Annotated in this window: 154 protein-coding genes and 3 tRNA genes; 91 read left to right on the top strand and 66 right to left on the bottom strand. The window is 67.1% G+C overall.

Going from position 1 to position 166,759, the window contains the following annotated elements; genetic code table 11:
- Nucleotides 1–82: 82 nt before the first annotated feature.
- Together AC1DVI_RS16210 and AC1DVI_RS16215 are read left to right on the top strand one after the other, a co-directional pair.
- Entirely contained in the window at nt 83–523 is a 441-nt protein-coding gene (locus AC1DVI_RS16210) for a helix-turn-helix domain-containing protein (RefSeq protein ID WP_476958835.1), read from the top strand.
- Nucleotides 505–1,035: an IS630 family transposase gene (locus AC1DVI_RS16215; protein ID WP_476958836.1), complete on the top strand. Its 531-nt coding sequence runs from the start codon at nt 505–507 to the stop codon at nt 1,033–1,035. Before AC1DVI_RS16210 ends, AC1DVI_RS16215 begins: the two co-directional genes overlap by 19 nt.
- A gap of 38 nt (nt 1,036–1,073) precedes the next feature.
- Here the strand turns inward: AC1DVI_RS16215 and AC1DVI_RS16220 are convergent, their stop codons facing one another.
- On the bottom strand, nt 1,074–1,394 hold the full coding sequence (locus AC1DVI_RS16220) for a hypothetical protein (protein WP_476958837.1): 321 nt from the start codon (nt 1,392–1,394) through the stop codon (nt 1,074–1,076).
- 511 nt (nt 1,395–1,905) lie between these two features.
- The gene (locus AC1DVI_RS16225) at nt 1,906–2,172 is read right to left on the bottom strand and encodes a (2Fe-2S)-binding protein (protein WP_149163460.1); all 267 of its coding nucleotides are present in this window, start codon (nt 2,170–2,172) and stop codon (nt 1,906–1,908) included.
- Between the two features lie 201 nt (nt 2,173–2,373).
- On the opposite strand from AC1DVI_RS16225, the gene AC1DVI_RS16230 reads away from it, so the two are divergent.
- Nucleotides 2,374–3,351, top strand: a complete 978-nt coding sequence (locus tag AC1DVI_RS16230) for an alpha/beta hydrolase family protein (RefSeq protein WP_476958838.1) — start codon at nt 2,374–2,376, stop codon at nt 3,349–3,351.
- Between the two features lie 9 nt (nt 3,352–3,360).
- Complete coding sequence (locus AC1DVI_RS16235) at nt 3,361–4,320, top strand: SAM-dependent methyltransferase (protein WP_476958839.1); 960 nt, start codon at nt 3,361–3,363, stop codon at nt 4,318–4,320.
- Between the two features lie 6 nt (nt 4,321–4,326).
- Here the strand turns inward: AC1DVI_RS16235 and AC1DVI_RS16240 are convergent, their stop codons facing one another.
- A complete protein-coding gene (locus tag AC1DVI_RS16240) occupies nt 4,327–5,367 on the bottom strand; it encodes a patatin-like phospholipase family protein (RefSeq protein ID WP_476958840.1) in 1,041 nt (346 codons plus the stop codon).
- A 314-nt stretch (nt 5,368–5,681) separates the two neighbouring features.
- On the opposite strand from AC1DVI_RS16240, the gene AC1DVI_RS16245 reads away from it, so the two are divergent.
- Nucleotides 5,682–5,810: a hypothetical protein gene (locus AC1DVI_RS16245; RefSeq protein WP_282184081.1), complete on the top strand. Its 129-nt coding sequence runs from the start codon at nt 5,682–5,684 to the stop codon at nt 5,808–5,810.
- A gap of 29 nt (nt 5,811–5,839) precedes the next feature.
- On the opposite strand, the gene AC1DVI_RS16250 is transcribed toward AC1DVI_RS16245, so the two are convergent.
- From AC1DVI_RS16250 to AC1DVI_RS16265, 4 genes are all read right to left on the bottom strand, one after another.
- A complete protein-coding gene (locus tag AC1DVI_RS16250; RefSeq protein WP_476958841.1) occupies nt 5,840–6,463 on the bottom strand; it encodes a LysE family translocator in 624 nt (207 codons plus the stop codon).
- 19 nt (nt 6,464–6,482) lie between these two features.
- A complete protein-coding gene (locus tag AC1DVI_RS16255; RefSeq protein WP_476958842.1) occupies nt 6,483–6,938 on the bottom strand; it encodes an Lrp/AsnC family transcriptional regulator in 456 nt (151 codons plus the stop codon).
- Between the two features lie 50 nt (nt 6,939–6,988).
- Nucleotides 6,989–7,273, bottom strand: a complete 285-nt coding sequence (locus tag AC1DVI_RS16260; RefSeq protein ID WP_476958843.1) for a rubredoxin — start codon at nt 7,271–7,273, stop codon at nt 6,989–6,991.
- A gap of 97 nt (nt 7,274–7,370) precedes the next feature.
- Nucleotides 7,371–8,678, bottom strand: a complete 1,308-nt coding sequence (locus AC1DVI_RS16265) for a pentapeptide repeat-containing protein (RefSeq protein WP_476958844.1) — start codon at nt 8,676–8,678, stop codon at nt 7,371–7,373.
- Nucleotides 8,679–9,048: 370 nt separating this feature from the next.
- Between AC1DVI_RS16265 and mepK the strand changes: the two genes are divergently transcribed.
- Nucleotides 9,049–9,633 (top strand): peptidoglycan L,D-endopeptidase MepK, encoded by a 585-nt coding sequence (mepK, locus tag AC1DVI_RS16270; RefSeq protein WP_247871745.1) that lies wholly within the window; start codon nt 9,049–9,051, stop codon nt 9,631–9,633.
- A gap of 716 nt (nt 9,634–10,349) precedes the next feature.
- On the opposite strand, the gene AC1DVI_RS16275 is transcribed toward mepK, so the two are convergent.
- The 4 genes from AC1DVI_RS16275 to AC1DVI_RS16290 all read right to left on the bottom strand — a co-directional run bounded on the left by AC1DVI_RS16275 (nt 10,350) and on the right by AC1DVI_RS16290 (nt 15,978).
- Nucleotides 10,350–13,004 carry a pentapeptide repeat-containing protein gene (locus AC1DVI_RS16275; RefSeq protein WP_476958845.1) on the bottom strand — a complete coding sequence of 885 codons (2,655 nt, stop codon included), beginning with the start codon at nt 13,002–13,004 and terminating at the stop codon, nt 10,350–10,352.
- 169 nt (nt 13,005–13,173) lie between these two features.
- Nucleotides 13,174–14,043: an IS21-like element helper ATPase IstB gene (istB, locus tag AC1DVI_RS16280; RefSeq protein WP_476958846.1), complete on the bottom strand. Its 870-nt coding sequence runs from the start codon at nt 14,041–14,043 to the stop codon at nt 13,174–13,176.
- Nucleotides 14,040–15,323 (bottom strand): IS21 family transposase, encoded by a 1,284-nt coding sequence (istA, locus tag AC1DVI_RS16285; RefSeq protein WP_476958847.1) that lies wholly within the window; start codon nt 15,321–15,323, stop codon nt 14,040–14,042. The genes istB and istA overlap by 4 nt, the downstream gene beginning before the upstream one ends.
- Before the next feature lie 442 nt (nt 15,324–15,765).
- On the bottom strand, nt 15,766–15,978 hold the full coding sequence (locus AC1DVI_RS16290; protein WP_476958848.1) for a hypothetical protein: 213 nt from the start codon (nt 15,976–15,978) through the stop codon (nt 15,766–15,768).
- Nucleotides 15,979–16,182: 204 nt separating this feature from the next.
- On the opposite strand from AC1DVI_RS16290, the gene AC1DVI_RS16295 reads away from it, so the two are divergent.
- Complete coding sequence (locus AC1DVI_RS16295) at nt 16,183–16,563, top strand: very short patch repair endonuclease (protein WP_476958849.1); 381 nt, start codon at nt 16,183–16,185, stop codon at nt 16,561–16,563.
- A gap of 512 nt (nt 16,564–17,075) precedes the next feature.
- Complete coding sequence (locus AC1DVI_RS16300; protein WP_476958850.1) at nt 17,076–19,235, top strand: ATP-binding protein; 2,160 nt, start codon at nt 17,076–17,078, stop codon at nt 19,233–19,235.
- Here the strand turns inward: AC1DVI_RS16300 and AC1DVI_RS16305 are convergent.
- The 8 genes from AC1DVI_RS16305 to glmU form a co-directional block, all read right to left on the bottom strand.
- Complete coding sequence (locus tag AC1DVI_RS16305; protein WP_476958851.1) at nt 19,228–20,199, bottom strand: DNA cytosine methyltransferase; 972 nt, start codon at nt 20,197–20,199, stop codon at nt 19,228–19,230. The genes AC1DVI_RS16300 and AC1DVI_RS16305 overlap by 8 nt on opposite strands.
- Before the next feature lie 416 nt (nt 20,200–20,615).
- Complete coding sequence (locus AC1DVI_RS16310) at nt 20,616–22,277, bottom strand: hypothetical protein (RefSeq protein WP_476958852.1); 1,662 nt, start codon at nt 22,275–22,277, stop codon at nt 20,616–20,618.
- Complete coding sequence (locus AC1DVI_RS16315; RefSeq protein ID WP_476958853.1) at nt 22,268–23,941, bottom strand: TnsD family Tn7-like transposition protein; 1,674 nt, start codon at nt 23,939–23,941, stop codon at nt 22,268–22,270. The genes AC1DVI_RS16310 and AC1DVI_RS16315 overlap by 10 nt, the downstream gene beginning before the upstream one ends.
- Before the next feature lie 12 nt (nt 23,942–23,953).
- Complete coding sequence (locus AC1DVI_RS16320; protein WP_476958854.1) at nt 23,954–25,600, bottom strand: ATP-binding protein; 1,647 nt, start codon at nt 25,598–25,600, stop codon at nt 23,954–23,956.
- Nucleotides 25,581–27,749: a Mu transposase C-terminal domain-containing protein gene (locus tag AC1DVI_RS16325; protein ID WP_476958855.1), complete on the bottom strand. Its 2,169-nt coding sequence runs from the start codon at nt 27,747–27,749 to the stop codon at nt 25,581–25,583. Before AC1DVI_RS16325 ends, AC1DVI_RS16320 begins: the two co-directional genes overlap by 20 nt.
- Nucleotides 27,746–28,585 carry a TnsA endonuclease N-terminal domain-containing protein gene (locus AC1DVI_RS16330; protein ID WP_476958856.1) on the bottom strand — a complete coding sequence of 280 codons (840 nt, stop codon included), beginning with the start codon at nt 28,583–28,585 and terminating at the stop codon, nt 27,746–27,748. Before AC1DVI_RS16330 ends, AC1DVI_RS16325 begins: the two co-directional genes overlap by 4 nt.
- A 156-nt stretch (nt 28,586–28,741) precedes the next feature.
- Entirely contained in the window at nt 28,742–30,568 is a 1,827-nt protein-coding gene (glmS, locus tag AC1DVI_RS16335; protein ID WP_476958857.1) for a glutamine--fructose-6-phosphate transaminase (isomerizing), read from the bottom strand.
- Between the two features lie 57 nt (nt 30,569–30,625).
- Nucleotides 30,626–31,981, bottom strand: coding sequence for a bifunctional UDP-N-acetylglucosamine diphosphorylase/glucosamine-1-phosphate N-acetyltransferase GlmU (gene glmU, locus AC1DVI_RS16340; RefSeq protein WP_149163469.1), 1,356 nt, complete (start codon nt 31,979–31,981; stop codon nt 30,626–30,628).
- Nucleotides 31,982–32,307: 326 nt separating this feature from the next.
- Between glmU and AC1DVI_RS16345 the strand changes: the two genes are divergently transcribed.
- The gene (locus AC1DVI_RS16345; RefSeq protein ID WP_476958858.1) at nt 32,308–32,988 is read left to right on the top strand and encodes an HAD-IA family hydrolase; all 681 of its coding nucleotides are present in this window, start codon (nt 32,308–32,310) and stop codon (nt 32,986–32,988) included.
- A gap of 145 nt (nt 32,989–33,133) precedes the next feature.
- Nucleotides 33,134–33,412, top strand: a complete 279-nt coding sequence (locus AC1DVI_RS16350; protein WP_200475224.1) for a hypothetical protein — start codon at nt 33,134–33,136, stop codon at nt 33,410–33,412.
- A 4-nt stretch (nt 33,413–33,416) separates the two neighbouring features.
- On the opposite strand, the gene AC1DVI_RS16355 is transcribed toward AC1DVI_RS16350, so the two are convergent.
- A complete protein-coding gene (locus tag AC1DVI_RS16355) occupies nt 33,417–34,325 on the bottom strand; it encodes a DUF3108 domain-containing protein (RefSeq protein ID WP_476958859.1) in 909 nt (302 codons plus the stop codon).
- A 165-nt stretch (nt 34,326–34,490) separates the two neighbouring features.
- Between AC1DVI_RS16355 and AC1DVI_RS16360 the strand changes: the two genes are divergently transcribed.
- The 6 genes from AC1DVI_RS16360 to AC1DVI_RS16385 all read left to right on the top strand — a co-directional run bounded on the left by AC1DVI_RS16360 (nt 34,491) and on the right by AC1DVI_RS16385 (nt 38,439).
- Nucleotides 34,491–34,565, top strand: a tRNA-Val gene (locus AC1DVI_RS16360).
- Nucleotides 34,566–34,697: 132 nt separating this feature from the next.
- Nucleotides 34,698–34,772, top strand: a tRNA-Val gene (locus tag AC1DVI_RS16365).
- A gap of 231 nt (nt 34,773–35,003) precedes the next feature.
- On the top strand, nt 35,004–35,168 hold the full coding sequence (locus tag AC1DVI_RS16370; protein WP_014240656.1) for a hypothetical protein: 165 nt from the start codon (nt 35,004–35,006) through the stop codon (nt 35,166–35,168).
- Between the two features lie 151 nt (nt 35,169–35,319).
- Nucleotides 35,320–36,210, top strand: a complete 891-nt coding sequence (panC, locus tag AC1DVI_RS16375) for a pantoate--beta-alanine ligase (RefSeq protein ID WP_476958860.1) — start codon at nt 35,320–35,322, stop codon at nt 36,208–36,210.
- 141 nt (nt 36,211–36,351) lie between these two features.
- On the top strand, nt 36,352–37,845 hold the full coding sequence (gene gabD, locus AC1DVI_RS16380; protein WP_476958861.1) for an NADP-dependent succinate-semialdehyde dehydrogenase: 1,494 nt from the start codon (nt 36,352–36,354) through the stop codon (nt 37,843–37,845).
- A 186-nt stretch (nt 37,846–38,031) separates the two neighbouring features.
- Nucleotides 38,032–38,439 carry a flagellar basal body-associated FliL family protein gene (locus AC1DVI_RS16385; protein ID WP_476958862.1) on the top strand — a complete coding sequence of 136 codons (408 nt, stop codon included), beginning with the start codon at nt 38,032–38,034 and terminating at the stop codon, nt 38,437–38,439.
- A gap of 140 nt (nt 38,440–38,579) precedes the next feature.
- On the opposite strand, the gene AC1DVI_RS16390 is transcribed toward AC1DVI_RS16385, so the two are convergent.
- A complete protein-coding gene (locus AC1DVI_RS16390) occupies nt 38,580–39,965 on the bottom strand; it encodes a class II 3-deoxy-7-phosphoheptulonate synthase (RefSeq protein WP_476958863.1) in 1,386 nt (461 codons plus the stop codon).
- 216 nt (nt 39,966–40,181) lie between these two features.
- Here AC1DVI_RS16390 and AC1DVI_RS16395 point away from each other — a divergent pair, with 216 nt between their 5' ends.
- Nucleotides 40,182–41,525 (top strand): AmpG family muropeptide MFS transporter, encoded by a 1,344-nt coding sequence (locus AC1DVI_RS16395; protein ID WP_476958864.1) that lies wholly within the window; start codon nt 40,182–40,184, stop codon nt 41,523–41,525.
- A gap of 143 nt (nt 41,526–41,668) precedes the next feature.
- Here AC1DVI_RS16395 and AC1DVI_RS16400 read toward each other — a convergent pair whose 3' ends face one another.
- The 3 genes from AC1DVI_RS16400 to AC1DVI_RS16410 all read right to left on the bottom strand — a co-directional run bounded on the left by AC1DVI_RS16400 (nt 41,669) and on the right by AC1DVI_RS16410 (nt 44,711).
- Complete coding sequence (locus tag AC1DVI_RS16400) at nt 41,669–42,565, bottom strand: manganese catalase family protein (RefSeq protein ID WP_145625989.1); 897 nt, start codon at nt 42,563–42,565, stop codon at nt 41,669–41,671.
- A 169-nt stretch (nt 42,566–42,734) separates the two neighbouring features.
- Nucleotides 42,735–44,087, bottom strand: a complete 1,353-nt coding sequence (gor, locus tag AC1DVI_RS16405) for a glutathione-disulfide reductase (RefSeq protein WP_476958865.1) — start codon at nt 44,085–44,087, stop codon at nt 42,735–42,737.
- Nucleotides 44,088–44,198: 111 nt separating this feature from the next.
- Nucleotides 44,199–44,711: a flagellar basal body-associated FliL family protein gene (locus tag AC1DVI_RS16410; RefSeq protein WP_145625987.1), complete on the bottom strand. Its 513-nt coding sequence runs from the start codon at nt 44,709–44,711 to the stop codon at nt 44,199–44,201.
- A gap of 360 nt (nt 44,712–45,071) precedes the next feature.
- On the opposite strand from AC1DVI_RS16410, the gene AC1DVI_RS16415 reads away from it, so the two are divergent.
- Nucleotides 45,072–46,235, top strand: a complete 1,164-nt coding sequence (locus tag AC1DVI_RS16415; RefSeq protein WP_145625986.1) for a nicotinate phosphoribosyltransferase — start codon at nt 45,072–45,074, stop codon at nt 46,233–46,235.
- A 61-nt stretch (nt 46,236–46,296) separates the two neighbouring features.
- Here the strand turns inward: AC1DVI_RS16415 and AC1DVI_RS16420 are convergent, their stop codons facing one another.
- From AC1DVI_RS16420 to AC1DVI_RS16430, 3 genes are all read right to left on the bottom strand, one after another.
- Nucleotides 46,297–46,629, bottom strand: a complete 333-nt coding sequence (locus tag AC1DVI_RS16420) for a (2Fe-2S) ferredoxin domain-containing protein (protein WP_476958866.1) — start codon at nt 46,627–46,629, stop codon at nt 46,297–46,299.
- A gap of 83 nt (nt 46,630–46,712) precedes the next feature.
- Entirely contained in the window at nt 46,713–48,011 is a 1,299-nt protein-coding gene (gene egtB / locus AC1DVI_RS16425; RefSeq protein WP_476958867.1) for an ergothioneine biosynthesis protein EgtB, read from the bottom strand.
- Nucleotides 48,012–48,187: 176 nt separating this feature from the next.
- Nucleotides 48,188–48,784 carry a hypothetical protein gene (locus AC1DVI_RS16430; protein ID WP_476958868.1) on the bottom strand — a complete coding sequence of 199 codons (597 nt, stop codon included), beginning with the start codon at nt 48,782–48,784 and terminating at the stop codon, nt 48,188–48,190.
- A gap of 198 nt (nt 48,785–48,982) precedes the next feature.
- Here AC1DVI_RS16430 and AC1DVI_RS16435 point away from each other — a divergent pair, with 198 nt between their 5' ends.
- The 4 genes from AC1DVI_RS16435 (at nt 48,983) to AC1DVI_RS16450 (ending at nt 54,822) form a co-directional block, all read left to right on the top strand.
- Nucleotides 48,983–49,762: a crotonase/enoyl-CoA hydratase family protein gene (locus AC1DVI_RS16435; RefSeq protein ID WP_476958869.1), complete on the top strand. Its 780-nt coding sequence runs from the start codon at nt 48,983–48,985 to the stop codon at nt 49,760–49,762.
- 132 nt (nt 49,763–49,894) lie between these two features.
- Nucleotides 49,895–50,197, top strand: a complete 303-nt coding sequence (locus AC1DVI_RS16440) for an FAD assembly factor SdhE (protein ID WP_035674467.1) — start codon at nt 49,895–49,897, stop codon at nt 50,195–50,197.
- Between the two features lie 10 nt (nt 50,198–50,207).
- Nucleotides 50,208–53,834, top strand: coding sequence for a transcription-repair coupling factor (gene mfd / locus AC1DVI_RS16445; protein ID WP_476958870.1), 3,627 nt, complete (start codon nt 50,208–50,210; stop codon nt 53,832–53,834).
- 52 nt (nt 53,835–53,886) lie between these two features.
- On the top strand, nt 53,887–54,822 hold the full coding sequence (locus AC1DVI_RS16450) for an ACT domain-containing protein (RefSeq protein WP_476958871.1): 936 nt from the start codon (nt 53,887–53,889) through the stop codon (nt 54,820–54,822).
- A 3-nt stretch (nt 54,823–54,825) separates the two neighbouring features.
- Here AC1DVI_RS16450 and AC1DVI_RS16455 read toward each other — a convergent pair whose 3' ends face one another.
- The gene (locus tag AC1DVI_RS16455) at nt 54,826–56,700 is read right to left on the bottom strand and encodes an AI-2E family transporter (RefSeq protein ID WP_476958872.1); all 1,875 of its coding nucleotides are present in this window, start codon (nt 56,698–56,700) and stop codon (nt 54,826–54,828) included.
- A 157-nt stretch (nt 56,701–56,857) separates the two neighbouring features.
- Between AC1DVI_RS16455 and AC1DVI_RS16460 the strand changes: the two genes are divergently transcribed.
- Complete coding sequence (locus AC1DVI_RS16460) at nt 56,858–57,301, top strand: PRC-barrel domain-containing protein (protein WP_476958873.1); 444 nt, start codon at nt 56,858–56,860, stop codon at nt 57,299–57,301.
- 6 nt (nt 57,302–57,307) lie between these two features.
- Here AC1DVI_RS16460 and arfB read toward each other — a convergent pair whose 3' ends face one another.
- Together arfB and AC1DVI_RS16470 are read right to left on the bottom strand one after the other, a co-directional pair.
- Nucleotides 57,308–57,727 carry an alternative ribosome rescue aminoacyl-tRNA hydrolase ArfB gene (arfB, locus tag AC1DVI_RS16465; RefSeq protein ID WP_476958874.1) on the bottom strand — a complete coding sequence of 140 codons (420 nt, stop codon included), beginning with the start codon at nt 57,725–57,727 and terminating at the stop codon, nt 57,308–57,310.
- Entirely contained in the window at nt 57,727–58,380 is a 654-nt protein-coding gene (locus tag AC1DVI_RS16470; protein WP_476958875.1) for a DsbA family oxidoreductase, read from the bottom strand. Before AC1DVI_RS16470 ends, arfB begins: the two co-directional genes overlap by 1 nt.
- 163 nt (nt 58,381–58,543) lie before the next feature.
- Here AC1DVI_RS16470 and AC1DVI_RS16475 point away from each other — a divergent pair, with 163 nt between their 5' ends.
- Entirely contained in the window at nt 58,544–59,005 is a 462-nt protein-coding gene (locus AC1DVI_RS16475) for a hypothetical protein (protein ID WP_476958876.1), read from the top strand.
- A 30-nt stretch (nt 59,006–59,035) separates the two neighbouring features.
- Here AC1DVI_RS16475 and AC1DVI_RS16480 read toward each other — a convergent pair whose 3' ends face one another.
- The 3 genes from AC1DVI_RS16480 to AC1DVI_RS16490 all read right to left on the bottom strand — a co-directional run bounded on the left by AC1DVI_RS16480 (nt 59,036) and on the right by AC1DVI_RS16490 (nt 60,851).
- The gene (locus AC1DVI_RS16480; protein ID WP_476958877.1) at nt 59,036–59,428 is read right to left on the bottom strand and encodes a hypothetical protein; all 393 of its coding nucleotides are present in this window, start codon (nt 59,426–59,428) and stop codon (nt 59,036–59,038) included.
- A 65-nt stretch (nt 59,429–59,493) separates the two neighbouring features.
- Nucleotides 59,494–59,838, bottom strand: a complete 345-nt coding sequence (locus AC1DVI_RS16485) for a hypothetical protein (protein WP_476958878.1) — start codon at nt 59,836–59,838, stop codon at nt 59,494–59,496.
- Nucleotides 59,839–59,855: 17 nt separating this feature from the next.
- Complete coding sequence (locus AC1DVI_RS16490; RefSeq protein WP_476958879.1) at nt 59,856–60,851, bottom strand: extracellular catalytic domain type 1 short-chain-length polyhydroxyalkanoate depolymerase; 996 nt, start codon at nt 60,849–60,851, stop codon at nt 59,856–59,858.
- 162 nt (nt 60,852–61,013) lie between these two features.
- Between AC1DVI_RS16490 and cobU the strand changes: the two genes are divergently transcribed.
- The 4 genes from cobU (at nt 61,014) to recG (ending at nt 66,088) form a co-directional block, all read left to right on the top strand.
- A complete protein-coding gene (cobU, locus tag AC1DVI_RS16495) occupies nt 61,014–61,538 on the top strand; it encodes a bifunctional adenosylcobinamide kinase/adenosylcobinamide-phosphate guanylyltransferase (protein WP_476958880.1) in 525 nt (174 codons plus the stop codon).
- Nucleotides 61,535–62,161 (top strand): cob(I)yrinic acid a,c-diamide adenosyltransferase, encoded by a 627-nt coding sequence (gene cobO, locus AC1DVI_RS16500; protein WP_476958881.1) that lies wholly within the window; start codon nt 61,535–61,537, stop codon nt 62,159–62,161. The genes cobU and cobO overlap by 4 nt, the downstream gene beginning before the upstream one ends.
- 3 nt (nt 62,162–62,164) lie before the next feature.
- Nucleotides 62,165–63,640: a cobyric acid synthase gene (locus AC1DVI_RS16505; protein ID WP_476958882.1), complete on the top strand. Its 1,476-nt coding sequence runs from the start codon at nt 62,165–62,167 to the stop codon at nt 63,638–63,640.
- 366 nt (nt 63,641–64,006) lie between these two features.
- A complete protein-coding gene (recG, locus tag AC1DVI_RS16510) occupies nt 64,007–66,088 on the top strand; it encodes an ATP-dependent DNA helicase RecG (RefSeq protein ID WP_476958883.1) in 2,082 nt (693 codons plus the stop codon).
- A gap of 25 nt (nt 66,089–66,113) precedes the next feature.
- On the opposite strand, the gene AC1DVI_RS16515 is transcribed toward recG, so the two are convergent.
- A complete protein-coding gene (locus AC1DVI_RS16515; protein ID WP_476958884.1) occupies nt 66,114–66,839 on the bottom strand; it encodes a DUF502 domain-containing protein in 726 nt (241 codons plus the stop codon).
- A gap of 166 nt (nt 66,840–67,005) precedes the next feature.
- On the opposite strand from AC1DVI_RS16515, the gene AC1DVI_RS16520 reads away from it, so the two are divergent.
- Nucleotides 67,006–68,070, top strand: a complete 1,065-nt coding sequence (locus AC1DVI_RS16520; protein WP_476958885.1) for a type III polyketide synthase — start codon at nt 67,006–67,008, stop codon at nt 68,068–68,070.
- A gap of 11 nt (nt 68,071–68,081) precedes the next feature.
- Nucleotides 68,082–68,621: an isoprenylcysteine carboxyl methyltransferase family protein gene (locus AC1DVI_RS16525; protein ID WP_476958886.1), complete on the top strand. Its 540-nt coding sequence runs from the start codon at nt 68,082–68,084 to the stop codon at nt 68,619–68,621.
- On the opposite strand, the gene AC1DVI_RS16530 is transcribed toward AC1DVI_RS16525, so the two are convergent.
- Complete coding sequence (locus AC1DVI_RS16530; protein WP_149163500.1) at nt 68,593–69,006, bottom strand: hypothetical protein; 414 nt, start codon at nt 69,004–69,006, stop codon at nt 68,593–68,595. The two genes, AC1DVI_RS16525 and AC1DVI_RS16530, sit on opposite strands and share 29 nt — an antisense overlap.
- Before the next feature lie 162 nt (nt 69,007–69,168).
- Between AC1DVI_RS16530 and AC1DVI_RS16535 the strand changes: the two genes are divergently transcribed.
- Nucleotides 69,169–69,864 (top strand): Crp/Fnr family transcriptional regulator, encoded by a 696-nt coding sequence (locus tag AC1DVI_RS16535; RefSeq protein ID WP_476958887.1) that lies wholly within the window; start codon nt 69,169–69,171, stop codon nt 69,862–69,864.
- Between the two features lie 37 nt (nt 69,865–69,901).
- Here AC1DVI_RS16535 and AC1DVI_RS16540 read toward each other — a convergent pair whose 3' ends face one another.
- The gene (locus AC1DVI_RS16540) at nt 69,902–70,315 is read right to left on the bottom strand and encodes a response regulator (protein ID WP_476958888.1); all 414 of its coding nucleotides are present in this window, start codon (nt 70,313–70,315) and stop codon (nt 69,902–69,904) included.
- 233 nt (nt 70,316–70,548) lie between these two features.
- Nucleotides 70,549–71,283 (bottom strand): Crp/Fnr family transcriptional regulator, encoded by a 735-nt coding sequence (locus AC1DVI_RS16545; RefSeq protein ID WP_476958889.1) that lies wholly within the window; start codon nt 71,281–71,283, stop codon nt 70,549–70,551.
- Between the two features lie 300 nt (nt 71,284–71,583).
- Between AC1DVI_RS16545 and AC1DVI_RS16550 the strand changes: the two genes are divergently transcribed.
- The gene (locus tag AC1DVI_RS16550) at nt 71,584–71,868 is read left to right on the top strand and encodes a hypothetical protein (protein WP_476958890.1); all 285 of its coding nucleotides are present in this window, start codon (nt 71,584–71,586) and stop codon (nt 71,866–71,868) included.
- 109 nt (nt 71,869–71,977) lie between these two features.
- Here AC1DVI_RS16550 and AC1DVI_RS16555 read toward each other — a convergent pair whose 3' ends face one another.
- Complete coding sequence (locus AC1DVI_RS16555; protein WP_149163505.1) at nt 71,978–74,587, bottom strand: glycosyltransferase; 2,610 nt, start codon at nt 74,585–74,587, stop codon at nt 71,978–71,980.
- 436 nt (nt 74,588–75,023) lie between these two features.
- On the opposite strand from AC1DVI_RS16555, the gene AC1DVI_RS16560 reads away from it, so the two are divergent.
- From AC1DVI_RS16560 to AC1DVI_RS16570, 3 genes are all read left to right on the top strand, one after another.
- Complete coding sequence (locus AC1DVI_RS16560) at nt 75,024–75,437, top strand: HIT domain-containing protein (protein WP_476958891.1); 414 nt, start codon at nt 75,024–75,026, stop codon at nt 75,435–75,437.
- A 121-nt stretch (nt 75,438–75,558) separates the two neighbouring features.
- Nucleotides 75,559–75,735, top strand: coding sequence for a CsbD family protein (locus AC1DVI_RS16565; RefSeq protein WP_149163507.1), 177 nt, complete (start codon nt 75,559–75,561; stop codon nt 75,733–75,735).
- Nucleotides 75,735–75,917 (top strand): hypothetical protein, encoded by a 183-nt coding sequence (locus AC1DVI_RS16570; RefSeq protein WP_476958892.1) that lies wholly within the window; start codon nt 75,735–75,737, stop codon nt 75,915–75,917. Before AC1DVI_RS16565 ends, AC1DVI_RS16570 begins: the two co-directional genes overlap by 1 nt.
- A 34-nt stretch (nt 75,918–75,951) precedes the next feature.
- Here the strand turns inward: AC1DVI_RS16570 and AC1DVI_RS16575 are convergent, their stop codons facing one another.
- Nucleotides 75,952–76,428 (bottom strand): OsmC family protein, encoded by a 477-nt coding sequence (locus AC1DVI_RS16575; protein ID WP_476958893.1) that lies wholly within the window; start codon nt 76,426–76,428, stop codon nt 75,952–75,954.
- Nucleotides 76,429–76,537: 109 nt separating this feature from the next.
- Nucleotides 76,538–78,364, bottom strand: coding sequence for a translational GTPase TypA (gene typA / locus AC1DVI_RS16580; protein WP_145625955.1), 1,827 nt, complete (start codon nt 78,362–78,364; stop codon nt 76,538–76,540).
- Between the two features lie 271 nt (nt 78,365–78,635).
- Here typA and AC1DVI_RS16585 point away from each other — a divergent pair, with 271 nt between their 5' ends.
- The 4 genes from AC1DVI_RS16585 to AC1DVI_RS16600 all read left to right on the top strand — a co-directional run bounded on the left by AC1DVI_RS16585 (nt 78,636) and on the right by AC1DVI_RS16600 (nt 86,784).
- Nucleotides 78,636–80,579 (top strand): autotransporter assembly complex protein TamA, encoded by a 1,944-nt coding sequence (locus tag AC1DVI_RS16585; protein ID WP_476958894.1) that lies wholly within the window; start codon nt 78,636–78,638, stop codon nt 80,577–80,579.
- Nucleotides 80,580–80,692: 113 nt separating this feature from the next.
- Entirely contained in the window at nt 80,693–84,997 is a 4,305-nt protein-coding gene (locus AC1DVI_RS16590) for a translocation/assembly module TamB domain-containing protein (protein WP_476958895.1), read from the top strand.
- A gap of 126 nt (nt 84,998–85,123) precedes the next feature.
- On the top strand, nt 85,124–85,822 hold the full coding sequence (locus tag AC1DVI_RS16595; protein WP_476958896.1) for a rhomboid family intramembrane serine protease: 699 nt from the start codon (nt 85,124–85,126) through the stop codon (nt 85,820–85,822).
- Between the two features lie 77 nt (nt 85,823–85,899).
- Entirely contained in the window at nt 85,900–86,784 is an 885-nt protein-coding gene (locus AC1DVI_RS16600) for an S-methyl-5'-thioadenosine phosphorylase (RefSeq protein WP_476958897.1), read from the top strand.
- Here the strand turns inward: AC1DVI_RS16600 and AC1DVI_RS16605 are convergent.
- Together AC1DVI_RS16605 and AC1DVI_RS16610 are read right to left on the bottom strand one after the other, a co-directional pair.
- A complete protein-coding gene (locus AC1DVI_RS16605; RefSeq protein ID WP_476958898.1) occupies nt 86,759–87,160 on the bottom strand; it encodes a hypothetical protein in 402 nt (133 codons plus the stop codon). The genes AC1DVI_RS16600 and AC1DVI_RS16605 overlap by 26 nt on opposite strands.
- 110 nt (nt 87,161–87,270) lie before the next feature.
- Nucleotides 87,271–88,191 (bottom strand): pseudouridine-5'-phosphate glycosidase, encoded by a 921-nt coding sequence (locus tag AC1DVI_RS16610; protein WP_476958899.1) that lies wholly within the window; start codon nt 88,189–88,191, stop codon nt 87,271–87,273.
- 149 nt (nt 88,192–88,340) lie between these two features.
- On the opposite strand from AC1DVI_RS16610, the gene AC1DVI_RS16615 reads away from it, so the two are divergent.
- From AC1DVI_RS16615 to AC1DVI_RS16625, 3 genes are all read left to right on the top strand, one after another.
- Nucleotides 88,341–89,330, top strand: a complete 990-nt coding sequence (locus tag AC1DVI_RS16615) for a ligase-associated DNA damage response exonuclease (RefSeq protein WP_476958900.1) — start codon at nt 88,341–88,343, stop codon at nt 89,328–89,330.
- A complete protein-coding gene (locus tag AC1DVI_RS16620) occupies nt 89,327–90,904 on the top strand; it encodes a cisplatin damage response ATP-dependent DNA ligase (protein ID WP_476958901.1) in 1,578 nt (525 codons plus the stop codon). The genes AC1DVI_RS16615 and AC1DVI_RS16620 overlap by 4 nt, the downstream gene beginning before the upstream one ends.
- A gap of 131 nt (nt 90,905–91,035) precedes the next feature.
- Nucleotides 91,036–91,809 carry a hypothetical protein gene (locus tag AC1DVI_RS16625; protein ID WP_476958902.1) on the top strand — a complete coding sequence of 258 codons (774 nt, stop codon included), beginning with the start codon at nt 91,036–91,038 and terminating at the stop codon, nt 91,807–91,809.
- 15 nt (nt 91,810–91,824) lie between these two features.
- On the opposite strand, the gene AC1DVI_RS16630 is transcribed toward AC1DVI_RS16625, so the two are convergent.
- The 5 genes from AC1DVI_RS16630 to AC1DVI_RS16650 all read right to left on the bottom strand — a co-directional run bounded on the left by AC1DVI_RS16630 (nt 91,825) and on the right by AC1DVI_RS16650 (nt 94,292).
- The gene (locus AC1DVI_RS16630) at nt 91,825–92,274 is read right to left on the bottom strand and encodes a GNAT family N-acetyltransferase (protein ID WP_476958903.1); all 450 of its coding nucleotides are present in this window, start codon (nt 92,272–92,274) and stop codon (nt 91,825–91,827) included.
- 8 nt (nt 92,275–92,282) lie between these two features.
- Entirely contained in the window at nt 92,283–92,747 is a 465-nt protein-coding gene (locus tag AC1DVI_RS16635; protein WP_476958904.1) for a DUF488 domain-containing protein, read from the bottom strand.
- A complete protein-coding gene (locus AC1DVI_RS16640; RefSeq protein WP_476958905.1) occupies nt 92,744–93,163 on the bottom strand; it encodes a hypothetical protein in 420 nt (139 codons plus the stop codon). Before AC1DVI_RS16640 ends, AC1DVI_RS16635 begins: the two co-directional genes overlap by 4 nt.
- Before the next feature lie 80 nt (nt 93,164–93,243).
- Nucleotides 93,244–93,666 carry a hypothetical protein gene (locus AC1DVI_RS16645; RefSeq protein ID WP_476958906.1) on the bottom strand — a complete coding sequence of 141 codons (423 nt, stop codon included), beginning with the start codon at nt 93,664–93,666 and terminating at the stop codon, nt 93,244–93,246.
- Between the two features lie 113 nt (nt 93,667–93,779).
- Nucleotides 93,780–94,292, bottom strand: coding sequence for a YciE/YciF ferroxidase family protein (locus AC1DVI_RS16650; protein WP_145625942.1), 513 nt, complete (start codon nt 94,290–94,292; stop codon nt 93,780–93,782).
- A gap of 127 nt (nt 94,293–94,419) precedes the next feature.
- On the opposite strand from AC1DVI_RS16650, the gene AC1DVI_RS16655 reads away from it, so the two are divergent.
- On the top strand, nt 94,420–94,662 hold the full coding sequence (locus AC1DVI_RS16655; protein WP_476958907.1) for a DUF6898 family protein: 243 nt from the start codon (nt 94,420–94,422) through the stop codon (nt 94,660–94,662).
- Between the two features lie 327 nt (nt 94,663–94,989).
- The gene (locus AC1DVI_RS16660) at nt 94,990–95,301 is read left to right on the top strand and encodes a hypothetical protein (protein ID WP_476958908.1); all 312 of its coding nucleotides are present in this window, start codon (nt 94,990–94,992) and stop codon (nt 95,299–95,301) included.
- Between the two features lie 144 nt (nt 95,302–95,445).
- Here the strand turns inward: AC1DVI_RS16660 and AC1DVI_RS16665 are convergent, their stop codons facing one another.
- Complete coding sequence (locus AC1DVI_RS16665) at nt 95,446–95,889, bottom strand: Ros/MucR family transcriptional regulator (RefSeq protein WP_014240726.1); 444 nt, start codon at nt 95,887–95,889, stop codon at nt 95,446–95,448.
- Nucleotides 95,890–96,428: 539 nt separating this feature from the next.
- On the opposite strand from AC1DVI_RS16665, the gene rpiB reads away from it, so the two are divergent.
- From rpiB to AC1DVI_RS16720, 11 genes are all read left to right on the top strand, one after another.
- Entirely contained in the window at nt 96,429–96,860 is a 432-nt protein-coding gene (gene rpiB / locus AC1DVI_RS16670; RefSeq protein WP_014240729.1) for a ribose 5-phosphate isomerase B, read from the top strand.
- 54 nt (nt 96,861–96,914) lie between these two features.
- The gene (glyA, locus tag AC1DVI_RS16675; RefSeq protein WP_476958909.1) at nt 96,915–98,225 is read left to right on the top strand and encodes a serine hydroxymethyltransferase; all 1,311 of its coding nucleotides are present in this window, start codon (nt 96,915–96,917) and stop codon (nt 98,223–98,225) included.
- A 32-nt stretch (nt 98,226–98,257) separates the two neighbouring features.
- Complete coding sequence (gene nrdR, locus AC1DVI_RS16680; RefSeq protein WP_014240731.1) at nt 98,258–98,722, top strand: transcriptional regulator NrdR; 465 nt, start codon at nt 98,258–98,260, stop codon at nt 98,720–98,722.
- A 17-nt stretch (nt 98,723–98,739) separates the two neighbouring features.
- Nucleotides 98,740–99,858, top strand: a complete 1,119-nt coding sequence (ribD, locus tag AC1DVI_RS16685; RefSeq protein ID WP_476958910.1) for a bifunctional diaminohydroxyphosphoribosylaminopyrimidine deaminase/5-amino-6-(5-phosphoribosylamino)uracil reductase RibD — start codon at nt 98,740–98,742, stop codon at nt 99,856–99,858.
- A gap of 113 nt (nt 99,859–99,971) precedes the next feature.
- Nucleotides 99,972–100,559: a riboflavin synthase gene (locus AC1DVI_RS16690; RefSeq protein ID WP_476958911.1), complete on the top strand. Its 588-nt coding sequence runs from the start codon at nt 99,972–99,974 to the stop codon at nt 100,557–100,559.
- Nucleotides 100,556–101,680 carry a 3,4-dihydroxy-2-butanone-4-phosphate synthase gene (ribB, locus tag AC1DVI_RS16695; protein ID WP_476958912.1) on the top strand — a complete coding sequence of 375 codons (1,125 nt, stop codon included), beginning with the start codon at nt 100,556–100,558 and terminating at the stop codon, nt 101,678–101,680. Before AC1DVI_RS16690 ends, ribB begins: the two co-directional genes overlap by 4 nt.
- Nucleotides 101,670–102,167 (top strand): 6,7-dimethyl-8-ribityllumazine synthase, encoded by a 498-nt coding sequence (locus tag AC1DVI_RS16700; RefSeq protein WP_476958913.1) that lies wholly within the window; start codon nt 101,670–101,672, stop codon nt 102,165–102,167. Before ribB ends, AC1DVI_RS16700 begins: the two co-directional genes overlap by 11 nt.
- Before the next feature lie 33 nt (nt 102,168–102,200).
- The gene (gene nusB / locus AC1DVI_RS16705) at nt 102,201–102,773 is read left to right on the top strand and encodes a transcription antitermination factor NusB (protein WP_476958914.1); all 573 of its coding nucleotides are present in this window, start codon (nt 102,201–102,203) and stop codon (nt 102,771–102,773) included.
- Nucleotides 102,751–103,770: a thiamine-phosphate kinase gene (gene thiL / locus AC1DVI_RS16710; RefSeq protein WP_476958915.1), complete on the top strand. Its 1,020-nt coding sequence runs from the start codon at nt 102,751–102,753 to the stop codon at nt 103,768–103,770. Before nusB ends, thiL begins: the two co-directional genes overlap by 23 nt.
- 83 nt (nt 103,771–103,853) lie before the next feature.
- On the top strand, nt 103,854–104,318 hold the full coding sequence (locus AC1DVI_RS16715) for a hypothetical protein (protein ID WP_149163530.1): 465 nt from the start codon (nt 103,854–103,856) through the stop codon (nt 104,316–104,318).
- A gap of 205 nt (nt 104,319–104,523) precedes the next feature.
- Nucleotides 104,524–106,626, top strand: a complete 2,103-nt coding sequence (locus AC1DVI_RS16720; protein ID WP_476958916.1) for a sodium-translocating pyrophosphatase — start codon at nt 104,524–104,526, stop codon at nt 106,624–106,626.
- 85 nt (nt 106,627–106,711) lie between these two features.
- On the opposite strand, the gene AC1DVI_RS16725 is transcribed toward AC1DVI_RS16720, so the two are convergent.
- Nucleotides 106,712–107,179: an outer membrane protein assembly factor BamE gene (locus tag AC1DVI_RS16725; RefSeq protein ID WP_476958917.1), complete on the bottom strand. Its 468-nt coding sequence runs from the start codon at nt 107,177–107,179 to the stop codon at nt 106,712–106,714.
- A 129-nt stretch (nt 107,180–107,308) separates the two neighbouring features.
- Between AC1DVI_RS16725 and AC1DVI_RS16730 the strand changes: the two genes are divergently transcribed.
- The 8 genes from AC1DVI_RS16730 to AC1DVI_RS16765 all read left to right on the top strand — a co-directional run bounded on the left by AC1DVI_RS16730 (nt 107,309) and on the right by AC1DVI_RS16765 (nt 112,174).
- Nucleotides 107,309–107,866, top strand: coding sequence for a ubiquinol-cytochrome C chaperone family protein (locus AC1DVI_RS16730; protein WP_476958918.1), 558 nt, complete (start codon nt 107,309–107,311; stop codon nt 107,864–107,866).
- Between the two features lie 132 nt (nt 107,867–107,998).
- Nucleotides 107,999–108,607: a YceD family protein gene (locus AC1DVI_RS16735; protein ID WP_476958919.1), complete on the top strand. Its 609-nt coding sequence runs from the start codon at nt 107,999–108,001 to the stop codon at nt 108,605–108,607.
- A 105-nt stretch (nt 108,608–108,712) separates the two neighbouring features.
- Nucleotides 108,713–108,898 (top strand): 50S ribosomal protein L32, encoded by a 186-nt coding sequence (gene rpmF / locus AC1DVI_RS16740; protein ID WP_014240744.1) that lies wholly within the window; start codon nt 108,713–108,715, stop codon nt 108,896–108,898.
- Nucleotides 108,899–108,947: 49 nt separating this feature from the next.
- Nucleotides 108,948–110,000, top strand: coding sequence for a phosphate acyltransferase PlsX (gene plsX / locus AC1DVI_RS16745; RefSeq protein ID WP_149163535.1), 1,053 nt, complete (start codon nt 108,948–108,950; stop codon nt 109,998–110,000).
- A gap of 4 nt (nt 110,001–110,004) precedes the next feature.
- Nucleotides 110,005–110,976, top strand: a complete 972-nt coding sequence (locus tag AC1DVI_RS16750; RefSeq protein ID WP_476958920.1) for a beta-ketoacyl-ACP synthase III — start codon at nt 110,005–110,007, stop codon at nt 110,974–110,976.
- A gap of 138 nt (nt 110,977–111,114) precedes the next feature.
- On the top strand, nt 111,115–111,453 hold the full coding sequence (locus AC1DVI_RS16755) for an integration host factor subunit alpha (RefSeq protein ID WP_014240747.1): 339 nt from the start codon (nt 111,115–111,117) through the stop codon (nt 111,451–111,453).
- Between the two features lie 40 nt (nt 111,454–111,493).
- Complete coding sequence (locus tag AC1DVI_RS16760) at nt 111,494–112,012, top strand: MerR family transcriptional regulator (protein WP_476958921.1); 519 nt, start codon at nt 111,494–111,496, stop codon at nt 112,010–112,012.
- Between the two features lie 85 nt (nt 112,013–112,097).
- Nucleotides 112,098–112,174: transfer RNA gene (locus AC1DVI_RS16765), tRNA-Pro, on the top strand.
- Between the two features lie 139 nt (nt 112,175–112,313).
- On the opposite strand, the gene AC1DVI_RS16770 is transcribed toward AC1DVI_RS16765, so the two are convergent.
- A complete protein-coding gene (locus AC1DVI_RS16770) occupies nt 112,314–114,092 on the bottom strand; it encodes a cation:proton antiporter domain-containing protein (RefSeq protein ID WP_476958922.1) in 1,779 nt (592 codons plus the stop codon).
- 385 nt (nt 114,093–114,477) lie between these two features.
- On the opposite strand from AC1DVI_RS16770, the gene AC1DVI_RS16775 reads away from it, so the two are divergent.
- Nucleotides 114,478–114,696 carry a hypothetical protein gene (locus AC1DVI_RS16775; protein ID WP_476958923.1) on the top strand — a complete coding sequence of 73 codons (219 nt, stop codon included), beginning with the start codon at nt 114,478–114,480 and terminating at the stop codon, nt 114,694–114,696.
- Nucleotides 114,697–114,749: 53 nt separating this feature from the next.
- Here the strand turns inward: AC1DVI_RS16775 and AC1DVI_RS16780 are convergent, their stop codons facing one another.
- The 5 genes from AC1DVI_RS16780 to AC1DVI_RS16800 are packed head-to-tail and all read right to left on the bottom strand — an operon-like array spanning nt 114,750 to nt 118,711.
- Nucleotides 114,750–115,247, bottom strand: coding sequence for a DUF934 domain-containing protein (locus AC1DVI_RS16780; RefSeq protein ID WP_476958924.1), 498 nt, complete (start codon nt 115,245–115,247; stop codon nt 114,750–114,752).
- Nucleotides 115,234–116,922 carry a nitrite/sulfite reductase gene (locus AC1DVI_RS16785; protein ID WP_476958925.1) on the bottom strand — a complete coding sequence of 563 codons (1,689 nt, stop codon included), beginning with the start codon at nt 116,920–116,922 and terminating at the stop codon, nt 115,234–115,236. Before AC1DVI_RS16785 ends, AC1DVI_RS16780 begins: the two co-directional genes overlap by 14 nt.
- A 35-nt stretch (nt 116,923–116,957) precedes the next feature.
- Nucleotides 116,958–117,293 carry a DUF2849 domain-containing protein gene (locus AC1DVI_RS16790; RefSeq protein WP_476958926.1) on the bottom strand — a complete coding sequence of 112 codons (336 nt, stop codon included), beginning with the start codon at nt 117,291–117,293 and terminating at the stop codon, nt 116,958–116,960.
- A 24-nt stretch (nt 117,294–117,317) separates the two neighbouring features.
- Nucleotides 117,318–118,157 carry a uroporphyrinogen-III C-methyltransferase gene (gene cobA / locus AC1DVI_RS16795; RefSeq protein ID WP_476958927.1) on the bottom strand — a complete coding sequence of 280 codons (840 nt, stop codon included), beginning with the start codon at nt 118,155–118,157 and terminating at the stop codon, nt 117,318–117,320.
- Entirely contained in the window at nt 118,154–118,711 is a 558-nt protein-coding gene (locus AC1DVI_RS16800) for a precorrin-2 dehydrogenase/sirohydrochlorin ferrochelatase family protein (protein ID WP_476958928.1), read from the bottom strand. The genes cobA and AC1DVI_RS16800 overlap by 4 nt, the downstream gene beginning before the upstream one ends.
- A 209-nt stretch (nt 118,712–118,920) precedes the next feature.
- Between AC1DVI_RS16800 and AC1DVI_RS16805 the strand changes: the two genes are divergently transcribed.
- From AC1DVI_RS16805 to cysC, 3 genes are read left to right on the top strand one after another with little or no spacing between them, the layout of a single operon-like run.
- Nucleotides 118,921–119,655 (top strand): phosphoadenylyl-sulfate reductase, encoded by a 735-nt coding sequence (locus AC1DVI_RS16805; RefSeq protein ID WP_476958929.1) that lies wholly within the window; start codon nt 118,921–118,923, stop codon nt 119,653–119,655.
- Entirely contained in the window at nt 119,652–120,449 is a 798-nt protein-coding gene (gene cysD / locus AC1DVI_RS16810; protein ID WP_476958930.1) for a sulfate adenylyltransferase subunit CysD, read from the top strand. The genes AC1DVI_RS16805 and cysD overlap by 4 nt, the downstream gene beginning before the upstream one ends.
- Nucleotides 120,450–120,467: 18 nt before the next feature.
- On the top strand, nt 120,468–122,342 hold the full coding sequence (gene cysC / locus AC1DVI_RS16815; protein WP_476958931.1) for an adenylyl-sulfate kinase: 1,875 nt from the start codon (nt 120,468–120,470) through the stop codon (nt 122,340–122,342).
- A gap of 63 nt (nt 122,343–122,405) precedes the next feature.
- Here cysC and AC1DVI_RS16820 read toward each other — a convergent pair whose 3' ends face one another.
- A complete protein-coding gene (locus tag AC1DVI_RS16820) occupies nt 122,406–123,302 on the bottom strand; it encodes a hypothetical protein (protein ID WP_476958932.1) in 897 nt (298 codons plus the stop codon).
- Nucleotides 123,303–123,564: 262 nt separating this feature from the next.
- Here AC1DVI_RS16820 and AC1DVI_RS16825 point away from each other — a divergent pair, with 262 nt between their 5' ends.
- From AC1DVI_RS16825 to AC1DVI_RS16835, 3 genes are read left to right on the top strand one after another with little or no spacing between them, the layout of a single operon-like run.
- The gene (locus AC1DVI_RS16825) at nt 123,565–124,611 is read left to right on the top strand and encodes an ABC transporter substrate-binding protein (protein WP_476958933.1); all 1,047 of its coding nucleotides are present in this window, start codon (nt 123,565–123,567) and stop codon (nt 124,609–124,611) included.
- Nucleotides 124,612–124,616: 5 nt separating this feature from the next.
- Nucleotides 124,617–125,381, top strand: a complete 765-nt coding sequence (locus AC1DVI_RS16830; protein ID WP_476958934.1) for an ABC transporter permease — start codon at nt 124,617–124,619, stop codon at nt 125,379–125,381.
- Entirely contained in the window at nt 125,369–126,121 is a 753-nt protein-coding gene (locus AC1DVI_RS16835) for an ABC transporter ATP-binding protein (RefSeq protein WP_038527654.1), read from the top strand. Before AC1DVI_RS16830 ends, AC1DVI_RS16835 begins: the two co-directional genes overlap by 13 nt.
- A gap of 185 nt (nt 126,122–126,306) precedes the next feature.
- On the opposite strand, the gene AC1DVI_RS16840 is transcribed toward AC1DVI_RS16835, so the two are convergent.
- Both AC1DVI_RS16840 and AC1DVI_RS16845 read right to left on the bottom strand, forming a co-directional pair.
- Complete coding sequence (locus AC1DVI_RS16840; RefSeq protein ID WP_038527656.1) at nt 126,307–126,591, bottom strand: DUF1488 family protein; 285 nt, start codon at nt 126,589–126,591, stop codon at nt 126,307–126,309.
- A 172-nt stretch (nt 126,592–126,763) separates the two neighbouring features.
- Complete coding sequence (locus AC1DVI_RS16845; protein ID WP_476958935.1) at nt 126,764–127,072, bottom strand: SCP2 sterol-binding domain-containing protein; 309 nt, start codon at nt 127,070–127,072, stop codon at nt 126,764–126,766.
- 235 nt (nt 127,073–127,307) lie between these two features.
- Here AC1DVI_RS16845 and AC1DVI_RS16850 point away from each other — a divergent pair, with 235 nt between their 5' ends.
- From AC1DVI_RS16850 to AC1DVI_RS16890, 9 genes are all read left to right on the top strand, one after another.
- Nucleotides 127,308–129,026: a long-chain-fatty-acid--CoA ligase gene (locus tag AC1DVI_RS16850; RefSeq protein ID WP_476958936.1), complete on the top strand. Its 1,719-nt coding sequence runs from the start codon at nt 127,308–127,310 to the stop codon at nt 129,024–129,026.
- Nucleotides 129,027–129,161: 135 nt separating this feature from the next.
- Nucleotides 129,162–129,554 (top strand): MerR family transcriptional regulator, encoded by a 393-nt coding sequence (locus tag AC1DVI_RS16855; RefSeq protein WP_094302185.1) that lies wholly within the window; start codon nt 129,162–129,164, stop codon nt 129,552–129,554.
- 46 nt (nt 129,555–129,600) lie between these two features.
- On the top strand, nt 129,601–130,113 hold the full coding sequence (locus AC1DVI_RS16860; protein WP_476958937.1) for a thioesterase family protein: 513 nt from the start codon (nt 129,601–129,603) through the stop codon (nt 130,111–130,113).
- 75 nt (nt 130,114–130,188) lie between these two features.
- Nucleotides 130,189–131,073, top strand: a complete 885-nt coding sequence (locus AC1DVI_RS16865) for a VOC family protein (protein WP_476958938.1) — start codon at nt 130,189–130,191, stop codon at nt 131,071–131,073.
- A 133-nt stretch (nt 131,074–131,206) separates the two neighbouring features.
- A complete protein-coding gene (locus AC1DVI_RS16870; RefSeq protein WP_476958939.1) occupies nt 131,207–132,442 on the top strand; it encodes an MFS transporter in 1,236 nt (411 codons plus the stop codon).
- Between the two features lie 100 nt (nt 132,443–132,542).
- Nucleotides 132,543–133,106, top strand: a complete 564-nt coding sequence (locus tag AC1DVI_RS16875; RefSeq protein WP_476958940.1) for a 1,2-dihydroxy-3-keto-5-methylthiopentene dioxygenase — start codon at nt 132,543–132,545, stop codon at nt 133,104–133,106.
- Between the two features lie 118 nt (nt 133,107–133,224).
- Nucleotides 133,225–134,049, top strand: a complete 825-nt coding sequence (locus AC1DVI_RS16880) for a hemerythrin domain-containing protein (RefSeq protein WP_476958941.1) — start codon at nt 133,225–133,227, stop codon at nt 134,047–134,049.
- A 421-nt stretch (nt 134,050–134,470) separates the two neighbouring features.
- Complete coding sequence (locus AC1DVI_RS16885) at nt 134,471–135,745, top strand: type III PLP-dependent enzyme (RefSeq protein ID WP_476958942.1); 1,275 nt, start codon at nt 134,471–134,473, stop codon at nt 135,743–135,745.
- Between the two features lie 140 nt (nt 135,746–135,885).
- Nucleotides 135,886–137,304, top strand: coding sequence for a homospermidine synthase (locus AC1DVI_RS16890; RefSeq protein ID WP_476958943.1), 1,419 nt, complete (start codon nt 135,886–135,888; stop codon nt 137,302–137,304).
- Nucleotides 137,305–137,346: 42 nt separating this feature from the next.
- On the opposite strand, the gene cbiB is transcribed toward AC1DVI_RS16890, so the two are convergent.
- Entirely contained in the window at nt 137,347–138,309 is a 963-nt protein-coding gene (cbiB, locus tag AC1DVI_RS16895; RefSeq protein WP_476958944.1) for an adenosylcobinamide-phosphate synthase CbiB, read from the bottom strand.
- A 34-nt stretch (nt 138,310–138,343) separates the two neighbouring features.
- On the opposite strand from cbiB, the gene cobD reads away from it, so the two are divergent.
- The 4 genes from cobD (at nt 138,344) to AC1DVI_RS16915 (ending at nt 143,213) form a co-directional block, all read left to right on the top strand.
- Nucleotides 138,344–139,369, top strand: coding sequence for a threonine-phosphate decarboxylase CobD (gene cobD, locus AC1DVI_RS16900; protein WP_476958945.1), 1,026 nt, complete (start codon nt 138,344–138,346; stop codon nt 139,367–139,369).
- 155 nt (nt 139,370–139,524) lie between these two features.
- Nucleotides 139,525–141,126: a sensor domain-containing diguanylate cyclase gene (locus AC1DVI_RS16905; protein ID WP_476958946.1), complete on the top strand. Its 1,602-nt coding sequence runs from the start codon at nt 139,525–139,527 to the stop codon at nt 141,124–141,126.
- Nucleotides 141,127–141,379: 253 nt separating this feature from the next.
- On the top strand, nt 141,380–141,931 hold the full coding sequence (locus AC1DVI_RS16910) for a PAS domain-containing protein (RefSeq protein WP_476958947.1): 552 nt from the start codon (nt 141,380–141,382) through the stop codon (nt 141,929–141,931).
- Complete coding sequence (locus AC1DVI_RS16915; protein WP_476958948.1) at nt 141,906–143,213, top strand: methyl-accepting chemotaxis protein; 1,308 nt, start codon at nt 141,906–141,908, stop codon at nt 143,211–143,213. The genes AC1DVI_RS16910 and AC1DVI_RS16915 overlap by 26 nt, the downstream gene beginning before the upstream one ends.
- A gap of 50 nt (nt 143,214–143,263) precedes the next feature.
- On the opposite strand, the gene AC1DVI_RS16920 is transcribed toward AC1DVI_RS16915, so the two are convergent.
- Complete coding sequence (locus AC1DVI_RS16920; protein ID WP_476958949.1) at nt 143,264–146,800, bottom strand: response regulator; 3,537 nt, start codon at nt 146,798–146,800, stop codon at nt 143,264–143,266.
- 139 nt (nt 146,801–146,939) lie between these two features.
- Here AC1DVI_RS16920 and AC1DVI_RS16925 point away from each other — a divergent pair, with 139 nt between their 5' ends.
- A complete protein-coding gene (locus tag AC1DVI_RS16925; RefSeq protein ID WP_476958950.1) occupies nt 146,940–147,758 on the top strand; it encodes an ABC transporter substrate-binding protein in 819 nt (272 codons plus the stop codon).
- 19 nt (nt 147,759–147,777) lie between these two features.
- On the opposite strand, the gene AC1DVI_RS16930 is transcribed toward AC1DVI_RS16925, so the two are convergent.
- Both AC1DVI_RS16930 and AC1DVI_RS16935 read right to left on the bottom strand, forming a co-directional pair.
- Entirely contained in the window at nt 147,778–149,718 is a 1,941-nt protein-coding gene (locus AC1DVI_RS16930; RefSeq protein ID WP_476958951.1) for a potassium transporter Kup, read from the bottom strand.
- Between the two features lie 86 nt (nt 149,719–149,804).
- The gene (locus tag AC1DVI_RS16935; protein WP_476958952.1) at nt 149,805–150,041 is read right to left on the bottom strand and encodes a hypothetical protein; all 237 of its coding nucleotides are present in this window, start codon (nt 150,039–150,041) and stop codon (nt 149,805–149,807) included.
- Between the two features lie 566 nt (nt 150,042–150,607).
- Between AC1DVI_RS16935 and AC1DVI_RS16940 the strand changes: the two genes are divergently transcribed.
- Complete coding sequence (locus tag AC1DVI_RS16940) at nt 150,608–151,951, top strand: AAA family ATPase (protein ID WP_476958953.1); 1,344 nt, start codon at nt 150,608–150,610, stop codon at nt 151,949–151,951.
- Between the two features lie 109 nt (nt 151,952–152,060).
- On the opposite strand, the gene AC1DVI_RS16945 is transcribed toward AC1DVI_RS16940, so the two are convergent.
- Nucleotides 152,061–152,231, bottom strand: a complete 171-nt coding sequence (locus AC1DVI_RS16945; RefSeq protein WP_476958954.1) for a hypothetical protein — start codon at nt 152,229–152,231, stop codon at nt 152,061–152,063.
- 502 nt (nt 152,232–152,733) lie between these two features.
- On the opposite strand from AC1DVI_RS16945, the gene AC1DVI_RS16950 reads away from it, so the two are divergent.
- Nucleotides 152,734–153,426 carry a LuxR C-terminal-related transcriptional regulator gene (locus tag AC1DVI_RS16950; RefSeq protein ID WP_038527688.1) on the top strand — a complete coding sequence of 231 codons (693 nt, stop codon included), beginning with the start codon at nt 152,734–152,736 and terminating at the stop codon, nt 153,424–153,426.
- A 183-nt stretch (nt 153,427–153,609) separates the two neighbouring features.
- On the opposite strand, the gene AC1DVI_RS16955 is transcribed toward AC1DVI_RS16950, so the two are convergent.
- Entirely contained in the window at nt 153,610–154,353 is a 744-nt protein-coding gene (locus AC1DVI_RS16955) for a response regulator transcription factor (protein WP_236778075.1), read from the bottom strand.
- 776 nt (nt 154,354–155,129) lie between these two features.
- Here AC1DVI_RS16955 and AC1DVI_RS16960 point away from each other — a divergent pair.
- From AC1DVI_RS16960 to der, 5 genes are all read left to right on the top strand, one after another.
- On the top strand, nt 155,130–155,777 hold the full coding sequence (locus AC1DVI_RS16960; protein ID WP_114856818.1) for a response regulator transcription factor: 648 nt from the start codon (nt 155,130–155,132) through the stop codon (nt 155,775–155,777).
- Between the two features lie 194 nt (nt 155,778–155,971).
- Nucleotides 155,972–156,526 carry a thioredoxin family protein gene (locus AC1DVI_RS16965; protein ID WP_476958955.1) on the top strand — a complete coding sequence of 185 codons (555 nt, stop codon included), beginning with the start codon at nt 155,972–155,974 and terminating at the stop codon, nt 156,524–156,526.
- A gap of 171 nt (nt 156,527–156,697) precedes the next feature.
- Nucleotides 156,698–157,342 carry a tetratricopeptide repeat protein gene (locus AC1DVI_RS16970; RefSeq protein WP_476958956.1) on the top strand — a complete coding sequence of 215 codons (645 nt, stop codon included), beginning with the start codon at nt 156,698–156,700 and terminating at the stop codon, nt 157,340–157,342.
- The gene (locus AC1DVI_RS16975; RefSeq protein WP_476958957.1) at nt 157,342–158,724 is read left to right on the top strand and encodes an outer membrane protein assembly factor BamB family protein; all 1,383 of its coding nucleotides are present in this window, start codon (nt 157,342–157,344) and stop codon (nt 158,722–158,724) included. Before AC1DVI_RS16970 ends, AC1DVI_RS16975 begins: the two co-directional genes overlap by 1 nt.
- 36 nt (nt 158,725–158,760) lie before the next feature.
- Nucleotides 158,761–160,164: a ribosome biogenesis GTPase Der gene (gene der, locus AC1DVI_RS16980; protein ID WP_476958960.1), complete on the top strand. Its 1,404-nt coding sequence runs from the start codon at nt 158,761–158,763 to the stop codon at nt 160,162–160,164.
- Between the two features lie 62 nt (nt 160,165–160,226).
- Here the strand turns inward: der and AC1DVI_RS16985 are convergent, their stop codons facing one another.
- The gene (locus AC1DVI_RS16985; RefSeq protein ID WP_476958958.1) at nt 160,227–161,861 is read right to left on the bottom strand and encodes a fumarate hydratase; all 1,635 of its coding nucleotides are present in this window, start codon (nt 161,859–161,861) and stop codon (nt 160,227–160,229) included.
- 238 nt (nt 161,862–162,099) lie between these two features.
- Nucleotides 162,100–166,083 carry a Pls/PosA family non-ribosomal peptide synthetase gene (locus AC1DVI_RS16990; protein ID WP_476958959.1) on the bottom strand — a complete coding sequence of 1,328 codons (3,984 nt, stop codon included), beginning with the start codon at nt 166,081–166,083 and terminating at the stop codon, nt 162,100–162,102.
- Between the last annotated feature and the right edge of the window lie 676 nt (nt 166,084–166,759).

The raw sequence follows: 166,759 nt of genomic DNA on the forward strand, positions 1-166,759 counted from the left end.
TAGAGCAAATTTCTGTTGGGAGCGAAGAACGGAAGTGAGGCTTGGCTGTTGGAGCGATTGCCCCATTGTGGAGGGTGTCGCGATGAGCCGAGCCTATTCGAGAGATTTGCGGGAGCGCGTGCTGCGGGCGTGCGCTGTCGGGACCGAGACGCAGGCGTCGATTGCCCAGCGCTTCGAGGTATCGGAGGCGACGGTGTCGGATTGGCGCAAGCAGGAGCGTGAGGACGGCCGCCAGGAGGCCAAGGCGCACGCTGGCGGACGGGTGATGCTGGCTGGCGACCTTCCGATTCTGGACGCGGTAGCGGCCGAACATCCCGGCGCCCAGTTGGCGGAATACGCGCGCCTGGTCGAGAAGCGCACCGGCCGCCACCATTCGTCGCCCGCGCTGTGTCGGGCGTTGCAGCGGCTTGGCTGGCGTCGAAAGAAAAGTCTCTGCACGCCAGCGAGCACGAGCGCGCCGATGTTCAGGCGGATCGCGCGGCGTGGCGCGAGGCCCAACCCGCCTTGCCCGCCGAGGAGCTGATCTTCCTGGACGAGAGCGGCATCGACACCGCGATGACCCGGCGCTATGCCCGTGCCCGAGGCGGCGCACGGGCGCTCGGCGATGCGCCGGCCGGGCATTGGCGCCGTCTCACGCTGCTCGGCGCCCTGGGCGCAGAGGGGCTGGTGGCAATGATGTCAGTGGCGCGCGCCACCGACACCGAGGTCTTTCTGGCCTTCCTGGAGCAGGTGTTGTTGCCCGCTCTCAAGGAGCGCCCCCACCCGATCGTCGTGCTCGACCGGCTCGCATCACACCGCAGCCCGCGGGTCCGCGCCGCCTTCGAGGCCGCCGGGGTGGAGGTGCGGTTCCTGCCGGCCTATTCCCCCGACTTCAACCCCATCGAGCCGTGCTGGTCGAAGATCAAGACGGCCCTGCGCTCCGCCGCCGCGCGGACCCTGGAAGCCCTGGAAGACGCGTTGCCCGGTGTTCTCGACACCGTCACAGCTTCCGATGCCCACGGCTGGTTCCGTCACTGCGGCTACAAAGCCGCATAGCTCAAGCCTGCAGAAACAACAGGAACTTGCTCTAGTGGTCAGGCCGCCTTGCGCCTCAGGCAGGCTTCCATCCGGTCGAGGCCGCCGACCAAGTCTTCCGCCGCTTGGTCGGCGATGGCGCGGGCGAAGGCCCAGGCATCGTCCGTGGCGATGCGCGCCGCCTCGACGCGGGCGCAAAGGCGGTTGTGCTGGCCACGCAAGGTGTCCAGCGCGCGCTCCATGTCTTCCCGGCTCATGACTTCGCGAGCCTCGGGGCTGGACCGCTCCACCAACGACCTCAGCCGGTCCAACCGGTCGGCTGTTGCCTGGAGAAGGTCGCGGCATTCGACGTCGTAAGCGTGCCGGTTGCGGCAGCTCATTTCTCACTCCTCCCTTCGGATCGCTTGGGGACCCTTCGCCTGGATTTCAGGCCTGTGGTCCGGAGCGGCGCTGCACCGCGGATGTCTTTTTGCAAAAACATGTGCATCGCAAAAAAACTTTGCTGCATCGCCGAAATAAGAAATCCGTCTGGTTACCTTCCATAGACGTATGAAAGGCAATTCCAGTTCCCAAGAACTTGAGGTTTTTGCTTTATGCTCAGTCAGGAGCGTTCCGTGCCGCTCCGAAGTCTTCGGACTTCTTGAATCCGATTGGGCTCTTTCTGCATCATCAGCCCCGCCCCGTCAAGCGGGCCAGGGGTATAAGACTATGGCGATTTGTCGCAGCCCAATGGAAGATCCCAATCGGCATCAGAAAGTAGATAAGCAGCATAAAGGTGGCGGCCTGCCCCGAAATAAATCGGCATGCTTCTGGATTAGAAGGCAACTCCGCACCGGTGGGACGGCAGCTGTTGTCGCTGCGACTTGGAGGGGTGGGGAAGGGCGGCGCCCGTCACTCCGCCGCGATGCCGTAGGGGAAGTTTTCGGTGTTGGCCGGTTCCGGCAGCGCGGCAGGGTGCTGCGTCGCGGCGTGGCTGGGGCAGGTCGGGCACTGGTTCGCGCAGTGGCTTTGCACCATGTCCCGCATCATCGGAACGCATTTGCCGCACTGGACCTGACGCTCAAAATGCCGGAAGACGGAGGCCGGGGTGCGGGCGCCGTTCTCCAGCGCCTTGGTAACCTGCTTGTCGTTCAGCGCGTGGCAGATGCAGACGTACATGGGCCCCCGGCATCGGTGCGTGTTGTGCGGTCGTGCTGAGGCCAATGTGCTGCGACTGAGAATGATTGTCAATTGATCTGAATCATGACGGCCAAATTTGAGCGGATTGCGGCGGAATGTCACAGCTCGAACGAAGGGGGGATGCGGCTACCTCCATCGTCGAAATCCTTTTTTCAAGCGGTGGGGAACGCGGTGTTGCGAATGGGATGGCTGCTGATCGCCGGAGTCGCGGTCCTTTGGGCCGGCGGTGCCGCAGCGGAGGTGGGGATGCGCGCGCTGGCCTTCACCGACCGGGCGGACGGCGGGATTGCCCGCGCGGTGGTCTGGTACCCGACGGACGCTCCGGAAACACCGGCGCGGCGCGGCCCCTTCACCTTTCAGGTGGCGGAGGGAGGGGCGGTGGCCGAGGGACGCCACCCGCTGGTGGTCGTGTCCCACGGTTCCGGGGGAAGCGCCTTCGGCCATGCGGACACCGCCATGGCTCTGGCCCGGCGGGGCTATGTGGTCGCGGCGGTTCATCACCGGGGCAACGCCTTCGACGACGACCGCGACGCAGGCACGGAGCGGATGTGGCGCAAGCGCCCGGCCCAGCTTTCCGCCACGCTCGACCATCTTCTGGCGGAGCCGGAACTGGCCGACCGGCTCGATGGCGAACGCATCGGTGCCCTTGGCTTTTCGGCGGGCGGATACACGGTTCTGGTGGCCGCCGGCGGTGTGGCGGAACTGGGACGTGTCGCCGCCCATTGCCGCACCCCGCCCGCCGGTGAGCGCTTCTGCCATCTCGGAAACGAGGAGACGCAGGCTCGCGTCCAGGCGCGCGACCCGCGCATCCGTGCCGCCGTCCTGATGGCGCCGGTCGGCGTTCCTTTCTCCAAGGACGGCCTCGCCGGGCTGACGATCCCCATCCGCCTGTATCGGGCGGAGCGGGACGAGCAGATCGCGGCTTCCCAGGTCGAGGAACTGCGTGACCGGTTGCCGGTGCCGCCCGAGTATGAGGTCGTGCGCGACGCCGGGCACTTCGCCTTCCTGATGCCGGTGCCGGCCGCCATCGCGGCGGAGGTCGGACCGCCCGCCTGGGACCCGCCGGGCTTCGACCGGGCGGCCTTTCATGAGCGGCTCAACGCGGAGATCGCCGATTTCTTCGACCGCGCTCTTGCAATCGAACGCCAGGGACGCTAGCCCCTCGGCATGAGCGACGCATCCGACACCTCCACCGCCCGTCCGGCGCCGGGGCACACCCCTCTGGGGCAAACCATCTACTTGGCGCCTGAAGGCTTCGTGCAGGACCTCGTGGCCGAACTTGGCGACGTGGCGACGGTGGAGGACCGGCTGGTCTTCGCCGATGGCCCGGCGCGTCCGGCCGCCTGGGCGCAGAACATCTGGCACGACCCGGTGCGCATCGAGTTCGCATCGATCAAGGAGGGCGCACGCGCCCTGCGCTCCATCCAGCGCAACTGGGCGCTCTGGACACTGCGCCATCACCGCCGGGCCAGCCTGATCCAGGAGAATCTGCCCCACGTCTCGGCCAAGCCGGTGGTCTTCCCGTCGCCGTTGCCGACCGCCCCGCTGGGCTCCTGGACGCTGCTTGACGAGAACACCATCGTCGCGGCGGCGCGCTGTTCCAGCCCCTACCGCCACGGCGAGGTCACCTTCGTCGAGAACCGGACGGTGCCGCCCAACCGCGCCTATCTGAAGCTGTGGGAGGCGCTGACCCTGTTCGGGGAGCAGCCGGGGCCGGGCGACCGCTGCATTGACCTCGGCGCCTGCCCCGGCGGCTGGAGCTGGGTGCTGCACGAACTGGGCGCCAGCGTCGTCAGCGTCGACAAGGCGCCGCTCGATCCGGCCATTGCCGCTCTGCCGCGCATCGAGTTCCGCCAGGAAAGCGCCTTCGGGCTGAAGCCACAGGATGTCGGGCCGGTGGATTGGCTGTGCTGCGACGTGATCTGCTACCCCACGCGCCTGCTGCGGCTGGTGAACCAGTGGATGGAGAGCGGGCTGGCCAAGCGCTTCATCTGCACGCTGAAGTTCCAGGCCGAGACGGACCACGAGACAGCACGCGCCTTCGCCGCGATCCCCGGCGGGCGGGTGCTGCACCTGCACCACAACAAGCACGAGCTGACCTGGATGTGGCCGGCGGCTCCGGTCTGAGCGTGGTCACGCCCGGCGCAGGGCCAACTCCAGCGCGGGCTTGAGGATCGAGGCGGCGCCGTAGCCGATCTCCACCACCTCCTCCGCGCGGTCGAACTCCAGGATGCCGATGTGGGCGAGGCGGGGTGCGATCAGCACGTCCGGCGGCTCGCCGGCCAGGCGGGAGCGGGTGATGCGGTCCTGCATGATGTCGATCGACCCGGCCATCACGTCCATCACGTTGGGCGGAACGTTGGAGGCCGGGGCGCGCGTCAGCTGGTCGGCGAGGAAGCGCGTGCGCGGCGCCGGGCGCCGCCCCATCCAGGACGCGATCTGCGAGGTCAGGGTGGAAAAGACCGGGGAGGTGGCATCCCCCGCCGGGGCCATCGCCATCTCCGGAACGGGCTGGGCCTGCTGCATCTGAGAGGCCGGCATCTGGGCCGGTTTCGCCTCCGCCGCCTTGCGCAGCTTGGCGGCGCCGCGACCGGAGGGGCGGCTCAGCGGCGACAATTCGCTGTTCAGGTTGACCGCGATCACCACGTCCGCGCCCAGCGCACGGCAGAGCGACACCGGCACCGGGTTGACCAGCGCGCCGTCCACCAGCCAATGGTCGTCGCGCCGCACCGCCGGGAACAGGCCGGGCATGGCGGCCGACGCCTGCACCGCGCTGAGCATCGGCCCGTCGCGCAGCCAGATCTCCCGCCCGGTGCTGAGGTCGGTGGCGACCGCGGCGAAGGGCTTGCGCAGCTGATCGATGGTGACTTCGGTGCGGTGGTTGCGGAAGCGGTCGAAGGTGCGGTCGGCGGCCAGCAGCCCGCCGCGGCGGAAGGTCAGGTCGATGATGCCGAGCATGCCGAGCCAGCCCATGCTCTGCGCCCAGGCCTGCAACTCGTCCAGCTGGTCCGTCAGGTAGGCCGCGCCGACCACCGCGCCGATGGAGGTTCCGCAGATCACGTCGGGCTCGACCCCGATCTCCTCCAACGCGCGCAGAACGCCGATGTGCGCCCAGCCGCGCGCCGCCCCGCTGCCCAGGGCCAGTCCGATCTTCAGTCCGCTCACCGCCAGCACCTCATGTCTTGTGGGCTTGGTCAGGCTTGTCCGGCGCCGACGCGTCGATGGGTGTCCAAAGGGATTTGGGGCACCGGACCGTCGGTGGAAACCCTTCCATCCGGGGGACGCGGGACGCGCCCGGAGCCCTCCTCATGGGGGATGCCGAAAATTGTACCCGCTTTTGCCTTCTATTTGACTTGCATCAGTTTTTCTTCCGATTACCTGTGGCATTGCGATGGATGAAAGAGTTTCCGGGCGACGTTAACCAAACATCAACTGGAAGCGTCCAATGTCGCTCTCAACACGGACAGTCAGGGATGGCGGAGGTTGCCATGGCCCAGGAATTCAAGAGTTTCAAGAAGGATTGGCAGCGCTGGTCGGCGGCGGAGAAGCTGACGGCGGTGGCCATCCTGATCGTCGCCGCGGTCGCGCTGGGTGGCCCGGTGACCATTCTGTTCTGAAATGCCCCGGGTGACCGGCGCATTTCGCCTCACAGCAGAGAGGCGAGGGCCGCGATCCCGAACGCTCCCAGCACCGCGCCCGAAACGCGGTTGATCCACAGCATGGCGGCGGGCGTGACCCGGCGCCGGAACGCCCCGACCGAGGCGCTGAGTCCCAACCACCACATCGCCGACCCGGTGAAGACGCCCGCGACGAGCAGGGCGGCCACGCTGGTGCTGCTCCCGTCCCCCGCCGACACGCCCAGCCCGCCGAACACCGCGGCGAAGCTGAGGATCGTCGCCGGGTTGGCCAACGTCAGCGCGAATGTGGAAGCGTAGGCCCCGGCCAGACCGCCGCCGCCGCGGGTTTCCGCGGCGCGCTCCGCCGGGCGCGCGCGCAGGGTGCTCCAGCCCAGCCACAGCAGCATCAGCCCGCCGACCAGCTTCAGCGCCACCTGCGCGCCCAGCAGCGCGTCGGTGACCAGAACCACCCCGAAGCCGGCGATGGCGCCATAGACCGCGTCCGCGCTGGCCGCACCCAGCCCGCTGACGAAGCCGTGGGCCGGCCCGTCGGCCAGGGTGCGCCGGATGCACAGAAGCCCGATTGGTCCAACCGGGGCGGCGATGCTGAATCCGATGATCAGGCCCTTGAGCAGGGCGGGCAGCGCGTCCATGGCGGATGCTCCGGGTGGGTCAGTCTGACGCGATGGGAAGGATCGGGGTTTCCTTGACCGAGGAGAGCGCGATCACGGTGTGGGAGCGCACGACGCCGGGCAGCGCCTTCAGCCGGTCGGACAGGAAGCGTTCCAGCGCCTCCGTATCGGCCACGCGCACCTTGAGCAGATAGGACCAGTCCCCGGTGACGTGGTGGCACTCCTGAACCGCCGCCGTGGCGCGCATGGCGTCGCGGAAGGGCGCGTCATGCTCCGGGCGGTCGAGCAGCACCTCGACGAAGGCCAGCACGTCCAGGCCGGCGGCCTTCGGTGACAGGCGCGCGCCCCAGCCCTGGATCACGCCGTTGGCCTGCAGCTTCTTCAGCCGCTCGTTCACGGCGGACACCGACAGTCCGGCCGCCGCCCCGATGTCGGCGTAGGAGGCGCGCCCGTCCCGCTGGATGTGCGCGATGATCTTGCGGTCTGTATCATCCATAGCCGCAATAATTACTGAATTTACGCCGCATAGCAAGGAGACTTTGCCGTTCACCCGATCATTCGGCGGAAATCCGGCTTGCCGGCGCCGCAGCGTGGGCAGAACCAGTCCGCAGGCAGGTCCTGGAAGGCGGTGCCCGCCGGCGCGCCGTGCTCCGGGTCGCCGTCACGGGGGTGATACTCGTAGCCGGGGCAGTCTCCGCCGCCGCATCGCCAGATTTCGGACAGGCGCGGGTCCTCGGCCCGCGTGGGGCGGACGAACAAGGCGAGGATGACGGCGGGGATCAGGCGCAAGGCGCCACGCCGCTGTAGGTAACGGGGAAGGGTGGTAGGCATGGCGGGCCGTCCGGCGGATCGAGGTGCCGCACTATGCCCCGCGATCCTTTGCGGGATGATGACGGTCGTGGAGCGAAGGGAAACGAAGGGAAGCGGGTCAACGCCGCCGCGGCGTCCTGCCCTTGAGATGGGCGCGCTGGAGCTTCGCGCCGGCCAGATCCGCCCCGTCCAGGTCGGCGTTCTCCAGATCGGCGTCGGTCAGGTTCGCCTGAACCATGCGGGAGTCGGTCAGCATGGCCTGCCGCAGGTCGGCGCTCATCAGATTGGCGGCCCAGGAGCGGCCCGTGGCACGCCCGCTGGGGTCCTTGATCTCCGCCGGGCCGAGGTTGACCCGCGTCAGGTCGGCCCCGGCCAGCCGGGCGAAGCTGAGGTTGGCGCCGGACAGGTCGGCACCCATCAGGTTCGCGCGCTCCAGATTGGCGCCGGACAGGTCGGCCATCATCAGCCGCGCGCCGGTCAGTGCCGCGTCGGACAGGTTGGCGCCGCGCAGCGAGGCCGCGCTGAGATTGACGCCGCGCAGGTCGGCGCGGCTGAGGTCGGTGCCGTCCAATTCGGCACGCTCGCCGCGCTGGCCGACGCTGTCGATCCAGCGCTCATGGTCGAAGATCGCCCGCTGGATTTCCGATCCCATGCTGTCGATCGGGCGGGTCAGGCAGGCGGAGCCAAGCTTGGCCCGCGAAAGGTCGCAATCGACCATCCGCGTGCCGACCAGATCGGCGTTGTCGAAGGTGCAACCGTCCAACAGAGCGCCGGTCAGGTTGGCCCCGTTCAGCCGCGCTCCGGAAAGGTTGGCGTCGGTCAGCACCGCGCCGGTCAGGTCGGCGTTCTGAAGCACCGCCCCACACAGGTCGGCTTCCGTCAGGTTGGCTCCCGCCAGCACGGCGCCGGTCAGGTCGGTCGGAATGCCGCCTTCCGCCGTGGCGCCGCCCTGAAGGCGGGCCAGGGCGGTCCGGTGGGTTTGTCGGGTGGCTTCGGCGTCCTGAGCGTCCGGACCGGTGCCGCGGCGGGCGGTGCCACCCGGCTCCATCGTTCCGGCGCGCAGGTCGGCGTCGCGCAGATTGGCGTTCGAGAAATCGGCGGAGCGCAACCGGGCGCCGCGCAAATCCGTCTGCATCAGATTGGCGCGGGTGATATCGGCGTCACGCAGGTCCACGCCGAAGAGGTCGGCGCCGGCCAGATTGGTGCCGCTGAGCCGGCAACGCGCCAGCTTCGCCCCGACCAGCCGCGCGCCGCGCAAATCGCGCTGCGACAGATCCGCGCCCTCGAGATCCGCCAGCGCCAGATTGGCGCGCGCGCCACCCGGCTGCCCCTTGATCCAGCGGGCGTGCCGGTCCAGAACCTCGGCCAGTTGATCGGGCCGAAGATAGGAGGGTGCCGGCGCAGGGGCTGTGGCGACGGGGGACACGGGCAGGAATCTGACGGGGGTTGTTTCCACTATCCAAACTATGGGGGTAGATTCCTTACCGAAGGCTAAACGGTAAAGGCCGTGGCAGTACCTCTTATGGTTGCCGTTTTTTGCCCCGACCTTGTCACGATCGGTTCCGGTGGGGACTCGGGCGAATCGGGAGCGCGGTCCGCTGTGTTTCACCCCTGTAACGTACCCCGCCGCCTCGCTGGGGCGCCCGCACTCAATCCCGCAGGTCCAGGAAATCCGGGCCTTTTAAAGACGTTAACCATTGGTTTCTTGACACCAGCGGGGGCTCTGCCGCCAAAAGTCATCGGACAAAAAGGGGGTGCTCTAAGCGCCACCCCGTTCGGGACCCCATGGAGGCATGATGACCGAGGCCAAATTCCAACCGACCCCAGCAGCCAAGCTCGGCCGGAGGGAACTGTTGCGCATCGGTCTGGCGACGGCCGCCGCCGGAATGGTGATGGCCCCGGAGGTGTCGGAGGCGGCGTTGCGCGCCCCGCCGCGGCAATTGGTCCTCCTCAACCTCCACACCGGCGAGCGGGTACGGGCGGAATACTGGTCCAAGGGTCGCTATCAGCGCGACGGCCTGCGCGAGATCAACCACCTCCTGCGCGACCACCGCACCGGTGCGGTGCATCCCATCGACCCGAAGCTCCTGGATCTGCTGCACGCCCTGACCCGCAAGGTCGGCAGCAAGACGCCGGTGCACATCATCTCCGGCTATCGCTCCCCCGAATCCAACGCATGGCTGCGCGAGCAGGACGGCAGCGGCGTCGCCCAGAACAGCTTCCACATGCAGGGCAAGGCCATCGATCTGCGGGTTCCCGGCCTGCCGCTGCGCACCCTGCAGCGCGCGGCGCTCAGCCTGCGTGGGGGCGGGGTGGGCTATTATCCGGACAGCAACTTCGTCCATGTGGACGTCGGTCCGAAGCGCCATTGGGCGTCCTGAGCGGCCTCCCGAACGGAAAATGAAAAGCCCCCGCCGGATGGACGGGGGCTTTTCCTTGGCGGGACTGTCGGTGAACGGTAAAGTTTCATCCTGGAATTTTTCTAAGCTATTGATTTGTCGTCCAGAACGGAAAGCGTTTTGAAAAAATGTATCATCCTGCCCTCCGATAGACCTGATTCATTACAGTGAAACAGGACGATATAGTTTCATATTGATGACCATCGAGGGACGTCACCAAGCTGACGCGGCAGTGCGGTTTACCTTTTCGCTACACTAAGCGGCAGACTGGAACTGTTCGGAGTCTTGGTGGTGGGTTTGGCACTGTTCGGCCACGGGAAAGCCACCGCTTTGTTCGCCGGCTGGCGGCTGCGTAGGCGGACCGCTCCCATGGCGTGGGATGGGCGGACAACGGCCTGAAATCACCCTCGCCCATATCCGCCAGCTCATCGCTCCGACGTATGCCCTTGGCGGCGTCGTCGTTTTAGACAAGCTGCCGGAAGGGAACTGGGTCATCCAAGCTGCCGGCGTTCAATTCGTCTTGCTGCCGCACTCCTGTATTTCACTGTTTGTTGCTTCAAGAGGGCGATGCGACACAAGAGTTCCTCGCCGAGGCCGAGTGCCGCCTTCAGAGGCGATCGATTCCAGCGACGAGGATGCCTGTGCGACCCTCGATAAATATGCTCGGAAGCGGTCTGTCGATCCAACTGTCCGGGTAGTCAGGGCTCCATCCGGTCGCGGATCCTCTGAAGCAACTTGCCCACATTCTGTCCCACCCTGGTCGGGTCAGCCATGAAGTCGATGAGTTCGCCACGGAACCTGCGTTCCACCTCGCCGCCGCCGAGGACACCCGACCATGGCGCGTACAGGTGGTCCGACCGCCCACCCGGAGCGAAGCCGAATGCTTCCAGGATGGCCTTGAGATGCGGTTGCCCCGGCGCCCCAGCCGGCATGCGCCCGCGGCCAAGCGCGGAGAGCCGGATATAGTCGCGCGCCTGTATCGTGCCGGCCGAGCCCATTCGGACGGGGAAGAAAGGACGGAGCGTCTGGCGCAGGCAGTCGACCCACGGTTTCGCAGCGGGCCTATGGTCGTGGGACAATCCCGTGGTCCGACCATCTAGGAACGTCCAGTCGCCGGAGAACATCCGCTCCAGCGGAACCTCAGTGGTGCACCCTTCGAAGCGGGCAAGCGGCGATGCATTGTTGGCACCGAACGCCGGGCGATCCTGCCGGATGATGGTGTCAGGACCGCGGAACCGGCAATCCACGAAATGGAGGGCCGGAACTCCGGCTGACCACATATTCTCGAAGCGGCATTCCTCAAGGTCGCAATCTTGGAACAGGATCGGTCCATCGCATCCGATAAGGCTTACCTCGGACAGATCGCATCCCCTGAAGGTGACCCCCGATAGGGAGACTGAGGTGAACGTGACCTGGCTGATCGCGCACACGTCGAACTCGCTGTCGTCCAGGATGAACGAGTCACCGGACAGTTCCCCGTTGATGACAGCGCCGACGAACTCCGCCCCGTCGATCTCGGCGAGTGGGAGGGGGGGGCTTACGTTTCTCCCCATGCGTTCGTCGCCCACCGCGGCACGCAGTTGCCACTGATTCCCACTCGCCGACGCCGAGCCGCGGGCTGCGGCTGCCTCCAAGGCATCCAACCAACTCTCCTCGACAGGGTCCTCCCCGAGCATGGCCGGCAGGATCGAAGAGAAGGTGAGCCTCGCGCGCTCCGCCCCGGCGACGAGGCCAAGTACCTCGTCCTTCGTGAGTTTCGGAACGCCCGTGGGGTCCGACAGGGATTGGGCCAGGAACGAGCAGCGGACCCAGTCGCTGAGGAACCTGGGCCGATAAGTGCCCGCGGCCTCGTTGGCGTACAGAAGCGCGTGCTTGGCATCTTGCCTCGTAACGGCGACGTAGACCTCGTTGTCGTTGACCGGGTCTATTCCGAAGGCTTCGGCGGCCAGTTCGTTCGGCGTAGGCAGGTTTACCCTGTCGGTCGCCGACGCCAGCAGCGAGAAGCCTTGCATCAAAAGCATCTGCCGGTCAGCGGCATAGCTCAGCCATGCCAACTGGTCGACCTTCCCGCGCTCCCGCAGGCAGGAGAACACCGCCGCGGCGCGGCACACCTCGTCGACCCTCGGGACATAGAGCCGCCCATTGGCACCGAAGCTCAACGGCTGTCGGTTGCCCGCGCGCCGGCCGATGCCGATGGCGGCCAGCCCTTGAACGAAGAAAAGGGTGCGGTCCTTGCCCACGGCAGGGAACACGCCAACGATCCAATCGCAGATGGCGTCGATCTCGCGAATCACGATCTCGTCGATGCCGTTGTCTCCAAAGAGATCCTGGAACTGCTGGGGCATGGCAGCGGTGTGGTCGTCCCACTCCTTGACCAAGCTGTCCACGATACCCTTTACGTAGCGCCGGAACTCGTACTCCTCCGGCTCCGGAAGCTCGATTCCGACGATTTTCCAGCGGGGGTATTCGAGTTGGCGCGCCTCAGTGCGGCGGCCAGACACGATTACCACCGACTCGGACCCCTCAAATTTTTCCGCGAGCAGAGCTAGGAGGTCCTTTACGAGCTTGCGGTCGTATCGGCCCGCCACCTCATCGATACCGTCCAACAGCGGCACGACGAGACCGTTCTTGACAGCGCGGAGCAGGCGCTCGGCGCCTGCATCGACCACGCCGACCAATTGCGCCACGTTCGCCCACCCCACGCCGGCCTCAAGCGGCAACCGACGCAGCGGCACGAACAGCGGCAAGCGCTCCACGTCGCCAGCGGCGAGTCTCTGTGCCGCTGTCGCCAGGAGGATCGTCTTGCCCTTCCCAGCTTCGGCCTCGACGAAGATCAAGTCGCCCCGTCCCCGAGCCCATTCAACGAGGCATGCCGCGGCGTCCGTGGCGTCCAGAAGAGGCGGGTCGAAGGGCCGCCTCCGCTCCTCGCGTAAGCCCATCCGGATCGGCCCATCGGCGAGGTCGTGCGTCGGCTGTAGTGCTTCCTGCACCAAGAGCCTTTGGCTTTCAAGGAAGGTCCCTGGCAAATCGAGCAGGCCGATCAGCGAGGACCGCGCGGAAACGACCTCGTATCCGAAGCCGAGCCTCAGGCGATCGCCTGCATCAGGCGGCAATGCCGGGCACACGAGTCGCACGAGAGAGACATCGGGAGGCACGTCACCCGGGAAGAGTTCCTCCAGGGGCGGGAAGGAAGGGGTGACACCGGGCGACGCGGGCCGGTTGGGAAAGGTCCACATCACGCCGCCCGCGCGCAGGCCCCATGCGACTGGGTCAGCGCATTCCGCCGGCAGGGCGACCAGCTCCACCCCAAGGGTGTCGGCAAGACGCCGGCCCAGATCCTTCACGTCGCTCATGGATGTCCCCTGGTCGAGCCGCTTGCGATGAGGAGGCACACGCTAGTCCAGCTGTGTGCCTGCGGCAACTACCAGCTCCCATTTCCCCCGCGACGGCTTCACATTTGTAAAAGCCGAATGAAAATTCCTCAGTTTGGGCGGGCGAAAAATCCCCAGACGGTTCGTGTGCTCATGGATTGGCTTCGGTGTCGGCGGGCCTCGCTTTCGGTGGTCGGCCCCGGCGGCGTGGCGCCGGTGGCGGGGTGGTGACCAAGCGCACGCGGGTGTTTTCCGGGATCAGCTCGGCGTGCCGGCGCAAGCGGTAGCTGGCGCCTTCGATCTGGACGACGACGGCGTGGTGCAGCAAGCGGTCCAGCAGCGCCGAGGCGACAACGGTGCCGCCGAAGACGTCGCCCCATTCGGAAAAGCCGCGGTTGGAGGTCAGGATCATGGCGCCGCGCTCGTAGCGGGCGTTGACGAGCTGGAAGAACAGGTTGCCGCCGCCGGCGATGACCGGCAGATAGCCGATCTCGTCGACGATCAGCAGCTGCGGCCGGCACAGGAAGCGCAGGCGCTCACGCAGGGTTCCCTCCCGTTCGGCCTTGGCCAGCGAACCGACGATGTCGGCCAGGGTGGCGAAGTAGACCGAGCGCCCGGCCTTGACCGCCTCCACGCCCAAGGCGATCGCCAGGTGCGTCTTGCCGCAACCGGGCTGGCCGAGGAAATGGACCACCTCGTGGCGATCGACGAAGTCGAGCTGCGCCAGGGTCATGATGCGGTCGCGGTCGAGCGAGGGCTGGAAGGAGAAGTCGAAGCCGGCCAGCGTCTTGATGGTGGTCAGCCGGCCGATCTTCAGCGCCGCCTTGACCCGGCTTCCTTCGCGCAAGGTCAGCTCCTCGCCGAGCAGGGCGTCGATGGCTTCCAGGGCGGAGATCTCGCCGCGCTCCAGGCGGCGCAGGATGTGCTCCAGCGCCTCCAGAGCACGCGGCATCTTCAGCCCGACCAGATAGTGGCGGATGCGGTCGAGGGTGGCGGGGCCGCTGTCCAACACGGTGCTCATTGGGCGCGCTCCGGTTGGCCGGCGAGGCGGCGGCCGATGGCGTCGTAGATGGCCAGCGAGCGGGGCGTGACGGTGTCGCCCTGTGGCTGGGGTGCGGGACCGGCGGCGTTCCGGGGCGTCTGGCTGTTGGCCGGCGGGGGCTGGGTGCGATGCCCGCTGGCGATGCGCCGCTGACCGCGGCCGTCCAGCGCCGGATGGGTGGCAATGGGCGCACCGTCCTCCAGGATGGTCACGGTGTCGGCGGTGAGCCGCACCTCCACGGCGCGCCGGCGGGTGCTGTCCGGCACGGAGTAGAGGTTGCCGCCGACCGAGACCATGCCGTCGCGGGTGACCCGGCGCTCCAACGCGAGCACGCTGGTGAAAGGGCCGGCCGGCAGCGGCTTGAGATGGGTCCGTTCCTCGGCGAAATGCTCGACCACGACGCGCTGGGTGGTGGCGTGCAGGCGGACGTTGGCGACCTGGTCCAGCCACTGGATGAACTGGGCATTCAGGTCGTCGAGGTTGCGGAAGCTGCGGGCCAGGAAGAAGTCCTCGCGCACGTAGCGGAAGGGGCGCTCGACCTTGCCCTTGGTCTTGGCCCGGTACGGCTTGCAGGCCTTGGGCAGGAAGCCGTAATGAGCGGCCAGGTCGAGGAGCTTGGCGTTGTAGGCGATGCCCCGGCCCGGCTGATCCGGGTCCTCGGTCTCGCCGAGCACGGCCGTCTTCATGCGGTCGTAGAGGATCTGCTCGGGCGCGCCGCCGAAGGCCTCGAAGGCGGCGATGTGGCAGCGGAGCACGGTCGGCAGGTCCTGGCGGGGGACGAAGCGGGCCCACATCATGCGGCTGTGGCCGAGCACCATGGAAAAGAGCCAGACAATGCGTTCGGCCTCGGGCTCGTCGGTGAAGGTGGTCTTGAAAAAGGCGAAGTCCACCTGGGCCTGCTTGCCGGGCGGGGTTTCGAAGCGACGTTCGAAGGCCGGGGGCGTCTTGGGGCGGATGGTGCGCACCACAGCCTTCAGGATCGTGTAGCCGCCTTCATAGCCACGTTCCCGAATTTCGCGCAGCAGCCGCTTGGCGCTGAGTTCGGGGTAGGCCTGCAGGCGTTCGCGCAGGTAGACCTCGAAGGGAGCAACCAGCGTCGGCCGTGGCGGGCGGGGCTTGTAGGCCGGCGGTTCCAGCCCCTTGGCGATGTATTTGCGGATGGTCTTGCGGTCATGGCCGGTGCGGCGCGCGATCGCCGACACCGACATGCCCTGGCGGGCGAGATCGAGAATCATGACGAGTTCCCCAAGTCTGACCACGCGCGCCCTCCCTCCGTCGATCGAGGGGATCATGGGCGAGCGACGGCCGCATGGCTCCGGGGCGTACGCCCCGGAGCCATGCCGTTGCGTCAGCCTGGGGAATTTTCAGCCGCCACTTCTGGGGAGTATTCAACCGGCACTGACAACATTGCCCAGTCGACTGAAGGAGTGGAGCGCCACCACCCTCCTGCGCCGCGTCTACGCCGTGCAGATCCGCATGGCGCGCTCCGGCCCGAACGCCGCCGCCCGGGAGTGGAAAGTCGCTTTTGGACAGTTGATCGGTGCGCGCGAATTGGGGCGGCGCCTTTACCAGTCCGAACCCCACCGACGGCGGCAAGCCGGGATCCAAGTACCACTTGGTCGTCTCTACGGATGGGCCTTCGCTGGCGGTATTACCCTCCTCAGCTAACGTCACACCCGGCTGTTTCCGGACCTAATGCGCCTAGCCATGGTCTTCTGCATAGCTATCGCTCGACTGTATGCCGACGCCGGATAGGACAGCGTCGACAACTGACGGCTCTGCTTGCGTGAAGGCATCCAGCCCGTCATACGCACGATCGGTCAGTCGCATGGTTCCGGCCTTGACCATGTCCGTTGCATCGTTGAACACACCAACGCGTGATTGCTCGCCAACAAATCCCTGGAGCGCCGCCATGACAGATTGGGCGCCATCGTCGATAGGATGCGGAACATTACCCTGATGCTGAAGGTAAAACACCGAAAGGGGCTGCCCTTGACGCCGGATCTGGCCAGCTGATCAACGGGAAAACCCATAGAGGTTCGGCCCTGCTACATTGAAGAGGGGAGCAGATCGACATCGCCCCCTTGCTGTGACTGCACGATTTCCTATTTAGAGCACATGGATAGGCTGTCGACAGACGCTCGAAGTGCACTGATGGCACGGGTGCGCAGCCAAAATACTGTCCCTGAGATGACTGTGCGCCGATTGCTACATCGCATGGGGTGTCGGTTTAGGCTTCACCGTAAAGACCTTCCCGGCTCGCCTGACATAGTTCTTCCAAAGTACAAAATTGCTATCTTTGTTCATGGTTGCTTCTGGCACCGCCACGCCGGATGTCGTCGTTGTTCGATGCCGCGCTCCAACGCCGAATTTTGGGAAGAAAAATTCCGCCGCAACGTCGCAAGGGATGCTCAAAACATGGAAAAAATTATCAATGAAGGTTGGACGCCAATCGTAATCTGGGAGTGCGAAACAAAATCAGCAGATGCTCTTGCGTAAAAAATGCATTATCTGCTTATGCTCAAACTAACGTAAGCGTTACGAGCGCTCCCTTCGTCCCGGATCCAACCCTGTGACCGAGACTGCTCGTGGGCTCAGGATCCATGGAGGGTACGATGGAGCAAGGTGTTAGGATCATCAATGGGGACGGGCTGCGCAAGACCCACCATCGCGGAACTGCCTGCGTCGGATGGATGTTCACGTTGACCTCCGCCTGAAACCTGATCCGCCTGCCCGAGTTGCTTGCGGCGGCATATTCACGCACGGAGTCCGTCCGAAAAGCGGCTCCGGGAGCCTCGGAACGAGAAAAAAGCCCTTCACCCTGACCAAATCGGGCGTCGAAAACGCCGTTTTCAAGCCTCAGCGGAGGCGCTGTATGAGCCCGTGCTCCGCGTTCTTCTGGAGAGACACTCTGCAGATGTGCTGGGCGCACCCATGATCCTAACACCAGTTGAACAATATATGAGTTTCGAATAGCGTAGCGAGCAATTCTCCGACGTAAGAGGAAACTTATGTGCGCAGATTATAAGCCCACTCACTTTCCGATGGCAATCCAAGGCGGTATGCTCGAGGCTCTTGGCATCAACATGTATACTTCGATCGGTAAGTGCCTGGTAGAGTTCGTGGCGAATGCTTACGATTCGGACGCCAGCGTGGTTAAAATTTCAGTTCCTGAAGGCATCGCGGAAGCGCGAGCATCTATGCGTGAGGCGGCGAAAAAAGCTGTTGCCGAAGGAGAGAAGCCTCCCTTTCGGGTCCTGTTAGAGCCATTGCCTGACGAATTCAAAATTGTGATTTCCGATGATGGTCATGGCATGACTCCTAGGGAGGTCGAAAACCGTTTCCTGCCGATTAATCGGAGGCGAAGAGCGGACGATACAGGCGTCGAGAATAAGCTCAAAAGTGAGTCAGGACGACGCTATGTTATGGGTCGTAAAGGACTCGGAAAGTTGGCGGGTTTTGGGGCTGCTGAGTTGGTCACAATTCGTACCAAGCGTGCCGGCGAAATGTTCGCTACAGTTTTTGAGCTAGACTATAACGATCTCAAGAATGCGCACAACTTAGCTACGGTCAAAATTCCTGCCACATATGAAGGATGTGGAGATGCCGACGAGCATGGCACGACTGTTACGCTCAGCCGTCTTAAGTGTGATGCGGTAAAGTATAGCATCGATACTGTTAGGTCCATTATCGCCGAGAGTTTTTTCGGCATAGATCCAGATGATTTCAAAGTTCTGGTGAACAAAATTCCTTGTAAGGAACCTCCGGTAAACTACGAGTATTTATATCCTGAACATCGCGGCGCCGATGGCTATGCGACTGCCCAAATTGACGTTGACGGCGGTGACCCAATCGTAATCGATTATGTGGTCAAATTTCGCGCCCGCGAGCCCGATCCTAATCGGCCCGAAGCCAAGTTCGGTCATTTGGATGCAGTTAAACGAGGCGCACGCATTTATTGCAATAGGAGATTAGCCGCTGGGCCAAGCCTTTTTAAGCTGCCAACAGGCATGCACAATTTCCATTCACAAAGCTACATGGAATGCTTGGTGCGAGCAGACCAACTCGATCGCTTGGCCGTGGACTTGGTAAATACCAACAGAACACAACTACGTGAAGATAATGAGATTGTCGACTCGCTCATTGATAAAATCACCGAATTGATGAAAAGCGCCATTGCCGCTCACGCAAAATTTCGAGAGCTGCAGGCGATAGACGTGCTGGAAAAAGCGGAAGAGGCCCGTCAAATCAATAAGATCATTGATCGCTTGCCCCGTCGCCAAAAGGAGGCTGCCAAAAAGGTTCTCCAAACTCTGGTAAGCGTTCATGGCGTGAAAAGTGCGGAATTCGCCGAGATGGCTCCTTTGATAGTGGACTCGATGAACGCCCGCGATGTGCTGGTGCGGCTGATCGAGCTAAAATCCGATCCAGGAAGTGTTGAGAAAATAGCCAGTCACTTGTCCGAACTGGCCGAGATTGAAAGGTCGGACGCACTTAAGCTGTATCGTGGCCGCCGCAGCGGCATCACCGCCCTCCAAGCTTTGACCGAAAAGGGAGAAGACACTTGGCGGAAGGGTCCCCGATTTGAGAACGAATTGCATGATCTGCTGAAGGAATATCCTTGGCTAATTAAGCCGGAGTACGCGCGTTATCTTACCAGCGATTCTGATATGGGAAAGGTGGTCACCGCACTTGCCAAGGAACTCGGCATTGACAAATTCGCAAAGCCTAAGAGTAATGGCGAGCCTGACGAGACAAGGCCGGACTTGGTTTTTCTTATGTCGGACTCCGCATCGCCTTACGTCGTTACCGTCGTCGAGCTCAAATCTCCAAACATCCCTCTCGACGTCGATCATCTCCAGCAGCTCAGGAGCTACATTCGCCAAATCCGCGAATGGCTCAGTAGCGAATATCCAAAAAAGGAAATACTCGTTCAAGGATATTTGATCGGAGCCAAGCCTGATCCACAAACAACAGCGCGAAAATGTCGGGATCTAATGGCCGATATTGCCGAGCGGCCGATGGGGCAGAACTGGGAAGTGTTAGGACTCCGAGAACTCCTCGACAGGGCTTACACGGTCCACATGGACGCGATTGCAGCCCTTGAAAAGGCTGAGGCCGAAGATAGCGAGATGGCTGATCTAGGCGGCCTGCCATTGGTGATCAGTTGAGTAGTTCCGCGACCGCGGAGGCAACGGCCGTGCCCAAGTAAAGAGGCACGCCGTTGCCGATCTGTCGAGCAACTGAAGTTCTCGTTCCCACGAACTCCCAAGAGTCGGGAGCGCCCTGCAAGCGGGCGCCCTCGCGAAGGGATATGACGCGGTCTTCGGACGGATGGAGATAGCGCCCCTTGGACGGGTTCTGGAAACAGCAGCGAAGTGTGTTCGCTGGCTTGTCCCATTCCATCCGTCCCCAAGCGTCCGTAGCTTGACATCCAATCCGGGTCCACGAGGGAGGGCAGAGTTCAGGGGCAACGGCAAGAATATCGCGTTTGTCACCCCCTGCAGGAACTAACTTTATCCGGCGAGAGGCCAACCCCGTCGGCTCTGGCCAGACATGCATCGGGTCACCATCATCGGGCGAGCATGAAAATACTTCTCTCACGGTCGAGCGGTGTTCGCCTGCTGCAGGTCGACGCGGTAGCCCGACAAGGGATGCAATCGTGAAGGAACGCTGCCGATTCTGCGGCGCTCCGAAGTCGGCGGCATCCATTACCCATGCGTCGACCTCATATCCGATGGCCCGTAATCTTTCCGTCAGCTTCGACCAGTGTAATGATTGAAGGAACGGCGGCACATTCTCAACCACCACGACCTTGGGCAGCAATGCCTGCGCCCAGTCCCCGACATACGCCGAGAGAGAGTTCCGCCTGTCAGTCGGATCGCGACGCCCTAGAGTGCTGAAGCCTTGGCAGGGCGGGCCGGCTAAGAGGACGTCGCAACCCACGCCATCCGGCAGGTCCGCTACCGACCCTACCTTAGCATTCTTTGAAACGTTCTGGCGATAAGACGCGGTTGCCTCCGGATCAAGATCGACCGCTAGGGCGCAATCGAAACCGGCGCGGTGCCATGCCCCTCCAAAAAGGCCGGCGCCGCAGAACATCTCTACGTATGTGGGCGTCATGAACGAATCCATCTCTTGAAGATTTATCCGCAATATGCGTTTATGCGATTTATGCAAGCTTTCACGGACAAAGACAAGGAGGATCTAGCGCAGCGATTGCATGCGCTGATGGTGCGTGATTCGCTTACGCAGAAGCAGGTTGCGGCTGCAACTCATGTGGACCAGCCGTTCGTATCTAGGGTGCTGAATTGCGAGTATGCGCGCAGATCTGCGCGGTTGTGCCGTATATTAGAGTATGTGAATATGCGAGAATCGAACAGCGCAGTCCCACGCGAGGCAGCGAGAGCTGTTGCGGGCTACATTGCGGCGGGAGGCCGAGTTGACCTCCTATGCGAAGCTATTCAGCTACTCACGGAGGTGCAGATCAGCCGCCGAAGCTGACAACGTACGCGCTGGAAACACAGCGGCTGCAGCCTGCCAGGAGGAGGCTACATCGTTCTCGATGCTTCTGTTTCGAGCCCGAACCGTTCCGCCAACCGCATTGCCCAGGACTTCCAATAAGCCTTCTGATCAATCCGCTCACGATGCCGTAGAACTCGTGGCAGGCGGATGCATTCACAAACGTCTGCAAGCGAAGCTGAGTTGCTTTCATGCCAGCGTCCGTGGTGATCTACTAAACAATCGAGCAGAGCTTTGATGTGTTCTTCCATTTCTCGGAACTGTAAGGAACGTGTGTAGCGCAATACCATTGAGGATAAGGAAACCCCGCCGGCGTGATCGACGTCCATCAGCACCAGCGGCGGGGAGGCCGGTGGCCAAAGTACGGCAATCAGGCAGGGGCGGCGATGATGACCAGTCACCGAGATGGTACGACCGCGTTTCAGCGCGCAAAGCGACATCGCCATTTTCACCGTCGGCAGCATCTTGGCCATGATGTGGAGCGCGCCGATCAGAGGTTCCAGTTCGCCCAAGTAGTCGGGATCGGCGGGTTCGAGCAGTTGAAACTCGATGGGTGGCAGTGTGGCTCCTGCTTCCTCCTCGCCGACGCTTGCCGCAACGCGAACTCGGCGACGGGCGACGACCTCGGGTGGCGGCTTGCGATCACCGGTCCCTGACTCGTCGCCGTCATCATCGGAGGAGCATGTCGGTTCCTTGGCGGTGTTCTCGGCCACCTTGCTGATCTCGATCTCGCGGTCGAAGCTGCTGAATTTCGACATCACTGGTAGCGCAGATTGGTGTGCATCAATGCGGCTACCAGTTGCGCGGTCGTCCACGACGTAATCACGGACTTCCCTAACCGGAGGCGGTTCGTCAGTGTCTTCCTGGCGCCCAGTCAGGTTTTTGGGACGAAAACTGACAGCTTTACGCATTGACGGGTGGGAGTAGTGCAGGACGTCGCATGGATGGCGCTTGCCGGTGATGTGCAGGATTTCCAGCACCAGCGCTGTATTTCCATCACGCTCCCATCGCACGGTCCAGGTGGAGTTCAACAGCGGTGGTGGATGAAAGCTGACGTATTCTTTTCCCTTCGACAAGTTAGCCACGCTGTCCCATGAGCGACGAGCGTCCGGGTTGACTGCGGTCCAAGCGAATTCAGCGACGAAGGGCCGTGTCAGAATTTTGACCGGCATTTTGTCGTTAAAATGGAGATGCAGATCCGAATGGAAACCCGGCAACTCCGGTCGGCAGAGTTCCGTCAAGCCAGTGGAATGCATCAAGGCATTCGCCATGGTCTTGTTGTGCACGAACAGGCTTCGGATCAGTTCGATGATTGGAACCAATACCTCAATGCCGTTCAGTCGATAGCGGAGCAGGCGCTGAACCTTACGTGTGCGCCCCTTTACTGGGAACAGGTCGGGTGGGATGCACTCGGCGGATACCTCTTCGCCATCTGCGACGTTCGGAATACGAAACTGGACGACATCGCCATGAAGCGCCAGACTGGTCGGATCGCCACCCGAATAGCACCTGCCCAGTGGCAGCACGGACAGCAGGCCGATGGGTAATAGGTGCGTGACCACGTTATCCGATTCGATTCCACGGGTAGCGGCGCGGACCTGCCACCCCTTTTCCGTGTCATCCACGAGTCCAGCCAGCCAGATTAATTCCAGGTCTTCGCCTATCTTCTCGAATGCGTCGATTAACGGCATGGCGTAATAGGTCCATTCTGGGGAGTGGTGGCAAGAGCCTGTCGGACCGCAGCTGATACACGAGTCGGCAGTCTGGCGAGACGGTGGACCTTCCAGGCCGGCGCCAATCCCTCCGACCGCTCAAGGACCTCCTTAGCCCAGGCGATGCGACGCAGTTGAAAGGCCTCGACACTTTCTGTGTTCGACGCTAGCACGGCTAGCGTCTCAGGCAGCTTGGCCCGGCGCTTTCCTACCCAGCCGGGACGGCCGAGGCGTCGTTCCAGTTCAGCGAGCGTGACCCTTACCGGCGGCACCAGGGAGACAATAGCTTCGGCGGCTTCACGCAGGGCGGTGGCGAGGTCGTGGTCGGCGGCCGCCCAGTCCACGCGGGCAACTGGGAGCGTGCGCGAAGCGCTCGCCGGCGAATGGGCGTCCAGCCACGCTCGGTCGTGACGGTAGAGCCACGTGTGTTCAGCTGGCAGACGGTGTGCAAGCGCCTTGCGGCCAAGCTGCGGCTCTTTGCGCTGAAGATCCAGCCAGCGTTCTCGAACCACCGGCGCCGTATCACCCTTTGCCGCAGCGCGCGGCCGGAGCAATGGGCGCCATGGAGTGTCAATGCCGAGTCTCGCGGCGTGCAGGCGAACGGTGTTCGTGTCCACATTCAAAGCCCGTGCGGTCGCACGCAAGCCTTCCTTTTGGCTCACCAGATCACGCAGTCGATTGATGAATTCGGTGGTCGCTACGACCCGCCGGGGAGTGGGGTGCGCCACTTTGGGCGCGGGGTCGGATCGGTCGAGCAACATTCCGAACAGGATGTGGTGCAGCGGGTGGAAGGCATGGCGATGCTTGCGCACGATGGACGCCAGCCAGGTGGTGTCCTCCAACTCCGGCAAAGCCGAGCACGCTGGCGCGAACACGGTGGCGAAGACGTCGTGCAGATGCCGCTGGTCGACGCGCCCGTTGGCAGAGGCGAAACGGCGGTCAATCAGGGCGTGGCGGTAGCGGGCGGTCAGGTCGGCCGGGTTCATGCCCCACCGCCGACCATTGAGAAGGGCGGCGCTGCGCCGGGCAATGTCCAGCAGAATAGCCCGACATTTGTGGTCATCCGCCCACACCGGCGATGCAGATCCTGATCTGCAGTTCCGATCATCTGCGGCGACGAACTCGTGCTGGTGCCCGTGCACGGGGACCACGCTGCTGTCCGCCAAGGGCATCCCATGGTCAGGGCAGACCAGCACTCCGGGAAGCTGATGGGCGCGGCGCCAGAAACGTTCACCCCAACGGGTGAGTGCATCGGCGTGACAGGCCGGGCAGTAGCGCAATGCGGTGGCAGCGGAAACCGTGGTAGTCGCGATCCCGAGGCGCAGGTGGATGCCATCGGCCCTGCCATGGATCAAGGCAGCAAGGACATCGGTGACGACCATCGGCGGCTGGAATGCAACGTAGTAGGGGAAGAGCGTGAACTCGGCGGCAAGCCTCTCCGGCGTGAGATCTCGGTCGGGTGGTACATGACGGCTCAGCGCGCCGAGATGTCCCGGCAGGTCCACCGTCGCTCTTACATTCCGGCTTCCAAAAAGATCCTCCAGCGTCCCCTTGGGACTGACCGAGCAGGTGTGGCGGTGATAGCGGGCCAGAAGGCTGTAAAGCAGTTCGTCGGGATAAGGTGCCGGAAAATAGGGAAGCATCGCCGACGCTCCTCAGGCTGCGATGTCCTGCAGCGGCGGCTTGACGGCACCTGCTGCCAAAAGCGCATCGTAGCCGGTTGCCCCCGCTGACCTTGCGGTGGAGACGATCACACGCAGGTCGGCAGGGTCGATAGGACGAGCGGGCGTGGCGGCCTTCTGCTGGTTGCGGCGGGGCTTTACCGGCTTTACCTCAGGCCCGCGCTCGCGGAGTTTTGCGGCGATCGTCGCGACCAGGTCGAGAGGACTGAGGCCCGGGTTTTCGGCTTTCGCTTGGGTCAGCAGAACTTGGGCGATGTCACGGGCCAGGCCGAGTCCTTCCAGGGAGATCAGAACGGCTTCGCTTCCATCCTGAGCGGGGGAAATGGGCGGAGGTTCCGGCAGCTCCGCCGTTGGCTTGGCGGGCGTGGGCGTCAGTCGGACTGTCGCTGTTTGGAAGGCTTGGAATACGTAGTCGTCCAAGGGCCGGAGGTCGTCGTACTTTTCCAGGGCGGCACGGTCGTTCTGCCTCAACGCCGCGATCATCGGTGCCAGCAAGCGAAACGCGTCGGCGGCCACGTGTTTGAAGAGGCCGACGGCCAACCGCTCGCTCTTATCCCGTCCGGTGACGGCATTGAGTTGAATGACCTGAAGCTGCGCCAGCATGTAAAGCTTGACGACCAGGTCGACGATGCCTTGGCTTTCCTCGTACAGCACGCGGCGGAGATCGTCCGTCAGTGGTGTCGGCTCGCGTGTCCACTGATAGCGCCACATCTGGTCGATGAAATGGTTCCAGGTCGCGTCCTCGGCGTGCCGTTCCCAGATCAGGCTGCCGAGACCGCTGGCCCTGCGTGCTTCCCGGAAGGCGCTTTGCAGTAGCGGCATAGCGGCCGGGGTGCCGACGATCATCACCGGGATGCCGATGGTGTTCACCAAGGCCACTAGGAAGGTCAGCAAGTCGTCCCGGCCAGTGCCGCGTGCGCGCACGAGATGCTGGATCTCGTCGATGACCAGGAGGCCAAGGGCATGCCGATCGGCCACTTCCGCCATGTGGACGACCATGGTGTCGATGGACAGGCGGCTGGAGCCGTAGCGGGCTGTGTTGCGGGTGTGGAGCAACTTGTCCATTTCGTGGAAGAAGCTGATGCAGAGCTGCTTCACCGATCCCTTGTGCGGGCATTCCAGTTTCAGCCAGACCACCTGCTCCAGGCTGAACGGCTCCTGGTGATGGATGACCTTTGGATAGAGATGCAGGATGCGCTCGACGCTTCTGGTCTTGCCGATGCCGGAGCAGCCGATCAGGGCGAACCCCGATGCGGTGGTTTCGACGGGATGGATGGTGGCGGACAGGTCCTTTTTCAGCACACGCTCATAGTCGTTGTGCAGCCGGTACAGGTAGTCGGTGGTGTTGGGGTTGCGGCCGACGTAACCCTGCCGGATGAGTGCCGAAAGCCGGACTTCCAGCTGTAGATGACGTTCGAGGGGTACGAAGTAGCGCCCCAACCGTTGTAGGCAGTGGCAGCGAAGGTGGGCCGGGTATTGCCTTTCTTCTTCGCGATGGAGCGGCAACTGCGTCAGGTTCCGCAGGGCATCGGGAATCGATAGAACCGGCGGTAGCCGGTTTATGAAAGGGTTGTCCCGGTATTCCGGCAGCTCAGGAAGGTCAGCGTCGTCCCTGGTCATCTTCACCTCCGTCTCCTAACCGGTTCAGGATGTCTGCGATGCTCGGGAAGCTGTAATCCTCATCGGCGGGCGGGTTTGGTGTGAATGGGACCACCTTGCCTCCGCGCTCTTCGCTTGCCTCCGGACCGAAGCGGAACGCCTCACGGTCCTGGTTCAATCGACGTTCGTCTCGTCGGTTGTCCCTGATGCCTTTGATCTTTTGGCGGTCGGTTTCCAGAACGGCAGAGGACGCCGCTTTCAAGGCTTGGGCCTCGGCGACGACGTCTTCGATCACATCCGTCAGATTGATTCGCCCGCCGAGAGCCTGGGGCTGCTGTCCCCGGTCGATGCGACGGTCCTCCTGACGCATCTGGTCGATCTCCCACAGCGTCTTCCCCTGGTAGGGACGGCTTCGGTCGGTCAGGTTGCACGCGAGGAAGCGCGCCGGGTTGGTTCCGTCGTGTACGTAGATTTCGTCCAGGCAACGCGGTTCGTACGAGACCCGGACAGCCCAGGTACCCCGTTGGCGCGCCCGCTCGAACCAGTGATCCTCGATCGCCTTTCGGCAGCTGAAGAAGCAGCCGTAGAAGCGGATACCCTGCGCCGTGACGGTCGCCTCGCCAGACGGCAGCAAGCTCAGCTTTACGAGGTCCGGCGGGAAGGACCGCAACGTTCCGCTTCGCCGCGCCGTCCCCCACTCCCACAGATCAATGGCAACCGCCGGCACGCCATCGGCGATCATTTCCGGCAGCTTGTCGTAGCCCCGAATCACATGGTGATTGTTGTAGTAGAGGATGCAGTGAATAATGATCCGCGTGAATTGATCAATGTCCAGTAGTCCGTCAAGGCGGTAATCCCGTCCGCCGCGCTCCTGGAAATCCTCCGCGATATAGCCGGGCGTGTAGGCCTTGAATTTGGCTGGCAACATGCGGAACCGCTGTTCGACGATGCCCTTCCAATCTGCCCGGTACGGAGCGGCGTTTTCGACATGAACGCTGAGCGTATTGATCAGCGTGTCGATCATGTTGCCGGCGACTTCGCCACGGTCACCGAGCAGGACGTCCGGCAGATAATGGCAAGGCCAATCGGAGTCGGTAATTTCCACACCGAACTCTCGGCAATAGGCGACCTTCTCCGTGGCGGCGTTGGTCAGCGCCATCATGGCGCCGACCCAGGACGGACCCTCAAACCCGATGTACACGCCGACGATCATGCGGCTGAAGACATCGATGACGATGTAGACCACCGGCCGACCGACGATCCTGTTCCGATTCAGCCGGGACACGAGGTATACGTCACCGATGGTCGCGTCGATCTGGTATCGAGACCCGGGACCGATGGTCTCCCTGGTCGAAGAACTCAGCAACGCTCGGCAATCCTTGTCGTAGACGCGTGGCGTCCGGCGAATGCGCTCGATCTGAAAGACGTCGTTGTCCTTGACGTACCAGTAGCGGAACTGACGGGGGCTGGGAATGCGGGCTCCCGGAACAAGCATCTGTCGCCCCGTTGCCTCGTCGATCACCGAGTCGGAATAATGGAGCCGGATCAGGTCTTCGTAGGCACCGCTGAGGTCGAGTTCCCTGTTCGTTGCAAAGCGGCGGGTGATGACGGCTCGAAAGAGGCTCCGCACATCGGCATCGATGACAAGATTTCCGAATCCGTTCGAGACCAACTTGAGCTTTGTTTGTTCGGTGATTGCCCTCTCTTTCCCAGGTGCGCCGCACTTCGCATAGTCGGGGAGCAGGGCGTTTCGTGTCATTCCCCGCTGCCAGTACCGTCGGAGTAGACGATACAGGGTCTGGTTGGTAACGCCGCTGGCAACCATGACGCGGCGGATCGCTCTGCCGCGCGATCGTGTGACGAAGATGGCCGGCTGGTCCTTCACCAAAGGCTCGATCAGCGTCCAGGCGGCATCCCGTTTTGTCTTGTGGTCGTCCGGGATTCCGGTTTCCGACACGGGGGCGAGCCAGGGGTCATCATCGCGGACCAGGAGCGCATTCTGATCGATAAGTGCCTGGACATCGGTCATCTCCCGAAAGACCGGCAAGGCGGTCGCGGCTTCCACCTCGATTACGAATAGGCCGCGGCCCATAGGGTCGATCCACAGAACACGTTCGGTTCGCTGATCGGCGGTGGAGGTGAGTAGTTGGTTGACCAGGGGCCATGTCATCCTGCGGCCCTCCCCAGTTCAGGGGACACCTCACGGAAGCGCTGCAAGGACGCGGTGTCGTCCAAGGGCTCCGACATGTTGCAGCTGATCGCCTTGATGGCCAGCAGGTGCCGAATCAGCATCAGGCACGTTCCAGGTGGCATGGCCAGATAGGTGTCCATAGCACCGCAGAAATGGCGCAAGGGTTGGTCCGCTGGCCACCCCTCGACCTCCCTCACGACCAGTGCCGCCTTCTCGGCGAGATAGCCGGAGTGGGGTTGGCTGAGATCGTCCAGCGAGCGGAAGTTATGAACCCAGGCCACGTTGCGGATGATCATGGTGGGAATGTCTCGCTCCGTGACGATGCCCCAACCCACACCGCGTTCCGACCAGTAGCGGCGCTCGATCTCCAGCTTTTCGATGGTTCGCGGCTTATCCAGCTGATCGGCCGGTTTAACGGCGCGCGCCAGCGTGACGAACCGTCCTTCGCGGACGACGTCGACCACAATGTCGGTGGTCATTACCAACGGCGTCTTGGTGGCGGTATCCACCGGATGCTTGATGCCGAGTTGCTCGGCGATTCGCCGTGTGGTCGGCCGGTCGAGCGGGAACTGTTCGCGGATGTCGCGCACCGACTCCGACCAGTCGAACAGGTAGAACAGGCCGCATTCGATGTCCGACAGGAGATGATGGATGCGTCCCGTCGTCCATCCCCGCAGCCGGTGGGAGCGCCCCATCGACGGGACGTCCTGAATGGTGAGCCAGGGCTTGTAGGACGCTCCGGTTCCTTCGCCGCGCCCTTCCTTTTGGAAGCGGGCGATCTTGTCCTCGTCGAAGGAGTACCGTTTCCGGGCCATGGTGCCTCCGGGGGCGGCTACCTCTTTCGAGGGTACGCCGCTCCCGGCAGAGCACAAGCTGGATTAGGATGAGACTTTATGCGTCACGATGACACATTCAGGTTCAGGATGAGACATTAGCGTCCGCAGACAGGGACCTTGTTCGACCGGGCCGCCTTACTCGACGGTGACCGACTTGGCGAGGTTGCGCGGCTGGTCGACGTCGGTGCCCTTCAGCACGGCGACGTGGTAGGCCAGCAGCTGGACCGGGATGGCGTAGAGCAGCGGGGCGACCAGCGGGTCGCAGGCCGGAAGCTCCAGCGACCAGCGGACCTTGTCGGACAGCTTGTCGATACCCTTCTTGTCGGCGATCAGCAGCACCTTGCCCGACCGCGCGCAGACCTCCTGCACGTTGGACACGGTCTTTTCGAACAGGTTGTCCGATGGCACCAGGACGATCACCGGCACACTCTCGTCGATCAGCGCGATGGGGCCGTGCTTCAGTTCACCCGCCGCGTAACCTTCGGCGTGGATGTAGCTGATTTCCTTCAGCTTCAGCGCGCCTTCCAAAGCCAGCGGGTACATCGCGCCGCGGCCCAGATAGAGCACGTCGCGGGCCTCCGCGACCTCCTGCGCCAGCTCGTGCAGGCGTTCGTCGTGGGCCAGCACGTCGGCGGCGCGGGCCGGCACCTCGCGCAGCGCCTGGGCGATCTGCTGCATCCGCTCCGCCGGGATGACGCCGCGGGCGTGGCCGACGGTAACCGCCAGACAGGCCAGCGTGGTCAGCTGGGTCGTGAAGGCCTTGGTCGAGGCGACGCCGATCTCCGGACCGGCCATGGTGTAGAGCACCGCGTCGGACTCCCGGGCGATGGTGCTTTCCGGCACGTTGACGATGGACAGGATCTTCTGGCCCTGGCGCTTGCAGTAGCGCAACGCCTCCAGCGTATCCAGCGTCTCGCCCGACTGGCTGATGAACAGCGCCACGCCGCCCTCGGGCATCGGCGCCTCGCGGTAGCGGAACTCCGAGGCGATGTCGACCTCGACCGGCAGGCGGGCCAGCGTCTCGAACCAGTACTTGGCCACCACGCCGGCGTAGTAGGCGGTGCCGCAGGCGACGATGGTCAGCTTCGTCGCCTTGGCGATGTCGAAGCTGGTCTCCGGCAGGGTGACGCGGCCGGTTTCCGGGTTGATGTAGGCGTTCAGCGTGTCGCCGATGACCTGCGGCTGCTCGTAGATCTCCTTGAGCATGTAGTGCCGGTAGCCGTCCTTGCCGATCAGCGCGCCGGACAGCGCGGTGGTCTTGACCGGGCGTTCGACCACCGCGTCGCGGGCGTCGTGGATCACGGCGGCGGTGCGGGTCAGCTCCACCCAGTCGCCGTCCTCCAGATAGCAGATGCGGTTGGTCAGCGGCGCCAGCGCGAAGGCGTCGGAGGCGAAATACATTTCCCCCTCGCCATAGCCGACGGCCAGCGGCGTGCCGTGACGGGCGCCGATCAGCATGTCCTCCTGTCCGGAGAACAGCAGCACCAGCGAGAAGGCGCCGGTGAAGCGCTTGAAGGAGGCGGCGGCGGCCTCGACCGGACCCAGCCCTTCCTTCTCCATGTAATAGGTGACGAGGTGGGCGATCACCTCGGTGTCGGTGGCGCTTTCGAAGACGTAGCCGTGGTCGATCAGCTCGGCCTTCAGCTCCTGGTAATTCTCGATGATGCCGTTGTGCACCACGGCCACGCGGTGGGTGGCGTGCGGGTGGGCGTTGTTCTCGGTCGGGCCGCCGTGGGTCGCCCAGCGGGTGTGGCCGATGCCGATCACGCCCGGCAGCGGCGCCTCGCGCAGCTTGGCGTCGAGGTTGATCAGCTTGCCCTCGGCGCGGCGGCGCTCGATGCCGCCCTTGACCAGCGTGGCGACGCCGGCGCTGTCGTAACCACGGTATTCGAGGCGGCGGAGACCCTCGACGAGACGGGGGGCCGCGTCATGCGTGCCGATGATGCCGATGATGCCACACATGAACCTGCAACTCCTGAATGATGGCCGGGGCCGGGTGAACGGTCAACCGGGGCAATATTACGCCTTTTTCGCTTTCTCGTTTTGCTTCCGTTCGCGGAAACGCTTGGCCCAGCCGGTGTAAGCCTGCTGGCGCCCGCGCGCCACGACCAGCGCGTCGCCCTCCACGTCGGTGGTGACCACGCTGCCCGCCCCGACGATCGCGCCGTCGCCCACCCTGACCGGAGCCACCAGCGCGGTGTTGGAGCCGATGAAGGCCCCGGCGCCGATGTCGGTGTGGCTCTTGGCGTAGCCGTCGTAGTTGCAGGTGATGGTCCCCGCGCCGATGTTGGCCTTCGCCCCCACCCGCGCGTCGCCGATGTAGGTCAGGTGGTTGACCTTGGCGCCGGCCTCGATCTTCGCGTTCTTGATCTCGACGAAGTTGCCGATGTGGGCATCCGGGCCGATCTCCGCCCCCGGGCGCAGGCGGGCGTAGGGGCCGACCTGGGCGCCGCTGTCGACGCGGACCTGCTCCAGATGGCTGAAGGCCTTGATTTCCACCCGGTCGGCGACGACCACGCCGGGGCCGAACACCACATGCGGGCCGACGATCACGTCGCGGCCGAGGCGGGTGTCCACGCAGAAGGTGACGCTGTCCGGGTCGGTCAGGGTGGCACCGTTGTCCATGGCGGCCTTGCGCAGGCGGCGCTGGATCAGCGTTTCCACCTCCGACAGTTCGGCGCGGGAGTTGACGCCGACGACCTCCGCCGGGGCGGCCTCGACCACCGCGCAGGCCATGCCGTTGCTGCGGGCGATCTGCACCACGTCGGTGAGATAGTATTCGCTCTTGGCGTTGCTGTTGCCGATGCGGCTGATGAGGTCGAACATCCGCGACCCGTCGAAGGCCATCAGCCCGGCGTTGCACAGTGTGACCTGGCGCTCCTCCTCCGAGGCGTCGAGATACTCGACGATCTTTTCCAGTCCGCCGCGGGCGTTCAGGATCAGGCGGCCGTAGGCGCCGGGATCGTCGGGGCGCATGCCCAGGACGACCACCGCCGGGTCGCTCGGCTGGCGCCGCGCGGCGACCATGGCGCGCAGCGTGTCCGGCGTGACCAGCGGCGTGTCGCCGTAGAGCACCACCACGTCACCGTCGAAGCCTTCCAGCAGGCCGAAGGCGGCGCGCACGGCGTCGGCGGTGCCGCGCTGCTCGTGCTGGACGGCGGTGGGGTAGGGGGCGACGGCGTCGGCCACATTGTCCATGCCGGGGCCGACCACCACGACCACATGGTCGGGGTCGAGCGCCCTCACCGCGGACAGCACATGGCCGACCATCGGTTGGCCGGCGACGCGGTGCAGGACCTTTGGCAGGTCCGACTTCATGCGGGTGCCTTTGCCGGCGGCGAGAATGACGCAGGCGAGCGGGCGGTGCTGAGTCATCGGATATCCCTGCAGTATTGGAAACGGGTTATGGCAAACGGGTGGAAAAGCGTGCGCATCAAAATCCGGGCAAACGGTCCGTCCTCAAGCGCAAACGGTCCGTCCCCAAGCATTGAGTGCCACATCCGGCGCCAGGACCCCAAGTCAACTTTTGTGTCAATCTGACATACACAAAACGCGGCCCGAGGGTGTACGCACGCCGCGCCAGTGGCGCCGAAGGGCCTATGCCGGGAGTGGATCGCCGGAACAAGGGGTCGCCGCCGGGGGTGGGTCGTGCTATCGAACGGGGTGCCGCTCACCTTTGGGCTATCACGGAACCCACGCCGATGTCCGCCATGTCCGCCACCATTCCTTTCTCCGCGGTCGTCTTCGACCTGGACGGCACGCTGATCGACAGCGCGCGGGACATGACCCGCGTCCTGAATCGCACCCTGTCCCGCTTCGCGCGGCCCGCCCTGACCGAGGAGCAGGTGCGCGGCATGGTGGGCGACGGGTCGGCCGCCCTCGTCCGCCACGCCTTCGCGGCGACCGGCGACGCCCTGACCGACGCGGCGTTGCAGCCGGCCCTCGACGACTATCTCGACGCCTATTTCCACGATGACGAACCTCCGACGCTCTATCCCGGTGTGCCGGAAACCTTGGCGGGGCTGGCGGACAGCGGCGTCAAGCTGGGCCTGTGCACCAACAAGCCGGAGCGGATCACCCGGAAGCTGCTGGACACTCTGGACCTGTTGCCCTTGTTCGGCGCGCTGGCCGGCGGCGACACGCTGCCGGTGAAGAAGCCGGACGGGCGTCATCTGTCCTGGGTGGTCGAGGCGCTGGGCGGCGGCAACGCCGCGATGGTGGGAGACAACCGCAACGACGTGAAGGCCGCCCGCGCCGCCGGGGTGCCGGTGGTGGCGATGACCTACGGTTATCCCCGCATGCCGGTGCAGGAGCTGGGCGCCGACATCCTGCTCGACCGCATTGCCGACCTGCCGGACGCCCTGCGGCGGCTGGGCGCCTGAGTGGCCGACCGCGATGCCACGTCCAGCGAGGGCTTCGCCGTAGGTCTCCTTCTTGTCATGGTTAACGAGAGATTAACGGTGGCTAACGAAAGGTAAATGTAGTTGGATGGGTGCATCGAATGGTGGTGAGCGAAGGAGACACCCGATGGCCCAGATCCTTGCCTTCCCCGGTAAGACCCAGACCGGCAACACCCTCTCCGCCGACGTTCTGTCCATCGAAGGCCACACCGCCAACTTTACCCCGGCCAACAGCCAGATCGATTCGGCCACCGCCGATTTCGACCGGATGATGGCCCACCACAGCGACCTCCAGCGCAAGATGGCCGAGTTCAACCGCCTGTGCGAACAGGCGCTGGCCGAGCGGCCCATGGCCGAGTTGCTGTACCATCCCACCGCCTGCAGCGGCAGCGTCGGGCGCGCCTGATCCGTCAACGAAGCGGTGACGGCACCGGCTCGGCGGGACGTTCCGCCGTCTGGTCGGTCTTGCGGGCGGCGGTGAGGTGGACGACGACCCCGCCGAATCCGCTGTCGGTCTCCAGCCGGACGGGCAGGGGCGGGCCGGACCCCTCCACCGGAGCGATCCACAGATCAACGGGCGGACGCTCCTCCCGGCCTCCGCCGCGCTGCCAGAAGGGTTGGCGCGGCGTGCGCTCGTAGCCGGCGATCGGCTTGTGGGACACCCGGCATTGCCGCGCCGCGCCTGAGAACACCGAATGGCGCGACGCTCCGATCATGGTCATTCCCCGGTCCGTAAAGATCATGTCGTATCGGCGGCGCCCATCATAAATGGGCACGGTGCGCTGGCATCCCTCGCCGTGAAGCCCGGCCAGCATCATGTCCACGACTCCGCTCAACGGATCGCGACTCTGCCGGGTGAGGTCCTCGGGGACGCGGTCGCGGTCCTCCTCCTCCGGGGGTGGGGACACCTGCGTGCGAACGCGGCCGTCCGGGCCGTAATCCAAGGTGACGGTGCGCGGGGAACCGCGCAGGACGCCGGACTGTGTATGGCGGATCGGAGCGACGCCGTCGGGCCGCACCGTGCCGACGCTGAGCGATCGGGTTTCCCAAGGAAACAGACGCCCCAGAAAGCCGTCCGTCGCGGCGTCGACCTGGACGCTGTAGCGGCCCTCGGTCAGGGTCAACTCCGCCCGCGCGTCGAGCACGGCCACGCCGCCGACATGGACGCGGTAATCCAACTGCCAGCGTTGCGCATGCGCGGGCAGGGGGAACAGCCCGGCGAACGCCGCGCACATTGCTCCTGCGATGAGGCCGGCAACGACGGCGGCCGAGGGAGGCTTGGCGGGACGTTGGGCGGGAAGCGCGGTCCGGTGCGTCATGTCCATTGGCTCATCGGGGGCTCCGGTTGGAAGGGCTTCTTTGATATTGGTGTGAAACAGGTGCTTGACAGGAGGGGGCGGGGCCTTTAGAAACCCGCCTCACCGCAGCGGCGGCAACGACGCGACAGCGAAACGAGCCTGATGCCGACGCGGTTTTACTGGGATGGGCGCATAGCTCAGCGGGAGAGCACACCCTTCACACGGGTGGGGTCGTAGGTTCAATCCCTACTGCGCCCACCATCCCAAAGTCCGGTGGTTCATGGGCTTTGCGGATGGTACCATCCCCTCCACCACAAGGGCCGGTCAGGATCGGGGTCCGTCGGGCCTCGCATTGTCGTCTCTGTGGTGCGTCAGCGGTTGTTTCTTTGGGATGGGCGCATAGCTCAGCGGGAGAGCACACCCTTCACACGGGTGGGGTCGTAGGTTCAATCCCTACTGCGCCCACCATCCCAAACACCGCCTCTTCTCCCAGACATCGTTGGAATTCGCCAGTAATGGGTCATCGCGCCGGTTGCGTGGCCCTGTGCTTGGACGCAACACCACAAAATACCCTTGTCCAATCGCGCGTGCCTTTTTGAGACGAACGCCACCGCAGTTGATTCAGATCAGCTACAGCCCGTGGGGTTTTCGTCTATCGCTTCCAACATCCGATTTGCTCAATCATCTGGAAGCAGTGACATGGAAGATACGCGCGTGACCCTTCTCGCCCTCGGCCTGCTGGTCGTGGCGCTCGTCGTGATCCTCGGTTCGGTGGTGCTGTCTCCGGCCACCCTGGTCCTCCTGGCCACGCTCGGCGCCTGGGTGAACCTGACCTATCTGGTCGTCGTCACGCTGATGCGTTGACCGAGTCCGCGGGCGGGAGACCGCGCGGTCCGACCCGCCCGCAGGATGGAAAAATTTCAAATTCGGGCTCGCCCGGTTAATTCCATGACTGGACAGCGCCGGTCCGGCGGTTTATCCCAGCGCCGTTTATGACGCCTGTGGAGCACCCGCCATGACCTCCCTCGCCGCCGCCCGCCCGCCGGAGTCGGAACAGCCCCTGCCGGTCGTCCGCAGCGTGGACGATCTCCGCGCCCAGGTCTCCGCCTGGCATCGCGACGGCAAAACGGTGGCCCTGGTGCCGACCATGGGCGCACTGCACGACGGCCATCTCGCTTTGGTGCGCCGCGCGCGGGAACTGGCCGACCAGGTGGTCGCCAGCGTCTTCGTCAACCCCACCCAGTTCGCCCCGCACGAGGACTTCGACCGCTACCCGCGCGACGAGGCCGGAGATTCGCGCAAGCTCGCCTCGGCGGGCTGCCATCTGTTCTACGCCCCCACGGTGCGCGCCATGTATCCGGAGGGCTTCGCCACGGCCATTTCGGTCGGCGGCCCGGCGGAGGGGCTGTGCGGCACCTTCCGGCCGCAGATGTTCGGCGGCGTCGCCCTTGTCGTGACCAAGCTGTTCCTGCAGGCCCAGCCCGACGTGGCGGTGTTCGGGGAGAAGGATTACCAGCAGCTCATGGTCATCCGCCGTTTCACCCGCGATCTCGACATCCCGGTGCGGGTGGAGGGGCTGCCGACGGTGCGGGAGGCCGACGGGCTCGCCATGTCGTCGCGCAACGCCTATCTGTCCGCCGACGAGCGCGCCCGCGCGCCGGAGCTGAACCGCGCGCTTCTCGAGGCCGCGTCGGCGCTGGCCGGCGGGGCGGAGGCCGCCACGGTTCTGGAGACGGTTCGTGCGCGCATCACCGCCGCCGGTTTCGGCTCCATCGACTATGTCGAGCTGCGCGACGCCGACACGCTGGCGCCGGTGAGCCGCATGGAGCGTCCGGCGCGCCTGCTGGCCGCCGCCTGGATGGGCAAGGCCCGCCTCATCGACAACGTGCCGGTCCTTCCGGCGTAACCGCCGACCTCTCTTCTCCGGTCCGCGCGCCCTGCCCACGCCACGGGAAGGATCGCAGAGCGGGCGAGGTGCCCTATACTCTCTGCCGAACGCGCGGCCGACCGTGAGGCCGCGCGCAAGAAACGAGGGAAGGAAGGCACCATGCCGTATGATTCCGTGGACACCGCCCGCCGTCTTGGGTTGAAGGACGCCGATCTGCTGCGATTCCAGTGCTTCGTCGATGGCCGGTGGGTCGACGCCGACAGCGGCAAGACCGTGGAGGTGACCAACCCCGCCGACGGCAGCGTCCTGGGCAGCGTGCCGATGATGGGCGCGGACGAGACTCGCCGGGCCATCGACGCCGCCGAGCGCGCCTGGCCGGCTTGGCGCGCCCTGACCGCGAAGGAGCGCGCGAAGACCCTGCGGACGTGGTTCGACCTGATGATGGCGAACCAGGAGGATATCGCCCGCATCATGACGGCGGAGCAGGGCAAGCCGCTCGCCGAGGCACGGGGCGAGGTGGCCTACGCCGCGTCCTTCATCGAATGGTTCGCCGAGGAGGGCAAGCGCGTCTACGGCGACACCATCCCGCAGCATCTGCCGGGCCGCCGCATCGTCGTGACCAAGGAGCCGATCGGCGTCACCGCCGCCATCACGCCGTGGAACTTCCCGGCGGCGATGATCACCCGCAAGGCCGGCCCGGCGCTGGCCGCCGGCTGCCCGATGGTCATCAAGCCGGCGACCGCCACCCCGCTGACCGCGCTCGCCATGGCGGTGCTGGCGGAGCGGGCGGGCATTCCGGCGGGCATCCTCAGCGTCGTCACCGGCTCCGCCCGCGCCATCGGCGGCGAGATGACCGGCAACCCGACCGTGCGCAAGCTGACCTTCACCGGCTCCACCGAGATCGGCAAGGAGCTGATGGCCCAATGCGCCGGCACGGTGAAGAAGGTGTCGCTGGAGCTGGGTGGCAACGCGCCCTTCCTGGTCTTCAACGACGCCGACCTCGACGAGGCGGTGAAGGGCGCCATCGCCTCCAAGTACCGCAACACCGGCCAGACCTGCGTCTGCGCGAACCGGTTGCTGGTGCAGTCCGGCGTCTATGACGCCTTCGCGGCCAAGCTGGCCGAGGCGGTGAAGGCGTTGAAGGTCGGCCCCGGCCTGACCACGGAAGGGGCGCAGCAGGGGCCGCTGATCGACATGGCCGCGGTGGAGAAGGTCGAGGACCACATCCGCGACGCCACGGAGAAGGGCGCCCGCGTGGTGCTGGGCGGCAAGCGGCATGAGCTGGGCGGCAGCTTCTTCGAGCCGACCATCCTCGCTGACGTGACCCCGGCGATGAAGGTGGCGCGCGAGGAGACCTTTGGTCCGGTCGCCCCGCTGTTCCGCTTCGAGACGGAGGAGGAGGCCGTGCGCATGGCCAACGCCACCGAATTCGGTCTGGCCGCCTACTTCTACAGCCGCGACATCGGGCGCGTCTGGCGGGTGGCGGAGGCGCTGGAATACGGCATCGTCGGCATCAACGAGGGCATCATCTCCACCGAGGTCGCCCCCTTCGGCGGCATGAAGGAAAGCGGCATCGGCCGCGAGGGTTCCAAGTACGGCATCGAGGATTACTTGGAAATCAAGTATTTGTGCATGGGCGGCATCGGCGGCTGAATGCCGGGCGCTGATTTCAAGTAAAAAGGCGGGGCTGGTCGCGCGACGCGCTTTGACCGGCCCCGTTTTTTTATCTAGAATAAATCATCGTTAAATTTGCCCATTCTCCCAACAGGGGGATCATGGGGGAAAGGCGGCCCGGTGCGGTTCCTGCTGCGGCGCTCCGATGGGGAATCGGTGTCCCTGATGCCTGTCCTCGTCGCGGTAGCCCTGGTGCTGCTTGCCGCGCTAGGCACCTGGACCGTGGTCGCTGCCAAATCCGGCGCACGAAGCGCCGGTGGCGACCGCAAGGCGCAGAAGACCTACGCGTCCCTGCCGACGATGACCTTCACGCTGGGCGGCAGCGACGCGCGTCTGGTGGACATCCGCGTGCTGCTGGAGATCGAGCCGACCGGGGACCCGAACCCGGCCACGCCCTTCGTCCCCCGCATCGCCGACCAGATGGCCGACCGTCTGCGCCAGATCGAGCCGGGCCAGTTGAGCGGGGCCGAAGGCGCCAACCTGATCAAGAGCACCGTGGCCAGCGTGATGAAACGCGAGGCCCAGGCCATCCGGGTGCGCGAGGTGCTGCTGGAGCGGATGGTGGTGCGGTAGGAGGGCGCTGCCCCCACCCTCCCGCGCTTGCGCGCGGGTCCCTCCCTCCCCCGCTTCGCGGGAGAGGGAAGACTTGCCCCCTCTCCCGCGGAGCGGGGGAGGGCCGGGGTGGGGGCAAGCGGTGCCCCCAGGAAAACGCCTTACTCCGCCGCCGCGCGGCGGTCGGCGTCGCGCTTCAAGCGGGCGCGCTTCAACTCCTCGGCCAGCAGGAAGGCCAGTTCCAGCGCTTGGCTGGCGTTCAGCCGCGGGTCGCAGGCGGTGTGGTAGCGCAGCGCCAGCTTGTGGTCGGTGATCGCCTGGGCGCCGCCCGTGCACTCCGTCACATCCTGGCCCGTCAGCTCGAAATGGACGCCGCCGGCGTGGGTGCCCTCGGCCTCGTGCACCGCGAAGAAGTCGCGCGCCTCCGACAGCACCTTCTCCACCGGGCGGGTCTTGTAGCCGCTGGAGGACTTGACGGTGTTGCCGTGCATCGGGTCGCTGGACCAGACGACGACACGGCCCTCGCGCTGCACCTTGCGCAGCAGGGGCGGGAACTTCTCCGCCACCTTGTCGGCGCCCATGCGGACGATCAGGGTCAGGCGGCCCGGCTCGTTGGTCGGGTTCAGCAGGTCGATCAGGCGGATCAGCTCGTCCGGATCGGTCGTCGGGCCGCATTTCAGGCCGATCGGGTTCTTCACGCCGCGCAGGAACTCGACATGCGCGCCGTCCAGCTGGCGGGTGCGGTCGCCGATCCACAGCATGTGGGCCGACACGTCGTACCAGTCGCCGGTGGTGCTGTCGACGCGGGTCATCGCCTGCTCGAACGGCAGCAGCAGCGCCTCGTGGCTGGTGAAGAACTCGGTCTCGCGGATCTGCGGGGTGGTCTGGGCGGTGATGCCGCAGGCCGCCATGAAGCCCAGCGTCTCGTCCAGCCGGTTGGCGATCTCGCGGAACTGCTCACCCGCCGGGGAGCGCTCGACGAAGCCCAGAGTCCACTGATGGACCTTGTGCAGGTCGGCGTAGCCGCCCTGGGAGAAGGCGCGCAGCAGGTTCAGCGTGGCGGCGGCCTGGGTGTAGGCCTGCATCATGCGCTCCGGGTCGGGAACGCGGGCGTCCGGCGTGAAGTCGAAGCCGTTGATGATGTCGCCCCGGTAGGACGGAAGCTCGACCCCCTCCAGCACCTCGGTGTCGGCGGAGCGCGGCTTGGCGAACTGCCCGGCCATGCGGCCCACCTTGACCACCGGAATGGCGGCGCCGAAGGTCAGCACCACGGCCATCTGCAGCAGGACGCGGAAGGTGTCGCGGATGTTGTTCGGATGGAACTCCGCGAAGCTCTCCGCGCAGTCGCCGCCCTGCAGCAGGAAGGCGTTGCCGGCGGCGGCTGCGGCGAGGCTGTCCTTCAGCCGGCGCGCCTCGCCCGCGAAGACGAGTGGGGGATAGGAGGACAGGCGCTGCTCGACCGCTTCGACCTTGGACGGGTCCGGATAGGTCGGAAGCTGCTTCGCCGGCTTCGACCTCCAGCTGTCGGGGGACCAACGCTCAACCATGACGCCCGCTCTTTCCTTGTGCTAAGGGTTCCCCCAGCCGGCCGGATGACAGCCGGAGGGGTACTCTGTATAGCGGTTTCCGGGAAATTTTTCCATAGTTTCGACCGCAACTTCCGCAATGGATGATGCGGCGTGGCGCCCGAAAAAGCGCGCTGGCCGGGACCTTCGGACGCGGCCTATACAGACGGTTACGCAGGTGTGCGGAAGGGTTAACGGGTGAAACCATCCTCCTGGGGTCAGGCGGCCTCCGTCTATCTTGACCGGCGCGTTCTGGCCATTCTGTTCCTCGGCTTTTCGGAAGGGCTGCCGCTGGCGCTGACCGGCTCCACCCTGTCGATCTGGCTGCGCGAGGGCGGCATCAGCAAGACGGCCATCGGCCTGTTCGCGCTGGTCACCATGCCCTACGCGCTGAAGTTCGTCTGGGCGCCGCTGATCGACCGGCTACGCCTGCCGGTGATGACCCGGCTGTTCGGGCGGCGGCGCGGCTGGGCGCTGGTGGCGCAGGCCGGACTGATGGCGGCCCTGATCGGGCTGGGCAGCACCAACCCGGTCACCGACCTGTGGTGGACCGCCATGCTGGCCGTGGTGGTCGCCTTCTTCTCGGCCAGCCAGGACATCGTGGTCGACGCCTACCGCGTCGAGGTGCTGGAGGAGCATCAGCAGGCCGCCGGTGCCGCCATCCTCGTGCTCGGCTACCGCTTCGGCATGCTGGCGGCGGGGGCGGGGGCCCTGTACCTCGCGGAGTTCTTCGGCTGGCACGTCGCCTACTACGTCATGGCCGGGCTGGTCGCGGTCGGCATGGTGACGATCCTGCTGAACCGCGAGCCGAAGGTCGCGGATTCGGCAGAGTCCAAGGCGCGGGAGCGGCATGTGGCCGACTGGCTGGCCATGCGGCCGCACCTGACCGGCTGGAAGGCGGACCTGCTGGCCTGGATCTACGGGGCGGTCGTGGCGCCCTTCGTGGAGTTCATGACCCGTCCGGCCTGGGCGGCGGTCCTGCTGTTCATCGCCTGCTACAAGCTGGGGGACGTGCTGGCGGGGGTGATGTCGGCGCCCTTCTACGTCGATCTCGGCTTCGAGAAGACGGAGATCGCCAACGTCACCAAGCTGTTCGGCCTGTGGGCGACGATCATCGGCGGGCTGATCGGCGGCGTGCTGGTCGGGCGCATCGGCGTGCTGCGCGGGCTGCTGGTCGGCGGGCTGATGCAGATGCTGTCCAACCTCGGCTACGTCATGCTGGCGCAGGTCGGGCACGACGTGTCGGCGCTGGCGGTGACGGTGGCGCTGGAGAATGTCTGCGGCGGCATCGCGACGGCGGCCTTCGTCGCCTATCTGTCGAGCCTGTGCAACACGGCCTACACGGCCACCCAGTACGCGCTGCTCAGCAGTTTCTACAAGCTGGGCGGGGACCTGTTCGGCGCCTCGTCCGGCTGGCTGGCCGAGCGGATGGACTGGAGCAGCTTCTTCCTGCTGTCCACCGGCGGGGCGGTGCCGGGGTTGCTGGTTCTGCTCTGGCTGATGACGCGGCCGAGGCCGGACGCGGCGGCGGTGAAGGCCTGATTCCTTCTCCCCTCTGGGGAGAAGGTCAGGATGAGGGGGCGGCCGTGAGGCCGACCACGTTGCCTCGTTGCAGAGCGTGGACGCCCTGACGGGCGCCCCCTCACCCCAGCTCTCTCCCCAGGGGGGAGAGGGGGATCGGGGCCTTACTTCACCGGGGTCATCTTGCCGGAACCGGGGCCGGCGCCGAGGTCGGCGCCCGTCACCGGGTTCACGTCGGTGCGCGACATGGTGCGCTTGGCGGCCTCGTTGACGGCCTTCATCTCTTCCGCCGCCAGCCGGACCGAGGGGTTGCCGTCGCCGCCGCTGACCGGGGCCTGGTCGGGGGTGACGTTGACGAACTCCCACTGCTCGCCCTGGTTCCACGGGCCACGCATGTCGCCGTCGCCCTGGCTCATGTTGTAGTACTTGTCGGTGTATTCGGGGTTGCCCGGCAGCTTGCCCGGCGGGAAGTTGTTGTCGATGGAATAGAGCGCCTTCTCGAACATCTTCTGGTGCGCGATCTCGCGGGTCATCAGGAAGGTCAGCGCGTCCTTCACGCCCGGATCGGGGGTGATGTTGATGAGGCGTTCGTAAATGATCTTGGCCCGCGACTCCGCGGCGATGTTGGAGCGCAGGTCGGCGGTCGGCTCGCCGATGCTGTCGATGTAGCCGCCGGTCCAGAGCTGCCCCGCGGAGTTGGTCAGCGCCGGGCCGCCGCCGTAGAGCAGGGCCAGCGTGTGGCTGCCGTTGCCCTTTGCGATGTCGGCGTAAAGGTCGGTGACCTCCTCGGCGCCCTCGGCCAGCTTGCCCTTCACGCCCTTGGTCAGCATGGCGACGATGCTGCCGATGATCTCCAGATGGCTCAGTTCCTCGGTCGCGATGTCGATCAGCATGTCCTTGCGGCCCGGGTCCTCGTCGGAAAGGCCCTGCGTGAAGTAGCGCAAGGCCGCCGCCAACTCGCCCTGGGGACCGCCGAACTGTTCCAGCATCAGGCTGGCCAGCTTCGGGTCCGGTTCAGCGACGCGGACCGTGTACATCAGGTTCTTGTTGTGCATGAACATGCGTAGGAGCCCTCCCGGAGCCTGGATGAAGGATGGGAGGCGGCGGCTTCCGCGGGGGTATTGCACCGCCGCCGTGATCGCCGCCGCCATCGTCGTGTGCCCTCAACACAGGCTTCTTAGAAGCGTTCCAGGAAATCAGGCTCCTGACCTTTGGTTTTAGGTCCGATCGTCAGGACACCTTCTCGCGCATCAGGACGAACTCTTCCGCGGTAGAGGGGTGGAGGGCGATGGTGCGGTCGAAATCCCTCTTCGTGGCGCCGCAGTTCAGCGCGATGCCCAGCCCCTGGACGATCTCCGGCGCGTCCATGCCCATCATGTGGCAGCCCAGCACGCGCTGGCTCTCGCCGTCCACGATCAGCTTCATCAGGACCCGCTCGTCGCGGCCCGACATGGTGTGCTTCATCGGGCGGAAGCCGGCCTTGTAGATGTCCACCGCCGCATGCTTCGCCCGCGCCTCCGCCTCGGTCAGGCCGACCGTGCCGAGCGGCGGGATGGAGAAGACGGCGGTCGGGATGTTGGCGTAGCTGATGCTGGTCGGGTTGTCGTTGAACAGCGTCTCCACGAAGGCGCGCCCCTCGGCGATGGCGACGGGGGTCAGGGCCATGCGGTCGGTCACGTCGCCGACGGCGAAGATGTTGTCCACGCTGGTGCGCGAATACTCGTCCACCCGGATCGCCCCGCTCTCGTCCAGCGCGACGCCGGCGGCTTCCAGCCCGAGGTCGCGCGTGTTCGGTCGCCGCCCGGTCGCTGCCATGACGAGGCCGGCGGAATGCTCCCGCCCCAGCTGGTCGGTGACGGTGAAGCCGCCGGGGCCTTCCTCCACCTTCACCGGCTGGGTGCGGGTGAGGATGGTGATGCCGCGCTTGCGCATCTCCTGGGCCAGCGCGACCCGGATGTCATCGTCGAAGCCGTTCAGAAGCTCCTCGCCGCGGATCATGATCGTGACCTCGGCGCCCAGACCCCGGAAGATCCCGGCGAACTCGACGGCGATGTAGCCGCCGCCCAGGATGATGACGGAGTGGGGCAGGGTGCCGAGCTGCAACGCCTCGTTGGAGGTGACGGCGTGCTCGATCCCCGGAATCCTGGGCAGCGCCGGCCAGCCGCCGGTGGCGACCAGGATGTTCTTCGCGGTGTAGCGCTTGTTCGCCACCTCCACCGTGTGGCGGTCGATCAACCGTCCGAAGCCGGTGTGCAGGGTGACCCCGGAGGTCTCCAGCATCTTGATGTAGATGCCGTTCAGCCGGTCGATCTCGGCGTCCTTGCGCCCGATCAGCGTGGCCCAGTCGAAGGCCGGCGTGGTGGTGGCCCAGCCATAGGCGCTGGAGTCCTCGAAGGCGTCGCGGAATTGGGCGGCGTAGACCAGCAGCTTCTTCGGCACGCAGCCGCGGATGACGCAGGTGCCGCCGACCCGGCTGCCTTCGCAGATGGCGACCTTGGCCCCCATGGCCGCGGCCCGCCGGCKGGCCGCGACGCCGCCAGAGCCGGCACCGATGGTGAACAGGTCGAAATCGAACTCGGCCACGGCCGTCTCCTTGCAATCCCAAGATCCGAACGGGAGGGGAGTGTTCCCCATTCCGGCTCCCCTGTCGAGCGTTGGAGGGCCGGCATCGGCATGGGCGGAGCGGGCCTTCGCTCAGCGCATGACGAGTTCCTGGACCAGCACCTGACGGATCTTCATCGCGCCGAGTTCCTTCGCGGCGGTGCGCATCACCGCGTCCTTGATGTAGAAGGCGCCGTTGCGCCCGCGCAGTTCGCCGGGGTCGGTTTCCAGCATGACGTTGGTCATCGCGCTGGCGATGCGCGGCCCATAGCTTTCCACCGTCTTGGCGGGGGCCGTCGGCTCCATGTCGAGCACCACGCGGACCCGCAGCTCGCGCAGCCGGTCGCCGTCGCTCAGCGTGAAGATCATCGCCGGCAGCCGCGCGTAGTTGGCGGCGGTCCGCAGTGTGTCCCCAACCACGCGCCCGGCCTGCGCCGTGCCGGGCTTCAGCAGGAAGGCCCCGCCGGTGCCCGCGGCGGCCAGCCCGGCCATGGTGCAGAGAAGCCCGACCACCACGCGGCGGCTCAGGCGATCCAGCGTCGAGGGGGCTGCCGTCGAGGGGCCTGCCGCAATGTTCGGCGCGTTCTGGCGGATTGTCCGGCTCATGCCGACCTCGTCGCATTTCCCGGCGCCGAGAGGGGGCGCCTGTTCTTGGGTGTATGGTGGATGGATAAAAGGAAGGCGTCAAATTCAGGTATTTTATACTTTTTGGCGACAGCGCATTACAGTGGGGAACTGCACATCTCTTCTCGACTTCTTTGCGTTTGAAATGCGTCGGATTTCGTAGCGTATTTTTGGTAAATCACCATTGCTTGCGGCGGTTGGCCGAAGCGGATGAAGCCTCTTCCACCGGAGGGCCGGGGCGTATAATGCTGGTTTCTCAGTCCGATTGCCGTTCCCGCCGCGGGGGCGGCCTCCGGACGTGACCGTCGCGAAGGGCAAGAGCGGGAAGACAAGGACATCGCCATGGACGAGACCAGGAACCAACCGCCGGCCAGTCACGCGCCCGCCAGCCATCCGCCCGCGTCGGCCATCACCGAATGGACCGACACGTATTTCAAGCGGACCAAGGAGGCGGTCGGGAAATTCGGTGACAAGAAGGTCACCTACGCCATCTTCATGCGCCGCCCGGTGGTCTGCGCGCCGCGACTCGCCATCGAATGGCTGGAGGCGGTGGCGCGGGAACGCGGGTTCGACCTCGACATCGTCCTGAACTACCCGGAAGGGAAGTGGGTCGGTGCCGGCGAGCCGATCCTCTACATCACCGGCTCCTTCTACCATTTGGTCGACACCGAGACGATCATTCTGCAGAAGCTCGGCCCCGCCTGCGTCGGCGCCTACAACGCCTTCACCATGTGCGCCGACCTGCCGAAGACGGCCTTCCTCGCCATGGAGGCGCGTCATTGCGCCGGCACGGAGATGGAGGAGATGATGGCCTACGCCGCCTCGGTCGGGTCGGACCGGGCGAAGCGCAAGGTCGGCGCCAAGGGCTTCATCGGCAACGCCACCGACGCCACCGCCCATTTCTTCGGCCAGAAGAAGGGCATGGGGACGATGCCGCACGCGCTGATCGGCTACGCCGGATCGACCGTGCGGGCGGCGGAGATGTTCCACGAGACCTTCCCCGAACTGCCGCTGACCGTTCTGGTCGATTACTTCGGGCGCGAGGTGACCGACGCGATGGAGGTCTGCCGCCGCTTCCCCGGCCTCGCCGCGCAGGGCAAGCTGGCGGTGCGGCTGGACACGCCGGGCGGGCGCTTCCTGGAGGGGCTGGACCCGCCGGGTTCCTACGCGGTGCTGGAGCGGCATGCGCCCCATTCCATCCGCGGCTACCGCGACGAGACGCAGCTCCGTTACCTGATCGGTACCGGCGTGTCGGCGGCGGCGATCCATTTCATGCGCGAGAAGCTGGACGAGGCCGGTTTCCCGGCGGTGAAGATCGTCGCCAGCTCCGGCTTCGGCCCGGCGAAGTGCCGCCTGATGGCGGAGGCCAACGCCCCCGTCGACATCATCGGCACCGGCAGCTATCTGCCCGAGCGCTGGACCGAAACCTACGCCACCGCCGACATCATCGAATATGACGGCGAGAAGCGTGTGAAGGTCGGCCGCGAGTTCCTGTTCCGCAAGTAGCATCGTCGTTTCGCAAGAAGAAAGCCCCTCCGCCGGCCGTGCCGCGGAGGGGCTTTTGCGTTCAGCGGGTCAGCACCATCACAAGCCGTTCGACCGGCGTGTCGTTGACGAGGTGCGAATCGACGATCTCGTCGATGTCGGCGGGCGTTTCCGGGCGGTACCACAGGCCCTCCGGATAGACCACCATCAGCGGCCCGGCGGAGCAAAAGCCGAGGCAGCCGGTCCAAGCCATGCCGACGTCCAGCAATCCCTTGGCCTGGATGCGCTGGCCGAGTTGCTCCCACAGCGGATGGGCGTTCTTCGCCGCGCAGCTTCCGCGCGGGTGGCCGGGCGGGCGCTGCTGGGAGCAACAGAAAACGTGGTGGCGGAACACCTGAGGCAGATCGAGGGACATCGCAGGCTCCATAGGCCATAATTTAATTATGGTTATAGAGCTTGCTGCGGTGCGGCGCCACCGTTTAAAACGATTCCAATATGTCAGGCATCCTCGGCCAGCCGGAGGCCGGTGAAGGAGAGGCGGGATTCCGGCCGCAGGTAATGCCGGGTCGTGGGGTTGGCGTGGTCGAAGGGAGTGACGCAGCTGCCGCCCCGCAACACCATGCGGTTCACCATGAAGCGGCCATGGACGGCCTCGTCCACCCCGTCGGGCAGGCGGTAGCCGGGATAGGGGGCGAAGGGGCTGCGCGTCCATTCCCACACGTCGCCGAACAACTGCCAGGGGCCGTCGCCGTGGCAGGTGCTGGGGCGCGGGTGGCGGTGGCCGGTGCCCAGCAGGTTGCCCATGCTGTCGCAACGGGAGGCGAGCGCTTCCCATTCGGCTTCATCCGGCAGGCGCTTGCCCGCCCAGCGGGCGAAGGCGTCCGCCTCGAACCAGCTGACATGGCAGACCGGCTCGGCGGGATCGAGCGGGCGCATGCCGTAGAGCGTGAAAATCTGCCACGCGCCGTCGCGCCATTCCCAATAGAGCGGGGCCTGCCACCCCTCGGTCTGCACCGCTTCCCAGCCGTCGGCGAGCCAGAGCGCGCGCTTCGCGTAGCCGCCATCCTCGATGAACCCGCGGAAGGCACCGCAGGACACCGGCAGGACGGCGAGGCGGAAGGGTTGAAGATGGACGCGGTGGCGCGGCCCCTCATGGTCGAACCCGGCCCCGGCGTCTGTCAGCCCAATCTCGACGAGGCCGCCCTCATGCTCGATCCACCGTTCCGGCTGCGGCGGGGTCGGAACGGCCTGCGGCGGCTGGTCGTAGGCGGGGCGCAGCGGGTTGCTCCAGAAGGCGTGCTTGATGTGGGTCAGCAGCCGTTCCTGGTGGCGCCGCTCGTGCGTGATCCCGACGATCACACGATCGGCGATCTCCGGCAGGTCCGCCTCGTCGGCTTGGTTCAGCAGATGCAGCACCGCGGCGTTCACATGGTCGCGGTAGCGCATCACCTCCGCCGCGTTGGGCCGGGAGAGCAGGCGCAGGGTGGGGGAGGGAAGCTGGTGGCTGCCGAAGCGGTCGTCGCGCGCGGCGAACACGGTCAGGAAGGCCGGATCGAAGGGGCGGTAACCGGGGTTGCAGGGCACCAGGACGGTGGTTTCGAACAGCCACGTCGTGTGGGCGAGGTGCCATTTGGCCGGCGCGCCGTCGGCCACCGACTGGACCATCAGGTCCTCGGGCGACAAGGGAGCCGCGAGTTCAGCGGTGCGGGCGCGGACTTTTTGGAAACGGGTGGAAAGGGCTTGGCGAAGGGCGTCGCCGGACGGCTGGGCATGCGTGGCAAGATGGGTGTCGGGCACGGGGGAACCTCCCTGCGGGAGCGGGTTTTTCCGCGGCGGGAACGGCGCGGGGACGCGCCCGGACTCCGCCGGAGAAACAACAGGGCCATTGTGCCGCATGGCCCGACCATCCTGGGTGGCGCATCGGAGGAGGGCTTTCTCCGAATTCGCGCATAACACCCGCGCTGGGGTTGTGGTTATGCGTCCACCACCAGATGCGGACGGAAGGCGCCTTCGAGTGTCAGAAGCAGGCGCAGATACACGGCAACACGCCGGGATGTCGTCGTGCGCTGTTCCAGGCAATCGCGGAGCTGGTTGGCGAGCGCCACGTTTTCCGCCGTCTGTCCTGGCGGAAGCGCGGGGTTTGTCGGCGCCGCCATGTCGACGATGTGGTCATGGTCGACAAAATGGGCCGCGACGGCCTTTTCGAGGAGCGCCGCCGCGATGCGTTCGATGTCCTGATCCGCCGGCGGCGGCTGGGCGAGGTTGGGGGCGAGATGGGGCGGCGGACGGCGGTTGGCGAGCTGCGCGCGCAGATTTTGCTTGATGCGCGCCCGCTGCCCGGCGTTCAGCGTGTCCAGCTCATCGATCTCGTCGAACAGCAGGTCGTAGAGGCGCCGGCGCTTGTGGTTGGCTTCGTCCTGGTCGCGGCGTTCCTGCTGCTCGCGCTCCTGCTGTTGCAGGTCCTGCCGATTCTGCCGCCGCTGCTTGCGGTCGGTCGCGCTGCCAGTGCGTTCCACCGCGCCGGCCGAGCGGACCAGAGGCTCCGAGCGTCCGATCGAACCGTCGGTCATGGCGACCTCCACGGCTAATGACTGGGACTGTTCAGTGTACCAACTGTCGCGATTCTGTCAAGGTGACGCTTTGTCGTGAGGCGAATACCCCGTTTCAGGTGAGCGTTGCTCACTCGAAAACGCGGCGTACTCGTTTGCCAGGAGCGTGGCTCGGGCTCGACAGTGGGGCATCCCGAACGCAGGAAAATGGAACGCGCCATGCCCTACACCGACCCCGCCAACCCCGTGCTGTGCGTCACCGCCGGCGGAATCGCCACCCTCACCCTGAACCGGCCCGAGAAGCTGAACGCCATCAGCACGGCGTTGGCCGCCGCGATGCTCGACACGCTGGATGCGCTGGAGGCCGACGCGGCGGTGCGGGCGATCGTCGTCACCGGCGCCGGGGAGCGGGCCTTCTCCGCCGGGGCGGACATCGCGGAATTCACCCAGGCCGTCCGGCGTGGACCGGAGGCGGCGGTGCGCGCCTTCCGGCCCGGACAAACGCTGTGCGCGCGGATCGAGTCCTTCCCCAAGCCCATCATCGCCGCGGTCAACGGCATCTGCTACGGCGGCGGCTGCGAAATCCTGGAGGCCGCCCACCTCGCCGTCGCCAGCGAGCGGGCGACCTTCTCCAAGGCGGAGATCAAGCTCGGCATGATGCCGACTTTCGGCGGGACGCAGCGGCTTCCCCGCAACGCCGGGCGCAAGCGGGCGTTGGAATGGCTGCTGACCGGCGACGCCTTCCCGCCGGCGACGGCGCTGGCGGTCGGGCTGGTCAATCAGGTGGTGCCCCATGACGCGCTGTTGCCCGCGGCTTTCGAACTGGCGGGGCGGATCGTCCGGCATTCGCCGGCGGCGGTGTCCGGCATCCTGGGGGCGGTGACGCGCGGGCTGAACATGACCATCGGTGAAGGGCTGGCGGTGGAGACGGAGCGCTTCGCCCGGCTGGCGCCAGGGGCCGATCTGCGCAACGGGTTGGAGGCGTGGCTGGCGCGTTGAATCACGCTCCTTCCGGGGGATCGTCCGGCATTTCGGTTTGCGCGGGGGCGTGCCGGTGTGCAGGATGCGGGGGTGGATGTGGACCGCTCCGCCCCCTATCTTCCGGGGCCGGGGCTTTTTGGCGTGGATGGCATGAGCGACGAGAACACCCTGTCCGAGAGCGGCGAATCCCTGGAAAACCGGCGCAAGCGGCTGCGCTTCCGGTCGTGGCACCGCGGCATGCGCGAGATGGACCTGCTGATTGGCAGCTTCGCCGACGCCCATGTCCCGGCCTTCGACCACGCGCAGCTCGACCGCTACGAGGCGCTGCTCGAACTCAGCGACCCCGACCTCTACAACTGGTACGCCGGGCGCGAGCCGCTGCCCGCCGAGCATGACACCGATGTCATGCAGCTGTTGACCAAATTCCGCTACACGCCCCGTCAGGGGTCCTGAGGCCCGATCCTTGCCCAGCTTCGAATCGTTGCAGCCGGGACGCTCCGGCCGCCTTCTGGTCGGCGGTGCCCCCGCCGGTCATGACGCCCGCGTCCTCGCCGACCTCGCCAAGCGGGCGGGGAGCGCCGGACTTCTCCACGTCGCGCTCGACGACACCCGCGCCGCCCAGCTGGCGGAGGCGCTGGCCTTCTTCGCGCCGTCGCTGGAGGTGCAGGTCTTCCCGGCCTGGGACTGCCTGCCCTATGACCGGGTGTCGCCCAACGGCGGCATCGTGGCGAAGCGCATCGACACGCTGACCCGTCTGCTGGCGCGCAAGGCGGATGCGGCGCCGCTGGTCGTGCTGACCACCGTCAACGCCATGGTGCAGAAGGTGCCGCCCCGCGCCGCCTTCCGCGACGCGGTGTTCTCGGCGAAGCTGCGCGACCGGATCGACCTGGAGAAGCTGCAGCGCTACCTGACCGGCAACGGCTACACCCGCGCCCAGACGGTGCGCGAGCCGGGCGAGTTCGCCGTTCGCGGTGGCATCGTCGACCTGTTCCCGCCGGGCACCGACGAGCCGCTGCGCCTCGACCTGTTCGGCGACGAGCTGGAGGCGGTGCGCAGCTTCGACCCCATGTCGCAGCGCACCACCGACAAGCGTGACGGCGTCGACCTGAAGCCGATGTCGGAGGTCTTCCTGGACGAGGCGGGGATCGCCCGCTTCCGCTCCGGCTACCGGGAGCTGTTCGGCGCCGTCACCGACGACGACCCGCTCTACGAGGCGATCAGCGCCGGGCGCAAGTACGGCGGCATGGAGCATTGGCTGCCGCTGTTCCATGAGACGATGGAATCGCTGCTGGCCTACATGCCCAAGGCCATCCTGTCGCTGGATCATCAGGCGACCGAGGCGCGCGATTCGCGCATCGCCCAGGTGGAGGACTTCCACGCCTCCCGCGAGAGCATGATCGTCATCGAGAAGCGGACGGGCTCCCCGGTCTACAAGCCGGTGCCGGTCGGCATGATGTTCCTCGACGCCCAGGCCTGGGACGACCTGTTCGCCGCCCACGCCGTGGCGCAACTCAAGCCCTTCGGCACGCCGCCGGGCATCAAGGGCACGCTGGACGCCGGCGGGCGCCGTGGCCACGACTTCGCCGAGGAGCGGGCGCGGCCCGACGTCAACGTCTTCGAGGCGGTGAAGGACCACATCCGTGCCCTTCGCGCCGACGGGCGGCGTGTGCTGGTGGCCGGCTATTCCGCGGGCTCGCGCGACCGTCTGATGACGGTGCTGGGCGACCACGGCATTCCGGGGCTGGAGCCGGCGGAGAGCATCGAGGACGTCCGCCGCTTCGACCGCCACGTCATCGGCATGATCGTGCTGGGGATGGAGCACGGCTTCACCTCCGCCGACATGGCCGTCATCACCGAGCAGGACATCCTCGGCGACCGCCTCGTCCGCCCGGCGGCGAAGAAGAAGCGCAAGGCCGCCAACTTCATCGCCGAATACACGGCGCTGGCCTCGGGCGACCTCGTGGTGCACATGGACCACGGCATCGGGCGCTACGACGGGCTGGAGACGCTGGAGGTGTCCGGCGCGCCGCACGACTGCCTGCGGCTGATCTACGAGGGCGGCGACAAGCTCTACGTCCCCGTCGAGAACATTGAAGTGCTGACCCGCTACGGGTCGGAGGACGCGCACGCGCAGCTCGACAAGCTGGGCGGGGCCGGCTGGCAGGGCCGCAAGGCCCGCGTCAAGAAGCGCCTGAAGGACATGGCCGAGGCGCTGCTGAAGATTGCCGCCGAGCGCATGCTGAAGAAGGCCGACCCGGTCTACACGCCGGAGGGCGTCTATCAGGAATTCGCCGCCCGCTTCCCCTACCCGGAGACGGACGACCAGCTGAAGGTCATCGAGGAGGTCTTCACCGACCTCGGTTCGGGCCGTCCGATGGACCGGCTGGTCTGCGGCGACGTCGGCTTCGGCAAGACGGAGGTGGCGCTGCGTGCCGCCTTCCTCGTCGCCATGAGCGGCCAGCAGGTCGCCGTGGTGGTGCCGACCACGCTGCTGGCGCGGCAGCATTTCAAGACCTTCACGACGCGGTTTGCGGGTTTGCCGCTGCGCGTCGTCCAGCTGTCGCGCATGGTGACGCCCAAGGAGCAGACCAAGGTCAAGCAGGAGCTGACGGAGGGCACCGCCGATATCGTGATCGGCACCCACGCGCTGCTCGGAAAGGGCGTGCAGTTCAAGCAGCTCGGCATGGTCATCGTCGACGAGGAGCAGCATTTCGGCGTGAAGCAGAAGGAGCGGCTGAAGGAGCTGCGCGCCGACGTGCACGTCCTGACGCTGACCGCCACGCCGATCCCGCGCACGCTCCAGATGGCACTAAGCGGCGTTCGCGAACTCTCGCTGATCGCCACCCCGCCGGTGGACCGTCTGGCGGTGCGCACCTTCGTGCTGCCCTACGACCCCGTGGTGGTGCGCGAGGCCATCCTGCGCGAGCATTACCGGGGCGGCCAGACCTTCTACGTCTGCCCCCGCGTGGAGGACCTGCCCAAGGTCGCCGAGCGGGTGCGGGAACTGGTGCCCGAGGTCAAGATCGTCACCGCCCACGGCCAGATGCCGGCCAGCGAGCTGGAGGAGGTGATGACCGCCTTCGACGAGGGCAAGTTCGAGGTGCTGCTCGCCACCAACATCATCGAGAGCGGCATCGACATCCCCAACGCCAACACGCTGATCGTGCACCGGGCGGACATGTTCGGCCTGGCCCAGCTCTACCAGATCCGCGGGCGCGTCGGCCGCTCGAAGGTGCGCGGCTACGCCTACCTCACCTACGCGCCGAACAAGCCGCTGACCGGCACGGCGCAGCAGCGGCTGCACGTCATCGAGACGCTGGACAGCCTGGGCGCCGGCTTCCAGCTGGCCAGCCACGACATGGACATCCGCGGCGCCGGCAACCTGCTGGGCGAGGAGCAGTCGGGCCACGTCAAGGAGGTTGGCGTCGAGCTGTACCAGCACATGCTGGAGGAGGCCGTCGCCAACGCCCGCGCCAACATGGACGGGCAGGTGCCCAGCGGGGCGGAGGACCAGCCCTGGACCCCGCAGATCAACCTGGGCACGCCGGTGCTGATCCCGGAGGAGTATGTCCCAGACCTGACGGTGCGCCTGTCGCTCTACCGCCGCATCGCCGATCTGGTGGACCGGGCGGAAATCGACGGCTTCGCCGCGGAGCTGATCGACCGCTTCGGCAAGCTGCCGGGCGAGGTCGAGAACCTGCTGGACGTCGTCACCATCAAGCAGCTCTGCCGTCAGGCGGGGGTGGAGCGGGTGGACGCCGGGCCGAAGGGCGCCGTGCTGACCTTCCGCAACAACAGCTACGCCGAGCCGGCCAAGCTGCTGACTTACATCAGCCAGCAGATGAGCCTGATGAAGCTGCGGCCCGACCACAAGCTGGTCTACACCCGCGAATGGGCCGACGAGGCCCAGCGGGTGCGCGGCGTCAACCGCCTGATGAGCGATCTCGCCCAGATGGCCGGCGGCGGCGCCGTGCCGAAGGGCGAAGCGCCGCCGCCTCCCCCGCCGCCTCCGCCGCCGCGCCCCAACGCGCTGAAAGTTGGGTCGAAGTTCGGGCGGAACATCCCCTCGCGTCCCTTCGGGCGGCGCTGAGGCGATGAGCAAGGATAGCGGTCCGAGAGACATCGGGCCCAAGGACAAGGGCTTGGCGAAGGCCCTGGCGCTTGGCGGCGATCGGCGGGCCTTCGGCAACATTCCGACGGTGGCGGAGGCGGTCGCCGCCGACCCCGCCCGCTTGCCGGAGTTGGTGGCCTGCCTGTTCGACGGCGATGCCGGGGTGCGGATGCGCGCCGCCGACGCCTTGGACCGGGTGTCGCGCGGCGACGCCCGCCCGTTGGACGCCTTCGCCGAACGGCTGCTGACCGAGGCGGCGGCCATCGAGCAGGCCGAGGTGCGCTGGCATCTGGCGGCGATCCTGCCGCGCCTGACCCTGACGGACGAGCAGCGGGAGCGGGTGGTGGCGCTTCTGGAGGGCTGGTTCGAGAACCGGGCCAGCCGGATCGTGCAGAGCGCCGCGCTTCAGGCCATGGTCGATCTGGCGGCGGAAGATCCGGAGCTTCGCCCAGTCGCGGCGGACATGCTGGGCCGGGCCATGCGCTCGCGCATTCCGTCGCTGGCCGCACGGGCCAAGCGCATTCTCAAGCCGTTCGAGGTGGACCGCGCCACGCTGGACGCCGCCCTGCTGCCGGAGACCAAGCCGCTGACCCTGTCGGTCCTGCCCGACCGGCTGGCGGTGGCGCGGCTGGCGCCGGGGGACGGGATGCCCGGCTGGCTCGACTGGACCGACCCGCTGGTCAGCGCCACCCGCACGGGGGAGGAGCTGTCGATCCTCTGCCGCGAATCCCGCGTGCCGGACGGCGTGACCGCGGAGCGCGGCTGGCGCGCCTTCAAGGTGGAGGGGCCGCTGGACTTCTCGCTGTTCGGCGTGCTGGCGCGCATCGCCGTGCCGCTGGCCCAGGCGCGGGTGCCGATCTTCGCCATGTCCACCTACGACACCGATTACGTTCTGGTGCGCGACGAGGACGTGGAGCGCGCGGCCGACGCGCTGAAGCGCGTCTGCACCGTCGTGGCGCCCTCCTGACCGTCACGCCTGCGGCGCCTTCTCCGCCTCGACGGCGGCGAGCACGCCGAGTTCCTCCAACTGCGTGACGGCGCCGGTCAGGCTGGTGGCGACACGGTCGGCGGTGGTCTGGGATATGGCGTGCTCCGGAGCGTCGGCTTCGGGGTGGGCGCTCCACAGGCAGAGCAGGATCGGCACGTTCGGGCCGAAATGCAGGCGCAGCCGGCGCACCAGCCGGCGGGCGTGCGACAGGGCGGACGGGTTCAGGTAGGACAGCACCACCGCCGACACGCCGGTCGGGGCCAGCGCGGCGATGGCGCGGACCGACACCTTTTCGCAGGGGATCACGTCGGCGCGCAGCCCGCGCGGGCGCAACAGATGGCCGAGCAGCGCCGCCGCCGCCTCGTCCAGGTCGTTGCGGGCGCCGATGCACAGGACCAGCGGCGTGTCCTCCGCGGCGGGCGGCGAGGATTCCATCATCTCGTCCAGCAAGGCCACCATGCCCTCGGCCACCGCCTGCCGTCCCTCCGGGTTCAGGCGGTTGCGCTGGCGGTCCTGCTCGGCCAGCGACAGGGTGGGGATCAGCAGGCCATGCCCGGCCTCCACCAGCCCGCCCTTGCTCATCTTCTCCTCGGCGATCTCCATGGCCTCGATGGGGTCGCGGGCGAGCAGGCGCTGGTACAGCTTGGCCTCGTCGGGCAGGACCGGCCGGTCGCCCAGCATCACCTCCAGGAAATGAAGCTGCGGAACGTGCCGCCCCAGCACGACGAGGCAGACGGTCAGCGGAGTCGCCAGCAGCAGCCCGACCGGCCCCCACAGCGTGGTCCAGAACACCGCCGCGACAATGATCGCCAGCGACGACAGGCCGGTGGCGGAGCCGTAGAGCCAGGGCTCCACCACATTGTTGGAGAACAGCTCCACCGCCACGAACAGGGCGATGCAGAGCAACGGCAGGGTCCATCCCGCATCAACCGCGAAGGACAGCAGGATCGGGAAGGCCGCGGCGATCGCCGGCCCCAGGAAGGGGATGAAGCGCAGCACCGTCGCCAGCATGCCCCACAGCAGCGGGTTCGGCACGCCGAGCAGCCACAACCCGATCCCGATGGGCAGGCCGTAGGTGACGTTGACCACGCATTGCATCAGCAGGTAGCGGCTGACCCGCTCGCCCGCGTCGTTCATCGCCTCCGTGGTGCGGCTGAGGTCGCCGGACCCGGCCAGCCGGATCAGCCGGTCGCGCAAATCCTCCCGTTGCAGCAGCATGAAGATGGTGAAGACCAGCACCATGCCCGCCGTGGCGACCGGCGCCATCGCCGGCCCCAGCACGTCGCTGATGATGGTCAGCGCGTCGGAGCCGTCCTGCTCGATCCGCACCGGCACCGGTTCCCGCGCGGCGCCGGGGGCGGGCAGGGCGCTGGCCGGAGCCGTGGCGGCGGGCGCAGTGTCCCCGGTCACCTGCTCCAACCCCTGCTTCAGGTCGCGGAAGGCTTCGGTCGCCTGCTGGACCACCCCGCCGCTGCCCGCCGACGACGCGCTGGAGCGCAGCGAATTCAGCTTGGCGTGGACGTTGCGCTGGTAGCTGGGCAGGTTGTCGGCGAGATCGGCGATCTGTCCGCCAACCACCGTGCCGAAGGCGGCGATTCCCGCGAAGACCAGAACCACCACGGCCAGCACCGACGGCACCCGGCCCAAACGCAGCCGCTCCAGCCGGCTGACGATGGGCGCCAGGACGAAGGTCAGCAGCACCGCCAGCGCGATGGGGACCAGGATGTCGCTTCCCAGATACAGGGTCGCCACCACCAGCGCGATGACCAGCAGCGTCGTCTGGGTGGAGGCGGGCGGGGCGGCCTTCGGCACCGGGATGGGGCGGGCCTGCAACCGGCGGGCGGTGTCTTCGGCCATGATCTGCGGAGCCTCGGGGGAGAGTTGAGAGTGTGCAGAACACGGCCGGACGCGGCGCGTTCCGGCGCGTCGGGCGCGATCGCCGCAAGACACCGTGACGATTGCGGTCGACGGCCTGTTTAAACCCGCGTGGTTATCTCGTCAGAAGGAGGGGGCTATGCGTAAGGTTGCTGTTCCGGTCCTGTCGGCGGTGGCGCTTCTGGCCTTGGCGGGCTGCGCCGAAACGTCGAGCTGGTTCGGTGGGGGAAGCGAGCAGGCGTCCCGCCCGATGTCCGAGCAGTCGCTCCAGACCGCCTCGCGGATCGAGCCGCAGGCCATGCTGGGCAAGTCCGTCGTCGCCTATGATGGGCAGAAGGTGGGGCAGGTCGAGGACGTTCTGTTCAACCGCAGCAACCGTCCGAGCCAGCTCGTGGTCTCCACTGGCGGCATCATGGGCATCGGCGGGCGGAACGTGGCGCTGGACATCGACAATGTCCGCTACAACCAGCAGCAGGACGCTCTCGTGGCGACCCAGCTCACCAAGGACCAGTTCGCCAACCTGCCGGAGTTCCAGTATGGAGGGAACATGATCTCGCTGAATAGGCAGAAGACCACCTATTAAGCGGCGTCAGTCCTCCGTCTTGCCGGAGCGCAGGCGCTTGATGTCCGACCGCTGACCCTTGGCCTCCAGGCGACGCTTTTTGGAGCCGAGGGTCGGCTTGGTCGGGCGTCGGCTCTTGGGCACCACCGTGGCGTCGCGGATCAGGTCGATCAACCGCTCCCGCACGTCCTCGCGGTTGCGCAGCTGGCTGCGGTAGGTGTCGCCGACGATGATCAGCACGCCCGCCGCCGTCATGCGCGAGCCGGCCAGCCGGACCAGCCGGGCCTTCACGTCGTCCGGGATGTTGGGCGAGGCCGCCACGTCGAAACGCAGTTGCACCGCGCTGTCCGTCTTGTTGACGTGCTGGCCGCCGGGACCGGAGGCGCGGATGAAGCTCTCATGAAGCTCGCTCTCGTCCAGGCTGATGCGCGGGGTGACTCGGATCATCAGTCGGCCGCCGCCGTCACGCCCTCCTGCTCCTCGACCCCGAGGTCGAGAAGCGGGAGGAAGCTGGCGGGCTCCTGCGCGCTGGACAGAGCGTAACGCCGGTTGAAGATGTAGCAGGGAACCGCTTGAAGGCCGAGCTGCCGCGCCGTGGCGTCGGCGTTGAAGACGGCGGTGGTCTCGGCATCGCCGTTCAGCAGATTTTTGATGTCCGTAAAATCGAAGCCCAGGCCGGCGGCGGTCGCGGCCAGCGTGTCGCGGTCGCCGATGTCCAGCCCGTCCACGAAATAGGCATGGAACAGCGCATCGGCCATGCGGTCGCCCAGCCCGTGGCGGGCGGCGATGCGGATCAGCCGATGCCCGTCGAAGCTGTTGGGCGTGCGCCGGACGCGGTCCAGCCGCAGCGGCAGGCCGTCGCGTTCCGCCGTTTCCTCGACCACCAGATGGATCTGCCGCGCCCGCTCCGTGCCGCCGAACTTGGCCGCCAGATAAGCGCTGCGCTCCATGCCGCCCGGCGCCATGTCCGGGTTGAGCTGGAACGGCTGCCAACGCAGCTCCACCTGAACACGGGGCCGGTCGGCCAGCGCGCGGGCAAGCCGCCGCTTTCCGATGTAGCACCAGGGGCAGATCAGGTCGGCGTAGGTTTCGATCAGCATAGGCCCACTATCCCCTATTCACGCCCCGCAGCGCAACCGCCCTGCCCGTGGGGCGTGCTGCCGCGTTCGGGCGGCCGTTTTTGCAACTCTTTGTTAACCCTTGCCGCCGGAGAGTCGCTGAGTTTCGCGGATGAGGGTCCGCGGCGGTCGGAGGCGTGTGGCGATGGCGAATTCCTATGTGGACGGCAAGGTGCGCGATGCGCTGGTGGCGGCCAAGGGGAGCCGGGCGACCGCGCAGAAGCTGCTGATGGCCTGGGCGGCCGAGGACCCGCAGCTCCTGCTGGGCATCTCGCAGCCCTTCCTGAAGGCCATCGCCGCGGCGGCGGTCGAGCGGGGCGTCCGCCCGTCGGCGCCCAGCCGTCCGGCACCCTCGGCACCGGGCCGGTCCCGTGCTTCCGCGGATTCGGCGCTGAGCAAGGAGGCGCTGGCCGACGTGCTGAGCCGCCTCGGCCGTGATCCCGGGGACGACGACGCACCGCCGACGCGCGGCCGCGCCGGCTCACCCGCTCCGGTCAAGTCCGCCACCATGGTGGTTCCCGCCGGCAAGGACGGGCAGGGCGGCGTCACTCATGAGAAGGCGATGATGACCCTCGCCAAGGCCTTCGTGGCGAAGAAGATGCGCTGAGGAACGGCGCGGGGGCTTGCTCCGCCGGGCTTATCGCTCCGCCGTGGTCATCATCCGTTCGATCCAGCCCGGCTGCCGCGGTTCCGGGCGGATGTCCGGCGGCGGGCTTGCCAAGGCGGTGTGGCCGTTGCGGTGCGGGTCGGGGATATGGTGACAGTCGACGTCGGCCAGCGTCTTGTAGCAATAGACGCGGGAGCGGTCGACGTAGACCTTCTCCGGGCAATAATGCCCGGTTTCCGAGAAGGATACGGACGAACAGTCGCGCCCGGTCGCCGCGGACACCAGATGATCGCCGAGCGTCTTCTTGGTGCTCGTGACAGAGGCCAGATCGGCGCCGAGGCTGGCGACCATCATCGGCCCGCTGCAGGCGCCCAGAGGAAGGGCCGCCAGCGCCAGCACCGCGATTGACTGAGCGAGCCTCATCACCCCTTGCACCCCGTCCCGTGTTCGAGTCTGATTCCAGGCAAACCTGATTAAAAAGCCGTGAATCAGCGCAGCAGCGTGCAGATTCGCGACCGGCACTGCACCAGCACGAAGGTGTCCTTGTCCTCCGTGCAGCCCACCTTGAACACGGTCTGGCCGGAACGGCCGGTGACGTAGCTCATCACCTCCACCTTGGCGGGCGTGCAGTTGCCCAGCGACTTGGCGGCTTCCTTCGCCTCGGCCTGTCCGGCGGAGACGTTGGCGGCCTGGACCGTCGGCGACGCCGACAGGCACAGCGCGAGGGCGCCGAGGGCAGCGAGGCGGGGAGCAGGAACGCGCATGGCCGGATCGGTGGTCTGGTGGGTGCTGAAGGAGTTTATGGCACGGGCGTCGCGAATTCGGCTGTGCAAAAGTGGTAATCGCGGCCTCACGCGCTTTTTGCGGGCTCGGCGTGCCGGTGGGACAGGAAAAAGCGCAGCATTTCCCGTGCAGCGTCCGGCCCCTGCGGGTCGGTGTAGGTGCCGTCCAGGCTGCCGCCGGACCAGGCGTGGCCGCTGCCGTGGACGATCCACTGCTCGAACAGCGTCGCTCCATCGCGGTCCTTGTGCATGGTGCGCGTGAAACCGCGCCCGCCGGGTGCCTGTCCGTCCTCGGTCTGCGCGGTCAGTCCCTCCGCGTTGGTGGTGGCCTGGGCCATCACATGGTCGCTGTTGCGCGGATGCACGACCTTGTCCGCGTCGCCGTGGAAGACGATGGCCGGAACCACCGGAGCCCCCGCTGCCGGACGCTGACCGGGCGAGGAGCCGGCCTTCATCGCCAGCAGGGCGGAGGGCACGCCGCTGGCCGAGCCGTAGGGCAGGCCGGAATGGACGCCCACGGCGGCGAACAGGTCGGGGTGGGTGGTCGCCAGGACCATCGCGGCGGACCCGCCCGCCGAAATCCCGGCGACGTAGACGCGCTGCGGGTCGGCTCCTTGCTCCGCCAGGACCTGCCGGGTGGCTCCGGCGATCAGCGCCGGTTCGCCGCGCTCGCGGCGCTGGTGGTTGGGGTTGAACCAGTTCCAGCACTTCTTGTCGTTCGCCGCGGGGGCCTGCTCCGGATAGAGGACGAGACAACCGGCCTCTTCGGCCAGCCGGTTCATGCGGGTTCCGACGGCGAAATCGTCTGGCGACTGGGTGCAACCGTGCAGCATGACCAGCAGCGGGCGCGGTCCCGTCGCCGCTCCCTTCGGCACGAACAGGCGGTAGGCGAGCGAGCCGGCCTCGCCGGTGAAGACCCCGGATTCCATCGGCTCCGTCACGGGCACGGGCTTCGGCGGGGGCGGCGGGACGGGCGCGCCGCGGTGGAACAGCTTGCCGGCGAGGCGGCGGAGGAAGGCTGCGGCGCGGGCCAGGGCCGGGCGGGGCCGGGTGGTGTCGGTCACGATCGGCGGCTCCGGGATCGTTCGGGAAGGAAGGCGGCGGATGGTACGGGACGGAGGTGGCGGAGGACAACCGCCATGGCGGTTTGCGCCGGGCCGCCAACTGCGCTAACCATCCGGTTCCGCAAGCGCCCACCCCGCAAGCCTCCAGGTGATCCGCCCATCATGAGCACCGACATCACCCTGGTCCTGGGCGGCGCCCGCTCCGGCAAGAGCCGCTACGCCGAGGGGCTGGTGACCGCTTCGCCCGGCCCGCGGGTCTACATCGCCACCGCCCAGATCTGGGACGCCGAGATGGCCGACCGCGTCGCCCGCCACAAGGAGGACCGCGGCCCCGGTTGGACGACGGTGGAGGAGCCGCTCGACCTGCCCGGCGCGCTGCGCCGCCACGCCGGCAGCGGAACGAGCGTGCTCGTCGACTGCCTGACGCTGTGGCTGTCCAATCTGATGATGGCCGACGCCGACGTGCCCGCCCGCTCCGCCGACCTGCTGGCCACGCTGGCCGGGGTGGAGGGGCGGGTGGTGCTGGTTTCCAACGAGGTGGGGCTGGGCATCGTGCCGGACAACGCGCTGGCCCGCCGCTTCCGCGACCATGCGGGGCGGCTGCATCAGGACATCGCCGTCGTGGCCCAGCGGGTGGCGTTCGTCGCCGCCGGGCTGCCGCTGCTGCTGAAAGGAGAGAAGCCATGACCGAGGACGCCGACCAGAACCTTGACGACCAGAACGCACGCCACGCCGAGAAGATGAAGCGGCGCAAGGCGCTGCACGACCGGGTGATGGCCAGCAAGACGCAGGAGAAGGGCCTGCTGATGGTCAACACCGGCAACGGCAAGGGCAAGTCCACCGCCGCCTTCGGCCTGATCCTGCGCGCCGCCGGGCACGGCATGAGGGTGGGTGTGGTGCAGTTCGTCAAGGGCGCTTGGTCCACCGGCGAGACGGTGGCGCTGGAGCGCTTCGACGATCTCGTGGACTTCTTCACGATGGGTGAGGGCTTCACCTGGGAGACCCAGGACCGCGAGCGCGACATTGCCGCCGCCAAGGCGGCCTGGGCCAAGGCGCAGGAGCTGATGGCCGACCCCCAGTACAGCCTCGTCGTGCTCGACGAGCTGAACATCGTCCTGCGCATGGGCTATCTACCGGTGGACGACGTGCTTCCCGTGCTGACCGGGCGGCGCGAGGGGCTGCACGTGCTGGTCACCGGCCGCACCGCCAAGCCGGAGCTGATCGAGGCCGCCGACCTCGTGACCGAGATGACCCTGGTCAAACACCCCTTCCAGGCGGGCATCAAGGCCCAGCCGGGCATCGAGTTCTGAGCCATGGCCGCAGCGAAGGTCCCCCCACGCGCGATCATGCTTCAGGGCACCGGCTCCGACGTCGGCAAGTCGCTGCTGGTGGCCGGGCTGTGCCGGGCGCTGCTGCGCCGGGGCCTGACCGTGCGGCCCTTCAAGCCGCAGAACATGTCCAACAATGCCGCGGTCACCGCCGACGGCGGCGAGATCGGGCGCGCCCAGGCGTTGCAGGCGCGGGCCTGCGGGGTGGCGCCGTCCGTCCATATGAACCCGGTGCTGCTGAAGCCGCAGTCAGACGTCGGCTCCCAGGTGGTGGTGCGCGGCGTCGTGGCGGGCACGGCGCGGGCCGGCGACTACCAGTCGCGCAAGGGGCAGCTTCTCCCCACCGTGCTCGACAGCTTCGAGCGTCTGAAGGCCGAGGCCGACGTGGTGGTGGTCGAGGGGGCGGGCAGTCCGGCCGAGGTCAATCTGCGGGCCGGCGACATCGCCAATATGGGCTTCGCCACCGCGGCGGGCGTGCCGGTGGTGCTGGTCGGCGACATCGACCGCGGCGGGGTGATCGCCAGCCTCGTCGGCACCCACGCCCTGATTCCGCCGGAGGAGCGGGCGCTGGTGGCGGGCTTCCTCATCAACAAGTTCCGCGGCGACGTGCGGCTGTTCGACGGCGGCCTTTCGGTCATCGCCGAGCGCACGGGCTGGCCGAGCTTCGGCGTGGTGCCCTGGCTGGCCGACGCCGCCCTGCTGCCGGCGGAGGACGCGGTGGCGCTGGACACCTGGAAGACCCGTACCGGGGGGCGGCTGCGCGTCGCCGTGCCGATGCTGTCGCGCATCGCCAACTTCGACGATTTCGACCCCCTGGCCCAGGAACCCGACGTGGCCCTGTCCATGGTGCCGCGCGGCCAGCCGCTGCCGGGTGACGCCGAACTGGTCATCCTGCCGGGCAGCAAGGCGACCATCGCCGATCTGGCGGTGCTGCGCGCCCAGGGCTGGGACATTGACTTGGCGGCGCACCGCAGGCGCGGTGGGCGGGTGCTGGGCATCTGCGGCGGCTACCAGATGCTCGGCCGCAGCATCGCCGACCCGGACGGCATCGAGGGACCGCCGGGCGAAGCCGAAGGGCTGGGCCTGCTGGAGGTGGACACCGTCCTGAAGGGGCCGAAGGTGCTGGAGGAGGCGACCGGTACGGATTCCGTCACGGGGGCTGCGGTCGCCGGCTACGAGATGCACATGGGCCGCACGGAGGGGCCGGACCGCGCCCGCCCGATGCTGACCCTGGCGGACGGGCAGACCGATGGCGCGGTGTCCGCCGACGGGCGGGTGATGGGCTGCTACCTGCACGGCCTGTTCGGAGCGGACGGCTTCCGCGCCGCCTTCCTGAAGGGGCTGGGCGGCGAGGCGTCCGGCCAGTCCTACGCGGCGACGGTCGAACAGGCGCTCGACCGCATCGCCGCCCGGCTGGAGGAGCATGTGGACATCGCCGCCCTGCTGGCCGCCGCTCGGTGAGCGGCAGCTTCATGAAACGGATTTCATGATCCCGCAACGCTGGGGTCAGGCGGGCGACGCTACAACTACAGTCATTGACGACGTTTGATTACTGGCGAGTCATCCACCGGCGGTTCCCGCCGCCGGCCACACACGATCCGGAATGTTCCCGCATACCCTCGGATCGTTTCTTGCGGCGGTGTGCATTGGGTTTTTGCCTTGGATCGGCGTCCCCCGCCCAGGCTTCCCCCCAAACCCTTGCACACCGCCGTCTTCTTTTCCCCTCCCGGCCCTTTTTGGAAACCGCCGCGCTTGACGCGGAGCCCCCTCGGCGGGCTTGAATGGGTGCCACAGGCCCCGTGTCCCCGCTGCCGAGACTCCATTCCCGTGCGTCCCGTCGTTCTCTTTCCCCTGTTCCGCCCGGTGACGGCGCTCCCCGGCCTCGGTCCCCGGTTGGGCAAGCTCGTCGAAAAGCTGGCCGGTCCGCAGGTCGTGGACCTGCTGTGGCACCTGCCGTGCGGCGTCATCGACCGCCGCTACGCCCCGAAGATCGCCGAGGCGCCGAACGGGCGGATCGCCACCATGACGGTGCGCATCGATTCGCACGCCGCCCCGCACAATTCCCGTCATCCCTACAAGGTGCGCTGCACCGACGAGACGGGCGTGCTGGAGCTGATCTACTTCCATGTGAAGGGCGATTGGCTGGAGCGGCAGATGCCGGTCGGCAAGACGGTGGTGGTGTCCGGCAAGGTCGAGTGGTTCCACGACACGCCGCAGATCACCCACCCCGACGCCGTGGTCCCGCTGGAGTCGAAGGACGAGATCGAGGCGGTGGAGCCGGTCTATCCGATGACCGCCGGGCTTCCGGCCAAGACGCTGCGCAAGGCCGTGCGGGCCATGCTGAACGACGTGCCGGAACTGCCGGAATGGCAGGACGCCGCGTGGCGTTCCCGCAACGGCTGGCCGACTTGGCACGAGTCGATCCACCGCGCCCACACGCCGGAGGACGAGGCCGACCTCGCCCCGACCAACCCGATCCGCCGCAGGCTGGCCTATGACGAGCTGCTGTCGAACCAGCTCGCCCTGACCTTGGTCCGCATCCAGCAGCGCCGCCTTTCGGGCCGGGTGATCCAGGGGGACGGGCGGCTGCGCGCCAAGGTGGCCGCGGCGCTGCCCTTCTCGCTGACCAACTCCCAGGCCACATCGCTGGCGGAGATCTACGAGGACATGGCGGCGGAGCGGCGGATGCTGCGTCTGCTCCAGGGCGACGTCGGCAGCGGCAAGACCGTGGTGGCGCTGATGGCGATGCTGAACGCGGTGGAGGCCGGCCATCAGGCCGCCCTGATGGCGCCCACCGAAATCCTGGCCCGCCAGCACGCCGAGAGCCTCGCCCCGCTGTGCAAGGCGGCGGGGGTGGACCTCGCCCTGCTGACCGGGCGCGACAAGGGCAAGGCGCGGCAGGCCGTTCTGGACCGTCTGGCCTCGGGCGAGCTGCCGCTGCTGGTCGGCACCCACGCGCTGTTCCAGGAGGACGTCGCCTTCAAGGACCTCGCGCTGGCGGTGATCGACGAGCAGCACCGCTTCGGCGTCCACCAGCGGCTCCAGCTCTCCGCCAAGGGGCGGGCGGTGGACGTTCTGGTGATGACGGCGACACCGATCCCGCGCACGCTGACCCTGACCGCCTACGGCGACATGGACGTGTCGCGCCTGACCGAGAAGCCGGCGGGGCGCAAGCCGATCCAGACCGTGACCATCGCGCTCGACCGGTTGGAGGAGGTGGTGCACGGCATCCACCGCAAGGTGCAGGAGGGCGCGCGGGTCTATTGGGTTTGCCCGCTGGTGGACGAATCGGAACAGACCGACCTCGCCGCCGCGACGGAGCGCCACGCCTTCCTGCGCGCGACCTTCGGCGACCGGGTAGGGTTGGTGCACGGCAAGATGCGCGGCCCGGACAAGGACGCCGTGATGGCCGCCTTCCAGGCCGGCAATCTGGACGTCCTGGTCGCCACCACGGTCATCGAGGTCGGCGTGAACGTGCCCGAGGCCACCGTCATGGTGATCGAGCACGCCGAGCGCTTCGGCCTCGCCCAGCTTCACCAGCTCCGCGGCCGGGTGGGGCGTGGCGAGAAGCCGTCGTCCTGCCTGCTGATGTTCGACCCGCAATTGACGGAGACGGCACGCGCCCGCCTGAAGACGATGCGCGACACCGAGGACGGCTTCGTCATCGCGGAGGAGGATCTGCGGCTGCGCGGCGCGGGGGAGGTGCTGGGCACCCGCCAGTCCGGCCTGCCCGAGTTCCGCATGGCCGATCTTGCGGTGCATGGCGACCTGCTGGCCGCAGCCCGCGATGACGCGAAGCTGATCGTGGACCGCGATCCGGACTTGGCCGGCGAGCGCGGTCAGGCGCTTCGGACCCTGTTGTACCTGTTCGAGCGGGACGCGGCGGCGAAGACGTTGCGGTCGGGGTGAGCGGGTCCAATGTCTGCTTGAACAATCACGCCCGTTTCCGCTCCTCCACCACCGTGCTCTTCACCTCGCGGGGCTTGCGATCGGGCGGAGTGACGATGCCACCGGACATCACCAGCTTCAGCCCGTCCTCCACCGTCATGTCCAGAACGGTGACCTCCCGCCGCGGCAGGATCGCCAGATAGCCGGCGGTCGGCGGGGCGCAGGGGATGAAGACGTGCACCATCTCCTCCTCGGAGATCTTCTGCACCTCCGGATGGGCGGCGCCGGTGATGAAGCCCAGCGACCATATGCCGTTGCGCGGGAACTCCACCAGGACCACCTCGCGGAAGGCCTTGGACTTCTTGGCGAGCACCGTTTCCACAATCTGCTTCACCGCCCCGTAGACGGAGCGGACGACCGGCATGCGCTCCACCACGCCTTCGCCGATGCGCACCACCAACCGCCCGACATAGCCGGCGGCGAAGGCACCGATCAGGGTCAGCACGATGATCAGCGTCAGCACCCCGATGCCGGGAATGGAAAAGGGCAGGTAGTTTTCCGGGTTGTAGGCGGAGGGAATCAGCGGGCGCACATGCCCGTCGATGAAGGCCAGCAGCCACCAGCCGAGATAGACCGTGACCGCGATCGGCGCCGTCACCAGAACACCCGCCAGGAAATAGGCGCGCAGCCGCCCCATCAGCCCGATGCCGGCGGGCCGGTGGGACGTGCTCTCGTCCGCCGCGCTCTGGCTGTCCTGCTCGTTCCGATCCACCGCCCCACCCCCGAAAATCCGACGCCCGCTATAGTGATACAGGACATGGCTCCCGCTCAATCCACAACGACGTATCGGACGGCGGGAAAGAGTCGCCGGGGAGAAAGCGAAGGAACTCCCTCCGGAGGGCTGGTCCGCCACCCCTGCGCGCATCACATCGCTGAGGATGAACCATACCCCCCGCATCCTCTCGCTCGCCACGGCCCTGCCGCCCCATCGTCTCGGCCAGGACGAGGCGCTCGGCGTCGCGCGGGCCGTCTTCGGGCCGCGGATGCGCGACTTCGAACGGCTGGTGCCGGTCTTCGCCAACACCGGCATCGAAACCCGCCACGCCGTCATGCCCATCGACTGGTACTTGGAGCCGCGCGGCTGGCCGGAGCGCACCGCCGCCTTCCGCGACGGCGCCCTGGCTCTGCTGGAAGAGGCGGCGGGGCAGGCGCTGGCCCATGCCGGCCTGAGGCCGCAGGATGTGGACGCCATCGTCTGCGCCTCGACCACCGGCATCGCCACGCCCAGCCTGGAGGCGCTGCTGCTGGAGCGCATGGGCTTCCGGCCCGACACGGTGCGGCTGCCGCTGTTCGGGCTGGGCTGCGCCGGCGGCGTGCTGGGGCTGACCCGCGCCGGGCAGATCGCCCAGGCGATGGCGGGGCGGACGGTGCTGTTCCTGGTGGTGGAGCTGTGCACGCTGGCCTTCCGCTCGGCCGAGGCGACCCCGACCAACGTCGTCGCCAGCGCCCTGTTCGCGGACGGCGCCGCCGCGGCGGTGCTGCGCGCCGATGGGGAGGGAGCCAAGGAGGACGGCGAAGGGCCGCGCCTCGTGGACGGTGCGGAGCACACCTGGCCGGGAACGCAGGACGTGATGGGCTGGCGGGTCGAGGACGACGGACTTGGCGTGATCTTCAGCCAGAGCATCCCGGCGCTGATCCGCAACCGGCTGGAACCGGTCATCGACGGCTTCCTGGAGCGGCGGAGGCTGGCCCGCGGCGACCTCGCCGGGCTGATCTGCCACCCCGGCGGCGCCAAGGTTCTGCGCGCTCTGGAAGAGGTCTGCGCCCCGGTTTCCGCCGGTTTGGACGACGCCTGGGCAGTGCTGCGCCGCTGCGGCAACATGTCGGCGGCCAGCGTGCTGTTCGTGCTGGAGCGGCGCATCGCGTCGGGCGCCCGCGGCCCCCACCTGATGAGCGCGCTCGGACCCGGCTTCACCGCCGCGATGGCCCAGATCGACCTTTAGGAGCGCTTGGAATGGAGACGCTGCCGCTGGGCTGGCCCCACGTCATTCTGCTGCTGGTCGCGGCCCAGCGTCTGGGCGAGCTCGTCGTCGCCCAACGCAACACCCGCCGCCTGCTGGCCGAGGGCGCGCAGGAGGTCGGGGCCGCCCATTATCCGCTGTTCGTCGGTCTGCACGCCGGCTGGCTGGCCCTGCTGTTCGCCGTCGTGCCGGCGGAGGCGCCGATCAACGGCTGGCTGCTCGCCCTGTTCGTTCTGCTTCAGGCCGGGCGGGTCTGGGTGATCGCCACGCTAGGGCGGTTCTGGACCACCCGCATCGTCACCTTGCCCGGCGCGCCGCKGGKGCGGCGCGGGCCGTTCCGCTGGGTCCGCCACCCCAACTACTTGGTCGTGGCGGGGGAACTGGCCGTGCTGCCCCTGGTCTTCGGGGCGTGGTGGATCGCGGTGCTGGCCACGCTGCTGAACGTGCCGCTGACCCTGCACCGCATCCGTGTCGAGGACGGCGCGCTGTCCGGACGGCGCGCGCTCAGGTCAGCAGGAAGCACAGCATCGTGACGCAGCCGGCGATGGCCGCACCGTCGAGATGGTTCGGGAAGGCGTGCCAGAAAGACTCGCGGGACTCCGGCTCCGAGCGGTCCATCTCGTCCAGCCACAGACCGGCGGGCAGACCGCCGTTGGCGCGTTCCGCCAGGGCGCCGGACAGGTGGGCCATCGACACCGCCAGATAGCAGAACTTCACGAAGTTCAGAACGAAATACATCGGCCCGCCGGCTTCGGCGATGGGATCGGTCACGCCGCCCATCGCCGCCACGGCGGTCGCCATGGCGATGGCCGCGGCGAAGGGGATGGCGACGACCGACAGCAGGCGCTGCGAATCCACGCGGCCGGCGTTGGGGATCAGGCTGCGGGGAACGGGGCCGGAGGGCAGTTGGAACGACATGACTCTCTCAATTCCGGTGGGCGCGTCCCGTCCGTTCTGCCGCTTTCAGGGTTAACGGGACGTTAGCGACACCCGTTGGAGGGAGGCGGTTCCACCTTTGCGCAGGTCCGGCTATGCTCCGCGCTGCGCTTGAGGGCGGTTGTTAGAAAAGGATGCGACCCCGTGCCTGCCGACGCTGGATCTTCCCGGCTGGATGGAATTGCGTTGCTGAGCCCGCTGTCTGCGGAGGAGCGCGCCGCCGTGGCGCGTCAGTGCCGCTGGCGGCGCTTTCATGCGAACGAGCAGATCATCGACCACCAGGGGGACTCACGGGACGTCGTGCTGGTGGTCGATGGACGCGTGCGGGTGCTGAGCCATTCCCCGGCGGGCCGCGAGATCAGTTTCGACGACATCGAGGCCGGCGGCTTCCTGGGCGAGATGGCCGCCATCGACGGGCTTCCCCGGTCAGCCTCGGCGGTGGCGCTGGAGGAGGGAACGCTGATCGCCTTCCTGGCACCCCGGCCCTTTCAGGATCTGGTGACCGGCCACCCGGATCTTGCCATGGCGGTGATGAGGCGGCTGTGCCGGGTCGTCCGCATCGCCACCGACCGGGTGATGGAACTGTCCACGCTGGGCGCCAACAACCGTGTCCACGCCGAACTGTTGCGGCTGGCCAAGCGCGGGCGCGTGGTGGGGCGGACGGCGGTGATCGCGCCGATCCCCGTCCATGCCGACATCGCCAGCCGGGTCAGCACCGCCCGAGAGACGGTCGCCCGCGTGCTGAACGATCTGGCTCGCGACGGTCTGGTGGAACGGCAGGCCGACGCACTGGTCGTCCGCGATCTGCACAAACTGGAAGCGCTGGTGGAGGATGTTTGAGCCGGCGCCTGACAGAGCGGCGTCCAGCTCCAGCGTATCAGCCCGTCCGCTCCAGAACGGTCAGGATCAGAGTGCGAAGCGATTCGGGGTCGTAGGGCTTGGGAAGGAAATGCCAGCCGGCGGCGCGGATTTCCGTCTGGGTCGCCGCGGACTCGTCGCCGGTGGTGATGATGACGGGGAGGGCGGGATCGATTTCCGCCAGCACCGCCCGAACCGACTCAGGTGCCTTGCCGTGACGTCCCAGATGATAGTCGGCGACCAGGACGTCGGGAAGCGTCCCGCCGTTCAGCGCGTCCAGAAGAGCGGCGGGTGTCGGGGCGCTGACCAGCAGCATTCCCCAATCTTCGAACAGGGTTTCCATGCACAGGCACAGCACCATGTCGTCCTCGAGAAGGGCGACCGTCAGTGTGCCGGAGCTTGCGGATCGGCCGGCGAGAGGAGCGTCGGTCATGCATTATCCAATGAACAGCGGCGGATCAATGAACAGCAGGACGGCGATGCTGGCTGCCCGATACCCCTTGGTCCGGCCTGGTTGGAAAAGCCGTCTCGGGGTGGCTGCTGTCCGCTTGGTGGTCTGCCTGCTGGGTTATCCAAACAGGCAATTTAGATTCTATATCGATCCGCTCGCTGTCGCATTGTCATAGGTTAATCGGAGGGGGATATCGATGGGAACTGACAATCCGATCAATCGCCCGCGCGTTTGCGCTCGGACTTGGCGTCCAGCGCGTGCTCCAATTGCTTGGGCGCCTGGATCAGGTGCAGATACAGCTCGTCGAACTGTCCGACGGAGGCGAGCTGCTTCACGTCGTGGACGGTGATCTGCTGGCCCGCCAGATCGATCAGCCCGATGTCGCGCAACCGGCGGAGCGTCCGGTTGATGTGCACGATGCTGAGCCCCAGCGCGTCGGCCAGGATTTCCTGGGTGACCGGCAGGGTGAAGCGTCCCTCTTCGACCAGACCGACGATGCTCAGCCGTCGCAGCAGTTCCACGATCAGGTGGGCGGTCCGCTCCAGCGCGGTGCGACGCCCGACACTGAGCAGCCGTTCGGCGATGATCGCCTCTTCCTTGGCACCCGACCAGGCGAGGGCGGCGGCCAGACGCGGGAAGAGCTTGAACAGTTCGATGATGCGGTCCGGCTGGAAGTTGGCGACCTCAGCGGGGGTCAGCGTGGTGACTCCGTGGTCCGCCGTCTCGAACAGGTTGCAGTAAAAGCCGATGATATCGCCAGGCAGGACAAAGTTGACGACTTGCCGACGGCCGTCGGGAAGCGCCTTGTGACGGATCGCCCAGCCTTTGCGCATAACGCGCACGCAACCGTAGCGTTCGCCCTGCTGGAGAAGATCGAATCGCGATCCGTGCCGGGTAACATTGCGCTCCAAATCGCCAAGGAAAGTCTTTTCCTCGTCTCTGAGGCTCATGTAACTGGTGATCTTGCGCCCCAGTGGAGATGAAGGCATGTTGGCCTGGGCGCGGGTCATTTCTGTTCCAGCCTTTGATCGTCCAATAGTTATGGCCCCGAAGCGAGTGCCACGGCCAGCCCAATTCCGGGCGGCCTCGAACGATTAAGCCAAACGATAAAACCATCTATAACATAGGTTAATGGGGATAAGATTTTCTCGACCGGTCAGGTGAGGGATCATATACAAAACTGTTGGTGCATTGGCCGTATGGGGATTTGAGCGGTCATCGGCGGGGAACTGACGAGTGCGGGGGGCGGCATGGCGGCGGAGCGGGATGCGGCGGGTTTGGCTGCCCTCTCGATTTGTGAATCCCTTATGCTCGCATTGGTGGAACGGGGCGTCCTGCGACTCGAGGAGGCGCATGCCGCGCTCGAGGATGCCGCCGCTGCCCACCAGAATCGCGACGCGAAGGGTGAGGACCCGAACCTGCATCGCTTGGCGCTGCAGATCGTCGAGCGCTTGATGATCCAGGTGAACGCTGCCCATCCCGCGTCGGCCCATGTCGGGGTCGGGCAGATGGCGGACGGCGGTTCCCAGGACTGAAGGGCCCGGGACTGAAGGGGCGGACAAAACGCTGATCGGGCGAAACGAAGAGAGCCCCGCCATCCTCTGGCGGGGCTCTGCGCTGTAACCGATCGGCGAACGGGAGCGGTCAGTCCGCTCCGGCCTTGGCGGCTTCCGTGGGCTCCGGCCGTTGCTTGCCCAGCCCGATGTTCGGGAAGGCGTTGATCAGAGCCGTGATGAAGGCCGACAGATAGGGCAGCGACTGCACGACCAGCAGGCCCGACCACATGAAGGCGTCGCGGTTCTCGTGGCCGAACACCACCACGATGGCCAAAGCGGCGCCCCACAGGCCGAGCAGCAGCGCGATCTCCTCCCGCGCCATCAGGAAGGCCTGCATCAGCGCCGGCTGGTTCTCGCACTTCGGCGTGCGGACGAAGGGCCGTCCGGAGGTGAACATGCCCAGCCACATGGCGCGGCCCACCGTGTGGGTCAGCGCCATGCCGGCGATGGCCGCCCCCACCTTGTCCCAGAAGCCGCACTTCACGCGCGCTTCGTACAGCCAGAGCGAGGCGCCGACCTTGAAGGCGAAGACGCTGAGCGTCGGGATCATGAAGACGCTGGGCGGGAACTCGAAATACTTCGGGAAGGCGAGCAGGCCGAGCGACCAGATGATGCCGGCGATGCCGAAGATCATGTGGGCGGCGTCGGCGAACCAGGGCAGCCAACCGGTGATGAAGTGATACTTCTGCCCGGCGGTCAGGCGCGGGCCGCCGGGCAGCAGATCGCGCCAGTGGTGCTTGAGGATCTGAACGGCGCCGTAGGCCCAGCGGAAGCGTTGCGTCTTGTAGGCGGAGAAGCTGTCGGGAACGAGGCCCTTGCCGTAGCTCTCCGGCATGTAGACGGCTTCGTATTTGTGCTCGAACAGGCGCAGGCCGAGGTCGGCGTCCTCGGTGATGCACCACTCGCCCCAGCGGCCGACCTCCTCCAGCGCGGACTTGCGGATGATGGTCATGGTGCCGTGCTGGATGATCGCGTTGCGCTCGTTGCGCTGGATCATGCCGATGTGGAAGAAGCCGGCGTATTCCCAGTTGATCATCCGCTGGAACAGGTCGTGGCTCCAGTCCCGGTAGTCCTGCGGGGACTGGACGAAGCCGACCTCCGGCCGGTTGAAGTGCGGGATCGTCGCCTTCAGCCAGTCGGGGTGGACCTGGTAATCGCTGTCGATGACGGCGATGTGCTGGGCGTCCGGCGCCGTCTGGGCGAGGCCGAAATTCAACGCGCCGGCCTTGAAGCCCGGCCAGTTGTCCAGGTGGAAGAAGCGGAACTTCGGCCCCAGCTTGCGGCAATACTCCTCGACCGGACGCCACACCGCCGGATCCTTGGTGTTGTTGTCGAGCAGCAGCACCTCGTAGTTCGGGTAGTCGAGCCGGGCCAGCGCGTCCAGAGTCTCCATGACCATGTGCGGCGGCTCGTTGTAGCAGGGCACATGGATGGACACCTTCGGCGCGTTGGGCAGGGGCGCCGCCGAGCAGGGCTGGAACTTGCGCTTGAAGCGGTCCTGCCAGACGACCTCGGTCAGCTCCAGCCCGTCGATCAACATGACGGCGAGCAGGACGAGCTGGCAGAAGACCAGGATGCCCCAGGCGATTTCCGTGGTGGTGGCGAGGCCGGCGACGCTGGCCGCGGTGAAGGTGAAGACCAGCACCGACGAGACGCCCTGGATCATCGCGCCGTAGAAGATCTGCCCGCCGAACTTCAGGTCGCCGCCGCGGCGCCACAGGAAGAAGACGAGCGGCAGGAAGCCCACCGCGATGGAGACGCCGCACATCAGCGGCCAGTTCCGCAGCTCCGTCACCTCGCCGATCATCGGGAACTTCGGCTTGCGCCACGCGTCCCACAGGCCCCAGCTGGTGCCGGCGGTGCCTTCGATCTCCCGCTTCCAGGGCTGGTCGAAGGCCTCCATGATGAAGTAGTCGAGCTTGTTCTGCGCCGCGACGTTCAGGAAGGTGCGGATGAACTTGGCCTGATTGACCTGGCTCGCCTCGGCGCCGCGGCGCCACGGGCCGTCGGCCGGCCAGCCGATTTCCGAGATCAGGATGTGCTTGTTCGGGAACTTGGTCTTCAGCTCGTTGTAGCGGAACATGGCGTAATCGACCGACTGGTCGGCGGGCACGCCTTCCCAGTAGGGCAGCAGGTGGACGGCCAGGAAGTCCACGGCGTCGGCCAGTTCCGGATGCTCCAGCCAGACGTGCCACGGCTCCGCGGTGGAGACCGGGACGTTGACCTTCTTCTTCACGCGCTTGATGTATTCGATGGCCTGCGGGACGGTGACGTCGGCGCGCAGGATCGCCTCGTTGCCGACCAGGACGCGGCGGACGTTGTTGTTGTCGCGCGCCAGCTTGATCAGGCCGTTGATCTCCGGCTCGTCGATCTCCGGCTTGCCCGCGATCCAGGCGCCCGCGGTGATCGGAATCCCGTACTTGCGGGCGATGGGCGCCGCCTGCTCCGAACCGTCGGTGGTGGAGTAGATGCGCACGCCCTTGACCGACCCCTCCAGGGCCTTCATGTCCTTCTCGATGTCCTCCGCCGAGGCCTTGTCGCCCTTGGAGGGGCTCTTGTCCGGGTGGAAGGGCGTGTAGCCGACGCCGCTGATGGCGCCGCCCCAGGACCGTTCGGCGACCGGGCGGTTCCACAGCGCCCAGACTCCGATGTTGCCCAGGATCACGAGAAGAAGAGCCGCGATCGCCGACTTGCGCATGACCGTCTTTCTTTATCCCAAACGTCTGCCGGCCGTCCTGACTTTGTCCGCCCCGGCCGGGCATCTTTCAATTCAGCAAAGGGGTTCGACCGGATCGGCACGCAGGGGGACTCGCCGCCCCGACACCGCCTTCGGACCGAACACCCGTACCCATCACCCTGGTTGCAGGACTCGTCTCAATCCGCCGCGCGATCCGCATAAGCCGGAAGACCGAACGCCACCGACCGGAACATCACCGGACCGAATAAAGATCGTGCGGCAGTTTATACATTTTTCCTAGTCCCGCAACCAGTGTCCAGCAACCCGTCCTGCTCCGGCGCGCAGGTGATCAGCCCTGCGGCGGCAATCCCCACTGGACGAACGCATCGGATGGGCGTTTTCTTCCGCGAACGCCGCAAGGAAAACCTTGTGAGCCGAAGGGAAGACACGGGACCCCATGACGATGTTCCATCTGCACGATCGTTTGCAGGCCGATACCGCCCCGGTCGCCGAATTGCCGCTGTGCCGCGTCCTGCTGATGGACAACCGGGTATGGCCGTGGCTGATCCTGGTTCCCGCCCGGAATGGCCTGACGGAGATTCATCAACTGCCCCGTGAGGACCAGCACCGGCTGGTGGACGAGATCGCCCTGGCCTCGCTCACGCTGGAAACACTGTTCGGCCCTGACAAGATCAACGTCGGGGCCTTGGGCAATCTGGTCCCGCAACTTCATATCCACGTCATCGCCCGCTCCAAGGCGGACCCGGCATGGCCGGGGCCGGTGTGGGGGTCGGGCTTCGCGGAGCGCTACAGCCCGGAGGAGCGAAACAACCTGATCCGAAAGATCGGGGAGGGGGTGCGCCAAAGGTGAGGCTTCGCGACGCCCAACGCGACCAACCCCTCTCCCTTTGCGACCAAGCGAAGGCGTGACGTTTCTTTTGCGGCCCTGTTTACGGTCGCTGAAACATTCACCGATCGAAGGAGAAGGCACCATGAACACCGACCGCATCACCGGTGCCGGCAAGGAGCTGAAGGGCGAAGTCAAGAAGCAGACCGGCGACCTGACCGGCAATCGGGATTTGAAGGATGAGGGTCGCGCCGACAAGGCCGAGGGCAAGCTGGACAAGGTCGTCGGCAAGGTGAAGGACATCCTCAAAGGCGACAAGTGATGGGCGCGGATGAGCGGGGGTATCGCAAGGACGATGCCCCGTCCGACGCCGCGCAGCGGATCGAGGACAAGCTCATCGAGGAAACCGGGAAAGCCTCCGGCGACCCCGACAAGCCCGTTCAGGACAAGTTCGACGAATTGGGCGAGAAGCCCGACATTAAGAAGAAGAGCTTGCGGGACTAGGAATCGCCCCCTTCCGTTTGGAAGGGGGCTTTCTTTATGGTCCGACCGTGATTTTCGCCTCGACCCGCACCGGGAAATTCACCGAATTGGCGATAAAGCATTTCTCGTGAGCTTCGTGGTGCAGGGCCTCGGCCTTTGCGGAATCGCTGCCGGGGGCGACGGTGACCCGGGGGCGCAGGACGACGTCGGTGAAGCGGCCCCCGCCGCTGGAGTCCTCGGCCATGGTGCCGGCGGCTTCGTCCGCGTAGGCGGTCACGGTGACGCCGTTCACGGCGCACAGATGCAGATACCACAGCATGTGGCAGGCCGAGAGCGACGCCACGAGCATGTCTTCGGGGTTGTAGCGGGCGGGATCGCCGCGGAAGGCCGGGTCGGACGAGCCGGGGATCGGCGGCTTGCCGGGGGCGGTGATCTCAAGATCGCGGCTGTAGGCCTTGTAGCCCGCGGTGCCGCTGCCCTGGTTGCCCGTCCAGGTGACCGTCGTGCCGTAATGATGTTCGCGCCCTGACATGGTCCCTCCGAGTGCTTTTCCGGGAGGGTAACCGCGAACATCGGTCCTGAAAAGAAAACGGGAGGGCCGAAGCCCTCCCGCAATCCCATGAACCCTATGTCCCGAAGGTTCAGCTGGCTTCCGCCGCACGGGCGTGGCGCTTGCGCTCGTTCGGGTCGAGGTAGCGCTTGCGCAGGCGGATGGACTTCGGCGTCACCTCCACCAGCTCGTCGTCGCCGATGTAGGACAGGGCGCGCTCCAGCGTCATCTGGATCGGCGGGGTCAGGCGAACCGCCTCGTCCTTGCTGGTGGTGCGGATGTTGGTGAGCTGTTTGCCCTTGATGACGTTGACCTCGAGGTCGTTGCCGCGGGTGTGCTCGCCGATGATCATGCCCTGATAGACCGGAACGCCCGGATCGATCAGCATCGGGCCGCGATCCTCCAGGTTCCACAGCGCGTAGGCCACCGCGGTGCCGTCGGCGTTGGAGATCAGCACGCCGGTGCGCCGACCGGCGATCGTGCCCTTGTAAGGCGCGTAGCCGTGGAACAGCCGGTTCATGATGCCGGTGCCGCGGGTGTCGGTCAGGAACTCGCCCTGGTAGCCGATCAGGCCGCGCGACGGGGCGTGGAAGACGATGCGGGTCTTGTTGCCGCCCGACGGACGCATCTCGATGAGGTCCGCCTTGCGCTCCGCCATCTTCTGCACGACGGTGCCGGAGAACTCCTCGTCCACGTCGACGACGACTTCCTCGATCGGCTCCAGGCGCTGCCCATTCAGCGGGTCGGTCTTGAACAGCACGCGGGGACGGCTGATGGCCAGCTCGTAGCCCTCGCGGCGCATCGTCTCGATGAGGATGCCGAGCTGCAGTTCGCCGCGGCCGGCCACCTCGAAGGCGTCGCCGCCCTCGGTGTCGCTGACGCGCAGGGCGACGTTGCCTTCGGCCTCGCGCATCAGGCGGTCGCGGATCATGCGGCTGGTGACCTTGTCGCCCTCGCGGCCGGCCAGCGGGCTGTCGTTGACCGAGAAGGTCATCGCCAGGGTGGGCGGGTCGATCGGCTGGGCGGCCAGCGGCTCGGCCACTTCCGGCGCGCAGATGGTGTCGGCCACCGTGGTGGTTGTCAGGCCGGCCAGGGCGACGATGTCGCCGGCGTGCGCCTCGTCCACCGGAACGCGCTCAAGGCCGCGGAAGGCCAGCACCTTGCTGATGCGGGCGTTCTCGATCAGCTTGCCGTCGCGGCTCAGCGACTTGATGGCCATGTTGACCTTGACGCTGCCGGTCTGGATGCGGCCGGTCAGGATGCGGCCCAGATAGGGGTTCGCCTCCAGCGTGGTCGCCAGCATGGCGAAGGGCAGATCCTCCTCCACCTTCGGCGCCGGGACGTGGTCGCGGATCAGCTCGAACAGCGGGGTCAGCGTCTCGCGGGCGCCGTTCTCCAGGTCCGTCGTCGCCCAGCCGTTGCGGCCCGAGGCGAACAGGGTCGGGAAATCGAGCTGCTCGTTCGAGGCGTCGAGCGAGGCGAACAGGTCGAACACCTCGTCATGCACCTCGTGCGGACGGCCGTCGGGACGGTCCACCTTGTTGATGACGACGATCGGGCGCAGGCCCAGCTTCAGCGCCTTGCCCAGCACGAACTTGGTCTGCGGCAGCGGGCCTTCGGCCGCGTCGCAGAGCAGGACCACGCCGTCCACCATGGAGAGGATGCGCTCGACCTCGCCGCCGAAATCGGCGTGGCCGGGGGTGTCCACGATGTTGATGCGCAGGTCGTTCCACAGGACCGACGTGCACTTGGCCAGGATGGTGATGCCGCGCTCGCGCTCCAGGTCGTTGGAGTCCATGGCGCGTTCGGCGACCTGCTGGTTCTCGCGGAACGAACCGGCCTGCTTGAGGAGCTGATCGACCAGGGTCGTCTTGCCGTGGTCGACGTGCGCGATGATGGCGACGTTACGAAGATTCATGTGTCGGGGACTCTTAAATCCGCTCTGGGGCTTCCGTTGCGCAATGCCGCCCCGACACCGCGGCACGTCGGCCGCGCACAACAAAAAAACCCTCCGAGATCGATCGGGGGGCTCTGCCGGGGAAACTGTTGCGACGCAATATAATGATCCGGCTTCATAACGCAAGCGGCGTGGTGGAGGAAACTCGCCCAAAGCGCCTATGCGGAATTTCCTTGCGTCACGGCGACCGAATCATTGGCGTCTGAAACAAGGAATCCCACATGGTCGGTTGATGACCCGCCGCGTTTCCGCTTCCCGCCTCGCCGTCATTCTCCTGTCCAGCGCGCTCGTTGCCGCGCCGGGCGACCCGCTGCGCGCGCAGGACCCTGCGCCGGACCCCGTTCAGGAGGCCGCCCCGCCGCCAGCGGTGCAGGACGGTTCCGGTCAGGACGACCCGACCCCCGACGCCCCCGGCCCGCAGATCCCCTACGAGGTCGAGTTCACCGGGCTGAACGACGACGATGACCTGCGCACCCTGCTGCGCGACAGCTCCTCGCTGGTCAGTCTGAAGGACGACTCGCCGCCGTCGGTGCTGGGACTGGAACGTCGGGCCGACAGCGACCGGGATCGCCTGCAGACGGCGCTGCGCTCCGCCGGCTTCTACGACGCGGTGCTGGACATCCGTGTGGACGCGAACCAGACGCCGGCCAAGGTGACCGTGGCGGTGACGCCCGGTCCCGCCTACCGCTTCAAGACCATCACCATCGCCTCCACCGACGGCGCGCCGCTGCCGGGAGGGGAGGTGACCCCCGGCGACATCGGCCTGCCGGTGGGGGAGCGGGCGCGCGCGCCGCAGGTGGTGGACGCCCAGTCCGCTCTGCTGCGCCGGATGACCGAGCGCGGGCATCCCTTCGCCACCGTCGCCGAGCGGCGGGTGGTGGTGGACCACGACGACCACAGCATGGACGTCACCTATTCGGTCGATCCCGGCCCGCTGGTGATGTTCGGCGAGACCAAGATCGACGGGCTGGCCAGCGTGAACGAGGGGCTGATCCGCGGGCGTCTGCCCTGGAAGCAGGGCGACATCTACAGCCCGGCCAAGGTCGACCGGGCGCGCCAGCAGATCGCCCAGCTCGACGTGTTCGACACCGTTCGGGTGCGGTTGGCCGAGGAGCCGGGGCCGGGCGGCGTCACGCCGGTGGACGTGACCCTGGCCGAGAAGCTGCACCGCTTCATCGGGGCCAGCGCCTTCTATTCGTCGGAGGACGGCGTGGGCGGCTCGGCCTATTGGGGCCACCGCAACCTCTTCGGCGGGGCGGAGCGGCTGCGGCTCGGCGTGGAACTCGGGCGGATCGGCGGCGACAACGGCGCAGCGCAGGGACCGCGCGGCAGCCTGGACCTGCCGGACATCCGGCTGTCCGCCAACTTCCGCAAGCCGGACTTCCTGGCGCCGCGCCAGTCGCTGATCCTGGATTTCCAGGTCGCGTCGGAGCAGCCGCCGGCCTACGACCGCGTTGCCACCATCGGCTCGGCCTCGCTGGAGCGGCAGGTGACCGATCAACTCAAGGTCTCCTACGGCGTGTCGGGGGAGCGCGGGCGGGTGCGCTCCAACCTGCGGGAGTACCAGACCGGCTTCATCGGCGTGCCGCTGGGCATTGCCTGGGACGGGTCGGATAATCTGCTGAACCCGTCCAGGGGCTACCGTGCCTCGCTGCTCGCCACCCCCTGGTTCCCCTACACCGGGGATACGGATTCGATCTTCACCAGCTTCCAGATCAACGCGTCGGCCTACCGCGATCTGTCCGACGACGGGCGCTACGTCGCGGCGGCGCGAATCGGCGTCGGCAGCACGGTGGGAGCCTCGCTGGACGAGGTTCCGCCGGACCACCGCTTCTATGCGGGCGGCGGCGGGTCGGTGCGCGGCTACGGCTTCCAGAAGGCCGGACCGCGCGACATCTACGGCGACCCGACCGGCGGGCGGTCGCTGTTCGAGGCCGGACTGGAGCTGCGCGTCAAGGTGACGGAAACCGTCGGCATCGTGCCCTTCGTCGACGCCGGCACCGTCTTCGACAGCGCCTTCCCGGACTTCAAGGAACCGCTGAAAGTCGGCGCGGGCATCGGCGCCCGTTACTACACCGATTTCGGGCCGTTGCGGGCGGACGTCGCCTTCCCGCTGAACGCCGACTCCGGCGATGCGAAGTGGCAGCTCTATCTCAGTCTGGGTCAGGCCTTCTGATTCGTCCTTTCAACCGGTGATGCCGGGCCGGGTCGCATTTTTGCCACTTGGATCGGGATCGCCCATGCTCTTTCCCGTTATACCATTCGGGGAATGCCGCAACGGGGTGCGTGGTGTCGGGTCTGCGTCGTCTGATCGTCCTTCTTCTGGCCATCGCCTTCCTGACCGGAGCGGTCCTGACGGAGGCCGCCCGCGCGGCCGACACCGAAGGGGGCGGCTGGGGTCCGGCCAACGCCGTCCGTCGCTGGATCGCCCAAACCATCGAGAAGGCGGTGAACGGACCCGACCTCCAGGTGAGGATCGGCACCATCGGCGGCGCGGTCCCCGTCAATTTCACGATCTCGGACGTCACGGTCGCCGACCGCGAGGGCGTTTGGCTGCGGCTGGAGGATTTGCGCGTCAACCTCGCCCCGACCGCGCTGCTGACCGGCCGGGCCAAGGCCGACGCCATCGAGGCGCAGCGAGTCGTCGTGGAGCGCGCTCCGCTGCCCGCCGAGGGGCCGGAGCCGCCGCCCGACCAGGGGCCGACCTCGCTGCTGCCCAGCCTGCCGGTGGGCGTCGCCGTGGACAAGCTGGCCATCGCCGAGCTGGTCCTGGCGGAGCCGCTGATCGGGCAGGAGGCGCGGCTGAAGATCGACGGGTCGCTGGACCTCGCGTCCGGCGGGTCGTCGCTGGAGGCGCATCTGAACGTGGACCGGCTGGGCGAACAGCCGGGAACGGTGGGGCTCGACATCGCTTTCAACCCCGACGACAAGCGGCTCGACCTGAATCTGAAGGCGTCGGAGCCGGCGGGCGGGCTGATCGCCACCGCGCTGAACATCCCCGGCGCGCCGCCGGTCAGCGCGTCGCTGGACGGGCAGGGCTCGTTGGACGATTGGAAGGGCACCTTCACCGCGGCGGCGGAAAMCGCCGCGCGGCTGGCCGCCGACGCCACAATCAAGGCGGTGCCGGAAGGGCACGCCGTCACCATCGCGGCGACCGGCGACGTGGCGACCCTGCTCGGCCCCGACATCGCGCCGCTGGCCGGGCCGCAGCCGGCGCTGAAGGGCACGGTGGTGGTCGCTCCGGACGGCGCCCTGACCCTGCAGCCGGTGGCCGTCGAGACCGCCGCCGCCACGGCCAATCTCTCGGGGCGTATCGGCGCCGACCGCCGCAGCCTCGACCTGCGCTACGAGGTGCAGGCCGGGCCGGATTCCACCCTGCACGGCTTCGCCCCCGGAATCGCCTGGCGGGAGGGCACCGTGTCGGGCACCGCGCAGGGCACGCTGGACGCGCTGACCGTGGCGGTGGAGGGGCTGATCCGCGACCTCGCCGCCGACGATCCCGCCCTGGCCTCGGTCACCGGGCCGGAGGTGCGGCTGGACGGGCGGGCGCGGGTCAACGCCGACACCGGAGCGGTGGGGATCGAGGGGGTGACCCTGACCACCGCGGCGGCCAGCGCCGGGGCGCAGGGCAATGTGACCGGCTGGGGCCAGACCGCCGATGTGACGGTGTCGCTGAACGCCGACGACCTGTCGCGCCTCTCCGCCCTCGCCGGGCAGCCGCTGGCCGGGTCGCTGGCCCTGGCCGGGCCGGTGCGTCGGCAGGAGGACGGCACGCTGACGGCGGGCTTAAGCGGCGCGCTGCGCGGTCTGGAAACCGGAACGCCCGCCGACGGCGTGCTCGGCCGCGACGTCAGCCTGGGCGCGGAGGCGGTGATGGAGCCGGGCGGCGCCATGCGCCTCACCGACCTGACGGTGGATGGCCGCAACGGGCGTCTGACGGGGGAGGCGGCCCTGGCGGACGGGGCGGTGGACGCGAAGACCCGGCTGGAGATCGACGACCTCGCCCCGGTGGGCACCGCCGCCGGGACGGAGATGGCCGGCGGCCTGACGCTCGACGCGACGGCGAAAGGCCCGCTGGACAAGCTGGTGGCCGAGGCGGCGCTGGACGCGCGGAACCTCGTCGTGCAGGGGCGCCACTTCGGCGACACGCGGCTGAACGCCACCGCGCAGAACCTGCCGGCCGCCCCGGAAGGGCGTGTGTCGGCCCGCACCGAACTGGCCGGCGCCGGGCTGACGGCGGACGCCGCCTACGCGCTGGAGGGGCAGGTGCTGCGCATCAGCGACCTCGCCGTGGCGAACGGGCCGAACCGGATCACCGGGGCGGTGCGCGTGGCGCTCGACGCCATGACGGCGACCGGCAAGCTCGACGGCAACCTGCCGCAGCTCCAGGCGCTGTCGGAACTGGCCGGCGTGCCGCTCGCCGGGGCGGCGGGCTTCGCCGTCGCGCTCGACGCGCCGAACGGCAAGCAGGCGGCCAACCTGACCGCCAACGCCACCAACCTCCGCGTCGAGGGCGACGGCGGTCCGCTGTTCGCCGCGCGCCGCCTGACCGCCAATGCCGACGTCGCCGATGCGCTGGGCAGCGCCAGCGGCAAGGCGCGTGTGGAGCTTCAGGACGGGGCCGCCGCCGGCAACGACTTGTCGCGCGTGACGGCCAGCGTGGACGGCTCGCTCGCCAAGGCCACCTTCCGGGCGGAGGCCGCGGGGGCCGGGCGCGACCCGCTGGGGCTCGACCTGGCCGGGGAGTTCACCCAGAGCGGCGCGCTGAACCGCATCCGGCTGGACCGGCTCCAGGGCCGCTACAGCGGCGAATCCTTCCGGCTGACCCAGCCCGCCGCCATCGCCCTGGGCGAGCGGCGCTACGAAGTGTCCGGCCTGCGGCTGGTCAGCGGCAACGCCCAGCTCGCCGCCGATCTCGGCCTGAACGGGGAGCGGCTGTCGGGCGAACTGCGGCTGGACCGTGTGCCGATGGCGCTGGCCCGGCTGGCGAACCCGACCCTGCGGCTGGACGGCACGCTGAACGCGCAGGCGACTCTCGGCGGCACCGTTCGCCGCCCGCAGGCCAACGCCACGGTGCGTGTCGCCAACCTGAAGGCGCAGCAGACCACGCAGGCCGGCGTGCCGGGCCTGAACGCCACCGTCAACGCCCGCTGGCGGGAGGCCCGCCTGTCGGTGGACGGCGACGTCGCCACCGGCAACAACGCGGGCCAGGTGGCCCTGACCGCCGCCGCGCCGCTGGCCATGGACCCGGACACGCTGGCCTTCTCGGTGCCGGAGCGCGGCCGGCTGGAGGCGGCGCTCCGCGGCGCCATCGACGCCTCTCTCGCCAACGACCTGCTGGCGGCGACCGGCGACCGGGCGCGCGGCACGCTGCGGCTGGACGTCAGCGTCGACGGCACCGTGGCGGCTCCCCGGCTGGGCGGAACGGTGACTCTGGCCAACGGGCGCTACGAGAACCGGGCGAGCGGCGCCATCATCAGCAACATCGACGCCCGCATTGTCGGTGACGGCGACGTCTTCACCATCCAGAGCTTCCGCGGGCGGACCGCCAACGGCGGCGCGATCAGCGCCCGCGGCGTGATCCGTCCCGCCGCCGCGGACCCGCAACAGCAGCTCGACCTCGCCATCCAGGCCGACCGGGCGCGGCTGGTGCAGAACGATCTGGCGGCGGTCACCATCGGCACCAACCTGACGCTGAGCGGCAGCTTCCTGAATCCGCGGCTGGCCGGTCCCGTGCGGATCGAGCGTGCGGAGATCCAGATCCCCAACCAGACCCCGCCCAATGTGGTGGACCTGAAGGTCGTCGAGGTCGGCAGGGGCCGCAAGGCGCAGCCGGTCAGCCTGAAGAACGGGGAGGCCACGGCTCCCGAGCCGGCCTTCGCGATGATCCTCGACCTGACGATCAGCGCGCAGAACCAGATCTTCGTCCGGGGTCGTGGGCTTGAGGCGGAGTTCGCCGGGCAACTCGCCGTCGCCGGCACCTCCAGCCAGCCGCTGGTCAGCGGGCGGCTGAACATGCTGAAGGGCGAGTTGGATATTCTCGCCAAGACCTTCGTCTTCAAGCGCGGAATCATCGAGTTCGACGGTGGTCCCGCCATCGACCCGCGGCTCGACTTCTTGGCGGAAGCCACCGCGAACGACGTGACCGCCCAGATTCTGGTTACCGGCACCGCCGGACAACCGAAGCTGGAGCTGACCTCCCCGCAGGGGTTGCCGCAGGACGAGGTGCTGTCGGCCGTTCTGTTCGGGAAGTCGGTCGGCAACCTGAGCGCCGTGGAGGCGGTCCAGCTCGCCCAATCCGCGGCGACGCTGGCCGGCTTCGGCGGTGGCGGGCCCGGTCTGATCGGCAACCTGCGCCGCGGTCTCGGCATCGACCGGCTGGAATTCACCGGCGGGGCCGACGGCAAGGGTGGGGCGGTGCAGGCCGGGCGCTACGTCAGTGACCGCGTCTATGTCGGGGTGGAGCAGGGCATCGGCGCGAACCAGAGCCGCGCCACGGTCGAGGTCGACATCACCAAGAACATCAAGGCCCAGGCGGACGTCGGCGCCGATTCCGACACCCGCGTCGGCGTCAAGTGGGAGTGGAATTACTGACCGGTCCTGGCTTTGCTCCTGGCTGGACGCCGCTTTCGGGCGCTGGTCATCGGCGCAAGAGCCCCCATATCGAGCAAGGATGAAGGCCGCGCCGCCAAGGCTCCGGCCATCGGCGAAGGGGGAGCGGTGCGCGCTGCCAGAAGGATTCCCTACGTCAACCAGGGCATCGTCATGGCCTGCACGCTGGCCTTCGTGCTGGGCCTGCCGCCGGAAACCCTTGCCTTCGTTCCCGCCTATTTCTTCGGAACGGTGGAAGTGGCTGGGCCGCTGCCGACCTGGGCGGTGTGGCGCGGGCTGTTCGGCCATGTCCTGATCCACAGCGACATCGTGCATCTGGTCAGCAACATGCTGGCGCTCTGGGCCTTCGGCGGTGCTGTCGAGCTGGCGATGGGCAGCCTGCGCTACCTGCTGTTCTTCCTGCTGTGCGCCGCGGCTGGGGCCATGGTGGAGGGGGCCTTGGCCGTCGATCTCATGGCGCCGCTGGTCGGGGCGAGCGGGGCGATCTGCGGGGTGATGGGGGCTTTTCTGCTGCTGCACCCGCAGGCGACGCTCGGCGTGACGCCGGGGCCGCGCGTTCCCGCCTCCTTCGTCGTGGGCAGCTTCCTGGCGATCAACGTGGCGATGACGCTGATGCCGCCGGCTCCGGACTCCGCCATGGGCGACGTGGCCTGGGCGGCCCATCTCGGCGGGTTCGGCGCGGGGATGGCGCTGGTCGCCCTGTTCCGCCGTCCCGGCGTGGCGCTGTGGAGCGTCGCGCGCCTCGGCACCGCGGCGAAGGCCGCCGTTTATCTGACCCTGGTCGTGGTTCTGCTGCGCACGTTGTGACCCTTGCCGCCGTGACCGTTGCCTTTGCGAGGCCGGGGCGGAATACTGCGCCCTCCCATTGACGGAGGCATGTGACTATGGCGCAAACCGGGTCCGCGCCGGTGCTCGGCGTGATCGGCGGCAGCGGCGTCTACGACATCGACGGCTTGGAGAACCAGCGCTGGGTGAAGGTGGAAACGCCCTTCGGCGACCCGTCGGACGAGTTGCTGACGGGCGAGTTGAGCGGGCAGAGGCTGGTCTTCCTGCCGCGCCATGGCCGCGGTCACCGCATCCCGCCGTCCGAGTTGAACTTCCGCGCCAACATCCATGCGCTGAAGGCGCTGGGCGTGACCGAGATCCTGTCGGTTTCCGCCGTCGGCTCGCTGAAGGAACACTTGCCGCCGGGCACCTTCGTGGTGATCGACCAGTTCATCGACCGCACCTTCGCCCGCAACAAGAGCTTCTTCGGCACCGGTCTGGTGGCGCATGTGGCGCTGGGCCATCCGGTTTGCGGGCGGCTGGGCGACCTGATCGAAGAGGCGCTTGTGGAACTGAAGGTCCCGCACCAGCGCGGCGGTACCTACATGGTCATGGAAGGCCCGCAGTTCTCGACCAAGGCCGAATCCGAGCTGTACCGGAGCTGGGGCTGCGACGTGATCGGCATGACCAACATGCCCGAGGCCAAACTCGCCCGCGAGGCGGAGATGTGCTACGCGACCGTCGCCATGGTCACCGACTTCGACTGCTGGCATCCGGATCATGACCACGTCACCGTGGACGCCGTCATCCGGGTGGTGGTCGCCAACGCCGGCAAGGCCCGGTCGCTGGTCAAGACGCTCGCGCCGAAGCTCCAGGTGCGCGACGGGCTGTGCGCCCAGGGCTGCCACACCGCGCTCGACCACGCGATCATGACCGCGCCGGACAAGCGGGACCCGGAGATGCTGAAGGCGCTCGACGTCATCCTCGCCCGCGCGCTCGGCTGAGGGCGCCAATGGGAAAAGCCGCGGGACCCGGCGTGCGTCCGGGTAACTCGTCGTAATCGCTGATGTCGATCAGGCCGAAGATCGAGGCGGTTCCCGAGGCGTCCAGGTCGCAGGTGATGACCCGGCCGGCGAACTCGACGGAGGTGAAGAACACCTCCGGCAGTTCCATGCTGTCGAGGTCGGCGGACACCGCGCATTCGATCTCGTGGACGAGGCGGGAGGAGAGGGAGCTTCGCAATTTCGCCGCCTGGGAAGCCCAGACGATTTTCCTGACCCGCGCAGCCGGGCGGTTATCGAGTTCGCCGATGCCCTCGTCGGGCTGGGCGGCCATGGCGATCATCCGGGAAACCAGGTTCGACGGGCTGGGCGCACGCATAGAGACCTCCGCTGAAGAACGAGCGCAGATTCACCCGGCGTCAGTTAACGGGGACTTAAATCCGGACGTCACGGATGGCTTACCTCTTATGCGCAATGGCCTATGACCTATCACGCCGTCAGCGCGGCGTAAGCCGCCGCCAGCCGCGCCGCGATGATGGCGTTGTTTCGGATCAACGCCATGTTCGCGGTCAGGCTGCGCCCGCCGGTGATTCGCTCAAGCGCCGCGAGGAGAAAAGGCGTGACGGATTTTCCCGAGATTCCATGATGTTCCGCATCCCTTAGGGCCTGAGCGATGGCCTGCTCCATGGCGCCGCCGTCAAGCGCGTCGGCCTCCGGGATGGGGTTGGCGAGGACGACGCCACCCTCCAGCCCAAGCTCCCATTTGGCCCGCAGGATGGCCGCGACCTCGTGCACGTTGTCACAGCGATGAGAGACAGGCAGACCAGAGTTGCGGCTGTAGAAGGCCGGAAACGCGTCGGTGCCCAGCCCCAGGACGGGGACACCGCGGGTCTCCAGCACCTCCAGCGTCTTCGGCAGGTCGAGAATCGACTTAGCACCCGCACACACGACGCAGACGCTGGTGCGGGCCAGCTCGTCGAGGTCGGCCGACACGTCGAAACTGGTTTCGGCGCCGCGGTGCACCCCGCCCAGGCCGCCGGTGGCGAAGACGGCGATCCCGGCCAGCCTTGCGGCGATCATCGTGGCGGCCACCGTGGTGGCGCCCGGCACCCCGGTCGCCAGAGCGACGGGCAGGTCGCGGCGGCTCAGCTTCATGACACCGGTGCCGCCCTTGGCGAGCCGTTCCAGGGACTCGGCGTCCAGCCCGACGCGTATGCGCCCGTCGAGGACGGCGACGGTGGCGGGCACCGCCCCCTCGGCCCGCACCGCGTCCTCCAGCGCCGTCGCCGTCTCCAGATTCTTCGGGTAGGGCATGCCGTGGGAGATGACGGTGGATTCCAGCGCCACCACGGGCCGGCCCTCGGCCAGGGCGGCGGCGACCTCGGGCGTTGGGGACAGGCGGTCGTGCATGGTCGGAACCTCCCTCGTTCTCCCGCATCCTGCGCTGTGGTTCGCGCCGGCGCAACCGGGGGAATCGGAATTTTGTCCTTTCGCGGGGACGGCCTATATTGCAGGGCATGCCTGCACAAAGCTCCTCCCGCCCCCCCGCCGAACGTTGGATGAAGGTCTGCCCCGAGGGACTCTACGTCGAGCCTGGCGGCTTTTACGTGGACCCGCTGCGTCCGGTGGAACGCGCGGTCGTCACCCACGGCCATTCCGACCACGCCCGGCCCGGCCACGCCCATGTGCTCGCCACCGCCGGGACGCTCGCCATCATTCGGCAACGGCTGGGTGAGGGGGCGGGTGCCGCGACGCAGACGCTCGATTACGGCGAGGCGATCCGCATCGGCGACGTGACGGTGCGGCTGGTCCCGGCCGGCCATGTGCTGGGCAGCGCGCAGGTGGTGCTGGAGCATGCCGGCACGCGGGTGGTGGTGTCCGGCGACTACAAGCGCCGCTTCGACCGCACCTGCGCCCCGTTCGAGCCGGTGCCCTGCGACGTCTTCATCACCGAGGCGACCTTCGGCCTGCCGGTCTTCCGCCATCCCCCGGACCTGGGGGAGATCGACAAGCTGCTGCATTCGCTGTTGATCTTTCCGGAGCGCAGCCATGTCGTTGGGGCCTACGCGCTTGGCAAATGCCAGCGGGTGATCTCGCTGCTGCGCGCTGCCGGATACGACCGGCCGATCTACCTGCACGGCGCTTTGGAGCCGATCTGCAAGCTCTACGAGGGTTTCGGCGTGTCTCTGGGCGAGCTTCGCCCGGCCACCGTCGCGGCCAAGGAGGAGCTGAAGGGCGCCCTGGTACTGGCCCCGCCGGGCGCGGTGGCCGACCGCTGGGCGCGGCGGCTGACCGACCCGGTGGTGGCGATGGCCTCCGGCTGGATGCGGGTGCGGCAGCGGGCGCGCCAGCGCGGCGTCGAACTGCCGCTGGTCATCTCCGACCACGCCGATTGGGACGAGCTGACCCAGACGCTCGACGAGGTCGCCGCGCCCGAGGTCTGGGTGACCCACGGCCGGGAGGAGGCGCTGGTCCACCACGCGACCCAGCGCGGCATCCGCGCTCGTGCCCTGGCCATGGTTGGCTTCGAGGAGGAGGAAGGGGCGTGAAGAACTTCTCCTCGCTGATCGACGGGCTGGTCTTCATGCCGGCGCGCAATGGGAAGATCCGCCTGCTGGCCGACTTCTTCGCCACCACGCCGGACCCCGACCGCGGCTGGGCGCTGGCGGCCCTGACGGAATCGCTGGTCTTCCACGAGGCCAAACCGGCGGCCATCCGGCAGCTGGTCGCCACCCGCGTCGATCCTGAGCTGTTCGCCCTGTCCTACGACTATGTGGGCGACCTCGCCGAGACGGTGGCCCTGATCTGGCCGGATCGCCCGGATCGGGCGAACAGCCTGCCGCCCTCCATGACCGAGGTGGTGGAGACGCTGCGCGCGGCCAAGCGTGGGCAGGTGATGGGGCTGGTGGAGGGTTGGCTCGACACGCTGGATTCCTCCGGTCGCTTCGCGCTGCTGAAGCTCATCACCGGCAGCCTGCGGGTGGGCGTGTCGGCGCGGCTGGCCAAGACGGCGCTGGCGGAGTGGGGAAAGGTCGATCTCGGCGACCTTGAGGAATGCTGGCATGGGCTGACCCCGCCCTATGCAGACCTCTTTGCCTGGCTGGAAGGGAAGTCCGACCGTCCGGCGGCGGGGAAGGGGGCGGGCTTCCGCCCGCTGATGCTCTCCCACCCGCTGGAGGAGGAGGACATGGCCGGGCTCGACCCGGCCGACTACGCCGCGGAATGGAAATGGGACGGCATCCGCGTGCAGTTGGCGGCCCGCGGCGGCGAGCGGCGCATCTACAGCCGCACCGGTGACGACGTGTCCGGCGCCTTTCCCGACATCGCGGACCACATGAATTTCGACGCCGTGCTGGACGGCGAACTGCTGGTCGCCCGCGACGAGGGGCAAATCGCGCCCTTCAACGATCTCCAACAGCGGCTGAACCGCAAGACGGTCACCGCGGCGATGCTCAAGGAGTTTCCCGCCTGGGTGCGGCTCTACGACATCCTGTTCGACGGCGAGGAGGATCTGCGCGGCCTGCCCCTCACCGAACGCCGCGCCCGGCTGGAGCGCTGGCACGACGCGGTGCGGCCCCGGCGTATGGACCTGTCGCCGCTGGTGCCCTTCGCGGGCTGGGAGGCGCTGAAGGGGCTGCGCGAGGGCAGCCGGGAGAACAGCATCGAAGGGTTGATGCTGAAGCGGAAGGACAGCGTCTACATCGCCGGGCGCCCCAAGGGACCCTGGTTCAAGTGGAAACGCGGGGCGCTGACGCTCGACACCGTGCTGATGTACGCCCAGCGCGGGCACGGCAAGCGGTCCAGCTATTATTCGGACTTCACCTTCGGTGTCTGGCGCGGCGAGGAACTGGTGCCGGTCGGCAAGGCCTATTTCGGCTTCACCGACGCCGAGCTGGTGGAACTCGACCGCTGGGTGCGCAACCGCACGACCCGGCGTTATGGCCCGGTGCGGGAAGTCGAGCCGGGGCTGGTGCTGGAGGTCGCCTTCGACAGCGTGCACCCGTCGAACCGCCACAAGAGCGGTCTAGCGATGCGCTTTCCCCGAGTCCACCGCATCCGCTGGGACAAGCCGGCGGCAGAGGCCGACCGGCTGGAAACGCTCCAGGCTATGGTCGTCGGCTAGGGCGACGGGCCATGCGGGGGCGCTTCTTCCATTTTGAACCGGGTCCGCGTTGACGCCGACGGGATGGCGCGTAGTCTTCTGCAACCGTTCGCTGCGGTCGAGCGGGAAGACATCAAGCCGGAGACCTGACCATGCCGTTCGCCGCCGCTCCCGAGTTCAAGAAGCACAAGGCGAAGTGCGAGGCCGAGGCGAAGAAGATCCCCAATTCGGGCGACGCCCTGGCGGTGGTGAAAAAGTCCGGTGATGTGGAGAAGGCCGCCGCGGCCTGGGACAAGGCCTACAAGGCCGGGGACGCCAAGGCGCTGCGCGCCGCGCTGGCCGATCTGCTCCAGGCGACCAAGATTTTCCGGGCGAAGCTCAGCGCGGTTATCGTCAAGGCGCAGAAGGCGAAGAACGAGGGCGCCGTCGAAGTGGCGGCCGACATGCTGGGCGGCGCCATGAACGTCGAGCAGATGGCCCAGCTGGAAACCCTGTCAGCGCTGAAGAAGCTGGAAAAGGCCGGCAGCGGCAAAGAGATGCCGGCCACCACCTTCTTCGCCGACTGGACGGCTGCCAAGAAGATGTTCGAGGCGCTGACCGGCAAGAAGAAGCCGGCCGAGGGCTTCCTGCTCGCCTTCCGGGCGTCGAGCGGTCTGGAAAAGGCGACGAAAGCGCTGGACGCCGCCACCCGGGCCAACGACGTCGATGCCCTGCAGAAGGCGATCAAGGGGTTCGAGAAGACCGGCAGCGAGTATTTTGCGACCGTGAAGAAGAAGGCCAAGGTCTCCGTCGCGGCCGACGACACCGACATCCCGGACGAGTCGGAGGAGGCCTTCAACTATGATCAGGCGCTGGCGATCCTGCTCAAGAACCTGAACGTCATCCGCAAGGAAGCCGGCGACATTCTGGCCGATGCCAGGAAATAAACAGGGTGTTCCGCCCTAACGGCTCAGCCGCATGTCGATGTGGTCGATGCCGACATCGTCGTAAATGTCGCTGACGCGCCGGAAGCCGAAGCCGCCGTAAAAACGCTCCAAGTAAAGCTGCGCGCTGATCTGCACGTCGTGCTCCGGCCAGTCCCGTCCCAGCCGTTCCAGGCATTCGGTGACCAGGCGGCGGCCCAACGCCTTGCCGCGCCACGCCGGAGCGACCGCCAGACGCCCGAAGGAGGTCGCGCCGGTCTCGGCATCCGAGCCGAAAATGCGGGCGTAGCCCACGGGCTTCGGTGCGTCGCCGTCATACAGCGCCAGATGCTGCGCCACCGGGTCGCGTCCGTCGAGGTCGGGGAAGGGCGAGGCCTGTTCCACCACCAGCACGCACTGGCGGAGGTGGAGCATGTCGTGGAAGGTGCCGGCGGACAGATCGGCAAAGCGGTACCAACGGGAATGCATGTCAGCCTCTAGAAGGAGACGTCGGTGGGGTTCAGATGCTCCACCGTGAAGCCGAAACGGCTGTGAAGCAGTTCGCCGACGCGGAGTCGGTGGCAGAGGTGCGGCGACGCCTCGAAGCAGAGCAGGCAGGCCGGCTTTTCTCGCGCCAGGGCTGCGGCGCGGCTGAGGTCATGCTCCGCTTCCGGCGTCTGCATCTTCGCTTCGACGATGGACCAGAAGCGGTCCAGGTCACCCTGGTGAGCGGCGACGCGGCCCTCCTTCGGCGTGCCCAGCCCCTTCAGATGGACGTAGCCGATCCCGGCCTCCTCCAACCCCGCTGACAGCGGCCGCTTGGAAAAGCCGGCGCGGCGGGACAAGGGCAACTCGCGCACGTCGAGCAGGACGCCGACGCCCTGCGCCTTCAACGCGCGCAGTACGGAGTCGAAGGAGGCGCCTTCATAACCAATGGTGTAGAGCGGCGGGGGGGCGCTCATGACGGGGAGGGCAGGGCGTTGCGGATCATGTACTCCCCGATGTCCTTCGGCTTCACCTTGACGTCGGTGAGCGGCTCGTCGGCGGACATGGCCTTGGCGACCAGAAGGCTGTTCTGCACGTTGGTCAAGGTGATGCGAAAGACGCCCGAGGCACCCTTGAGCTTCGGGTAATAAGTCGGATCGATGACCTTTTCCTTGCGCAACAGGCGCTCGATCACCGCCGCTTCCTCAAGGTCCGGCACCTCCTGGCTGTGGATCAGGCGCCAGTCGCCTTCGCCCGCCCAGCCGGCGTCGATGGCGGCCTTGGCCTCGTCCGTGTCGGTGGCCACGCCCAGTTTGAAGACGTGCTTCCCCTGTCCGACGTCGGACGCCCATTTCGTCAGCGCGGCGCTGCGCGCCACATAAACCACGGCCATTCTCGCGTTTCCTTACCGGTCAGGCAGCCATGCTGCCGCGAAGTGGCCGATGAGGCAACCGCCGGAAGGAGGGGGACGCGTCAGGGGAAGGAGGATTGCCGGGCCAGCGGGGTGATGAGGATGCGGCTGACCACGTCCTTGCCGAACAGCTTGACGCTCTCCTCGTCGATCTTGCGGCGCAGGGCGGGCATGTTGGCGATGTTGCCGCGCACGATCCATCCCTCTTCGATTCCCAGATAGACCGCGCGCAGCGTGGCGTCGTGCAGACGCGGGATGGCGACCTGGACTTCACCGAGCCGGGTGGCGTTGGCCACCTCCAGCATCACCTCGATCTGGGTGTAGCGCTCCACCTGCCCGCGGGTGACGATGGGGACCATCACCGGCTTGATGCGGACGGAGGGCGGCAGGGCCGCTGGCCCTTCCGCCGCTTGGGCCACCGTGCCCGAACCGGCAAGGGTGGCGGCGACCAGAAGGGCACCGAGGACGAATGCGACCCTGCGCATGGACGGGCACCGGAAAAATCGATTGGATGGCCCCGATAGTAGGGGGTCACTCTTCGATCTTCAATGGCGTCCGCTGTAACAAGAGATTCGGCTTATGACTTGGCGTGCCGTCGTCAGGCCGCCTTCTGCCCGCTGGCCTGGATCGCTTTTTTGTTCACGTCGTTGATTGCCAGAATGTTCAGCTTCTTGTCGGTTTCCTTCTCTTCGTTCAGAGTCTGCTCCAACAGCTCCGCCACCTTGGTGAGGCCGCAGGCGGTGGCGTAAGCGTGGACGGTGCCGTAGCTGGCGATTTCGTAATGCTCCACTTTCTGGGCGGCGGCGATCAGGGCGGCGTCCTGCACTTCCGGGGCGAGGCCCATTTCCATGATCTCGCGGGCCTCGCTGATCAGCCCCTCCATCGCGTCGCAATGCTTGCCGCGAGTGCGGGTGTCCAACTCCTCGAAGACCTGCTCAAGCCGTTCGATCTGGCCGCGGGTTTCCTCCAGGTGGGACTCGAAGGCCGCGCGGAGCTTCTCGGAATGCGCCGCCTTGGCCAGCTTCGGCAACGCCTTGGTGAGCTGCTTCTCGGCGTGGTAGATGTCGCGAAGTTCTTCGATCAGCAGATCCTGCATGGTCTTGGCAGCCATGGTGCCGGTACTCCCTTGCTGTGTGCGTCGTCCGCCAACAACAGGACGTCGCAGACGGGGTTCCGGGACGGTTGCGCTGTGCTAAGGTGGTAACGGGACCGGCGAAGGCCGGCGATGGAGAAATGCGATGGTGGGCAATCGGGCGCCTGGAAAAGGCCAGACCGCTGGAAACGGCACAGGAAGCGGTCTCGGCGAGGTGCTGTTCGAGTTCCAGAGGGTCGGCAGCTATCTGAAGGTGATGGCCATCGATCCCGTCACCGCGACGGAGGTGTCGGTCGTCGGGCCGGCCACCGGCAGTCTGGAGCTGCTGAAGCGGACCGCGATCAGCAAGCTCCAGTTCGTCATGAAGCGCGACGCCGTGAAACGCTGATCGGGTTTTGCGAATACTGACGCCAAGAAGCGCGCCCTCCCGGCGGGGCGGGGGGCGCGGCTAGTCTTGGCTTCTGCTGATGGTGAGCACTGACATCCCGGTGCGGGACCTGCGGAACCGGTCCGGGGGTGAACTGCTCAAATCCGACTCTAGACCTATGCCACGCCGTGGGCACTGGTGCATCGGATGTAACGCCTGTAGAACCCCTTCCACGAACGAACGGACCTCCGTGCTTCCTGGACGGTGCTTTCCAGGTGCGGTGGTCCTGGCCGAATGCGGAGGGAGACGATCGGAATGCGTTGCGTGACGGTCTTGCGGAGAATGCCCGTGCTGTTGAAAGATATCCTGAAGCCGGCGGCCACGCTGCTGGTGCTGGCCGTAGCGCTGCAAAGCCCGGCGGCATGGTCGGAGACCACCATCATCTGCACGAAGCCCGGCGTTCCGCTTTGCATGGGCGACACCACGACCTTCGTAAGCGCGGACAAGATGGCCAGCTGCCAGTTCGAGGTGAAGGAGTACGTGGACAAGACCATGGACTATCTGCGCTGCCTGAACGAGGAGAACACCAGCACAGGGCAGGAACTGACCCGCAACGTGGAACGATTCAATTGCCGCCTGTCTGGCCGCAACTGTGGGTGAGGAGCGGCGCCGGCGGGTTCGGCAAAGCCCGTCCGCGCCACGGTCCGAGTGATCCAGGGCCGATAGGGACATGAAGGCGAAACGACACAGGGCCGGCTTCCCTTGCGGGAGGCCGGCCCTGTTCGTTCAGGACGGTGCTGGCGCTCAGCCGGCCTTGCGGCGGGTCTGGCGGCCGGAGCTGCGGCCGAGGCCGATCCGCTTCGCGAACTCGGAGCGCTGCGCCGCGTAGTTCGGCGCAACCATCGGATAATCCGGCGGCAGGCTCCAGCGCGCCCGGTATTCGTCCGGCGACATGTTGTAGGTGGAGCGCAGATGGCGCTTCAGCATCTTCAGCTTTTTGCCGTCTTCCAGGCAGACGATGTATTCGGGCGTCACCGACTTGCGGATCGGCACGGCGGGCTTCAGGGGCTCCGAAGGAATTTCTCGGGGCTGCGTGTTCAGCCCGGTCAGCGACGAGTAGACCGTGTTGATCACCTCGGGAATCTGCTGCGCCGGCAGAACGTTCTTGCTGACATATGCGGAGACGATGTCCGCGGTCATCCGCAGAAGCTCGTTATCGGGCACATCGGCGCGAAGCTGGTCACTCATTGCCATTAGTCCTGATTTTTCATTTTGTCCCTAGCAACCAAGTTGCACAGCGTGATTTGGGTGTCAATATAATTTCGAGAGGAGCGAATTAAGTTATTTGCAAACTGCATGAAGTTACAAGGCGTGGCAAATCAGATGTCGCAGGAAATGGCCGGGCTGCGGCTGCACTGCCCCACGTTTAGGCATCGTCTAGTGCGGGGAAGCTAGGCAAGACCATGGGAATCGGGCACCGCAACTGACCGATTCGTGGTGTGAGACCGAATCGGTCGACCTGCTTACTGGCCGTTAACGTCAACGGTGGCGGGAAATAGAGAAACATTTGTTCTCGGCATGCATCACCGATCCGCTCCCCTTCGCCGCGCCGACGACTGGCATTCCCCCCTTTTTGCGGTTCTGTGTCCGGCGCAAAGCCCCTGTGCGTTGTGTCCTTCTGGTGGTTCGGGGCGATATCTGGTAGCTTGCGCGCCATGCCGCCGTCCCCGCCGGGTGTTTCTCCCCGGGCCGGCGCCATTCGTATTCGTGCACGGAGTTTTTCTTTCATGACCACCATCGCGATCGCGTCCGACCACGCGGGGTACGAGATGAAGGCCCAGATCGCCTCCTGGCTGGCCGGCGCCGGCTACGAGGTGCTGGACCTCGGCTGCAACGGTCCGGAATCGGTGGACTATCCGGATTTCGCCACGGCGCTGGCCGGCGCCATCAACGACAAGCGCGCGGCGCGCGGCGTCTTGATCTGCGGCAGCGGCATCGGTATCAGCATCGCGGCGAACCGCCATCCGGGCATCCGTGCCGCCCTGGTGCACGACGTGACGACCGCTCGCCTCGCGCGTCAGCACAACGACGCGAACGTGGTGGCTCTGGGCGCGCGCATCATCGGCGCGGAGATCGCGAAGGACTGCGTGGACGCCTTCCTGACGACCGATTTCGAAGGCGGTGAGCGGCACAGCCGGCGAATCGCCAAGATGGGTTGAGACGGCCCTTCATCCGGCCCGTGACTGCTTTCTGAACCAAGGACCTGCCCTGCCATGACCGTGACCAACGCCGACCCCCGCGCCGAGATCGGCCGCTTCTTCGCCGCCTCGCTCGCCGAGACCGATCCCGAACTGGCCCGCGCGGTGCGCGACGAGCTGGTCCGCCAGCAGGAGCAGATCGAGCTGATCGCGTCCGAGAACATCGTCTCCCAGGCGGTGCTGGAGGCCCAGGGCTCGGTCATGACCAACAAGTACGCCGAAGGCTATCCGGGCCGGCGCTACTATGGCGGTTGCGAGTATGTGGATGTCGCCGAGACGCTGGCGATCGAGCGCGCCTGCAAGCTGTTCGGCTGCGGCTTCGCCAACGTCCAGCCGAACTCCGGGTCGCAGGCCAACCAGGCGGTCAATCTCGCCCTGCTCCAGCCGGGCGACACCATCCTCGGCATGTCGCTGGCGGCCGGCGGCCACCTGACCCACGGCGCCGCCCCGAACCTGTCGGGCAAGTGGTTCAAGGCCGTGCAGTACGGCGTGCGCCGCGACGACCACCTGATCGACTTCGACGAGGTCGAGCGTCTGGCCCGCGAGCACAAGCCGAAGCTGATCATCGCCGGCGGCTCGGCCTATCCGCGCGTCCTCGACTACCAGCGCTTCCGCGCCATCGCGGACGAGGTCGGCGCCTACTTCATGGTGGACATCGCCCACTATGCCGGCCTGATCGCCGGCGGCGTCTACCCGAACCCGTTCCCCTACGCCGACGTGGTCACCACCACCACCCACAAGACGTTGCGCGGCCCGCGCGGCGGCATGGTGCTGACCAACAGCGAGGAGATCGCCAAGAAGATCAACTCGGCGGTCTTCCCCGGCCTGCAGGGCGGCCCGCTGATGCACGTCATCGCCGCCAAGGCGGTGTCCTTCGCCGAGGCGCTGCGTCCGGAGTTCAAGGCCTACGCCAAGAGCGTCCTGGACAACGCCCGTGCCCTGTCGAAGGTGCTGATCGAGGGCGGTCTGGACATCGTGTCCGGCGGCACCGACAGCCACATCGTGCTGGTCGACCTGCGCCCGAAGAACCTGACCGGCAAGGCCGCCGAGGCGAGCCTGGAGCACGCCGGCATGACCTGCAACAAGAACGGCGTGCCGTTCGACCCGCAGAAGCCGATGGTCACCTCCGGCGTCCGTCTGGGCAGCCCGGCGGCCACCACCCGCGGCTTCGGCGTGGCCGAGTTCGAGCAGGTCGGCCGCCTGATCGTCGAGACGCTGGACGGTCTGGCCGCCAGCAACTCCGGCGACAACGCGGCGGTCGAGGCGAAGGTGCGGGAGGAGGTGCGCGAGCTGTGCCGCCGCTTCCCCATCTACCCGACCCTGTAATCATCAAGACCGACTAAGGGGAAAGGCCGGACATGCGCTGCCCGTTCTGCGGACACGAGGACACCCAGGTCAAGGACTCGCGACCGACCGAGGACAACTCGGCAATCCGCAGGCGGCGGTTCTGCCCCAGTTGCAGCGCGCGCTTCACCACTTTCGAGCGCGTCCAGCTTCGTGAGCTGACCGTGGTGAAGAGCACCGGCCAGCGGGAGCCTTTCGACCGCGAAAAGCTCCTGCGCTCCATGCGCATCGCCCTGCGCAAGCGCCCGATCGACGCCGACCGCATCGACCGGGTGGTCAACAGCCTGGTGCGCCAGCTCGAATCCTCCGGCGAGAGCGAGATCCCGTCGAAGCAGATCGGCGAGATGATCATGGTGGCGCTCCAGACGCTCGATCAGGTCGCCTACATCCGCTACGCCTCGGTCTACAAGGACTTCCGCGAGGCGTCGGACTTCAACGAGTTCGTCGAGCAGCTCGCTCCCGAAGCCCAGAACGGGTGAGGGGGCGGGCGGCGCCCATGGCGAAGCAAGCCATCCATCCCGACGATCTCCGCCACATGCGGGCCGCCCTGGCTCTGGCGGCGCGCGGGCTCGGCAACACATGGCCGAACCCGGCGGTGGGCTGCGTCATCGTGCGCGACGGTGTGGTGGTCGGGCGCGGCTGGACCCAACCGGGCGGACGGCCCCACGCCGAGACGGAAGCCCTGGCCCGCGCCGGTGGTGCTGCGCGCGGCGCGACCGCCTATGTGACGCTGGAGCCCTGCAACCATTACGGGAAAACTCCGCCCTGCGCTCTGGCGCTGGTGGAGGCCGGGGTGGCGCGGGTGGTGGTGGCCTGCGGCGATCCCGACCCGCGGGTTGCCGGCGGCGGCCTGGAGCGGCTGCGCGCCGCCGGGATCGCGGTGGACACCGGCGTCTGCGAGGACGCGGCCTGGACGCTCAACGAGGGCTTTTTCCGGCGCATCCAGGACGAACGCCCACTCTATACACTCAAGGCGGCGACGACGCTGGACGGGCGCATCGCCACCCACAGCGGCCAGTCGCAATGGATCACCGGTCCGACGGCGCGGGCCTGGGGGCACCGGCTGCGCGCCACCCACGACGCGATCATGATCGGCATCCGCACCGCCCTGGCCGACGATCCGGAACTCACCTGCCGCCTGCCGGGGTTGGCCCATCGTTCGCCCGTGCGCATCGTGGTGGACAGCCGGCTGCGCCTGCCGTTGACCGGGAAACTGGCCGTGGGCGCGCGCTCCATACCGACCTGGGTCATCACGCGCGAGGATGCGGACCCGAGCCGCCTGGCCGTCTTCGAGGATTGCGGACTCGAGGTGATCCGCGTGCCCGCCGACTCCGCCGGCCTGCCGGATCTGGCCGTGGCGAGCGTCGCCCTGGCCAGCCGCGGCCTGACCCGGGTGCTGGTGGAGGGGGGAGCCACGCTGGCGGCCTCGCTGTTGCGTGCCAATCTGGTGGACCGGCTGGAGTGGTTCCGCGCGGCCTCGGTCATGGGTGGCGACGGGCTGCCGGCGGTCCACGCCTTCGGGGTGGACGGGCTGGAGCGCATGGCGCGGTTCCGCCGCACCGACCTGCGTCCGGCCGGGGACGACCTCGTGGAAAGCTACGTCCGCCGCGGGTGAGCGGCGCCGGTTTGCAGGACGTCCGGCACCGTGCCGGGCGCAACAGTCCGTTGCGTGGCACGCTGTGCGGATGAATCTTTCACACGATTGAAAACCTGCTAAATTGCCGGCCCATGTTCACCGGAATCATCACCGATGTTGGGCGCGTTCGGGCCGTGGAACGGCAGGGCGACACCCGGTTCACCGTCGAGACCGTCTTCGCTATGGAGACGGTTCCCATCGGCGCGTCCATCGCCAACAACGGCGTCTGTCTGACCGTGGTCGAGAAGGGGCCGGGCTGGTTCGCCGTGCAGGCGTCCGCCGAGACCCTGTCGAAGACGACGCTGGGCGGCTGGGCCGAGGGCACGCGCGTCAATCTGGAGCGCGCGCTCAAGGTCGGCGACGAGCTGGGCGGACACATCGTGTCCGGCCATGTCGACGGCGTCGCCTCCGTCGTCGAGGTCCGCGCCGACGGCGAGTCGAAGCGCTTCACCTTCGAGGCGCCGGCCACCCTGGCGAAATACATCGCCCCGAAGGGGTCGGTGGCGCTGGACGGCGTGTCGCTGACGGTGAACGAGGTCGATGGCGCGCGCTTCGGCGTGAACATCATCCCGCACACCCAGGACGCGACCACCTTCGGCGCGCTGAAGGCCGGGGACCGGGTCAACCTGGAAATCGATATGCTCGCGCGGTATGTGGCGCGGCTGGCAGGGCAGGAATGACGTCCGAGTTTCACGAGTATCTGTCGCGCCCCGAGGAGATCCTCGAGGAGGCGCGCCAGGGCAAGATGTTCATCCTCGTCGATGACGAGGACCGCGAGAACGAAGGCGATCTGGTCATCCCGGCCCAGTGCGCGACCCCCGAGGCCGTGAACTTCATGGCCAAGTACGGGCGCGGCCTGATCTGCCTCGCCATGGACCAGAACCACATCGAGCGGCTGCGCCTGCCGCTGATGGCGCAGCAGAACGGCACCCGCCACCAGACCGCCTTCACCGTCTCCATCGAGGCGCGCGAGGGTGTGACGACCGGAATTTCGGCCGCCGACCGCGCCCGCACCATCCAGGTCGCCATCGACCCGGCGGCCGGGCCGGACGCCATCGTGACGCCGGGCCACGTCTTCCCGCTGCTCGCCCGCGACGGCGGCGTGCTGGTCCGCGCCGGCCACACGGAGGCCTCGGTGGACATCGCCCGCATGGCCGGGATGTCCGCGGCGGGCGTGATCTGCGAGATCATGAACGACGACGGCACCATGGCCCGCCTGCCGGATCTGGTGAAGTTCGCGCAGTTCCACGGGCTGAAGGTGGGCACCATCGCCGACCTGATCGCCTACCGCCGCCGCACCGAGACGATCGTGGAGCAGAAGCTGGCGGCGACGCTGGACAGCCGCTTCGGCGGGCGTTTCCAGATGTACGTCTACGTCAACAAGGTGGCCTACGCGGAGCACATCGCGCTGGTGCGCGGCGACATCTCCGGCGACGAGCCGGTGCTGGTGCGCATGCACGCCCTGTCGGTGCTGGACGACGTCCTGGGCGACCGGAGCGCCGCGCGCGACGGGGAACTCCAGGCTTCCATGGAGATGATCGCGCGCGAGGGCCGCGGCGTGATCGTCCTGCTGCGCGAGCCGATGGCGAACAGCCTCACGGAATCGGTCAAAGCGCGGCTGGAAGGCCACGAGAACCCGACCCCCGCCCTACGGGATTATGGCGTCGGCGCGCAGATCCTGCTGGACCTGGGCGTGCGTGACATGGTTCTGCTGTCGAACCGCAAGAAGTCCATCATCGGGCTGGAGGGGTACGGCCTGACCGTGCTCGGCCACCGCCCGATTCCCCTGCATGACCAGTAACCGCCAGCCGAGCGACCCTGAGATGACCGAAAAGCCCCATCTGATGATCGTGGAAGCCCGCTTCTACGAGGACATCGCCGACGAGCTGGTGAAAGGCGCCATCGCCGAGATCGAGAAGGACGGCGCCACCTACCAGCGCGTCTCGGTCCCGGGGTGCCTGGAGATTCCGGCGGCGATCCTGTACGCCCTGCGTTCCATGGACTTCTTCACGGCGCGCAAGCGCTTCGACGGCTATGTCGGGCTGGGCTGCGTGATCCGCGGCGAGACCACCCATTACGACATCGTCTGCAACGAGAGCGCCCGCGGTCTCCAGGACCTCGCGCTGCGCTACGCGCTGGCCATCGGCAACGGCGTGCTGACGGTGGAGAACCGCGAGCAGGCTTGGGCGCGGGCCTCCGTCACGGCCAAGAACAAGGGCGGTTTCGCGGCGCGCGCCTGCCTTGACATGATCGAACTCAAGCGCCAATTCCGCCTCTATCCGCGGTGACCCCGCGGTGCAATTCCTGACAGACTGAGCATCATGAGCAACGACGACGCGGCTGGCCGCGCGAAACAGAAGCGCGGCTCCCGGAACCGGACGGGTGGCGGATCGGCCAAGGCCCGGCGCAAGGCCGCGCGCCTTGCCGCCGTTCAGGCCCTGTACCAGATCGACCTGAACCAGATCGAACCGACCGGCATCGCCGTGGAATCCGTGATCGGGGAGTTCATCAATCACCGGCTGGGCGAGGAGATCGACGGGGCGAAGTTCGTCTCCGCCGATCCGCAGCTGTTCGCCGACATCGTCCGCGGCGCCGCGCACCGCCGGAGGGAGGTGGATGGCATGCTGGCCTCGGCGCTGGAGCCGCGCTACGCGCTGGACCGGCTGGAACTGCTGATGCGCGCCATCCTGCGGGCCGGTGCCTACGAACTGTTCGTCCACAACGACACGCACCCGCGCATCCTGATCAGTGAGTATGTGGATGTGGCGCACGCCTTCTTCGCGGCGCGCGAGCCGGGCATGGTGAACGGCGTGCTCGACCATGTGGCCCGTGCGCTGCGGCCGGACGAACTGGCCCAGCCGGACCCCAGCCGTGACCAGCCCACAGACCGCTAGGGCAAAGACCGGCAAGCCGCTCGGCGAGTTCGGGCGGATCGACCGATATTTCAGGCCGTTGGCGTCCGGGTTTCCGGGCGCCCGCGGGCTTGCCGACGACGCCGCCGTGTTCGGCGTTCCACCGGACCAGGAACTGGTCGTCACCACGGACGCCATGGTGGCGGGCGTCCACTTCTTTCCCGACGACGCGCCCGGCGACATCGCCGCGAAGCTGCTGCGCACCAACCTGTCGGACCTCGCCGCCATGGGGGCGGCCCCCTATGCCTACACGCTGGTCACCGCCCTGCCAAAGACGGTGGGGGAGGACTGGCTGGCCGGCTTCGCCGCCGGACTGGGCGAGGATCAGGCCCGGTTCGGCATCGCTCTGGCGGGTGGCGACTCGGTTTCGACCACCGGCCCCGTCACCCTGTCGGTGACCGCCTTCGGTCTGGTGCCGAAGGGCGGGGCGGTGCCGCGTTGGGGCGGGCGTCCCGGCGACCGCGTCTATGTCACCGGCAGCATCGGCGACGCGGCGCTTGGCCTGCGGATCGCCTACGGAACGCTGGAGGTGACCGACGACTCGGCGCGCGCCGTACTGCTGGGGCGCCTGCGGCGGCCCGATCCGCGGACCACGCTGGGTCCGCGTCTGGTCGGTCTGGCGACCGGCTGTCTCGACGTGTCCGACGGTCTGGTCGCGGATCTCGGTCATCTCTGCGAGGAATCGGGCTGCGCCGCGGTTCTGGAGTCGGGCTGCGTGCCTTTGTCGGACGCCGCAAGATCGGTGATCGGCGAGGATCCGGTGCGCTTCGCCATGGCGCTCACCGGCGGCGACGATTACGAGTTGCTCTTCACCACCCCTGAGGACGCCGCGTCGGCGCTCGCCGCCCTGTCGGCGGAGACCGGCGTCCCGGTGACCGCCATCGGCCATCTCGTGGAGGGGCCGGCGGGTGACGTCACGGTGACCGATCCGCAAGGACGGAGTCTCGACCTGCCGACTCGCGGTTGGGACCATTTCTGACAACAAGGCGGTCCCGCGACTCCGCTTAACGCAATCGAAAGCAGGGCGGCGCTAGGCTCGATCCGTTCCGTTTCCGGGAAAGGATGGGCGTGATCAAGGCCGTCATATTGCTGGTTTTGGGCCTGCTGCTGCTGGGCGGCGCGGGCTTCGGCGGCTGGATGATCTACAACAAGTATTTCGTCGAGCACGAGGAATCGGCCCCCAAGAAGGAGGAGCCGCCGCCCAAGCCGCCCACCGGCTTCGTCCGCATGGCTCCCTTTGTCGTTCCGGCCATCGGCACGCAGAAGGTCGAGCAGTTCGTGACCGTGGTCGTCACGCTGGAGGTGGTTCTCGACAAGGTTCCCTATGTCCAGGCCCGCCAGCCGCTCGTCTACGACCGCTGCCTGTCGGCCCTCTACGCCGCCGTGGACGACCGGTCGGTGATGACGGGCAACTTGGTCAACATCATTGCCGTAAAAGAAAAACTAGCCGCCGCAGCCGCGAAAGTCGTGGGGGAGGGTGTGGTGCAAAATGTTCTTGTTCAGGTGGTTACACAGCGCAATTTGTAACCGTTCTGAAAAAAGCCTATCCGAAAGTCAGGAGCGCCTCGGCCAAATCGCCGCGCCTATTCGAGCGCAGCGGCTGTTGCATTGTGCCATTCTCTTCGGCATCCTTTTTCGGAACAACTCGCCCGTCATCCACCTTCGTTTGTACGGGTCGTTTTCACGACAAGGCGGTAATCGGGCCCGAAACCATAAGAATTTGGGGGAACCGATGGCAGCAGCGTTCGTCATCATCATCGCCAGCGGCCTGTTGGCCCTGGCGTATGGGTATTACGCGGGCAAGCAAGTCATGGCGGCCTCCGCCGGTTCCGACCGCATGCAGGAGATCGCTGCGGCCGTGCAGGAGGGCGCCCGAGCCTATCTGAATCGCCAGTACACCACCATCGCCATCGCCGGCGTGGTGCTTCTCATCATCCTCGGCGCTTTCCTTGGCCTGCATGTGGCCATCGGCTTCCTGATCGGTTCGGTCCTGTCGGGGGCAGCCGGCTACATCGGGATGAACGTGTCGGTGCGGGCCAACGTGCGCACGGCCCAGGCGGCGACCCAGGGCTTGGCCCCGGCGCTGGACATCGCCTTCAAGGCGGGGGCGATCACCGGCATGCTGGTGGTCGGGCTGGGGCTGCTGGGGGTGGGTGTCTATTACGGCATCCTGACGATGATCTACCGCGTGACCGATCCGATCGAGGTCCGCGCCGTGCTGGAGGCCCTGGTCGCCCTCAGCTTCGGTGCCTCGCTGATCTCCATCTTCGCGCGTCTGGGCGGCGGCATCTTCACCAAGGGGGCCGACGTCGGCGCCGATCTGGTGGGCAAGGTCGAAGCCGGCATTCCGGAGGACGATCCCCGCAACCCCGCGGTGATCGCGGACAATGTGGGCGACAACGTCGGCGACTGCGCTGGGATGGCCGCCGACCTCTTCGAAACCTACGCCGTCACCATCGTCGCCACCATGCTGCTGGCGGCGATTTTCTTTTCGGGCGAGGTGATCCGCCTGCTGCTCGTCTACCCGCTGGTCATCGGCGCCGTCTGCATCGCCGCCTCCGTCGCCGGCACCTTTTTCGTGAAATTGGGCAGCAACAACAACATCATGGCCGCCCTCTACAAGGGGTTGGCGGCGACCGCCGGCATTTCGCTGGTGCTGATCCTGATCGTGACCGCGATCATGTTCGGTTTCACCCGGCCCATCCCCCTGAACGGCGGCGGCTACATCACCGGCGGCAACCTGTTCGTCTCTTCCCTGGTCGGGCTGGGCGTGACCGGTCTGCTGGTGTGGATCACCGAATATTACACGTCCACCGCCTTCCGACCGGTGCGCAGCATCGCCCGCGCATCGGAGACGGGGCATGGCACCAACGTCATCCAGGGGCTGGCCGTCTCGATGGAGGCGACGGCGCTTCCGGTCCTGGTCATCTGCGTCGGCATCATCATCGCCTACGGGCAGGCCGGCGTGTTTGGAATCGGCATCGCCGCAACCACGATGCTTGCGCTGGCCGGCATGGTGGTGGCTCTGGACGCCTACGGGCCGGTGACCGACAACGCGGGAGGCATCGCCGAGATGGCCGACATGCCGAAGGACGTCCGCGTGACGACCGACGCGCTGGATGCGGTCGGCAACACCACCAAGGCGGTGACCAAAGGCTACGCCATCGGTTCCGCCGGACTGGCCGCGCTGGTGCTGTTTTCCGCCTATGTGCAGGATCTGAAACACTATTTCCCGAACGTGACGGTCGAGTTCAGGCTGGACGATCCCTACGTGGTCGTCGGGCTGCTGATCGGCGGTTTGCTGCCCTATCTGTTCGGGGCGATGGGCATGACCGCGGTCGGTCGCGCCGCCGGATCGGTGGTGGTGGAGGTCCGCCGCCAGTTCCGCGAGATCAGCGGCATCATGGAGGGCACCGCGAAGCCCGACTATGGCCGCGCCGTCGACATGCTGACCCGCGCCGCGATCAAGGAAATGATCATCCCGTCGCTGCTGCCGGTGCTGGCGCCGGTGGTCCTGTACCTCGTCATCGCCGCCATCGCCGGTCAGGCCCAGGCCTTCGCCGCTTTGGGCGCCATGCTTCTGGGCACCATCGTGACGGGGATCTTCGTCGCCATCTCGATGACCTCGGGCGGCGGCGCCTGGGACAACGCCAAGAAGTACATCGAGGAGGGGAACCACGGCGGCAAGGGCTCCGACGCGCACAAGGCGGCGGTGACCGGCGACACCGTCGGCGACCCGTACAAGGACACCGCCGGCCCGGCGGTCAATCCGATGATCAAGATCACCAACATCGTGGCGATCCTGCTGCTGGCGATCCTCGCCCAGATTGGTTGACGGGGGATCGGCTGATCCCGGAGCGGCACCAAAAGAAAAGCCCCGCGGAAGCGGGGCTTTTCATGTCTCGGCGTGCCGGTTGGCGTCAGCGGCCGGGGCCGCGGTTGCGCGAATCCTTGGCGGAGAAGCGCCCGACGTTGCCGAGCATCTGTTCCAGGAAGCTCATCTCGCGTCCGGCGGTGGGGGTGCTGCGATCGACGATGTCGATCTGCTGACCGTCGTTGGCGTCGAGTTGCTTCATCTCCGTCACCACGCCTCCATCGTCGAAATGGACGACGACGACGCGGCGCTCCATCACGCTCGGCTGGAAGAAGGCGACCTTCTCCGTCTTCTGACCGATGTAGTACCAGACATTCTGGTCGAAGGTTCCCACGGAGGTCGGCGTGCCGAGGATGTCCGCCACATCCTCCCGTCGCGACTGGCCGGCCTTGATCTCGGCGATGCGGTCGGGGTCCGCCATGTTGCCGCGGGTCGCCACGGTGGGCGAGCACGCGGAGACGGCGAGACCCAGAAAGGCGAAGGCGCACAGCGCCGAAGGAATCGATCTCGTCATGGTGCTCAGGCTATGATGGCGCGGGCGGACCGCCGGACCCTTGCGGCAGGCCGGACTCCGCCCGCAATGCCGGGACAATCGCATCGCGCGGTTTGTCCTGTCAACGAAACTCCGAGCGAGAGAGAAACCGTGCTTGACCGCTTGTTCCGGCGCCGGCGTGAAGCCCGCGCCGTCGCCGATTTCTATCTCACCATCGCGGCGCAGGCCCGCCAGCCGGCCTTCTACCGTGACCTTGGCGTTCCCGACACGCTGGATGGGCGTTTCGACATGGTGGTGCTTCACGTCTTCTTGGTGATGCGCCGCCTGAAGGGGCAGGGGGCCGCCGCCGCGGACCGCTCACGCCTTCTCTTCGAAGCGATGATCGACCATTTCGAGAAATCGCTGATGGAGCAGGGGGTGGGCGACAGCGGAGTCGGGCGGCGCATCAAGACGATGGCGCGCGGCATCGCCGGCCGGATCGAGGTCTACGACCGCGCGCTCGCCGCCGAAGACGGTGACGAGGGCGACGCGGCGTTGCAGGTGGCGCTCGACAACAACGTCTATGGCACCGTATCGGAGGTGCCGCCGCAGCGGCTGGCCGTCATGGCCGCCTATGTCCGGCGTGAGGCCGCCGGGCTGGAGAGGCAACCGCTGGAGTCGCTCATGGCCGGTGATGTCCGCTTCGGTCCGCCGCCTGGCGCCGGCTGATCGCACCCATCGGGTCTCTCCTTACTATTGGACGCGCCAATTGGACTTGCCTTTCCCGGCCTCCGAATTCATCTGACACTGAGACGAAGGCGTCCGCTCCAGAACGGACGCTGTGACAAGGAACTGCCTGACATGCGCAACACGCCCCCGCTCACCGCCGGCCCAGCGCCGGAATTCTCGCGCATCGTCCGCGCCGACGCCGTCCACCGCGAGGGCGATCTGGTCGAATCCATCGAGGCGACAGAGGCCGAGCGTAAGGCGCTGGCCGAGCGCTTCGAACTGGAGGGAATCGGGCGGCTGACCGCCCGGATCCGCCTGCGCTCCGTGCGCGGCGGCCAGATGGTGCGCGTGGAGGGGGAACTGGAGGCCGACGTGGTGCAGACCTGCGTCATCACGCTGGAGCCGGTGCCCGCCGAGGTTTCCGAGCGCTTCGGCGCGCTGTTCGCGCCGGAGTCGATGGTCCCCGGCGAGGAGGACGAGATCGAGATCGACCCGAACGTCGCCGAGGAGGACATTCCGGAGGCGATGACCAACGGACGCATCGACATCGGCGAATTGGCCGCCCAGCATTTGTCCCTGGCGCTCGACCCCTATCCTCATGCAGAAGGCGTGGCGTTCGACGGATACAGCGAAGGCGAAGAGGAGGAGGAGGGCCCGGCCCCCGCCGATGATGATGCCGACGCCGAGGTGGAGAAGCCGAACCCGTTCGCCGTGCTGGAACGTCTGAAACGACAGAATTGAGGGCGGAACGGGCTTGCCCTTCGGGGGCAATTGCCGTATTGAATGCCGCTCGCGTCAGGCGGCCCCTCTTCGGGCCGCCTTTTACAATGAAGAGAGTTTACGGCCATGGCTGTTCCGAAGAAGAAGACCTCCAAGTCGCGCCGCAACATGCGTCGCTCGCACCACGCTCTCCCGACCTCGTCCTACGCCGAGTGCTCGAACTGCGGCGAGCTGAAGCGCCCGCACCATGTCTGCGGCTCTTGCGGTCATTACGACCAGCGCGAAGTGGTTCAGAGCGCTCCGGCGGCCTGATGGCGGTTTGGTTGGCCGCCCTACGTCCTAGCCAGGGAGCCTGTCCGCGGTGAGCCAGCGCCTGACCATTGCCCTTGATGCCATGGGCGGTGACAAAGGACCCGACATGGTGATTGCCGGGGCGGATATCGCCCGCGAGCGTCACCCGCAGGTGCATTACCTGCTGTTCGGGGACACCGCCCGCATCGAGCCGCTGCTCGCGCAGCGGCCCGCCTTGAGAGCGGTGGCCGAGGTGCGCCACACCCCGGACGCCGTGGCCGGCGACGCCAAGCCGTCGGTCGCGTTGCGCGCCGGGCGCCAGTCGAGCATGCGTCTCGCCATCGATTCGGTGGCGAGCGGGCAAGCCGCCTGCGTGGTGTCCGCTGGCAACACCGGCGCGCTCATGGCCATGGCGAAGTTCGTGTTGAAGACGATTCCCGGCATCGACCGTCCGGCCATCGCCTCGTTCTTCCCGACCCTGCGCGGGGAGAGCGTCATGCTCGACCTCGGCGCGAACACCGAATGCCAGCCGGAGAACCTCGTGCAGTTCGCCGTTATGGGCGCGGTCTTCGCGCGCACCGCGCTGAACCTGTCCGAGCCGACCATCGGCGTGCTGAACATCGGTTCGGAAGAGGTGAAGGGGAACGAGGTGGTGCGCGCCGCCGCGACCCGTCTGCGCGAGATGCCGCTGCCGGGGCGTTTCCACGGATTCGTCGAGGGCAACGACATCGCCACCGGCACGGTGGACGTGATCGTCACCGACGGTTTCACCGGCAACGTCGCCCTGAAGACCGCCGAAGGCACGGCAAAGCTGTTCACGGAGTTCCTGCGCCGGACGTTCCAGTCCTCCTGGACGGCGCGTCTCGGCTACCTGCTGGCCCGCGGGGCCTTCAAGCGGTTGAAGCAGCGCACCGATCCGCGCCGCTACAATGGCGCCATGTTCCTAGGCCTGCGCGGCGTCTGCGTGAAGAGCCACGGGGGCACCGACGCCATCGGGTTCGCCAACGCCATCGGTGTGGCCTACAATCTGGCGGCAAACGGTTTCAACGACCGAATCAAGGAAGAGATGCAGCGTCTTGCCGACGCCAAGCCTCTTCCCGACACGAAGGCGGCGGCGGTCTAACATCATGGTCAAGCGTTCCCGGATTCTCGGCTGCGGTTCCTACCTCCCGGCCAACGTCGTCACGAATCGCGACCTCGAAGCCCGTGTGGACACCTCGGACGAGTGGATCGTCCAGCGCACCGGCATCAGGTCGCGGCACATCGCCGCCGACGGGGAACTGACCTCCGACCTCGCCATTGCTGCGGCGACGCGCGCGCTGGAGCATGCCGGGGTGGACGCCGCCAGCATCGACTGCATCGTGCTGGCGACGACGACTCCGGACAACACCTTCCCCGCAACCGCGACGAAGGTGCAGGCGGCGCTGGGGACCAAGGGCTTCGCGTTGGACATCCAGGCGGTGTGCGCCGGCTTCGTCTACGCCATGTCGATCGCCGACAACTTCATCCGCATCGGGCAGGCCAACCGGGCCCTGGTCATCGGTGCGGAGACCTTCTCCCGCCTGCTCGACTGGAAGGACCGCACCACCTGCGTCCTGTTCGGCGACGGCGCCGGGGCCGTGGTGATGGAGGGGTACGACGCCGCCGGGACCTCGGCGGACCGCGGCGTGCTGTCCACCCACCTGCATTCGGACGGCGCCCAGTACGGGCTGCTCTACGTCGATGGCGGCCCGTCCACCACCGGCACGGCGGGGCATGTGCGGATGAACGGCCAGGACGTGTTCCGCCACGCCGTCAGCAAGCTGTCCTCGGTCGTCGAGGAGGCTCTGGCCGCCAACGGCCTTGAGTCGTCGGCGGTGGACTGGCTGGTGCCGCACCAGGCCAACCAGCGGATCATCGACGGCATCGCCCGCAAGTTGAAGCTGCCGACCGACAAGGTCGTGCTGACGGTGGACCGCCACGGCAACACCTCCGCCGCGTCAATCCCGCTGGCGCTGTGCGAGGCGGTGCATGACGGCCGTGTGAAGCGTGGCGACCTGATCCTCATGGAAGCCATCGGTGGTGGCCTGACCTGGGGTGCCGCGATGGTGCGCTGGTAAGCGGCGCACCTCCTTCGCTTTCCCACACGGGTGCGTTTGCTGCGCCGCTCACAACGACGCGATCCAAGCTTTTGAATTGACCGGGTTCTTTCCCCGGATTACGGTTTTTCCCCTATGGTTTCGGGGGGGAAGCGAACCATGTCACAGAACACCGTCACCCGCGCGCAGCTCAGCGAAGCGGTCTATCAAGAGGTCGGCCTGTCGCGCAACGAATCCGCCGATCTGGTCGAAAGCGTTCTGGAGGAGATCTCCGACGCCCTGGCCCGCGGCGAGATGGTCAAGATCTCGTCCTTCGGCAGTTTCCAGATCCGGCAGAAGGGGCAGCGGGTCGGCCGCAACCCGAAGACCGGCGAAGAGGTTCCGATCCTGCCCAGGCGCGTCCTGGTCTTCCGGGCGAGCCACGTCCTTAAGAACCGCATCAACGAGGTCGTGGAGGCGGAGGAAGCCGAGGCGCAGCGTGTGAAGGCGGTCTCCTGATCCGCCGCACGAACCGGCCGACAACAAGGGTTTCCCGGATATGAAGGCGCGCGGCACCACGAAGTCCGCCACGGCGTTCCGCACGATCAGCGAGGTGTCGTCCGACCTGGACGTGCCGCAGCATGTGCTGCGTTTCTGGGAGGGCAAGTTCCCGCAACTCCGCCCGCTCAAGCGCGGTGGAGGGCGGCGCTACTACCGCCCGGAAGACGTGGAACTGCTGCGGCAGATTCAGAACCTGCTGTATGGCGAAGGCTACACGATCAAGGGTGTCCAGCGCCTTCTGAAGGACGGGAAGGTGGACGACGATCCGGACGCCCGGAGGGCGGAGGCGGATGAACCGCTCCCCCTTGAGCCGGTTCGCTTGGAGCCGGTCGCTCCTGAGCCCACTTCGGATGAGGTGCGCGGGGCTCTGGACGTCGTGGCGGTGAACGCTCCGATCATTGCGCTCGACGGCCTGTCGGACACCATCCGGCAGGCCATCGCGCAGGCCATCGATGAGTTGAGGGAGGCGCGTCTTCTGCTCGCGGTGGAAGAAGAGAAAGAAATTCGAGAAGCGTGAGAAAAAGTGAACTGTAGCGCTTGCGTTGGACCAAGGTCCCGGCTATAGTCCCGCTCCCTTCCGGAACGAAGGGCGGTCCGTCGAACGGAGCGTAGCGCAGCCTGGTAGCGCATCAGACTGGGGGTCTGGGGGTCGCAGGTTCAAATCCTGTCGCTCCGACCAATGTTCCGGAAGATGAAAAGGCCTTGGAGCTGATCGGCTCCAAGGCCTTTTCTTTTGCTTTTCTCCAACGGCCGGTTTGCGGAAGCCGCCGGGCCTCTCTGGAGAAGCCGGTGGCGGTTCCGTTGCAAACCGCGTCGGCTCAGGCGGCGCTCTCCGATGCGGCCATGGCCTCGTCGGTGGCGGCGTCCTGCTGATTCATCTTGCGCCGTTGCGCGGCCATGTCGATCAGGGCGGTGCGCAGCGCCGGATGGCGGGCGGTGAACTGGTTGAAGTCGCGCCGTTCCAGAACCTGAAGCTGGCAGTAGTCGACCGCAGCGACGTCGGCGTTGCGCCGCTGGCCGCTCAGCAGCGCCATCTCGCCGAACATCGTGCCAGCGCCCAGGCGAATGGTCTGGCCTTCCATGAGCACCTCCACGGCGCCGGAGGAGATGAAGTACATGGCGTTGGCGCGGTCGCCCTTGCGGATGATCCGCTCGCCGGGCACCGCCGACTTGGGCCGGAACAGCATCATCAGCCGCTCCTGCTCGTGGGCGTCCAGCAGAGACAGCACCGGGAAGGTCTTGGCCAGCGCCTGGATTTGCAGGTCGTGCTCCTTCTCGCGCTCCTCCGCTTGGTGGCGGGCGTCGGCGAGGCTGCTCTGGAGTTGCTCGAACTGCTCCCAACCATAGGGCGGCACACCGGCGGCGCGCTTGGCCTGGAGATGCTTGCGCAGCGCTGCAACGCCCGCGAAGACCGCCGGATTCAAGGTGATCGACAGCAGCGCCCCGGCCAGCACGAGGTCGCGCCCTTCCTCCGGCAACAGGCCGAGCGACAGGCCCAGCCCGACGAGAATGAAGGAGAATTCGCCGATCTGCGCGAGGCTGGCCGACACCGCCAGACCCATGCCCACTGGGAAGCGCAGCAGGATCACGATTCCGAAAGCGATCAGCGACTTGCCGACCACGATCAGGGCCACCACGGCGATGACCGCCAGAGGGTCGCGCAACAGGATCGACGGGTCGAACAGCATGCCGACCGACACGAAGAACAGAACGGCGAAAGCGTCCTGCAACGGCATCGAATCGGTGGCCGCCTTGTGGCTGAAGCGCGACTCGTTCAGCACCACGCCGGCGAAGAAGGCGCCCAGAGCGAAGGACACGCCGAACAGAACCGCCGAGCCGTAGGCGACGCCGAGCGCGATGGCGAGAACGGACAGGGTGAACAACTCGCGCGAGCCGGTCCGCGCCACGTTGGTCAGGATCACCGGAACGACGCGCGGGCCGAGCACGATCGCCAGAACGGAGAAGGCCGCCACCTTGCCCAGCGTCATGGCCAGCGTCAGCCAGATCGGACCCTCCGAGCCGGCGCCATGGCCCCCAGCGGCGCCCCCAGCGACGCCCGGCGCGTGGCCGCCCAGGACCTCCGCCAGGGCCGGCAGCAGAACGAGCGCAAGAACCATCGCGAGGTCCTCGACGATCAGCCAGCCGACCGCCACGCGGCCTTCGGCGGTGTTCAGCATGTCGCGCTCTTCCAGGGCCTTCAACAGCACGACCGTGCTCGCCACCGACAGGCTGAGGCCCAGCACGAGGCCGGCGCCGAGACTCCAGCCCCACAGCCAGGCCAGCCCGACGCCCAACGCGGTGGCGAGGCCGATCTGTCCGACCGCGCCGGGAATGGCGATTTTCCGGACCGCCAGCAGGTCCGAAGGCGAGAAATGAAGACCGACGCCGAACATCAGGAGAATGACGCCGATCTCGGCCAACTGGGCGGCCAAGGCACCGTCGGCAACGAAGCCCGGCGTGAAGGGACCGATGATGATGCCGGCGACCAGATACCCGACGAGGGGAGGCAAGCGAATGCGATCAGCGAGGTATCCGAAGAAGAAGGCCAACCCGAATGCGATGGCGATCATGGAAATAAGCGGAACGTCATGGGACATGCGAAAATCCTGGCTGCATCGGCGCGATGCCGCATAGTACGGATTTCGGCGGGCCGCGTGAGCAATGTTGTCGGGATTTTTCCAGTCGTTCGCCCGCATTCGTGGGGACTAAGGTGGAGTTGCCGTAAATTCGCCTCAATTGCCCGATGCTTCGGCATAAGACTCGGAATGCATGCGGTGTGACTTTGCTGGCTTGTCGCGTTCCGGGACTGGATAAGCGGGCCGGGACCGCTATGCTCCGCGGGCGGACGGAGAGGTGAAAAGCATGGCGAGCAAAAGACGCAAGGCATCCAAAAGGGCGGGTCGCGGCCGGTCGGCGGCAGGACGCTCTCTGGCGGGCGAATCGATGGTCCTTGAGGGACGGGTGCCGCGACCGCAGGTCCGGATGTCCCCTGTCGTACGAAGCCGGGGCAATGCGAAACGCTCCGTCTCTCTGGACGGCGATTCGGGGGCCTTTCTCGGGCCGGAGCAGCAGTATCTTCTGAGAAAGCGCCAGGAGGTCGAACGGCGCGAGGCCCGGTTGCGGCGTACCGCCGCCGGGGTGCTGGTCGCGCTTGCCGCCGCGGCGGCGGCCGGGCTGTTCTGGGCGTTTGGCGGGATGTGAACCGCGCCGCGCCCGCTCCCATGCTTTTGGGAAAGGGCGCGGCGCGATGCGTGTCAGGACCCCAGGCGGCGGCGCAGGAGCGACAGCGGCTGCGGGTCGTCCAGCGACGGCTGGAAAGCGACGCTGATTTCCGTCAGGGCATGCGCCCAGCTCTCCGGGTTGGTGTTCTCCGGCGCCTCGGCGGAGGTGAAGCCGGTGCGCAGGAGGAAGCGGTACTGATCGGGGATGACGTGCCCGACCGCCCGCATCTCCCCCTCGTAACCATAGCGCTCCCGCAGCTCGCGCGCCGTGGAGAAGCCGCGGCCGTCGCGGAACTTGGGGAACTCGATCGCCACCAGGGCGAAGCGGTCCAGGTCCGGCGCGATGGCCGGGGCCAGGGTCCCGCTCTTGACCCGGACGCCGAGCGCCGCGTTGCGGCCGTCGAAGCTCGCGCGCTCCGCCTGCCAGCGCTCGAAGGTGACGATGGCGGGGCGGTCGGCGGGAACCGGCTCGCCGTCGGCGACCGCGACCCACTCATCCTCGACGATGCGGCCGTCCTTAATGAGCGGCATAGACTCTCTCCTTGAACGGGCCGTGGCCGACGCGCTTCAGCGTGTCGATGAAACGCTCCCCGTCGTGCCGGTTGGACAGATAGACCTCGACGATGGCCTCGATGGCGTCCACCGTCTCGTCGGCGGTCACCGCCGGGCCGAGGATGTCGCCGATGGCCGTGGTCAGGGTCGGGTCGCCGCCGACGGTGATCTGGTAGAACTCCTCGCCCTTCTTATCCACGCCCAGGATGCCGATGGCGCCGACATGGTGATGGCCGCAGGCGTTGATGCAGCCGCTGATCTTGATGCCCAGCTCGCCGATGGTCTGCTGGCGCGCCGGGTCGGCGAAGCGGGCCGAGATGGCCTGGGCCAGCGGGATCGAGCGGGCGTTGGCCAGCGCGCAGTAGTCGAGGCCGGGGCAGGCGATGATGTCGCCGATCAGCCCGGCGTTCGGCGTGCCCAGCCCGTTGGCCTCCAGCGCCGTCCACAGCGTGAACAGCGCGTCCTGGCGGACATGGGCCAGAACGAGGTTCTGGGCGTGGCTGACGCGGAGTTCGCCGAAGCTGTGCGCGTCGGCCAGATCGGCGATCAGCTCCATCTGCTCCGACGTGGCGTCACCGGGGATGCCGCCGGCGGGCTTCAGGGAGATGGTGGCGGCGGCGTAGCCGGGGACCTTGTGGGCCAGCACGTTGACCGCCACCCAGCGGGCGAAGTCCGGGTTCGCCGCCTTGGCGGCCTGGAAGGACTCCGGCTCGTCGGTCAGCGTCTCGAAGGCCGGGCCGCCGAAGCGGCGCCGGATCTCGTCGATGATCTCCGGGGCGAGGCGGTATTTCGGGCCGCGCAGGCGGGCGAACTCCTCCTCGACCTCCTGGGTGAATTTCTCCTGGCCCAGCTCGTGGACGAGGATCTTGATGCGCGCCTTGTAGATGTTGTCGCGCCGGCCATACTGGTTGTAGACGCGCAGGATGGCTTCGAGATAGGCGACGAAGTCCTCCTCGGGCACCCAGTCGCGGATCAGCTTGCCGATGAAGGGCGACCGGCCCAGACCGCCGCCGACGTAGAAGGTGAAGCCGACCTCCCCCCGCTCGTTGCGCTTGGCGAAGACGCCGACGTCATGGACGCGGATGGCCGCGCGGTCGGCGTCCGACCCCATGATGGCGATCTTGAACTTGCGCGGCAGATAGGTGAATTCGGGATGTAGGGTCGTCCACTGCCGCAGGATCTCGGCGTAGACGCGCCCATCCACCACCTCGTCGCGCGCGGCGCCGACGAACTGGTCGGTTGTCACGTTGCGCACGCAGTTGCCGCTGGTCTGCAGCGCGTGCATGTCCACCTCGGCCAGCTCGTGCAGGATCGCCGGGGTGTCCTCCAGCTTGATCCAGTTGAATTGGAGATTCTGGCGGGTGGTGAAGTGGCCGTAGCCCTTGTCGTACTTGCGCCCGATCTCGGCCAGCTTGCGGAGCTGCCGCGAGGTCAGGACGCCGTAGGGAACGGCGACGCGCAGCATGTAGGCGTGGAGCTGGAGGTAGAGGCCATTCATCAGCCGCAGCGGCTTGAACTCGTCCTCCGTCAGCTCGCCGGACAGGCGGCGCTCGACCTGGGCGCGGAACTGCTCCACGCGCTCCGTGACGAAGCGGCGGTCGATGTCGTCGTAGCTGTAGACCCCGGCGTTGCGGCCGGGCGCGATGTGGTTCATGGAACTCGCCCTAATAAGAATGTTGGCCGCCCGGTTCAGGCCGCAGCCTGCTTGCCGAGATCGATGCGGACGGTGGGGCCGAGCGCCCGGATGCGCTCACGCGTCTTGACCGGCACCCGCTGCCCGTCCACGACGCGCAGGTCGAAGGCGTAGACGTCCACGGCGAACTGCTCGCCCTCGGCCTGCGTCTTGGCGGCGGCCAGGGCGGTTTCGGCGGAGTCGTCGTCCTCGAACAGGGCGGCGTCGTCCAGACGTTCCACCCAGCGGAGATCCGGGCCGGGGGCGAGGAAGATCACCTCGCCGTCGCGCAGGCGGTTGGCGGTGATGGCCTTCAACGCCGCCTCGTTGCTGGACTTGTCGTTCAACGCCATGCCTTCAACTCCTAACACGTACGCTCACGCCGACACGGCGATGGGAAACGGATGCTGGCCGGTGGTCTGCTGCCACGCGCCGATCAGGGCGCGCAGCCGCACGACCTCGCCGACCACGACGATCGCGGGGCGCTTGGCCTGTAGACGCACGACGTCCCGCGCGCAATGGGCAAGATTGGTCTCGATGACGCTCTGCGCCTCAGTGCTGGCGCTCGACACGATGGCGACCGGGGTCATCGGCGGCTTGCCGGCGGCTTCCAGCCGTTCGGCGATGGTCCCGATGGTGCCCAGCGCCATGTAGAACACCAGAGCGCCGGGCATCCGCGCCAGGACGTCCCAGTCCAGATCGGCGGGAAGACCGCCGGTCTTGTCGTGGCCGGTGACGAAGGTCGCCGTGGTGCCGAAGCCGCGGTGGGTCACCGGGATGCCGGCGTAGGCCAGCCCGCCGATCCCCGCGGTGACGCCGGGCACCACGCGGAAGGGGATTTCGGCCTCGGCCAGCGCCAGGCACTCCTCGCCGCCGCGCCCGAAGACGAAGGGGTCGCCGCCCTTCAACCGCAGCACCCGCCGGCCTTCGCGCGCCAGCTCCACCAGCCGTGCGTTGATCGCCTGCTGCTTGGGCGAGGGGTGGCCGGCGCGCTTGCCCATGTCCACCAGAAGGGCGTCGGGGTTGGCGGCCTCCAGGATGCCGTCGCCGACCAACGCGTCGTGGACGATGGCGTCGGCCTCGCCCAGTGCCTTGGCGGCCAGCAGGGTCAGCAGGCCCGGATCGCCGGGGCCGGCCCCGGCCAGCCAGACGCTGCCCGGCTCGAAGGCGGGCAGGCGGGACAGGAGAGTCCGGGACAGAAGTGAAGATGCGATCATGGCAGCCATCCTTTGGCGGCGATCATGTCCCGGCAGGCGCGCAGCACCTCGGGTCCCTTGGCGCCCGTGGCGCGCAGGCGGTCGCGGAGCGCGGCGACTTCCGCCAGCCGGTCCGCCCAGACGGCGGGGAACAGCGTCTCCAGCCGTTCGCGGAGAAGTTGGGCCAGCGCCGGGCTCCGGCCGCCGGTGGAAACGGTCATCAGAAGGTCGCCGCGCCGTATCACAGACGGCGCGTGGAAATCACAGAGCGGAATCACATCCTCGACGTTGACCAGGATGTTGCGTTCGCGCGCCTGATGGGCCAGCGCCTCTGCGTCGGGATCGTCGATGCCGACGACGAACAGCACCTGCACGCCATCGAGATCGGCGGGCGAGGGCAGGGCGCGGCGCAGGGCCGCACCTGAGAGGGCGGTCAATTCCGCATCCGGTTCCGGTGAATAGACCGCCGGTGCCGCACCGCCCGCCAGCAACTGCGCGAGACGGCGCTTCGCCAGCGGCCCTTGGCCGACCAGCGCGATCCGCACATGCGTCGGGTCGAGAGCGACCGGGATCACCGCCGCCACCCGGAATGCACACCGAAGTTATCGTGAAAAGGCATCATGGGCGCATTTAAGCGCGATGGCGGGGTGCAATCAACAGATTTCACAAACTCTCTTAAACCTATAATACATATAGACAATGTATATGCATTGCAACGCCGTGAAACTGGTGTTAATGTGCAATTCAGAACAAATACTCCACTTAGTGGATAGGCAAACAGGCCATGCTTGATGGACTTGCTCGGGCTGTGAAACGCGACCGCGTGGCCGATCTGACCGAACGTTACGGACGGCTGGACGGGGCGGTGCTTCTGAACGCTCTTCTGCGTGATGAATTCGACGGCCGCGTCGCTGTGGTTTCGTCCTTCGGAACGGAATCGGCGGTGCTGCTCGCCTTGGCGGCGGAAGCCGACCCGTCCTTTCCGGTGCTCTTCGTCAACACGGGGAAGCTGTTCGGGGAAACGCTGCGCTACCGTGACAAGCTGGTATCGGCGCTCGGCCTGACCGGCGTGCGGACGATCGGCCCGACCGACGCGGAACTGGCCACGGAGGACCCCGACGGCCTGCTGTTCACCCGCTCGCACGACGCCTGTTGCCATCTGCGCAAGACGGTGCCGCTGGACCGCGCGCTGGAGGGCTTCGACGCCTGGGTGACCGGGCGCAAGCGCTTCCAGGCCACCACGCGCGCCGCTCTTCCCCTGTTCGAGGCGGAAGAGGGCACGGGCCGCATCAAGATCAACCCGCTGGCCCACTGGGACCGCGAGCGGATCGAGCAGGAATTCACCCGGCGCAACCTGCCGCGCCACCCGCTTGAAGCCGACGGCTTCCTGTCCATCGGCTGCTTCACCTGCACCGAGCGCGTCGCTCCCGGTGCGGACCCGCGGTCGGGCCGCTGGGCCGGAACCGCCAAGACCGAATGCGGCATTCACACCTTCAAGAAGACCGGAACCGCACCATGACCGCCGATCTCGATTACCTTGAGAGCCAGAGCATCTACATCCTCCGCGAGGCCTACAACCGCATCGACAAGCTGGCTCTGCTGTGGTCGATCGGAAAGGACAGCAACGTCCTGCTCTGGCTCTGCCGCAAGGCGTTCTTCGGGCGCGTTCCGTTCCCGGTCGTCCAGCTCGACACCGCGATGGAGCTTCAGGAGGTCTATGATTTCCGCGACCGCATCGCCGGGGAGTGGGACCTCGACCTGCGGGTGGAGGCGTGCCCGCCGGAAGCGGATATGGACCAGACCCTGCCGCCGCTGACCCGCGCTGCCGCCCGCAAGACGGAGGGGCTGAAGAACCTGCTCCGCGCCGGCAAGTACCAGGGCATCATGGTCGGCATCCGTCGCGACGAGCAGGCGACCCGCGCCAAGGAGCGCGTCTTCTCCCCGCGCTCGCTGGAAGGCGACTGGGACGTGAAGGACCAGCCGGCGGAGTTCTGGGACCATTACAAGACCCGCTTCGACGAAGGCACCCACGTCCGCATCCACCCGCTGCTGCATTGGACCGAGCTGGACATCTGGCGCTATTCCAAGCGCGAGGGGATTCCCATCGTCCCGCTGTATTTCGCCAAGGACGGCAAGCGCTACCGCTCGCTGGGCGAGAAGAACATCACCTTCCCGGTGGACAGCACCGCCGGCACCATCGACGAGATCATCGCCGAACTGGTCGTGACCCGCATTCCGGAGCGCGCCGGCCGCGCCATGGACAACGAGGCCGAGGACAGCTTCGAGCGCCTGCGCAGCTCGGGCTATATGTAAGAAGCGGGGATTGGGACCATGGACATCCGGAACGAATTGAACGGCCAGCTCCGCATCGTCATCGTCGGCCATGTCGACCACGGCAAGTCGACGCTGATCGGGCGCCTGCTGAACGACACCGGCAGCCTGCCCGACGGCAAGGTGGAGCAGGTCCACGAGATGAGCCGCAAGCGCGGCATGCCCTTCGAGTGGGCCTTCGTGATGGACGCGCTCCAGGCCGAGCGCGACCAGGGCATCACCATCGACACCACGCAGATCCACTTCAAGACGGAGCAGCGCCCCTACGTCATCATCGACGCGCCGGGCCATACCGAGTTCCTCAAGAACATGGTGACCGGCGCCTCGCAGGCCGACGCCGCCCTGCTGGTGATCGACGCCGCCGAGGGCGCGCTGGAGCAGTCGCGGCGCCACGCCTTCCTGCTGCATCTGCTGGGCGTGCGCCAGGTGGCGGTCGCCGTCAACAAGATGGACCGCGTCGATTTCGACCAGTACCGGTTCGAGGCGGTGTCGCAGGAGATCCGCGCCTATCTGGCGGAACTCGGCCTGCACACCTCCACGGTGATCCCGATCGCGGCGCGCCACGGCGACAACATCGTCACCCGCTCCGACAAGGCGCCCTGGTACGACGGCCCGACCGTGGTGGAGGCGCTGGATGCCTTCCGCCCGCAGCAGGCGCCGACCGAACTGCCGCTGCGCTTCCCGCTGCAGGACGTCTACAAGCCCGACGACCGCCGCATCCTGGCCGGCCGCATCGAGAGCGGGCGCCTGCGCGTCGGCGACACGCTGCGCTTCTCGCCGACCGGCGCCACCGCCACGGTGGTCAGCATCGAGGGGTGGAACCACAGCCAGCCCATCGTCGCCGCCCAGGCCGGGCAGAGCATCGGCATCACGCTGGACAAGCGCATCTTCGCCGAGCGCGGCCATGTCGCGCACCATGAGGAAGGGGCGCCGCACGTCACCCACCGGCTGGGCGTCCGCGCCTTCTGGCTGACCTCGGAGCCGCTGGCGGTCGGCAAGACCTACACGCTGAAGATCACGACGGGCGAGCATCGCGTGACGGTGGAGAGCATCACCGCCGTCATCGACATCGAGGACCTGTCGAGCACCCCGGCCAAGGCCGTCCACCGCAACGAGGTGGCCGAGGTCGTCCTGCGCTCCCGCTCGCCGATCGCCGTCGACCTCGCGTCGGCGCTGTCTCGCACCGGGCGCGGCGTGCTGATCGACGGCCACGACGTGGTCGGCGGCTGCATCGTCGTCGAGGTGGACGAGGGGCCCGCCGCCTCGGCCAACACGACCGAGGTGTCGCACGCCGTCACCGCGGACGAGCGCAACGCCGCCAACGGCCACAAGGGCGGCGTCCTCTGGCTGACCGGCCTGTCCGGGGCTGGCAAGTCCACGCTGGCCATGGCGCTGGAGCGCGCCCTGTTCGACCGCGGCTGGCAGGTCTTCGTGCTGGACGGCGACAATGTCCGCAACGGCCTGAACGCCGGGCTGGGCTTCTCGGCGGAGGACCGGGCGGAGAACATCCGTCGCGTCGCCGAGACGGCCAAGCTGTTCGCGGACGCCGGTGTGCTGGTCATCGCCTCGCTGATCTCGCCGCTCCAGGCCGATCGGGCGCGGGCGCGGGCCATCGGTGGCGAGCGCTTCCACGAGGTCTATGTGGCCGCCGATCTCGCCACCTGCGAATCGCGCGACCCCAAGGGCCTGTACCGCCGGGCGCGCGCCGGCGAGATTCCGGAGTTCACCGGCGTCTCCGCCCCCTACGAGGCGCCGGAGTCGGCGGAGCTGACCATCGACACCGGCGCGGTCACCCCGGTGGAGGCGCTGGGTGAACTGCTCGACTATGTGGACGGCGCCTTCGGCCGGAACGCCCTGAAGCGCGACCGGGTGTAACGCGGACGGGCATCACGAGGGGCGTCGGCTTTCCGTTTCCTTCGGGAAGGGGAGGTCGGCGCCTCAATCCTTTGCCGCCTTCAGCAGGTTGATGAGGCTTGCCGCCAGATCACCGGCGTGCTGGGACACGTATCCGGCTTGCTGCTTCGACTGGATCATGAACAACGGGGTTTCGCCGGGTTCCGCGCTCGGGTCGAAATAGGCCATCCGCGCCTTCGGGGTCCGGAATTCCGGATGCCAGGCGGCGTTCTCCGCGAAGGCCTTTCCGAAGATGCCGTTGTCGATCGCGGCGTTCGCCGCAGCCGCCTTGTCGTCGCCCTTCATCAGGTCGACGAGGCTGGATTTGACCGTCTGCGACGACAGGTCGGCAAGCTTGTCCAGGCCCTTGTTGTCGATCCACATTTCAACCTGTCCGCCGCCTTCCTCCTCCGGCATGTACAGGGTGATCAGAGAGGTCCCCTTCATCCCCGGTCCTGGCTCCTTCTCCGGTTCGGACGCGCTGCGCGCCTCGCGTTCCTCCTTCATCGCCTTGATCGAGGCGGGCATTTCCGGCTCGACGATGCCCGCCTTCGCCGCCGCCTTCTTCATGATGTTTATGATGTCGCCGGTGAGTCCAATCCCCGTCATGTCCGCCCGATCGCCCAGGCCGAGGGCCTTCTTTGTAAAATTGTTCAGATCCTCAAAATACTTATGCATTTTCGCGAAATAATCGTCCGTCGGGTCGCTGCTCGCCGGCGGGATGCCCGTGATGGCGAACTCCTTCGGTGCTCCCTTGGCCGGATTCGCTCCCGAACCGCCGGCCATGAGGCCTTTGGCCTGAGCAGACAAGGTCACCTGATCGCCCTCGGGGCTGGAGCCGTTCTCCGGGATGGAGGGTTGAAGCCTCGTCGGGCCGGTTCTGGTCCATTGGGAAAGGGTGGATGCGAAGGGCTGCGCCTTTGTGGAGTCGATGGCCGTCATGTTCCCTCTCCCGCTGTGGCTCATGCCGGATAAAGGGTTTCTGATTGCTAATCTTTTATAAATGATAATTAGAGGTTGAAGTAATCGTGACGGCAAAGGTCGGTGGCTGGGAGAGCCGCTTTTGCCGGGGCTTTTAACGACCAAAAGAACTACTTTGCACAGTTAAATTGCTCATTGCATCACGCAAATTTGTGCAATTCACTCTTCCTTCCGATAGGAGATGTGCTAAATAGGCGGGCAATTTCCTGCGAGGATGGATCCCATGACCGCCCTGACCCGACGTTCCGCGATGCTGGCTGTGGCCGCCGTCGCATCCCTGACCGCCGCGTCCCTGACCGCCCTGACGCCCGGCGCGGCCCGCGCCGCCGATCCGGTGAAGCTGGAGGTCGGCTACATTCCCATCCTCGCCGCCGCGCCGCTGTTCATCCTGGAAGGCGAAGGCTGGGCGCGCGAAGCGGGCATCGATCTGAAGCTGACCAAGTTCGAATCCGGCCCGCACGCGATCCAGGCGATGGCCGCCGGCAAGATCGATCTGCTCTACGCCGGCGTCGCCCCGGTCCTGGTCGCCCGCTCCAAGGGGGCGGACGTGTCGGTCATCGCCAATTCGGCGGTCGAGGAGATGGTCGTCGCCAGCCGCGGCGACTTCGCCAAGGCGCTGGGCGGCAGGGCGACCGCGGAGTCCATCGCGACGTTCGTCGCCGACAGCGGCCGCAAGGTGAAGATCGGCACGCAGCCGCCGGGCTCGGTTCCGGACACCGTGCTGCGCCACTGGCTGTTCAAGGTGGTGAAGGCCGACCCGGCCAACGTGGAGATCATCTCCATGGGAATCGAGAAGACCCAGCAGGCCCTGCTCGCCGGCGCCCTCGATGCCGCCACCATTCGTGAGCCGACGGTGACCGTCACCCAGAAGGTCGACCCGAACGTCGGGCTGCTCGCCACCGGCGCGGAGATGTTCCCGAACCAGCCCGGCACCGTCATCGCGGTCCGCGGCCCGGTCGCCAAGGAGCATGGCGAGGCGCTGACCCGCCTTCTCAAGGCGCACATCCGCGCCGTGGATCAGATCGCCAAGGACCCGGCCCGCTCCGGCAAGGTCGCCAACGAATATCTGGGCAAGGGTCTGATGGAGCCGGCCACGCTGGAGGCCGCCTTCCGCTCGCCGGGTTCCAAGTTCGTCGCCGACCCGCACGGCGTGGTTCCGGCGGTCGAGCAGATGATGGCCTACGCCAAGGAGATCGGCTCCGCCGAGGGCACCGTCCCGGTGGCGGAGGCGTTCGACTTCCGCTTCTACGACGCGGCCGCCGCGAAGTAAGCGCGATGCGTCAACCGTTGAAGCTCCACAGCTCCATCGCCCTGTCGGCGCTCGGCGTCGGCGCTTTCCTGCTCGCCTGGGAAGCGCTGGCGCGCAGCGGCGTCGTGCCCGCCGGGCTGCTGCCGTCGCCCAGCGCGGTGCCCGGCGCCTTCCTCGCGGAGTTCCGCTCCGGAACCTGGCAGGCGATGGTCTTCGCCAGCCTGTCGCACTATTTGTCGGGGCTGGTGCTCGGCACCCTGCTGGGCATCGCCTTTGGCACTGCGGCGGCGACCTGGGGGATCTGGGACGCCTTCCAGGCCTGGGTGGTGCGCATGCTGCGCCCCATCCCGTCCATCGCCTGGATTCCCTTCGCCATCATCTGGTTCGGCGTCAGCGAGTCGGCGGCGACCTTCCTGATTGCGCTGACGGTCTTCTGGATCAACTACTACGCCACCTACAGCGCGGTGCGCGGGGTGGACAAGGACCTGATCGAACTCGGCCACGCCTTCGGACAGGGCGGGCTGATCCCGCGCCTGTTCAAGATCGTCCTGCCCGGCGCGCTGCCGGGCATCCTGTCCGGCGTGCGGGCTGGGCTGGGGCAGGGCTGGATGACCGTGGTGGCGGCGGAGCTGTTCGGCATCTCCGGCCTGGGCGCGCGCATGTCCGACGCCTCCGGCCTGCTCGCCACGCACATCGTCGTGCTCTACATGGTCACCATCGCGGCGCTCTACGGCGTGTGCGACTTCCTGTTCATGCAGGTTCAGCAGCGGGTGCTGGCATGGCAAAAGTGAACGGCTCTGCTGTGATCGACCTGAAGGGCGTCGCGATCGGCTACGGCGCCGAGGCCCCGCCGGTCCTCGTGGACGTCGACCTGTCCATCGAGCGCGGCAGCTTCGTCGCCATCGTCGGACCGTCCGGCGTCGGCAAGTCGACCCTGCTGCGCGTCGTCGCCGGGCTGCACACGGCGCGTGCCGGTGCCGTCACCATCCATGAGACGAAGAAGCCGGGGCACCGCCCGGTCAGCCTCGTCTTCCAGGACGCCCGCCTGCTGCCCTGGCGGCGGGTCGCCAAGAACGTCCGCTTCGGGCTGGAGGGTCTGCCGATCTCCACCGCCGAGCGGGAGGAGCGGGTGGCCGCCGCGCTGCGGCTCGTCCGGCTGGACGATTACGGCCGGCGCTGGCCCTACGAGCTTTCGGGCGGCCAGCGCCAGCGCGTCGGCATTGCCCGCGCCCTGGCCGTCGATCCCGACATCCTGCTGATGGACGAGCCGTTCGGCGCGCTCGACGCCATCACGCGGCACAGCCTTCAGGACGAGTTGCTGCGCATCCACCGCGAAACCGGCAAGACCGTTCTGTTCGTCACGCACGACCTGGAGGAGGCCGTGCATCTCGCCGACCGCATCATCGTGCTGGGCGGCAGCCCGGCGCGCATCGTCCAGGACGTGCGCAACGAGCCGGGCCGCGACAGCGGCGGCTTCCGCGAGCAGGTCGAACAACTGCGGTCGGGAATCGCGGACAATTACAGCATTTGAGGGTGGGGGTGGTCGAGCCGGGCCCCCCCTTCCCGACCTCCCCCCGCTCTCGGCGGACCGGCGGTCCGCCTGTCGCGTCAGTGCAAACCTTTGGTTTGCGCGAGAGCTGCGCAGGGGGAGGAGAAAAGCCCTCCCCTGCGAAGCGGGGGAGGGTTGGGWGGGGGCTCAGTTCAACCGCTCGCCCCCTACGGCGCCACCCGCCGCACATCCCGCGCCGTCAGGTGAACGTTCGCATCCGGGTCCAGCTTGCGGTCCATGATGCGGGCCTCCACCGCCTTGTCGAAGACCGGGCGGTTCAGGCAGACATACTGCAGCGCCTCATCCGGCTTCGGCAGATGGCCGGCGAGGGTTTGCAAGGCGCGGCGCGGGACGAAGACCCGCCCGTGATACTCCCCGACCTCCACCGCGAACTCCACGGCGTCGGCCTCCTCGTTCCAGGACGGGTCGTCGGGGAACACGAACAGCGGCATCACACCCTCACGCAGAACACATCTCAGTCCAGGATGTAGGTAACATCGTAGCCGCTGCGCTTGAAGCGGGTCTTCAAAAGCGTGTCCTGCGCGTCGAACCAATGGTTGCGTTCCACGTCGCCGGAAACGCGGTGGTGCCGCCGTCCGGTTTCCGTCTCTCGGTCGTGGGCGCTCAGTCGTCGAGAAGCTGCGCCAGCTTCATGGCGACGCCCATCGAGCCGTCCACCTTCAGCTTGCCCATGGTGAAGGCCAGCATCGGGTTCAGCCGCCCGTCCATCAGCTTCTTCAGGTTCTCGGCCGAGATGCGGATGGTGCAGTCGGGATCGGCGTCCCCGGCGTCCTCCCGCGCGATGGCGACGGGTGTCTCGCGGGCGTTGACCCGCACCGCCTCGCCGTCCTCCAGCGCGAAGCGGACATCGGCCTTCAGGCTGCGGAAGCTGGTGGAGCGGGTTTGGAGTTCGCGCAGGATGTCCTCAACCATGGATCGGTCTCTCTCCCCTGGATTCATGTTGGTTGCATCTTGACAGTAAGTCGGCTTTACGTTTACGTCAACGTCATAACCAAAACGTTTCCGGCGCCTCAATGATCCGGGAACCATCAAATCAATTGAGGGGAGTGAAACCATGCAGACCGCCGCCGCGCCCGGACTCCGAACGCCCCGCACCGCCTTCCGCCGTCGCCTGTCCTGACCCACCGCGCAGCCGGGAGGATCGGAGATGACCGAGAATCTTGCGCGGCGGGGCAGCCTCGGGGACGACACGCCGGCCCATTCCTGGCTGGCCCATTACCCCGAGGGCATCGCCTGGGACCAGCCCATCGCCGTGACCCCGCTGGCCGAACTGTTCGATGAGGCCGCCCGCCGTTACGCCGACCGTCCGTGCCTGGACTTCCTCGGCCGCCGCTACCGCTACGCGGAGGTGCTGGGGCTGGTGAACCGGGCGGCCAAGGGCTTCGCCGCGATGGGGGTGAGGCCAGGTGTGCGGGTGGGGCTGTGCCTGCCGAACACGCCGACCTACGTGATCGCCTATTTCGCGATCCTGAAGGCCGGCGGCACGGTGGTGAACTACAACCCGCTCTACGTCGAGCGGGAGCTGGCGCACCAGATCGAGGATTCCGGGACCGAGATCATGGTCACGCTTGATCTGAAGCAGATCCACCCGCGCATCGAGGCGATGCTGGACCGCACGCGGCTGAAGACGGTGGTCGTCTGCCGCATGGCCTCCATCCTGCCCCCGGTGAAGAGCGTGCTGTTCCGCGTCCTGAAGCGCAGCGAACTGGCCAGCATCCCGCAGGACGGGCGGCATGTGGATTTCGACGCGCTGTTGGCCAACGACGGAGTGATGCCGCCGGTGCGGCTGGACCCGCGGCGCGACGTGGCGGTGCTGCAATACACGGGCGGGACCACCGGCGTGCCCAAGGGGGCGATGCTGACCCACGCCAACCTCGTGGCGAACGCCCGGCAGGTCCAGGCCTGGTTCCCCGGCATGGCGCTGGGGGAGGAGCGGATGCTCGCGGTCCTGCCCTTCTTCCACGTCTTCGCCATGACGGTGATCCTGAACATGGGGCTGGCGGCGGGGGCTGAGCTGGTCATGCTGCCGCGCTTCGACACGCTGCAGGTCCTGAAGACCATCGCGCGGCGCAAGCCCACCCTGCTGCCCGGCGTGCCCACCATGTACAAGGCGCTGCTGAGCCATCCCGACGTGGCGCGCCACCCGATGCGGTCGATCCGCTACTGCATCTCCGGCGGGGCGCCGTTGCCGATGGAGCTGAAGCGCCGGTTCGAGGAGGCCACCGGCTGCGTGCTGGTCGAGGGCTACGGCCTCAGCGAGGCGTCGCCGGTCTGCGCCTGCAACCCGCTGACCGGGGTCAACAAGGAGGGCTCCATCGGCCTGCCGCTGCCCGGCATCATGGTGCAGATCCGCGCGCTCGACGATCCCGACCGCGTCCTGCCGCCGGGCGAGAAGGGGCAGGTCGTGTTGTCCGGCCCCAACGTCATGGCCGGCTACTGGAATAAGGACGAGGAGAGCCGGCGCACCATCGTCGGCGGCTGGCTGTTCACCGGGGACGTCGGGGTGATGGACGAGGACGGCTACGTCTTCCTGCTCGACCGGCTGAAAGACCTGATCATTTGCGGCGGCTACAACGTCTATCCGCGCATGATCGAGGAGGCCATCTACCAGCACCCGGACGTGGTCGCGGTCTGCGTCATCGGCATCCCCGACGACTACCGCGGCCAGAGCCCGAAGGCCTTCGTCCAGCTCCGGCCTGGAGCCAGCCTGACCGCGGAGCGATTGAAGGATTTCCTGCGCGACAGGATCTCGCGGATCGAGATGCCGAAGCTGATCGAATTCCGCGCCGAGCTGCCCAAGACGGCCGTCGGCAAGCTGTCGAAGAAGGAACTGATCGCCGAGAGTTTGGAGAAGCCGGAGGGGTGACGGGGGAAAGGCGCGCGGCTTTGTCACATCGTGGTGTGTGTGGTAGGAACGGAGACGCCGTCCGGCGGTGTGGAACGAGCGGCCCTCGCCCCCACGCCGCCGCGGCGCGACGTGACGGAAGGCGTGCCCCCCACCATGGAACAGCTCTACACGGTGAATCAGTTGGCGGAGGAACTGGGCATCACGCCGCGTGCCCTCCGCTTCTACGAAGTGAAGGGGCTGCTGTCGCCCAACCGCCTGGGCAACAACCGCGTCTACACCAAGCGCGACCGCGCCCGGCTGAAGCTGATCCTGCGGGGCAAGCGGCTGGGCTTCTCGCTGGCGGAGATCCGCGAGTATCTCGACCTCTACAACGTCGATGGCGGGGTGGAGCAGTTGAAGGTTCTGCAGAAGCGCATCGACGCGCGGCTGAAGGACCTGGAGCAGCAGCGCCAGGACCTGGAGGCGACCGTGGGCGAACTGCGGGAGATCGAGGCCCAGGTGCAGGCCGCGCTGGACGAGCGCGGATTGGCGTCCAAGAGCGCCTGAGCCGGTGCGGTCCCGTCCGCCCGGCCGGGCCGGAGGGGATAGGGTTATGAATTTGCTGTTCCGCCTGATTGCCGTCATCGTGGCCGCTCTGACCGGTCGGCCGGTGGGGTTCCTGGAACCGGCGCGGCTGCGCTTCCGGGTGTGGCCGACCGACCTCGACCTCAACATGCACATGACCAACGCCCGCTATTTCAGCGTCATGGACCTGGGGCGGGTCGATCTGATGCTGCGCTCCGGGATGGGGCGGTCGATCCTGCGTCACCGCTGGCAACCGGTGATCGGCGCCGCCAACCTGCGCTTCCGCCGTCCGCTGGCGCCCTTCCAGCGCTTCGAGCTAGCGACCCGCGTGCTGTGCTGGGACGACAAGTATTTCTTCATCGAGCACCGGGTGGAGACCACCGCGGGCACGGCGGCGCTGGCGGTGGTGCAGGGCGCCTTCGTGGCGCGCGGCGCCGTGGTCGCCCCGGCAGAGATTCTAGCGATCCATGGCGAGCACAGAGAATCGCCGCCCATGCCGGATGTCGTCGCTGCATGGCGTGAGCGACCGCTGGCGCCCTGACCCTTGCGTTGCGCCGCCCCCTTGCACTATGGCTGGCCGGACGCGAAAGGCCGGTAAAGCGGAAGGGCAAGGGTCATGGGCGCACACGGAATCAACGGCATCGACCATCTCGTTATCGTCGTCCGCGATCTGGAGAAGGCGCAGGACGCCTATCGCCGCATGGGCTTCACCATCTCGCCGAAGGGCCGTCATGGGGAGCTCAAGTCGGCCAACCACACCATCATGTTCAAGGGCATGTTCGGGGCGGGCGACTATCTGGAACTGCTCGCCATTGAGCAGCCGCACCCCTTCACCGCTTTTTACAGCGACGTGTTGAAGACTCGGGAGGGCATCGCCGCGGCGGCGCTGAAGACCGACGACGCGCGGGTGGCGCAACGCCTCCTGGTCGAGGCCGGCTATCCGGCGGGCGAGCCGGTGGAGTTCGGCCGCCCCGTCGAGCTGCCGGGCGGCGCGCAGCAGGCGCGCTTCACAACGACCCCGATTGACGGTGTGCCGGAGTGGGGCGGGCGGGTCTTCCTGTGCCAGCACCACACCCCCGAGGTGGTCTGGCGTCCGGAGCTGGTCCAGCACGACAACACGGTGACCGGCCTCGCCGCCCTGGTCGTCGCCGCGGACGATCCGGACGCCACCGCAGCCTCCTACGCCCGCCTGTTCGGCACGGTGGTGGAGACGCGGGGGCCGGCGCGCGTCGTGCCGACCGGCAGCGCCCCGATCGTGGTCGCCGACCCCGCCGCGCTTCATTGGGGATGGACCGGCGACCCGGCGCTGGCGGTTGCGCGCCCCTTCCTGGCCGGCATAGTGCTGACGGTGGCCGACCTGGAGCGCGCCCAGCAGGCGCTTCAGAAGAGCAAGTTCCCGACCGTCGTCGGCAACGGCGTGCTGCGCGTGTCATCCGCCAGCGCCTGCGGCGCCATGCTCGCCTTCGCCAAGGATTTCGACCTCGGCGCGCTGATCCCCTGACCCAGCCGGCCGCCGGTTTGTCATAACGGAATCATATTGCTGCACTGCGTCCGATCCGTTGGACAGGACGCCGTGGCGGGCGCACATTCCCCTCCTGCGTGCATGCTGCAGCGCATCATGGGGACGGACCGACGTGGCGGACGGCGATTTCGGCAGGGTTCAGATCGAACCGGCGGGGCAGGGGGCGGCGGCGAATTACCTCGTCGCCGGCACGCCGGCCTACAAGCGGGCGAGCCGTATCCTCTTCGTGGCCGGTTTCTCCACCTTCGCCGCGCTCTACTGCGTACAGCCGCTGATGCCGGAGTTCACGCGGGAGTTCGGCGTCACGCCGGCGCAGTCCAGCCTCGCGCTGTCGGTGTCCACTGGCGTTCTGGCCTTCGCCCTTCTGATCGCCGGGGCGGTGTCCGACCGGTTCGGACGCAAGGCGATCATGGCGCTTTCCCTGCTCGCCTCCGGCACGCTGGGCATCAGCGGGGCGATGGCGCCGGACTGGGCCTCGCTGCTGCTGGTGCGGGCGCTGGAAGGGATGGCTCTCAGCGGCCTTCCCGCCGTCGCCATGGCCTATGTGTCGGAGGAGGTGGACCCGCGCTCCGCCGGGGTCACCATGGGCCTGTACATCGGCGGAACGGCGCTCGGCGGCATGTCGGGCCGGGCGCTGACGGCTCTGGTGGCGGACGTCGCGTCCTGGCGCATGGCGATGGGGGTAATCGGCACGCTCGGGATCGCCGCCGCGCTGGCGGTGTGGTTCGCGCTTCCCACGTCGCGCAATTTCCAGCGTCGGCCGGCGGGCATGCGGGAACTGGCGGCGGCATGGCGCGGGCATCTGATGGATCGCGGGCTGCTCGCCCTGTTCGCCATGGGGTTCCTGTCCATGGGGGCCTTCGTCACCGTCTTCAACTACATCGGCTTCCGCCTGCTGGGGCCGCCTTTCGATCTCCGCCCGGCGGCGGTCGGGGCGGTCTTCACGGTCTATCTCTGCGGGGTCGTCAGCTCGCCGCTGTTCGGTGGGCTGGCGGTGCGGCTGGGGCGCGGGCGGGTGCTGGCCGCTGCTGCGGCGATGATGGCGGCCGGGCTGGCGCTGATGACCCCGGACAGCCTGTGGACGATGACGCCGGGGATCGCCCTGTTCACCTTCGCCTTCTTCGGGGTCCACACCATCGCCTCCGGCTGGATCGGGCAACGGGCGCCGGTCAACCGCGGGCAGGCCTCGGCGATCTATCTGTTCTGCTACTACATGGGCTCCACCATCGCCGGGACACTGGGCGGCGTCTTCTGGCACGGGTTCGGGTGGGCCGGAGTCGGCGGATTCGTCGGGCTTCTGCTGGCGGTCGGCGTGATCGTGGCGCTGGGGCTGGCGCTGCGCCGCTGATTCGTTCGTTGCGCGCATACTGAGGTATGGCTTTAACCGTTTTGGTTGCGCCGGGCGCCGCTTCGCCTCATTCTGGGTGCATCTGCACAACGAGGCGGCCATGGCACGTTTGTCCGTCTACAGCGACACCGATCCCACCGTTGTGGAACTGTCGTCCGCCGACCCGGCGCTGGTCACTGCCCATCTGGCGCTCGCCGGCGTGCTGTTCGAGCGCTGGCAGGAGCCCCGGGCCGTCCCCGACGCCGCCGACGCCCAGGCGGTGCTGGAGGCCTACGCCGGGCCGGTGGCGGCCCTGAAGGAGGCGCGGGGCTTCCAATCCGCCGACGTGGTGCGGATGCCGCGCGGCCTGCCGGACGCGGCGGCCCGCCGCGCCGCCTTCCTCGCGGAACACACCCACGACGAGGACGAGGCCCGCTTCTTCGTGCAGGGCGGCGGCGCCTTCTACCTGCACATGGAGGAGAAGGTGTTCCGCATCGTCTGCGGTGCCGGCGACCTGCTGAGCATCCCGGCGCGGACGAAGCATTGGTTCGACATGGGGCCGGACCCGGAGTTCACCGCCATCCGATTCTTCACGCGCCCCGATGGCTGGGTGGCGTCCTTCACCGGCGACGTGATCGCCGACCGATTTCCGAAGTTCGAGCCGGAAACCGGTGCCGTTCCATGACCCAGCCGCCGCCGTTACCTTTCGCCGCAGCCGATTGCGGGCGAAAACCGGTGCTGTTACAAGCCCTTCGGTATCGGCGCCGACCCCATGGCGGCGCGCCACCCGCCTCGGAGGCTCCATGACCACGGACGGCCATACCGTCCCGCGCACGGGCAACGGCTTCATCGACGCGGCCCACAGCTCGCTGATGGACCATGTCGACGCCATCCGCCGCGCGTGCGCGGCCGGCGCTTCCCGTGACTCCATGGTTCCGCGCTTCAGCCGGTTCGCGGACGAGATGCGCATGCATTTCGACCATGAGGAGGTGATCATCCGCGCCGCCGGGTTCACCCGGTGGGAGGAACACGCCAGCCATCACGCGATGCTGGACCAGCAGTTCGGGCGGCTCATCGACTATGTGCGCGACTGCGATGTCACCTCGGACTTCCTGTGCACGGTGGCGGGCACGCTGGACGCCGCGTTGTGTGGGCATGAGATTCGGCATGACGGCGATTATACTGCGCTGGTGCGCGACGCCTCCCTGGCTCCGGAAGGGCGGAGCCTGATCGCCTGGAACAGCGCCTTCGACGTCGGGGTGGGGCCGCTCGACGCGCAGCATCGCCAACTCGCCGACCTTATGAACGAGTTGGACGCGATGAGCCGCCAAGGGGCGCCGACCAGCGAATTGCTGGACCTTCTGGGGCTTCTGCACGACCATGTGCACGCTCATTTCGCCATGGAGGAAGGGGTGCTGCGCCGCGTCGCGCCCGGCCGTTTCGTGGCCCACCGCAACCATCACCGGCAGCTGGAGGGCCAGTTCGCCCGCATCCGCCAGCAGGTGGAGAACGGACGGCTCGACCCCGGCGTCGCGGTGCGCGGCTTTCTGCGCTTCTGGCTGATAGACCATGTGCTCGGTTCCGACCGCCCGACCTTCGCCGAGGCGGCGGACGCGGCGCCCCGCTGATCGCCGCCATCGTTCTGATCCCGGGCCGATACCGGCCTGTCATCAAAAAATCACTTGAATCGCCGGGGAAAAAGCGTAATTCATCGGGGACGACGCACTCGCACGTGCCAATGGCCCTCTGTGGTTATGCAACGACGTACCGCGTCCTTTTTGGCAGAACCGGTCATCAGTGGGCCGGTCCCGAGAGGGAGGTAGGCATGTTGGCTCTCCACGGCAGGGCTCTCAGACGGTAGCCCATAGCCGGACATCGACGCTTTGAACCTGCGGAGCTGTTAGCCCGCTCGTGAGCGTTTGACCCGGCTTTTCTCCGTCACCTTTCACCACAACCCGAATTCCGGTCCGCGGCTTTGAAGGCCGTGTCGGATTCCCGTCTGTTCGCTGGACCGCCCCGCGCCGGGTGGCCCAGGGTAAGGAGTGCGCCATGGGCTTCATCCGTTCCCGTTCCGCCGTCGCCCCGCTTCGCCGCGGCGTTTCCGTCTCCGCCCCGTCCTTCGGCGCTTCGCCGGTGTCGGACCGCCGCACCTCCGTCCATCAGGCGGTGGCGCTGGCCCGTCCCGAGGAGCCGATGCACTGCATCCGTCCTGGCGTCCTGGCCGACACCGCGTCCAGCTTCGTCGCCGCTTTCGACGCCGCCGTGTCGGGCGACGTGCTCTACGCCGTGAAGTGCAACCCGGAGCCGGCGGTGCTGCGCGCCCTGTGGGCCGGCGGCGTGCGCCATTTCGACGTCGCCTCGCCCGGCGAGATCCGTCTGATCCGCCAGATGTTCCCGGACGCGGTGCTGCATTACATGCACCCGGTGAAGGGGCGCGAGGCGATCCGCTCCGCCTACCAGCAGTACGGCGTGCGCGACTTCGTGCTCGACAGCATGGAGGAGCTGCAGAAGATCCTGGAGGAGACGGGCGACGCCCAGGACCTCGGCCTCGTCGTGCGTCTGGCCCTGCCCAAGGGCAACGCGGTCTACGACCTGTCCGGCAAGTTCGGCGCCCCGGCGGCCGAGGCGGTCGAGCTGCTCCAGGCGGTGCGGATGGTCGCCCCGAAGGTCGGCGTGTCCTTCCATGTCGGCTCGCAGATGCTCGACCCGTCTGCTTACGAGCGGGCGCTGGAGCTGGCCGGCCGCATCATCGCGGAGTCGGGCGTGGTGATCGACGTTCTGGATGTCGGTGGCGGCTTCCCCGTCTCCTACCCGGGCGTCACCCCGCCGCCGCTCGGCGACTTCATGGAGGCCATCGCCCGCGGCGTGGCGAAGCTCGACCTGCCGGCCCATTGCCGCGTCTGGTGCGAGCCGGGCCGCGCGCTGGTCGCGCCGGGCGTGTCGCTGGTCGTGCAGGTGGTGAAGCGCCGCGGCAACGAGCTGTTCATCAACGACGGCGTCTACGGCGCCCTGTCGGACGCCGGCGTCCCCGGCTTCCGCTTCCCGGCCCGCATGATCCGTCCGTTCGCGCCGATGGGGGACGAGCCGGTGGAGGCCTTCGCCTTCTACGGCCCGACCTGCGACAGCGCGGACCGCATGAACGGCCCGTTCCACCTGCCGGCGGACATCCGTGCCGGAGACTGGATCGAGCTGGGCCAGCTGGGGGCTTACGGCTCCTGCCTGCGCACCGCCTTCAACGGGTTCGACCAAGCCCGCGTGGTCGAGGTTTCGGACGCGCCGCTGCTGGAAACACCCGGCTATGTTCTGAAGAGCTGCGTGGCATAAGTCCCGCATCGCGGGAAAGCTGTGGATATCCCTAAAAAATCACCGTAAACCATCGTTGGTCCGCCACCCTCCGCCTTTGCAAGAGGCGCGAGGGTGACGGGCTGTATTTCTGTCACGCCAACCACGGGGGACCGTCTTAGATGACCCTGGACACCAAGCACATCACCTTCACCGGCCGCATGGTCATTGTCGGCTTCGGATCGATTGGCCAGGGAGTGTTGCCCCTGATTTTGCGCCACATCGGAATCACGAAGGACCAGATCACCATCGTCACCGCCGAGGAGCGCGGTCATGCCGAGGCGGATGAGCTTGGCGTCAAATTCATCAACCTGCCGCTGACGAAGGAGAATTACGCCCAGGTGCTTGAGCCCATGCTGGGCAAGGGCGATTTCCTGGTCAACCTGTCGGTGGACGTGTCGTCCGTCGCCCTGTTCGAGTTCTGCCACAAGGTCGGCGCGCTCTACATCGACACTTGCGTCGAGCCGTGGGCCGGCGGCTACACCGATCCGTCCCTGTCGCCGTCGCTGCGCTCCAACTACGCCCTGCGTGAGACCGCGCTGTCGCACCGCGCCGCCTTCGAGGGCGGGCCGACCGCCGTTCTGACCCATGGCGCGAACCCCGGCCTCGTCTCGCATTTCGTGAAGCAGGCGCTGCTCAACGTCGCCGAGGACACCGGCGAATCGACGGAGGTCCCGAAGGACCGCGCCGGCTGGGGCGCTCTGGCCGCCAAGCTGGGCGTCAAGGTGATCCACATCGCCGAGCGCGACACCCAGGTGTCCAATGAGCCGAAGAAGGTGGGCGAGTTCGTCAACACCTGGTCGATCGACGGCTTCGTCGGCGAGGGTTGCCAGCCCACCGAACTCGGCTGGGGCAGCCACGAGAAGCATTTCCCCGTGGACGGGCGCCGCCACGAGTTCGGCTGCGACGCCGCCATCTATCTGATGCGGCCCGGTGCCTCCACCCGCGTGCGCACCTGGACCCCGCTGGAGGGGCCGTTCCACGGCTTCCTCATCACCCACAGCGAGGCGATCTCCATCGCCGACTACTACACCCAGCGCGATGGCAACCACGTCACCTACCGCCCGACCGTGCATTACGCCTATCACCCCTGCGACGACGCGGTGAAGTCGGTGCACGAACTGGCCGGCAAGAACTGGTACATGCAGCCGAGCCAGCGCCTGATGATGCATGAGATCGTCAGCGGCACCGATGAGTTGGGCGTGCTGCTGATGGGCCACAAGAAGGGCATCTACTGGTTCGGTTCCCGCCTGGGCATCGACGAGGCGCGCGCTCTGGTGCCCTACAACAACGCGACATCGCTGCAGGTGACGGTGGCGGTCCTGGCCGGCATCGTCTGGGCGCTGGAGAATCCCAACCGTGGCATCGTCGAGCCGGACGAGATCGACTTCCAGCGCATCCTGGAGATCGCCAAGCCCTATCTCGGCGAGCTGGTCGGCGCCTATGGCGACTGGACTCCGCTCCAGGACCGCGAGCGCCTGTTCCCCGAGGACATCGACCACGACGATCCCTGGCAGTTCAAGAACTTCCGGGTTGTCTGATTGGGAAAGGGGCTCTTCGGAGCCCCTTTTCCTTTGGCGCGCTCAGAGGGTCAGCGCCAGCAACAGCGCGCCCGCGACCAGGGCGATGCAGGCGCGCCGGTAGAGGTGAAGGGCGCGGGTGATGTCCTGCGCGGTGGCGGCGGTGCGGCCCGGCCCCATCCAGGCGTCCTCGATCCGCACGTCGCCATAGACCCGAGGCCCGCCGAGCCGGAGGTCCAGCGCCCCGGCCATCGCCGCCTCCGGCCAGCCGGCGTTGGGGGAGCGGTGGCGGTGGGCGTCGCGCCGCACCGACCGCCAGGACTCGGCGGCGTCGGCCCCCTCGGTGAAGCGGGCGGCGACCCAGATCAGCAGCGCCGACAGGCGGGAGCCGGGCAGGTTGACCAGATCGTCCAGCCGCGCCGCGGCCCAGCCGAACGCCTCGTGCCGGGGCGTGCGGTGCCCGATCATGCTGTCCGCGGTGTTGATCGCCTTGTAGAGCGCGATTCCCGGCAGCCCGCCGACCAGAAGCCAGAAGGCCGGCGCCACCACCCCGTCCGAGAAGTTCTCCGACAGGCTTTCGATGGCGGCGCGGCTCACCCCATGCTCGTCCAGGCTCGCCGGGTTGCGGCCGACGATGCGCGACACGGCCTCGCGCGCCGCCTCCAGCCCGCCGTCGCGGAAGGCGGCGGCGACCGCCGCGACATGGTCGTGCAGGCTGCGCTGCGCCAGCAGGGTGGAGGCCAGCGCCGCTTCAAGGAGGCCGCCGAGCGGCAGATGCCGGCACAGCCCGGCTACCGCCGACGCCGCGCCACCCACCATCAGCAGCAGGACGAGCAGAGCCAGCACCCCCGCCGCCTTGCGAATGGCGAAAGAATCACGCTCCCGGTTGAGCGCGCGGTCAAGCTGGGCGATAAGCGCCCCGATCCACACCACCGGGTGGCGGATTTGGGCGTAGAGTGCGTCCGGATAGCCGACGGCGGCCTCGATGAGGAGAGCGGCGGCGAGCACGGACGGATGAAGCTCCACGGGATCGAATCCTCTGGGGAAGGGAAGGGGCGGGATGATGGCGGAATCGGCGGCGGGGTCCAAGAGGATCATCCATGGCGGAGACCTCGACGCTGCGCGGGCGGCCTTTCCGGGGGCGCCGGAACCCTGGGTGGACCTGTCCACGGGTATCAACCCCTGGCCCTATCCGCTTCCCGCCATCCCGGCCGAGGCCTGGACGCGGCTGCCGGGCCGCTCCGCTGAAACGGCGCTGCGCGAGGCCGCGGCCGTTTGTTATGGAGCGCCGTCGCCGGACAGCGTCGCCGCCGCGGGTGGCTCCCAGGCGCTGATTCAACTCCTGCCGCGGCTGCGGCCGCCGGGAACGGTCGCCGTGCTGGGGCCGACCTACGCCGAGCACGCCGCGGCCTGGGCCAAGGCGGGCCATCGCGTAACGGAGGTGATGTCGCTGGAAGCCTGTGGCGGCGCCGACGTGATGGTCGTCGTGAACCCGAACAACCCGGATGGACGCATCGTCCCGCCGGAAACCCTGCTGGCCCTGGCGGAGCGGCAGGCGGCTCGCGGCGGCTGGCTGGTGGTGGACGAAGCCTTCGCTGAGGTCGCCCCGGAGTGCAGCGTTGCTGCTGAGGCCGGGCGCGCCGGGCTGGTCATCCTGCGCTCCTTCGGCAAGTTCTTCGGGCTGGCTGGGGTGCGGCTCGGCTTTCTGCTCGGCGAACCGGCGCTGGTGGGGGCCTTGCGCACGGCCATGGGACCTTGGGCGGTGTCTGGTCCGGCGCTGGCCGTCGCCACCGCGGCCTTGTCGGATTCGGCATGGATCGCCGCTACCCGGCACCGTCTGGCCGACGCGGCGGCCCGCTTCGACGCCCGGCTGGCGGGCGTGGGGGTGCGCGTCGCCGGAGGGACATCGCTCTTTCGTCTCATTGACGATTCCCAGGCTGCCGGGCTTTACAACGCGTTGGGCCGGGCCGGGGTGCTGGTGCGCCGCTTCGACTATCGGCAGGATTGGCTGAGGCTGGGATTGCCGGCGGACAGGGCAGCCGAAGACCGTGTGACGGCTGCATGCGAAATGTTCAAAATCCGATAGATTTTGTGCTCAAGATAGGCGATCACCACCATAGCGCGACAAGATGGCACACAGGGGCAAAAAGGTGCATCGGCTAACTTACTCCTGGTTTGCCTTATCGTGGCGCAAGAAACTTCCATGACGCTGTGGGGGCCACGCTGGATTCGGTCGGTACAATGAGTCCTTCTGGGGATGCGGAGGAAACCCGTGTTGCGCTGTGGCGTGTGTTCGACACGCTGCCGACGGGGGTCTGCGTCACCACGGACACAGGGACCATTCTGTACGCCAACCCCGCCCTGCACGGTTTGCTGCGCTATGCTCCCGGCGGCCTGACCGGCCTCGGCTTGACCGCGCTGGAGCCGGAGGATGCCTTCCTCCCAACGCCGCCGGACGCGCCGGGCGAGCGGCGGTTGCGCTGCCAGGATGGCGGAATCGTGTGGGTGGCGGAGTCGGTCGGTCCTATTGCAGGTCCGCTGGGTGAGCGGCAGTCGCTGCGGGTCTACACCGACGTCACCCACCACCGGCAGGCGCAAGCCGCGCTGCGCGACCAGCTCCTGATGAAGGAGGTGCTGTTCGAGACGCTGCCGGTTCCCGTTTTCGTGAAGAACGCGGCTGGTGAGTACACGGACTGCAACGACGCCTTCGAGCGCTACACCGGACTTGAGCGTCGGAGCATCGTCGCCAAGACCGCCTTCGCCGTGATGGACCCGCGCATCGCCAAGGCGCACGCCGACCAGGATCACGAGCTGACCGTCAACTGGGGCCAGCGCAGCTACGAGGAGGCGGTTCCCTTCGTCGGCGGCACCACCCGCCTGTCCAGCCTGACCAAGGCCGTCTTCTGCGACAGCACCGGGAACCTGGGCGGCATCGTCGGCGTGATCCACGACCTGACCGAGGGGTTGCCCAGCGAGGAGCGGCTCCAGGCCATCCTGGAGCAGAGCCCGATCGGCGTGTCGGTGTCGCGCCGCGACGATGGCAAGATCATCTTCGTCAACACCCGCTTCGCCGAACTGATCGGTCTGAAGCGCGAGGATCTGATCGGTCGGCAGGCCCGCGACTATTACCTGGACCGGCACCAGCGCGAGCGGGTGATCGATCGCCTGCGCTCCTTCGGGTCGGTGACCAACATGGAGGTGCAGTTCCGCCGGGCCGACGGGTCGTCCTTCTGGACGCTGTTCACGGTCAACCAAGCGGTGATCCAGGGGGTTCAGGTGAATCTCGCCTGGATCTACGACTACACCGACCGCCGGAACATGGAGGAGGCGCTGCGGGACATGGCGTCCCGCGATCCGCTGACGGGAATTTACAACCGGCGTTCCTTCATGGAGTTGGCGCGCTCGCAGCTGGCCCGCGCTCACCGCTTCAGCGAGCCGATGTCGGTCTTCGTGCTGGACGTGGACCATTTCAAGCGCATCAACGACAGCTACGGCCACGCCACCGGCGACGACGCGCTGCGCATGGTGGCCGGCGGCTGTCAGGCCATCCTGCGCGAATACGACATTCTCGGTCGGTTGGGCGGCGAAGAGTTCGTGGTGGTTCTTCCCGGCGCCACCGCGGAGGAATCCCGCGTGGTGGCGGAACGGGTGCGCCGCCACCTGTCCCGCATGGCGATTCCGGGACCCGAAGGCCGGTTCCATTTGACCAGCAGCATCGGCATCTCCGCGCTGGACGGTGCCTACGACACGCTCGAAAAGGCGATCCACCGGGCCGACCTTGCCCTCTACCGGGCCAAGCGCGAAGGGCGAAACCGAGTTGTCGTTTACGAACCGGGCATGTGATCCGCCATTTTAGAGAGGGGATCGGCACGGTTCCGCCCATGAGGGCGGCTTCGTTTTCGCCCCTGACTCAATGTTGCGCGTTTTGTTTCAACCTCTTATACGCGCGACGCATGTGATACAATTTGCCGCAGCCCATCGTCGTCCGTTTTTAAAGCCAACCGATTATTACGTACGCTATGAGTCGATCAACAAAAGGTATTACCAACGGTCGAGTTGGTGGCCTGTTTGTCGCGTGTTTGAAAGGCGGACGGTCATGGCGGTCGGCATAAGAAGCACACACGATACCCTGACCGGACGGGAACGAACCTTTCACCCCGACGAGATCATCGTCTCCAAGACGGATCTCAAGGGACGCATTTCCTACGCCAACGACGTGTTCCTGCGCGTCAGCGGCTACAGTGAATCGGAATTGCTGGGGCGACCGCACAACATCGTCCGCCATCCGGACATGCCGCGCTGCGTCTACAAGCTGCTGTGGACCCGCATCGAGGCCGGAAGCGAAATCTTCGCCTATGTCGTCAATCGGGCGAAGGACGGAGACCATTACTGGGTGTTCGCCCACGTCACGCCGGTTTTCGGCACTTCGGACAGCGGAAACGGGCGGACCATCACCGGCTACCATTCGAGCCGGCGCGTGCCGACGCGCCCCGCGGTGGACGCGGCGGCGGGCCTCTACGCCGCGTTGCGGGCGGAAGAGGCGCGGCACGCCGACCGGAACGCGGCCATGGCGGCCTCCGGTGCCATGCTGGAAAAACTTCTGCGCGACAAGGGCACGAGCTATGACGAGTTTGTCTTCAGTCTCTAAATCGCTCGCCGCCGCCGCTTCGGCCGCCCTGCTGTCGGGGGCACAGGCGGTGTACGGCTTCATGGCCGGCGACACCGTCGTCGCCGCGCTTGGGCTGCTGGCGGTTCTGCCTTGTCTTGCCGCGATCCGCTGGCTGGCGCTCACCAACCGGACCATCCGAAAGGCCAGCACGGTCATCGCGGCGGCGGAGAAGGGGGATCTTCAGCCGCGCATCCTGAACATCCAGGGGGGCAGCCCGATCGCGGACATGCTGCGGACCATCAACCGTCTGCTGGACCGCGTCGAGTCCTTCGGGAAAGAGGCCAACGCCGCCATGCAGCATGCGGCGGAGGGGCAATATTACCGGCGCATCGTGATGACCGGCATGGTCGGGGAGTTCGGCGCCTACGCCCGCCAGATCAACGACGGGCTGGCGGCCATGGACGGCAAGAGCCGCGAGTTCATCGAGAGCGCCACCCGCATCGGCGCCAACATCAGGGAGGTGGCGCAGAGCCTGTCGGCCAGCGCCGCCCAGCTTGAAGCGTCCTCCACCGCCATGACGGCAACCGCCGCCACAGCCAGCGAGCAATCCTTCTCCGCGGCCTCCGCGGCGGAGCAGGTGTCCTCGAATGTGGACGGCGTGGCCGCGGCGACCGGGGAGGTGTCCGGCGCCATCGGCGAGGTGGCCCAGGGCGTGTCCCGCACCGCCGATCTCGCCCGCAGCTCGGTGCAGAAGGTGCGGGAGGCGGACGCCACCATCCGGTCGCTTCTGGCCGCCTCCGACCAGATCGGCGCGGTCGTTCAGCTCATCAACGACATCGCCAGCCAGACCAACCTGCTGGCCCTCAACGCGACCATCGAGGCGGCGCGGGCCGGGGAGGCCGGGAAGGGGTTTGCCGTGGTGGCGACGGAAGTGAAGAACCTCGCCAATCAGACGGCCAAGGCGACCGAGGACATCGCCGCCCAAATCGCCCAGGTCCAGTCGGTGACCCGCGACACGGCGGCGGTGATCCAGCATGTCGGCGGCATGATCCACGACATCGACGAGATCGCCGTGGGCATCGCCGGTGCCGCCGAACAGCAGAGCGCGGCGATCGATGAGATCAGCCGCTCCATCCGCGAGGCATCGGCCGGCGTGCGCACCGTCGCCGACGCGGTGACCAGCGTGTCTTCCGGTGCGCAGGACGCCAGTGCCGCCGCCAGCCAAGTGCTCTCGTCGGCCGGGGAACTGGCGCGGCGCGCCGTGACGCTGAACGGCGACATCGACAATTTCGTCGCGCGCGTTTGCGGTGGTCAGCGTTGACGATCGGCGACGGCCGTCCCGCTACGGCGTGAGGATGGTTCCGGGCGTGCCTACCGTTCCCTGGATGTGTCCATCGGCGGACCCGTCATCTCCAGCCCGACCGGCATGTCGTTCGCCAGGGTGCAGGCCTGCTCGGCGTCCTTGAGAGCGGATTCCAACGCGTGGATGCGATCCCGGCCAATGCCGGCGGCATCCCTGCGGCGGGCCGCCGCCACGAGTCCGCCGGCCAGTGCGGAGGCCCGCGCGAAGCCGACATTGCCCGCGGCACCCTTTAGGATATGGGCCTCGCGCTCCACGACCAGAAAGTCGCCGTCTTGAGCGCCACGCCGCAGCCGGTCGAGATGGGCCGGCGTCTCGCGGACGAAGGTGTCCATCAACAGGCCAAACCCTTCATCGCCGAGAGCGTCGCGCAAGTCCTTGCGCTTGGCGTGGTCGATCCGCGGCGGCGGGATTTCAGCCTCCGGAGGCGGTTCCCGCCGATCGGGGCCACTCCCCTTCGGAAAGCCGCTCCATCGTGCGACGGCCCGCAAGAGCTGGTCCGCCGCAATGGGCTTCGGCAGGTAATCGTCCATTCCCGCAGCCAGACAGGTGGCTTGATCCCCCTCCATGGCGTTGGCGGTCATGGCGACGATGGGAATGCGGGCGGCCGCCCCGCCCATCCGGCGGATCGCCCGGGTCGCGGCCAGACCGTCCATCTCCGGCATCTGCACGTCCATCAGGACGAGGTCGTAGGGCAGGGCGGCGACGGCGTTGACCGCCTCCAGCCCGTTCGACACGGAATCGACCGCATGGCCGTCCCGGCGCAGCAAGGCCAGCGTCACCTGAAGATTCACCGGGTTGTCCTCCGCCACCAGGATGCGGCGGCGGGCGGTGCCGGTCGAGGGGAAGCTGGACGGTGTCGGGGTGAGCAGCGGCCCGCCCGGTGGAGATGTCGATGGAGATGAACCGCCCGGCCTGCCGGCGGTAAGCGTATCCGGCGGCGAAACCCTGGACGCCGGGGCGGCGAACAGGTTCGAAACCGCCGCGCGGAGCGCCGTCGAGCGCACGGGTTTGGCGATCCGCACGTCGATGCCGGCGGTCTCTCCCTCCATCTCGCCGATCCTGTGGGAGGTGGCCAGCGCGAGCGGCAAGTCGGCCAAAGCCGGTACGGCACGGATGCGGGCCGCCAGTTCCGGACCGGTCAGGCCCGGCATACAATGATCGAGGATGGCGGCATCAAACGGTCGGCCGGTGGCGTGCGCCGCCAGAAGCCGGTGCAAGGCATCCTCGCCCGTGGCGGCGGATTCGGTTTCCAGCCCCATCGCGGCGAGTTGGCGGGCCAGCAGGTCGCGGTTCATCGCCAGATCGTCCACCAGAAGAATCCGCCGTCCGGCCCAGGTTCCCGAGGCTTGCGGCGTGGATGCGGCGTCCGTCGGCGTGCCGCGCCACAACGGAATGACGACCCAGAAGACGCTGCCCTCGCCGGGCATGCTGTGAACCCCAATCCGCCCGCCCATCAGCTCCGCGAGGCGCTTGCAGATGGCAAGGCCCAGCCCCGTCCCACCGTGGCGCCGTGCCGATGACCCATCCACCTGACTGAACATTGTGAACAGACGCTTGTGGTCCGCCGCGGCAATGCCGATTCCGGTGTCCCTCACCTCGAAACGGATGGTCACCGGCTTATCCTGCTGGGCTGGGACCACGGATTCATGCGGTTGCGGTCCGTCTTCGGCCTCGTCGGTGACGGTGTTCTGCTCCACCGACAGAACGATGGTTACGCTGCCCTGATCGGTGAATTTGACCGCGTTGCCGGCAAGGTTGATGAGGATCTGGCGCAGCCGCCCGGGATCGCCGCGCAGCGGACCGTGCAGGGCCGGCGGGACGTAGCTGGCCAGTTCCAGGCCCTTCGCGGCCGCGCGCGGAGCCAGCAGTTCCACCACGCTTTCCACCAGCGGCACGGCTTCGAAGTCCGACACCTCCAAGGTGAGGCGTCCGGCATCGATCTTGGAGAAGTCCAGAATGTCGTTGATGATGGTCAGCAGCGATTCCGCGGAGTCGCGGATGGTGTCGGCATAGCCGCGCTGCTCCTCGTCCAGATCGGTCTCCTGGAGAAGCCCGGCCATGCCGATCACCCCGTTCATCGGCGTCCGGATCTCGTGGCTCATGGTCGCCAGGAATTCCATCTTGCTGCGTTGCCCGGCCTCCGCCTTCTCCTTGGCCTCGGTCAGCGCCCGCTCGACCCGCTTGCGTTCCGACAGGTCACGGAAGAAGGCGGCAAAGAGAATCCCTTTCTGCGTCTGCACCTCGGCGAGGGAGAGGTCGAGAGGGATCACCTCCCCATCCATCCGCAATCCGTTCACCTCCCGCGTGAAGTTCGGGCCGATCGGCCGAGCGCCCGCAGCGATGGCCTCAATGATGCGGCTGTGAGCCATGTGGTGCTGCGGCTCCATCAGTTCCTGCACGTGACGCCCGATCAGGCCGCCGGGCGGGTAGCCGAAGACGCGGTGGGCTGCGGTGTTCGCGGTCTCGATCACGCCATCCGACCGCGCCGTCAGAATGCCCTCCACGGCGGTTTCCAGAAGCGCGTTGAAACGGGCGTTGCCGTCCTCCAACTGGGCGTCTTTGCGGCGTAGAAGAATCAGCGCCGTGGCAAACAACAGGATGACCAGGCTGGAGCCCAGTGCGACCCCGGCGATCTCCAGCTGGTTTGTCCACCAGCCCGCCAGTTCCTCGTCCTCGCTACGGCTGATCGCCAGAACCAGCGGCCAGAGCGGCGTGGCGCGATAGGCGGTGATGCGCGCCTCACCGTCCTGGGCGGTCTCGTGGAACACCCCGCCCTCGGACACGGGAAGATGGACGCGGAACAGGTCCATCCCCGCCATTTGCGTGCCGATGCCGTCCGTCCCATCCTGCGGAAGCCGGGTCAGGAGCAAGCCATCCCGTCGATAGAGCGACGCCGTGCCGTGCAGCCCGTTGCGCACCGCACGGAAGATGCTTTGCAGATACTCGGGATTGACCGAGGCGACGGTGACGCCGAGAAGCCTCCCATCCGCTCCACGGATCGCCCGGCTCATCGGCAGAACCCATTTGCCGGACCGGTCGTCCGCAAGGCCGGTCGGCGTCAGGAAGCGTCCGCGCACCGGGGGACCGACATAGAGGCCGTTGCTCTGTCCAGACAGCTGGGTGCGAAACAGATCCAGCTCCGCGAAGGAGGAGCCGAGCAGGTTCTGGTCCTCTGTGGTCGCCACCAGAACGCCCCGCCGGTCGAGCACCGAAAGGCCGCGAAGGTGCGGCGACCGCCGCAGCCGCTCCTGAAGCAGCGGGGACGGTGACCTTTCCTGGCCTTCCGTCGGCTGGCCGCGCAGCAGATTGCTGTCGCTGATCGCCTCGCCCACCGAGGCCAGAGTGATATCGACCGCCTGGACCGTCCGACTGACCGAGGCTTCCAGGGCGCTCGCCAAATCGTCGATGTTCTCCGCCGCTTTCCTCAGCGCCAGGGCGCGGTCGGCGTGGACGTCGTAGGCGACCTCGAACACAAGGGCCATCACCGATAAGAAGGCCAACGCGAGAAGGGCGCCCCGATGCTGGAACAGGGCAAGCTTGGCCATCACGCGCGGCTCCGTGCGGTGTGCTGATGTTTTGCGAATCTTAACAGTGGGCGGGCGAATCGCAAGCATGCGCTGTGCTTCACAGGCGCACAGTGCTATCCTGCCGCGGTTCTGGTGGCGGTTCTGGGGGTGCGAGTCCGTGCGGCGTCTTTCCATCGCACTGACGGCGCTTGCGCTTCATGCGGCGCTCCAGTCGGTGTTCCTGGTGTCCGGAGCGGCGCCGGTCCGGGCGGAAGGCCGGCTTGACCGGGTGCAACGCACCGGGCTGCTGCGTGTGTGCATCTGGCCTGATTATTACGCCATCTCCTTCCGCAACCTTTACAGTGGGGAACTCCAGGGCCTGGACATCGACATGGCGCGGGCCTTCGCCCACGATCTTGGCGCACGGGTGAGTTTCGTGGAAAGCGGCTTCCCGAGCTTCGTCGCCGATCTGCTGGGCGACCGGTGCGACATCGGCATGTTCGGCATCGGCGTCACCGCGGCCCGCGCCGAGAAGATCGCTTTCAGCCGGCCCTACCTGCGCAGCGGCATCTACGCCGTTTCCTCCCAGACGCACCCACGCATCCTGCGGTGGGACGACCTGGACCAGGACGGCATGGTGGTGGCGGTTCAGAAAGGCACCGTCATGGACGACTACGCCAGCCAATTCTTCCGCAAGGCCAGCGTCCGCGTCGTGTCGGGACCTTTGGAGCGGGAGGACGAGGTCCAGTCCGGGCGCGCCGATGCCTTTCTCACCGATTACCCCTATGGCCAGCGGATGCTCGCCTTCCACCGGTGGGCACACCTGATCGCGCCGGAGAATCCGGTCCAAACCACGCCCTACGCCTACGCCGTGGCGCCGGGGGACCCGCTGTGGTTGGACCGGGTGAACCGCTTCGTCGAAGCGGTCAAGCGCGACGGGCGCCTGGAGGCCGCCGCCGCCCGATTCCGCCTGACCCCCATCGTGGCGCGGGATTGACCGTCAGATCTCGAGATCATCAAATCTCGACCTGCGTGCCCAGTTCCACCACGCGGCCGGGCGGAATGCAGAAGAATTCCGTCGCCGACAGGGCCGTCTTCGACAGAAGGATGAAGGCGGGCTCGCGCCAGCCCGGCAGACCGGTGGACCGCGACGGGATCAGCGTCTCGCGGCCCAGGAAGAACGATGTCTCCATCATGTCCAGATGCAGCCCGAAGCGGCGGCACCGTTCCAGGGCGCGGGGAATGTGCGGCTGTTCCAGATAGCCGAAGCGCAGGACGACGCGGAAGAAGCCCTTGCCCAACTTCTCCACCATAACGGCGCGGTCCGGGGAAACGCGGGGCACCTCCTCCACGATCACGGTCATGACGACCACCCGCTCGTGCAGCACCCGGTTGTGCTTGATGTTGTGCAGAAGGGCGTGGGGGACGACGTCGGGGTTGCCGGTCATGAAGATGGCCGTCCCGGCGACGCGCTGCGGCGATTGCGGCGAGACGCGCTGCAGGAACAGGTCCATCGGCAGGGCGTCGGCGTAGAGCCGCTCGGCCAGGATACGGCGGCCCCGGCGCCATGTGGTCATCAGCGTGTAGACCGCCGCCGCGATCAGCAGCGGGAACCAGCCGCCGTCCGGCACCTTCAGCAGGGTCGCCCCGAACAGCGCGAGGTCAATCACCAGCAGGATGGAAAAAGCGGCCACGACCAGCAGGGGATTCCAGCGCCACAGCCGCCAAGCCACCACCGCGGCCAGGATCGTGTCGATGGCCATGGCCCCAGTCACCGACACGCCGTAGGCAGCGGCCAGATTGCTGCTGGACCCGAAGCCAATCACCAGGATCACCACACCGATCAGAAGCAGCCAGTTGTTGCGCGGGATATAGACCTGACCGACCTCGTGCTCCGAGGTATGGCGGATCTCGCGCCGTGGCAGATAGCCGAGTTGCACGGCCTGCCGGGTCAACGAGAAGGCGCCGGAGATCACCGCTTGGCTGGCGATGACCGTGGCCGCGGTGGACAGCAGGACCAGGGGCAACTGCGCCCAGTCGGGCGCCAGATGGAAGAAGGGGTTCTCCAGCGTTTCCGGCTCGTGCAGCAGCATGGCGCCCTGCCCGAAATAGTTCATCAGCAGCGCCGGCAGGACGAGGTAGAGCCAGGCGATGCGGATCGGCGCCCGCCCGAAATGGCCCATGTCGGCGTAGAGCGCCTCGGCCCCGGTGACCGCCAGGACCACGGCGCCCAGCGTCAGGAACGCCACCCAGCCGTGGTCGACGAAGAGCGCCGCGCCGTAGAGCGGGTTGAACGCGCGCAGCACGTCCGGCCAGTGCAACACCTGCATCAGGCCCAGCACCGCCAACGTGGCGAACCAGACTCCCATGATCGGGCCGAAGAAGATGCCGACCCGCCCGGTTCCCTGCCGTTGGAACAGGAACAGTAGGGTCAGCACCGCCACCGTGATCGGGACGATGTAGGGGGACAGGGCCGGAGTGACGACCTTCAGCCCTTCTACCGCGCTGAGCACCGAGATGGCCGGGGTGATCAGGCTGTCGCCGTAGAACAGCGCCATGCCCAGGATCGCCAGCGCCATGATGGCGCGGTTGCCCGCCCTGGAGCTGAGTCCGCGGTGGGCCAGCGTGCCCAGGGCCAGAACGCCGCCCTCGCCCTTGTTGTCCGCCCGCATGACGAGCAGGACGTATTTCAGCGTCACGACGATGATGAGCGCCCAGGTCGCCAGCGACAGGATGCCGAGGATGGTCGGCTCGTCGAGCGGCAGACCGGTGTGGGTGAAGGACTCCCGCATCGTGTAGAGCGGGCTGGTCCCGATGTCACCGTAAACCACCCCCAGCGCCCCCAGGACGAGGGCGGGCATGCGGTTGGCTTGAGGGGAGTGGCCCGGCGGAGTGGAGTTGGAGGCCGGAGCGGCGCCGTTCGGTCCGTCGCCGGTTTGCTGGTTGGCGCTGTCCATGATGGTCCGTTCGTTCGGATCGCGGTCCGGTGTCGGGGGTTCCTCCTTGCGGGCGGAACGCTTCGGCCGCGAACCTTCTCCTTACATCAACCGCTCACCACAAGACCATATGGTTCCGGCGGAGCGGGGCCGCCAGCCACAACGGGGAAGACGGCGTGCTCCTTCGCGCCCGGCATCAAGGTCCATGTTCTAGAACAGAACAAATAGGAGACGAGCCGCTTGTTGTTCGTGTTTTGTTCTGATACGGTTTTCCCATCGAAGCCGTGGCCGAGCGTCAACACCGTCCGGCGCGGCGGCGCCAACCGATGAAGGAGGACTGCCATGTCGATCCTGGTTTTCCTGCGCGAGCTCGCCGGACTGACGGCCCTGTTCGGGACCTTGTTCGTCTGGACTCTGCTGGGCCATGCGGCCGGCTTTTGAGGCGCCTCCCCTCCCGAAAGGAGTCGCCATAAGGGTTGGGCCTCCTCTGGATGATCATCCGAAATCCCAGGCAACCGTTGGCGATGCATCGCTTACATCCGGAGTGCGTCCACCGCAGCGGCCGGCCACCTCCAGCTAAGCCGGGGCCAGCCGGGCCGGGGCAGGGGACGCGACGATCAGGCCACCGGCCGCGGCCGGCTGGTGACGACAACGCGGAATTCTGGGATCGGGACGGATGCGAAACTTCTTTCGGAAGCGGCGGGCGACCGCCGATGCGGATGACCGGATGTCCATGGGTGGCGGCATCACGGGTGGTGGAGCGGCCGGACCGGGCGCCACCCCGGGCAATGCGGCTCATGGTCATCCGCCGATGCAATCCCAGAGCCCACTCGCGGGCCGTCCGGCGCCGCATCTGCGGCCGGTCGGCGGCCCCGAGGGTGGGGGGCTTGGTGGGGGTCTTGGCGAGACGATGCGCGGCCCATCCGGGTTGCGGCACGATCCGTTGAACAGCCCGCTTGGCGGTGGATTGGGCGCCCAGCGCGGCCAGGCGTCCGCCGACACGGAACTGCCACGCTTCACGATGACCGTGAACGGCGGGTTGCGTGGGCCGGGAGCGGTCGGTGCGCCGGCCATGCTGAAGGGGCTCACCCCCGAACTGAACGGTTTGCTGCGCGAGGCCTTCACACCGACGCGGCCCAAGCAGCAGTTGAATTCGCTGTTCATCGGCCGCACCGACACGCTGAAGCGCATCATCTCCGCCATTGAGGAGGAGCGGGCGCACGTCATCCTGTTCGGCGACCGGGGCCGCGGCAAGACCTCCGTCGCCAACGCCATCGAGAAGATCGCCGGTCAGGCCGGCTACCTCTCGCTGAAGCTGACCTGCAGCGCGGAGCTGAGCTTCGAGGACATCTTCCGTCATTTCCTGAAGAAGATTCCCTCCACCTACTACCGGTCGGGGATCGACAATCCCTTCGCCTCGCGCCGCAGCTTCACCAGCTTCAACGAGCTTCTGCCCGAGGGCGGCTTCAGCGTGACGGAGCTGAACGAGGTGCTGGCCGGCATCCACGCCACCCATGTGCTGCTGATCCTCGACGAGTATGACCGCATCACCGACGAGGATTTTCGCAACAAGCTGGCCGAGCTGTTCAAGAACCTGACCGACAGCTCGATCCCGGTGACTCTGCTGGTGGTCGGCGTGGCGGAGAACCTCGACCAGCTCCTCGGCAAGCACCCGTCGATCCAGCGGTCTCTGGTGCCGGTGCATCTGCCGCTGATGACCGATGTGGAGATCGGGCGCCTCATCAACGCGGGGGCGGAAAACGCCGGGATCGCCTTCGCGCCGGACGCCGTGGATCGCGTCTGCGAGTTCGTCCGCGGCCTGCCTTACTACGCCCAGCTTCTTGGCCTGCACGCCGCCCGCAGCGCGGTCAGCCGCGGTTCGACGGTGGTGGAGCGGGACGATCTCGCCTACGCCGTCACCCGCTGCCTCCAGGAGGCGGAGCGCGGCATCGTCGACTCCTACGCCCGCGCACTGGCCGCCGAACGCCGCGCCGAACTGGAGGATGTGCTGCTGGCCTGCGCGCTGTGCCCGGCGGATGCCTACGGAACCTTCGATCCGAAGGACCTCGCCGGACCGGGCGGCTCGCCGCCGACCAAGGAGGCACTCGGTATTCTGGAGCGGCTTTGCCGCGAGGAGTATGGCGGCGTGCTGGCTCCGGTGGTCGAGCCGGGCTGGACCCGCTACCGCTTCCGCAATCAGATGATGCGCCAGTATGTGCTGATGCGGCAGGCCCACGAGCGCGGCCAGATCTGACCGTCCATCCACGGCAGACCGGTCCAGGGAGGCCCCTTTCCGTTTTCAGGCGGGGAGGGGCCTTCCTGCGTTCCGGCTTCGCCCTCTCCGGCGGGTTGCTTTCCAACGGTCAGCGCGAGTCGAGCAGCATCGCCAAAAGCACCGTGCCGGCGACCAGCCCGCACAGGACGGCCACGATGGCAAGGCTGCGCAGGAACTGGCGCATCTCCCCTTGTTTCCAGGCGCTTCGGGCCAGAAGCAGCAGGTAGCCGACGGCTGCACCGCCGATCATCGTCCACATCGAACCATGCACCGCCGTCGTTGGAACCGCTCCCTCCGCATGGTGCTATAACCTACGGTGGGGTGGCTTGAGGCGATCATAGGACGCGCGCGGCAAGAGGCGGATGCGCTTCTTCGGCATGAGTGCCTCCTGTCGGTCTGGGGTCGGGAACTTTCGGCAACCCCCATGAATCGGGTGTCCCTCTCACGCATCCAAAGCGTGCGTCCATTTGCAAGAAAGTGGTAGAAAAGTTGGAAAGTACCCATTCGATTGGGGATGTCGATTACTTTAAAAGATACGCAGTAACCCATGATTAAAAGTAGCTTTGCGCATATGCCTAATGCGTTCTTCTTTTAATCCCACAGAGTGGTACCGTATTGCGCGACACAGGGGTAAGGTCATCCAAAATATCGGCACGTCAATGCCATCGGTGGGGCACGGGTGGGGAAACCTCGGGTGATTGGTAGCCTACAAGATTGCCCAGGGAGTCAGAGCAATTTCCAAAAATCGCGGGAGCTGACCAATGGAACCAGTGCGTGCATTTCTGATCGACTCCAACAAGCTGTTCCGCGAAGGCCTTAAGAGGCTTCTCGACGATTCACCCTTCCAGATCGCAGCCGAGGCGGGGAATTTGCGGGAGGCGCTGAACTCAGTGGAGAACGGCCTGCGTCCGCAGCTCATTCTGCTCGATCTGGTCAACGGGGGCGAGGAGGAGGCCGACGGCATGCGGCGGCTGCGCGCCCAACTTCCCGATGCGCGCATGGTCATCCTGACCAGCGATCTGTGCACCCGCCGCCTCGCCAACGCGCTGGAGGCCGGAGCGGACGGCTATCTGATGAAGGATCTGTCGTCCGATGCGCTGGCCCAATCCCTGCGCCTCGTGATGATGGGCGAGAAGGTGTTTCCCACCCATCTCGCCGCGTTGCTGATCTCCGGCCGGGTGAACGGGAACGGCACCGACATGCCGGTCTCGCGCAAGGGCTTGTCCCAACGGGAGGTGCAGATCCTGCGCTGCCTGCTGAACGGCGACAGCAACAAGATGATCGCCAACCATCTGAACATCACCGAAGCGACGGTGAAGGTCCATCTGAAGAGCCTGCTGCGCAAGATCAACGCCTCGAACCGCACCCAGGCGGCGATCTGGGCGCTGAACAACGGCATTGGCGGGGAGTTGGCAGGGGCTGGCGCGGTGACCGCGGCGGCGGCTCACCAGTAATAGCACTCCCGCGATCATCCCCACCGGTGCAGGCGCCGGGCGCGGCCGCAAGCGTCGGGATTGCATTCCGATTGGTGGCCGGTTGGTGGCATCCCAGCGGAGGTGATGCTCAGACAGAAAATATCCCGGCACGGTGGCCGGGATTCTTTCGGTTGATCGGGATGAAACGCGTCCGACGAAGCGTCAGGACGTGCCGGTCCGGTGGGCCGGGGCCGCGTGCATATGCGGCGGCACCATCCCTTCTCGGGCGGACTGCAACGCGCCCTGCTGTCGCGCGGCGAAGACGCCGGCTTCCGTTCTGTTGCGGAAGTGCAGCTTGGACAGGACGCTGCGCACCATCGACTTGATGACCGCCTCGGACAGATCGAGCTGGTTGGCGATCGTCCGGTTGTTCAACCCCTGGCCAAGCAGGCGCAGGGTCTCGAACTCCGGTTCCGACAGCCTTGGCAGCAGCGTCAGCCGGATCTCATCGACGCCCAGCCGGGACAGGAACTGCTTGGGCATCAGACAGTGCCCCTCCAGCCCCAGATCCAGCAGTTCGTTGATGCGGTCCACGTTGATGTCCTCGAACACCCACGCATCGGCGAAGGCCAGGATGTGTGCGGCGTCCAGCAATTCCCGCGACGACAGCACCACGACGATCCGCGACCGGCGTGACAGCCGCAGGTACACCATCGGTTCGTTCTCGCGCAGCGCGGTGAACTGCTGAAGGCCGATCAGGATCGCATCGGGCGTCAGCGTGCTCTGCGTTAGTTCCGATATGTCGTGGAAGACGGTCACACGATGGCGACCGGCCCGGTCGAGCGCCTGCACCACGGTGTCGGTCAGGGAATTGTTGTCGAGTATCAGGCAGACGTGCATTGGGGTCACCGCGTTGCGGGTCGAGTGCGATGCTTTCTCTTGGGCGTACTCATGGTTCATTTGCATGGGTCAGCTCTGTTTGGAGGAGGCATCCACGGCAGGCCCTTGTCGGGCATTATCGCCGCCTGTGTTTTAGGCTTGTCTCGTGCTCACTATCAGTCGGCGCTCTGTATCTTCGCTTAAGTGGTTTCGTTTAAAGACTGCATCGAATTTCAGGCATATATCCATCAAACCTGGAAAAAAACTTGACACTGTGATAAACAGTTTATAAATTAGGCGTGTAACACGTAAATCAAACGATAGACGATCACTCAAGATGGTCAAGCGCATCTGAATGGTGATCAGGTCTCTCCAAGCGATAACTCTTTTGTGACGGACTGCGCTGAAAGGCCAGTACAGGTGTGTGCCGCAAGGTGGCGCATTCGCGCAGAAAAAGGACTGGCCATCCGTACAGTGGGGTGCGTCGTTCGGATAGGTTTTCACGCATTTCGATCATTGAGGCCGAGCCTTTGCGCGCGTCGGATGCTGCCGGGGTGGGCATCGTGACGCCCTCATTCTGAACAACCAAACATGGAAAAAATTGCGCTTCCCCTTTCTTTCGGACAAGGAAATATCCATAAAGTAATAGTTCTTGTTTTGTTCAGTCGGCCTTCGCTGTATCGGAGGGACTTTCCGGGCGCAAATGACCTATGGCCCTTGTCCGGATATTGGCTCTCTTCCGATTGTGGTAGCAGTTCTTCAAGCCACGTGGCGAAAGGGTAGTTGGATCGCCAACGGGGTGGCCCGGTTAGTCCGGGAGGGCTGATCCGAAGCAACGGGATAGAACGAAGGCGGACGGGGCCATGAAAATTCTGATCGGTGACGACCATCTCCTTTTTCGTGAAGGCCTGCGCCGTCTTCTGGAGCAGCTTCACGGGGACGCGATTTTTGTCGAGGCGGGCACTTTCGACGAGGTGCTTCAGCAGTGCCGCGTGGGCGGCGGGTTCGACGTTGTGTTGATGGACCTGCACATGCCGAACTGGCCGGGTTTCGACGGGCTGCGCGAGGTGCAGAGTCTGCAGCCGGGCGTGCCGGTTGTGGTGATCTCCGCCTCCGAAGCGCTGAACGACATTCGCGGCGCGCTCGACCACGGGGCCACCGGCTACATTCCGAAGTCCAGCAGCGTCAAGGTGATGATGGGCGCGCTGAACCTCGTCTTCTCGGGCGGTATCTATGTGCCCCCCGGCGCGCTCACCGCGGCGACGGCGGCCTCCGACGCCGCGCCGCGCCGCGGTCGCCTGGACGGCGCGGACCGCAGCGCCTACGGTCTGACCCAGCGCCAGCGCGAAGTCCTGGATTGCCTGCGGGCGGGCAAGTCGAACAAGCAGATCGCCTACGAACTCGGCCTGTCCGAGGGCACGGTGAAGATCCACGTCACGGCGATCTTCAAGTCGCTGGGCGTCAAGAACCGCACCCAGGCGGTGATCGCCGCCGCCGCCATGGCATCCTAAGGGGGCAGGTCCGAAGGTTACGGGGCAGGGCGGGAAACGAAGAAAACCGGGTTGGAGACCGACAGGGCCGCGAGCAGGCACGAACAAGGTGCCGCCGCGGCCTTTTCGATTCCGGCTTTCGCCTCACCTCATATACTCATGCCCGAACCCGCGCCGGCGGCGCGTTCATGGGTCCAGAAGGAGGAAAGACAGCGATGGCGGCGGAAACCCCGGTGTGCGACTTCGGCCGGAAGGCGGAGGATTTCAGCCTGAAGGGAACCGATGGAAAGACCTACAGCCTGTCCGATGTCCAGGGGCCGAGCGGCACGCTGGTCATGTTCATCTGCAACCATTGCCCTTATGTGAAGGCGGTGATCGGGCGAATCGTCGAGGAGGTCGACGCGCTGCGGGCCCATGGCATCGGCGCCGTCGCCATCATGTCCAACGACACCGACGCCTATCCCGACGACGGCTTCGACAACATGAAGCGCTTCGCGGCGGAGCACGGCTTCACCTTCCCCTATCTGCTCGACGAGACGCAGGAGGTGGCGCGGGCCTACGGCGCGGTCTGCACGCCGGACTTCTTCGGTTTCAACGCCGACCTCTGCCTGCAGTACCGCGGGCGGCTGGACGCCTCCAAGCGCGAGCCGATCCCCGACGCCCCGCGCGAACTGTTCCACGCGATGGTCCGCATCGCCCAGACGGGGCAGGGGCCCACTGACCAAATCCCCAGCATGGGCTGCTCCATCAAATGGCGGAATCCAACCTGAATCCACCCCAAGCGCGGCCTTAATGCCCGGATGGGCGCCGTTGCGCCTTGACCGCGTGCGGCGCCCAATGCTATCCGGCCCTTTGAACCATCAGAACCGCCCGCCGCAGCCGCGCGCGGGCGCAATCTCCGCTGTAACGGTTTTCGTGCCGTAGGATGCCGCTGTAGAGCCATGAGCGATATTTTCCGCGAAGTCGACGAGGATCTGCGCCGCGACCGCATGGAGCGCGTGTTCAAGCGCTACGGCGGCATCATGCTGGCGGCCGCGCTGGCGGTCGTCGCCGCGACGGGCGGCACGGTCGCCTGGCGCAACTGGCAGCAATCGCAGAAGGAGAGCGGGACGACGGCCCTGGCCGCCGCCTTGTCCCAGGCCGCCCAGGGGCCGGACAAGGGCGTCGAGGCGCTGGCCGCCTTCGCCGCCAAGTCCGACCCCGGCATGGCCGCGCTGGCGCAGCTGAACGCCGCCGCCCTGCTGGCCCGCGAGGGCAAGACGGCGGAGGCCGTGACCGTCTACGACACGCTGTCCAACAACGCCGCCGCCGCCGCGGTCTACCGTGAACTGGCGGCCCTGCTGTCGGTGATGCACCAGCTCGACTCCGGCGATCCGGCCCAGCTTCAGGCGCGGCTCCAGCCTCTGACGGCGGACGCCAACCCCTGGCGCTTCTCCGCCCGCGAAATGAGCGCCGTGCTCGCCGCACGCTCCGGGGACAAGGAGCGCGCGCGCACCCTGTTCCAGCAATTGGCCGACGACTCGCAGGCTCCGGCCGGCGTCCGGTCGCGCGCCGCCGATCTCGCCACCCTCTACGGCAAGAGCTGATGACCCGCATTCCCATGGCCGCCCCGACCGCGCACCCCACCGCGAAGCGCCGCTCCCTGCGCACCGCACTGCTCTCCGCCCCGCTGCTGGCCGTGCTGCTCAGCGGCTGCGACACCGTCAGCGGGTGGTTCGGCAAGACTCCCGATCCGCCCCTGCCGGGTGAGCGGGTGTCGGTCCTGACCCGCGAGCGCAAGGTCGAGGTCGACCAGCGGCTGGTCGGCACGCCGGTCACCCTGCCGACCGCCGTCACCAATCCGGCCTGGGCGCAGCCCGGCGGCACGCCGGAGCACGCCGGCGGCAACCTCGCCTTGTCGGCCACGCCCGCCGAGGCGTGGCGCGGCGACGTCGGCACGGGGGCGAGCAGCTCCCGTTCGCTTCTGGCGACTCCGGTCATCGCCGACGGGCGCATCTTCGCCATGGACGCCGACTCGCACGTCGCCGCCCTCGACGAGCGCACCGGGCGCCAGCTCTGGCGGATCGACACCAAGCCGGAGAAGGAGCGCGGCGGCGCCAGCGGCGGCGGTGTCGCCTTCGCCGACGGGCGCGTCTTCGCGGCCACCGGCTTCGGCGAGGTGGTGGCACTCGATCCCGCCAACGGCTCGATCATTTGGCGCAAGCGCGTGCCGGGTCCGGTCCGCGGCGCGCCGACGGTCGAGGGCGGGCGCGTCCTCGTCCTGACGCTCGACAACCAACTCACCGCCCTGTCGGCCTCCGACGGCGCCGTCCAGTGGTCGCATCAGGGCATCCTGGAGACCGCGGGTCTGCTGGGCGCCGTCAGCGCGGCGGCCTCGCCGACCCTGATCGTCGCCCCCTATTCTTCCGGCGAGCTGTACGGCCTGCGCCCGGAGAACGGGCGCGTGGCGTGGCAGGAGAGCTTGGCGGCCATCCGCCGCAGCGGCGCCCTGAGCAGCCTTGCCGACATCCGCGGCCTGCCGGTGATCGACCGCGGCGTCGTCTACGCGATCGGCCACTCCGGCCGCATGATCGCCATCGACGAGCGCATCGGCATCCGCCTGTGGGAGGCCGAGATCGGCGGCACCCAGACCCCCTGGCTCGCCGGCGACCACATCTTCGTGATCACCAACGATTCGGAGCTGGTCGCCCTGACCCGTCAGGCCGGGCACGCCCGCTGGGTCGCGCAGCTCGCGCCGTTCACCGATCCGGAGGACAAGAAGGGGCCGATCACCTGGTCCGGTCCGGTCCTGGCCGGTGGCAAGCTCTACGTCACCGGGTCGAACGGCCAGATGCTCGCCCTGTCGCCCAGCGACGGGCAGGTGCTGACCCGCTATTCGCTGCCGGCCTCCACCTATTTGCCTCCGGTCGTGGCGAACAACACCCTATATGTCCTGGGCGAGAACGGTACGCTGGTGGCGTACCGCTGATCGCCACCCTTGGTTCTTTATAAGGCCCCCGGCCCGATGTCCTTCACCGTCGCTCTCGTCGGTCGGCCGAATGTCGGCAAATCGACTCTGTTCAACCGTTTGGCCGGCAAGAAGCTGGCGCTGGTCGACGACACGCCCGGCGTGACGCGCGACTGGCGCTCGGCCCCCGCCCGCGTGGGCGGGCTGTCCTTCACCGTGGTCGACACCGCGGGCCTGGAGGACGTCACCGACGACAGCCTGGAAGCGCGCATGCGCCGCCAGACCGAACGCGCCCTGGAACGCGCCGACGTGGCGCTGTTCATCGTGGACGCCCGCACCGGCATCACGCCGCTGGACCGCCACTTCGCGGCCCTGCTGCGCAAGAGCAAGACCCCTGTCATCCTCGTCGCCAACAAGGCGGAAGGCAAGGTGGGGATGACCGGTCTCTATGAGGCCTTCGAGCTTGGCCTGGGCGACCCCCTCGCGCTGTCGGCGGAGCATGGCGAGGGCATGGCCGATCTGGTCGAGGCCCTGCTGCCCTACGCCCTGCCCGAGCCGGAAGCGGTCGAGAAGGCTTCGGCTCCCACCAAGGGCGAGGGGGAGGAGGAGCTTCCGGTCGGCGACCAGCCGGAAACCGACGAGGAGCGCGCCCGCCCGATCCAGATCGCCATCGTCGGTCGTCCGAACGTCGGCAAGTCCACCCTGCTCAACGCCCTGATCGGCGAGGAGCGCGTGCTGACCGGCCCCGAGGCCGGCATGACGCGCGACGCCATCAGCGTCGATTGGGAATGGCGCGGCCGCAAGTTCCGGCTGGTCGACACCGCCGGCATGCGCCGTCGCGCCCGCGTCGACGCCAAGGTGGAGAAGCTGGCCGTCGCCGACGCCCTGCGCGTCGTCCGCATGGCCCAGGTCGTCCTGCTCGTGGTCGACGCCAACCAGATCCTCGACAAGCAGGACCTGACCATCGCCCGCACGGTGGTGGAGGAGGGCCGCGCTTTGGTCATCGCCTTGAACAAGTGGGACGCCGTAGACGACCGCGCCATGGCCCTGCGTCAGGTCGAGGACAAGCTTCAGGCCGCGTTGGCCCAGATCAAGGGCGTGGAGGTCGTGACCATCTCCGCCCTTCAGGGCAAGAAGCTGGACACGCTGCTGGATTCGATCTTGTCGACCTACGGGCAGTGGAACCGCCGCATCCCGACCGCCCAGCTCAACCGCTGGATCGAGGGCGTGCTGGATCACCACCCGCCGCCCCTGGTCGAGGGCCGGCGCGTGAAGATCCGCTACGCCACGCAGGTGAAGGCGCGTCCGCCGACGGTGGCGCTGTTCGTGAACAAGCCGCTGGATCTGCCGGAAAGCTATCAGCGCTATCTGATCGCGCATCTGCGCGAGACGTTCGACCTGCCGGGCGTGCCGGTGCGGCTGCTGCTGCGGAAGCAGAAGAACCCCTACGCGGATGATTGAGCCGTTGCGCTCCCCGTCTCCCTTTCCGCTGTGTGGGAGAAGGGGACAGGGAGCGCCACCGCTTACGCCAGCTTCAGCTCCTTGAAGAAATCGTTGCCCTTGTCATCGACGATGATGAAGGCCGGGAAGTCCTCGACCTCGATGCGCCAGATGGCCTCCATGCCGAGTTCCGGATACTCGACGCACTCCACCTTCTTGATGCAGTCCTGAGCCAGACGGGCCGCGGCGCCGCCGATGGAGCCCAGATAGAAGCCGCCGTGCGTCTTGCAGGCCGCGGTCACCTCGGGGCTGCGGTTGCCCTTGGCCAGCATGACCATCGAGCCGCCTGCCGCCTGGAACTGCTCCACGAAGCTGTCCATGCGCCCGGCGGTCGTCGGACCGAACGAGCCCGACGCATAGCCCTCCGGGGTCTTGGCCGGGCCGGCGTAATAGATGGGGTGGTTCTTGAAGTAGTCCGGCAGCGGCTCGCCGGCGTCCAGCCGCGCGCGCAGCTTGGCATGGGCGAGGTCACGGGCGACGATCAGCGGGCCGCTCAGGGACAGGCGCGTGCGGATCGGATACTGCTTCAGCGTGGCGAGAATCTCGCTCATCGGCTGGTTGAGGTCGATCTTCACCACTTCGCCGGCCAGATCGCCGTCGGTGATCTCCGGCAGATACTTCGCCGGATCGGTCTCCAACTGCTCCAGGAAGATGCCGTCCTTGGTGATCTTGCCCACCGCCTGACGGTCGGCCGAGCAGGACACGCCGATGCCGATCGGCATGGAGGCGCCGTGGCGCGGCAGGCGGATGACGCGGACGTCGTGGCAGAAATACTTGCCGCCGAACTGGGCGCCGATGCCCATGGTCTGGGTCAGCTTGTGCACCTCGGCTTCCATGGCGAGGTCGCGGAAGGCGTGCGCGTCCTCACCGCCCTCGGTCGGCAGGTTGTCGAGGTAGCGGGCCGAGGCCAGCTTCACCGTCTTCAGATTCTGCTCCGCCGACAGGCCGCCGATGACGATGGCGAGGTGGTAGGGCGGGCAGGCCGAGGTGCCGAGGTAGCGGATCTTGTCCTCGAGGAACTTCAGCAGCCGGTCCGGCGCCAGCACCGACGGGGTGGCCTGATGCAGGAAGGTCTTGTTGGCCGACCCGCCGCCCTTGGCCATGAACAGGAACTTGTAGGCGTCCTCGCCCTCCGCGTAGATCTCGACTTGGCCCGGCAGGTTGTTGCGGGTGTTCTTCTCCTCGTACATGGAGATCGGGGCGAGCTGGCTGTAACGCAGGTTGCGCTTCAGGTAGGCGTCGCGGGCGCCTTCCGACAGGGCGGCCTCGTCGCCGCCCTTGGTGAAGACGCGACGGCCCTTCTTGCCCATGATGATGGCGGTGCCGGTGTCCTGGCACATCGGCAGGGTGCCGGCGGCGGCGATGTTAGCGTTCTTCAGCAGGTCCAGCGCCACGAACTTGTCGTTCGGCGAGGCTTCCGGATCGTCGAGGATCGCGCGGATCTGGCCGAGATGGCCGGGGCGCAGCAGGTGGTTGATGTCCTTGAAGGCTTCCTCGGCCAGCAGGCGCAGGCCCTCCGGCTCCACCTTCAGGACCGGCTCGCCGTCGAACTCGACGACCGAGACGTGATCCGAGGTCAGCTTGCGGTAAGTCGTGTCGTCCTTGGCCAGCGGAAACAGCGTCGAGGCGCCGCGGGCGGGGCTGATGTCGTCGGGCATTCGGGGGGCTTCCTTCCTGTTCTTGGGTCACAGGCCCCGATGCGGCGCGTTGGAGCGCGCAAAAGGGCCAGGGCCACGCTCGCGCACCGTTATACACCCCTTCGCCCGGCGCACAACGGGAACGGAACGCCCTGCGGCGATAAGGAAAGGGCCTTGCGCAGGCCTTGAAACGATGCGGCCCGGACCCACCGCCGAAGCGCTGGATGCCGGGCCGCAACAGTTCAACACCGACAAGAGCTTACGCGGCGCTCTTGAACTGTGTCGTCAACTCAGGCTGGCCCTCGACCACCGGCTCCGCCGGGGCGCCGGCCCATTCCGTGTGCGCCGGGATCTCCTCGCCTTTCATGACCAGGGTCAGCGGGCCGAGATGGGCGTAATCACCGACGCTGGTGTCGTACAGCACCGTGGACCCGGCGCCGATGGTGACCCCGCGGCCGACCTTGACGCAGCCGACCTTCATCACGCGGTCCTCGTAGAGGTGCGTCTGGAGGGCCGACAAGGCGTTCACCGCGCTGTGGTCGCCGACCGTCACGCAATCGAACTCGGTGATGTCGGTGGTGTCCATGAAGACGCCCTCGCCGAACTTCGTGCCGAACAGGCGAAGCACCCAGGGCAGCATCGGCGTGCCGCGCAGATGGTCCAGCAGCACCTTGCCGGCGAGGCCCCAGTAGAGCACCGCCACCGCTTCCGTCTTCATGGCCCACCAGGACCACATCGGCTTCACGGTCGGCGTGTAACGGCCCATCAGCAGCCACTTCACCAGGATGACCACCGCCACCATCGCCACCGGGATGGCGACGCTGACCGCCAGGAACTGCGCCAGGAAGGCGCCATAGCGCTGCTCCAGGATGGCCGGGGCGAACAGTTCCACCGCCAGCGTGCCGAAGGTGATGAACAGCATCGTCGGCATTGACAGGCTGAAGGCCTCAAACACCGCGCGGCCCAGGCGGCGGGCCTTGGACGGCTCGTAGGTCCAGTTGGCGCCGACCCCGTCGAAGCGCTGGCGCACCGGCAGCTTGATCGGCGGGCTGCCGAACCACGTCTCCCCGGCGGACATCGCCTCGTTGGCGGGCGGCTTCGACTTGATGCCGATCAGCGAGCCGGTGGGGATGCTGGCCCCCGCCGGAACCACCGCGTCGTTGCCGACGAACACGCGTGCCTCGGTCTTCACCGGCTTCAGGAACATCCAGCCGCGGCGGATGTCCTCGTCGCCCAGCACCACCTCGTCGGCGATGAAGCACTTCTCGCCGATTTCGACGAGGTCGTAGCGCCCGGCGAGGTTGGTGGAGATCTCCGCGTCCTTGCCGATCTTGGCGCCCATCAGCCGGTACCACGCCCGCATGTAGACCGTGGCGTAGAGCGAGCTGAGGGTGTCGAGCATCACCTCGGTGGACAGCGCCACCATCCATTTGCGCAGGTAGAAACCGCTGTGCACCGAGTAGGTGCCGGCCTCGACGCGCGGCAGGACGATCCAGCGCACGGCGGCGATCATGCAGACCGTCACCGCGACCAGCGCCATGGCGGTCGGCCAGGCGATCAGAGGCAGGTAATAGAGGTAGCTGACGCCGAAGACCGACCCCAGAACCCCGTCCAGATTGTCGAACAGGTAGAAGGCCGGGAAGATCGGCATCAGCGAGATCGGCGGCAGGGCGAGCAGCATCGCCGTGTAGAAGGCGGCGTTCAGCCCGCGGCGCAGCCGTCCGGCGGTTGCCGGGGCAGGCAGCTCCGCCCGGTCGACGCTGCCGACGCGGCGGGCCGGCGAGCCGTCCCAGCGCTCATAGGCGCCGGTGCGGGCGCCGGCGGGCAGGGCGGTCAGGTCGGCCAGCTCCGTGCCGGGACCGACCAACGCGTCCATGCCGATGACGCAGGAGGTGCCGACATAGGCGTCGGCGCCGATGTCCACGGCGCCGATGACCAGTTCGTTGCCGATCACCTCGGCGTTCGCCAGCTTCACCTTGCCGCCGATCGAGGCACCGGCGCCGATGGTGACGAGGTCGATGGCACCGGACTCGAAGTCGCCGATCAGCGCCTCGTCGCCCACCTTGGCGCCAAGCGCGCGCAGGAGGACCCGCATGACCGGCGAGCCCTGGAACCACTTCAGATGGACGAGGCTGATGAAGCGCTGCGCCAGCCACCAGCGGTAATAATAGACGCCCCACAGCGGGTAGCGCCCCGGCTTCGTCCGCCCGATGACCAGCCATTTGGCGGCGACGGCGATCACCACCGTGGCCGCGTTGATGACCATGTAGACGCCGAGCAGCGTGGCGATTTCCTGCAGGAAATTGGCATCCTCGCCGGACAGCAGCATGTAGCTGACGAAGACGCCGAGCCACTGCGCCGTCATCAGCGCCAGGATGAGGGGCAGGGCCGCCGCCTGCGCCGCCCCGCAGAGGAAGCGGCGAAGCAGGGGAGGCGGCGTGAAGGAACGGTCCTTGCGCTCCGCCCCGCCGCCGTTGCCGCCGCGTGGCGCCCGGGAGTCCAGCCGTTCGGCCATGGCGCGCAGGCTGCGGGCGCCATAGACGTCCTGCAGGGTCAACCCATCGAGATGCCGGGTCTCCCGCACCGCCGACACGAACCGCGCGGCGAGCAGTGAATGCCCGCCCAGGTCCATGAAGAAGTCGGCCTCCAGCGGCACCGATTGGCCGGGAAAGACGCGCTTGGCGGCCTCCAGAAGGGCGGCTTCCGTCGGGGTCTGCGGCTCGTCCTGTTCGCCGGGGCCGGCGTCGTCGGTCAGCGGCGCGCCCTGCAGCGCCTTGCGGTCGGCCTTGCCGGAGGTCAGGCGGGGCAGGCGGTCCGTCACCTCGAAATGAGACGGCACCATGTAACTTGGCAGCCGGGCGCGCAACTGGTCGCGCAGCGCCGTCTTGTCCAGCGCGGCGCCAGCCTGCGGCACCAGAAAGGCGACCAGCCGGTCCAGCCCGTTGTCGTTGCGCAGCACGACGGTGGCCTGGCTCACGCCGGCCATGTCGGTCAGCTTCGCTTCGATCTCGCCCAGCTCCAGCCGGAAGCCGCGGATCTTCACCTGGTCGTCGATGCGGCCGTGGAACAGCAGGTTGCCGTTCGGGTCGACGCTCACCGCGTCGCCGGAGCGGTAGAGCAGCGGGTCGTTGCCGTGGATGGCGAAGCGGTTGCGGATGAACTTCTCGGCGGTCAGGTCCGGGCGCCCCAGATAGCCCTGCGCCACCCCCGGCCCACCGATCAGCAGCTCGCCCTGTGTGCCGGGGGCGACCAGCGCCATCGCCTCGTCCACCACATAGCAGCTGTAGTTCGGAATCGGCCGGCCGATGGTGACCGGCTCGTCTGGGCGCACCTCGGCCACGGTAGCGACCACGGTCGCCTCGGTCGGGCCATAGCTGTTGAAGATCGTCCGACCCGGACGGCACCACCGCGCGGCCACCGCGGGCGGACAGGCCTCGCCGCCCAGAATGATGACGCGAAGGCTCGGCACGTCCTGGGGCAGCATGGCGAGCAGGGTCGGCACGGTGTCCAGCACGGTGATGCCAGCGTCGTTCAGGACGTCGGCCAGCCGGTCGGCCTCGTCCAGCACCTGCCGGCTCGCCACCCAGAGCGTCGCGCCGACCAGATACGGCACGAAGATCTCCTCAAGCGACAGGTCGAAGGCCACGGACGCGCCCTGGAAGGCGACATCCTCGCCGGTGATGCCGTACAGGCTGTTGGCGGCGCGCAGGTAGTGGCAGATGTTGGCGTGGCTGATGACGATGCCCTTGGGCTTGCCGGTCGAGCCCGAGGTGTAGATCGCGTAGGCCGGGTGATTCCGGCTGACACCGTCCGCGCGCAGATCGGGCGCGCGCTCATCATCGCAGGTCAGGTCCTCCAGCCGAAGAGCGGGCACCGCGAGCCCGGCCGCCTTCGACGCGGTCACGGCGTCCACCAGGATGGCCCGCGCGGAGCAGTCGGCGAGGCTGACCGCCACGCGTTCGGCGGGCGCGTCGGCGTCGAAGGGCAGATAGGCCGCGCCAGCCTTCAGAATGCCGAGCAGCGCCACATGCAGGTCGAGCGACCGCGTCATCCACAAACCGACGAAGTTCCCCGGACCGTAGCCCCGCGCGCGCAACGCGTTGGCGACACGGTTCGCCCGAGCCTCCAGTTCCCCGTAGCTGACGCGGCGCCCATCGAACAGGATGGCGGTCCGCTCCGGCATGGCCCGCGCCGTGTCCGCGAAGATGTCGGGCAGCAGTTCGTCCCGAAGCATTTCCGGCATTGCGCTGCCCCGCAGCACGCCGGAAACAGGGAGAGAGGAAAAGGAAGAGGAGAGGGCATCGTTCGAAGATTCGGACGAACGATGGCCGGCGCCCGGGGCTTCGACCAAGGTCGGCGTGCGAAGCAATGTCACGCTTGTCAGCCTTTATAAAATGGTTCAGCGCAATCGCGGCGGTCGGACCTGTGTCTGATGGTCCCGGCGGTCGGCTGGCGGCGAGTTTCTGCCGTTGTGCAACCTTGCCGAATTTTGGTTAACGAACCATTGATTAAGGCCGCGTCCAAGCTGGAGATCCCTTCAGCTGTTGGCCCGACTATGCGATCCCCTGCGCGGCACAGCCAATGAAAAGGGTGTCATGTGCGTTCGGAAGGGGACGGGAGAAAAATCGCCGGGGGTCGAAAAAAGTGCTTGCCACCCCCGGGGCACCACGCATATAAAGCGCCTCCCGACGCGGTGGCCGCCAACGAGGCGCTGACGGGTCGGGAGCGCAAAAGACAATCTGGCCCTGGCGGCCCACTCCTTGAAGGGATTGGGCGCGGGGTATTGCGGTTCTCCTGGAGCCGCGGGATCTTGGATATCGTTGATACCGTGTTGTGAGAAGGGATGCGCAGGCGGCGGTTTTGGCCGTTGGCCGCGGACCGGTTCCGGAAGGGACTGGCATCGCGGGTCGCTTGAGCAT

The sequence above is a fragment of the Azospirillum sp. P4_B5 genome, from assembly GCF_056402275.1.

What these genes read in the sequence shown, in the direction of transcription:
- AC1DVI_RS16880 (WP_476958941.1), top strand. Translation starts at nt 133,225, where the DNA reads ATGACCACGGACGGCCATACCGTCCCGCGCACGGGCAACGGCTTCATC.
- AC1DVI_RS16455 (WP_476958872.1), bottom strand. Translation starts at nt 56,700, where the DNA reads ATGGCCGAAGACACCGCCCGCCGGTTGCAGGCCCGCCCCATCCCGGTG.
- AC1DVI_RS16905 (WP_476958946.1), top strand. Translation starts at nt 139,525, where the DNA reads ATGAGTCCTTCTGGGGATGCGGAGGAAACCCGTGTTGCGCTGTGGCGT.
- AC1DVI_RS16950 (WP_038527688.1), top strand. Translation starts at nt 152,734, where the DNA reads ATGGAACCAGTGCGTGCATTTCTGATCGACTCCAACAAGCTGTTCCGC.
- AC1DVI_RS16540 (WP_476958888.1), bottom strand. Translation starts at nt 70,315, where the DNA reads ATGACCGACGCTCCTCTCGCCGGCCGATCCGCAAGCTCCGGCACACTG.
- istB (WP_476958846.1), bottom strand. Translation starts at nt 14,043, where the DNA reads ATGAGCACCGTGTTGGACAGCGGCCCCGCCACCCTCGACCGCATCCGC.
- AC1DVI_RS16790 (WP_476958926.1), bottom strand. Translation starts at nt 117,293, where the DNA reads ATGGCGTTGAACGACAAGTCCAGCAACGAGGCGGCGTTGAAGGCCATC.
- AC1DVI_RS16775 (WP_476958923.1), top strand. Translation starts at nt 114,478, where the DNA reads ATGTCCCCTGTCGTACGAAGCCGGGGCAATGCGAAACGCTCCGTCTCT.
- AC1DVI_RS16560 (WP_476958891.1), top strand. Translation starts at nt 75,024, where the DNA reads ATGACGATGTTCCATCTGCACGATCGTTTGCAGGCCGATACCGCCCCG.
- AC1DVI_RS16235 (WP_476958839.1), top strand. Translation starts at nt 3,361, where the DNA reads ATGAGCGACGCATCCGACACCTCCACCGCCCGTCCGGCGCCGGGGCAC.
- AC1DVI_RS16975 (WP_476958957.1), top strand. Translation starts at nt 157,342, where the DNA reads ATGACCCGCATTCCCATGGCCGCCCCGACCGCGCACCCCACCGCGAAG.
- AC1DVI_RS16930 (WP_476958951.1), bottom strand. Translation starts at nt 149,718, where the DNA reads ATGGACAGCGCCAACCAGCAAACCGGCGACGGACCGAACGGCGCCGCT.
- cobA (WP_476958927.1), bottom strand. Translation starts at nt 118,157, where the DNA reads ATGATCGCATCTTCACTTCTGTCCCGGACTCTCCTGTCCCGCCTGCCC.
- AC1DVI_RS16860 (WP_476958937.1), top strand. Translation starts at nt 129,601, where the DNA reads ATGAATTTGCTGTTCCGCCTGATTGCCGTCATCGTGGCCGCTCTGACC.
- AC1DVI_RS16575 (WP_476958893.1), bottom strand. Translation starts at nt 76,428, where the DNA reads ATGTCAGGGCGCGAACATCATTACGGCACGACGGTCACCTGGACGGGC.
- AC1DVI_RS16475 (WP_476958876.1), top strand. Translation starts at nt 58,544, where the DNA reads ATGGCGAATTCCTATGTGGACGGCAAGGTGCGCGATGCGCTGGTGGCG.
- AC1DVI_RS16635 (WP_476958904.1), bottom strand. Translation starts at nt 92,747, where the DNA reads ATGAGCGCCCCCCCGCCGCTCTACACCATTGGTTATGAAGGCGCCTCC.
- AC1DVI_RS16915 (WP_476958948.1), top strand. Translation starts at nt 141,906, where the DNA reads ATGACGAGTTTGTCTTCAGTCTCTAAATCGCTCGCCGCCGCCGCTTCG.
- rpiB (WP_014240729.1), top strand. Translation starts at nt 96,429, where the DNA reads ATGACCACCATCGCGATCGCGTCCGACCACGCGGGGTACGAGATGAAG.
- AC1DVI_RS16330 (WP_476958856.1), bottom strand. Translation starts at nt 28,585, where the DNA reads ATGGCCCGGAAACGGTACTCCTTCGACGAGGACAAGATCGCCCGCTTC.
- panC (WP_476958860.1), top strand. Translation starts at nt 35,320, where the DNA reads ATGACCTCCCTCGCCGCCGCCCGCCCGCCGGAGTCGGAACAGCCCCTG.
- AC1DVI_RS16715 (WP_149163530.1), top strand. Translation starts at nt 103,854, where the DNA reads ATGGGCGTGATCAAGGCCGTCATATTGCTGGTTTTGGGCCTGCTGCTG.
- AC1DVI_RS16830 (WP_476958934.1), top strand. Translation starts at nt 124,617, where the DNA reads ATGCGTCAACCGTTGAAGCTCCACAGCTCCATCGCCCTGTCGGCGCTC.
- AC1DVI_RS16750 (WP_476958920.1), top strand. Translation starts at nt 110,005, where the DNA reads ATGGTCAAGCGTTCCCGGATTCTCGGCTGCGGTTCCTACCTCCCGGCC.
- AC1DVI_RS16385 (WP_476958862.1), top strand. Translation starts at nt 38,032, where the DNA reads ATGCCTGTCCTCGTCGCGGTAGCCCTGGTGCTGCTTGCCGCGCTAGGC.
- AC1DVI_RS16855 (WP_094302185.1), top strand. Translation starts at nt 129,162, where the DNA reads ATGGAACAGCTCTACACGGTGAATCAGTTGGCGGAGGAACTGGGCATC.
- cysC (WP_476958931.1), top strand. Translation starts at nt 120,468, where the DNA reads ATGGACATCCGGAACGAATTGAACGGCCAGCTCCGCATCGTCATCGTC.
- cobD (WP_476958945.1), top strand. Translation starts at nt 138,344, where the DNA reads ATGATGGCGGAATCGGCGGCGGGGTCCAAGAGGATCATCCATGGCGGA.
- AC1DVI_RS16865 (WP_476958938.1), top strand. Translation starts at nt 130,189, where the DNA reads ATGGGCGCACACGGAATCAACGGCATCGACCATCTCGTTATCGTCGTC.
- AC1DVI_RS16435 (WP_476958869.1), top strand. Translation starts at nt 48,983, where the DNA reads ATGCCCTACACCGACCCCGCCAACCCCGTGCTGTGCGTCACCGCCGGC.
- AC1DVI_RS16985 (WP_476958958.1), bottom strand. Translation starts at nt 161,861, where the DNA reads ATGCCCGACGACATCAGCCCCGCCCGCGGCGCCTCGACGCTGTTTCCG.
- AC1DVI_RS16210 (WP_476958835.1), top strand. Translation starts at nt 83, where the DNA reads ATGAGCCGAGCCTATTCGAGAGATTTGCGGGAGCGCGTGCTGCGGGCG.
- AC1DVI_RS16785 (WP_476958925.1), bottom strand. Translation starts at nt 116,922, where the DNA reads ATGAACCACATCGCGCCCGGCCGCAACGCCGGGGTCTACAGCTACGAC.
- AC1DVI_RS16275 (WP_476958845.1), bottom strand. Translation starts at nt 13,004, where the DNA reads ATGAGCGACGTGAAGGATCTGGGCCGGCGTCTTGCCGACACCCTTGGG.
- cobU (WP_476958880.1), top strand. Translation starts at nt 61,014, where the DNA reads ATGAGCACCGACATCACCCTGGTCCTGGGCGGCGCCCGCTCCGGCAAG.
- AC1DVI_RS16820 (WP_476958932.1), bottom strand. Translation starts at nt 123,302, where the DNA reads ATGACGGCCATCGACTCCACAAAGGCGCAGCCCTTCGCATCCACCCTT.
- AC1DVI_RS16520 (WP_476958885.1), top strand. Translation starts at nt 67,006, where the DNA reads ATGAACCATACCCCCCGCATCCTCTCGCTCGCCACGGCCCTGCCGCCC.
- AC1DVI_RS16390 (WP_476958863.1), bottom strand. Translation starts at nt 39,965, where the DNA reads ATGGTTGAGCGTTGGTCCCCCGACAGCTGGAGGTCGAAGCCGGCGAAG.
- AC1DVI_RS16480 (WP_476958877.1), bottom strand. Translation starts at nt 59,428, where the DNA reads ATGAGGCTCGCTCAGTCAATCGCGGTGCTGGCGCTGGCGGCCCTTCCT.
- AC1DVI_RS16720 (WP_476958916.1), top strand. Translation starts at nt 104,524, where the DNA reads ATGGCAGCAGCGTTCGTCATCATCATCGCCAGCGGCCTGTTGGCCCTG.
- AC1DVI_RS16755 (WP_014240747.1), top strand. Translation starts at nt 111,115, where the DNA reads ATGTCACAGAACACCGTCACCCGCGCGCAGCTCAGCGAAGCGGTCTAT.
- AC1DVI_RS16570 (WP_476958892.1), top strand. Translation starts at nt 75,735, where the DNA reads ATGGGCGCGGATGAGCGGGGGTATCGCAAGGACGATGCCCCGTCCGAC.
- AC1DVI_RS16225 (WP_149163460.1), bottom strand. Translation starts at nt 2,172, where the DNA reads ATGTACGTCTGCATCTGCCACGCGCTGAACGACAAGCAGGTTACCAAG.
- AC1DVI_RS16260 (WP_476958843.1), bottom strand. Translation starts at nt 7,273, where the DNA reads ATGCCTACCACCCTTCCCCGTTACCTACAGCGGCGTGGCGCCTTGCGC.
- AC1DVI_RS16300 (WP_476958850.1), top strand. Translation starts at nt 17,076, where the DNA reads ATGTGCGCAGATTATAAGCCCACTCACTTTCCGATGGCAATCCAAGGC.
- AC1DVI_RS16605 (WP_476958898.1), bottom strand. Translation starts at nt 87,160, where the DNA reads ATGCGTGCGCCCAGCCCGTCGAACCTGGTTTCCCGGATGATCGCCATG.
- mepK (WP_247871745.1), top strand. Translation starts at nt 9,049, where the DNA reads ATGACCGAGGCCAAATTCCAACCGACCCCAGCAGCCAAGCTCGGCCGG.
- AC1DVI_RS16320 (WP_476958854.1), bottom strand. Translation starts at nt 25,600, where the DNA reads ATGACCAGGGACGACGCTGACCTTCCTGAGCTGCCGGAATACCGGGAC.
- AC1DVI_RS16600 (WP_476958897.1), top strand. Translation starts at nt 85,900, where the DNA reads ATGGCGCAAACCGGGTCCGCGCCGGTGCTCGGCGTGATCGGCGGCAGC.
- der (WP_476958960.1), top strand. Translation starts at nt 158,761, where the DNA reads ATGTCCTTCACCGTCGCTCTCGTCGGTCGGCCGAATGTCGGCAAATCG.
- rpmF (WP_014240744.1), top strand. Translation starts at nt 108,713, where the DNA reads ATGGCTGTTCCGAAGAAGAAGACCTCCAAGTCGCGCCGCAACATGCGT.
- AC1DVI_RS16725 (WP_476958917.1), bottom strand. Translation starts at nt 107,179, where the DNA reads ATGACGAGATCGATTCCTTCGGCGCTGTGCGCCTTCGCCTTTCTGGGT.
- AC1DVI_RS16350 (WP_200475224.1), top strand. Translation starts at nt 33,134, where the DNA reads ATGGCCCAGATCCTTGCCTTCCCCGGTAAGACCCAGACCGGCAACACC.
- AC1DVI_RS16420 (WP_476958866.1), bottom strand. Translation starts at nt 46,629, where the DNA reads ATGTCCCTCGATCTGCCTCAGGTGTTCCGCCACCACGTTTTCTGTTGC.
- AC1DVI_RS16885 (WP_476958942.1), top strand. Translation starts at nt 134,471, where the DNA reads ATGGGCTTCATCCGTTCCCGTTCCGCCGTCGCCCCGCTTCGCCGCGGC.
- ribB (WP_476958912.1), top strand. Translation starts at nt 100,556, where the DNA reads ATGACGTCCGAGTTTCACGAGTATCTGTCGCGCCCCGAGGAGATCCTC.
- AC1DVI_RS16325 (WP_476958855.1), bottom strand. Translation starts at nt 27,749, where the DNA reads ATGACATGGCCCCTGGTCAACCAACTACTCACCTCCACCGCCGATCAG.
- AC1DVI_RS16460 (WP_476958873.1), top strand. Translation starts at nt 56,858, where the DNA reads ATGCGTAAGGTTGCTGTTCCGGTCCTGTCGGCGGTGGCGCTTCTGGCC.
- AC1DVI_RS16840 (WP_038527656.1), bottom strand. Translation starts at nt 126,591, where the DNA reads ATGCCGCTGTTCGTGTTCCCCGACGACCCGTCCTGGAACGAGGAGGCC.
- AC1DVI_RS16890 (WP_476958943.1), top strand. Translation starts at nt 135,886, where the DNA reads ATGACCCTGGACACCAAGCACATCACCTTCACCGGCCGCATGGTCATT.
- AC1DVI_RS16530 (WP_149163500.1), bottom strand. Translation starts at nt 69,006, where the DNA reads ATGTCGTTCCAACTGCCCTCCGGCCCCGTTCCCCGCAGCCTGATCCCC.
- gabD (WP_476958861.1), top strand. Translation starts at nt 36,352, where the DNA reads ATGCCGTATGATTCCGTGGACACCGCCCGCCGTCTTGGGTTGAAGGAC.
- AC1DVI_RS16955 (WP_236778075.1), bottom strand. Translation starts at nt 154,353, where the DNA reads ATGCAAATGAACCATGAGTACGCCCAAGAGAAAGCATCGCACTCGACC.
- AC1DVI_RS16875 (WP_476958940.1), top strand. Translation starts at nt 132,543, where the DNA reads ATGGCACGTTTGTCCGTCTACAGCGACACCGATCCCACCGTTGTGGAA.
- nusB (WP_476958914.1), top strand. Translation starts at nt 102,201, where the DNA reads ATGAGCAACGACGACGCGGCTGGCCGCGCGAAACAGAAGCGCGGCTCC.
- AC1DVI_RS16610 (WP_476958899.1), bottom strand. Translation starts at nt 88,191, where the DNA reads ATGCACGACCGCCTGTCCCCAACGCCCGAGGTCGCCGCCGCCCTGGCC.
- AC1DVI_RS16805 (WP_476958929.1), top strand. Translation starts at nt 118,921, where the DNA reads ATGCTTGATGGACTTGCTCGGGCTGTGAAACGCGACCGCGTGGCCGAT.
- AC1DVI_RS16255 (WP_476958842.1), bottom strand. Translation starts at nt 6,938, where the DNA reads ATGGATGATACAGACCGCAAGATCATCGCGCACATCCAGCGGGACGGG.
- AC1DVI_RS16410 (WP_145625987.1), bottom strand. Translation starts at nt 44,711, where the DNA reads ATGAGCCGGACAATCCGCCAGAACGCGCCGAACATTGCGGCAGGCCCC.
- AC1DVI_RS16655 (WP_476958907.1), top strand. Translation starts at nt 94,420, where the DNA reads ATGGTGGGCAATCGGGCGCCTGGAAAAGGCCAGACCGCTGGAAACGGC.
- AC1DVI_RS16370 (WP_014240656.1), top strand. Translation starts at nt 35,004, where the DNA reads ATGGAAGATACGCGCGTGACCCTTCTCGCCCTCGGCCTGCTGGTCGTG.
- AC1DVI_RS16760 (WP_476958921.1), top strand. Translation starts at nt 111,494, where the DNA reads ATGAAGGCGCGCGGCACCACGAAGTCCGCCACGGCGTTCCGCACGATC.
- AC1DVI_RS16640 (WP_476958905.1), bottom strand. Translation starts at nt 93,163, where the DNA reads ATGGCCGTGGTTTATGTGGCGCGCAGCGCCGCGCTGACGAAATGGGCG.
- AC1DVI_RS16910 (WP_476958947.1), top strand. Translation starts at nt 141,380, where the DNA reads ATGGCGGTCGGCATAAGAAGCACACACGATACCCTGACCGGACGGGAA.
- AC1DVI_RS16345 (WP_476958858.1), top strand. Translation starts at nt 32,308, where the DNA reads ATGTCCGCCATGTCCGCCACCATTCCTTTCTCCGCGGTCGTCTTCGAC.
- AC1DVI_RS16650 (WP_145625942.1), bottom strand. Translation starts at nt 94,292, where the DNA reads ATGGCTGCCAAGACCATGCAGGATCTGCTGATCGAAGAACTTCGCGAC.
- AC1DVI_RS16585 (WP_476958894.1), top strand. Translation starts at nt 78,636, where the DNA reads ATGACCCGCCGCGTTTCCGCTTCCCGCCTCGCCGTCATTCTCCTGTCC.
- AC1DVI_RS16770 (WP_476958922.1), bottom strand. Translation starts at nt 114,092, where the DNA reads ATGTCCCATGACGTTCCGCTTATTTCCATGATCGCCATCGCATTCGGG.
- AC1DVI_RS16430 (WP_476958868.1), bottom strand. Translation starts at nt 48,784, where the DNA reads ATGACCGACGGTTCGATCGGACGCTCGGAGCCTCTGGTCCGCTCGGCC.
- AC1DVI_RS16990 (WP_476958959.1), bottom strand. Translation starts at nt 166,083, where the DNA reads ATGCCGGAAATGCTTCGGGACGAACTGCTGCCCGACATCTTCGCGGAC.
- AC1DVI_RS16565 (WP_149163507.1), top strand. Translation starts at nt 75,559, where the DNA reads ATGAACACCGACCGCATCACCGGTGCCGGCAAGGAGCTGAAGGGCGAA.
- AC1DVI_RS16920 (WP_476958949.1), bottom strand. Translation starts at nt 146,800, where the DNA reads ATGGCCAAGCTTGCCCTGTTCCAGCATCGGGGCGCCCTTCTCGCGTTG.
- AC1DVI_RS16315 (WP_476958853.1), bottom strand. Translation starts at nt 23,941, where the DNA reads ATGCTTCCCTATTTTCCGGCACCTTATCCCGACGAACTGCTTTACAGC.
- AC1DVI_RS16230 (WP_476958838.1), top strand. Translation starts at nt 2,374, where the DNA reads ATGGGATGGCTGCTGATCGCCGGAGTCGCGGTCCTTTGGGCCGGCGGT.
- AC1DVI_RS16825 (WP_476958933.1), top strand. Translation starts at nt 123,565, where the DNA reads ATGACCGCCCTGACCCGACGTTCCGCGATGCTGGCTGTGGCCGCCGTC.
- AC1DVI_RS16690 (WP_476958911.1), top strand. Translation starts at nt 99,972, where the DNA reads ATGTTCACCGGAATCATCACCGATGTTGGGCGCGTTCGGGCCGTGGAA.
- AC1DVI_RS16625 (WP_476958902.1), top strand. Translation starts at nt 91,036, where the DNA reads ATGCCGTTCGCCGCCGCTCCCGAGTTCAAGAAGCACAAGGCGAAGTGC.
- AC1DVI_RS16550 (WP_476958890.1), top strand. Translation starts at nt 71,584, where the DNA reads ATGGCGGCGGAGCGGGATGCGGCGGGTTTGGCTGCCCTCTCGATTTGT.
- AC1DVI_RS16400 (WP_145625989.1), bottom strand. Translation starts at nt 42,565, where the DNA reads ATGTTCATGCACAACAAGAACCTGATGTACACGGTCCGCGTCGCTGAA.
- AC1DVI_RS16945 (WP_476958954.1), bottom strand. Translation starts at nt 152,231, where the DNA reads ATGTGGACGATGATCGGCGGTGCAGCCGTCGGCTACCTGCTGCTTCTG.
- glmS (WP_476958857.1), bottom strand. Translation starts at nt 30,568, where the DNA reads ATGTGTGGCATCATCGGCATCATCGGCACGCATGACGCGGCCCCCCGT.
- AC1DVI_RS16355 (WP_476958859.1), bottom strand. Translation starts at nt 34,325, where the DNA reads ATGACGCACCGGACCGCGCTTCCCGCCCAACGTCCCGCCAAGCCTCCC.
- AC1DVI_RS16415 (WP_145625986.1), top strand. Translation starts at nt 45,072, where the DNA reads ATGGACGAGACCAGGAACCAACCGCCGGCCAGTCACGCGCCCGCCAGC.
- AC1DVI_RS16970 (WP_476958956.1), top strand. Translation starts at nt 156,698, where the DNA reads ATGAGCGATATTTTCCGCGAAGTCGACGAGGATCTGCGCCGCGACCGC.
- AC1DVI_RS16665 (WP_014240726.1), bottom strand. Translation starts at nt 95,889, where the DNA reads ATGAGTGACCAGCTTCGCGCCGATGTGCCCGATAACGAGCTTCTGCGG.
- AC1DVI_RS16220 (WP_476958837.1), bottom strand. Translation starts at nt 1,394, where the DNA reads ATGAGCTGCCGCAACCGGCACGCTTACGACGTCGAATGCCGCGACCTT.
- AC1DVI_RS16780 (WP_476958924.1), bottom strand. Translation starts at nt 115,247, where the DNA reads ATGCCGCTCATTAAGGACGGCCGCATCGTCGAGGATGAGTGGGTCGCG.
- AC1DVI_RS16295 (WP_476958849.1), top strand. Translation starts at nt 16,183, where the DNA reads ATGGATAGGCTGTCGACAGACGCTCGAAGTGCACTGATGGCACGGGTG.
- cysD (WP_476958930.1), top strand. Translation starts at nt 119,652, where the DNA reads ATGACCGCCGATCTCGATTACCTTGAGAGCCAGAGCATCTACATCCTC.
- AC1DVI_RS16935 (WP_476958952.1), bottom strand. Translation starts at nt 150,041, where the DNA reads ATGGCAGTCCTCCTTCATCGGTTGGCGCCGCCGCGCCGGACGGTGTTG.
- AC1DVI_RS16245 (WP_282184081.1), top strand. Translation starts at nt 5,682, where the DNA reads ATGGCCCAGGAATTCAAGAGTTTCAAGAAGGATTGGCAGCGCTGGTCG.
- typA (WP_145625955.1), bottom strand. Translation starts at nt 78,364, where the DNA reads ATGAATCTTCGTAACGTCGCCATCATCGCGCACGTCGACCACGGCAAG.
- nrdR (WP_014240731.1), top strand. Translation starts at nt 98,258, where the DNA reads ATGCGCTGCCCGTTCTGCGGACACGAGGACACCCAGGTCAAGGACTCG.
- AC1DVI_RS16305 (WP_476958851.1), bottom strand. Translation starts at nt 20,199, where the DNA reads ATGGATTCGTTCATGACGCCCACATACGTAGAGATGTTCTGCGGCGCC.
- AC1DVI_RS16545 (WP_476958889.1), bottom strand. Translation starts at nt 71,283, where the DNA reads ATGAGCCTCAGAGACGAGGAAAAGACTTTCCTTGGCGATTTGGAGCGC.
- AC1DVI_RS16735 (WP_476958919.1), top strand. Translation starts at nt 107,999, where the DNA reads ATGCGCAACACGCCCCCGCTCACCGCCGGCCCAGCGCCGGAATTCTCG.
- AC1DVI_RS16645 (WP_476958906.1), bottom strand. Translation starts at nt 93,666, where the DNA reads ATGCGCAGGGTCGCATTCGTCCTCGGTGCCCTTCTGGTCGCCGCCACC.
- AC1DVI_RS16960 (WP_114856818.1), top strand. Translation starts at nt 155,130, where the DNA reads ATGAAAATTCTGATCGGTGACGACCATCTCCTTTTTCGTGAAGGCCTG.
- AC1DVI_RS16615 (WP_476958900.1), top strand. Translation starts at nt 88,341, where the DNA reads ATGAAGGTCTGCCCCGAGGGACTCTACGTCGAGCCTGGCGGCTTTTAC.
- glyA (WP_476958909.1), top strand. Translation starts at nt 96,915, where the DNA reads ATGACCGTGACCAACGCCGACCCCCGCGCCGAGATCGGCCGCTTCTTC.
- AC1DVI_RS16505 (WP_476958882.1), top strand. Translation starts at nt 62,165, where the DNA reads ATGGCCGCAGCGAAGGTCCCCCCACGCGCGATCATGCTTCAGGGCACC.
- AC1DVI_RS16290 (WP_476958848.1), bottom strand. Translation starts at nt 15,978, where the DNA reads ATGGCGGCGCTCCAGGGATTTGTTGGCGAGCAATCACGCGTTGGTGTG.
- cobO (WP_476958881.1), top strand. Translation starts at nt 61,535, where the DNA reads ATGACCGAGGACGCCGACCAGAACCTTGACGACCAGAACGCACGCCAC.
- AC1DVI_RS16470 (WP_476958875.1), bottom strand. Translation starts at nt 58,380, where the DNA reads ATGCTGATCGAAACCTACGCCGACCTGATCTGCCCCTGGTGCTACATC.
- AC1DVI_RS16965 (WP_476958955.1), top strand. Translation starts at nt 155,972, where the DNA reads ATGGCGGCGGAAACCCCGGTGTGCGACTTCGGCCGGAAGGCGGAGGAT.
- AC1DVI_RS16250 (WP_476958841.1), bottom strand. Translation starts at nt 6,463, where the DNA reads ATGGACGCGCTGCCCGCCCTGCTCAAGGGCCTGATCATCGGATTCAGC.
- arfB (WP_476958874.1), bottom strand. Translation starts at nt 57,727, where the DNA reads ATGATCCGAGTCACCCCGCGCATCAGCCTGGACGAGAGCGAGCTTCAT.
- glmU (WP_149163469.1), bottom strand. Translation starts at nt 31,981, where the DNA reads ATGACTCAGCACCGCCCGCTCGCCTGCGTCATTCTCGCCGCCGGCAAA.
- AC1DVI_RS16845 (WP_476958935.1), bottom strand. Translation starts at nt 127,072, where the DNA reads ATGGTTGAGGACATCCTGCGCGAACTCCAAACCCGCTCCACCAGCTTC.
- AC1DVI_RS16835 (WP_038527654.1), top strand. Translation starts at nt 125,369, where the DNA reads ATGGCAAAAGTGAACGGCTCTGCTGTGATCGACCTGAAGGGCGTCGCG.
- AC1DVI_RS16700 (WP_476958913.1), top strand. Translation starts at nt 101,670, where the DNA reads ATGACCAGTAACCGCCAGCCGAGCGACCCTGAGATGACCGAAAAGCCC.
- AC1DVI_RS16555 (WP_149163505.1), bottom strand. Translation starts at nt 74,587, where the DNA reads ATGCGCAAGTCGGCGATCGCGGCTCTTCTTCTCGTGATCCTGGGCAAC.
- ribD (WP_476958910.1), top strand. Translation starts at nt 98,740, where the DNA reads ATGGCGAAGCAAGCCATCCATCCCGACGATCTCCGCCACATGCGGGCC.
- AC1DVI_RS16440 (WP_035674467.1), top strand. Translation starts at nt 49,895, where the DNA reads ATGAGCGACGAGAACACCCTGTCCGAGAGCGGCGAATCCCTGGAAAAC.
- AC1DVI_RS16310 (WP_476958852.1), bottom strand. Translation starts at nt 22,277, where the DNA reads ATGCCGTTAATCGACGCATTCGAGAAGATAGGCGAAGACCTGGAATTA.
- AC1DVI_RS16940 (WP_476958953.1), top strand. Translation starts at nt 150,608, where the DNA reads ATGCGCGGCCCATCCGGGTTGCGGCACGATCCGTTGAACAGCCCGCTT.
- AC1DVI_RS16850 (WP_476958936.1), top strand. Translation starts at nt 127,308, where the DNA reads ATGACCGAGAATCTTGCGCGGCGGGGCAGCCTCGGGGACGACACGCCG.
- AC1DVI_RS16630 (WP_476958903.1), bottom strand. Translation starts at nt 92,274, where the DNA reads ATGCATTCCCGTTGGTACCGCTTTGCCGATCTGTCCGCCGGCACCTTC.